The sequence below is a fragment of the Photobacterium kasasachensis genome (assembly GCF_050336885.1).
Lineage (GTDB): Bacteria > Pseudomonadota > Gammaproteobacteria > Enterobacterales > Vibrionaceae > Photobacterium > Photobacterium kasasachensis.
Genome location: NZ_JAKJSH010000004.1, coordinates 57,672 through 288,357 on the forward strand (window position 1 = coordinate 57,672; position 230,686 = coordinate 288,357).

A 230,686-nucleotide genomic window follows, 5' to 3' on the forward strand; every position below is an offset into this window, starting at 1 on the left:
TTCAGTAAGTGGACTAGCCTCGAAAGTTCGGCCACTCTCTCGGAACCACGTCAAATCAGGTTGGTCAGACTGGGGCAGTGATATTTGCTGCTTTAGATCATCACGAATTACCATGCGTGACTGTTTAAACAATAAACGTGCATTTTGATCTTTCAAAGATTGGTGGGTTGCAAAATAGCTATTAGCAATAGCTTGATCTGCGAACCATTGCATCTCATTCGGTACCGCGTCATTTTCAACAGGCGTACAATGCTGAGCAATTAACGCTATGATAGCTTGCACGGTCGGGCTACGAGCTAAATCTGGAAGCTTAGGTCTAAAACCAAATGTCGCTTCTATATGTGTGGCAATTGCTATCAAATCCACCGATGTCGCACCAAGATCAAGTAATGAGTCGCGAGTCTGTATCGACGGCTGCTTTAATACATCCGATAACAAACTCAAGACTTGCGGAGTCATATCCGTAACTGACGAAGTGGTATAACTCGGTTTGGCTGCGTGCTCAGCTGACGAATGCATACTCTGTAATGCAGAGCGATCAAGCTTTGCGTTTGCAGTCAAAGGCCAATGTGCTAAGAAATACCATGCAGCAGGCACCATGTATGATGGCAACGCAGCTTGGCACTGTTCAATCAATTCGGCTTCGAGTCTCTCATGGCCAATTACGAACGCAACAAGCTGCATTTGATGACGTTCACCAATAGCAACGACCATGGCATCTTTAACCTGTGAGTGCTTGTTTATTGTCGCCGCGATCTCACCTGTTTCAACCCGGAATCCATTAACTTTCACCTGGTTGTCTTCCCGCCCTAGAAACTCAATCGATCCGTCATCATAGTAACGCCCATAATCTCCTGTTTTGTATAGAAGAACCCCAGTATCTGGGTGTGGGAAAAAGCTCTGGCTCGTTTTTTCTTCATCCGCAAAATAACCGGAAGCAAGCCCTTTCCCGGCAATATAGATCCCACCCTTTTTCCGAGGTGGTGCAATATTTAACTGATGATCAAGAACATAAACTTGTTGACCACCAAGCGCATAACCATAAGGAACACTAGTCCATCCTGGCTCTACCTGTTTGATAGCGTAATAGATTGACCAAATCGAGGCTTCCGTTGCACCACCCAAGCTGTATTGGTTGAGTTCAGGCCAAAGCTTCCAAGCCGTCTCCGGCAGATCCAACGGAATCCAATCCCCACTCATCATCACAGTATGTAACGGAATTGCTGGAGCCTGCTTAGGATGTAAGGATACATAATCCACCAGCAAGGCAAACAGACTCGGCACGGAGTTCCATACTGTGACCTTATGCTGGATGCACAACGATGCCCAATGAGATGGATCCAATGCGAGTTCTTCGCTAGGTAGTACTATAGTGCCACCCTGACCGAGTACACCAAAGATGTCGTATACCGATAAATCAAAGTGCAGGGCTGAAATAGACAATGCACAATCTTTATCTGTGATATTAAAACGCGAATTAATATCCAGCACAGTATTCATGGCTGCCTGATGAGAGATCATCACCCCCTTAGGCATACCCGTCGAGCCAGACGTGTAAATGATATAAGCCAGTTCATCAGCGGTTAGACTTAATGAGCTTCTCAAGCTTGCCAGATCACCGGACAGTGTCATATCAGCACAAATCACCGAAATATCCGAAGGCAGGCCAAGATGAAGCTGACCTCCAATCACGACTCGCGCCTTTAAATCAGACAGTATTTTATGTTTCCGCTCTTGAGGCTGTTGAGTTGAAATGGGAACGTAAGCCCCACCGGCAATAAGAATAGCCAAGCATGCTGCCACTTGTGCCGGGCCTTTAGGCATCAGAACAGGAACAGGCTCTCCAGGACTCAGTTCTACCTGGTTAAGCTGCTCAACCAATGCCGCTACTGTTCTCGCTAGCTGCCCGTGTGTGGTAGTTTGACCACCCTGGATGATCGCCGCTTCATTAGCATGCGCTGACCAATTTTGAAGCCACAGTGTCTGTAGCAAAACATTAGGCTGATCACAATGAGCTTGAACCGCCAAATCAGATGAAACAGGTTTAGTCGCCTGATAACACAACCTACCCAATGAACTTTTTTCTGCCGCAACACCATGAATAGATGCGATAAAGACATCCATCATGGCTTCAATCATTTGATTCGGGAATACACCTTCTACCACGTCCCACTGAACTAGCAGCTCGCCAGACATTTCAGTAATCTGGTTGTCTAATAATACTTGGGCAGTCTGACCTCGGGCGTGCACAGGATGACCGGGTTGTAAATGCTGATTTTTCAGCAAACGCGCATCGTTTTGAGTCAATGTGCTTGTAAACACAACGGGCATCAAAATACCCCCAAGCTGGCTTGCCTCAGAAGCCATATCGGACATAACACTCATTCCGCTATAGTCTTGATGCTCTATGTCATGCCACAGCTGCTGTTGCAGTCGTTGAGCCCGCGCCAATTTCGTCTCAGCAGGCCTCATGTCCATCTCAAAAATCAGGGTATTGGTAAAATCCCCTACCAAGCGGTCCACATCAGGATGGAAAGGCTTACGGTTGAACATCGTCATATTGAGACAAAAGTGAGCATTCTCACTCCACTGTGAAAGTATCTCTCCAAACAGGGTTAGCAACAATGCCGACGGTGTTAGCCCGGCCTCAATACAGATATCTTTGACTTGCTGCCAAGTATCCGAATTGACCGTTCTGATTAAACGATCAAATGTCGGAACACCCATATCCTCCGGCGCTAAATTCAATGGCAACGCGGGTGCTGCAGGAAGTTGTGCAATTTTATTTTTCCAGTACGCCACATCACGTGGGTCGACTTCCTCTCGTGACTCCTGTAGTACGTAGTCACGAAAAGAGAATTCTATCGGTGGCAAGTGCTCTTGCGGCGAGTGATAAAGCACTGCGGCTTCATCCAACAAGGTCAAAAAACTTTGTTGATCCATAATAAGCAGATCAAGGCCAAAGTGGATTCGCCAACGCGAGTCGGGCAAGCGGGTGAACTCCAAACCAAATAATGGCCATTGCTCATGAGGACGAATGTCTGTTGCGATACGTTGACGAATATCATCTAAGCTAGATTCATAATCTGAACAAGCAACCAAGTCATGAACGGTATATGCCAAATCAGGAACAGAAGGTAATATTTTTTGTTCCTCATGATTGAGGATGACGCAGCGCAACATTTCATGCCTATCAATCAGCTGCAGCCACGCAGCATGGTAAGCAACTGGATCGAGGTCAACACAATCCAGCTCATAATAAAATTGACACGGTAACCCGCCGAGCGGAAGAGCTGTACTGCGACCTAACAGGTAACCCTTCTGTATTTCAGTGAGAGGGAAAGGATCAAACTTTTCTTGTTCCGTACTGGCTGCCATCGGCTTCGGTTCCGACACTGCTAATAGCTGTTGCAGCAATTCTTCATCACTGACATTGTCATTCATAATACTCATACCGAAGCTACCTCTCGTGACTGACTCTTTTTCTGCTCGATAGACTGGGAAAGCCCAAGCCTTTCTTCGCTATTCATTTGATTTAACTTTAAATATAGTGATGATATCCGCTCAGCCTGCGCAGTATCCGCGAGTTGAACGGCCAACTGTCGAGGCGTTCGGTGACGGATAAAATCCGCTAACCCCATCTCAGTCTTATAAATACTTCTCACTTTGGATAACATGCGCACAGCAGCCAATGAATCTCCCCCCGCCTGCAAGAAGTCATCCATCACATTGACACTTGTTAAGCCGAGGCTTTCTGCGAAAAACAGGCATAAACAGCGTTCAAGATCTGACTGTGCGCCACTGTTCTCTTCCAGCACTAAAGCCTGTACATCCGCTCTCTCTTCAGTCAGTACTTGGCTAATAATGGCTTGGCGCTTTTCCAAACCGAGGCAAGATACCATCGAATAAGGTAGCTCTAATCTCATGAGGTCATCCATTATCGCAGCACCTTGCTCAATGCCGATTGCACCTAGCAAGCTTTCTTGGAACAACCCTTCTGAAGATTCAAGACTTTCTCCCAACGCACCGGCTGGAAGCCATGCATCCCATGCAATTGTTTGAATCAGAGGTGACTCACTCTGACCTTCCGCCAGAGCGTTCAAGAACATGTTTGCGGCACCATAATCAGCGCAGCCAACACCTGATATTTCTGAGGTGATAGACGAAAATAAAACAAGGTTCCGGCAAGACAATCGACAGAGCCGCTCTTTGACATACCATGCCGCACGAGCCTTGCAATGGACATTACTGTCTGTATTTAGCGGATCAAGCTGGCCCAAATCTTGGTTGATATAACGGCCAGTCAACAACCAAGCGCTGTCTACCGAACCGTGTTCTGTTTCAATTGAGGCGAACAACTTTTCAAGGGTATCCACATCACCGAGGTCTCCCTGGTAGTAGCTCAACGCCGTTTGAGATTGTTCCAGTCGTGCTTTAAGAGAAACAAACGCAGGACGCTTCTCGAGTTCCGTGTAAGATGAAAAACCAGTCAAGATTAAGTGCTCGGTTGTACCGGCAAAACGATGGCCAAGTTGCAGCCCAATTCCACCCGTTCCCCCGAGCAATAGCACGACCTTCTTTTTCTGTGCTGATGTATCGGCAAGTTGTTGCGATGCCTCTGCTTTTTTATCAAACGGCACCGAAATCCACTCTTTATGCCATAAGCGCCCGAACCGCTCTGCAACATAGGGGAGATCCAATGTCTTAACGGCCTCGCTAGGCACTAATTTCGCAATAGTGTGCCAGTTAAGCGATTTCTCAAACTCAATCGTGTTCACGGTAATTGATGGATACTCAAGCGATAAGTTTCTCGCGATTCCAATCGCCAACGCCCCTATCGGATTCACAGGCTCACTACCGATCACTGTGTGCAACGCAGGAATGACCACCGTAAGGTGTCCTTGCCATTCACGCTTTATTAACTCACGAGAAAGATATACTAATGCGTCATAGCCTAGTTTTTTGCCTTGCTCAAATTGCTGAGCTGCCTCCTGCATTGGCCAAGCAAAAACAATATTACGACAATCATCGAGGCGCTGCCCAAGCTCTTCGAACAAAGTGCTAAAGTGTTCCGGCTGGGACGGGTTAATATGAAAATCTAGCTCAACCCTTTCAAAGTCTTCAGCTGGATGTACACAAATCCCCTCAGCCACGCTCTCGTGGCTAGGCAAGAAATAAAGTGTATTTTTTAGTACATCAGACGTTGTCTCTGCCGGTACACGCCAAAGCGGAACCGGTGACCAATTCGCCGTCTGTACCCACTCAGATTCTGGCAAGATTTCCTGACCTGAGGCAACCTCATCACTTGTTGTCAGAGTAGCCGCTTGGGGAAGCATGTGTTCTTGTCGAACGAACGGATAGAGCGGCAGCGGAATACGCTGTCCGGACTCAACCAGCGTAGGCGAAATATCCCACCCTTCGACCCATAGACGAGCCAAACAGGTTAGCCAGTCTTCATCTTGTTGTAGATAAGAGCTAAGCGTCTGTGCTGTCTCAATATTTTGTTCCTTGCACTGAGAACGAACCAGACGAGACAACACGCACCCAGGCCCTACTTCAATAGCCTGAGCTTCTGGATATTGAGTCGCCATTGACTGAATATTGTCACTAAAGCGTACTGTTTCTCTAAGGTGTCTTACCCAGTATTCCGCCGAAAGAGCAAGATCCGGATCGTGTAGTTTGCCCGTCACATTACTGAACACCGGAATGCAAGGAGCTTTAAATTGGATTTTCTCACAACACTGGCTAAATGACTCCAATACAGGATCCAGCAAATGAGAGTGGAATCCGTGAGAAACATTAAGACGCACACTGTCAATTTGGAGAGCTGAAAGCTGAGCGGCTAACGCCTCAATGTCTGCAGGCTGGCCTGATATCACGCAACGGTCTGAACGATTAATAACCGCTACAGAGAGCTTGGAACTTAGCAGCGAGGAGAGTTTCTGTGGCGAACATGATACCGACAGCATAGCGGCTCCAGGAAGGGCGCTTACTAGTGAGCCTCGCTCATAGACTAACTGCAATGCCTCCTCAAACGACATTACGCCTGCAATTGAGGCGGCAACATACTCGCCAATACTATGTCCCAACATGGCAACGGGCTGAACACCCTTTTCAATCAGTAATTCCGCAACTCCATACTCAACAATAAACAAGCATAGTTGCGTGTTGAGGGTAGCTCGAAGCGCCTCTTCATCATTGCCAAACATCACTGTACGAATGTCATACCCCAACAAGGGTTGCAAGTAGAGTGCGGCAGTATCAATACGGTTGCGGAAGGAGCTCTCATGCAGATATAAGCTGTTTCCCATGCCTGCAAACTGGCTTCCTTGGCCCGGGAAGAGAAATACCGCATCTCTCCTTTGGTGTTTCTCTGTTCGTACAGAACGAAGTACACTCTCACCAGTTAACCACTGGGCGGCATCTTGTTGCGAGTTCAACACCGAGGCTTGCCGTTGAGCTAAGTGCGTTCGTCCCGCCCACAAAGTATATTCTGCATCCGCCAAACTATCGGGGGACTGTCGAAGACACTGTGCCAAAGACCGACGCTGCAAGTTAGCCTGCTGCTCTGTATTCGCCGACCAACACAATACATGCGGCCGTTCATGCTTGGCTGGTTCTTGAGTTCGCAATACAGGAGGACCACTGATAATTGCATGAACATTCGTCCCTCCAATGCCAAACGAGCTAACCGCAGCAAATGGGACTTTCTGATCCTCTGCCCAAGGAATACAGTGCTGATTAAAGTGAAAACGACTCCCTTCCAGCGGCAGCTCGGGATTAGGCTGGCTGAAATGACAGAGCGGAGCGATCTGGCGCTCTCTGACTGTAAAAATAGCCTTGATCAGCCCAATAACACCTGAGACCGTATTGAGATGACCGATATTGGCTTTAGAGCTCCCCAAATAACAGGCTTGAGAAGCTTCACCATAAATATGTCGAATACTTTCAAACTCAATCGGGTCACCCAAATGGGTTCCTGTACCATGGGTTTCTATATACCGAATATCATCGGCACTCAGACCACTTAGAGCTAACGCCTCGGCAAGTACGGAATTTTGTCCTTTTACACTTGGGGCAGCCAAACCAGCCTTATCAAAACCATCATTATTAGCGGCAGTGGCATGAATCACAGCATGTATGGTGTCTCCACTTTCAATCGCATCATCAAGACGCTTCAATATCACTGCCGCAGTACCATTACCGCCAATAATACCGTCGGCAGTCACATCAAACGGGGCGACTCTCCCTGTCGGTGACATCGGGCCTCCCGGTTCAGCGGCGTAACCTGATTCAAGGTCTAAACACACCGCAGCCCCACCAGCCAAAGCCATATCACTTTCGCCTTGCAACAATGATTGAACAGCCAAATGTACAGCAAGCAAACCACTAGAACAGGCACTCTGAACACAAACGGCCGGGCCTTTCAAGTTCAGGTAATACGCTGTTTTAGTCGCGATAAAATCCTTATCGCTATTAACTAGCATGCGGAAGTATTCAGCCCCACCTTGATGATAACTGTGCGGTTTGACGTGCTTAGTCACATAATCATTGAACCCGGCACAGGCAAAGACCCCCGTATTCAATGCGTCATCAGATTGACCATACCCTGCATGCTCCAAAGCATGCCAGCTTGTTTCAAGAAATACGCGTTGCTGAGGATCCATCATCTTCGCCTCAGCAGGCGATATACCAAAGTGCGCGGCATCAAAGCAGGTAGCTTCTTTTAATGGAAATGTTTTATCCACGTAATGAGGAGAGGAACTCGATATCTCCTCTGTAACGGTTTCTATAGCGCATTTTCCGTTTTTGACGTTATGCCAAAACTCTTCTGCTGTTTCTGCGCCCGGAACGCGGGCTGCAAATCCAATAACGGCAATTGCATCACTATTATTCATGTATCTTTACCTCAGACATTGAATTCTGTTCGATTTTGTTTTGACGTCTGCGGCGACGCTGTCCCCTTGCTATCGCTGACAAGGTACTACTGTCTTGTTTAGCCTGACTGTCATAACTGTTGGCAAGTTGCTTTAATACTGGGTTGGCAAATATGTGGGAAACCGATTTTTCTACACCGGTCAAAGTCGTTAAACGGGAGTTAAGTGCCACGGCTTTTAAAGAGTCACCTCCCAACAAGAAAAAGTTGTCGTTAGATGTCACGCATTCAATTTGTAATAACGCTTTCCATTCGTTAGCAATCATATTTTCGAGCTTGTTCAACGTCCCCTCAACGGCTGATGGCTCGGCCTTCACATCGGCTAGTCGCTTTTCTATCGCCTGCCGATCCACCTTGCCGTTCGGGGTAACGGGTAACTGACTCAATACGACAACTCGACGGGGAAGCATATATTCGGGTAGGCGATCACTTAGCTCTCTACGCAGATCAGCAAGCTGGAGATGATGTTCATTGGTATTGCTAGTCAGTGCTACTCCAATTTGTGGGCTATTTCCCGCATTCAGCACCAACGCGATAGCTTGATTAACGCAATGTAGCCGCTTGCATTGCGCTTCGACCTCACCTAATTCAATACGTTGTCCATTGACTTTAACTTGGAAGTCTTCTCGCCCGACAAACTGTATCTCTCCATCGTGGCGACGATAGCCCAGATCCCCCGAGCGCAACAGACGACTCTCTTGACCCGGAAGCTCAGCATTCACATCTGTAAGCACGCGCCGTGCCGTCAACTCAGGTTGATTGCGATATCCTTTCGTTATGCCTATACCCGCATGACCTATTTCACCGACTACACCTTCGGGACAAATTTCAAGGAATTCATTGAAAATATACTGTCGGGCGTTTAGAGCAGGCGAACCATAAGGAATCGCTTCACCCAACTTAAAACCATCCACGGATATCTCGTGAATAATATCCAGCAAAGAGACTTCCGTTGGACCGCCAACACTCACCAAACGACAGGATGGAAGCTTTTCGACTAAGGCCTGCACCAATGACGGGTCTATCCAATCACCTCCCATCGAAATCAATCTCAGTGACTGGGGCAGTGGCTTGTTGGCATGTTCACAAGTACTGACAAGCATACTCATAAACGCAGGCACAGAGTTCCAAGCCGTCACTTGATAGTGATTCATCATCTGAATCCAAATATTTGGCTCGCGCTTATGCTCCGCTGCTGGCATAACCAGTGCGGCACCAGAAGATAGGGTGATAAACACATCGAATACCGACATGTCATGATGAAATGCCGAGACACTCATGGTGCGATCTCGCTCGGTAAACTCGAACCGCGCTTTTAAATCACTAATACGGTTACAAATTCCCAAATGCGTTATTTCGACACCTTTGGGTTTACCTGTTGAACCTGAGGTATAAAGAATATAAGCAAGCCCGTGCTGATTTATCCCTTTTTCAGGTGCCGACAATGCTGTCTCAGCCAGCATCAGCTCACTGATAACTAATTGCTGAATCGACGAGGACCAACAAAGCGCAGAACTTTCTTCATCGACAAGCAACAGACCTGCACCACTGTCTGTCAGTATTTCTGTTCGACGATATTCAGGTTGTTCGGGGTCAATTGGCACATAAGCCATACCTTGGCGTAGCACCGCCAAGATACTTGCCACACATAATGGTGTTTTTTGCATGCATATTGCGATGCTCTCTGTACCACGAGGCAGTAATGCGGCAATTTTCTCTGCAACAGAAAGTAAATGCGCATAGCTCCAGACTTCATTTGAAGTAATAAGTGCGTCTAATTGCGGATGATTACGCGCCTGTTGCTCGAACATTTCAAACAAGGAAGTGACAGCTAATTCCGCATCGGTGGCATTTATCGCCAGCAAAGCCTGCTCTTGACGTTCCGGCAACGGAAGGGTTGCCGGAGCCATCCATCCCTTGCCCACACTCAAGTTTTCAACAAGAGCGATAAAGGCAGCAAACATCTCATCAATTAACAGCGGTGGGAACATCTCTTCCAGGACATCCCAAGTTAGTTCCACTCCCCTGGCCGACACCCAATACTGACAGTCAATCCATACTTGCGGCGTCTGTGTCCGCATCTCATTGACTCGCCCGAGTTTACCGAGATGATCATGCAAGGTTTCCTCTTGATGATCAGGCATAGTAGTAAACACATACGGCATCAATACGTTGTTACCTAAATCACGCAACAACTGAACACCGCTCACCAATCCATGCTCCAGCTGTTCCCAAAGTGTTTGCTGTAAACGCTGGGCGTAATCTGCAAAACAATCTTGTTTATTGCGCTCGCATGGAAGCAACGTAAATGAAGCAAACTCACCGATAATATCGTTGACCTGCGGGTGCAGCGACTGACGGTTAAACCTTGGTACATTTAAAGTGATATTTTGATGTTGACTCCAGCGGGATAACACCAGTGCATAAGCCGTCATTAAAGCACTCGATGGTGTCAACTGATGATCTCTTACCTGATCCTGAAACTGCTGCCACTGTTCAACAGTGATGAAACTACGTCGACGCTTCATTACACTCTTCCCAACATCCTCGGCCCGTTTCGCAAGAGGCAACGCAGGAGCTGGGTATAATTTCGGCAGCTGGCTTTCCCAATAGAGCTTCGCTCTGGACATCTCTTCGGATTTATCAAGTTCAGACAGCGCATTGATATAATGAGAGAAAGTCAGCCCCAACACCGGAAGACTGGCATTAGGGTTTTGATATACGGTAAGCAGTTCTCTGAACAAAATCTCGTAACTTGCCCCGTCAACACACCAACCATCAAGCAAAAAATGAATGACATATTGATCGGTGCATTGGTAAACATACACAAAATGTTGAGGCCACTGTTCAAGGCTTCTCGATGAATTCCACAGCGTTTCTCGTCGCTCTTCGATATACAGACGACACTCTGCGCCAGACATATCAAGCATCTCATGCTTAAAGTGAGGCTGTTCCGGCGAAGCAATCACCTTCTGCTGACCGTCTGTTGTCACGACCGAATGCAGGCTAGGATGACGATGCATGACAGTTCGCCATGCCGCTTGTAAACGTTCTACATCCAGTTTTTTCGCTTCAAGTTCAAAAAAGACTTGTATCGGCATTCGCCCGGCAACCCCGTCACCACGCCCCACCCAATATGCCATCTGCATATCAGTAAGCGGAAATGCGGTATGAAGAGTGGCTAACTCCGCATCCACACTGTGAGATTGAGCCGTTACGGGTTCAGCAACAGTAGTATTGTTCGTCACAAACTGTTGCAGTCCAGAGAGCGTTTGCGCTTTCAATACATCAGTAACACTAATACGGATACCTAAACAACGTTGCAGCTCTGTCGCTATGCGGCTTGCCAGCAGAGAGGTTCCTCCCAGAGAAATGAGGGAGGCAAATGGATCTTTTTGCTCCTCAGCCACAGCTAGCGAATCCCACCATGTTCTCTCACAAATAGAGTCGCGTTCAGAAGTAGAATATCGCTGGTGTTCTTTGCATTCAGCTATTGACGCCTTACCTATACATTCCGGCCAATACTCTTTATGTGTAAAGGCATATTGAGGTAAACCCCATACTCGCGGTAGTGGACCGTCTACGGTTGGTTTATTCCCTCCACTCAGGAAGGCTTTAATATGATAGTCCGCGCTATCTACTTGTTCACCGTGGCAAGTATTGTGACACTCGACCTCTTTCAACGTCTTCAGTGCCGTTGCTATATCGGGACAGAAAACTGCGGCGCGCCAAGGCAAAGATGCGCAACGCTGGAGGGCTGACGCAAGCAGCAATGACAAACTATAAGTACCGGCAAGAGTCGGTAGTGCCTGACGCCATTGCTCGATTTGGTGTCGTAGCGCGTCTTCACTATGTGCACTTAAAAGCAACCACTGGCAGGCTGGTTGAATCAGTTCTTCCTCATTTTCCTGCACCGAGCTCAAAATAGCGTGCGCATTTGTGCCACTGAATCCAAAGGAGTTGACCCCACCATAAATCACGCTTTTATGAGATAAAGCCTGTGTCTCTAACGGAATAGTCAAGCGGCTCGACTCTAATGTTATGTGGGGATTGACAGCACCAGTCATCAGTTGAGCTGGCCATTGCTTGAAGTGCAACGACATCGCGAGCTTCAATGCACCAGCCAAACCTGCCGCCGCTTCGAGATGGCCAATACATGCCTTCACGGATCCTAACGCACACGGTGAATGGCCATTGTTTTCGTTAATAAACACGTTTGCCAATGCATTAATTTCAATCGGGTCACCAAGTGGCGTCCCAGTGCCATGACATTCAAAAGCAACAATCTGCTCGTGATCAAGTCCCGCTTTTTCTAGTGCACTTGTAACCAGCAAACGCTGACTCATCCCATTCGGAGCCGTAAGACCGTTACTGTGACCATCTTGATTCACCGTGGTGGCACATATATTTGCTATCGGTGTTACTGGATAGGCCACACCAGATCGCCCCAAAAATAAAGTGACATATCCTTCAGAGCGAACATAGCCATCAGCATGTTCAGCAAATGTATGGCAGCGACCCGATGGGCTCAGCATATTGCCGTTTTCTAACGACTGGGCATACTGAGGGTCAAGAATCACATTAACCCCAGCTACTAAAGCATAATCACACTCACCGGATGACAAGCTTTGGCATGCCTGATGCAGAGCAACAAGGGATGATGAACAGGCAGTATCAACCGCCCAGGCAGGTCCGATAAAATCAAATTGATAAGCGATCCGCCCCGCAATGACTGATAGCGATGTTCCTGTTCCAGAATGAATATCGCTCGGACTATTATCTCTCAGTAACAAACGTTGAAAATCTTGGGCGCTCGCCCCAATAAAGACGCCTGTTTTGCTTTTCTTTAGCTGTAACGGATCCATACCCGCATTTTGTATAGACTGCCAACAGGACTCCAGCAACCAGCGTTGTTGTGGATCCATAGCACGAGCTTCAGCCGCAGAAATTCCGAAAAAGTCAGCATCAAATTGAGCATGGGAACCAACTGTTCCAGCCTTAAACATAGGCCTGGATGTATTTAACCCAGCTTGCTGCGCCAGTTGATAGAAACAGTGTTCTTCTGGTATCTCTCCAACACTCACTTCTGCCCCACAGACGACTTTCCAAAAGGCTTCAAGGCCGTTTGCTCCTGGTACATGGCAGTCAGCCCCCAGTATGGCAACCTGCTCCTTGGCTGTACTATCAGCAGATGAGCTATCATCACGGGGGATATGTGTTTTCTTACACGTGCTTTCTGAATACGTTCGCTCTTCCAACATAGCCATTAAGCAGGCTTGCAATGCTTGCAAGTTCGGGTAGTCATACAAAATAGTACTCGGCAGAGGTAAGGATAACTCGGTTCCGACTCTGTCAATAAATACCACTCCCATCGCCGAGCTCATACCCAATTCTCTAAATGGAATTTGGGGAGAAATAATATCTGCTGGTAACTGCAATTGATCTGCCAGCACGTTAATCAATGTATCTTTCAGTTGTTGGAAATTCATTTATCGCTCCACGTTTTCCAATTCCCGAGATATCAGGGCGAGTATTAGCTCTGACTGCTCATACAGGTGAGGAGAGCTAAATAGCTGTTGCAAAGATAAGCGATAGCCGAAAGCTTTTTCGATGCCGCTAGAAAGTCGAACCGCCAGAAGCGAATTACCGCCTAACTTGAAGAAATGCGATTGCTCATTCACTGATACCGCATCAAATAAACCTTGCCATATGGCAATGAGCTTAATCGCCACCTCATGTCGTTCCGTCTCCTGACATGGTTTTTGTTCTCTGGCCTCTTGCTCAATGCTTTCCCGGACCAATGCTAATGCTTGTTCACGATCAACCTTGCCATTTTGACTTAGCGGCAAATGTTCACACCGTATGAAGCGTACCGGGACCATATATCTCGGCAATTGAGTCGCTAATTTCGCCGAAAGTTGAGCCTCAGCAAAGGAATGACCGGTATAGGCGGCTAGTAAAGTCGCACCAACAAATTCATTGCGGTGAATTAGGACAGCGGCACTATCTATTCCGTTGACTTGCAAAAGCTGAGTTTCAATTTCTGTTAATTCAACACGGAACCCATTTATCTTCACCTGGCTATCTTTTCTTCCTAGGAACTCAATCGCGCCATCTGGAAAATAGCGCCCCAGATCTCCCGTTCGATATAACGTTTGTCCGGATGGATGATCGACAAACTGTTCAGCGGTACGCAGGGGATCATTCAAATACCCCTGAGCTAAGCCGTCACCAGCAATATGAATCTCGCCAATAGCCCCTGTTAGGCACTCGCGCCCCTGCATATCAAGGACGTAAAGCTGTTGATTTGACAAACCGTAGCCATAAGGAATAGAGCGCCAATCAGGATCGATATCATTGACTTTGAAGCAGTTTGACCAAATCGAAGCTTCCGTCGCGCCTCCCAGTGAAATCAACTCAGCTTGAGCACAGGCTTTCTTTAAATGCTTAGCTAATGGCAATGGAATCCAATCTCCGCTGAGCATAATCAGCCTCAAAGAGGATAACGCTGGCAGATCTGGCTCTGAAACCATCGTCAGCATGTGTAGAATTGCAGGAACAGAATTCCACACCGTGATGTTATGCTCCTTGCATAACTGGATGAGAAGCGACGGCTCAGGCCGTTCTTCTTCACCCGGCAGAACCAGCGTTGCACCAACACTCAGAGTGCCAAAAATATCTTGCACCGACAGGTCAAAATAGATTCCACTCACACCTAGCACTCTGTCGCTTTCATTCATGGAGAAACGACGATTAATATCCTCGATGGTGTTAAGCGCTGCGCCATGGCTAATCATGACCCCTTTGGGTTCACCGGTTGAGCCTGATGTATAGATAACGTAAGCCAAACGCTTGCCATTGTTCACCAGTACTGGTGGTTGAGCTTTCTCCATCAGTAGCGTTTGAATCGAGATGGTTTGCGACGAATGCTGCTCCGTTTGGGCAATCAGCAAGCTTGCACCGCTGCGTTTCAATATGCTGTCGATACGTGCTTTAGGCCAGTGAATAGAAAGCGGCAAATAGGTAGCATTACTGAGCAATACACCATAAAGCGCAATCACTTGTTCGATAGATTTCGGCAGATTAACCGCAATAATGTCGTGCTCTGCCACTCCCCGCTTAGCCAAGCCTGTTGCAACTGACTGGGCTTTGCTCAACAAGTCACCATAAGAAATGCTTTGATTGCCAAACTGTACTGCGATACGTGTTGGAGTTCGCTTTGCTTGGGCTATGAAATCACTACAGAGCAACTTTCCGGCAGTCACTTTAGGGCCTTCAACCCAAGGTTTGAGAGACTGATTTTCTGAGCTGCCAGGATATGCGTCTTGCCACGCTGACTCAGAAGCTATCAATGCATCAATAATGCGTGATGACTCTTCAACTAAAGCTTCGATAGTTCCGGGTTCAAAAATTTCCTCTACACAATCCCAGTAGCAGATTAATCCTTCATGGTTTTCGATAACCTGATGATCTAGCCAAACTTGAGGCGTCTGCAAGTGGCTATCCAGTAATTCAAAGCGATGCATATCCGGCAACACCTCATCCAACTGACCCGATTGCAATCCGCTTGTGAATACAAAAGGCAATACCGGATCATCGCTGGCGCTTTTTTGCTGAATACGTCGCATCAACTCAACACCAGGTATGATTGCATGACCCAAACGCTCCGTTAGGCAATCTTGCAAGCACTTGACTTGATCCAAAAACGTACTGGTTGGATGGCTCTCGATTGGCACGGTATTACTACAATTACCTGCCATTGCCTTTAACTCTGGATCAGTAAACGGCCGAAAGTTAGCCAATACATTCAAGGTAAAAGAAGGCTCACTACTCCACCGCGAGAGCGCGGTGGCATAGACAGCAAGCAGTACAGCATTTGCTGTTACTCCATACTTACTTGCAACGTGGCGTAAAACCTGCCATTGCTCCATACCCCAGCGGCGTGAATGACGTTTAAAAACAGCTCTTTGTCGAGATTTCCCCGTTTGGGGCAATGCTGGTGAAGGAGGTAATAACGGCAACATTCGTTCCCAATATTCCTCACTGACAGTCGCATTCGGTGTACATTGAAGCGCTTGGGTTGCCAGAACATAGTCACGAAACTCTAACGTTCCGGCAGACTGATCCACCTCGACTTTTCCGTACCGTTCAACCAAGCCACGCAACAGCATCGCTAACGATGGGCCGTCGATGATGTTCAACCGAATCGTTACCAGCAACCGATCGGAGTCTGGTCTTCTGATTAAGGTAAAACGAAACGGCTCACCACCATCCAGTGGTGGTAATTCATTCAAATGCTGGCGTTTTAGCTCTGAACACAGCTCTTCACACTCGGCAGGCGGTAATGCCTTGAAGTTCCTAACATCTAAACACCAGTCATCATTCAGCGGCATCACTTGTTGGCGGTTATCTTCGAAAAATTTCAGGCGTAAAACCGGAAAATCCTTTATCAGTGCACGGATCGCTGACTCGAGACGATCCGAGTCCACATCATGCAAGCGGTACTCATGATAAAAGCAAGGAAGCGTACTTTGCTTTAAACCACCACATTCACCGACATAATATGCCTGCTGAATAGGCGTCATCGGAAACGGCTGGTAGGCTTCGCCAACATGCCGACTTATACTTGGCAGCGCTGGTAAACTGTCTTGCTTTAACTCAATGACCAAACTCGGCTTATGCAATCGGATGGCTTGCTTAATTTCTTCGGTCATGGCTCCTTTAGGGGCAGAAAACTTCAGTTGCTCCCCCTCTAGCGACAATTTAATACTACGTTCATCAAGCATCTGCTTTAACACATGCAGTTCCATTGGTTGTTCTCTCACTATCACAGGAACCCTTCCTCTACGTCTTCAACATCAATGTGGCGCTGTTGTTCAATCCATGCAGCTTGCTGTCTAAGCTCTGGCATGCGAAGCAACAGACCAAGCGATGGACTTAATTGGAAGTGCTCTCGAATCAAGGCGCTGATTCTGGTCATCAATAGAGAATCTCCGCCATAAAGGAAAAAGTTGGCATCAACATCAGCAATGTCCTGATTTAGCACCTCTCCCCAAATCTGTGCCAGAAGGCGCTCACTCTCGGTTGTTGGGGGTACGGTTTCTTTAAGGTCATCTGCGGGATTTCGCTCACAGGCAAGTGTCAAAGACTGCTGTAAACGCTGACGGTCTACCTTGCCGTTTGCTGATAATGGGAACCTATCCAAAGCTACTATCTGCTGAGGCACTAGCTGGCTAGTGAGGTGCTCTCCGGCCCAAGAGGTCAATACTTTTGAATCGAAGTGAGCCACGGATGCTGCGTTTTGGGCTGCGATTAGGTGATAACGCATGCATTCTGCTGCTTCGCCCTGTTTCGGGAACTGGCTGGTTCTAGAAAAACCCGCCTCCCGCAATGTTGCCTGCCATGCATCTGCCGGCAACATTGGCAAGTGGGACTCCAAACGTAGGTCTTCATAGTGAGAAAGACCCTCAACAAAACCAAGGCTAACCATTTGGAAACGCGGGTTGCAGGTACCTTCTATAAGCAGTAACGTTCCTGCTGGTTTAAGCAGCCTTCTTAGTAAGCAGCTTGATGTGTTTACATTATGAGCATCATGTAGCACATTTGCGCCGATAATCAGATCGAAACTGCCATCCTCAAGGCCAAATAGGCTCGGATCCTCATTAATGTTATAGAATTGAAAGTCAATGAACGGATAGTTAGCGAATTTGTTCTTGGCATGGGCAAAGAAATAATCCGACAAATCAGTATAAACATACTGACACTTGTCCTCCGGTAGTCGAGGCAGTACTTGGCGCGCAGCACTACCAATCCCGGCACCGAACTCCAACACGCGGAAGGTACTATCGCGCTTGATGTTTATCAGCGACTCCACCGCATCTGCAGCTACACGATTAAAGTGCTGGGATACTGGATTATCTTCATACCAACTTTCCACAAAGTCAGTCTGGCCTTGCTCAAACATTAGATCGAGCGGATTAAACTGGCCCTGTAATAGGTCTTCAATTCGCTCCACACAGCCTAGATATAAATGCCAGAATTTCTGTTGATAAGGTTTTCCATTCGCGACATCAGCTGCAATTTTCGATCTCAACTGATACAGCTCTTCCGCATTAAACGGTTCAAGACAAACTATTTTTTCTTCATCCTGAGCAAAATAGCCGTCTTGACATAGTACCGTTATCCAGCTTTGTAAAATCTTCAGATACTTGTCACAAACATTAAGCTCGCGCACTAACTCCGGTAAGCGACAACATTGTCCTTGCTGATAAAACAGGCCACTTTGATGCAACGCATAACGCATGACCAAAGTACTCAGCTGCTCCATCTCCTGATAATGTTGATCGTAATCTTGTGGAACGAAGTCGCTAGCCATCGTCCGGCAAGAAATATCCCCTCCCAGTTGCAAAGCATTCCACTCCGCATCGGCTTGTTGGCGACACACCTCGCTACCTTGCAACAGCATCTGGTCCAATGATTCGCTTTGTTCAAAGTTTTGCGTTTTCATTCCTTCGGACAAGGTTACAAAACCATGCAAACGATCATTTTTTGTTAAAACGACGGCTTGGTTAACCGCTGTGTGCTTCTCGAGGGTGCACTCAATTTCTCCCGGCTCAATGCGCACTCCGTTAATCTTTACCTGATTATCAATTCGACCAAGTAATGTCATCACGCCATCTTGGTTCAAGACGGCCAGATCCCCGGTACGGAACAACTTACAACCAGAATGAGGATCAATACGGTACTTTTCCGCCGTCATCTCAAGGTCGTTAAGATAACCTTGAGACATGGCAAGTCCGCCCATGCAAATTTCACCAGCAACACCGACGGGTACTGGCTGCCCAGCTGAATTCAACAACTCGATATGCTGATTGGGTAACGGTCTTCCGTAAGGGATGCTGTCCCAACCATCTTCTATTGATTCAATGTGGTACCAACTCGATACCACAGCGGTCTCTGTTGGTCCGCCGATGCTATAAACGTCACAACCTGGTGCTAAAGATTTAATTCGATCAGGTAAAGTCAGTGGAATCCAATCTCCGCCAAGCATCACCTTGCTTAGCACCGACAAATGATCTCGTCCTTGCTCGGAGCTTTCGGCAGCATCAACAAGCAACTGCATCAAGGCAGGAACGCTATTAATGACCGTTACTTTGTAGGTATCTATCAAAGATAACCAATGAGAGGCAAAGTGCTGCTGTGCATCTGGCATGACTACAGCCCCGCCAGAAATTAACATGCCAAAAATGTCATACACGGACATATCATGATGTAGTGCACACAACGATAAAGTCCTCTGCCCAGCACCTACATCAAATACATGGTTCATCGCCGTCAAAGTATTCAGTGGACAACGGTGATCCAAAAGAACACCTTTCGGGGTCCCAGTACTTCCTGAGGTAAAAATAATATAAGCGAGTTCATCAGGTGAAACATCTGGTAGTGGTGTACTCACTGATGCCCCTCTATTAAGAAGCTGTTCCAGTGAGCAATATTCTGCGGATGTGAGTTCAGACAAGCGCCCGAAAGACGACTCTGAACACAGGACCAGCACAGGTTCAACCTCAGCCAACACATGCTGTAAACGCATATCGTCATAGTCTGGATTCACAGGTACATAGACGCAGCCAGCCATCATTGCACCCAGCGCTGCTATCACGGCCTGATCGCCTTTAGGAGTCAAGACCACTACGTGTTTCGCACTTGCTGTTTTATATTGCAGTATTGCTCGTGCTGCAATTTGACTTGTTTCAGCAAGCTGTTGATAAGTTATCTGACCGGTCGTTGTCAGTACCGCAGGGGCATCCGGCGTTAATTGCGCTTGCTTTAAGAAACTATTATGTAGCGTCGACTCAGAACGAGGTTGCTGCCAACGGTTGAGCTTGGCAACTACCTGCTTATCTGACTCGTCTCTGGCATCACAGTCCAAGCCATCCCAACGGTTGGCCTCTCTTGCTAGTTTTTCAAGCTGTGTGGTATATGCGGTAAATAAGCCTTCAATAAGACCCGCGTCAAAGATTTCATCGACGATAAACCAGCGATTAACCAGCGCACCGCCATACTCGGTTGCTTGGTAATCCAGCCATACTTGAGGTGTCTGATTAATTTGAAAAACTTGACGGCTCATCAGCTCCCAGTCTGGTTGCGATGAATCATCAAAGTCCATACCAATCATACTGGTAAATACCACTGGCATATTGATTTGATCAGCGGCTGCAGAACTCACCCGGCCCAGATCTCTCATGACTTGAATACCGCTGTAATCCCGATGTTCTAGTGCATCCCACAAATCTTGCTGAATACGTTGCGCAGCTCCAGTGAACTGTTCATTGGCTTCAAATTCGACCGGTAACAACATTAATGACGTAAAATCACCGCACACGGACATCACTTGAGGGTGGACATTTTTCCGGTTGAAATATGTAATATTCAACGTAAATGACGGCGATTTACACCACTGAGCCAGTACTTGGGTGAATACAGTGAGCATAACGGCACTAGGTGTTAAACCTCGCTCTTTTGCCTGGCGCTGAAAGCTCTCCCACAGCATCGGAGACAACCTGTGATCCAGCGTTCTGAAAGTTGGCTGAGCCAATGACTCCGCATCACAACGCAGCGGCAATTGCGGTGCACCCGGCATAGTCTCGACTTTGCTCTGCCAGAACGATTGGGCTTGTAAGTACGCATCGGTTGTTCGCTGGCGATGCTCTGTCAATACGTAGTCTCGGAAAGACAAGTCCAACGAAGGTAGCTCAGCCAATGGATCTTTTAGTAATTGATTGAGTTCGCCGTAAATAATCCGGAAGCTCTGAACATCAAATACCAGCAAATCCATATCGAGGTGGATACGAGTGATACCATTCGGCAACAATGATGCCCTCAGCTCAAATAACGGCCACTGAGCAGGATCCATGACTTGATAGCTCATTCTCTCGCGAAGAGCACTAAGTTGCTGCGTTAACTCATCTTGCGACAAGTGTCGCATGTCGCTCACTGCCACCTGATAATGAGGAACCTGTTGTAAAAATTGCTGCTGACCTGACTCTAAAATAATACAGCGCATCATTTCATGACGTTGAACCAGCCGATTCCAAGCCTGCTCTAATCGCTCTGCGCGAAGGTTTTCAAGCTCTATTTCAATGTATTGGTGGCATGCAACATTGCCAAGCTCCAAGCTGCCGTTGCGACCAACCCAAAATGCTTGTTGTAAATCAGTTAGGGGAAATGGCTCGTAGCGATGATCCGTATCCTGTTCAATCATCCCAGTATTATTCTGCTCAGTCGCCGAAAACGCGATGTCATCTCGCTTCTGACACTGTTTCAGTAAATAAGCACTCAATGACTCAATGCTGTCATACTGAAACGCATCTCGAACCGAAATCTCAAACCCGGCTTGATTACGCAACGTCGATGTCAGCTCAATCAACAACAGAGAGTCCAATCCTAGAGTTGGAAATGCCCGACAAGGCTCAGGAGCCTCGATTTTGAGCAATCGCTGAACTAAACCACTGACGGTTGCTTGCAATTTTATCTTCTGCTCTTTCGCTGGCAGAGCAGCCAACTGGCTAAGAGTCAATACACCATGTTCGGTAAATTGAGTATGTTGATTCTTACCCGTATCCACACTCTCGCCATTGATCCAATGAGAATACATTGGTGCCGTTGCAACCAGCTTTTTCACCGCACGACTAAACTCTGGCTCATGACTATCGAACACCATAAGGCCATGGCTGTTCGTCATCGCCAACACGTTCAATGCTGAATCGGGATTTAGCAGGTTCAGTCCACTCGCTTGAATTTGGCTAGTAATGTTCTTTTGTTGCGTCAGCCCGCAATCCCACGGTCCCCACAGAATGGTCACAGCGGGCAAGCCTTTCTCCTGCAGAGCCATCGCGGCATGTTCTTGCCATCGATTCGCTGCAGCATATGCCGATGTAAGTGGACTATTAATCCAACTAACCATCGAGCCAAACAAACAAAACTGCTTAATCGGCAAGTATTCGATGGCTTCAGCTAGTGCCATAACGCCATGAGTTTTAACTCGCAACGTTTGAACAAAAGCCTCTTCTTCTGCGGCAAAAAATGACGAATCATTCCCCGAATGAGCAGTATGGTAAACCAGTGTCGGGCGAATACTGTGCTGCTCCAAGGCATCCTTCAACGCCTTGGCATCACAAATATCAACCACAATAACTTCGACACTAGCCCCCTTGTCGCGTAAGGCTTCAATCGCTTTCTGCTGCAGTTCAGTGCATGGACGGCGCAGTATTAATCCAAAACTCCTTACTCGCTGCTCAAGTAGCCATTCTGCAACCAGCTGTCCAAGCCCACCATAACCAGCGATCAGGGCACTATCGTTACTAGAAAACGCCAATGACAAAGATGCTGAAGCGGTAATGGGTTCAACCACCGGCTCATAGAACTGGGGACCGCGCAACGCTAATACAGGCCCTGATCCCGGCAGCTGATTAAGTAAACTACAGACTGTGGCAATGGACTCTTCAGAGTCAAGATCCAAACATAAGTAACGTTTAGACTGCTCTTCGTTACATGCCGCCTGATAGAGAGAGGTCAATGCGGCTAAGGTCCAGTTGTGCTTATCGGAAGTATCATTAATTACAAGCGCTTCCGGCAAAACAGAAATCAGAGGTAACGTTGCTTGACTATGAACCCTGTTTATAAGTTTTAAGTGCTCTTTTGCCGCAATATCAAAGCTCGTCGCTAAATCATCCAGTTCCGTAACCGGTGACTGAAGATAAATGACTAAGTCAAAGCCTGACAGCATCTCCACTTCAGATAAATGTGACAGGCAGATCGTTTGATGAGTAAGAACCGACAATTGCTTTAACCAGACATCAAGTTGATACTCGCCAATAAGCAGAATACGTAAACCATCACCAAACTTGCTGGTCTGACGAATAGTCGATAGCAATGATGACTGAGGCTGCCAGCACACACGTTTTAAAGGTGGTAGTATCCGCTCGGTCTTCTTAGGCCAAACTCGAGTTACTTCAAATTGTTTCGGAGGAAGCCTAACCCACGGGGCTAGACGCTGGCTGTAGTATTCTTTCAGTGGCTCATCCACACCGCAGCGAGCGGTCAACTCAAGTAACGACGCAAACTCTTTGTCGCCCTTCTGAATACCTAGAAATTGGGTGTCATCCGTGAATAATCCCTGATGACGGGCCAACCGCGCAAAACTACCATCAGGTCCTAAATCGACAACAACCTCAGGCGACAATGTTTCTGCACACTTCAGCGCTTTAGCAAACAAAACCGGAGAGCGTAATTGCTGCCACCAATAATCCTTATCCATTTCGCGGGCTTGCAATGGTTGGCCCGTCAATGTCGATATGAATTCAGTGGATGGGTCAGTTACGGGCAAAGTAACCCCATCAAACGCTTGTAAAAATGCCGCTTTAATAGAGTCCATGCTTTGAGAGTGAAATGCTTTTGTAACTGACAACCTCTTGGCTTTATCTGCATAAACAGTAACAAACTCATTCACCACAGAGACATCACCACTGATAGTGATACGCTCCGGGTGATTCACTGCTGCGATTGATAACGCAGACCAGCTCGACTGGATCGACTGAAACTCAGCCTGTGACATATTGACAGCCGCCATTGCCCCCAGTGGCGTTTGCATTTGCATCAGCTCTCCACGGCAGGCAACTATTGCAACAGCCGCTTCCAACGGCAGAAAACCTGCAACGACTGCGGCAGCAAACTCACCAATCGAATGACCTACGACCGCTTTGGGTTTTAACCCCCACGCCAGCAACTGTTGTGCCAGCGCAAATTGATACGTAAACAGAGCTGGCTGAGTGATATTCGTTTGCTCCAACAAAGAGCTCTCTTGAGGCGCAAATACCTCACTTTTGAGACTAGCCACGCCATGTTGTGCAAACAAACCACAACAGGTATCAAATGCAGTTCGGAACTGCTGACATTGGGAATATAGATGCACTCCCATTTCAGCGACTTGGCTACCTTGGCCGCTGAATATCCAAAGGCCTTGATTATCCTCAGGTACTTTACTTGTGACGGCATGAGCCAATGCGGCCTGCAATTGCTCCTTATTGCTCCCGCTCACCACCATTCGATACCGTTCGGCAGTGCGTCGCAATATAGCAGTACGAGCCACCGAATCGGCATTTTCACTCATTAAAGTATCGATATAATGGTGGCGCACATGCTCTAAAGTCTCTTTGGTATGAGACTGAACCAACAATGTATGTACTTCATCATCTAGACACTGAGTGGAAGGCGAAGGACTCGGTGGCTGTGAAATGATCATATGGCAATTGGTACCACCAATTCCGAACGAGCTGACCGCAGCTAATCGGCGACCTTGATGTTCCCAAGGTTGGGTCTCATTAATAAGAAAGAATGGTGTATCGTGCAATTTTAAGTGTGGATTTGGAGGCGTTGCCCCCAAGGTGGCAGGTAAAACAGCATCTCGCACACTGAGTGTCGCCTTAACCAAGCTAGCAATACCAGCAGCAGACTCTAAATGCCCCAAATTACCTTTGATTGATCCAATACCACAGTACTGGTATCTCTGGGTATCCTCACGATATACGCTAGTGAGCGAATCAATTTCTACCGGGTCACCAATCAAAGTCCCGGTACCATGAGCCTCAACTAAACCAATCTCATCCGGTGAGACATTCGCAGCGGTTAAAGCCTGCCGAATCACATCCTGCTGTCCTAAGCCACTGGGCGCAGTAAAGCCAACTTTATCATTTCCATCATTTCCGACTGCCGATCCGACAATAACCCCATGAATATTATCGTTGTCGGCTATAGCATCTTCTAGACGTTTAAGGAGTATGACCCCTAAGCCATTTCCCGTGACGATGCCACTTGCCTTTTCACCAAACGGTCGACAGCAGCCGTCATCAGCAAAGATAGAACCTTCCTGACGATAATAACCGAGGCCCTGCGGGAACGATATTCCGACGCCACCAGCCAGTGCCATATCGCATTCTTCATTTTGAAGACTTCGGCAAGCATAGTGGACAGCAACAAGAGAGCTCGAGCAGGCAGTTTGAACCGTTAACGCAGGCCCAGTCAGACCAAGCTTATAAGCAACTCTTGTAGCCAAATAGTCTTTATCATTACCAAGCAATTGAAGCATTGTGGTGGGGGTTGTTACTTGCTCAGCATGGGCAGTGGGTAAATATTTGTCGTAGCTGCTTTGTCGCGTCGAACCAAAAACGCCGACACATGCCTGCTGCCATTTTGGCAAAAGCACATACGGATAATTTCCGTCATCAAGAGCTTGAACACAAGCTTCAAGAAACAATCTTTGCTGAGGATCGATTAGCTCAGCTTCGTGATAGGAATAGTGGAAGAATTGATGGTCAAACTGATCTGCTCCATCCACTTTAGTCCCTGCTCGCACAAAATCAGGAGAATGCCAAGATGAGGATTCAAGCGCCTCGCCAGGAAAGTCTTGCTGAGAAAAATCATGAATTGCACTGGTTCCATTTTTGATATTCTCCCAAAACTGAGAAAGGCTATTAGATCCTGGGAAACGGCAGCTCATGCCAATAATGGCGATAGGGTTATATGACATACACTATTCCTAACTAAATTTAGTTGGTGAATATACGTCAACAGGAAAAACGACAATGCCAGTGAACGGAGCTTTTTGGCGGTAAAAAGGAGTTTATTAAATGATAATCATTTTTATTTGAGAGGGAGGGGGAAGGGGTAAGATGAAACGGAAAGGAGAGACACAATATTCCTCTAGAACAAAGGAATATTGTGTATTAGTCACGGCAACATTCAACCGCCCCAAAAGTCGTTACCGAGAAGTCTCACTTATCAAGCGGCTGTCAGTCATGAATAAATCGGCGACTATCGCTGAGCCAAAGACTCTGTCAGCCAATTGCACCAAGCCGCCATCCCCTCGCCGGTTTTAGCCGAGACCTTAATGACCTGGATCGACGGATTTACCTTGCGAGCATTTTCAATACAGTCTTCAATTTTGACATCGACATACGGCAGCAAATCGACTTTATTGATCAGCATAAGCTCTGCTGCAGCAAACATATTGGGGTATTTTAGCGGCTTGTCTTCTCCCTCAGTCACTGACAAAATCACCACTTTGCTGGTTTCACCAAGATCAAAACTAGCAGGACATACCAGATTACCGACATTCTCGATAAACAACACTCCGGGCTCATTCATTGCTAGCTGATGATAGGCGTCATGGATCATCTTGGCATCCAGGTGGCAGCCTTTGCCGGTATTAACCTGAATAGCTGGAACTTCAGTAGCTCGAATCCGGTCGGCATCATTGCTGGTCTGCTGATCCCCTTCGATAACCGCACAAGCGTGTTGGTGTTTCAGTTGGTTGAGTGTTTCAGTCAACAATGTTGTCTTGCCTGAGCCGGGGCTTGATACTAGGTTCAGGACCAACTGCTTGTTTGCATTAAAGTGCTCGCGATTGTGGGCGGCAAGGTGATTGTTCTTACCAAGAATATCCTGCTCTAGCGTAAGCAGCTGACGCTGGGAAACACCGGAAACATGCACCTCTGCCTCACCCTTACCGTAATGCAAATCACCCTGTTGCGACATCTGCGGCTGATGATCTACCACAGAGTGCTGTTGGTGATCTTCTGGTTGCACATCGTAATGAACATGATGATGCACGTCCCCTTGGTGATGATAATGATGGTGGATCACTACCGGCTGCGAGGTCATTCCCTCGACAATCTGATGTTCACCATGGCTATGCCCATGATGTGCATGCTCTTGGTGATGATGGTGGTCATGATCATGCTGATGACCTTCAATCTGGCTATCCCCGCAGCCGCAGACATTACACATTTTACTCAACCTCTATATGTTTAATCATTAATTCTTCACCGGTCTCTATGACCAACTGGTAGCCCTGACAATTCGGGCAGCACATGCCACGGGCTGCCAATGTGACTGACTGCTTACAGCTCTGGCACCATGCTCGAGCCGAGATCATATCGATCCCTAGCTTGGCCCCTTCAACCATGGTTCCACGACAGGCAAACTCAAAACCGGTTTGCAGCGCTTGCGGCTCGATACAAGACAATGTTCCAATTCCGAGGGTTACAGCCGTTACCCGTTTGAACCCTTGTCGCGTGGCATGTTCAACAACCGCATCAACGGTATTCAAGCTGATAGATAATTCATGCATCGCTTACTCTCTTATTCCACCGACTTATCTGACTTCACCGCAATTAGCAGATTCGCGGCAATAACTCGCCATTGGGGAAATCCAAATAACGACGGCTTCCCCAAGGGCTATTTAAAATGGTTTTATGGGGGGTATTTTGTGAGGCAAAACCAACAATAGCGGCATGCTCGGAGAACTGCTTCAAAATAGCTAATGCAGCTTGAGCTGCATCAGCAGGCACCGCCATGATAAAGGTTCCTTCATTAGCTAAATCGTAAGGTTCAAAGCCAAATAACTCGCACACCCCCATCACGTCATCACTTGCCACAATCGCCTCATCATCAAGCACAAGTTGCACTTGTGAAGCCTCGCACCATTCATTGAGCACCGCAGAGATCCCGCCTCGGGTAGCGTCTCGCAAGCTATGGATCGGGATTTCCTGTTCAAGACAAGTGTTGATCTGCGGCCATAGGGTAGCGCAGTCACTTTCAATCGGATTTACCAGTCTTAAAGATTCACGCGCCGATAACACACAAGCGCCATGACAGCCAATATCACGAGAAATCAAAATTGCATCCCCCGACTGAACATTGCTGGCGGAGATCCCCGGCTTACGGATATGCCCGATACCGGTAGTATTGATAAACAACCCATCAGCGCAGCCTTTCGGCACCACCTTGGTATCGCCGCAGACAATCCTGGCACCAGAGACCTTTAACTCCTCAGCCATACTCTTGACGATAACTTCCAGCTCATCGAACGACAAACCTTCTTCGATAATGAAGCCACAACTGAGATACTGCGGCTCGGCTCCCATCATCGCCAGGTCATTAACGGTACCGGCTACGGCCAACTTGCCGATATTGCCCCCGGCAAAGAATAAGGGCGACACGGTAAAACAGTCGGTCGTCATAGCGATCTCACCCTGACAGTTCAGTACGGCTGCATCCTCATTTCTCAGGAGAATGTCATTACCCAGATGACGAAAAAACAGATTGGTGATTAACTGGTTCATCTCTTGACCACCGCCACCATGACTAAGTTGTACTCGTTTCATTTTATTTTCCTCAAACATCGCTCTGTCATTTAGCATCGGTCGGCATAGCGGTAATAGGCGTTGCAGGCACCCTCAGAGCTCACCATGCAACTGCCCATCGGGCGATTAGGTTTACAGGCTTTACCGAATACTTTGCATTCTTGAGGAGTCGCTAAACCTTTAAGAATATCGCCGCAGCGACACTGCTTATGATCGGGTGTATCAATATGGGTGAAATGCCCGGCAAACTTCACTTCGGCATCGCGATGACGTAGCGCCGGTTTTAGCTGCAGGGCCGAGTGAGGAATATTGCCCAGCCCGCGCCAGTTGAACTGTTCGCGGATATCGAAAACACGATCGACCTGACTTTGAGCGGCTTCATTGCCCGCATAGGTCGCAGCACGACTGTATTGCAACTGCAATGCCACTTGATGGGATACCGCCTGTTCTACCAACATCAGAACAGATTCCAAAACATCGACAGGTTCAAAACCGCCCACAACCAATGGCACACGGTAGTTATCGATGATTGGCTGATAAATTTTAGCGCCACTGATCACGCTGACGTGTGACGGACCAATAAAAGCATTAATCGGCGACTCGCCGCCGGCCAATACCGCCTCCATCGCAGGCATCACCAGCACATGGTTGATGTGGAAAAGCAGATTATCTAACTGCTGCTGTTCGGCACATTCCACCAATACAGCGGTCATCGGAGTCGTCGTTTCAAACCCAATCGCAAAATAGACTACCTGCTTATCGGGGTTGTTCCGGGCAATTTTAAGCACATCCATAGGATCATAAATGGCTTCAACATTACCGCCCTCGGCACGGCATTGGGCCAGAGTGCTTTTCGAACCGGGCACCCGGATCATATCGCCGAGAGTAACCAGCACAACATCGGGCAGCCGGGCCAGTGCAATTGCCTGATCTATCCGCTCTTTGGGCATAATGCACACCGGACACCCAGGGCCATGCACAAACTGGAGATTATCTGGCAACAGTTGTTTCAAACCATACTTCATGATGGTGTGGGTATGGCCACCACACACCTCCATGATATAGAGCGGCTTCTCAAGCTCTGCCGCACGTTGCCCGATTTTTCCTGCAAGAGCCTTAACAACATCCGGCTGACGAAAACCCTGGTACAGATCTTTAAGTGGCATCATTGCAATAGCACCTTTATATCATCTTCATCCATTTCAGCCAGAAGCTGACGATAAGTTTCGAGGCTTTGTTGTGCCTCCTGCTGATCGATTTTGCTGATGGCAAAACCAACATGGATCAGAACATGATCACCGGCGGCCAAGGGAGCCGAAATCAGATGAGTACTAACTTGTCGCTGAACACCCAAAGTGTCGACCAGTGCAGAACATTCATCCGGATAAACTTCTAAAACATTAGAAGGAATACATAAACACATTATTGCCTCGTTATATGTGCAGTGCGGAAGACCCGCTCAAGCCCTTTTCAGGCTGATGGGTGGCATACCAAAGTTGCCCAGCAGCGATACCCCCGTCATTCACCGGGATGGTTTCGCCGCAATAAATTGAATTCGTTAACTCAGACAGTTGTTGATAAACCAGATCGAGCAAAACTCGATTTTGGAAGACCCCGCCAGAAAGCACGACGGGATAGGCAGGAAAAGAAACAGCCACTGTTTTAATATTATTCGCGATTGCTTCAAGCAGCCCTCGGCTGAGAAAGCCCATCAACAGCGACCATGTATCTGGCTGCGTACCTGACGATAGGCCAGACGGGGCTGCCGCAATCAGCGACAAGGCATTATCAAGCAGAGGCTGCCAATCAATCATATTGGTTTCGGTAAGCTGAAATTCCATCGCCACAGAACCCGTCGCCGCCAATGCAGCCTGTTCAAGCAACAGGCCACATTCACCTTCATAGTCAACAGAATCAACCAACCCCAACAGGCTTGCCCATGCATCAATCAATCGCCCCATTGAAGAGCTATAAGGCGAGCTATTACCTGACTGCCAAAGCTGAAATAGGTTATCCATCTTGCTCTCGGGCCACGCTTTAAATACCGCAAGACCCATAGCTTTGATCTCACTTAAGGTGTAACACTCAAGCAGCATTGCAAACACGATACGGGCAGGAGATTTAATGGCGCGTTCCCCCCCTATCAATCGAAATCGGCGCAAATGAAAAACCCGCTTAAAATTCCGAGGGGAGCTCAGCAGCACCTCACCGCCCCAGACAGTGCCATCATCGCCCCAGCCAGTTCCGTCAAAGGCAAAACCCAACACAGTCTGATTGATTTTGTGCTCTGCCATAACGGCCAATATATGGGCATGATGATGCTGTACCTGATGCAGAGACAAGGCTGGTGAGGCCTGCTGCTGACGCTCAATCGCATCTTGTGTTGAAACATATCCAGGGTGCCTGTCGCAGACAATCTGTTCCGGTTCAACCTGATACAAAGACTCAAAGTGACGGATCACAGCCAGATAGCGATGCTGAGTATCAATATCATCGATATCACCAACATAAGGCGATAGGATCCATTGCTGAGCCAGGGACAGACCAATTGCGGCTTTCTGCTGGGCTCCCATTGCCAATATTAGCCGTACAGATCCATTATCTGGCTGACTATACGGCGCATATCCTCTTGCCATTCGCATCACCCGGCACTTTCCGCCGGCAAAATGAACCACGCTGTCATCGCAGGGCTGAACAATCGGACGGTTGTGATCCAACACACCGTCAACCAAGTCGCCCAACTGATCACTAACCTCAGCGAATTCCGTCGCCATCGGCATACCAGAACCGTTAGCACTGGTAAGCACAATAGCCCGATCAAGATGCTCAAACAGCAAAACATGCAACGGGGTGTAAGGAAGCATTACGCCCAAGTACGGTACGCCGGGGGCAATATTGGCAGCCAAGCTAGATTGAGGTGCAACCTCTTTTTCCATCTGCACCTTTTTCTGCATTAAAACAATCGGACTGGCTTGAGACTGCAGTATGTCCCACTCCTCGGCCTCTCCGCTTACCAATTGCTTGGCAGCATCACCATTTGCCACCATGACCGCAAACGGCTTGCGCTGTCGACGCTTGATTTGGCGCAGACGCGCAACAGCATCACTATTGCTGGCATCACAAGCCAGATGAAAACCACCAAGTCCCTTAATCGCGATAATCCCGCCTTGTCGCAAGGTTCTAGCTGCCATAGCAATCGCAGATGCTTTGTGTGCCAACACCTCGCCGGATCCCGACACATAGCGAACTCTCGGACCGCAGTGGTCACAGCTAATTGGCTGGGCATGATAGCGCCGGTCCAGCGGATTTTGGTAAGCCTGCTGACAGGGCTGGCACAACGAAAACGTCCGCATTCCGGTGACCGCCCGATCATAGGGAAGTGCTTCAACAATGGTGTATCGGGGGCCACAATGGGTACAGTTGGTAAACGGATAACGGTAATAACGCGAGGTCGGATCGGCAATATCTGCACGGCAGCCCTCGCATATTCCCTGATCTGGCGAAAGACACACACTAGTCAGTGCCCGTCCCTTGCTTTGCTCAATAGCAAACGACGTAACATGGTGCAGCGGGCGCGGCCAGACAGCAACATGATCAATCCGGCTAAGCGGCGGAGCTTGCAGTGTTAGTTCTGAGATAAATTCATCCAACTGATCAACGTCCCCCTGCACGTCCACTTTTACCCCTTCGGAATCATTGATTACAGAACCTGCCAACTGGTGACGAATTGCCAATTGATAGACAAACGGCCTGAATCCAACCCCCTGAACAATACCTGTAATATGGATAAACCTACGCTGCTTCATGTTTGCCACTCGATACACACCAATCTGCTTACTAACTAACCGCCGCTTAAATCACCAGAGATCCCAGTTAAGAAAACAATAATGAACCGCCAAATACCGTCATGCTCATTCCGATACCAAACCCAACCGCGTTCAGGATCACTCGGTTTTTCATGCAGCTAACAGCAAGCTGTACTAGGAAAATTCCAAACATATGCAACATCGTCGTCGCTAGCACAAAGCCTGAAAAGTAATACATAGCCTGGCTATCTAGCGGCATTTCCATGCCATGGGCCATGCCGTGAAACAAGGCAAACCCCATCACCAAGGCCAGCGTGGCTTTTTCTGACAAACGCGCACCGGAGCATAACAATATCCCCATCGCAACCACGGACAGCGCAATACCAATTTCAACGCCCGGCATTACCAGCCCAGAAACTCCCATCATTCCGCCAACAATCATGATGGCAACAAAGGCTAATGGCAGACGGTAGCGTGCCTGACCGCCAAAAAGTGCAGCGAGCATACCAACCCCTAGCATTACGCTCAGATGATCTATCCCTGTCAGCGGATGAATGAATCCACTTTCAAATCCATGCGTACCAATATGACCGGGATGAGCCAGCGCCAATGGTGAGAACAACGCAAGCAAGCCGGATAATAAATATTTCTTTTTCATGTCGAATGCCTTCTTAAATAAATAGAGAAAATAGTGTTAAATCATGCCGAAAATACGTTCAGGGTGAGCATAGACATCAGCGCGGCCGGGACGGCAGTAGCCCAGCAATGTCACGTTGAGTTTTTCAGCCAGCTCGACAGCCATTTTGGTCGCAGACGAAATAGCAAAGAGAATTTCAACCCCTGCTGCGCCCACCTTTTGCACCATTTCAAAACTGGCACGGCTGGTTACCAATATCGCCCCGCCCTCGAAATGATGGCGATGGATATACCCCACCAGCTTGTCGAGCGCGATATGGCGGCCTACATCTTCGAAAATCGCCTGAATCTGTCCGTCATTATCGAGATAGACCGCGGCATGAGCCGATCCAGTCAGCTGGTTCAGTTGTTGTTTCAGCAATAGTTGATTCAATGCTCCGTCAAGGTGACAAATATCAAACTGGGTGTTTGAAGTCAGCGGTGTCAGAGAACGGCACACAGATTCCAACTTTTCCTCGCCGCAAATACCGCAACCAGTCATTCCCGCCAACGAGCGACGTTTCTGTTTCAGGTTAAACAGGCAGCGGTTGGCAACACTGACATCCACAGTAATTCCGTTGCAGCCCGGTGAAATATCAATGTTATGGATATCTCTATGATGTTGGATAATGCCTTCCGACAGTGAAAAGCCAATAACGAAATCCTCCAAATCATTGGGAGTGCACATCATTACGGTATATGCGATACCATTAAAAGTTATCGCTACTGGCATTTCTTCTATTATGTAGTCCATATCTTGCCAACTCTGTTTTCCTCTTCGAAAACGGACAATCGGCAATTCACTGGCGTTAGTGAACGCCGAAAAGGAAAGCAATTCGCTCATACTTAAACTCAATTAATATTATTTACAACTGAAATAGGTATTAATAATTAATGACAACTATTATTAGACGTACCGTCGCAACCAATTAAAAATCAATTCATTTAATTTCATCCAATCTCATCCAAATAGTCATGACTCTTAATACCCATTTTTTGCATCCTTGATAACAACGTTGTTCGTTTCACACCTAATTTAATTGCAGCACCTCTTGGTCCGGCAATTATTCCGTTACTCTCGCGCAATGCAGAGATAACAGCATCTCGGTCAAATATATTATCGCTCGCTGGCAATATAGGTTTAGGTTTAACCACTTTATTATTTAAAGAACTGATCGTGATAAGCTCTTCGGTAGGAACACTCAGTACATTTCCTCGCGTCAAGATCACCGAACGCTCAATAAAATTACGCAGTTCACGTACATTTCCCGGCCACGGAAACTTAGACAGGGTATCCAATGTTTCGGCAGCAATCGCAGTAATATCTTTACCCATTTTTTTCGAGATAACCCGTGTGAAATGTTTAACCAACAAGGGAATATCTTCAGGGCGTTCACGTAAAGGCGGGATCTTGATTGGAAAGACATTCAATCGATAATACAGATCACTTCTAAAACCTTTGGACTCCACCATCGACAAGAGATTGGCATTAGTCGCAACCACTATTCGTACATCAACCGATATCAGCTGATTTTTTCCGACACGCTCAATCTCATTTTCCTGCAGTGCCCGTAATAACTTAGGCTGTAGATCAAGCGGCATATCACCAATTTCATCGAGAAACAGCGTCCCTTTATGAGCTTGTTCAAATCGTCCGACCCGTTGGCTTATCGCTCCGGTAAAAGCCCCGCGTTCGTGGCCAAACAATTCACTTTCAAACAAACCAGCAGGCACTGCTGCGCAATTCATTTTGACCATTCGGGTATTGCTACGACGACTTAACTTATGGATAGCCTGTGCTATCAATTCTTTACCCGTTCCTGACTCCCCTAAAATCAATACCGTACTGTCACAGTCTGCCACCATGGCGACTTGATCCAGTACCTTGTTCATCACCTCGCTCTGGCTGATGATGTCATCGAAAATCGCATGATCCATGTAGCTTTCTTCAATATTGATATAGTCTGTTGTCGGGATTGTTTTTGAAATCGCCTCGTGAACCTTCAGGCTGTGCATCGCCAAGGCAACCCGAGCAGCTATCTGCAGAAACAGCTCGACGTCATGAGGCGGATAAGGCTTATCTTCCCGCTGCATATAGCAGATATACCCTATCGTGCTGTTGCGAAAAACCATTGGCACAACGCAGGCACTTTTTGCCGATAGCGGAAAAAAGGGGACATTATTGTTCAGGCTCAACTGTTGTATTGTCAAAGCGCTCAAAACGACAGGCTTATTCTTTTCCACCGCATCCTTAATCGCGTCATCATTGGAAAAGAAATGGCTTCGATAATCAATTTTCCCATCACTATAGCCACAATAATCCTGCCCGTAATGGCCATCATGAGTCTGAATAATTGATAAGTCACTCATGGAAAAGTGCTGATATAAGAACTTCAATAACGATGTAATTAACTCTTTTTTCGTACTACGACTGATCACTGCGTTGGTTACATCAACCAACATTTGAAAGTTATTACGCTCATCACTTATCTGCTGTGCAATATTAGAGGCCAATTCATGTTCAATAATATGCTCAACCATGGAGGTGATCATATTAGTAAACAACTTGAACTGTTTCTCTGAATAGTTACCCTCTTTGATTTCTACATTAATGAACTCTATTGAACCGAGTTGTTTACATGCGGAAATGAGCGGTACTTTACAATAATTATCAATATTACCATAAGCTGGATGCTCAATTAGCTGAGGATAACTAAGATACAATGCCTCACCTTGTATTCGATGAGTACAACCATCATTAACAATACTATGAAGTGAAAGACTGTTCTGATTATACTGGTAACACTGAAGATCATTTTCCTGATCAAAAAAATATAAGACAGGCAATGCATCAAGATCACTTTTCAAAAGAATATTGACTCGGTCTACCTTGATGAAGGATAAATCATCATTATTTAGAAACGTCATCAAGCCCGAAATATCATTGCTCGATAGCAGGGCTTTCGATAAATTCATCAAATCACTTTCAAAGTGTTCCATGGTCCGGTCATCTCGCACAGTTAAGTCAATGACTGCTAAATATCTACCAGCCACATTTGTCATACAATTCTGAGCTATCTATCAAGATAGGTATTGATCTGCATCAACAAGAACAAAACACAACTATCTGATATTTAAGTATCTTTATAAGGTGCCACTCAAGAAAAGTGGTTTCCTTGGTAGCTCAATACCAAGGAAACCCACTAATCATTACGCATTCACGACATGATTTTTCAAACGGGCTTTCAAATTACTGTACTCTGTCTGTACATAATTTTCTGCCCACGCCTGATCATCAATCTGCTCGACTTTCACTGCACAGTATTTAAACTCGGGCGTGCTAGAAATAGGATCAACATGCTCAATAGTGAGTTCATTACATGCGCCTATCCACCATTGGTAAGTCATGTAAACCACACCCATGTTAATACGATCATTGCAACTTGCCCGGGAAATGACCTTACCGCGACGAGATGACACCCAGACCAATTGCTGATCCTCAATACCCAGAGCACGCGCATCATCCGGATGCATTTGCACGTAACCCGGTTCATCAGCCAACGTCTGCAACGCCGCACAGTTACCTGTCATCGAACGGCATGAGTAGTGGCCGACTTCACGCACGGTAGACAATACCAATGGATAATCATGATCGGGTTGCTCATAAGGAGGCCGCCACTCAGCAGCAATTAGCCTGCCTTTGCCCGATGGCATAGTGAACTTGTTCCCTTCAAACAAGAATGACGTCCCTGGGTGATCCTCGGTCGGACAAGGCCATTGCACCGATTTCAGCCCAGACATTTTCTCGTAGGTCGCTCCGGTATACAGCGGACATAGGCCGCGCAGCTCATCCCAGATTTCCTCGGTGTTGCTGTAGGACATCGGGTAGCCCATACGGGTTGCCAACAAGCTGAAGATTTCCCAGTCAGGCTTAACGTTTGGCGGTGGTGTCACCGCTTTGTAGAAGCGCTGGAAGCCACGGTCAGCACTGCTGTAAACCCCTTCGTGCTCGCCCCAGCTGGTTGCAGGGAAGATCACGTCCGCCATTTCAGCGGTCTGCGTCATGAATATGTCCTGAACAATCACCAGTTCCATTTTATTCATCGTTTTACGCAAAGCAGCCAAATCAGCTTCAGTTTGAGCCGGATCCTCACCAAAGACATAAAATGCCTTACAGATCCCTTCATCAACTTTGTGGCCAATTTCAGTCAAGCGATAGCCCGGCTTGCCTGACAGGCTTACACCCCAGGCTTTTTCGAACTTATCACGAATACTGTCATCGGCAACGTCTTGGTAACCAGGGAATTGATGCGGCAGCATGCCCATATCACAGGTTCCCTGTACATTATTCTGGCCACGAACCGGGCCACAGCCTACACCACGACGGCCAAAATTACCGGTTATCAAAGCCAATGAGGCCAAACCGCGAACGACATCAACAGCCTGACCGTATTGCGTTACACCCATACCCCATAGGATCATGGCTTCTGGTGCAGCAGCATAGGTACGTGCAGCCTGGCGGATTTCAGCCGCGGTCAAACCCGTAATCGTTTCAACCGATTCCGGCGTGTAGTTGGCAACCAGCTTGCGGAACTCATCAAAGCCTTCAGTATGCTTTTGAACATAAGACTTATCGTATAGGTTCTCTTCTATCAATACATTGGCCAAGGCATTGACCAATGCCATGTTCGAACCGTTTTTCTGCTGCAACCACTGATCTGCCACTCGGGCCGACTCAATTTTACGCGGGTCGCAAACAATAATTTTCGCACCTTTAGCACGTGCTTTTAGAATGTGTCTTGCTACAACCGGATGGGAATCAGCCGCGTTGTAACCGAATATAAGCAAACATTTGGTATCTTGAATTTCGGGAATGGCGTTGCTCATAGCACCATTACCTACTGTTGTCTCCAGACCGGAGACTGACGGCGCGTGTCACACCCTGGCGCAGTGATCGACGTTGTTGGTCCCGATGACCGCCCTTGCAAATTTCTGCATGACATAGTTGGCTTCGTTACCCGGACCTCGGGCTGAGCCTGTTGTCATAATCGCATCAGGGCCAAATTTGTCCTTGATAGCGAGAAGCTTCTCACTGGCAAAATCCAGTGCTTCATCCCACGATACCGCTTCCAGTTCGGCATCTCGGGTACGGCGAATCATAGGTTGCTTGAGTCGCGGTGTCAGTAGGTTGGTATCATTAAGAAAATCCCAACCATAATAACCTTTCAGGCAAAGCTGACGTTCATTGGTACGGCCATCAGCCGGTTCAGCAGCAATGACTTTGTCATTCTCAACCACCAACTTCAGTTTGCACCCGGTACCACAGTAGGGACAAACGACAATTGATTTTTTCATATTAGCCTATTAAATAATCTATTTATCAAAGAGAAGGAACCACAACAGCACCCAAAGCAGCCGCTTCACGTTTCTGTTTGCTGGTCTCATTCAGTGTTTCGGGCTCTATGATCTGTATTGCACCCGTCGGGCAAACCTGTACACAGGCAGGTCCTTCTTCACGGTGGCTACACAAATCGCATTTCAATGCCTGAGATTCAGGCACCTGGCGCTTAAACAACCCGGATCCTTTGGTATCCTCAACCATTTTCGTCACGACATTCATTGCCCCATATGGACAAGCAATGACGCAGGTTTTACAACCGATACAGCGAGACTGCACCACTTTGACGTGGCCATCCTCAAGGACAATCGCATTATTGGGGCAAACCTGAGCACACGGAGCATCATCGCACTGGCGACACATTATCGGTGTCGTCACTTGTGCGTTCTTCACCAACGTCAATCGCGGTGAAAAATCAGATGGATCCAAAGTGGCAAGCGAGCTTTCTGCCTGATGAGAAATCACACACGCCACTTCACAGGTTCGACAACCAATACACAAATTTGGATCTGCAAATACAAACCGGTTCATGGTGTATCCCTTGTAGAAATCGACACATCGAAGCCAAAACTGTGACCTCACCCCTATTAAGCATGTAGTGTGCCAACAATACACAAATAACAATAAATATTGTAAGCCACTAAAAACAAAAGAATTAATAAGAAAAGCCCAGCTTGTGCCGGGCTTTGTATGAATGTCGATACACAATGTCGACAGCTTTCGTCAGAAATGTCGAAGAGTATCGACACGTTTCGTCAGCAATGTTCGAAACTATCAGCGCCCTGCCAATCCGACAGCTTGGTATAGACAGCCGACACAGCCTCTTCCACCATCTCGGTCAGCGGGAATGAAAAGGCAACAATTGCGGGCTGAATTCCAACAAAGACCACCTCGGGAACAAAGGTTTTCAGCTCGTCAATCAAGAAACTCAGCGGCAGGCTGTGGGTCGATACCATGAACATATCGGCGATGGTATCCGGGTCGATGATCCGTACCGTTCCCGCCGTCTCGCCGATATCCGCAGCATCAACCACCACCACACGTTCCGGCATCGCCGAGCGTATCAGGTGCAGACAATCTTCGGGCATTGCCCCCCCCTCCATCACCTCCCAACCTGACACCGGCTGGTTTCTTAGCCTCTCGGCCAGCAGCGGTCCTGCACCATCATCACCCATCATGCTGTTACCCACGGTCAATACGATCTGTTTGCCCGTTGTTGCTGTTTGCATCTGAATATTGCTCACTGGCCACCTCGAATCATCATATACATACTCGGTTCGTGGTAAATCGCTGTCAGAGCACGAATAAACCCCTTCGTCAGGCGCATAGACATTTCTGATTGTTCGTCGGATGAAATGGCATCAAAAGCACAAGCCAGCATATTAAGGTGATCCGGATAAATGGTGATTTCGCCGAACACCAGAAACCCCTGCATTTTCCGAAAGGCTTCACTGTCTTCGGGAAGCCCCTTAATCCACGCCAGATATTCTTCGCCACTGCACTCCAATACGGCATTCAGACAGTCCACCACCCCAAGGTGATGACCAATAGCCAAGCTGTAATACATGATCTGCTTGGCTTCTTCCGGCACATCGTAACTTTCATCGACAAACTTGCGGCTCAGACTATAGAAATAGACATGCCCCTTGATATGACGTGACTGTGCCAGGTCAACGAATGCCTCACTCATCGGCCGTTACCTCACGCGGTTTCACCTTTTCTCCTGTGCTATTCGAGCAACCACTTAGCCCGGTCAATGCCTCCATGGTTTGACTCAGCAGAAGATTGACGATTTCGGTTAAACGCGGATCATCTTTTTCAGTCAAATAAGCTGCTATCTTGCTGTCGACATTGTCAGCACTGCAGGTTGCCAGCACATCCATGACTTCATCAGCAATACGTTGCCCTTGCACGTAACCGGCCAAGAGACGGGCCTGGCGCTCAATCATCACCTTGATATCAAGCGGAATACCGGTATGTTTCAGGATCGCTTTCTGTGCCTCTGGCTGATGGGTTTTGGCGTGAAGTTTTTGATCCAGCAGGCCTAGCGCCACGGCAAAACCGTAAATAGTTGCTGCGGGGGTTGGCGGGCAACCCGGAATATAGACATCGACAGGTACAATCTTGTCGGTCCCGCCCCACACGCAATACAAGTCGTGGAAGATACCGCCGTCGCAACCACACGCCCCGTAAGACACTACAATTTTTGGATCCGGTGCCGCCTCGTAGGCGCGAAGGGCCGGTGCGCGCATCGCGCGGGTAACGGCTCCCGTGAACAAGAGGATATCGGCATGGCGCGGAGAGGCGACAACCTTGATACCAAAGCGTTCGGTATCAAAAACCGGTGTAGTGGCTGCAAAAATTTCAATTTCGCAACCATTACAACCTCCACAATCGACGCGGTAGACATATGCCGAGCGGCGGATTAGTTTGATCAGCACATCTTTCAGTTGCCGACTGTTTGGCGCTTGAGCGACAGGAACGGTTTGGGTATGCGCGGCTCCGACCAGCTGTTTGATACCTTTCACAATTCCTCCTCAAGATAACGCAGATGACTGATATTTTCGCTGTCGAGCATATTGTTGCTGCGACGGCATTCCGGACAGGTTTCCAACTGCTGGCGACGCAGCTTTAATTGCTCCCCAGTCACCCCGCTTTGCGCCAGAGTATCTAACACATACTCCAGTAATTTACGGGCCACAAACGGGCGTCCGCACTGACAGCAGTCGGCCAGACTGAACATCGCCTCTTCATACAGATCTTCTTTGCACGTTACCGCCAGCTCGAAATTCTGCGACAACGTAATGGCCTTAGTAGGGCAAACCTCTTCACAGCGCCCACAGTAAATACAGCGCGCCATTGACAGTTCCCAGCGGCGAGTCCCTGCTTTTGCATCGGTTTCCATGATCAGGGCATTGGCAGGACAGGCACGGGTACAGGCACCACAAGACAGGCACTGTTCGGCATCCAATTCGGGCTTACCACGGAAATCTTCACAGACCTCAAGCGGGGCAAACGGGTACTTCTTCGTTGCCTCACCGGTTTTAATTACAGTTTTTAATAGCTTAAACACATGGCCTCCTGCTAAAGCTTGAATGGTGAGTGCTTGCGGTTAATGCTGTACTGCTCAATCGCTTTATACGGGATGGTTTTGCTGCGCTTTTTCTTGGTATCGACAATGGTGACACGGTCGGTACAGGAGTAGCACGGGTCAAGGCTACCAATGATCAGCGGAGCATCGGCAACGGTATTGCCGCGCAACATATAGCGTAACGTCGGCCAGTTGGCATAGGTTGCGGCACGGCAACGCCAGCGGAATAGTTTCTGGTTATCACCCGTCATACTCCAATGAACGTTCTCGCCACGCGGTGCTTCGGTAAAGCCAAGCGCAAACTTATTCGGCACGTAATCAAACCCTTCGGTCAAAATCGCCCCAGCAGGCAGGTGATCAAGGCCATATTCGACAATATTCAATGAATCAAAAACTTCGCCGATCCGTACCATCACACGAGACTGAACATCTCCGTTTTCCATGCTCTGCAATTCAAAAGGAACATTACCGTAAGATTCCAGCGACTGGCCGTGGACAATACGTGCATCGCGCTTGAAACCACTGGCACGAATAAGCGGACCTACCGGGCTAAAGTCACGGGCAATATCTTTGGCAAGAATACCGACTCCGGCAATACGGCTCTCGATATTAGGGGTGGCAAGCAGTACATCGACTAATTCAGAAAAGGTCTTACGTACTTCGCGTACTAATGCGATACCTTTTAGGCGCTGGTCTTTTAAGAAATCACGACGAACACCGCCAATGAGGTTCATCCCGTAAGTCTTACGGGCGCCGGTGAGTAATTCAGCCAGTTCCATGGTCTTTTCACGGACGCGGAAAAACTGCATAAAGCCCGAGTCAAAACCGACAAAGTGGCTCGACAGACCGATATTAAGCAAGTGACTATGCAGACGTTCCACTTCCAACAATACGGTCCGGATCATCTTGGCGCGAAACGGTACATCGACCGACAAGGCGTTCTCGATCGTGTTGCTGTAGCCGACGCTGTGCGTGAAACCACAAATACCGCAGACCCGATCAGTGAGCTGGGCCACCTCCTGGTAACCCATGCGGGTTTCTGCCAGTTTTTCCATCCCACGGTGAACATAGAACATCCGGTAATCGGCATCGACAATGTCTTCGCCGTCAACAAATAAACGAAAGTGTCCTGGCTCATCAGACGTAATATGCAGCGGGCCTACCGGCACAATTCGGTTACTGTCATTACCCAGCTGGTTGTCAAATTGATAGGTTTCCGTTTCTGTCGTTGGCTGTGGACGCTGACGATAATCCATCGCATCTTTACGTAGCGGGTGAAGATCTTCAGGCCAGTCATCAGGCAATACCAATCGACGTTCATCAGGCAACCCAACCGGATGCAAACCGTACATATCGCGGACTTCACGCTCGCCCCACACGGCAGCTGGGATCGTCGGTGTCACCGAAATAAACTCCTGGCTGTTAGCATCCACCAAGACTTTTACGGTTACCCAGCTTTTCACTTCACCTTCCATAGAAAGTGAATGATAAACCGCAAAATGCCCATTCAAGCTGCGTTCATCGTTACCAAACGTTACGGCCAGCCAGCCGCCCTGATCGTAATAGAGCCATTTCATGACCTCGACCAATGACGTCATTTTCACCGTAATTGTCACTTGGTTGTCAGTCTGCCACTCTTCATCAATAATGGCTGACGGAAAGAAATGATTTACACCATCGACATACTGTTTACCAATCCGCCCCTGTTGTGGCTTAGTGTTATATTGTTCAATTGTATTGTTTATCATTACCGTTACTTACCAACCGAAAATTAAAAAGACCAGCGCCAATACGGCCACCAGAAAAGCAGGGAAAATTGCGCGGTGAATTTTCATAAATCGAAAGCGTGCCATGGTGTTTTCGGCAATACCTGCAATCAAGAACACCACCAGCAATTTAATGAACAAAATGACGAATGCAGCAAATAAGCCGTCAGCACTTAAGCTCGTCGCTTTTCCCCAGGGAATGAAAATCGCTAGAAATAGCTGGGCAACCACAAGCTGCTTGAGACCAAGACCCAGCTTTACCATCGCCAGACTGGCACCAGAGTATTCCGTCACCGGTCCTTCCTGCAGCTCCTGTTCGGCTTCTGCACTGTCAAACGGCAACTTGCCCATCTCAATAAACAACGCAAACGCACAGATAGCACCGGCCAAGATAATCGTTAGCGGTTGGTGCCACGGGGTAGTTGCCAGCGCATGACTGATATACCCCAAGTCAGTTGTCCCGACTGCCAGTGCCACCACCACAATCGTCAGGATAAAAATAGGTTCTACCAAAATACCCAGGGTGAGTTCCCGGCTGCTGCCCAATCCGCCAAACATACTGTTGGAATCAATACCCGCTAGCGCAAAGAAGAAACGAAAAATCGCCAGCAAATAGATATCAGTAATAATGTCGCCTGAAATAGGAAACGGAGATACCTGAGTCACGGTTGGCAGTGCCATACCAATAAGTAACATGGTGACAATTAACACCCACGGCATGATCCAAAAGATAAACCCGGCATTGGAGGGAGCAACAGACTGGCGACGGAGTAGCTTGGCAATATCGCGATAATCCTGCAAAATCCCCGGCCCTTTGCGCGAGTGAATTTTGGCGCGTAGTACCCGAGAGAACCCGGTGGCTAACGGCGCAAGCATTAACATGAGCATTGCTTGTGCGACGGCCAACACAATCCAGCCGGAAGCTGGCATTTCAAGTGGAGACATGATCAACTCACTCCTGACATGAAGGGAAAGAACAACACGACAAATAACGCGACGGTGCTACACAAGAAATGGACTTTACGGCTATCAAGACCATTATCTTCTACGCTCTGGCTACCATCGGTGGTTAGGCAAAGACGCGGCAATATGTAGCGTTCAGTCAACGATTGCTGAGGACGGTTGTTATAAATGAAACCAAACATATGGCGCATCGGGCGAGTGACACCTGAGGCAGAAACAGTCATACGGTGCTCGTACTGGTAACCACAGGCCCATGGGTCGCCTTGTTGACGATTAGCCAATCGGCGCTGACGGAAGGCATATAGCAAAATCGCCGGCACCAAGGTCAGTAGGGTCAGCGCAATCGCAATGACGGGCGTCGATAGAATCGCCTGATCGGCAACAGCAGGATATACCGCCATACCATTCGCCACCGAGACTGGCGCGATATGCAAAATCGAAGACGCTATTGCAGAGAAATATGGTGCAATCCATGGCGAGCCGATACCCAGCACAATACACAGCACCGCGAGAGCCGATGTCGCCGTTACCATTGCAGGCCCAACTTCGCGGGTGTTCGCCGCTTGCTCCGTTTTAGGTGCACCGGCAAAACAGATACCGTAAACCTTGACGAAACACATACAGGCCAACGCCCCGGTTAACGCCAGCATTACCATGCCAAAAGGCCCTGCCAGCAAATTGGCTACGCTGCCAGTTTTTCCAAGGCTAAATAGCGACTGGTAAATAAACCATTCAGAGACAAAACCATTGAGCGGAGGTAATGCACAGATAGCCAAGGTACCGATTAGGAATGTAATAGCGGTTTTTGGCATGGTTTTGCCCAGACCGCCCATTTTATCCATGTCTTTGGTATGCATCCGATAGACAATCGAGCCAGAACCAAGACACAACAAACCTTTGAATACCGCGTGGTTCAGCAAGTGGTACAGACCGCCCAGCAACCCCAGCAACGCCAAGGTCGGATGATGAGAGGCAATCCCTATCATGCTCACCCCGACACCAATTAAAATGATGCCGATATTTTCGATCGTGTGATAAGCAAGCAAGCGCTTGATGTCATGTTCAGCAAGGGCATACATAACCCCGAGCACAGACGACAGGGCACCAAAAATCAGTACCAGAAAGCCCCACCACATCTGGGTTGCGCCAAGAAATAGCACGCCAACTTTTAAAATGCCGTAAATACCGATTTTCACCATGACGCAAGAGATCAACGTCGAACAATACGAAGGGGCAACCGGATAAGCTTTTGCCAACCAACCATGAAGACCGATACCGGCAGCTTTAATCCCAAAGCCGGCCAACGCCAATAAAAACACCAGTGATGACGTGGTGCCGGTAACAGGATTATGGCTAAATGCACTGAAGTCATAACTGTTGGCATGCAGCGCTAAAATCAAAAATGCTGCCATGATCAACACACTTGCTACATGGTCGGCAATGAAATATTGCAAGCCTGCTTTCTTGCTTGAGAGGCTGCCGTCACTGATAACAATCAGCCAGGAAGCCAGTGAAATGATCTCCATAAACACGATAAAGACCATTACATTGGCTGACACCACCAAAGCTGTCATCGCGGCGGCAAAAATGTTGAACAGAATATTAATTTTCCAGCCACCTTTACCTAAATATTCTTTAAGGTAATTGATGGAATAGACAGAAGCTGCCATGGTCACGATAGATATCACAACCACCATCAAGGCAGACAACATGTCCATATTCACAACACGACCCGCTACGGCAGCGGCATCTGCCGAGTCATAGCCACAAACAATAGTGGTTAGGCCTGCAAGCATGCCAAATAATCCACCAAAGGCACTGATCACCCCTGCGATACGCAAGCTATCTTGTTCCTGTTTGCGCCCCACCAGCGATACTAGCGCGGCAATGCCATAACAAACCAAGGCAAATAGAACTAAAACTAACGGATTCATTTTGTTACGGCTCCATCTTTCACTGATGCAGAACTTTCTGCGGCACATTGGCGTTTCGCCTGACGTGCTTTGGTCACACTCTCCTCATCGACCACCACCAGCGCCTGAGTCGGGCAGACCTCGACACAGGCCGGGCCATCTTCACGGAAACCACACAAATCGCATTTCACGGCAATGCTTTTCACCCCGGGCTCCCAGGCCAGAATGTCTTGCCCGAACGTACTGGATACCGAAGTGGATGGATTACTGGAGCGAGGAGTCGAGGGGATAAAGGTATCGTAGCTGTTTGCCATCGCTACGGGACGACTACCATCAAAGGCTATCGCGCCAAACGGGCAGGCAACTGCACACAACGTACAGCCAACACACAGGGTCTCGTTAAGTAAAACCCGGTCACCTTCTTTGGTAATGGCCTGAACAGGACATACCTTGGCACAGGGGGCATCTTCACAGTGACGGCACATAACAGGTGCTGTCGCATCATCATGCTTAATCACCGTCAGCCGGGGATGGCTTTGCAGGCCTTCTTTCTTATGTACTGTTGAGCACGCTGCCATGCAGGTACCACAGCCAATACATTTCATAGGATCTGCAATTACAAAGCTTTTCATGACATTCCTAGTCAATTGCAAAACCCTGCAAATAGCAAAGAGTGTGCCATTAATCACACTTTTATTTTTAGCGTTATTTATCAATAAGTTAAAATCAAAATAGATAAGAAATCAGATACACCTCATTATCAATCAGTTGTCATCGACACTATTATCGTCAATCAATATCGACAATAGTGTCGAATGACAGCGATGTGCCGACACGCCCCTGTTTTCAGCCGTATTCTCCGCAATAAAAAAGGCGGTAGACACACAATGGGTCTACCGCCTTTCTTAGTATTGTTTTCGGTTTATACCGACACTGATTGCCAGGCACGGAGAATGATCCGCTCGTCACCGTCACGCCTCACCCAGCCGTCTTTTTCCATCCGATTGGCGAGTGGAATTGCATACTTACGGCTCAACCCGGCGCGCGTTTTTATGTCACCCATCGTGATACGATCCTGCGCCTGATGGTCTGCAACCACCGCCTGGACGATGCCTTGGTACAGCGCCATATCATAGTAAATGGTTTCATCCAGCGCGGTAATATACTTATAGTGTGCCAGCTGACGCAGCCATTTCTTTCCGCCCGTCACCGACACCTTGTTCAGTTCCAGACCAGCCTTACCCAATCCACGAACCTGCTCTAACAATGCCAACGCTTCAGCTGGCAAATCATCCTCATTTTCACCCTGCCCGAGACACCACTTACCATGGCTCAGGTGCACTTTATCCTGCTGTTTTATCGCCTGCATAATCACCGATAACACCATATCGTCCAACCGTAGCCGACTGCCAATTTCGCCGATGCCCATTGCACCATCTTCGGCCAACATTGCGAGCAGGGTGTGCTCGGTGTTCGTCAGCCATTCTGGCGCAAACATAATCGGATCAAGATAACGGCCTTGATATCCCTTGATCGTACCGACTTTACTGGTATCAAAATATCCCTGCAGATTTAACAGAAGCTGATACTTGAATGCAGGCGTCAAAACCGCAGGTAACTGATCTAACTCATCATAGATTCGGCGTTTACGGCCTGATGGAATAAAGTCACACCACACCACCTCGCCACCATGCAGCAGGCGACTTCCCCCTTTGAGGATAATCGCAACACGCTGGGCAAACTGAAGTGGTAGCAATTGTTTAAATACCAGTCGCGCCAATTTCGTTTCAGGGATATAACAGAGCTTGGCGACACCGTGCCACGTTCCTATAGCCACCTCGACTTCGCGCTGGCGCTTAGCCGGCGATGCCGTTTGAGTTTGACTGATACGCACCACACAGTGTTCAACCATCGGGAGCACTGACTCAGTGCCGGTCAGAAGGTAACCTCGCCTAACCTCTTTACGGGTCAGTCCCTTAATATTGACCGCAACCCGGCAGGTTCCTGACACCGAATCCAGCTGCTGATGATAAGCTTGAATCGAACGCACAGTACCCACCTTTCCCAAGGGGTAACAGCGCACCTTATCGCCGATGCGCAAGCAGCCTTGCGCCAAGGTACCGGTCACAACCGTTCCGATCCCGTTAACAACAAAGGCACGGTCAACATACAGAAACGGCGGATTCACATAGCCAGAATGTTCAGGTTCAGAGTTCGACGCACATGACTCTGGAGCCATGCATGTCCGTGCAACAGTCTCGATAACTAACTGCCGCAACGCCGGTATATTGTCTTGGTGTAGTGCCGATACCGAGATCAGCTCCGGGACCATGTCCGTCATCTCCATCACATTTTCCAACGCTTGTTCTTCAATCTCGGCCAGACGCTCGGGAGAAACCTTGTCACGCTTGTTAATACAAACGATGATCTCCTCTATCCCCATGGCGTGGGCAACCTGAACATGGGAGGTTGTCATCGGCATCCAGCCTTCGTCGGCCGCAACCACCAAAATCAACGCATTGAGGTGCCATACTCCTGCAACCATATTGCGCAAGTATCGCTCATGCCCCGGTACATCGATAACACCGATAGTATTGCCATGATCATCTTGAAAATGAGCAAAGCTCAAATCTTGAGTCATCCCCAATGCTTGCTCATGGGGACGAGCGGTAACAATCCCCGTCAACGCCTCAATCAGTGCAGTCTTGCCATGGTCAACATGCCCCGCCAACCCCACTACAGCCTGATAGGCAGGCTCCACATTTTTTGCATGTATCATCGTGTTCTCGACCTATTCCTGGAAACGTTGTAGATAGTGTTCTATTTGGCTTTCAAAGCGAGGAAGATCCTCATCAAGCAAAGTCGCCAGATTCAGCATCAGCCGCTCAGCATGTAAATAAGCAATAATCGGAGTAGGCATCGCCCGCAGGGCATCAAGATGTTGTTGCGCCTTACCCGGTAGCAACAAGGCTAGGCCGTAGCAATCATAGGTTTCGGACGGAATAGAGCCACCGCCCACCAGCATCTCCATCGGAACCGTTTCAGCGTACGGCGACCACTTTACCGCCAGACGGTCGGCCAAAGTGCGGGTGTGCCGGCAACGAAGGAGAGTAAGCTGTGCAATACCTTCGCCTGAAGGGGCCTGGTTTAGTTTTCGTATCAGCAACTCTTCCAACAGTGACAAAACAATGCGGCCCGGGCGGAAGGCCCGCATCATCGGGTTTTTCGCCAATATTGTCGTCAATGCCTGACGCCCCGCAATAATCCCGGCTTGCGGGCCGCCGAGAATTTTGTCGCCAGAGAAACACACAAGATCAGCCCCCATTTGCAAATATCGGGAAAGCGACGTCTCGCTGCTGGCGTATTGTTCCGATGACAAGCCCGACCCTTGATCAACCACCAGTTGAACATGTTCGGGTAAGCGTTTGGCAACATCCTGAATATCAGGTGATTCGGTAAATCCTTGGATTGAAAAATTAGACTGGTGCACCATCAATACCATAGCCGTATTGTCGGTGATCGCGTTGATATAGTCGTCGCTGGTAGTGATATTGGTAGTACCCACCTCAACCAACTTGCACCCAGAGAGCGCCAGGATATCGGGAATACGAAAACCGCCACCAATCTGAATTTGCTCACCACGAGAGACAATCACCTCCTTGCCCGCTGCCAGCGCATGCAAGACCAGATAAATAGAAGCCGCGTTATTGTTGACAATGACACAGTCCTCAGCCCCAAGCCATGCATTTACCAGCGTCGGCAACAAACCATTTCGGCCGCCACGCTTACCGGTAGCAAGTTCTAGCTCAAGGTTACTGTAACCGGTATTCACATCACGTACGCTATCCCATATCTCAGTAACAATCGGCGAACGCCCCAGGTTGGTATGTACCGCAATACCAGTGGCATTAAGCACTCTCATCTGACGCTTAGACTGCTGAACCTCGCAGACTTTGATTACCGCAGCTAACACATCTATACCCTCGACACCTTGCACTTTAAAGCGCTCAGACTGGCGAATAAGGGTAAGCTGAGAACGAATAATCTCTGTTACAACAGGCCGGCTCAAGGCTAAAACATAGGGTCGCAGGGAAAGGTGTTGCAGAAGTTGTTCTACTTGGGGGAGACGATAATTGATTGCAGTTTTGACGGCCACTGGCGCATTCCTTGAACTGATCCAGACATAACAATGACCATGCTTTATCTCAAACATAGTCTGTACTGAAAGAGCCATTTAAGCGCTTGAAATGGCGGAAGAGGCAGGAATCGAACCTGCCAGAGCCTATTCAGCTCACATCGGTTTTGAAGACCGAGAAGGCCACCAGACCTCATCTCATTCCGAAACTGCGTGCATACTATGCGAAGAAGATGAATAATTTATTGATATAAATCATTTATCATACAAATAAGGAGAATTTATAAGAATGCGGTAAAACAGCTATCAATTTAGAAACTAACCACGAAGATCACGTAGTTGTGCCAATCTGGATAACTAGTTGTTTAGGTCATTGCGCAGGAAAGATTATACCAATCTGGATAAGTAGTTGTTCAGATAGTTGCGCAGGAAAAATCACTTAGAACAAGGCATGAATTGCTGTTAACTAGTTACTCTAATTACAAAATTCATAACGCAGTTAAAAGTGATTTTAACCAGCAAGAATGATCAAATACTTATGTAGATTGGTATTACTAAGGAAAAGCATCAGAGCTATAGCTAATTGCCAGACACAGCAAAACACGCCATTAAGCGCTTTATTTTGAAATATTCAGATTGGTTATTGTACAAGGGGAAACTTGGAGCGGGCAGCGGGAATCGAACCCGCATCATCAGCTTGGAAGGCTGAGGTAATAGCCATTATACGATGCCCGCTTTATTGGTATCACTACGGAGTGCAGTGACGTTCTGCATCGAACACGTTCATAATGTCCAGAATGCGCTTTGAAATAAAGCATTGATTTTTAAAATATGACACACATCACAAAACACCTTGTTAGATGCTTATTAAACAACCACATAGCTTCAATATCGCCTAAACCTAAACAAGCAAAAGCTGGCATAAGGCCAGCTTTTGTAAATACATTTCTGTTCATCTATTTACTTGAAGGGTATTCGCCTTCTTTACCCTTTTGTGCCTTGTTGCTTACTGTCCAGTGCTCATTAGGATCATAACTCTCGTCGCAGATATCCAGAGAGAACCCCATATCAACAATCTCTTTTAATGTCAGGTTATCAGCAAGCTTAGCAATATCTCCTGACTTGTTACGTAGCTCCATAGTCGCCTACCTTCATCAAATGTCCAACGCCCAAGTGACATCTTAAATATAGTGCTGCCTATTACATTTGTCCTGCCGTCGGTAATTCAGGCAAGGCAATAGCCCTGCATTTGCAGGGCTATCATCGGTTAGTGACTATTTACTTTAGAGATTGAGATTGGCTTCAGATTTGCTGCCAAACCATGCTTTGATCCGGGCGCTCACCTTTTGTCCACCACTTGGCTTTATATTTCACGCCATTGTAGGTAACAATATCGCCACCAACGTAGACGGCATTAGGATCCCAAGTCGTTGCTGCGTCTACCGTTACTGTCACAGCAATCGTTTTACTTGATTCTGCCTGGCCGTCCGACACAGTCACAACAAGATTAACCACGGTCTCTGCCGATACTGTTGGAGCTACGAAGGTAATATCAGCACCTGTCGCAGTCGTGGCCACTGTGCCACTTGAAACTGTATACGACAACGCGTCACCTTCAGCATCATCTGCCGCAACAGAGATCACGACTTGTTGGCCGCTGGCTACTGTAGCCGTTGCTGGTGCCGTCAGTACAGGAGCAGTATTACCACCCACTCCGGTTCCTTTCACATTCACCGCCACATTCTTCGTTACACTCTTGCGGCCATCTGTCACCTTGACGGCAACAACTTCTTGCAAATCAGTCGCTGTATTCGGAGCCTGATAGGTAACCGTTGCACTGCCATCGCCATTATCGACAACGGTGGCATTGGTTGCGCTGAAGGTCAGCTTGTCACCGACATCCGCATCGGTTGCAGAAACAACGAAGCTGATCACCTGACCGGAGTTAGCCGACTGGGCCGCAGGGACAGTTAGTACAGGCGCATTATTTGGTACCGTACCAGCGCTGAATACACGATCAACTGCCTCGGCAAGTGGCGAGCTTAGCTTGGTACACTCCTTAAGGTTAGCGCCATGGTTAATAAAGGTGCCCTCACACTTAATATCACCATGGACCTGCCAGACAATCACACCACCCAAGTTGTTATCGACAATGTACTGGGCCTTCTTCTCGATAGCAGGTACATCATCATAGCTAAGGAAGTATTTGCCTTTCACCGCATACGGTACTTCGGCATTGGCATCCCACTTATGCTCCCAGCCAGGCTTGTTCATGATGTAGTTATAGTTTGGCTGCCCTTCGAAAGCTTTCCAGTTATCCATGTCTGCCGCTGAATTTGTCGGACCATCGACACTGAAGTTGACGGTACGTTTCTCGGTCGGGGCACCGACATACGCCACTGGCTCGGTCGTTTGTACACCACGGCCATAAAACGCAGCACCAAAGTTAATTTTGTTTGAAGGAACGCCTTTGGCTGCCATCCAGTTTCGCAGATAATCGAGGTTGAATTCAGCGAATTCTTCCTCCGGATATCCGTATAGCGGCGAGTTATGTCCGGCTACATTTGACCATCCACCGTTAAGGTCGTAGGTCATCATGTTGAAATAATCCATGGAGGCAACAAGGCGGGGCCAGTTATAACCCTCAAGTTTATTCGGTGCAGCCGAGAAAGCAGCCGTTAGCAATTTGTTCGGGCCAATTCGCTCGCGAATATCTTCCATCAACTGTTCGAAATCAGCAAAATCTCGCGGACTACCCGGGAAATTCATACCGCCGCTTCCCGGGAATTCCCAGTCAATATCAATCCCGTCAAAGCCTAATGCCATCAGCTTATCGACATCAGCCAGGAAGCGTGCTTTCTTGACTGGGTCTTGCGCCGTTTCAGGGAAGTGTTTCGACATACTCCAGCCACCCAGAGATGCCATGACCTTCACACCTTTAGAATGGGCTAGATCGATAAGGCCTGGTGCACCGCCTGCTTTTTTCAGAGGGATTGGGAACTGTCCTGTGATGCCTGTCGGCTCATGTAACCAGCCATTTCCATGCTGTACAAAACCTTGGTTTTTAACCTTGAGGTATTGCTCCTGATTCCATGGTTCGTTGACCGGGAACTGGTGAACATACTCAAGCTCACCCCAAAGAATATGGAAATCCCAGCTAGAATAAACATCTGGGTGGAGCAGAGGTCCGGGTTCCTGAACAGCCGTCGGTTGATAGATGTTTTTATTTCGTAAATCACCACTATGCAGCGAACCGTCTTTAGCAACACCAAAGAATGAGAAGTTGAGGATAGAGTAAATATCCATATTTACGTTCAGGTGGGTGGCCTCACCTTTGACACTAAATCCTTCGTTCGGCCCCTTCCAGGCTTCCCACTGGGTGAGGTAACCGATCACATTCTTATCATGTGTCGGTGCCGCCTGAGCGGTACTGGCTACCCCTGTTAACAACATAGCGGCAACAGCGCCGGCAACTTTGCTCAGGTTCAATCCCTTTTTCATGTTTTACTCCACGTCATCATTACTAAAATCATCCGGGTACGACTTTTTTGTTATCGAGACCCACAAGTGACTCTTTGTTAGCTGCATTCAGGCATGGTTTACGTTTACACAATCAGAAGCTATTTGCCCTACAACAAAGAAACCATCGTCCGAAAGCCTCTCTCCTAAGAGTTCGTAATCATTGTTAGTGAAGTTTTTTTGTTTCGCGAAAATTATTGAAAAATTTTAATAATACTTCTAGGAAATATGTGCAATTTTTGTAAACAAAATGGCATTCGTTCTAATTACATTCCAAGTAGCCAGATATTTAGCTTCATGATCAGACAAAACCGACAAGATGATTCATAAAACCAAATAAGATCCATAAAAAGTATGACAAATGATGATAACATGATTTAAAACACAGCATTCCATAAAAGAATCACTGCTATTGTTCTATATTCACTATGCCTCACAGTTCTCATAAATTTACAACAAACTCAATAACATCAATTCCTATTAACGTCATAAAAAGCTACTATAGTGGATTATATATCTGAGTAATTTCTAACGCGCTTACAGGGATTGAAAATGATCAAAACCGCAACGAATCAATCTCAGGGAATGCTGCTTTTTCAATTAACATCGCTCCAGTCTTTTGCTATTGGAACGCTGAAGGTAAAAGAAATTGTCCCTTATACACCTTTGACGGCTATTCCGCATTCACACCCGACAGTATTAGGGGCTGCCAATTTGCGGGGCGATACATTGCCAGTGATCGACATGGCTAAGGCCGTAGGTTACCCGCCGCTCAGCAAAGAAGAATTGAAAGACTGCTACATTATCATTACTGACTGTCGCCGTATGCTGGTCGGTTTTTTGGTGCGCGGCATCAATAAAATTACAGAATGCAACTGGCACAACATTGATGCGCCACCAAGCGCGCTGGGAAGCAATGTATTTGTCACCGGCGTTATGAAAGTCGATAACAAACTTATTCAGCTGCTCGATGTCGAGTTACTGCTCTCGAAAGTTTTTCCAGATACGCCAGACAGTCTGCATCCAGTACTCACCGATGTTCAGCGCGAGATCCTTCGCCCGCTCAAAATATTGCTGGTTGATGATTCCGCGGTGGCTCGGCGCCAGTTGTCTCAAGCGCTTGATAGCATTAGTATTCCCTACTTCATTGCAACCAACGGCAGTGATGCACTTAGCATGCTTGAGCATGCGGCTGATGTTGGCAGTCCGTTCGACATTTTGGTCAGTGATATTGAAATGCCTGGGCTCGACGGCTATGAGCTTGCTTTCGAGGTCCAGAATAGCAGCAAACTCAACCATGCCTACATTATTCTGCATACTTCTCTATCGAGTGAAATCAGTGTTTCCCAGGCTCACCAGGTCGGTGCTCACGAAGCACTCACCAAGTTTGAAGCCAATGAGCTTATTCATGCCATGCTACGCGGGGCAGAAAAAGTCAGCGCTACAGCTTAACGCCGCTTCATCAAAATTCGGCCAATACGATGAGGGCACCCTTAGTGCCCTTCTCCTCTTTGTGAAATTATCTCTCCCTCACCCGTTCTTTATCTAAATTCAACTAGGGTTAATGCAGCAAGTTTTATTACGGCTAGGGTTAACAGTAAAGAGGTAAGCTATGGCTGACTTTATTCTGCTAAGTATCGATTTTCTCTCCGGTCTGTTCATCTTCATCCTTGGGCTAGGCGGACTGCTTGTGATCTATATGTATATTGTCGATATCAGGCAACATAAGCATGCGATTCGACACAACTATCCGGTTATTGGTCGGTTCCGCTACCTATTTGAAAAACAAGGCGAGTTCTTCAGACAGTATTTCTTTGCCATGGATCGGGAGGAAATGCCCTTTAATCGCGCTGAACGTAGCTGGGTCTATAAAGCTGCCAAGAATGTTGACCGCACTCTTGCTTTTGGTTCAACCCGCAACTTGGATCCTACCGGTACGATTATGTTCATGAACTGTGCCTTTCCGACCCTGGAAGAAGATGCCGTCGTACCTGCCGCCATTACCATAGGCGAACATTGCCGTACTCCCTATACCACCAGCTCAATCTTCAATATCTCAGGCATGAGTTACGGCGCTATATCCAAACCTGCTGTACGGGCACTGTCGAACGGTGCACGAATTGCCGGTTGCTGGATGAATACCGGAGAAGGAGGCCTGAGCCCATACCACCTGGAAGGAAAGGCCGACATTGTCTTTCAAATTGGTACGGCCAAATATGGCGTTCGTGATGAAAATGGCAATTTGAGCGAGGAAAAACTCCGTGATATAGCTTCCCACCCAGAAGTGAAAATGTTCGAAATCAAAATTAGCCAAGGTGCCAAGCCGGGCAAAGGCGGGATGCTTCCAGGCAAGAAGGTGACGGCGGAAATCGCCCAAATTCGCGGTATTCCCGAAGGGCAGGATTCTATTAGCCCCAACGGCCACAAAGATATCCGCTCGGTAGGCGATCTTCTGGACAGAATCGAGCAGATCCGGGAAATAACCGGCAAGCCTGTCGGATTTAAGGCTGTGTTCGGCTCATTAAAATGGTTCAACGATCTCCTCGATGAAATCGAACGAAGAGGAGCAGAAAGTGCCCCCGACTTCATCACCATCGACAGTGCTGACGGTGGTACCGGCGCCGCCCCACAACCCCTCATGGATTACGTTGGTTTACCGCTAAAAGAAAGCTTGCCCCTTGTTGTCAATTTGCTAAAAGAGAGACAGCTTAAAGATCGTATCAAGATCATCGCCTCCGGCAAGTTGATCACCCCGTCAAAAGTCGCCTGGGCTATCGCGCTTGGCGCCGACTTTGTTGTGTCTGCCAGAGGCCATATGTTCGCCCTTGGCTGTATTCAGGCACTGCAATGTAATAAAGATACCTGTCCAACAGGGATCACTACCCACAACAAGCGGCTGCAGCAAGGTCTCAATGTCGAAGATAAAACACAACGAGTGGCCAACTACAACAAATATATCCACTATGGTATCGGTCTGATCGCCCACTCATGCGGCGTAAGCAATGTCAGGCAGCTGGATAAATCCCACATCAGAATTGTAACGGCAAACGGCTTATCCGTTGCGCTGGAAAAACTCTATGAAATGCATCATTAAACATGGACTGTTTGACGGTTTTCTGACATTAAAAAAATCCTGATATGGCAAAGTAGTCCTACAGCCAAGCAACATTTGTAGGTTCTCCATGATCAAGCGCGCTATCTTAACTCTTCTCCTTCTGGGAGCATCGACCAGCTCATTGGCTTCCCCTGAGCTTCTCTCTCCATCTGAAATTCAGTTCGGCCAATTTGAGCTGATCGAAACAATAGAAATTCAAGGTGACATAGAAGACAGCTTGTTACGCTTAGTGGATAAGAACCTGCAATACAAAGATTCAGATTTCTACGTTATTCAGGATATCTCAGAAGATACTCGCAAGGATACGCTGACTGTGGTCGTTAACTTATACAACCAAAGCGCCAATTACAGTCTTTCCCAGCATCCCGCATAAGCACAAACCAAGCAGGGAGCGATATCCGCTCCCTGTCTGATTCAAACCTGATAACACTTCTCTGTCAGGGTGACGGCAAGTACTTTTTAAGCATATTTGCCAACATCTGCTGGCTAACAGGCTTCGAAACAAAATCATCCATCCCTGCGTCAAAACATTTATCCTTTTCCTCTTTCACCACATTGGCCGTCAGAGCAATAATCGGTATTCGCTGTCCTTCTGACTCTAATTCGCGAATTGCCCTCGTTGCTTTAAACCCGTCAAGCACCGGCATCTGGCAATCCATGAAAATAAGATCAAAATGCCCTTTACGATACTTCGAAATCGCAACCTGACCATTATCGGCAATATCGACCTTAGCCCCTAACTTTTCCAACATCATTTGGGCAACTTTCTGATTTACAATAGTATCTTCTACAACTAATACGCTAACCTGCGCCTGTGCATGGTTATCGGCCTTTTCCCGCAAAGTCATCAAATCAGGCGCAGAAGCTGTTTCTGACGACACATCTGAATTACCAGCACTCTTAAAGCGAGATGATTGCCGGGTAGCACCTAAATACGCCTCTGGCATTGTCTGCATAGGCTGAATTTGCTGCTGACTATCAGACACAGTAAGCAAATCGTGATCAACTTCTGTAAGATCAATATCATTGCTACGGACAACCTGCTGGACAGTCCATTTCAAGTTGGCTTCTTTATAGGGTCTTGCCAAATAAGAACGAATGCCGGATTTTCTGGCTTTTTCTTCATCCCCGACTTCCGGCCCGGCCGAAATCATCATCATTTTCGGGCAGCGTTCTGCAAACTGGATCCTAAGTTGCTTGGCTAATTCAAACCCATTAATCTCAGGCATGATTTTATCTATCACGATCAAATCGTAAGGCGCTTTGCCGCGGATCGCCTGTAACACAAAATCAGCTGCCTCGGTGGCATTTTCACAACATGTCGATTTTGCCCCGAAGTTACTCAACTGGGCTGATGTGATCCTCATATTGAGCATGCTGTCATCAACGAGGAGCACAGATAGATCGGACAGTAGCTTAATGTCAGTACTGGACGCAGTTGGTAATATATTTTTCTCAAGCGTCAGCAAGAATGAAAAAGTACTGCCTTTTCCAGGTTCACTGTCTAGTTTCAGTTCTCCACCCATCAACCGAATAATCTCGCGACAAATGGCGAGCCCCAATCCGGTTCCGCCATATTTCCTGGTGGTACTTCCATCGGCTTGCTGAAACTTTTCGAAAATAGCATCGTGCATTTCTTTCGGGACACCGATGCCGCTATCTGACACTTCAAACCTCACAGATACGGATTTGTGATCCTCTCCCTCACGCTGAATAAAGAGGTTTACAAACCCCATTTCCGTAAACTTTATCGCGTTGCTTATCAAATTATTCAACACTTGGCGAAGCTTGGTTGCATCACCCAACAGCATCGGGCTGATATTTCGGTCAATCGAGCAGCGAAAAGCCAAACTTTTCTCGGCCGCCCTGACCAAAAAGACAGATTCTACTTCTTTGTTCAGCTCGAATAAATTCAATATGTTATGTTCAAGCTCTAACCGACCTGCTTCTATCTTTGAGAAGTCCAATATATCGTTAATCAGATCCAGCAAAGAGAGCGAGGAGGTATTGAGCATATTCACATACTCTTTTTGCTCCTCTGGCAAGTCCATCTCTTTCATCAGACTCGACAGGCCGATGATCCCGTTCATCGGGGTACGAATTTCATGACTCATATTGGCCAGAAACTCGCTTTTCTTGCGGTTGGCTTGTTCTGCGTACTCCCGCGCCTCTTCGAGCTGATAATAATGCTCGCGGATCTGTTCTACGGACTGGTTATAGCGATTCGACAAAATGGACATTTCATCTTCAAACCAACGCTCTCGAAGATGAATCGCCTTTGGCACCTTGTCCGAGTCAAACTCGCTCACAGTGCGAGACATCTGGGTCAGCGGCTGAACAACCAGCCGATACATGATCAGGATGATAAAGACAGAGATCACGAAAATTTGTACTGCCTGACTCAGCAGCAACAGAATAAACTTGTCTATCAGCCCCTGATAAACAACATACAAATCAGACTGAACGGTTAAAGTCGCCAGGTTGTACTCTTTATTACCAAGTTTATAAACCATGTCCCAAGATTTCTGGTGCATGTATTTCGGCAACTCCGAGCCAATCCTTATAATGGCACCTTCACTATCTGTAATTTCTAAATAATGCAATCCGGGCAGATGCATTATACCTTCTGCCTGGGTGGCCAATTGTTCACGGTCCTCCACCCACAAGCTTGATACCAGGCTTGAAAGATAACTTTCTTCTATTTGGACGAACCTTTCTTCGATCGCCGCCAAATCCTGCTTGTAATCAATGTAGAGGTTCAAGCACGTCGTGAACAAGGTAAAGAGTGAGCTAATTAACAAAATTGAAAATAGTATTTGCCTAGCTATACCCATTTTCCGTTTGGGCTTTATTTCTTGATACGTTTTATTCATCCTTAAACTCGCATCTTATCCTTCTTCTACTAACATAATAATAGCTTCTTCAACGGGATAGTTAAGGTAAGGACACAAAATGAATAAATTTTTCCCTATTGCAACCGCATTAACGTTATCTTGCTCAAGCTTTGCAATAAATGCCGAGTCTATAAATTATTACGTCATCGCCAAGCAGGCCAGTCCATTCCAGATTGAAAAAGGTAACAATAACCACAGCGGTATTGTCACAGACATCGTAAGAGCTATTTTCAAGGACAGTCAGTACGACATCAACTATCATACATACCCTTTCAACCGGATGATTTCGCTACTTGAAGCAGGCGGAAAACCCAACTGGATCACTTACGGCAGTCCAGGTTGGGGAGGCGTTCAGGCTGAAAACTTGTCCGACATTCCAATTTATAACGTCAAACATGTACTAGTCAGTAGCAACAAGGATCCATTTGAATTCAACTCAATGCAAGACATGAGTGACAGGGTTGTCGTATTACTGCATGGCTTTGACTATCCACAACTGACGCCTTACTTCGAGTCTGGAGACGTCGAAGAGCTAAGGGTTAAAGATTACAGCGCAGCATTTCGTGTGATCAAAAAGCTTCCGGGTGATACGGCTTTTGTCGAAATGGAATCACGGGTAAAATATAACCTGTCACAGCAAAATCAGAACTTATCTCAATATGAGATACAACCCTTTAGTTCTGTCATTCCGGACTACCCAATTTACCTCGCTTTTGATCCTAAAATGGACAAAAACATGCAGAGCTTTATAAATTCAAAACTAAAAGAATTGAAAACCTCAGGAGCTATTGACGATATTGTTAGAAACTACTTCTGACAATTGGTAGTTAATTACCACGATCATGATAAATTAAAAACGCAGCTTATGCTGCGTTTTTATATAATTTTCATTCGAATTTATAATAACTACTTTATAAATTCTTCGTCAAACATATGCCCAAGTTTTGACGCCTTCGTTTTTAGGTAGTTTTCATTGTGAGGATTATTACCTTCCTGCAAAGGAACCCTTTTTTCTATATTAATTCCGGCGCTGGTCAATGCTTTTACTTTTCTTGGGTTGTTCGTCATCAACTTAACCGATTTAATATTCAGAAAGCTCAACATTCCCCGACAGAAAGAATAATCACGCATATCGGCAGCAAAGCCTAATCGCTCATTGGCTTCTACCGTATCAGCGCCGTCATCCTGGAGATGATAAGCACGAATTTTATTAATCAAGCCAATGCCGCGTCCTTCCTGACGCAAATAAAACAAGACGCCACTTCCGGCATTGACGATATTCTCCATTGCTCTGGATAACTGGAAACCACAATCACACCGAGCACTAAACAGGGCATCACCGGTCAGGCATTCCGAGTGCAAACGGATCAATGGCGGCGATTCCGGATCCAGTTCGCCATAGACTAGCGCCAAATGTTCCTTGCCGGTTGCCTGCTCGATAAAGCCGTACATCTGGAAGGTTCCCCACTGCGTTGGAAGCTTAGCACTATCAACAAAGTGGACAAGATTAAACGGCTCTTTCTTTGCAAAATAATCGCGCACATCCATCAGGATCTTGCCTAGCTCATTGCGGCCGCTGCCGTCTCCGCCATCTCCCCAGAAATCATCTTTATGCGAATGCTCTTTAATTACGCTGTCACCCGTACTGACAAGCAAATGCGCCAGACGAGGGTTTTGGCGGAACTTTTCAAATACAATGAACCGCATCACCGCCGTGCGAACTTCCATCCAGTCTTCTTTTACCTTGTCGGCATATTGGCGACTTAAGCTAAATGCCAAGTCTGGTGTTTCCGCCTTTAAAATCTGCTGCTGAATCTCAGGTTCAACAAACTTCTGTGCCTGATAGTAATGCTCACTTGTTGGCCATACAATATCACTTAATGTAATAGGACTAGACGCGAAGTTTGATAAGAATCCGTGGCTTTCATTTGGCTCATAGAACTGTATTTCATCAACCATTCAATGTTACTCCTTAGCATTAGATTAAAGAAACAATTGCAGATTAGCGGAGGCTCTCCTTGCCTTTATTTCCATACTCCCAAGTATAGTTAAATAATCAGGATAGCAAGCAAGACATTGTAATTAAGCATATATAACCACTTATGGGTATATCCAAAAAGACAGGCAGATTAAGCCTACAGCTTCATATTCAACTGGCATTTATGCAATTAAGAGAGAAAATTGAGTATTAATTGCGGTATTATCTACCCACACCAGCGTGAGGCGAACCAAAGATCGGAAGAAAATAAATGAAATATAAGTGGATACTCTTTGATGCAGATGAAACCCTTTTTCACTTTGATGCATTTCAAGGACTGAAATTGATGTTTTCGCGTTTAGGTATCGAGTTTACCCAAGACGACTATGCAGAATACCAACGAATCAACAAACCTCTCTGGGTTGATTACCAAGATGGCGTCATTACAGCTCAGCAACTACAAAACATCCGCTTTCAGTCGTGGGCAGAGGAGCTCAAGGTCACGACGCAATTTATCAACAGCGCTTTTCTGACCGCAATGGCCGACATTTGCGCCCCGCTGCCCGGCGCCAAAGAATTGCTGCACAGCCTTCAGGATCGGGCAGAGTTAGGGATTATCACCAACGGCTTTACAGAACTTCAGCAAGTTAGGCTCGAGCGCACCGGCTTCCAAGACTACTTCTCGACATTGGTCATCTCAGAGCAAGTCGGAATCGCGAAGCCAGATCGCGGTATCTTTGATTTTGCCCTAGCCCAAATGGGGCACCCGGACAAAGATGAGGTTCTGATGGTTGGTGACAACCCGCACTCAGATATACTGGGTGGAATAAATGCCGGTATCCATACTTGCTGGCTAAATACACATGGTCATCAGGCTCCTGAAGGGATCAAGCCAAATTACCAAGTTTCCACACTGAACGAACTCAACAAGCTATTAAGCCACAAATCAGCCTAACGCCAGACAGCAAGCGGCATATTATCCGGATGCCGCTAGCCCCTCCCATTAATTGCTTTAATATCAATAATTTAAACTCAAAACCAAAATAAGCAGAATAAAAGTCTGAGTTTTCAGTGCATATGCAGTACAAAATAAATCTTTACATCGTTCAAAACCCACATTATGTTAATCCCACTTATTCAAACTCCAAGTGTGTAGTATGCGCAACTCAATGATTAATAATCAGTCCGATTGCCCGCAAGTTTTATCTTGTGCAGCTTCCTGCGCACTTGTCTCTGTCGTCGTCGTCATTTCCTGACGCTGACGGCTTTTGTTTTTCGTCAGCCTGGCTGGCGAAACAGAGCACCCAACCACTCTTTTCTAACCACCCAGCTGACACAAGACTGAAGGTGGTTCCATTGAAAAAAAGAGATATCACGGCCATTGGCTTTACAACCTTTGCACTGTTTCTAGGTGCAGGTAACCTTATATTCCCCCCAATGATGGCCCAGCAAGCCGGTGAGAACTGGCTCAGTGCGATGCTAGGCTTTCTGATCTCGGCTGTCGGCCTGCCTGCACTGACTATTATCGTTTTGGGACGGCTCTCTTCTGCCAACAAACTCACCCAAGCTCTCCCACCGTGGTTGGATCGCACATTCTGGCTTATGGTTTTTATCACTTTAGGTCCGGCTTTCGTACTACCCCGCGCGGTTACTGTCGCCTATGAAATGGGACTCAAGCCATTTGTCAGTGAAAATTACCTGCTGCCCTTCTCCGTCATCTTCTGTGCAATGTGCCTGTTACTGGCACTTAAGCCGGGCAGGCTCGTAGACATCATCGGCAAGTTTATGACACCAGCCTTGATAGCTATGCTGGGTATCCTGGTAATAACTGCCATGTTTTACCCTCAGGGCTCGGCCACTCAGGCCATTGAATCTTACCAACAGGCTCCGCTGGTCAATGGCCTGCTAGAAGGTTATATGACATTGGATGCGATAGCAGCCGTGGCCTTTGGCTGGGTGATCATCCAGGCTATCAAGGAAAAAGGGATCACAGACCAAGCGGGTATCCAGCGCTACAGTTTTTTTATCGCAGGTATCTATATTATCCTGATGAGCACTTGTTATCTGGCAATGGGCTACCTGGGAGCAAGCTCTTCATCGATAGCCGCTGGTGCCAGCAACGGCGGTGAAATTCTGACTCTCTACTCAGCGGCAATACTCGGCCCTGTCGGCCAGGTACTACTTGCTGTTATTACCCTGACTGCATGCCTGACTACCGTCATCGGGCTGACCAATGCTAATGCCGAGTACTTTGAGAAAACCTACCAGTTGCCATTTGCGAAAACGGCCACTGCCGTGATCGTACTGACCGCTCTTGTGGCCAATGTCGGACTTGAGCAGCTTATTTCGTTCAGTCTGCCTTTAATTCTCGTTCTCTGCCCTATCGCAATAGCCCTTGTGCTCGCAGCTTCTTTATCACTCACAGAGAACCACCACTTGAAGTACCTAGTGTTTACGGCCTTTTTATTTGGCAGTATCGACACAGCTGCCGTACTCGGTATGGTGAGTGGATCGATTGACCAGGCTCTGCTTCAATGGTTGCCTCTCTATAACAGCCACCTAAGCTGGCTGTTACCTTGTACTTTGCTGCTAGGCTACCAGTCTTTAAGTTTGAAATTGACAAAAAGCCAGCCCGCTTTTCGATAGGCCGTCAACGCGACAATCTTCCGAAAATGAAGCATAAAAAACGGCCCCTCTATAACAGAGGGGCCGTCAGTCATTCAGAGTTCCAGTATCGATATTAGCTATCTTCGTCGATAGCTCGCTTACCCGTCATGTACTCTTCAAGCAATTCGGGGGTTAGCTCACCGGCTTCTTCCAGGCGCTTCAACGTTTCAACGATGCGCTTTTGCTCTTCGATGGAAGGGATCGCCAATTCTGGCTCTTTTTCGATATCGGTCGGGATATTTAGGTTCTCTAGCATTGCACAGCTCTTTGATGATTCATATAACTGCCGCCATTATACCGCAATCCACCAGCAATAATTAATAGTTATAGTCGTCGTACTCTACATACTCTTCGCGCTGCCTAGCGATACGGCGCTTTTTCTTCTTTGACTGCTGGTTGAAATCTCGAAAATCATCATCCAGATCGAATTTATGTTTGGACTTAGATCCTTTGCTGAATTTTTGATCAAACTTTGCCATGCTCGTTTCCTGACACATATCCAGAGTATAAATAGTTCGGGGTTGTCACTGGTAACAATCTGCATATCTGTTGCTATCGCTACCAAGATTTACCGAATAGTAATAGTCATTTATGACAGTAATGCTAAAACTTAGCGTTACGGAGAGAGATAATCACCAGAAATCAACAGCTCGTGATCCGAGACACATATTGAATCCCAGCTTCTCCCTGCGCGAAGAGTAGAGAGGATTCTGGCACCTGTACAACAAGTAATATTGCACATCATAAACAGCAAAATCGATTAAACGCTTTCGCTCACCTGGTTAAACGGCACGCCAAGCATAGTTTGGAGCAAAGGCAATTTATCATTATCATCGCGCCAGACCAGGTATAAAGACTGCTCCATTATCGGCGCCCCGGCAACAGGGTGTAGCTCACCCTCATCAACACTCTGGGCGACGACTGGAGACGGCAAGAAACCAACCGAACGACTATTACGCATGTATTCCAACGCCATTCGACTTGAATGAGTATGCATAACCGGTGTCTTTTGCAACTCGCTAATACGGCTATGTTCTACTGAGAAACGAGTTCCCCAGTCAAGAAACACCAAGGGAAACGAATTCAGATCATCCATTGTGCAGTCAGGCACCCGAGTTACCAACTGCAGTTGAAAATCCCGCACTTTGGTCACCTGTAAATTATCAATTCTCGGCGGCTCACTGGTAATAGAAACATCAATACTCTTATCGAGCAGACGCTTCGCCATACTCTGGCGAGGCACGGATTCAAGTCGCAACGACAAGCCTTCTTCAGCCTCATAAATCCGGTTGATCCAATCTGAAATACCATCGAACTCCCAGAACATCGGCGAAGCACCAATTGCTACCTGTTTCGTCAGACTGTCTGACAACGCAACGTCCTGCTTTGCCCTGCCCCAAGTTTGCAAAATCGCCTCGGCATAGGGCTGCAGGCGCTCGCCGGCTGCCGTTAGCTGAACATTGCCACGCTGCCTCGAAAATAGATCATTACCCAACTGAGATTCCAGTTGTCGAATACGAAAACTCACCGCCGACTGGGTGAGAAATAAGTTATCTGCCGCCCTGCCGAAATGCCGTGTTTTCGTCACTTCAAGAAACGTCCGGAGTAATTCAGTATCCAAATGAGTTCTCAATCTTTAAAAAAGGAGGAAATGGCGATAGTACACCTACGCTTCCTTTTATTTTAATCAATTATTTTTATCGTCACGACGAAAATACTTTGTTTTACAACTTGGACCTTGTGCATGACTATCTGCGCAAATCTCATCAGGAAGCAATTTAATGAGAAGTGAAGGCAAATTTTACGACGATAAAAATTTCCCACGCGGCTTCAACCGATCTGGTGTTTTCACTATCAGTGAAGCAACGTTGCTACATAACTATGGCCGCACCATGAAAGGGCTAGCAGAAGGCTCTCTCGAGGCAAGCAGTGAACCCGAACGTCAGTTTCTTGCAGAGATACATGGCCAACTTGACGTCCGGTCCGACTTTGCCAAATGCTGGCTCAAATATATCCATAAAACGACCCAGAAAGTAAGAAGCTATACCTTGTGTGTTTCTCAACGAAATCGGTCCTATTGCTTCGATGACGATAACGAAAGCGACATCGAGAACGACCTCGATTACTGATGAACGCTTGAAATAACCGTACAACGGTTTCTCACCACTCCGAACGCTAAATACCGATTAAGCCATCCACAACGGTGCGATGGCTTAGTTCTTTATTGCCTGTCATCCGTGACAGCTCTTTTGGTAATACTTGTATGAAAATTTGTTTTGTTATGTATCCGTGGGACAAAGTTGAAGCTGAAACAGACTCAACTCTGCGCCTTATTCATGAAGCGGCTAGCCGTGGTCATACGGTTGCGATTACGACGCCCAATAACCTGACTATGCGCCACAGCACAGCGATTGCATTTTGCAAGGTCTTAAAAAAGGGCGACGTATCAAACAATATTCCGAGTTTTTACCGCCGGGCTGAGTTTCGCAAAGCACAGCTGCCACTGGCTGGCTTTGACGTGATCTTTATGCGTGCCAACCCGCCGCTGGACACCATGGCGCTGAACTTTCTCGACTCTGTTCGCGATGACACCTTCATCGTAAACGATATCGACGGATTGCGTGTCGCCAACAACAAGCTCTACACCACCTCGCTACCGGACCCGAATAACGAGTTTATTCCAGTTACTCACGTTTCAAAGAACCGTGAGTACCTGGAACGGGTGTTAGACGAAAGCCCTAACGAGCGAATGATTATGAAACCTCTTAACGGGTATGGCGGCAAAGGTGTCATCCTGGTTGAGAAAAGCGCGAAATCCAGTGTGAAGTCTCTGCTCGATTTCTACATCGGCGAAGACAAAAACTACGTCATTCTCCAGGACTATATCGAGGGCGCCGAAGAAGGTGATGTGCGCATCATGATGCTCAATGGCGAGCCAATCGGAGCAATGCGCCGGGTACCGGCAACGGGCGATGTACGCTCAAACATCCATGCTGGCGGCAAAGAGGTTAAGCACACCCTGACCAAGCAAGAGCTTCGACTCTGCAAACATATCGGCCCCAAACTAGTGCGTGACGGCCTGTATTTTGTTGGTCTTGATGTCATCAAGGGCAAGCTGGTCGAGGTGAATGTACTGAGTCCGGGCGGGATCACCCGTATCAACCGCCTGAACCGGACCAAGTTGCAGCGCGAGGTGCTCGACTTCGTTGAGAGTGTCGTTATCGCCAAAGAAATTGGCATTACCCGAAAAAATGAATACCGCCAGGTGATTGCTGATGCTGCGACTTACTGAAACAGAAGTGCTGGAGAAGATCCGGCAGCGTGTTCCGTTCGAAGCACAGCTTAGCGACGGCAGCCTGGTTATCCGGATCAGTGAGTATCAGCCTTATATTGCTACAGCTATTCATCACGGTCACCGCCTTCGCGGCGACCTTGCTGGCAAATGCAACCTGAGCGAAGCAGAACGATACTATGAAGAAGACCCCTATACCGGTGACTTTATCTCCTCGCTGCCGATTGTCCTGCAGGGAGAAGACTCACGGTACGAGTATGATCTTAACCGCCCGATCGAGAGCTGCATTTATGAAACGGCCTGGGGTAAATCAGTCTGGTCTGAGGATCTAACCGATGATGAACGTGCCGTGTCAATCAGCAAACACCAGTGCTATTACCGCATATTGGGATGCTTAGTCGACTCACTCGAGAGTCAATTTGGCCTGTGTCTACTGTATGACATTCATTCATACAACTACCAGCGCATTGAGCATGCAACACCAGTGTTTAACCTTGGCACCAGCCAACTTAACAAGCGTAAGTGGCATAAGGAAATTGATCACCTGCTTGGGTTTCTTAATGATGTCGAGCTACCAAACATTGAAGTGAATGCCGAAGTGAATTCAGTATTCAAAGGCCAAGGCTATCAGGCAGCTTTTATAAAGGAGAATTTTGCCAATACGCTGATCTTGCCCATCGAAATCAAGAAAGTTTTCATGAATGAAATGAGCGGCGACGCTTTCCCGCTGGTTATCGAGAAGCTTAAAGAAGCCATGAAGACGGTGATCACCGAGCATGCGGCTGCAACCATACAGCGTCGTACCAAAGTGAAGCGCCTGACAGGCTGCCATATATTATCATCTCGGCTGCCACGCGAGGTGATCAAACTTGACAGGCAACTGTTTTCTTTGGCCAGGGGCATCAATACGCTGAGCTATATCAACCCGACTAACCTTAAACAGGAAAAGCGACGGTTTCTTCATCGGCCGCATGACTACCTGCCAGGGTTTACCTATCGGCAGCTTGATATTGATCCCTATAAGTTCAGGGAGCAACTATATCGGTTGCCGGTTGATGAGATCCGCGATGCCGACATCCAAAAGATGTATCGCCGGGTTATTGACCAGCTGGCGGTCAGGATAGACTTGCTGACCAGCATCGGCCATGAGGAGTTCTTGTATAACTCACTGAAATATTACGGCCAGCCAGATCAGCAGGATATTGCCAATGCGAACTTTATTCTCCATGCCAGGGAGTATCAGGCGCAAGAGACTCCTAGCATCAGCGCGTCTGACGCGATTGGCATGTTCAAAACGGCTGCGGAAGAGTATGGGATCTCGTGCAAGATTGTCGGTTCAAAGCAGCTAATTGCACGGGCTATGGTGAGCGGGCGACACATCAAGGTCAACATGAGCTGCCAGTTCTCACCAACCGATCTCAATGCACTGATCCACCATGAACTCGGTGTGCATATGGTGACCAGCGTCAATGCCGACAAGCAACCGCTGAAGGTGCTCAAACTCGGGCTGCCGGGTAACACCCATACGCAGGAGGGACTGGCTATCTTGTGCGAGCATCTGTCGGGCAGCTTCCCGTTGCACCGACTCAAAACACTCGCGTTACGGGTGATAGCCGTTAATAAGATGGTTCGAGGCGAGAGCTTTAACGAAACATACAACAGTCTGGTGGCAGAGCACGGCTTAAGTTCGGATGATGCATTTACTATCACAGCAAGAGCCTATCGGGGAGGCGGTTTTACCAAAGATTACCTCTACCTGAAAGGGCTCAGAGATGCACTGATCTATTATCGGCAGGGAGACTTGACCTCATTATTTGTCGGCAAAACAGGATTTGAGTTCAAGCCTTTGCTGGACGAGCTAATCACCCGGGAAATATTATATAGGCCGGATTATCTCCCCAAGGCACTGACACAGGCTGGTAACAGCGACCCAGTCATCAACTTTATGCTCAACAGCATTAAGTGAGTACCCGCAAACTCATACGCAGCAACGGTTTGGTAATCGTCGCTGCGTATACCTGCCTCTCGACAACTACCTATTCAGTCCATACACACCGCACTATGGATTTCTACCTCCAACTTGCAGTCAGGCAGTAAAACAAAGAAAATGTGCCTGAATCGAAACTATGGCCAACTTAGACGGTCATAGCTTCATTGCAGCGCAGGGGATCTATATGGTTCGCAAGGTAAGTCGTCACCAAAGTGCTAAGTGGTCATTATGGTTAGTATTACTGGTTGTCTTTGTCTGTTCCGGACAAAACACCGGGATGATTTCCTCATGTCCACTTTATGCCCAGACAAGCCTGGACTCGCACCATGATCTGGAGACATCCTCCCACGCCGTAGAAAAGAAGTGTGATTTAACCGACCATCTGCTCCAGCTTCACCAGCAGTCGCTGGATCATGCCCTGATCAGCATTGGAATTCTGTTGCTGCTGATAACAATGTGTATCGGTAATCCATTTCGCGTTCCGCTGCTAACCGAACCAATAACGCCCTCCCGGCGACGGCACCTTACCCTGTGTGTATTCCGAGAATAACGCCGATCTCCCGTCGACATTCGTTGCTAAAAATTGGATATCAGGTTTATTTGGAGTACATACATTGAAAAAACAGCTTTCTTCTCTACTGGCGTCGATAGCACTGCTTGCCACGCTAATAGCATCTTTTCTGCCCCTTTCGGCACAGGCCGTCGAATACAATACCGGCTGGCTTTCGAACCCACAGCACCCGCCCGTAAAAGTCAGGTACATGCTAACGGGACAAAGCGACCCACAGGCTAACACCGTCGAGGCCTTACTTGAAGTCAGCCTCGACACCGGCTGGAAAACCTACTGGCGGAGCCCCGGCGAAGGCGGCGTCGCACCCAGCATCGACTGGGATCTGTCCAACAACCTCGAAAACGTAGACTGGCATTGGCCGATGCCAAAACGCTACGAGTTTCTCGGTGTCGAAACGCTCGGTTACAAAGAGCACATCGTGTTTCCAATGACACTCCATGTCGAGGATATGAGCAAACCTGTCTTTCTGTCAGGCAAGCTCACCATGTCATCATGTACCAACATCTGTGTGCTGACTGATTATGAGCTAACGCTGGACTTCACCCCGTCCAAGCTAAGTGCCTCCCAGGAAGCTATGCACCTGTATAATCAGGGCATGAGCCAGGTGCCTAAACAATCAAACGTCATTTCACTGGATCAAATCTCCTGGGATGCCGGTAGCCGGATCCTGTCTGTTATCGCCACCAACCCGCAGGGATGGCAACAGCCCGACGTATTTATCGATGGTAGCTCGCAGCAGGCCATGGACTCTTCGTTTCGTACCCCTTCAATCCGCACTGACGGCAATCAGCTCATTGCCCAGCTGGAAGTCACCAGCTGGTTTGGTACACCGGACCTGCTCAATCAGACATTGAATGCGACCATCAGTGACAATGACACCGCCGTAGAGATCCCCGGCCTCGTCACAGATTTGCCGCCCCCTGCAAACAGCAGCGCAAGCCTGCTCGAAGTTATTGCTATTGCATTGCTTGGCGGACTTATTCTCAATGTCATGCCTTGTGTCCTTCCGGTACTCGGTATGAAACTCAGCACTGTGATTTCAGCCAAGACACTTCAACAACGTCAAATCCGTACTCAGTTTCTTGCATCGGCAGCCGGTATTCTTGTCTCCTTCTGGCTGCTCGCCGGCTTTCTGATCGTATTGAAATTCTCGGGCCAGGCACTGGGCTGGGGAGTGCAATTCCAGAGCCCCTACTTCATTGCGACAATGGTACTGATCACCGGCTTGTTTGCGGCCAACATGTTCGGCCTGTTCGAAATCCGCCTGTCCAGCAATACCAATACCTGGCTTGCCTCTCGCGGTGACAGCTCCTATGCCGGTCACTTCATACAAGGCATGTTTGCCACCTTGCTGGCCACGCCCTGCAGCGCTCCGTTCCTGGGAACTGCCGTAGCATTTGCGCTCGGAGCTGATGTCATCACGCTTATTGCCATCTTTACCGCGCTGGCTATCGGTATGGCCGCTCCATGGCTTGTAATCGCTGCCTTCCCGTCAGTTGCCAGACTACTGCCCAAACCCGGCCCGTGGATGAACAAACTGAAAACCCTGTTCGGTTTTATGATGCTGGCAACCAGCCTGTGGCTGCTTAGCCTGATGGCTAATTTCTTTAGTCTCTGGCTGGTCTCTGGTGCCGGTGTCGTACTCGTGATTGCTCTGCTATGGCGGCTGGGTAACGTCCAAGGTCGCAAGCCTGTTATTTTGACTCTGGCATTTCTGCTATTTGGTACTGCTGGCAGCTTGCTCCTGGGCAGTGTAACCGCCGATCAATGGGCTAAGCCTCTTCCTGCGGATCATGCCTGGCAGCCATTAGACACCAAGCAGATTGCGCAGGCGGTCAGTCAGGGGAAAACAGTGTTTGTCGATGTGACCGCCGACTGGTGTATAACCTGCAAAGCCAACAAGATTGGTGTATTGCTGCAAGATCCTGTCTACTCTGAGCTCGGAAAAAGTAACATTGTTCTGATGCGTGGTGACTGGACCAGACCGTCTGAATACGTCACAGGCTACCTTCAGTCCAACGGACGTTTCGGTGTGCCGTTCAATATTGTCTATGGCCCGAATGCACCACAGGGGATCCCGCTACCGGTTATTTTAAGCAACGAAGAAGTCATGCAGGCGATAAAGACAGTTGGCGGGCAGGAGTAATTAATGCACGAGCAGCCTACATCATCTCATAAGCCAGCGAAGAAAAAGCGGAAGGCCAGGCACTGGCTAAAAGAAGCCGTGTTGGTCATTATTATGTTTGTCGCCTTCAGCACCTTGATGGACTACTGGCGAAGCCAGGATATGCCGGAAGGACACATTCCTCAACTTGTTCTCCAGACAACTCAAGGCAAGCACATCGACCTGGTTACCCTGAGCCATGAAAAACCTGTGATGGTCTATTTTTGGGCAACATGGTGCCCGGCGTGTAAGTTTGTCACCCCGACCGTTGACTGGATGAACGATCACTTCGAGGTCGTAACCATTGCTCTGTCATCCGGTGACAACAGACGGCTCAATGCCTTCATTGAAAGTCATGACTATTCGTTCAGGGTAATCAATGACAACCGTAGCGAACTGGGGCGCGAATGGGGAATAGCTGCCACCCCGACAGTCGTCATCATCAAGGAAGGAAAAATAACCTCTGCCACCACCGGTTTCAGCACGCCACCGGGGCTATGGCTCAGGATGTTGCTTAACCAATAAGCTATACAATAAACACCCGCCAGATTGACCAATCTCGCGGGTGTTTTCCTAGTCACAACACGTACATTATCTTGTCAGCCAGCTAACAGCTAAATGATTATTCCCAATCCCAGCCTCTTCGACTATCCTGCTCTTGAGAAAACATCATCCGATATCCACTGATATTTTCGTGCGGAATATCATGCATAACTTTATGGAACTGCTTGTTATCCAAATGGATCAAGTTTTCGTGATCCCCTGACTCGATGTAGAGTTCATCTTGCTCAAGCAATAGGTCATCTACCAACATATTTACCTTGTAAGCTTGTCCTAATGAAGGGACAGCCCCAGGATCACAATCCTGAAATATCTGAGGTAGTTCGTGCTCGCCGATCAAGAAATACTGTTTACCCATCATCCGGCCAATCTTGTCAATCATCACCCGCCGGTTAGACGGAACGACTGCCATCAGGTATTCACCATTCTGATCCTTGAGCATAACTGCTTTTGCTACCTGCGAAGTCGGAACATGCGCAGAGATAGCAGAACTGAAAGATGTGTCGGTATGACGGTGTTGGGTAAGGCTAAAATCCACATTATGACTATTGAGGAATTGCCCTACTGTAATTGCCATGGCCATAATCACCTCCAGGAATTAATTCCTACAGCAAAAGTATGGGAGGCGTTGGCCGTTTTTGCGAGAACACGGGCTCATTTTTACATTTAAAGCCGCAAAAATATCTATTAGTTAGTAAATCGGAACTCTTAGTAGATCGGAACCCTTCGCACCTGCCAAAAAGCACGGCGCCAATAAGGATTAGCCAAACTTGAAATCATCACCCCCTGCGACGTGGAGGCGTGAAGAAACTCGGCATTACCGAGATATATCCCGACATGCCTCAGGCGCCGGCCTGTTTTAAAAAACACCAAGTCACCTTCTTTCGCATCAGCCAACGGGATCCACCGCCCCATTCTCACCTGCTCCCCTGTCGTTCTCGGCAGTATCTTGTTAAACACATCATAATAACCCACCTGGACAAACGCCGAGCAGTCAATGCCACGCCTGCTCTTTCCGCCCAAGCGATAAGGTGTCCCCTTCCAGCTTTCGTACACCCGGTTAAATGTCGGGGCCGGAGGTGCAACAATTACAGGTACTACATGCACCTGAGGGCGATTCAGCGTTTCGGCCTTAGCCGTCTCAGCGGGCTCCCCATCCAACACAGAATTAGAGCTACAACCAGAGAAAACGACCAGCGACAAAATAACAATCAAAAATTTAGAATAAATATTCACAGCGCAATGTTATTAGATACTGCCGAAATCTGACGAAAAACCTGCGAAATATCCCGCAACTTTCCGTTGTAATCAGCATTTATTAGTTTCACTATAGGTTATACCATTCCACAGTTTTGAACAGAGGCACTACCGAATCCTGACATTAATTGTTATAAAAACCGCCAACTTGACCTCCAGCCATAACAGGGAAGATGTAGTTCCATGAATATTTATCCACTCAGGGCATTTATCAGTGATGATATCCACGCGGTTGCCAACATCTATCACCAGGCAGCGTCTGTGCTTGGACAGCAACATTACTCCCCTGAACAAGTATCAATCTGGGCCGACTACCCTCATGCACACTTTGATGAATTTGAAGCACTCGTCTCCCAAGGGCATACTTTGGTTGCGGTTGACAGCCGCAACCAGCCGATTGCTTTTGGCCAGCTTCATCCTGAAAACCACCTTACCTTGCTCTATGTCTTGCCGGAGTATTCCCGCCAGGGGTTGGGAAAACAGCTATACACAGCTCTTGAGGCGATAGCCTCGGCAAATGAGCAAACCAGCCTGAGCGTAACAGCAAGCAAAGTGTCGATAGGCCTATTTGAACAACTCGGATTCGAGCTGATAGAAAAAGAAGTGTCGCTCAGAAATAACGTGCCTTTCGAACGCTATAACATGGTTAAAGTACTCAATCCGTAAACGGCAGATAAAAAAAGAGGCGAAGCTCATGGCTCGCCTCAAAAACTCCACACAACAGAAGAGATTTCGCACAGCAGACCCAGCAATTTTAGACAGGACTGGTCATACCGTGCCAAAACCACGCTCTTTATCTCTTGAATTTTAAAGACTTTCCAGCACTTTCTTGACTCATATTACCCCATGCGATTGACTTCACACCCTGTCTGCTTATTTACATCCATTTGTCTGCTTTTATGCGCTTTTAAGTGTTAATTAACGATAAAACTATCAACTGAAATTGCGAACTTAATACGCTTCAGACAAACCTATATTTGAAATAAAAATGTTCTCTAAGCATGTCTGAATCATTTATCTTTTGTCTGAATTCCTGTATTTTTTGTAGATCTGTTTCTAAAGCTCCTCTGACCTCTTCTGTGTAATCTCAACAGCGTCAGACAGAGTACTAACAATACAAAGGAGTGATTGTGCTTTCTGTTATCCGCCTGTTTTTAGGGGCGATCTTCATCATTTGTACCACGCTTTTTGCTTTGGTTTACTGCTTGCTGAGTCCACGTGATCCTAAACACGTACACTTTTTCTGCCGCGGGTTCGATCAACTCCATAAACTGGTTGGGGTTGAGCTGATTAAGCGAGGCAAAGAAAATGTCACTCAGATTGGAAACAGTGTCTATATCTCTAACCACCAGAATATTTTCGACTTTGTTACTTCACCGGGAATGCTTGAGCCGCGAACTGTCTCAATCGGCAAAAAAAGTCTGTTGTGGATCCCGTTCTTCGGCCAGCTCTACTGGATCACAGGTAACATACTGCTCGACCGAGAGAACAAGTCGAAAGCACGAAGCACGATTCAACAGGTTGCCGAGGCTATCCACAGCCGTAACCTGTCTGTTTGGATGTACCCTGAAGGGACACGAAGCAAAGGACGCGGACTGTTACCCTTTAAAACAGGTGCTTTCCGCATGGCCATTGAGGCCGGGGTGCCGGTTGTGCCGATGTGCGTCAGCTCAACCCACAACAAAATTTCACTGAATCGACGTGATAACGGTATCGTTATTACCGAAATGCTTGAGCCCATTGATGTCTCGCAATATGAAATGAAAGATGCCCGTAAGTTGGCTGATCACTGTCATCAGATTATGGAGAAGAAGATTGCCGAGCTGGACGCCGAGGTGGCCCGTTTGGAGCTCGCCCGCGAGCAGGTAGAAGTAAAACCAAGCTAAGCTATTTATCTATCTAAAAAGAATAAAAAAAGAGCATCACAGATGCTCTTTTTTTATAGGAAACGAGTGAATGTCTCTAGCTAGCCAGTAAGTCAAACGCCTGGCGCAGCGGATCACTGTTTAGGATCCGTCCATGCCCCAACCCCTCTGTTGCCAGCAGCTTCACATGATCATACCGCTCCGCCTGCTTGGAGTGTGCAAACGAAGCAAAACGATCGGCCTTGTCATGAACGATCACCGCTGAACCAAGGCGGGCCTTCAGTCTTTGTAGCGGATCTATCGAGTCCAGCGCATATTGGTATGTGTCGGCGATTTCACCGACAACCTCATCAAATAGCTTCATCGAATAGCCAGAACGCCTAACGGTGCTGACGAGGTTTTCTGTATAGTTGAGCACCGGTGCCACCAGCAGTACAGGCTTTCCCTCCAGCAATGCATGGCGGCTCTCCAGAACCATTGCCCCGCCCATGCTGTGTGCGATAACGCCAGCAATGCTGGCTTGCTGATCCAGCACTCCGTCAAACGCTTTCACAAAGCCAGGCAGATGCCCGTAACGGCCTTCACTCTCACCATGTGCCGGATTATCGAATGCCAGTGCGGTATAACCCGCCGCGGCAATATGCTCCATCAGAGAGAAAAACTGGCTTGATGAGCCTGACCAGCCATGGCCGAGGATCCAGGTCGGCCCTTCACCCAGCTGATAAGTCATGATCTTACCCTCCGAAGTTTCAATCTGACATCGGACTAAACCGGCTGGTTCTTCAATCGAGCGCTTGCTCCGATCCGGCGTCAACAGCAAATTCTTCGCGACTTTTCTGGCGTGGCCCGGGGCGATAGTGTGATGCAGACGTGTTGTTAGGTTAATCATACTTCGGCGAAGATCAAACCCTTTGCCCTGCCTAAAATATATCTTGCTGCTCATTGAGCCTCCAAAAAGTACGGTCGTGCTTTTTTAGTTTAAACAAAAACTAATCGTAACTGTGATTATTACACTCGCCACTCGTTCAGTAACTCTTCAATACCAAGCCAGAACCGCTGATGTTCATCGGTTTCCAGCGACAAGGAACGAAACAAATGACTGCTCAGATAGACGCCATAGAGACGGTATACAAATTGCCAGGTATCAAGCTCCGGTTTCAGCTCACCGTTTTGCTTCGCTTTTTCTACCTGTAGGCATAAATAGTCCAGCCAACGACGGGTGATAACCGCCAAGGCCTGCCGAACAGGGCTGTCAGCATCACTACTGTCTCTCCAGGCATCAAGAAACATGCAACTACCCTGAAAAGACTGATTCCACTCTAGCCAGTTCTGCAGCAATAACCGCAGCTTCTTTTCTATGGTCTCAGGCTCAGCAACCCGTGCCGGCTGAATAACCCGCTCAGTAAAATACTCACCGGTATATTCCAGCACCGCAATCTGTAGGTTCTCTTTCGAGTTAAAATGAGAAAAGAGGCCGCTTTTCGACATCCCTGATGCTTTCGCCAACTGACCTATTGTCAGACTGTCCAATCCGTCTTTACTGGCCAAGCTAAAAGCGGTTTGTAAAATGTGGTCTCGAGTAACGCGGCCTTTGCTCATTTTCTTCTCAATAACTAGCGTTTTATCCTTTTTAGCACGATCGTACTTTTTAATGCAATGTATATTTTGTTCTTCTACCCTCGTCCATTTACCGTGTCAGTAAACGTCTGCCGTTAACGTTCAGCAAATCTGAACAGACTGTCAATCATAATAGGGCAATCCCCTACCTGATGAACGACATCTTCTGCCTGCTTCAATGAGTCATAGCTACACGGAATTCCATAAGTGTCAGTAATAGGGTAATCATTTCCCTCAGAGTCTCTGAAGTTAATACTCCAGCCAGCACTTAGAAAATCATGCACTATACGAGCTTCAACGAGCGTATGCTCTGCCATCATTTGGCGACATTCAGAAAGCACCATAACAACACCCTCATGTTTGATGACTCTCTGTAAATATAGATGATATCTCTACCAGTAATAATCCCAATCTGTAACTATATTGCGCTCGCGCAAATACAACAAAGCCGTATCAATAAGATACGGCTTTTCAATGATGCACAATGGAGCCTGATGCTACATCACAAATGCATTACAGGTAGAGCTTGGCTACATCTGAAGGCTCTTGTTCGGCACCTTCCAGCTCGGCATTCCAGTTCAACCCAACCAGCACGCCATCTTCCGCCAAAGTGATCATCCAGTCCTCGACAAAAACATCCAATGGGATCATTGTGGCAGTAAACTCTTCCCACTCGTCAGCACAATGAAGTTTTGCATCTTCTTCGTTCGACCAAAAAGGCATTACTTCAGAGTCTTCAAACTCACTAGATGCAACAGATAGCCAGTCACCTTCTTCGTTACAAAGCCCCCAAACTACCTGGGTCTCTTTCGTTTCGGCAACAAATAGCGCGCAGTTCGCTTGAATATCTGCGGTTAGCTTAGTCATTCTATTCTCTCTTATCATTGGCCTGGTGGCTTACAGTCACGTCAAACGCATAATACAAGTTATTATCAAGCGCCTGATGTCCACTAATAATACCAAACTTATAACCACTCGCGTGATTAAAATCTTATCAATACAGGCATTACGGGCAGCTAGATCATATCCGGTCATCTATATTCTAATAATTGGGCGAATATCGATGTTCGCAATCGTTAGACTTTACTCGTCAGTGTAATCCGTAGTCGAAGAGGGTATGGGCATGGCAACTGTTGATTGGCTGGATTACCTAAGTAACCAAAAGCTGTTACCCCCTCGCGCTCACCTTATCGAAGCTCACCAGTTTTTGGGCAATGCCACCAAAGACCGGATAGCTGTTGACTGCGGCTGCGGAACAGGGCGAGATACGCTTTATCTGCTGGAACAAGATTATCAGGTCTATGCTTTTGATATTAATATAAAAAGTCTGGAAGCCCTGTCAGAGCACCCACTGGCCGCTTCAGCCCCTGCCCTGGATGTACAGCTAAGCAGTTTTTCAGACTATGAATTTCCCCGTACCCACCTGATCAATGCCAGTGCCTGCTTGTTTTTTTGCTCCCGTAACGAGTTTTACCAATTGTGGCCGAACATACAGCAAAGCCTGTACAGCGGCGGTGTATTCTGCGGACATTTTCTCGGTATTGACGATAACTGCAACCATGAAGATCTTCCGGTGCTGACCCATAGCAAAAACGAGCTAGAGCAGCTATTCTCATCCTTCTACGTCGTTTCATGGAAAGAGAAGCAAGAGTACTCAGCCCAGCTCACCGGCGAGCGGCGAGCCTGGCTTGTCCATACCATTATTGCGATGAAGAAATAATTTTACCGCAATCCATTTCACTAAGTTATTTGTCATATAAATTACTTTATTCAACGCAGTTTCAGTGACAAAATAGCCCTGATTTCTTCTTTTCTCTGTCCTTGATACCGTTGGAACATCTGTATGCGATCTCACCGTGCCGGAAATGCGTTAGCTGCTTTTTCATTTGTGCTCTGGGGCATCTTGCCGCTGTATTACCAATTTCTTCCTCAGGCTAATATTGATGAACTACTTGCCATGAGGATCATTTTCTCGGTACCAGTTATGCTGATTGTCATAGCCATTCTGAGACGCCCCTTTCCTTCCCTGCATACAATATGGGCAGATAAGCGTTCGTTGGTTGCCACGACCATTGCCGCAGCAATCATGTGTATATCATGGTATGCATTCACCTGGGCCATTACCCATGATCAGGTCCTTGCCGCAAGCCTGGGTTTCTTCATCAATCCATTGTTTGCCATCGCACTCGGCGTCCTTTTCCTCAAAGAGCGATTGTCACATGCTCAGTCAGCCGCAGTCGTCCTGGCTATCGCCGGAATTGGCTACCAAGTCTGGCACTACGGTGAACTGCCGTGGATCTCATTAATCATGGGGAGCTTTTTTGCCCTATACGGCTTATGTAAAAAATACATTCGCTATGATGCTCTGACTTCCGTTACGCTTGAAGCAGCTATCCTCGCCCCATTCGCCTTGTGCTTTATCATCACCCAGGGCATATCCGGCAGTAGCGTAGCCCTGTCATCAGGCTTATCGACACTGTTTCTATATATCGGATCGGCTCCTGTCACACTGGCACCACTGATTTTCTTTGCCTTGGCTATCAACCGTACCAGCCTAACGATGGTCGGTTTAATGCAGTACATAGAGCCAACGCTACAATTTCTGCTTGCCGTATTCCTGTTCGGAGAGGTTTTTGATGAGGTCAAAGCCATTAGCTTTAGCCTGATTTGGCTCGGTTTGTTTCTGTGCACGCTAGAAGCTTTACAGGGCATTTATAAAAATAAGTATGTTCATGCCGAGCAAACCGGCGTATAACGAACGCGCTAGCCTATAGCCTTTGCAAGTTCACGTGAAACGTCAGCTAAGGCTCGCTATCGCATCTGATACCAAAGAGAACACTATGACATCCGAGATAAAAACGCTTCAGCAACAGTTGGCAAAGTTTACGGAAGACCGAAACTGGGAGCAGTTTCACTCACCCAAAAACCTAGCCATGGCATTGAGCGGCGAAGTGGGCGAACTAACTGAAATTTTCCAGTGGTTAAGCCCCGAGCAAAGTGAACACCTGCCAGATGCCAAGAAAGCACACCTTGAAGAAGAGATGGCCGATGTACTGATGTATTTGCTCCGACTGGCAGACAAATGCGACATCGACCTTATGGCGGCTTGTCAGAACAAGCTGATCAAGAACGAGCAAAAATACCCTGTCGACAAGTGTTTCGGCAACGCTAAGAAGTACAACGAGCTCTAGGATCTCACCATCGAGTCTGCTCTCAATTCTGCTTAAAATGAGTTGCTTACATCATATAAGGAACCATACTCGTAATATGGCATTATAAGAAAAATCCATACCAAAGGAGCTGAGATGGATATCCACGAAGTTTTTAACGACAGTTATGCAAGGTGCAGCCAGCATCCTCACTTCTTTGATATTTTCTATAATCTCTTTTGCCAGAAAGACGACAGGTTCCGAGAGATGTTTGCCGGTGTCGATATGCAAAAGCAGATATCAATGCTTAAAGCTTCAATTGTGATCATTTTGCTGGCTCCCGTCTCTGACTCAGCCAGGAAGTCCGTAAGATTTTTTGGCAAGCGTCACGGCCCTCAAGGAGTGGGGGTCAGCCCGCTGGATTACGAAACCTGGCTTGATTGTCTGTTGGAGACCGTCAATCAGTGTGATCCCAACTATACTTTTGAAGTCGATCTGGCATGGCGAGAATGCTTCAGGCTGGGTCTTGAGATCATGAAAGAAGAGTGTGAAACATGACGGGTATCAGTGATACCAACCGACTTAGGCTGCTCCTTATCATTGCCATAACCCTTGCGATACTTGCCTTTTATTTCTCACCTATAACCCAAAGCCGAAACTTTTATGATTATGCCGATCAACGCGCCTTCTTGGGGCTGCCCAACTTCTTAAATGTAATCTCAAACCTCCCTTTCCTGATAGTCGGTATCCTGGGCCTGAAACAATTTCACACCCATCACCTTAATGAAGTTGAACAAAGCATCCGTTTTCTCTATCCAAGCTTCTTTATCGGATTAATCGCCGCTTTTTTCGGCTCCAGCTATTATCACCTTGAACCCAATGCTTTTACCCTGATGGTGGATCGTATTCCTATCACGATCGCCTTTATTTCCCTGTACTGTATTGTACTTAGCGAATATATAAAGCCAGCCATCGGAAGACGTTTGTTCATTCCAGCAGCAATATACGGTGCCCTCTCCGTCGTCTATTGGTATGCGACTGATGTTATCAGCGGTAGGGGAGACTTATCAGCCTATGTACTGGTACAGGTGATCCCCATCATTCACTTACCGCTGATAATAGGCTTGTTTACATCGCCTTTTAGTCACGGCAGATACTACCTATACGCACTATTGGCTTATGTGCTTGCTAAGTGGGCGGAGTCAAATGACGAACAGCTATATGCGCTGTTAGGCGGCTTCAGCGGTCATAGCGTCAAGCATCTGCTAGCCGCGCTCGGAGGATATATGATCTATCTGGGCTGGATAAAACGCGTGAAGAATACAGTATCAGGGAGCTAATGCCTGCTCCCTCAAACTTGCGCAAGGTTAAGAGTGGCGAGACTATTTTTCGCCGATTCCCCGGTGCTCTTTTTTAGCCAGGGTAATTTTGCCAAAACCCAGCTTCTTAAAATGGTTGTCTCTAAAATCTCTGACCGCCTTAGAGCCAGAAGATACAGCTTCTACTTGCTGCTCCATTCTTAGAAACTCAGTCAGATCAATACCTTCCGCAGCCGCAACGGCCTCATGGATAGAACGGTATTGATCATAAGAGAATGCCAGCTGTTTCTCTTGTTTCTTGTAGGTGTAGATAATGGTGCGTGACATAACGCCTCCGGCAGCAAAAAAATAGGTTGGGAATTTACCTTAACTCACCCGATGATGGAAGAGGGACGGCGATATTCAGCCAGTTTTCAGTATGAATCCGCATGGTTATAACTCCATTATCAAAGATTCATGCACTCCCTTTTCCCAAAGTTATACACAGAAACAGTGGATAACTCACATAATTCACACCGATTAGATCACAAAAAATTAACAATCAAGCTCATCTGATTGAAAATAGTGAATAACTTGATTGGCACTCCCCCGCCAAAGCAGCGATGGATCATGTTGTTCCTGGACAAACTTCCCGTCGACCAATGCGTCAATCAGGGCGACTACCTCACGCTGCGCGTCCGTTAACTCATCGAATACATAACCAGTCCATAGCCAAATATCTTTGCCAGCACATTCTTGCCGAACACGCTGAACAAGCTTTAACACCGCTTCAAGATTGGCCGGATGCAATGGATCACCGCCTGACAATGACAGCCCGCGGCGTTTGATTCGGGTATCGTTTAAGTCCGAGATGATCTGATCTTCCATCTCCTGGGTAAATGGGTGACCACAGTCCAGTCGCCAGGTATTTTTGTTATAACACCCACGGCATTGATGCTCGCAGCCGGAGACAAACAACGTACAGCGTGTCCCGGGGCCATTGACAACATCAACAGGATAATAGTTAAGGTAATTCATTATCTTTCTCGCCAAAAAAAGAAGTGCCACTCATGGCACTTCTGCATTCGTCGTCTTGAAACGCTTAGCCTCTTTCGGCTCCGCGGTTACATGTGCTTGACGCGACGCTTCACTTCTTCCTGCTTACCGAAGTTAAACGGACGTGCATCCGGACTTCCCAGGTAACCACATACGCGACGAGTTACGGAAACCTTCGACGGGTTATGGTTGCCACACTTCGGACAGGTAAAGCCTTTGCTGGTACAGTCAAATTCACCCATGAAGCCACATTCGTAGCATTCATCGATCGGCGTATTGGTGCCATAGTATGGAACGCGGCTGTAGCTGTAATCCCATACGTCTTCCAATGCCTCGACATTGTGCTGAATATTCGGGTATTCGCCGTAGCAGATAAATCCACCGCTGGTGATTTCCGGATACGGCATTTCGAAATCAATCTTGTCGTACGGGTTCACTTTCTTCTCAACATCCAAGTGGAAGCTATTTGTGTAGTAGCCCTTGTCAGTGACACCTTCTACAACACCAAACTCTTTGGCATCGATGGCACAGAATCGGCTGCATAGGTTCTCGCTCGGAGTACTGTAGAGGCTAAAGCCATAACCCGTTTCTTGTTTCCAGCGGTTCGTAGCTTGTTTCAGGTGCTGAACAATGGCGATGGCTTTTTCACGCAGTTCCTGGCTGTCAAATACGTGCGTTTCCGTTCCGTAAAGGGCATTAATCGCCTCATGAATACCGATGTAGCCCAGAGAGATCGATGCACGGCCGTTCTTGAAAATTTCAGCAACATTATCATCCGGCTGCAGTCGTACTCCACATGCCCCTTCCATATAAAGAATTGGCGCAACACGTGCCTTCACGCCTTCAAGACGGCTAATACGGGTTTCCAGAGCACGTCGTGCCAATGCCAGTCTGTCGTCTAGCAGGCTATAGAAGCGCGCTTCGTCACCATTGGCCATCAGGGCAATACGCGGCAGGTTCAAGCTAACAACACCCAGGTTGTTTCGGCCCTCATGAACAAGCTCACCGTTCTCCTCGTAGGCATCGAGGAAACTACGACAACCCATCGGAGTTTTGAATGACCCAGTCACTTCAACGACCTTGTCATAATTCAGGATATCCGGGTACATGCGTTTTGACGCACACTCAAGCGCGAGCTTCTTGATGTCATAGTTCGCATCACCGGTTTTGTGGTTCAGCCCGTCTTTGATAGCAAACACCAGCTTAGGGAAGACCGCTGTTTTACGGTTTTTGCCCAGACCCTCAATACGGTTTTTCAGAATAGACTGCTGAATCATGCGAGATTCCCATGATGTACCCAAGCCAAAGCCAAAGGTCACAAACGGCGTCTGGCCGTTAGCAGTATGCAGCGTATTTACTTCATATTCCAAAGACTGGAACGCATCGAAACACTCTTTCTCGGTACGGGCCTTGGCAAAAGCTTCTGGCTCGTCAATGCCCCACTCCTGAGCGATCTCAAGGTGCTTGTTAAAACTGACTGTCACATAAGGAGCAAGCACTTCGTCGATACGGTTGATGGTGGTACCGCCATAGATATGACTGGCTACCTGGGCAATGATCTGCGCAGTAACCGCAGTGGCCGTCGAAATAGATTTCGGCGTATCAATTTCGGCATTCCCCATCTTGAAACCGTGCGTCAGCATGCCGTTTAGATCAATAAGCATGCAGTTGAACATCGGAAAGAATGGCGAATAGTCCAGATCATGGAAGTGAATATCACCCACTTCATGCGCCTTAACAATATCACGAGGCAATAAATGCTGCTTCGCATAGTGCTTAGCCACAATCCCAGCCAGAAGATCGCGCTGAGTCGGGATCACCTTGCTGTCTTTATTTGCATTTTCGTTTAGCAGAGAAGCATTGCTTTGCTCAATCAAGCCCCGGATTTCGCCGTTAAGCAGGCTTTTTTTCTCACGGGCGATATCGCGATCATGACGATATTCAATATAGGCACGAGCGACCGCCTTGTGCGGACCTACCATCAGGTGATTTTCGACCGCATCCTGAATGACGTGAATGTCGACTTCTTCAACAGACATAAACTGAGAGAGCACACCGTCAGCCACCGACGCAGCATACGCCTCGTTCATCGCTTCTACTGATTCGGCTGCGCTTAGCACCGCTTCTTTAATACGCTTGGTATTAAACGGTACACGGCATCCATCACGCTTAATCACAACAGGTTTCACACGGGGCTCCTACGAAAATGACACTGTCACTTAAACACAAAATATAGGGTCTAGTGATTGGGCTAATACAAGATGTGGTGTATTAGGCGAGAAATCCGAAAAACAAACATTGATCTAAATCAGTTTTATTAAAGGACAGTACAGGGAACAACCGATGATTTTGAGCTAGTGCCAAAAAATGAATGTAAGCTTTTTTCTCAGCCTTTTTGTCAACAAATTTATTGCTTTCAATGCCGCTTTTTTAAAAAAATAGTCCTTGCAAATCGACAAATTTGGCGGGCTGATTTTCTGCCTGACTGGATTGTCTCGTTACCCATTTCTGATCACCGTGTAACTAACAAGTATGACAACACCCTCTTCTTTATCGCTGCCTTCCAACATCACTCAAAATGCCAAAATAAACCTCGCTTGTTACCACCGCCGCCCCTCTAATCTTCATATCCGATAGTGACCTAGGTAAAACTCTTGCAGCGACAACTTATCAATATCGCCCTGACCATGATCTTAATGCAGCCTTCACTGGTCTACAGTGAAGAACCAGATCACAAGGTCAACCCGTATCCCCCTCTCAATATCGTCAGCTGGAATATGCAGTGGCTAAGCATCGGCAGTAATAAAGCGAGAATCACCCGGACGGCTCCCGACTATCATCAGCTTGCTGGAATTGTCAGAGAGCTTTCTCCCGATATTCTTGCCTTTCAGGAAGTGGACAGCGTTGATGCCATAGAAGCTATACTGCCTCCCGCCGGCTATAAGATCTTTCTCTCGGACAGGCGTCACTCTCCGACGGAAATATTCCGCGATATCAATCAGTACACCGGATTTGCCATCAGAAGTACGATTCCAGTTGATAACCCACAGGACCTCAGCTCGCTCAATGTCGGGAGCTATATCAAGGGCAAGACGAAACACGGGCACAGGGCAAGCACCGGGAAACTCAGATACGGTAGCTACATCGTTATCCACAAAGGAACCGATGCTGAGCTGCACTTACTGAATGTTCACCTGAAATCAGGTTGCTTTACACGAAAGTCGAAGAAAACCAGCAAGCCATGCCGTACCTTAAGACGTCAAGCTTCTGCCCTTGCTGGTTGGGTACAGCAACGTCAGGACAATAACGAACATTACATTGTGGTAGGGGATTTCAATCATCGACTAAACAGCCGACATCAATGGCTGTTAACAGCATTGAATCAGGCACTGTCATCTCCTGTCTATAATCTCACTGAGCATGTCGATGCTGCGTGTTTAGTGTCGTATCGCAAGCGTGACGGAAGCCGAACAAATCGCCTGTACCGCTCTCTTGTTGATCATGCCATCAGCTCTAATGCAATCGCCAGGGCTATCTCCACCAACGGGATGGTCTATCAGCACCGCTTTAACGCAGCTGAGGTAGAAAAATACCAATTGTCTGATCACTGCCCATTAGTCATCTCACTTCATAAGACAGGGTGATTTTTGAACAGTTCGATGTCGTTCATGAGATCATGATCGCTCTTTCATAAGAATGTCATTTAATCTTTGTAACGTAAGCTCTATAGATAGAGACCAACGACACATAAAGTGTGAGATAGATAATAGGACTAATATGGACGCGTTAAAACAATATACGTTTGTTGCGCCAACCGAAGATGAGCTCATGGTTGAGCAACCTGATACGCTATATCTCTCAGTTGACTGCGATGACGAGCAGGCCAATGACATAATTGTACTAGGCGAGTAGCTTGATATAGTGCAATAGACTTGAACAAACCATAAAAAAGCCCGATTTCTCGGGCTTTTTTTATGGTGCTTATTCTCGCGCATAACCATTATTGTAGTGCCTGACGTCTGGCACTATATTGTGCTTATTGAGCAATCGATACATGGTTGCCCTTGACACGCCAAGGTCCTTCGCGGCTGACGCGACCTGCCCTCTATGTGTTTCCAACACAGCGACCAAAACATCCTTCTCCGCCTCATCCTTAATGTTTCTCAAGCTTTGCTTAAGGTTCGCCTTACTGGGCAAATCAAAGTGCTCAGCCCGAACTTCATTGCCTTCCGCCAACAAGGCAGCACGCTTGACCTGGTTAATAAGCTCACGTACGTTGCCAGGCCAGCTGTAACGTAACAGTAATTGCTTGGAATCTTCGGAAAACGATGCCGCCATCGTACTGTATTCCCTGGCAAACTTGGTCAAGAAGGTTTCAGCCAGCAGGAAGATATCCGAACCACGCTCTCTCAGGGTCGGCACTTTGATGTGGAAAACATTCAGGCGATAGAACAGTTCCTTGCTAAAGTCTCCGTTAGCAACGGCAGCCTCTAAGTCCGCGCTAGAGGACGCAATGATGCGGGCATCGGAAGATGCGTCATCATCAAGCGACTCCCCTGCCGGGATCTGGAGATACGTGAGGAGTTCATCTTGAAGTTCTTTGGACAGCTCTTCGACATTGTCCAACAAAATAGTACCGTTGAACTGGGAACCATCTTCGTTGGTATAACTGCCGTCAAGAAAAGCTATCTTCTCGTCATCTCTGGTTAACGAACCGCAATTAACAATCACAAAAGGGGCATTCTTTCGCTTAGACAGATTATGGATTGATTTTGCTATCAACTCTTTGCCGGTACCGTTTTCGCCGGTCAGAAAAACGTTAACTTCAGTTAACGCCACACGACGAACCATGTCTCTTAACTGTTTGATAGACTTAGAGTCACCAAATAGTCCCATATCATGTTGAGACGTTATCTCGACCCACGAACTTGATTCAATATCGAGCATACCCAGTTGATGGCCAACGGTATCAAGTAAGTGGCTGCCCGGAATAGGCACAGAGAAATAGTCGACACAAAAGTTATTAATAAACTGACAAATCGCATCAGTTTTTAATTGCTCTTTTTTGATAATCGCAATCCATTTCACTTGTTTGGTTTTATTTGCCCTCAAAGAAATGCTGTTTAAGCTAAAATCATTATTGCTTAAGTCAACAATACAAATGCATGGGCTGAACTCTTCCAGGATTGAGTCAGCCGTCCGTAGGTCATAGCAGCAATGGGTTTTCCAACCTGATTGTTCAAGAAGCGCAATCCAAGGTTCATAGTTACATCCAATTGCAACCAGTCGACCATTAATTGATTTATTTTGACATTGAGCCACCATCGAAGTCACCTTCTATCAATGTGCATATTATTATTGATGTCTTAAAAATATAGGCAATAAACGACAGTTTTGCAGGGTATCAGTTGTAAGAAATGTATTGAAAAGTTATTACTTCATAGTATTGCGAAAAAGAGTCAATATTAATCAACAAGTTATTAATAATAAAAACGGCACTTAAGTATAAGTTTCTGTATTCATATCAACTAATGAACAACAAAAAAGGTACAGCTTTTATACTGTACCTTCCTAAATGACAAATTATTACTATGAAAGCGGTTTAATAACCATTGTGAAGGATAGAGTTCTCAAGTCTATTCCTATAAATGGATTGCTGAATGAACCCATTAACATCAGCTTCGATATCCATAATCATCTGGGTATTTATTCTCGTACCGTCATTTGAATTTTGAATAATAAAGCCTGTACTATTAGGACTTGTACTCGATGTATTAATATTATTATCACCTATATCAATTACATATAGAGGATCTTGAAAATCTATAGGTTCTCCACCTGACGGGTTAACTAATTTGCCATTGTTAATGGTAAAGTCTGCAATACGCGTTGTCAGAACTTCTTCTCCATTAATTGCCGTACTCATCGTCAAACCAATATTTATGATATTGTCATTTATAGAGACAAAACCACCTCGTATAGATGACATATCACTATCAGATAATGATGTTAGCCCTAGCTCATCAATAGAAGGGAAGCTGATAGAAGCATTAGCCATAATAGCTGCACCTCCTATCGTCGATGCGACGAATATACGAGTGAATTTATTCATACTAGCCTCTAATAATCGTTTGCACCAGGTAGTGTAATACTAAACGTTGCAAGTGAATCTCTAGCTATCGCCTCTGATGACGGCGATGGCGTATAGACGTTATAGTTTTCAGCAGTTATAAAGCTCTCGCGGCCCTTTACTGCTTGGTTTTTAACCAACAACACTGATCCTTTATAATAGGTCTTGAAGTCATCGATTGGCATTACAACAGTACCCCGTGATGGATCGCCAAGGATAACTTGATTACTATTCATTCCTTTAATAACAACAAAGTGCATATAACCATCAAAGTTGACGATAGTAATTGCAGGAATCCTTATTTTACTAAATTTATCGAGGGGAATATTGTAGCCATTCGCATCTAACCCTATCGAAACAAGGTAATTTTTCATATCTAACATAGAAAAGCCTTGCTTCTCTATTTTATCTTTATTCCCATGTTTGAACATATATTTGAAAACATCATTTTCTGATGTTTCAAGATCATAGTGGTAAGTAACTAGAGATGCGACAGCTGCAGAACCACAACTAAAATCATATTGCTGTCTGAAAACATCACCAAATAACTGCTCCTGGTAGCTTTTCACTTCAACATTATACGCCCCCCTATTAGGGAAATAGTCCAACGCATAAATACTACTACTCGCAAGTAGGCCAATGGTAAACAATATTGATCTAGTCATAACCTATGCCACTTTGGTTTCTCAGCCTTGATACCGCTATATCTCTATTCGAATAGGAATAAAAGATAGTACTTATTATGAATCAACAATTATCAAAACTAATAATTGCTGGCTAACAAGCAGTATTAAAGAAAGGGCCCTAAAGGCCCTTTATCCAGCCTAGTAATCACCACCTGGGCTTACTACGCCTCCACCTGTGCCAACAAGCGCTGCATTTGTAGCTGTTGTTTGCTGTACCATAGAGTTGTTACCGACGTTCTGACCTGCAATACTAATACCTGAAGCATCACCAAACGCTCTGTTCATGCTGTTGGTCTGCATCACGGTTACGTCTGAACCGTTTCTGCCCTTACAGCATGCACCACCATAGGTGACTTCCGCATCCATCACATGACCATATAGCTTAGAGTCAGCCAGATAGGTATTGATCTCTACATCAAGCTCTTTCTCTAATGAGTTATCAATATCTTTATTATAGGTTTCGGTTACCTTGTACAGATTCCCTACATTTTTGAGCTCTAGGACATCATTATCCTTGTTACCGACATTGCCGATGTAGATGTCTTTCGTTGCTGTAAGCTCTACATCTTTTGTAACATCCAGATTGCCGCTATCTTCAATGGTGATGTCACCATCGTGATCATAGTATCCATAACCACTATCATGGTCATCTGCAAGGGCCATCGGTGAAGCCACAAGTGCCGCAATCAGCATAATATTATTTTTACGCATGATATTACTCCAAAAATTATCAGTTCTTATTTTAATATCCGTGCATTTTGGTTATACCATCGCCTCTATTTATAATCCTAATATTAAGCGATGGTACAATCATATAACAAAAGAAGTATTGTTCTTTATCCTGCGAAACTAAACATTATTCCATTTTAGTTTTATGGGTCGCTGGCATATTTATAGATATGCCAGCATAGATAGACTAACAATTTACTTCAATGTCAGGTTAACCACGGTCGCATTCTGAATTAACACATTGTTACCAGAGTTCTGGACTACATTTAATACCCCTGATGCATTACTAAATGACCCTGAGTCAATAATATTGTCACCTGTTGTATTATTGTAAGCCCCATTACCTGCAACATCGCCATACATATCTGAACTTGCGTGAATATTATCAATCTTCAGCTCGTATTGACCGCCACGAGACTGCGTCATCATATCTTCACTCAATATTTCAGAGTTTGCTAGAATATCCAACTCATCTGCAATACCCCCACTAGAAAAAAGAGCAACTGCTATCAGTGTTAAATATCTCATGACTTCCTCCTGAAAGTTGATAAACAACCCTCAGTTATGTGTTATTGACTGGTTAACATTGCATTTGTGCTAGCACTTTGCTGAACCAACGAGTTATTACCCGCATTTTGACCAGCGATATTGATACCTGATGCGCCTGTAAATGCATCCTGCATGGTGTTACTTTGAGTGACATTCAATGTATGCTGAGCTGGGTCACCATAACCGTCACCATAGTAACCATGGCCATCACAGCAAGCGCCACCGTAAGTAACTTCACTATAAGTAACTGCACCGTCCAGGGTTGAAGTTGCCATATAATAGTTTTCTTCAATATCAATAGTGATGTGCTTACTGTTGTCATATTCACTATTATCAGTGAGTTCGTAAATATCTTTGTTATTTACGTCATACAGTAACATGTAGTCACTATCATCGTTATAGCTATCTTTAATAGAAACATCTTTTTCAAGTGTTACCGTTAGATTTTTTTCAACATCAGTATTGAATGAGTCGGTAATAGTTTTATCATTACCATCATGGTCTGAATCGTAACCAGAATCATAGCTTGAACCACCATATGGATCATGACCGTAATCATAAGGGTCATTTGCTAATGCTAGAGGTGAGCTAACAACTGCTACTAATAGTGCGATATGTGTTTTACGCATGATCCTACTCCAAATATAATGAGTTGTTATTTTTTATAATCACTCGCATGACTTCGCGAGATAACTTAATCATAGTTTTCGCCACTCGTACTTTTGTATTATTTTTAATAAACACACTGCTATTTGAATATAAGTTTTTTGCTTTAATCACCTTACTTTATAACGCCTTAAAGATAATAAATCGTCTCAACTTTAGAATGACAAATTTGATTTTTTGAGAAATTTTCTTACCTTTAATTAAAATAATAAAGTAACGTAAATATCTCAGTGATAAGACACTTATTTAAGATTCTCATGTGACAACTTTTTCTCATTTATACTACCCTTTTCTTATTAGCTTGTATGAGTATAAACATACAACTTCATATGATTTTTTAGGGGCATACACTTGTTATATAAGTGAGGGAATCGTGAGTATTTTCAATAAAATAAGCTACATTGCGCTTCTTGCTTTATTTCCAATAACCGTTTCGGCGGAAGAATCAAAGGCGTCCAAGGAGAGTGAAAAGCCCAAGCGAGTACAAACCGTTGCCGATATTCTCGAGCAACCGGGTGTTTTGACGCCTAAAGGCTCTTTCGTTCTTGATACTTCTTTATCATATACCCAGAACTCATCTAACTCGGTATCCGTTGTCGGCTATACCGTACTTCCTTCGCTTATTGTCGGGTTAATACGAGCCAGCGATATTGACCGGACGACATTAACCTTCGGGCTAACAGGGCGTTACGGCATCACTAACCGGCTAGAGGTTGAGGCGCGTATTCCATGGGTCTACCGCACAGATTCCATTTCTGAGCGGGACCTGAACAGCGGTTCTAATGCAGCAACCCTGCGTACTGTAGACGGCAACGATATTGGCGATATTGAAGCTGCCTTCAAATACCAAATAAATATGAAAGAGGCACCCTACTGGATCGGTAGCCTGCGCTTCAAGAGCACAACGGGCAAGTCCCCCTACGATGTGCCTATTAATAGCCTGAATGACTTTGAAGAGCTGCCTACAGGTTCCGGCTTCCCCAGCATCGAGCCCGGTATCACCATGATCATGCCTATCGATCCCGCCGTTATTTTCATGAACTTCAGCTATATCTGGAATATCAAAGATGACGTCGAAGTCGATATCGACATCACTGACGACGATAACAACACTGAAAATATCCGCGTCGATACCATCGACTTAGGCGATACCATTGCATTTAGCGCTGGAATGGGCTTTGCCGTGAACCCCAAATTCTCATTCAGTCTCGGCCTAAGCCACAAAACTATCCTGAAATCCAAAATCAATGGAACAACAGCCAGTGATGCCAAGTTGCTGCAACTTGACTCACTCTCGTTTGGCGCGAACTATGCCATCGACAGAGATACAACCATCAACGTCGGCGCAACAGCCGGTATCACCGCGGATGCGCCAGATTTCCAGCTATCCGTTCGTATCCCATATACCCTGAAATAACGCCCTCTCCTATTCCCCCGGCTTATGAAGCCGGGGGACCACTATCAATGACTAAAGTCTAATTTTCCTCTATGCTATAACGCTTAAAATAAGCAGTAACAGGAATGAATACATGTCCAACCCATTAGACTCATCCCAGATCACGGCTATCCAGGCCTACGATGCGGAGAAGCGTTACAAGTACCTGGTGAAAGAAGTTGTTTCTAACCGCCAGATCTGGATTCTGACTGATGAACATGGCTGTGTCATGTTAAATACGGACGACGAGGATTGCGTACCCGTATGGCCGAACAAGGAATTTGCTGAGTCATGGGCAACTGGAGAGTGGGAATCTTGTAAGGCCGAAGCTATTTCTCTGAACAAATGGCACAGTCGCTGGACTCACGGCCTAGAAGATGACGAGCTGGCCGTGGTGATTTTCCCGAATCAGGATGAAGATGGCTTAGTTGTTTATCCTGATGAGCTTGATTTTGAGTTAAAGCAACAGGCACGAAAGCAGAATCAACGCTAAGCTTTCACCGCTTATCTTGATTGCCTGATAGGTAACGCAATTAGATTAAAAGGGCTATGGCAGCCCTTTTGTCTGCCTGAATATCGGCTGTTTTCCTTGCTTGTCTATTATCAATTTCTGACTTTACCAACTGATGGAGATGTACCGCCATGGAAGCGCTACTCAACAAGATCAAACAGTCCCCAGAGCTGGTTGGCTTTGACACTGTCATCGACCTTATCCAGCAACACTACCTTTACACACCTACGGCCTTCTCCAATGGACTTGGCAAGGAAACGCTGGTCAACACGGCTGGCAGCAATGAGGGATCATGCCGTATCTTTGCCTTTGCTCAACTGCACCAACTCTCAGAGGCTGAAACATTAGCGTGTTTCGGGAATTTCTACCGTGAAGACGTCCTTCAGAACCCTGATGGGGACGATCACAAGAACATCCGAAATTTCATGAAATACGGTTGGCAGGGTATTCAATTCTCTGGCCGGGCTTTGTCAGAAAAGTAGCGTAGGCTCTTATCTCTATACTGTCAGGTGAGGGGCTGATGCCCCTCGACATGTCAGATCTAGTTGTTAAGCGGTTTCTGGCAGTGAGAACATTTCTCGGCCGGTTTCATAAAAAACGGGGCGCGAGTCGCTCTTCCGCATGCTGCGCAAAACTTGGTTGCACGGATTGTTAGCCAGGTTAACGGCACCATAAAGGCCAGCAGCCCCAACATCATCGGCATTGGCGGCTGTACATACACGATCACCGCCCCAATAACGACATTGCTAAAGATGGTATACACCGGCCACAATCTTCGCTTGCGCTCGACGTCTGATCCTCGCTGAAACAACATATAGCTGCCAACAGACAACCCCAGCCATACAATGGCAAATGTCACTAATAGTTCTTGCTGCACAATCAACACTCACTCAATAAAACTTAACGCCGTCAGTCTACCACTCCTGATGCCCTATCAACCAACTTCGCCACCTTTTGTTACAAATCGATTAGATTTCATCCAAGCCCAAAAACGGATTTTACTCAGTTTGGGAAGCCAATCACAACCTGAAAAAACGAAGCCTTAATTTTGCGGCCAGCGTCCTTGAAAACCGGGCCTCCGGACAGATATCTTAACTGAGCGGATAAAAAGACGATCCGTAACCACTTTCGCTTAGTGGTGATACAAGGAGTTTTAATGGTTGCAAAATCTTTATTGAGAACATGTTTTGTTCTGATGTTTGTTCTTGGCCGAAGCCCGGTTGCTTCAGCCGCGTTACCTGAATATAACAATGCTGATATTGAAAACCCCTCCCCCGTCCAAGGCTCCAAAGAAACATTCCAACGCTCTCTTAGTGGCCTTTACTCAATCCCTAGTTACCGTTCTCCAACCCTGATTCAGCCTCATTCTGATTTCGATGCTCTGTATCAACAAGCAGCCTCAGCCCAAAGCGAGCTTGAAGATGTACTCAGTCAAGTCAGCCTACTCACAGCCGCCCAACCGGTATTACCCGGCCTGAAATCAGAAGCAAGGGCGCAACAAAAAATCGCAACGGAACTAGAAGGCCAAACTGAGCTGCTGACCGATTTAGCACGAGGCTCACTGGTAACCAACAACATTGGTAGCCTTGTTCAGTCGTTTGAACTATTGAACAAGGAAGTCACCGTCGTCGAGGTCAAGAACCGCTTCAAGACCCCTGCGCCGTCAGGCTACCGCGATCTGAAGCTACTCGTGCGTCTACCTAAAACCCAGCACATTGCTGAAATTCAACTTCACCTAGAGGAAATTTCTGTAATCAAAAATGGTGCCGAGCACGAGATATATGAACAAATTCAGACCATCGAGCGCAAGGCCACGACAGAGCAGCGAGACCTAAACGATATCGAATTAGCCAAACTCGCGTCACTGCGACAGCAGTCCCGGGCGATGTACCAGACTGCATGGCATCAATACCTACAACCAGAGGCTATTGCCAGCTAATTAAACCTCAATATTCAGCCCGAACAGCATTTCTGTCGGGCTGAAATATCTACAGCTCACCCCTTCAGCAAATTCATCTTCCGTTCAGATTACTTTGTTATTCTACAGTTCAACAAAGAGAAGCTCTTAACAGCCTGATACGTCACTTTTACCAAACCTTCGGTTTGAAGGTCACCGTTTAACGTATATCGCTGAAGCCGAAAGGCAGTACTCAGCATACCAGGAGTTGCTTGATGGATATGAAATCTGTACTTCGTACCTGCTTTATTCTTCTATTTGTTCTTGGTCGTGGCCCGGCAATGGCTGCACCGATGACAAGCTATTCTGAATCAGACCATGAGCTGCCTTCCAATCGCTCAGAAGCCAGTAAGAAATCATTCCAACGCAGCCTAAGCGGCCTCTATAGCATTGATAGCTGGAAAGATGAGGGGGTTGCTCAACCCTACTCAGATTTTGACCAACTGTATCTTGCGGCTGCCCAAGCACAACAAGAACTTGATACCATTATTCGTGAGATAAGCCTTGTTACCAGCACGCAGGCTATTTTACCGGGTGTTAAATCTCAGCATCGTGCCAAAACCAAAGTGGAGACAGAACTTCAGGGAAATACCAACCAGATCACCGACCTGGCCCGAGGTTCACTGGTTGCAGAAGATATCCCTAGTCTGGTTCAGGCATTTGAACTGCTTAACAAGGAAGTGACTGTTGTTGCAGTCAAGAACCGCTTTAAATCGCCGACAGATTCAGGTTACCGCGACCTTAAATTGCTGGTTCAGTTACCTGAAAGCCAGATTATCGCCGAAGTTCAGCTACACCTTGATGCGATATCGACAGTAAAAAACGGCGCCGAGCATGAAATTTATGAACAGATCCAGGAAATTGAACGGGTTGGATTACAGCAGAAACGCCCTCTTTCTGAATTCGAACTGGCACAAATCGCTCAGTTGCGAACTGTCTCGAGTAATCTTTACCAGGAAGCCTGGCAGCAGTACCTCCAGCCAGAGGTGTTAGCAAGCTAACAATAACGATGCGCTATATTCAGGGCCGCCTGGCGGCCTCTCCTTCAACATACCTATACTGCGGCGTTGCTCAATACTAAGACAACAGTATTAATGTTGACTATTCTTTATCAAACTACGTTCAATGTGCACGGCTTAGCGTAAACCGGCACCTTCTTGTAGCTTGGGTATAGTATGAACACGTCGCTAGGAGGATCCACGATGACCCATCGTTATCAACCTATCGACTGTACCCTTCACGACTATTTCGAAATGGCTTGTGTTTACCACTATCAGGTAAAGCTTGATTTACGTGACGAGAGTTCAGTCGAAGGAAAGTGTATAACCACGGAAACTCACCCAGACAAATCTGAATGGCTAGTTTTCAAAACTGAATATCAGTATACGAAGATTCGTATGGATTGTATTAAGCGGATGTCTGCCCTTTCACCAGACGCACAATTCTCGGTCATTAACTGCTGACGAGTAAAAACACAAAGAGCGCCTAGAGGCGCTCTTTGAACCAAGATAGCTTGTAATCAAGAAACAATGGCTTACTTATGAACCATGATATCCAGGATCTGGACATCAGTCTGAGTCATCGCACCATTGGCAAGTGCCGACATATTGCGGATAGACGCATCAACATCATCAGCGACGATACCTTCATTACCTGTTACCCGGATACCATCCAGTGCCATTAACGCAGCCTTTACAGCAGCACTGGCCGATGATGAGACTTTCATCGCACAGCTTGTTTTGGCTCCATCACAAATGATCCCGGTAATATCGCCAATCATGCTGTTAATCGCTGCACTGATTTGCTCAAAACGTCCGCCAAGCAACCAGGTCATTCCCGCAACAGCTCCCATAGAAGCCGTTGTCGCACCACAAAGCGCAGACAGTTTATTCTGATAGCTCTTGATATAAATCGCCATCAAATGAGACATCATCAATGCTCGGGCCATGGTTTCCTGATCAGCGTTCACATGCTCGGCAACAACAGCTACCGGCATCGTCGCAGCAATACCCTGGTTGCCAGAACCAGAATTGCTCATCGCAGGCTTCATTGCACCATCCATCCGGGCATCTGAAGCGGCGGAAGTACGGCAGAGTACATTCGTCAGCAGCCCGCCAGAAAGCAGCCCTCGCTCAACATTTCGCTGGAACGTTGCACCTATCTGCAAGCCATAATTGCCGGTCAACCCTTCTTTGGACAGGGCATCATTGAGCTCCAGTGATTCAGTAATAAACTGGATATCTTCAACGGGAACATTGAGTGCAAACTCATAGATATCGTGTGCATTCGCCTGGGCAAAAATGTTCTCTGGCTGAGTATCAGCCGTTGTAGCCGGCTGCGGGTCAATAATAAAGACCGCATCACCGTTAACATCAATCGAAACAACGTTAGTGTGACCGTCAGCAATAATCACAGTCGCCTGATCGGTACCATCACTAACTGTCACTTTGGCAAACAAGATATTAGACACTTGGGCGACACCCACACTAACCTGCTGTTCCAGCATCAGTTTGGCTGCCTCGACATCACCCTTGGTGATATTTTTTAATACTTCCAGCCCTGCATCAGGTTCACCCGCCAATGCGCCCACAGCTGCCGCTATCGGCAGACCAACCATTCCGGTTCCAGGTACACCAACGCCCATGCCATTCTTCATTAGGTTGGGAGAGACATATGCTTCAACCTGGGTTGGCTTTCCCTTAAGGTGACGAGCGGCAATCGCAGCGGCCAACGCAACTGAAACCGGTTCAGTACAGCCTAATGCAGGAACCACTTCTTTCTTAACTGTTTCAATAAAACCGTTCCAGAGGTGCTTTTTCATTGTTATTACCTTCAGATAAACAGGTGGATGGTAGGGTACTGTTTTATCCCCCTTGTCTTAATATGGTTAATTTACACCTACCTGAAGGGAATTGTTTTGCCAAAAATCCTCTAAAATCAAAATCCGGGAGAAAGTTTTTCTACAGCGGCCAACTCCAGGAAACTAGCAACCTCCGCAACTGCCACAACGCCAGTCTTCCGCATTCACAGCTTGATAAAAATACCGGAAATTGTCCTCATCAATCGGAATATTCTGGGTATCAAAAAAATCCGCCAACCAATCTATATTAGAAACAATCCATTGATCTTCTTCCTCTCCTTCAGCATAAAGGGGATCATCCGGATCCATGAAGTTATAAATGCCGAAAGTACCCATATCCTTTTCAAGCTTTTCTTCCGGAATCGCTAAAAGGCTTCCCTGATATGTAATTTCCCAATGGCCCAGACACAAGGTGTTCCCTACCGATGTCCAGCGTGCTTTGAACGGATTGCCCATAGTGTTTACTCAGGTATTAACGAAGTGGCACATAATAACCACCGCGCTAATATGGTCAATACCTCCAGAGGCTTAAACAGCCAGCACTGTGACTAGGCGTAGCGACAAGGCGTAATAACTAGGCGTAGTAACTAGGCATAGTAGTTAGCACCAACGGCGTACTTGCTCGCAGTATTGTCGATACTCTTCACCAAAAATGGCTTCCAACACATCTTCTTCCGGGCCGATTTGGAAGTTATTCATATAGAAGATAAACAGCGGGATCATCACCAAAGCAGAAAGTGCGGATAAATAAAGAAAGGCAGCGATAAGAAACAATACTAACCCTAGGTACATCGGATTACGTGAAAATCGATAGATGCCGGAGGTAACCAGACTTGATGCCTTATGCGGATTACGCGGATCGACGGTTGTTCGCTCTTTAGCAAATGACATAACTCCCGCCAAGCCAACCAAGGTTCCACCAAGACAAAATACCAGCACCAACATAAATTGGCCCCAGAACGTAAATGTCCATAACGGCCAATACTGTGAAAGCAAATACATACCACCAAGCGTTATCAGCAATAACACTGGTGGAGGCAATTTCAAATCCATATCCCCATTTCCTCCATTAGAGCGCAAGAACAATGTAACCACTTCACTGTCGTCATCTCCTTTAATAATCAGTTTAATATATACCTATGTTACAGATGGACTGAACTGAATCACTGAATGGACAATAATCGGTGATTGCTAAGCTGTCATCGGCTCTATAAGATTACCCGACCAATAACTTCTCTCGATAAATTGCCAACAACCTCTACTATGCAAAAGCTCAAGTACCTACAAGGCTATCCCTCTTCAATTACTGACCAGGTGGCCAGCCTGATTGATTCCGACCGGCTTGAAGCATTCTTGCTAAAGAAGTATCCCCACTGCCATGAGCTAACAACAGAAAGAGCCTTGTATGACTATGTGCAGGAACTTAAATCTCAGTATCTAAAGAAATCGCCCCCGGTGAGTAAAGTGGCCTATGACAAGAAAATACATGTCATCAACCATGCGCTAGGGCTCCACTCGTTTGTCTCTCGCGTGCAGGGCAACAAGCTCAAGGCAAAGCATGAAATTCGTATCTCATCGATTTTCAAGCATGCGCCGCTGCCTTTTTTACGTATGATTATTGTCCACGAGCTTGCCCACCTGAGAGAAAAAGAACATAACAAAGCATTTTATCAACTTTGTTGCCATATGGAGCCTGACTATCACCAGCTCGAATTCGACATGCGGTTATTTCTCACTCAGCAGGAACTGAGCGGCCCGATCTACTCCTAGTAACGTTTTGACGTTACCGGCTATAAAGATCTGACATCAGCCAAACTTTTGCCTACAATATAGCGCTAATTAGAAATTTAGGTGTTTACATGAAAATTTGTGCTGTTGAGTTAAAAAGCAACGAGGCGATTGTTTGCCTGCTTTCACAAGACAATGGATTATTTGACATCCCTCAGTGTCGAACTCAAAAGTTCATTATGAAAGACTCTCTCGACAATACTGAAATGAGAGACTTCCAGTTCGCATTCAAAAAGCTACTAGAAGACTACCAAGTTGACTCTGTTGTGATCCGTACCCGCGAGACACGCGGTAAATTTGCCGGCAGTGCAGTAGGCTTCAAGCTAGAAGCAGCAATCCAGCTTCTTGACGGTGTTCAGGTTGATTTCATGTCAAACAACGACATCAAGCAAAAGCTAAAACGCAATCCGCTGGCTATCGATTTCCGCGATACAGGTCTGCGCCAGTTCCAGGAAGCTGCGTTCACCACAGGCTACGCTTATCTGAGTAAGTAAGCGCCTGCTAATCATTGAAAATGGGGCTAACAGCCCCATTTTTCTATCTATCGCTCACCAAAGTATGGTCGTAGCCTAAAGCAAATCAACCTCGAATCGGGCAAGTCTGGCCTCAGCAATAGAGCAGTTGGTCATCGCCATAAGCTCCGCCAACGTAATGTTAGGATTCTCGAACACCAGTTTCTTTAGCTGCTCTTCCCGTGATTCACTGTTTTCATTAATACTCACAAGCCGCTCATCAATCTTACGTATCAAATATTGAAAAGCCTCAGGCTCTGACAAGTTCAAGTTATCAGAGAGCTTGCGCTGCGCACAGAGTTCTCCGCTCACCTGCCAGTTTCTGGAACGGCGAACTCTTTTTAGCTCGCACCCATATTCCTTGGCAATTAGCTTGGCCTTTTTAACATTGTCACCACCTATACGGTGAATAAGTGACGGTAAGTGGATGATAAGTTTATCTTCGCTCTGGCCTTTCATTAGTCGCGCTTCAGCGGTCGAATAACCGATTCCAGCCCTTCAATTTTAAACTCAAGCGTCAAAGCCATCAGCGTACCCAGCTCACCTTCCGGGAAGCCTTTCTTCTGAAACCACAGTAGATATTCTTCCGGCAAATCGATAAGTGCCCTGCCACTGTACTTTCCAAACGGCATTTTGACATTGGCCACCTTGATTAAGTGTTCTTTTTGAAACATAGCAATCTCCTTGTCCTTAAGCTTCGTTGATTGCATTGTCATATTCAAGCATTTACCAACACGCTATTTTACCAACCATTGCTGACTGACTACTTCCTGACCATTGCATACCAAAGCACCGACAAACTCGGCTCCCTGGGGTATTTTTCCAACCCCCGCTGGCGTGCCTGTCATCACTATGTCGCCATCTTCCAACTGCATAAAGGTTTGCACTTCCTCAAGGATCTGCGCTGGTTTGTACATCATCAACGATGTATCGCCCTGCTGGATCAGCTCTCCGTCAATATGCAGGCTCAACCCAAGCGGCGAATCACTTTCAGGAATGGGAACAAACACGCTGAACACAGCCGAACCATCGAACGCTTTACTTCTCTCCCAGGGCAGCGATTTAGCTTTTAGCTCACTCTGAACACTGCGCTTGGTCAGATCCATTCCGAGCGCTGCCGCAACAAAATTACCACCTTGATACAGATAAGCTATCTCGCTTTCATAGTGAAGTTCATCGCCGCCATGGCTAGCAGATAAAACAGTACCAATCGCCGAGTTGGGCTTAACAAAAATCACCATCTCATCCGGGATCTCATTTCCTAACTCATGGACATGTTCTACATAATTTCGACCGATGCAGACGACTTTGCTGGGATAAATCAAGGAATTGTTGAAGCTAACAGTGTTCATACTTAGTCCTTTAAGCAGTATTAAGTGATAACTCAAGATACACCCAAACTACCTCAAGATGCTCGATTCGGCGAGAATTACTTACGACTATGGCTTGGCTATACCACATTGAGAGAGGAACGATAAAACTGGCTGTTGCCAGCTTTATCGTTTATGGAACTTTACTGAATAAAAACAAGCTGCGCCGTGACAGGCACGCTAAGTAGAATGGAGTTTAACTTAGCAATATTCCTTAAGATCTCAATCCCTTTGTCCAAGCCAAAAAGAGCCGATTTCACTTCAATCGGCCACGTAGTTGAAACGAGCACTCCACCGTTTTCCAACCCTGTTACCTGAAGTTTCGCCGCCAGTGTTTGCTTTAACCCATGAAGATCTAGCGAAAACTCAATATCTGCAGGCTGAGTTTTGCCGGGGATCAATTCACTCAGCATTACAGGGTCAACCTTGGCCGTCAGTGTTGCCAGCGGAAACCCTTCGGTTTCAAACAGCTCCTTCTTCATGCGCTCATCCCGAATCGAGATCTGGGTGTCAACACTCGCAAGATCAATAACCACCTTAACCTCACCTTCTTTTGACACCGAGCCGCTGATATTTCGAAAATGGTGCTGCTCTATTACCGAGTCATTCTTCACAGAAATAAAGTTTACATTGGAGCTATTGCTATCCAACTTCCAGTCAGCCAACACATTGGCATTGAGCCCCAGCAGCAATAATCCGGCTAACAGCAATCTCAAACACACGCGCATTATGATGTCCTATTGTTGATGTTCTTATCACATCACTATAGGCCACTGATTCCTATCAACCGTATTATTATTGAGCTAGCCTATCTTAAAGCGGTTAATCATCCTCATAAGATCCACTGAGACCTGGCTCAACTCTTCACTGGCGCTAGCCATCTGTGCTGATTCCTGGGAAACAGACATCGACATATCTTTCAGGCTGACAACATTACGATTGATGTCGTTCACCGTCAGGTTTTGCTCTTCTGTCGCCGTCGCGATGTGCTGACTCATATCCTGAATAACCTGCACCTCATCATTAATGGTATTAAGCGCTTCACCGGCAGATGCAGAAATCTTGGAGGCGTTCTCCGCTTTTTCGGCCCCTTTGCTCATTACTTTGACCGCATTTTCCGCCCCACTCTGAAGTTTTTCGACGATATTCTGAATTTCCAGTGTCGACTCCTGGGTCCGCTGGGATAACGTTCGGACTTCATCGGCAACAACCGCAAAACCCCGACCGGCTTCACCAGCACGGGCAGCCTCAATCGCGGCATTCAATGCTAATAAGTTAGTTTGCTCGGCAATACCGCGAATCACTTCTAGAACAGTATCGACATTTCGGCTGTCCGCAGCCAACTGATCAACCACTTCACTGGCTCTGCCGATATCTTCAGCCAACAGGTTAGCCTCGGAAATATTATTATTAATGATCGCCATACTGCCCTGAGTCTCTTTAGCCGCCGAAATACTCGAATCATTGGCCTCAACTGTTCTCCGGCTTACCTCCTCGACGGTAGCCAGCATTTCTGTCATTGCCGCAGCAAGTTGCTCCACATCATTCTGCTGCTGATTCAAATTATCATCGACGGTATTAATCGACGAAGACATCTGGTGTGCCGACGCTGAGACCTGCTCACCAACGACACTGATATTTTGCATAATGCTCTGTATGGAGCAGACAAACTGGTTGAAGTGACGGGCGAGATCAATCAGTTCTCGGGTCCCCTCTTCTTCCAGCCTCTGCGTTAAGTCCCCTTCGCCCTTCGAGAGTGCTTCCATTGCATTGACGGTTCGTTTAAGCGGAGAAGTAATAGAGCGAATAAAGAAAGTCACTATCAGCGACAACACAGCAAGAATAATCGCCGCATTAACCATAGAGACGACCTCGGAGCGATGAATATCAGCCTGCAAAGCTTCCATGTTCATTCCGCTACCAACTAACCATTGCCAAGGGCCAAACTCGACAGCGTAACTGGTTTTCGGCTCCAGCAGTTCTTTGTCATGGCTATTCGTCCAGACATAATCAACAAAGCCGCCACCATTTCGTCCCTGAACATAGAGCTCCCGGACAAAACTAAACCCATTCGGGTCCTTGAGCCCCAAGGTATTCTTGCCTACTAGTGACGGAACACCACTGGTCAGTTGAACACCCTGGTTATCACCGACAAAAATATAATTACCGTTATCGAAGCGCATCGCTGCTATCGCTTCCAATGCGGCTTCTTTGGCCTGCGGCTCCGTAAGCGCTCCAGATACACTAAGCCCATGATAGTGCTCTACAATACCCACGGCACTTTCTACCAGCGTTGCAACGCCTCGCTCATAGTTCTCCCGCATATGCTCACGCGTCTTCGCTGCATTGATCAATGTGCTGGTCACCAGACCGACGGCAAATAATGCGAGGATCACCCAAACACGCGTTGCGATAGTCACACTTGATAACTTGTTCTTCATAACACTATTCCTTATGGTCATCCCTAACGCTCATTAGGACCGGACACATGCTTATCACCGAAACATCGGTGATGATGGCGATGCAATTCCTGCAGTTTCCTCTTACACGCATCGACATCCTCTTCCTCGGATAAATGGTTGATAACCTCATCAAACCTAAGCATTAATTGCTCCGAATGCTGGCGAGACTTCTCACAAATGACATCCTCAGTCGAATTCTGCTTATGCTTCAGCCGTTTGTGTTGTGCACGCTTAAATACATTACTCATCCTGATACCTCTGCCAATTTCTTGCTCTTATCAAAGTGGTAAACATTTATTCGGTTCAAGGCGCAGTCCGGCAGGTACACCTTGCTGTTATTAACATGCAACAGATACGGCATCCACAGTTGGCCTTTGCCCGGATCGGCACCAAAACCACTGAAGCTATCGACAAAATTCCCCTCAAGATCAAACACCTTTATCGAGCGATTCACCAAATCGGATATAAACAAATGACCCGAGTCATAGTCGATACTGGTCGGCAGCAAGAAATTGTCGTTGCTGGCACCGTATCCTTCCTGGCCAAAGCTCCATTTCCACTGGTTATCAGCGTCATACACTTCGATGCGGTTATTGAATTGATCAGTGATGTAGATAAGGCCATTTTGGGTAGCGGCAATATCAGACGGAGTATGAAACTCGCCATGTTCGGCCCCGAGCTTACCGAATACGCCGACTAAACCCGGCTCACCCTCACTGTCGATTCGCCAGCGAGAGATTCGGTGATTACCCGAGTCGGCAATGAGAATGTCATTTGTTGCCGGATCTATCGTAATTCCCTGTGGTTTATTGAGCTGCCAGGGCTCGGCCCCCAACCCGCCAAAAAAGGTGTATGGCACCAGCTCGCCAATGCGGCTGTCATATTGAAGTAAAGAGACAATGCCGCTTAAATAGTTGCCCACAACTATCATCGGGACCTCATGGTCGACCTGTCCCGGTAAGGGCACCTTAGGCTTATAGGCAGCAATTCCCAACGAGCCGGGTAACATAGGGAGGCTGACTGGCGATGCCGAGTCAGCCTGGCCGTTATCACTGGCCTGAAGCTGATAATTTCCGGCATCGACCATCCAAAGCAATGTCTTCGGATCCTCAAACCTGTCATTCATAATCACCCTTAGCCACGTCTGCTGCCAGCGCTGAACCCACTCAGACTGAGCGGTCACCGCCAGGTTCAACCACGACGGCATACCGGCAGGCTGCATCGCTTTAAAAAACTGCTCCTGTAGGGAAAATTGGTGGGAAAGCCAATTTTCGATTAACGGATACTTTTGTCTGTAGTGCTGATGATTAGGTTGAGTGATCCCCCCTGTCACCGCAGTGACAAAATGAAATTGCCCAGGGCTTCCCCTATCATCACCAACCGTTTTAACAACCCGGCTTTCACCGATATGGCTCTTACCGACTGACTGCTCACTGAAAGAAGGCAAGCTAACGTGATGGAGTTGAAGCGAGGCCAAAATGGGCTCGGTAATTAACAGCTGGTCCCTGTCGTTCATTTGAGTGATCTGAATAGGCGCAAAGAAGCCATCAAGCGTACCTTGCAGCTCACCGTCTATATCGTATATCGATATGGCATTAGCCTTAGCCCCCGGTATCAAAATCTGGTTTTGAATCACTGAGACGTCTCGCGCCAGCTCAAGACCGTCGAGGTAGCATTTACCATTGCTGGCAAAAGGTTTCCCTTTGCCATACCAATCACAACGGATGACCGTATCAAACCCGGTATTGGCGACATACAGGAATCCGTCATCATCCATACTCAGCCCTTGTGGCCACAGAAGGTGAATAGGCTCCTTACCGCCTTCAATCTCATGAATGGATCTTAAGAACTGACCCGCTTCAGAGAAAATAGCCAGCCGACTGGCACCACCAGCTCCCTCATAAAACTCATCTGCCACACAGAGCTCGCCCTGATAGAATGCCAGGCCATTGGGACCTTTTAAGTCGACTTCCACTTCATTGCCAAATTGATGAATAGACTGAACAGAAAGGTTGGCATCGTAGTGTAGGATGTGGATTCGCTGATTACCGATATCACTGACATAGATCCAATTTTTAGTCGGGTGAGCAAGCAAGCGAAATGGCATGTTGAACTGCTGAGGCCCCTCACCCGTTGAACCAAACTGGGCCATGACATGGTTCAGCTCGCTATCAAAAACAAGAATACGATTATGGGCAGTATCGGCAAGCCAGACATTACCAAAGTGATCCAGACAACTTCCTACTGGGGTATTTAGCGATACATGGCCTTCTATCGGGCAAGGAAGTGCTGGCAGCTGTGCACCCACGCTGCCAATATATGACTGAAATTCTATTCCCATCTTCTAACCTACTGACTCTTTTATTAAAAGAATACTTCTTATGTGTTTAATTACATAATAGGTAGCAATGGTAAAGCGGACCCTTATTTGAAATAACAATATTTATAAACTTTGAACCAGCTCAACAATTGAACAACTTTGACTGAAAGGAAATCATTCATTTCATGAAATACCCTATGCGAATACAGGGCGTTTGCTGAACGGTCTAACAATAGGAGAGAGACAGCATTGGCAAGTGCCAGAAATAGCGAGGAAAAGTAAAGAGATGGGAAGAATATAAAAGGCTGCTATACGCTTCATGCGCTACACCAACATAGCCATCCATACCTGTTTCTACTCTTAATACAGGTGCTGACTATATCAGTGTAACGGTGAAGAAATGTAAGGCAAACGCTTTTCGTTAGGCAATTTGACGCTGTGGTTCAGGGAGCAATTCCGCAGCAATACGCTTGAGCAAGAATGTCTCACGCTCAATCGACATCCCTTTTTTATCACTGTTGGCAATGGTCTCTTCATTATGAGCTATCGCATCAAAGATATTCAGCCAAACAGGTTTCATGCCGTTGTTAACTTCATAGTCTTCCAGCTGAGTATCACCCAACTCAGCATCTATTGTACAAACGAAGCAATACGACTCCATGTGCATTATGTCATGCTCTGGCTTGTACCATGGTCGGTACTCTTCATACATACCAAATGCCGAGATATTGCGAATATTGCGAGCCCCCGTCTCTTCCTCAAGCTCACGGATCAACCCCTGAATGGCATCCTCACCTTCATCGATACCACCGCCAGGCAACGTATAGTCATGATAACGCGCGGTGTAGAGCATAAGGATATTCTCACCATCGAGAATGATGCCTCGGGCCGCCTTGCGGTGGAAAATACGGCCTTCAAGCTTCTCAATTTCAGGATGAACGGTTGACTTCAATAATCGCATAGCTCTGTCTATCTACTTCTGTACAATAACAAGCCGTGCATTCTAGCCCAATACCTAACCCCAAGCTACTTATACCAATCTGCTTGTCACCAGTTAAAGACACGTTTAAAGAAGGTTTCGACATTCTTTATACAACTTCTTTTCAACGTACCGTTCGGATCCCATACCGGCAGCTTTGTCGAGCCGATGCAGCTCTGCTCCAATCGCCCCGTTTTCGCCTGGTGATAGGTAAAGTCGGACACCTGCGACGGAACTCGAAGCACCAGCGGCTCTGGATCACGCCGCTGAATATAATCGGCATAAAGACGAAGCGGCCCTGAAGAACCTGTCAGCTTGGCGCTTTTATTATCATCACGCCCCATCCAGATAGTAACCACTTCTCTGCCGTCTACCCCAACATACCAGCTGTCTCGGCCCTTATCTGAGGTACCGGTTTTCCCGGCCAGGCGTGATGAAGGCAAAATGGAGTTAAGGTAACGCCCAGTCCCAACTGTCACCACCTTCTGCATCCCGTACAAGGTCAGCCAGGACGCCTGCTCCGAGACAACCTGCTCCCCGGATGCGCGCTTTTGATACAACACATTACCGCTGGCATCAACAACTGCACTTAATGCGGTCAATTCGCTTTTTCGACCACCACTGGCAATGGTCTGATACATCTGGGTGACATCGACCGGCGTCAGGGTAAAGGCCCCCAGCAACATCGATGGCAGCTTAGGTATTTCATTGCGATCAACGCCCAACCTTTCCATGATATTGATGACTTCATCCAGGCCCACGGCCATTCCGAGATTCACTGTCGGAATATTGTATGACTTCGCCAGCGAAAGATATAAAGGCACCGATCCCCGGTATTGACGGTCATAGTTACGTGGTGACCACTTTTCACCATTCTGCCCTCTTAGCGTCAATGCACGATCGTCAAGATTGGTGGCAAGCGAAAAGCGCCCCGGCTGCTCGAGGGCTGCCAGATAAATAGCCGGTTTAACAACCGAGCCAATAGGACGCTTGGCATCAATAGCCCGGTTAAAGCCGTCGTAACCCGGACGACTTCCGCCAACCATAGCGCGGATTTCGCCGTTCATACGATCGGCAATAACCACCGCGGTTTCAAGCTCGTTGCCAGCACGCTTTTCCAACTGGGGAATCATGTGACGGACAGCCTGCTCAGCCTTGGCCTGAGAGTCCGGATCCAGAGTCGTAAATAACCGCAACCCCTGACCGGGCTGATAATCATCGACATACTTTTTCAGCTCACGCTGCAACTGACCAAAATAGGCTGGCTGTCGGTTGGCGATCTGTCCCTTCTCTTGCAAATCCAATGGTTTGTCAGCCGCCAGCTTGTAGTCCTCTTCTTCGAGAACACCATTTTCGACCATTAAGCGCAATACCAGATCCCTTCGACGTTTGGCACGCTCCGGGTATCGCCATGGATTATAGTAAGAAGGGCCTTTCACCAACCCGACGAGTAACGCCTGCTGATCAACGCGTAGTTCTGATAATGGCAAGCCAAAATAGAATCGCGAGCCAAGCGCAAAGCCATGAACGGCATCAGCCCCATTTTGAGCCAGGTAAACCTGATTCAGATAGGCATCAAGGATCTGATCTTTGCTGTATCGATAATCGATGATCAACGCCATATAGGCTTCTTTGAATTTACGCCACAAGCTACGCTCGCTGCTAAGAAACAAATTCTTGGCCAGCTGCTGAGTGAGCGTACTACCGCCCTGCACCGTTCGTCCTGCTTTCAGGTTGGCAACAAATGCCCGGGCAATCGCTGTGGGAGATACTCCGTCATGCTGGTAAAACTCCTTGTCTTCGGTTGCTATCAGCGCCTCAATCAAAGGCTGCGGCATTTCGTCTTTTGCCCGATAGATCCGTTGCTCGTCTGTCTTAGCCTCCAGCATACCAAGTAGCTTTGGCTCGACACTAAAAATCCCCAGCTCACGTCCGGATTCGATCTCTGAAATCCGTCTGACCTTCGAGTAATCAAATTCAACAACCACATGCCGCTGTGGCTGCTCCCCGTCTCTAAATTCAAACGGGCGCCTAATAAACTCTACCTTGAGTCGGCTGGTTGAATACTCACCGCTTTTCTTCGGGGTCGTAACTTTACGATACTTCAGCACTTCCAGCTCGTTGACCAAGTCTTCATACCGGATCACAGCTCCTGGCTGAAGAGTTAACTCTCGAGCGTAAACGACAGAGGGCAACTGCCATAGCTGCCCTTCGAACTTATCCGTTACCCTATGATTAAGGGTATTACCCATCCACACCATGCCTGCAGCAATCAACACCACGCCAACTAGACAGCCATGTTTGAGCCGCTTGCTTCTTGAAGATGCACGATGTGTAGACCTTTCTGAAGAGGGGGAAAAAGAAGAAGTGGTCGATTGTGCCTGTTGATTTGATTTCTTGGATGACAGGTGTTGTTCTGTCTCTTGTCGCGGTTGCTTGTCTGATGTTGCCATTACGTTCTGTACAGTCAATTACTGAGTAATTGGTTGTCCTAGGAGATAAATTCGGTGTCGACAATACACGAAGCTGATGGCAAGGATGTCATCCGACTGTCAAAGAAGCGTCTCCGAACCATCCCCAGCAGTTGAAATGATCTGGAGTTTCAGTGCAAAATCGCTCAGAATACGCGCCCTGTTTTAGCTTACTGCCGAGAAAGAAAATGGAACGCGATTACAAACTTGACTGCCTGCTGACAATGCCACGCCACGAGCTGGAAGAGTTCAGCGTAAGAGTAATTGGCCGTATGGTTCCTGAAGAGATGATGCAGGAGCTATTTACCTTCGACCAGGAAGAGATTGATAGCGAAGACCGCCTGAAGTCGGCACAGTTTGATGCCATGCTTCGAATGACCGCGATTGCCCTCGGTGAAGTCAAGATGGCTTTCTCCGAGTCTGACAACGCACAGCAAAATACCGAACGCATGATCCGCCTGATCTTGTGGCATTTCTACGCAATGTCCTTCAACCTTGAAGAAGCAGTTACCCTTGAACAGCACTGCGATCAGGTGGAGAAAATTCTAAGTAAAGCGCCTGAGGATGCCTTCGGCTGGGTCAAGGTACTTACCGAACTCCTGCACACATATGCCGAGCTGAGCGAAAAGTAAGCATTAAAGCCGCCGAACAGTGTCCTGCCCGGCGGCTTGAGTCTTAAACAGGCAGCAATCACGCTGTCAGCGAAGCTTGATGTTGACTGATTAACTCAGCCATTGCAGCCTCTGCACGCTGCTGTGCATGCTCAAGCGTATCTTCATGGCTCATCGCCTCAACCACTTCATAGTAGCATTTCAACTTCGGCTCTGTTCCTGACGGACGCACCACCACGCGCGAGTCATCGTCAAGGTAATAGATCAGCACATCACTGGACGGCAGATCGATCGGTTCAATCTTGCCATCGGTATAAATGGTCTGTGATTTTTTCAAATCATCCGTCTTCACAATGTGGCGACCAGAAATGGTCTCCGGCGGATTGGCTCTCAGGCTATCACCAATTGGCGGCGAACCCGGCTGCAGCGCAATACTCTTTTGGACATTAAGATACAGGCCATGTTCACGGTAGATAGCTTCCAGCTGATCCCAGACAGTCTTGCCATTCACAGCCAGTTCAGCCGTCAGCTGCGCAAAGGCAACCAGTGCTGACAACCCATCCTTATCCCATACCTCGCTACCAACGGTATAACCAAGAGCTTCCTCGTAGGCGAACAAGAATCGGCTCTCATCCGTCTGTTGCTGCATAGCGACATTCGTCAACCATTTGAAACCTGTCAGGGTCTTGTAGTAATTGGCTTCGACCGACTTGGCAACCTGCTTTAAGAGGCTTGAGGAAACGATTGTTGCACCTACCAGGTTTTGCCCCGGCTCGGCATGTGTCAGCAGATAATGCCCAAGCAGCACACCAACCTGATCGCCCGTCAGCATCTGGTATTCGCCCTCTTCTGTTCTGGCTGCAACCGCAAACCGGTCGGCATCAGGATCGTTGGCACACGCCAGGGTGGCATCATGCTTCTTAGCTTCGGCGATTACCATGTCCATCGCTCCCGGCTCTTCGGGGTTCGGGAAGTTCACGGTAGGAAAACGGCCGTCTGGCTCGCGCTGCTCGGCTACGCTGTAGACCTGGGTAAAGCCAGCATCAGCCAGTAATGCTTCGGCCATATTGGCACCAACGCCATGCATGGCGGTGTAGGCTAAACTGATCCCATCCGGCTGAGTATGGTTCGACAGCAACTTGCTTTTATTCACCGTCTGACGATACGTATCGTAGAATGACTCACTCAGCCAGAACAACAAACCTTGCTGTTTAGCCAGCTCTAAATCAAGCAAATCAATTTCTTGCTGGGTTGCGATATCAATTTGTTCGGCAATGCCCGAGTCATGAGGCGGAATAATCTGGGCACCGTTCCCCCAGTAAACCTTAAAACCGTTGTATTCAGGCGGATTATGGCTGGCCGTCACTACAACACCGGCAGCAGTTTCAAAGTGTTTCACTCCAAAAGCCACCATAGGTGTAGGTGCTTCATGGGTGGTCATATACACTTTTATCCCTTGGGCGGTCAGTGCCGAGGCAGTCTCATGGGCAAAGCGCTTTGAATCAGGGCGACCATCAAAGCCGATAATTACGCCACGCTCGGCCGCATCTTGCTCTGTTGCCAGCAGATATTTGCCAAGCCCCATCGCCGTTTCTTGAATCACCAGGCGGTTCATTCGGTTTGATCCGGCGCCGACAATCCCCCTTAGCCCGGCAGTACCAAATACCAACCGTCCGGAGAATCGATCTGCCAGCTCGGCTTCTGCGTTTGAGTCAATAAGCTGTTGTAGCTCATCACGTGTTTTAGGGTCAGGGTCTCGCGCTATCCAACGAGAAATTTCAGTCTTCATTATTGATGTTCCTACGACGCTGATTACATTCACAACCTACTACAAATGATATTCATTCGCATTAACTTATTCGTATATCCTATATCTGAAAGCACCAAACGCTCAAACTATCGCCTGTTTTAGCCTCACAGGTCATAATTCATGCTTGGTAAAAAGCGAAATCAATGAATGAAGTATAGAGGGAATAGCGTTCCCTACCATTTTGTCGCTGAGACAGGAACATTAACTGCTTACAAACCATTGGCTAACGCTAGGGCACTGGTAGACAGAACTGTTTTGTTATGCAGAAGGGGGGGAGTAACAAGAAAGGTAAAACGGGGTACCACTCGGCACCCCGAAAGGGTCTGTGCAGTTACCACATCAGATCATCAGGGATCTTGAAGTCTGCGTACGGATCATCCTCATCCATTTCCTGCTCATCGGCAGTATTGTTAACGATGATTGATTCTTCATCACGCTGGCTAATTTTGTCTGCCACCACACCCGGTACAATCGCATAAGTGTCAAGGTAGCGGGCAATTGCCAGTCGGCCGCTTACCAACTGGTCTTGAATTGACTTATCAACATAGATTTTCTTGACCAGGCTACCGTCAGTAAAGTTATAACCGATTTCGCCATCTTTACACTCAATCCTGTTCATCTCAATCAGCTGTTTCACCTGCGAGGCAATCGCCTTCTTGTCGGCTTCCGCCTGCTTCTTACGGTTTAGCTCCTGATCCTGAGCAAGCTGAGCAACTCGGTTGGCTTCAACGGCCGCTTTGGCTTCTTTCGCCTGAGTTCTCGATTTCTTGGATGATTTTCCGGCTTTTTTTAGTTTCTTCTTATCAACAAGACCTGCTTTCAGCATCTGCTCTTGTAACGTTAGCTTTGCCATTTTGACTCCGTCGCGGGCACAGTTTCATTAAACAGTGATAACAACCGGCGTTAACGATGAAAGCTTCGCCGATTACTTAAACTCATCGCTATATTATCACTGGGCAGGGAGAAACAGGTCAAGCCTAGGTGCCCTTAACAGACAACAAAACGACCTCGAAAGGCCGCTAAGTTGCCTTAATATCAGTCCCACTTCCAAAACCCTTTACCGATCCCTTTAATTTTGGACTCCGAAGGCAGGGTATACCAAGAGGTGTTCTCCGAACCTGAGCTAGAGACATACCCTAAAAATGAACTGTATGCTTCGCCTAGGTCGACATGCTCGAGGGGTGGTTCCCAATCTTCTGGAATAATCACCACAAACGGGTAGCCCTGTTCATTTTTAAAACCACCGACACCTTCTGCACTGTTTACCGAGTTCCCTAACCTCGAGGCGAACTCTGGCAAATGAATTTCATAGCCGGTATTAGTCACGTGCAAATAAGGATCATAGGGAGGGAGCGCAACATCCTCAAGGTTCAGTGGCGTATCAAAGTCAAACGAGACACTGAATTTCTGCCCCTGAATGAGTGAGACCTGAGCCTCTGTATTGGCAAACTCAAGGCCCGGTATCTGCATCAGGGACTTGGTTCCCTGAAGCAAGCGCTGATCAAAACTGCCGGACTGAGAAATCGACTTCGGATATCCACTCTCCTGCTCGCTCGAACCGGCTTTGAACAAGTTTACCGTACCACTTCCCGAGGCTTCATCAGGCAAACCAATATGCAGATACCAATCGTGAGTGAAACCTGAGCCACGGGCGATAATATAACCATATACTAGCAAGGAGCTGACTTTGTCATCTTCCATACCAAGGCCGACTCGATAACCGACAACCAGATCATTGAAGTCATAGTCGCTCTTCGCCGGATAATTGTCCTCATAGGCGGCAATATAATACTCAACAGCTGAAGGATAATAGACCCAAGAGTCAACCGGATTCAAAACCTGCCCCTGAGTGATGACCAATGGTGCCTCGCTTTGACCCGGTGCCAGCCCAGCCAAATACGTGGAGTCTTCCGAACTGACAAGTGCAAGGTCCTCAAAGCCTGCCGTGTAATCATAAAACGCCTCGGGATCACCCAAAGAGGTATTCGTCTCCAGCAAGGTGATATCTAGCGTTGCCGAAGTCGCACTATCAAGGGCCATGTTTACTGGCATAGTGATCAGCGCATCATACGAACTTCCGTTTAATTCACTGTTACTGCTGGGTGTGATCAATGACGAGCCTGTCTGGCCTATCAAGGTATAGTAAAGCTTTCGCTCGCTAGAGCCGACTTTAGCCAACATCGATTCGGTTGGTGTCGAAAAGCTGCTAAATGAAGAGCTATTACCGCCTACAACAACAGTGAGTACCGCAGATTCAATCGCCACACCTTGACTGGATGCTTTCTCCGAACCATTGGCAGCTTCATTGACATCAACAGCAAAAATTAATGAGCCGCCGTGCTCGGTTCTCATTGCCTCTAGATCTGCGGCGGAAAGATTATTCTTTTGCTGTTTGGCACGAAATAGATCGATACTCCCGCTTCCTTGCTTTATCGTATCTTTCAACTGAACAGATACTGTTGCTGCTTGCGCCTGTGGCACTGCCAACATTGCGGCCAACAAGAATCCCCTGAAATATCGGCTCATAGCTGTCTCTCCCTTGAAATGCTATCGTCGCCATCTAAGTCGCTAAACAAATCAAACTTTACGATCCCCTCACTGTTTGGCAGTGAAAGCGGGAGCGAAACAGGTTTCTGCTTATCTATCTGACCTAAAAAAAGAACATTGCCGGTAGATGAATAGACTTTAAGAAACACCCTATTTCCCGCTAGCGCGAATTGGCTAGGATCCAGCTCAAACGCACTGATCCGATATTGCTCAAACCGAGCATTAGGCGGTGCAATATTATCACTAAGACGGGTACTTTCTGTTGAGCCAGATATGGACGGTGAAGATTCCGAACCACAGCCAGCCAATATGATACCGAGAGTTGCCACAAGTGCTTTTTTCATTCCCTACCTCCAAATTCACAATCAGGAACAGGGAATCAGAACTCGTGCCAACCTATATTTTCAATAAAATCAAAAGTTTAAGATTAGTATTATATCAGGATTGCAATACACGATTGATTTTGCAATAAAAATAGCAACCTGGCAGATCTCTTAATTGAGATATTGCTTTTTTTATCAGATAGTAAGACATCAGTGTATTGGCAATAAAGACACCGATATTGGTTAAGTTTAAGCGGTACATATGTACCGCTTATTTGGGATAGGTTATCGCTGAAATGGATAAACGGCACCAAGCGAGAGGATTTGCGTTAGTTCGTCTAGTGCGGTACGGGATTCATCAAGTAGTTGCGGATCAGCGAGATCTGCTTCAACCAGGCTATCGCGGTAATGTGTCTCTACCCACAGGTTGAGGCGGTTGAACAAGGTCTCATTCATCAAGGTAGACGGATTCACTGCCTGTAGTTCTTGCTCGTTCAGCACGACACGCAAACGCAAGCATGCCGGACCGCCGCCGTTGGCCATACTTTGTTTCAAATCGAAAATCTGAACCCTGTCGATACCACGTTTTTGCGCCAGCATCTGCTCAATGTACGCCCAGACATTGGGGTTATTGCGACACTCTTCAGGGAGTACCAGCAGGGTTTCGCCTGATGGCAAGGCAAGTAACTGCGAATTAAACAGATAGCTGGTTACGGCATCATCTACTGACACGGCACTGGTCGGCACTTCAATGATATTAAAGTTGCCTGACATTTTCTGGGTAAGCTCATCATAAACCGCTTGCTGATTCAAAAAAGCCTGCTCATGACAGAACAGAATATCCTTGTTACCTACCGCAATCACATCGTTATGAAAGACGCCCTGATCAATCACTGCCGGATTTTGCTGGGCAATCACCACATCATCACCTTCAAGCTGGTGCAGTCGCGCTACCGCCTCGCAGGCCTCAAAAGTGTGCCGGGCCGGAAACTTCACCGGCGCTGGGTGACGGCTGTCAAAGGCATGGCGACCATATACGAAAAACTCAATACCCCGCTCGTTGTACTGATGACAAAAGCGAGTATGGTTCGCTGCACCTTCATCGCCAAAATGCTCGACGGCAGGCAAGGCAGAATGGTGGACAAAATGCTCTGGCGAGGAAAATGTTGCTTTCAGGATCCGGCCAGTCACCTCGTGTTCAATCGAACGGTGAAATTTGTTGGTTAAGTTGGCTGGCGTAAAATGAATCTTGCCATCTGCCGTATCCGCCGATGGCGATACCGTTGCGGCATTGGCCGTCCACATACTTGAAGCCGAACAACAGGCAGCTAGCACCTTCGGTGCCTGTTTCGCCGCCTGCTCAATCACCGCTTTATCACTACCGGTAAAACCAAGCTGACGCAGGGTCTTTACGTCCGGGCGTTCCTGCGGTGCCAGCACCCCTTGAATCATCCCCATATCAGACAGGGCTTTCATTTTTGCCAGCCCCTGTTTAGCGGCCTGCTTGGGGTTCGACGGCGCAGCCTGGTTTTTAGCCGAAGCGACATTACCAAACGACAACCCGCTGTAGTTATGGGTTGGCCCTACCAACCCATCGAAATTTGCTTCAAGTGCTTTCATAGACATTCCATGTTTGTGTACCATCTCTTAAAGATAACAAAGCATTTACAATCACAACAAGTGCGGTACAAATCGCTAGCCGTTATATAATCATTAGATATAAACACTAAAACTGAGCATGACTATTCAGTTCGCTTGATTCCACAGCTCCAGCGTCGATATCCAGGCCACGACTACAAGTACCAGCACTCAGGCGGTTTAATCCTATTTGCCACCTATTCTGGCCCTGTTAAGTCACAGTAAGCCAAACTCAAAGTACATAATTACTCAGGCCATAAACTGAAAAAGTCAGCCAATAAATAGCTGACTTTTTTTCATTCTGTGTGCCAGATCAGGCTTCTTGGCTATAAATCAGCCTTTTCTCGATAAAGAAAAGCTACATATCCCACTCAACAATATGCCCTTCGTCATAAACGCCATCGCTATAGGCCGGTGTAAAGTTAATGAAAATGTTGTTTTTAGCAATTGGAACCTGCTCGGCTATGGTATGAGCTATTAGCTCAAGCATCGAAGCTATCTGCTCTTCGGTGTTAAAGTTGGGCGCAATCAGATCAATGAGCAGAGGGTGTGTATTAATCGGCTGGTTGGCTGCAACTTTCCCGTGGTGGGCATAGTGTGATTGGGCAAGGTACTCCCAAGTCACCATGATATGCTGCTGCTCAATATTGGCTGCATCAGAAATTGCCTGGGACAGCGCACTAATAACCTGTGGCACAGGGACTTCATGATCAAACGGCAATGATTTGATTCTTACTAATGGCATAACCTACCCTCATCGAAACCGACATCCTCCCCCGAGACTCTCAGGTGAGACATTGATAAGTAACTAAGTTAAAAGCCTAGCGAAAGTCAGCGTTAAGACGCTATCTCAAAGTTGAGACAACCATAAAAAAATACTATTAGCCCCATAAAAAAACACCTGCTCGTTGCAGGTGTTTTTTCTATAGATATCTTCGCGCCTCTAGGCGGGAACTGCCGGCTTAATCACATTGCTTGTCTTCACAGCAGGGATTGATCACCCGCTCAGCACAGGTATAAGGCTCAATATGAATAATCACATCAACGACCTCATCGATTTGCTTGAGAATATGTGACTTGAAGTTCTCGCTAATCGTGTGGGCATGATCAACACTCATGGATGGGTCCACCAACAGGTGAAAATCCAGCAATATCGTACTTCCCGTACGACGGCTTCGAATTGCATGCACTTCACGGATATCGGGATCAGACTCAGCATAGCTCTGAATCTTATCTTCTATCTCACTATCGGCTTCAGCCTCAGTCAGTTCCAGCAAAGCAGGCCAAAGTATCTCAAAAGCTGCTTTCAAGATCATCGCAGTCACAATCAGTGCCGCCACCTGATCGAGATAATGCAGATCCGGGAAAAAGAGATTAGCAATTACAGCTACAGCAACCGGCAGCGAACTGAGCGCATCGGAGCGATGGTGCCATGCATTGGCGTGCAAGGCCCGGCTATTGATTCTTTTGGCCTGGATGAGCGTCCAGCGATACAGAACCTCTTTAACCAAGATGGAAGCCAATGCGGCAACAAATGCCAGCATTCCCGGCTTGGTGGTTGAATCATGGCCCAATGAGCTAATCGAATCCCAGCCTATTCCCAGGCCGACAAAAGCCAGCAACACACCAATAAAAATATTTGTCAGCGTTTCAAAGCGGCCATGTCCATACGGATGGCCCTTATCCGCCGGAGCCGTCCAGTAGCGGGAGCCAATAAGGATAGCCGTGTCGGTAACCAGATCCGAAAAACTATGGACGCCATCCGCCACCAGCGCCTGGCTACCTGTTATCTTACCCACTGTTATTTTCAATACGGCCAAACCGACGTTAGCGATCGAGCCAACCCATGTGGCCTTCTGAATAACTTTTACCGGGGTCTCTGACATGACTTTATCTCGTTATGGAACAGCCAATTATGATACCTGAATTCTGATCGAATCATGAACAATATTGGCAGCAGGCATCAAGACATTGGCTTTTGTACGCAACCCTGCCCTTATCAGCATTTTATTCTATCAATTACACTTAACTAACGGTAACCAGCACTACCTTCATCTAAGTCCTTCCAGCCGTTCGGCTAATCTGGTGATTTTCTTGTCTGATAGCGCTAATTCAATGAGTTTCAGCTATGTGTAAATCATTGGTCACTGCAATTACGGGTTTATATTTGATTGGTTGCACAACCACATCAACCTCCCCCGCTTTCGACGACGCTTCTGCCCGGCAATTTCGTCAACAGCATATGGAGTTATATCGGACGATGGATATGATGCCTCGTCCTCAGCCAATTATTATTTTAAGACCGAATAAAGCCTAAGAAATAGTCGAATAATTGACGATATTATATTCAGCGTCAAATTTTCCACTAATTAGTACTAATTCACTTTTATATTTCATTAGTGACAAATTATCTTCTAATATAAATGGCAACAAATTGCATACCTAAACCAATAAGCACTTAGTTTAATAGCGAGCAAGATTAATATCTAAAAGCGATTTTTTGATATTAATAAATATATTTAAATGATAGATCTTAATACTTAATAACAATTTATCTATATTGCTATTTGGTATATTTGTGTATTGTTTTATTAGTGATTCGTCACTGAAGGTAGGAAATGGGATATTTGTGCTTAGTCGTTTTCATTTAAAACACTACAAAGATCACATTACTTGAATAAAGCTACTGAATTCAAATTGAAAAATCCTGTCTTCCTCCCATAATAGACACATCAATACAAAGATATTGATATTGACAAAAAGGACTTTTATGAGACATATCGCCGATTTTATCGAGCAACTTGAAAGGGGCGATGACCCTTTCAATATCTGGGTATATTCCAGTAAAGGTCATTATAGTCAGTTTGGCAATCAAGGTAATAAGCAACATAAACCAAACCTCTACAAAGCACTGGATCAGCATCTTCAAATTGTTGTTGAAATGAATAATGATGCAAATGATGATGCATACTTGCTGCTTCCAGAGGTTCATGCGGTTGTTCCTGTCGCATTCCGAGAAGGCCAAGTATACTCACTGACAAGACCTACTGCTGCGTAAGCATCAGTTGCATAATATAAATATCGGTATCAACAATGATTAAGAAAAAAATCAGGCTAGGTTTATTTCTTCATTTCCGATAGTAATATTGAGCAGAATAAAAACAGACCCTCGGGTCTGTTTTTTTCTTTATTATCAGCTAGGAAAAATTGCTGTCCCAAATTAGTAAGTACCCAGTGCCGGTACACTTGAGATCTTCGACGTTGGCATTATTCTTCGGACACCGTCCTTGCAAGCCGCGTTGCCATCATCCCAACCTTCGTTAAACCGCGTATCGCTGTTATCTAGCGTAATGTCTTTCAGGTAATCCATGTCAGGCTGCCCTTTTAAATTCAATGCACTCTCGCAGCCTTGGTTATAACCGTAATGATAAATACTGTCATACTCGACATTACTTACATACTCATCAGGAAACAGCTGGTAGTTCTCAACCTCCGAACTGCTACACCCCATTACGCCAAGTGCCACTATTGCGATTACCGTCAGTTTATAGTTCATGGTGATTCTGGCTCCTTAAATCTGCCTAATGCAAAAGCAACCCCAAGATGCTGGTCTCACTCTGAATCTGCATATTGAAGTAGTTGGGTATAACATTAGTCTAGACAAAGACTTGAGCTCGTATTGAATCATTTAAGGTTATTGCTGTGACTGAACTGCAACTCGAACAATTCGAACACCAACTGAAAGACTATGTTGTACAACAAATGACCACAGATCCGGCCCATGATCTCAGCCATATTGAACGTGTTGTTGCGGCAGCAAAGTCATTCGCCATCGCTGAAAATGCCAAGCCGGAAGTGGTTATCCCGGCAGCCTGGCTTCATGATTGCGTATCTCTGCCCAAAAACCACCCAGAGCGCCACAACAGCTCTAAACTAGCCGGCATTGAAGCAATCCGAGTCTTGGCGGAGATAAACTATCCGGTTATCTTTTTTGATGAAATCAAACATGCCATTGAAGCCCATAGCTACAGCGCCAATATCGTCCCCCGAACAATAGAAGCAGCGATAGTCCAGGATGCCGACCGCATAGATGCCCTCGGTGCCATTGGCATCGCACGCTGTATCCAGGTTAGCAGCTCATTCAATGCCCGCCTTTACTCCGATGACGACCCGTTTTGCCAGCAGCGCGAGTACAACGACCGGGCATTCTGTGTCGACCATTTCTATAACAAGCTATTCAAGCTGGAAAATACAATGAACACGGAGGCAGGAAGAAGAGAAGCGCACAAACGAACGGCTTACATGAAAGGGTTTTTAGCCCAGCTTCAAGATGAAATCGAACAATAAAACGCCCCCTTTTCTAAACGCAAACAGGCCGCAAAAGCGGCCTGTCTGATATACCTTAGTTACCCGGACAGTACTAGCTGTTCAGCACAGCATTAAAGCGCTCAAACCCTTTTTCCAAGTCACGAATTAGATCGTCACAGTCTTCCAGGCCGATATGCAGGCGTAACATTGGTCCGGCAAAGTCTTTTTTCTTGGCGGTACGGATCGTGTTGATATTCTCATTGGCCAAAATCAGGCTTTCAAAACCGCCCCAGGAGTACCCCATGCTAAAGTGCTCCATCCCGTCCAGCAGTGCTGTTAGCGCCTCGGTATTTCCGCGGTTCAGCACCAGTGAAAAGAGGCCGTTACAACCTTTGAAGTCACGCTGGTAGAATTCGTGCCCTTCACAGCTTTCCAAGGCAGGGTGACGGACATGATCGACTTCTTCACGCTCTGCCAGCCATTTGGCAATTTTCAGGCTATTCTGCTCATGCTGTTTCAGGCGGACACCTAGCGTACGCAATCCGCGCATTGCAAGGTAGACATCATCAGGAGACGTACACTGGCCCATCAGGTAGCTATTCTCGCGCAACTGATCCCAGCAGCGTTCATTAGCCGTCGCCGTACCGAGCATGACATCAGAGTGGCCGACAATGTATTTCGTTGCGGCCTGAATCGAAATATCAACACCGTGCTCAAAAGGCTGGAAGTTAATGGGAGAGGCCCAGGTATTATCCAACATCACGACAAGATCATGCTCATGGGCAATGCGTGCCAAGGTTGGCACATCCTGTACTTCCATGGTGATTGAGCACGGAGACTCAAGAAATAGTACAGTGGTATTCGGGCGGATCAAATCCCGGATCCCCTCACCAATCATCGGATCATAATAGGTTGTCTCCACACCCATTTTATCCAGCATCTTATCGCAGAAATCTCGGGTTGGCTCATACACCCCATCAACCATCAGGATATGGTCGCCCGCTTTAACAAAGGACAGGATTGCATTTGATATTGCTGCAGTACCACATGGATACAGTGCACAACCTACTCCGCCCTCCAACTCAACCATGGCTTCTTGAAAAGCAAAGTGGGTATTGGTTCCACGGCGGCCGTAAAACAGTTCTTTATTGGCCCGGTTTGCCGTCGCATGCTTCATCTCTGCAACAGTGTCGAAAACAATGGTCGAAGCTCGGCTCACTGGCGGGTTAACCAAATGCTGGGTCCACTTCTTGGTGCGCCCAGCAGTCACAATTTTAGTATCTAACTCTTTCTTTCCCATGATCTACCCAAATTTCCTTTTCAAAAGCATTCTATACCCAAACTACCTCAAGATAGCCGTTTCAGCGAGAAATACTTGGGTATATGAAATTAACACAATTGATGAAGGCTTGGGTAGCCGTCGGTTTTCTTTACCTTGCCGCCGCATAACGGGGAACGACACCCATTTCACGCGTGTGATTCTGTGGGGAGTCTGCTTCAATAAACTCAACAGTGCGGGGATCAATCATTTCCAGATGAGCACGATAATTCAGGCACGCGCGCATAATCTCTACGTTGTTAGCAACTTTGGCCGACAATACCGTTAGCAAAATCGCTTTGTAGGCAAAGTGACGGTGAAGATCGATGGCAACATCCACTGAGCAAGGCTTACCGCCAGTGGGACGCAACACCTGTAGGGCCTGCTTTTTTGGATAAAGCTGGAAAACATTGTGGTTGATGTTTTTAGCTCGTTTGATCATATTGCGAATTTCACAGCGTGACACGGGGCTATAACAGCCATGGCACTCATCACCAGCTGCACTCTTCAGGTACTCATGATGCAGCGGTGAAACTTCACCATCCTGGCTTGGCAGGCTGAGGAAAATGATATCTTCATAATCATCACCCAAGGTCTGGAAAATACCCCGAGTCTGGGCGACAAAACCTTTGCCCAGCAGACAGTTGATGGCTTTGAGCCCGGACAGGTACTGGGCCAGTATAGATAGCATAACGGCCTGCATATTCTCGTGATTCTGTACTGCTGGTACCTGGTCTGCTTCAGGTGACAACAACTCATGCAATTGCGTTTCTACAAATTGAACAATCTGATGGTTTAGCTTCATTTCTGTATCATACATAATGTCGCCCTTGTCATTTATCAGTGTATTAAGTAGGACTCTTCATGCTCACTATTGATAAATGCAATATTAATACCGGTTAATATCTACCTTTATCACTGCCATTTTGAGGATATCTGTGACAGGAGCCTCACTTTGCAAACAAATATTAAAATTATTATCGACAAGTTATTCGCATTTTGCCTGCATAAAAATGAAAAAAAGACAAATTTATTCAAAGCGTCTCTACTTTAAAACACTTTAATGACCAGAAAAATAGACAAGGCCGCGAGCTGCGGCCTTGGTGTATCGTGAGCCATAAAGGCTATTATCAGGCCTGTTACGGCTCATCTGTCAGTGGTTTAGGCATGTAGTGCTCGGCACGCAAACCAAACAGTTCTGGCAGTGAGGTTCCGACCGAAATCGACGACCAGGTACCGGTAATAATTCCGATAAACAATGCGACTGCAAACCCTTCCAGCGGCCCGCCGCCCAGCAACCACAGGGCACCGACAGTCATCAAGGTGGTACCGGATGTCACGAGGGTACGCGAGAATGTCGCGGCAATCGCTTCGTTGTTAATCGCCTGTATCGGCTTGTCCGGTTTTGCGATAAGCAACTCACGGATCCGGTCTGCGATAATGATCGAGTCATTGAGTGAATAGCCTAAGATTGCCATAACGGCAGCAAGGACAGTCAGGTTGAACTCCATCTGTGTCGCGGCAAAAAAGCCAAGCACGAAAATCACATCATGGGCCAGCGCAAACAGCGAGCCCGAGGCCAGTCGCCATTCAAAGCGGTAGCTGAGATAGCCCAGGATACATAACACCGCCACCAACAGCGCCAGCCCTCCTTGCTCAGCCAGTTCCTGACCCACTTGCGGACCAACAATACTGGTATTTAATACACTGATCTCTGTCGCCAACGGGGCAAGGAGCAGATCGATGGATGGCACTTGTTCAGTATTTTCCGGAACGGCGTAGCGCAGCACCCAGCGCCCCTGCTCGCCGGCAGACACCACACTCACTTCCTGGTTCAGGCCGGCTTGCAGCAATGGTTCAATTTCACTGCTGGTGATTACCGGATCAAGCTGGATCTCGCTAACAACACCACCGGTAAAATCCAATCCCCAGTTTAATCCCCGGCTTGCAACCATAAATATCGAAATAACCATCAGCAGAACAGACACGATGCTGGTGAAGTGTCGCCACTTGGTTGCATTTTTTATCATATGACTCATCACTTAAACCCTCACTTCGCGGCTAGCATCACGTCCCCACACCAAATTGATAATGGCGCGTGAAGCAAAAATTCCAGTAAACATACTAGTCAACAGTCCTAGCCCCAGTGTCAGGGCGAACCCCTGAATCGGACCGTTTCCGATGGCATACAACACGACGGCTGTGATCATCGTGGTAAAGTTGGCATCAAATATCGTGCTAAATGCGCTACTAAAGCCACGATCTATCGCCTGGGCAAAACTGCGCCCTTCCTTCAGCTTATCCTTGATCCGCTCAAAAATAAGCACGTTGGTATCAACAGCCATACCGACAGTCAGCACCAAGCCCGCAATACCAGGCAATGTCAGTACTGCCCCCGGGATCAACGCCATCAATCCAAACAGCATCACCATGTTTGCCACCAGAGCGACGTTAGCCACCCAGCCAAGTCGACGGTACCAAACCGCCATAAACAGCAGGGTCATACCAAGCCCCAGAGCAAGTGCCGCAAAGCCGTTTTCGATGTTTTCCGCCCCCAGTGTCGGACCAATAGTCCGCTCTTCGACAATCGTCACCGGGGCTGTCAGCGAGCCGGCTCGCAACAACAAGGCCAGTTCCTGGGCATCCTGAATAGACCCCGCCCCAGTGATCCGGAAGCGATTTCCGAGCTGACTCTGAATGGTCGCCACACTGATAATGCTGCTGGTTTGTTTGGCATTCCCCTCGCTATCACGACTGTATTCACTGAATGCCGTTGCCATCGGCTTGCCGATGTTGTCGCGTGAAAAATCAGACATCATTTTCCCACCGGCATGGTCAAGAGTAATGTTCACCTCTGCCGTCCCCATCTCGCCAAAGCTGGCACGGGCATCGACAATATGATCTCCTCCCAGCACCGGTTTGCGTGCAACTCTCACCGGCCTACCGTCTTTATCCTTCATTTCCATGGTGCTACCGGTTCCCGGTTCTTTGACCGCATAGAAAGCCAGGCTAGCCGTTGCCCCAATGACACTTTTAGCTGCTGCGGGATCCTGTACGCCAGGCAGTTCAATTCGAATGCGGTTCTCTCCCTGTCGTTGCACCAAGGCTTCAGTTATACCGAGCTCTTCGATACGGCTTCGCATGGTTTGCAGGTTTTGCTGAACCGTGAGGTTTCGCAGTGCGGTTTTCTCATCGTCTTTCAGAACCAGCTTTACGCCCGCTCCGCTGGCATTGGTGAGCTGCCAGTGCGGATAGCTTTGGCGAATAAACTGGCGTACCGCACTATTTGCTTTGGCATCTGGCAGGCGGACTATCAACGTATCCATGCCTGAAGCCTCGACGCGTGCGCCTCGGATCCCGTCCTGACGAAATTGCTGACGAAGCTCCTCACTTAGCTGTTCACCCTGGGCCTTGAAGACTTGATCAACATCTACATCCAGTAAAAACTGGACGCCACCACGTAAGTCCAATCCCAGTTTAATCGGGGCAAATCCCATACTCTGCAGCCACTTCGGGGCTGCAGGTTCCAATGCCAATGTCAGAACTGACTTGTCGTTGGCCTTATCATTGATCAGATCAGCCAGCACAGTTCTTGCCGCAGTCTGCTGACTGTCATTGTCTAGAACAACAGTAGTTTTGCCATCTTGCTGTTCAATACGTTTGACGGCTATTCCTTCATTAGTAAGCTGTTGCTGAAGTACCAGAGCCGACGGGAGCTTCGAATTCGACGCGGCAATCTGCACGGCAGCATCCTCCCCATACCAGGTTGGAATTGCGCTGAGCAGCATGATCATAACGGTAACGACCAGCACCACGTATTTCCAAGCCGGATAGTGGTTAAGCAGCCGCTGTTGATTGGTTTTTCTCATTAGTAATGCACCATCTTTTTCACCAGCGATAGAACTGGTGAAATAACAATCTGTCCTGAGCACACGACAATAGATTGCGGCAAGGCATAAGCTCGCAGCAATTTACGTGACGTAAACTCAGTAGGAACCAGTCATTCCTGGCATCAAACGGCCTTGGCCGGCAGTGCCGAACGCTGGTTTTGGATCAGACAAGTCAGGTTTCTTGCTATAGCCAGCAAGACCCATCAGCAACTTGCGCTGATCAAGATTTCTCAAGTGCGGAGAAAAGGAGGTTGGTAGAGGGTGTAGGTGAGATTAGTCTCTTTCCAGCCCGATATTCGGCATGAGGGCGGATTTGTATTCAACATCCAATTAAGGCTGTCACTGAAGTTGACGCAATAACCCACAACCAGAGAAGGTGCCGGTTCGACCGGTAATTCTATCGCCAGTTGATAAAGAGGCTGCACTTCTTCCGGATCATGGTGTGCCAAACTGGCCATACGTGAAGAGTTGATTAATGCCGGGTCATAGTCGCGATGTTCAGTGGAGTGTTGTTTATGAGGCAGCGAACTGCCCTGCTGGGACTTGGACTCAGACTTAGAACTGTGGTGCTGGGAAAAATCCCACACAAGCGTACCTTGTTCTGTCGCCGCCTGACTGCTGTCGGTATGAGCACTGGCATCGTTCAAATCAAGCCTGGAAGATTCGGTAACATGCTGGCTGACACTGGCAGGCAACGCCAAGCGGATAGCCGCTTGATCGGTTTCGGCATGAGCAAACGAAGCAACGCCCAGACAGAACACCAACATTATTGCTCGAAATAAACTCGCCAGCATATATTCAACATCATAAATAAGAACCGAAACATCATAGGGTGCCAACCGTAATTGCACAAGGGATTATTTGCCCTTGATCACACTTTCTATTTCTGGCCACCGCTAAATAGCCATTGAATGTTAATAGTTTGATCGTTATATTTCATCAACATACTGCATCACAGGGAAGCTAACACATGACAACCAAACACATCGCATTTATCGGGCTCGGCACTATGGGCTTCCCAATGGCCGGGCACCTGGCTAATGCCGGCCACCAGGTCACTGTCTATAACCGTACAACAGCCACAGCAGAAAAATGGGCGGCGCAATATGACGGTAACATCGCCCTAACGCCTGCGGAAGCGGCAAAAGATGCCGAGTTTATTTTCACCTGCGTGGGTAATGATGAAGACGTCCGCCAGGTCTACAAGGCAGCCGATGGGATTCTGTCTACTGCCAAACAAGGAGCAATCCTTATCGACAACACAACAGCATCGGCCGAAGTTGCGCGCGAAATTGCCCAAGCAGCCTCGGAAATCAATACCGATTTTCTTGATGCCCCGGTATCGGGTGGTGAGGCTGGTGCGGTCAATGGCTGCCTGACTGTTATGGTCGGTGGTAACGAGGAAGTCTTTACAAAAGCAAAACCAATCATTGACTGCTTTGCCAAAGCGACCACTTTGATGGGAGATGTCGGTTACGGCCAAATCACCAAAATGGCCAACCAAATCTGTATCGCCGGAGTGTTACAAGGGCTGTCAGAGGCCATTACGCTTGCCAAGTCAGCGGGCCTTGATATCGAGAAGATGACAGATGTGCTCAAGCATGGTGCTGCCGGATCTTGGCAGCTGGAAAACCGCGCTGTCACCATGGCAGAGGACAAGTTTGACTTTGGATTTGCGATTGACTGGATGCGTAAAGATCTTGGCATTTGCTTTGAGGCCGCAGAAAAGCTGGGCGTCGACCTCCCCCTCGCCAAGCAGGTAGATGAGAAATACGGCAAACTTCAAGAACGAGGGTTTAACCGTGCAGATACCTCGGTCTTAATTAAGCAGTTCGATGACTAATCGTCACTAAGCGACAGTCATGCAGGCTGGTCTCTGCAACTATTAGGAAGCAGATACCAGCCTTAACGCCAATCAATGTGTGCTTGGCAGCCTCTTTCCTGACACTCGCCGGGTCGGGTTGCATGATTAGCTCCATATTCAGAACAAGCTAAAAATAGCTTCCCATAGACGATCATTCGCTTCACGCTTCTCCTCGACATCACGCATCACTTCATGAGTCGGTGTAAATTCTTGATATCGTGGTATCTGGTTATCCTTTGCTGAAGAAAGCTCTGTCTGAAAACTGAAAGCAACATCTTCTTGCTTATCACGCGTTTTCGTCGCGGTATCAGGCGCGGGCTCCTCACTGAACTCTGGTTGCTGGCTAAGCAATGCAGCGTCATTCAAAAAGGTTTCTGCATAACTCTGGGCTGATACTAACCAGAGGCTAGCTGCTAGTAGGATGACAATAACCCGCATTGTATTAACCTGCCTATTATATATCTCTGTCAATGACACCATAATAAAACAACGTATTATATTTTTTCAAGATATAAAAAAACCGCCATCTGTATGGCGGTTTTCCAAGAAAATGATTAGTTACAGGCTAACAAAAATTCCAGCCAGCGCCGCACTCATCAGGTTTGCCAGTGTAGCAGCAAGCACAGCCTTAAAGCCCAGGCTCGCTACATCACCGCGACGCTCTGGCGCCATTACACCGATAGAGCCAATCTGAATGGCAATCGAACCGATGTTTGCAAAACCACACAGGGCAAAAGTAATGATGACCTGACTTTGAGAAGACAGCGTTTCTTTGACATTAACGAAATCAAGGAAAGCAACAAATTCGTTCAGGATCATCTTCTGGCCAATGAAAGCACCGGCTTGAAGCATTTCGCTCGCAGGTACACCAATAATGAATGCCAGCGGCGAGAAGATATAACCCAGGATGGCCTGCATCGTCAGGTTCTGGACACCGACCCATTCACCCACCATCTCAAGACCGGCATTGGCCATGGCGATAACACTCACAAAAGCAATCAGCATCGTACCGATAGCCACTGCGACCTTCATACCGTTCATCGCACCGGCTGCCAGCGCATCGATCGCGTTACTGTGATCGCTTTTAGCCATTTCAATGTCAGCTTGCTCTAGTGCCTTGCCCTGCTCCGGAACAAGAATCTTAGCCATCAGCAAACTACCCGGCGCCGCCATAAAACTAGCTGCAATCAAGTATTTCAGATCGACACCCAACCCAGCATATCCGCCTAAAACACTACCTGCGACAGATGCCATACCACCGGTCATCACGGCAAATAACTCAGAACGTGACATTTTTGGAAGGAAAGGCTTAACCAGTAACGGGGATTCACCCTGAGAAAGGAAGATATTACCCGTTGCAACCAGAGACTCTGCACGGCTTGTACCCAGCGCCTTTTGAATACCACCACCGATCACTTTAATGACCCATTGCATGGCACCAAGATAATAAAGAAGGGAAATCAGAGCACTGATGAAAATAACGAGAGGAAGGACGCGGACTGCAAAGATAAAACCGGAAGTAGCTAGGTCACCAAACAGGAATTTAATTCCTTCATCGGCAAAGCCCAATACGCTGGCGATGCCACTGCTCATGGCTCCCAACATCATTTGCCCTACCGGTACATACAATACCAAAGCGGCAAAACTTGCCTGTAAAAACAACGCTCCACCGACGGTACGCCAGTTGATTGCCTTACGGTTTTCAGATAACGCCCAAGCGCATACTACCAGCACAAAAATACCGGCCAAACTAATTAACAACTGCATTATTTCGTCCTGTTGCTTCTAATAAATGGGATGCCGAAATATGAAGGTGTTACTGCCTGTTGCAATAGAGGAGCCACTGCTTTCAGGGAGAAAGCAAAATAGGAGGGTTCTGAATGAGAATATTCAGAAAATGGTGTGTCCGCCCATATATACAACATACAAGTCACCTTGATAACAAGCTAAAATATCGCCGGTCCAACTCCGTGGGTCGTTCACATATCCATGGTGACAGCTTGTAACTAAGGTGGCTGAACTCGATGGTTCTGGCCGGAAGCGGAGTATATAGAGATACAGATCACATTAACAACCCGAAAGCGGCTTTTTTTTGTGATCTAGATTTGATTGCGCATGAAGTAGGCAATTATTGCGAAATATGATTTTATTTCTGCCAGTCAGGATCCGCATGATTCTGTATACGCAAAAACAGCAAGAAGGGTGTTACTCCCCTCTTGCTGCTTTAATCATCTGTACAAGGAATTAGAACTTGTAATCGACAGAAAGGACAACTTGTTGAGAGTAATCAATCTTGGTATTGTTCTCGCTGTAGTCCTGATCAAGGTAGCGATAAGTCAGGTCAGTTGACCAGTTATCATTGATTTCGTACATTGCGCCCACTTGTCCGCCCCAAACAAAATCCGACGAGCTTTCACCGGCAATCTTGCTGTCCGCAACACCTGCCGATACACCTGCAAATAAGTTAATCTGCTGGGCAACAGGAACCAGGTAATCATAAGATGCCAGGAACATATTCTGTGATGACTTATCCATATAGCTGTAAGTACCCATCACACGATGATGATCATTTATGATGGCACCACCACGTAACTGATAAGTTGCATCTTCACCGTTTTGGGCAGAATCGCCTTTGATACTATCTTCCTGATAACCAACACCCGCACCTACGAACCAGTCAGTGTCGGCAGCGAAAGCCGGCATTGCCACAACAGAAGCCAAAGTAATGGTTGAGATAACGGCTAATTTTTTCATCAGTGATACTCCTAAATGTCTTTATTCAAGGGCGAAGCTTTTTCTCATGGCCCTTCGTTTTGTTGATGCCTAATCTACACCGCTTTACTGAACCCAACCTTAAAATAGAAAACAATGTTTTATATCTGAACTCTTGCTGAACACTGGCTGTTTCTTGAGGTTAATTAGTGTTACTTCAAGTTTCATACAGCATTGAAGGAGCATTTATATTGCAGGATGTCTTTAGGAAAACTGTGGTTTGAATCCAATGCCTAGAATTGACTATCTGTTCGAGCAAGGCATAATTTGCTAATAAGAAATAACAGGCGGATCTCGATGGCAAACGCTAGAATTCAGACGTTAATAACCTCTCCTTGTCAGGCTTGGATAGCCACGGTTGCCATTGTTTTTTTCACGGTACTCTTTTCTGGCCAGTCACAGGCCAATCAGTATGTCTCCGAGCTAAAGCTGCTAAACTACACAGACAGTTACGGTAATGTATCTCTGCGAAACGCAAAAAAACTGACCTTGCCAGATCCCATGACAGTCAATGGCAACCTAAACCTTGAATACAGCAACATAGAGCAACTGCCGCGGAAACTGAAAGTGAAAGGAAACCTAAATCTCGCGTATAGTGCCGTCAAGCAACTACCAAGGCAGTTAGCGGTGTTTGGTTATATTAATCTTGCCCATTCTCAGGTCACATATCTAAATACAGGTCTTCAGGTAAGAGGGGATCTAAGTTTGATGGGTACGAAAATAGAACAGCTTCCTCCATACCTTTACGTTGGTGGAGATCTTTATCTTGCCAACTCGGCAATTACAGCCCTGCCAAAGTTCCTGGTTGTGAAAGGTGATATTTATCTTGGTGGTATTCAACTTAACGAAATACCTGATGATATAACCGTTGAAGGGAAAATCTATCAGTAGCGAGTATTGATTTCACACAGCGATTCGCTATATATCAAATCAACGCTCTGGCATCTCCCACAAATAGCAAACGATTGCTTAAGCAAATAAATGAAATATATTTCAGCCAAATCAAAATAAGAGCCGGGAAATAAATATTTATGGGGGGGATATTGCCAGAAACACGCTTACAACTTCTTGTGCTTCTGGCGCGCTTTAAAACAAAGGTGTTAAGAATCAAAGCATTAGTGCTAATGCACTCAAAAGATTACTTCGACTTTCCTTTTACATTTGTTGTTTGCGATTGATGATAGAACCATTGTCTGCGGTTTCTATTAGTCATAATTTACCTCTCATTTTTTCCAAAAACGAGTAAGGTTGATATCTCTCTTATTTAATACCGTCTTACTCATCTAATCAGCTTTACTATACCCAACGATTCATTACATCCTTATGACAGTTAGGTTAGCATTTAGCTTCACTACACCCTGGCAAATCAACTTTTTAAAATAGAAAAGCTAGCAACAGCTAGATTCAATAAAAAGCTCAGGGAGTTAAAGAACTGCGTGATATCTTGTAGGGGTGATTCCAGAAGCGACCTTATTTAACGGATTAAGGCTTTCCATAGTCTTCAGTAAAATTTCACCATCTAATTCATATCAACTTTTCCAATATAAGAGCCAATGAGTTGTTTTGCAACTATTATCGTGCACTATTTTTGTGACTGTTGTCTTTTTTCTTTAACAGACTCGCTTCAATACCGTCCTAACTAATTAAATATCAAGCTGTTAATGATCATACCACTGCATATTGAATACCAAGTTTGCCAGTGACTTTTTGATCGTCAAGACAGCTTGATTGATAGACCCGATAAGCATTGACACACAAGTACATTTTGTTAACATCGATATTACATCTTGACAAGAGGTCAAAAACATGGGTATACACACCATCACTTTAGAACAAACTGCTGATGTGCCCAAGAAAGTACTTTTCCAATTGCTTTCTGACCATGAAAACCTTGGACGCTTCTTTGACGCCAAGTATTCACTCGTTAAGCATGGAAAGCCTGAAATCAACGGAATTGGTGCCATCAGGAAAGTGATTGCCGGGCCATTCACATTTCGGGAGCAAATCATCGACTACAAAGAAAATGAGCACCTCCACTACAAGATCATCGAAGGCGGTCCTGTCGATGAGCACGGTGGCTGGATCCGTTTTCAAAGTATCAATGCCAACCAAAGTTTAATCCATTACCGGATCAAGTTTTCACCTCGTATTCGGGGGACAGGGTGGCTCATCAAACTGCTGCTGGAAAAAGACATTAAAAAAGCACTGTCCAATATCGCCGAGTACGGCAAGTCAGAATGGAAAAAGCATTAACTAAGTGTTCGTAAATAAATCAAGCTTCTCTAGGCTCAGTCAGAACCTTCGGCAGTTATCAGTATTCATGTGATACCTGCCTCGTCTGCTGTTATAACAGCAAAGCATTCAGTACACCTATTGGGCCCCTCGTTACTGCCACCTCTTCATGACATCAGTATGTCAATACTCCCGGCGCCCCTCTCATGCGTTGTCATAATTTCAATGTCTTGGCATAGATTCCATTCTTTGATCTAATCGATTGCATATGGTGTATGAACACGATTTAATAATTCCATTTTAACATGCTGTACTTTTCGTTAGGACGGAACGATGAGACACCAACCTCTATTAACAACAGAAAGGCTCATACTCAGACCTTTCCAGCTTTCTGATGCAACCAAGGTACAAAAGCTTGCTGGTGATGAGCTCGTTGCAAACGGGGCAATTAACATACCGCACCCCTACTCCGATGGCTTTGCAGGTCAGTGGATCGGCAAAGTACTCGCCGGATGGCAAAATCAGCTCTCAGCCATTTACGCCATCACGTTAAAATCGAACTATCAGCTTGTGGGGTGCGTCGGGTTACACAATATCGACAGCGGAAAAGCCCAGCTAGGTTACTGGATCGGGGTGCCTTATTGGGGGCAGGGCTATTGTACGGAAGCTGCTAAACGGGTGACTGAATTTGGCTTCAAGCGCCTGGAGCTGGACACTATTTATGGTCAACACCTAAGCCGGGATCCGTCACCGGGCAAAATCATGCAAAAAATCGGTATGGAGCATGTTATGACAAAAAGTGACGCGGCCAGAGTCAATATGATCACTGAAGATCTTGAGTATTATGAGATCAAAGCAATGGCAGAGGCATAATCCTCTGCCAGTAAGCTATATATAAACAGAACATTAACAGAATATAGCAATAAAGCAGCAACATAGACTTATAAAATGGGCATTTAAACGAACACCACTAAATTTAATTTATAAAATAACAGCCCCCATCATCCCATTTATAACAATCAAAAAATATATTGATATAAATGCATTTTTTATCACTAATAAAACACCTAAAATACACACAGTATATATAACAAACCTCTATAAGAAATTACATTCAAAGAAACAAAGTGTTGAACATGCTGCTATTCAAAATTCCAATGTGATTTTTTCCGTTAGGACTATACTAAAACTGATAAGCAATAAAGAGGTAGTTTGCTTTATCGAACTGCAAGTTGTGACTTATTTTACAGCACAGCTTCAATCAGACTAAAAATTTAAGCCATAACCTACTGTAATAAAAATAAAAATAACTTTTTTGGAATTTTATTGAAATATAGTTGTTGGTGGCAGGTCTTATATTTTGAATGTGGACACTATGCACATATAACAAAAGGCTGATGCCACAGACTAATGAGGTGAAGATTATGTCTAGCTTGAAAGTACTAACTGTTACAGCTGTAATCGCAATGTCAACTTCAGCATTTGCAGATATCCGCGTTGCTGATACTCATAATGGCGCATGGGTTACAGTTACGGAAAACGGACAACCTGCAGCGAATGCTTCAGTGTCAGTCGCGAATGTTCCACAGCAGAAAAAGTCTTATACAACAGACGATAAAGGTCGAGTATTTATTCCACTAACTCTGGAAAATTCTCGCTCTATCAAATACAAAGCGAAAACCGAAAGCGGCCGTGAATCATCACGCTTTGCTTTCCACTCTACTAACAAGTAGTCACTATGCCAAAGGCCCTGACCCTACATCAGGGCCTTTAACTTTCACCCTTCTAATATTCACGCCGATTCAAATCTCGCGCCAGCACCAATGCCAATCCTATAACTTGCAGAAATAAAGCCAAATTTCGTAACCTTGAAATTGACTTCATTTTATCATCATGTATTTCAAGCAACCCTAAATTTTCCAAATATAACTGATTGATTTTTTCCCTCTGATGATATTGGATGTCATCTATTGCAATCATCAGTGCCGGAATATCTTCAAGCACCAAACGTTCTATTTTTTTATCCAGCCAATAGTTCAGCTCATTGATTACTTGATCCGTGACTTCTTTAACAATAGGTTGCTTATGAAGTTGACTGGCTGATAATAACTGCAAAACAAACTCTCTTTTTCTTTCAACGGTTTCAACTTGCTGCCAGGTAAGGCTTATAAGCTCTTCATTATTTTGCTGTCTTTGAATGATTTCATTGGTCTGACGGGTTATATCATCAATAAAAAAATTGGTCATAAGAGCAGATATCACATTAAGCAGCAACCCTGTGGCCACTAATATCCAAGTTGGCACTGTCCACTTTCTCATATAACCCTATGTCCTCGTGAAATTATCCGCAATGACGCCTCTAACCAGTATGGCAAAAATCTCACCGATGTTTTGGTGAACCATTTCCTCTCTGACTACGTTTAAAGATACTGTTTAAGAAGGGAATAGCTCAATGGATAACAAACTGACTACAGCCACTCGGACCCTGTTACTGTCAGGTGACGATGAAAACTCAAAGCGTCAGGAACTAAAACAAGCATTCAATCAGACATGGGCTTTGTACGAATCTCTCTTCAAGGTGATCAATAAAGACAGTGCCTACTTCAGCAAGCCTGAGCCGCTGCGCCACCCTCTGATCTTCTACTTCGGCCACACTGCCGTCTTTTACATCAACAAGCTAAAGCTCGGTAAATACATTGATCACCGAGTAAACAAACACTTTGAGTCGATGTTTGCCATCGGTGTCGACGAAATGTCATGGGATGATCTCGACGAAAGCCATTACGACTGGCCCTCTGTCAGTGAAGTCAGAGCCTACCGAAGCCAAGTCTGCCAACAGGTAAACGCAGTTATCGACGAGATGCCGATCGGCCTGCCGATAGCCCAGAGCGATCCCGCCTGGGTGATCCTGATGGGAATCGAGCATGAGCGCATCCACCTTGAAACCTCATCCGTTATCATTCGCCAGTTACCACTTTGTGATGTGACACCACATCCCGACTGGCCAGCCTGCCGGGACGCAGGTATAGCGCCTTCCAATCAGCTGCTCTCTGTCGGCGGCAACACAATTACACTAGGAAAGCATGATAACGACAATACCTACGGCTGGGACAACGAATTCGGCCAGCAGACATTCAAGGTCGATGATTTTAAGGCATCCAAATACCTGGTATCCAATCAAGAGTTTATGGCTTTTGTTAATGATGATGGCTACCGCAAACACCGTTACTGGAATGTCGAGGGAAAAGCTTGGCTTTCGTATACCCAGGCCACCATGCCACGCTTTTGGCGCAAGCTTGACGGCCAATGGCTGCAGCGGAACCTAACCGAAGAGGTTCCGCTGCCACTAAACTGGCCAGTGGAAGTTAACCAGCTGGAAGCCAAGGCATTTTGTAACTGGAAGGCTGAACAGCTTCAGGCCAATATCCGATTGCTGACAGAGGCAGAATGGTATCTGCTGCGCAGTAATATCGAAGACGACTCACCGACCTGGCATGAAGCCCCCGGCAATATCGAATTGGCCTACTTCGCGTCCTCTTGTCCGGTAGATCGATTTGAACATGAAGGATTTTGCGATATTTTGGGCAATGCTTGGCAGTGGACAGAGACCAGCATTGATGGCTTTCAGGGATTTCAGGTCCATCCGCTGTATGATGACTTCTCAACCCCGACATTTGACGGTAAACATAACCTAATTAAAGGCGGCTCATGGATATCAACCGGTAACGAATCGATCAGCTCTTCACGCTATGCCTTTCGCCGGCATTTCTACCAGCACGCAGGGTTCCGCTACGTCGAATCGAACCAGGACCCGGCCAGCATGACCTCGCTTAACGTCTATGAGACTGATGAACTCATCTCTCAGTATCTGGAGTTTCACTATGGTGACGAGTACTTCTCGGTGCCGAACTTCTGCGTTAACGGTGTCAGGCAGTGTCTTGGCGAAATTCAGCTTAGCCACACGGCCAAGGCATTAGACATCGGCTGCTCTGTAGGCCGCGCCTCATTTGAGCTCGCCAAGACATTCGATCATGTCGACGGTATTGATTTCTCTGCCCGCTTCATCCAACAGGCCTATAATCTGAGCGAGCAGGGCGAGAAACGCTACACCATTCGCACTGAAGGGGACTTGGTAGAATTCAAGAGCACTACATTGGCCCAATTAAATTACAGTGAAGAGGTCAAAAAAGTGAATTTTGTCCAGGGTGATGCCTGCAACCTCAAGCCGCAGTTCAGTGGTTATGATCTCATCTATGCCTCAAACCTTATAGACAGGCTCGGCGATCCCAAGGCCTTTCTGACAACCATCCACCAGCGGATCAATGAAGGCGGGTATCTGGTGATCGCCTCTCCCTATACCTGGCTGGAAGAGTACACGACGAAGGCAAACTGGTTGGGTGGCATCAAAGTGCATGGCGAGAACTTCACGACGCTCGACGGGCTGACCGAAACTCTCATCCCCCATTTCGAGCTTATTGCAGTCAAGGAGATCCCCTTCGTGATCCGCGAAACCAAGAGAAAGTTCCAGCATAGCCTGTCAGAAATGACCATCTGGCGAAAACGCTAGATTGTCGCGCGGCCTTGGTGTTACTGTACTGCTCCCGTAACGAGCAGTACAGAGCATAACGCGTGAAAACACCTTGTGTCGCAAAATGTAAGAACCACGAAGGGATCTGTAGCGGTTGCTTTCGAACCATGACAGAAATTACCGGATGGCGCCTGATGAATGATGAAAAACAGACCAAGACCATAGATGAAATAAAAGGCAAACGTTCAACGCATACCTGCAGCTCGTGCGGAAAACCAGCCTACTGTGATATCAGTGCCGGCAAATCATCCTGCTGGTGCTTTGAGCTAACAAAAAGAGACACCTCAGGAATAGAGTCGCCAGACTGCCTGTGCCGAGAATGTCTGTCAAAACTCCCCTTGCGCGAGATATGACACTCATTCCATTTTTGTATGATATTTGAGCCATCTATTCGTTCTTTTATGGTTGAAAGTTGAGTATTTACACTAAGCACATATAATCACCGACTCCTATCCACTGAAAGAAATGTCCGATGCCAAATTTCCGCTGTACTGTTCCTCTTCTTCTCGCACTATCAGGCTTTACCCAGGCGCAAGTCACTCACGCTCTGCCCGAGAACGAGGAAATCTGCAAGGAAAGCGTCGGCAAACTGCTTATCGAGCAGCACGCTATTTTCAGTAACACGCAAATCGACCCAGATATTCGTCGTGCTGCCGAGCGGGCCATCGATACCACCCGCGAGGCATATAGCAAAAACGAAAGTTACTGTCAGGCACAAGAAGCCCTTCAGGCTTACAAGACCAAAAGCAAAGAAGATTTTCATTTTCGCGATGGTGAAGTGAACTATTTCGGCCGAGGAAATATCTAACTATTTCTTTATACCCCGAAACGAGTTACCCCAGTCAAGTGGGTATACTATTATTAGCACACGGGGCCATTATCGTGGTAATGAGGTAATTTTTATGAAAAAGTTGCTGAAGGCAGGGATACTGAGCGCTTTTTTCCTGGTTGGTTGTGAGCAAGAAGTACAGACGGGTTTCTCAAAAGACAACCTGAAAGATAACTGGGTTCTGACAAAAATTGATGGCAAAGATGTCAATATATCGGAACCGAGAACCCCTCCCGGCATGACAATTGGTGCGGACTGGAAAGTTGCCGGATTCAGTGGTTGTAACCGCTTTTTTGGCCAGGTCGAGGTAACTGAAGAGAGCAAACTCCGGATCACTGCCATGGGGTCAACCAAAATGGCGTGCATTCAGGATGATCAGGCGACGGTAGAGTCCATCATGACCAAGTCGCTACAGAAGTGGAACAGCATCGCGCTGGAAAACAACATTCTGACTCTGACCTCAGAACAACATATTCTGACATTCATGCCGGAAGCCATCTCGGGCTCGGAACCTCCCCAGTAAATCGGGACGGTATTATTAAAAAAGGCGCTAATTAGCGCCTTTTTGATTAACGGAAAGTGCCAAGCCAAATATGAAAGTAAGCAAACAAAAAGCAAAAGTGCTCAACTCAGCCATCACGCACTGGGAGCAGGAGCAACTGATTTCTGACGAACAGGCCAGACAGCTTCGAGGCAGCTATCAAGTGGTTGGCTTTGACTGGAAGCTATTGGCTGTTTACTCATTCTGGATAGCCATCACCTGCTTCATCATTTCTATTGGCGTCTTGTTGGCCGATGACTACCTTATGGAGCTACTGGCAACGATTATCGACACCCCGGCCAGCATCCTTTCGGTTATCAGCGGCGGCATTGCCGTGCTCTTTTATCGTGCAGGCGTACAGCGGCGCAAAAAGCACCCACAAAAGAATATTAGCAACGAGGCAACCTTCTTTTTTGGCGTATTGATGACGGCGGTCTCCATCGGCTTTCTCAGCGAAACAGCACTCTTTAGTACCACCCATGACGCCATTTTGCTCCTGGTGCTCACTGGTATCTATGCCGTACTGGGCATTCGCCTGACATCGGTACTGATCTGGCTTTTTGCCCTATTCAGCTTTGGAGCCTGGGTGCTTTCGCAAACCAGTTATCTGGCGGGCTCAAGCGGCTACTTCTTAGGTATGAACCTACCGCTACGGTTTGTCTTTGTCGGACTGTTCGTAATCGCCCTGAGCTTACTCACAGGCAGACAAGAGCGATATCACCAATTAAAGGAGCCCACCCTGTTTGTCGGTTTGCTCTACTTCCTGACAGCGTTATGGCTGCTCTCTATTTTCGGCAACTACGAAGACGTCGCCAGCTGGAGCAAGGTCAAGCAAATTGAGCTACTGCATTGGTCGCTCATTGCTGGTGGCTGCTGTCTCGCTATTCTCTACCTGGGTATAAAATCAGACAACACCTTATGCCGCAGCTTTGGTATCACCTTTTTGCTGATAAACCTCTATACCCGCTATTTCGAGTACTTCTGGGAGTCATTCCATAAGACGGTATTCTTTGCCATTCTGGCCCTGACCTTCTGGCTTATCGGCTCGCATGCCGAAAAACTGTGGCAGATAGGGAACCGAACATCGAGATAATTGGGTGTTTTCATTGGTAAATCTGATGAAATTGGTATCATTGGCTAATATCCGGCTGCACTGACCCCCGGCCCAAATACTTCGCATGGAGAAGAAGAATGAAAAAAATGCCGTTAATTGCAGGTTTACTTGCAGCAACAACCTTGTTAGCAGGCTGCTCTGACAATGAGGTTGGTGATGTTAGCCTTGGTGTTTTCACCATGAAAGACATCAAAATTGAAAATCTGAAAGACGATGAGGTTACTGGTGTGACGTGTCACATTGCCTCTATCGAAGCCGATTTTAGTCTAGCCGATCCGAGTGACAGTTCGATTTCTTGCCGCCAGACAGGCGAAATTACACCAGAGATGATCGCTAACATCGACAAGAGTAAATCAGGCGAAGTGGTATTTAAAAAGTCGAAAAGCATCTTTTTCAAATCGATGAAGGTAAGACGCATCTATGATGCTGATAACCAAACCCTGCTCTACTTGTCTTACACAACCAAAGAAACTGACGGAAGTTTCAAGCATAGCCTTTCTACGGTTCCACTTTGGGGAACCAAAGCTTATGTCGAGCCTAGCGCAGATATAAAGCAATAAGTTGTTAAAAAAAGGGAAGTCTAACTTCCCTTTTTAATTATGGTTATTGTGTGTTTCGATTACGATACATTAACAGGGCAATCCCGCCGTAAGCCGCTACCTGCAGCCATAGCTGGCCCCACAAATGAACGACCTGCTCAAAATCTGCCCCCATCTGATTCAACCTCAGAAAAGCATGTATTGCCGGTGTGGCCGGAACCAGTTGAACCAATGCAGTAATAGGGGCCGGGATCGCTGACACCGGCCAGATGAATCCTGCCGAAAAGATCAGTGGTATCGAGCTAAGCAATACCACCACTGTCGCCAGTTCCCGTCTTGGGATCAGCTGTCCGATAATCATCCCCATGAAAATCACCGCCAGCAAAAACGGCACCGTGACGGCCAGCAAATCCGGGATAGTCGCCAACTGGTTAATCTGATAGAAAGAAAAACTAAAACCAAAATAGTACATAACCAGCGGCAGATAAATCAGCACAAACAGGCAGGCTCTAACCAGTGCCACCTTCAAGGCCGGATACTGCCGCCAGTAACCGTTCTTTCCCTGTCTGGCATACTCATTTTGGCCGCCCCCCAGCAGAGCTACCGCAATAAGTAGTGTCTGGTGCAGAATCAGGACAAAAACAGCCGGAACGACATAATTGATATAACCCATCGTCGGGTTAAACACCGGCTGCATAGATAGCTTGATTGGCGAATACTGCTCTGAAGCCAGTGCAATATTCTCTCCCGACATCACCATCCTCGATACTTTGGCCTTGGCACCCAGCGTCCCCCCCGCCGTTGCCAGCCCTTCAACAACCGAGCCGTAAACGAGGAAGTAGGCCGCATCACCGGCATAGGCCAAGGTCGGACTCTTGCCGAGCAACAGATCACGCGAAAAGTGCTCTGGGATCACTAACAGCCCCTCTACCGTACCAGCATTGAGCATGTCTTTGGCCTGTTCAATACCTTGGGCACGCGCTGAAAGCTGTATCTGCGGTGTCGCATCCACCATACGCTCCAGCTCACGACTAACCTGACTGTTGTCCAAGTTGACCACAACAACCTGCTGCTCGCGCGGAAGCTGCTGAGAATATGGCAACGGGTACAAAAAAGAGTAAATCAGCACGCCGCCAAATACCGTAAAGAGGATCGACGGGTTGGTAAAAATGGCGTTTAGCTCAAACTTACACAAAGCTCGCCAGCTCATGATGTCACTCCTTTCAGACTGTCTCTGTCATTGCCTTGATTGGCCAATCCCCTTACCCTCAACAGCGCAACGACAAGCGCCAGGGCAAAGACCGACAATGTCCCGAGAGCAGGTAGCGCCTCGATAATATTCTGGCCATGGTTGACCTGATGTACCTGAACTTCGAGATAGTGAGTCACAGGCAGCATTGCCCGCCAGACCTGAGCAAACATGGGCATGTCCGTGGCCGGAAAAGTGACCCCGACAAACGCAAAAGCCGGAGCGGTAAAGCCTGCAGCCAGACTCATAGCCTTGGTGGCATCAAGCGGCAACAGAAAGAACAACGCCGCTACGCTCTGACAGGCAATCACCGTAAGCAGTTGTGCCAGCAGAAGAATGGTCCAGCTACCGTGCATTGGCCAGCCGAGAAGTACATACAATCCCCAGAGGAACAGTATTCCATGCAGCCAGAACAAGAAGGTATAGGGAAGTAATTTGGCGAACAGGTTGCAAGCAGGTGCTGGTTGCAACCACGCCTTGATACCCTGCTGGCGGCACTCAGCAGCCAGGGCCAATATTGTTGTCACGACTATCATCACCTGCCACAGGGCCGGAATTGTCGCGGACACTAAAAACTGGCCGTAGTGATTATTGCTGTTATACAGCGGTGTCACCTGCGAGCGAATTGGCACGGCCTGTCCCAGCGCCCTGGCCGGAACGGCTTCGCCGCCTGCCATATTACGTAAGGTATCCACCTGGGCATTGAGTGTCCCCTGGGCCTGAACGATAGCCGAATTCACCAGCTTGGCGATCAGAATAAACTGGCTGTTATAAAAGGTCGTAATATCAGGTGCCTGCCCCAGCAATGTTTTCTTTTCCAGTTCATAGGGAATAATCACCAAGGCATATATTTCACCCGCCCTCAGCGCAGTACTCCCCTGTTCGACAGACATGAATTGCCGGGAAACGGCGATAGCCGGACTGGCATCATAGTGACGTACCACTTGGCGGGAGAGTCGGCTATGATCGAGATCGACCACCCCTACCGGCAGATCCCTTGCTATACCGGCGGAGAAGATTGCCCAGAGGGTGACAAAGAGCAGCACGGGAAGCCACAAGCTCATAGCCCTGAGCCAACCGTCAGCTTTCAGCAACCGCCACTCGCGGCATAATTGTGAAGTAAACATCATGGTGCTCACTCAACAATGACGCTCATGCCCACACGCAATCCGTCAATCGGCTGAGTCGGACGCGCTTCCACCTCGAAAGTTCGCATATCAAAGCCCTGCGCCGGATCAGTCGTGCGCCAGGTAGCAAAATCTCCCATCACAGCAACATGACTGACTTTGAAGCTGTACTTCAAATCGCCAAGCGCCGGGATCCGCACCTTGAACTCGGCACCCTGGTTATACTCTTTCAGCTTGTCTTCGCGAACATGAAAAACAGCCCAGGCATCGTTCATATCGACAACACTAACAACAGGAAAACCTTGCGGTGCAAGCTCGCCCTCATGCAACAAAATCTGGGTCACTTCGCCATCATGCCAGCTCTCGATTTGCGTATCCGCGGCATAGGCTTCTACTTCTGCCACTGCACCGGCCGCCATCCGGGCTTTCTCGATAGCCGCTCGTTTGGTTTCGTCACGTGCCCCTTCTTTGGCCATTTCAAACATTTGATAGGCAGCCCGCTCGGTATAGCGCGCCGCCTGCCACTGCGTATAGGCTTCATCGCGTTTTTGCTCGGCAACCACGCCGTCTTTATACAGGTTATCGACCCGCTGATAAGTTTTGCCCATCAGCGCCGACGCCGCCTTGGCCTTCTGCCACTGATCCCGGGCAGCAGCAATTTCCTGGCTTCGAGCCCCTTTCTCGGCCTGAGCCGCCATCGCACCGGCTGCTTCCTGACCGGCCTTGGCCTGCTCAAGCTTGGCATCAAGCTCCGGACTCAGGAGGGTAAAAATCAGATCGCCACGTTCGACTTTATCTCCCTTGCGAACCAGAACTTGTTCGATACGGCCTGGCACCTTTGACGACACATTGTACTGCTGCGCCTCAATCTGCCCCTGCATACGCTCCGGCTGTGGCTGATAAGCCTCCCAGAAGGTATAGCCGATCCAGCCTACCAATGCCGCTGCCGGAACGACTGCCGCCAAAGCCTTAAACTTACTCATGACTGAACCTCTACACCTTGATATTGCTGATACTGGTAAAAACTACTGATCTCGCCGCTGACGGCCAGAAGGCGTGATAATGAAATCACATACTGAAATGCCGCAGCAGAACGCTGCGTACGGACGCTGGCCTGATATAGCTCGGCGTCAACCACATCCAGAGACGTCGACAGCCCCTGACTAAAAGCCTTCTCGCGCAACCGTACGTTTTCGCGGGCAAGTTGAAGACTGGATGAAAGGCCGTTGTACTCTTCCAGTGCCTGCATCGCCTCGCGGTAGGTTTTCTCTACTAATACAGACAAGTCCCGCTCCGCCTGTGCTCGCAGATAATTGACCTGGGTTACCGCGCTGTGAGCGGCCTTGACCTTTCCTGAACGGCCGGAATTATCCATAAGAGGAATATTCACCCCGACACCGACAGCCCAGTCCGGCGCCGTCTTTGCCGCCAGCGTGTCATCTTCATGCAGGCTGTAATTGCCGTAAAGATACACTTCCGGGTAATACTTCCCCTTCTCGGCATCAATCAGGCCACTTGCCTGCTTCTTCTTGGCATCCAACATCTTCAACCCTGGATACGCATCAAGTGTCTTGTCGATAAATGCGCTCATTGGCGGCAATGAAGTATTGGTAAATAAAGGCGTCGACGGAATAGCCGGCACATCCAGTTTCAGCAACTTGGTAAGTGCTACCTGTGCAATTTCCATATCCCGGGCTGCTTTCTGGCGCTCTACCCGCGCCTTGTCATAAGACGCTTCTGCCTGCAGCCGTTCTACCTTGGCAATTTGGCCTTGCTGTTCAAGCTTTAAGGCGTGCTCAAAATGTTTTTTCAGGCCCTGCTCGACATCAATACGGGTCTGCAGCACATGTTGGGTCATGGCGACACCAAAATAAAACTTGGCCAGATCTTCAAACTTGGCCTGCTGCTTCATGGCCAGCAAATAACGGGCTTCTTCCGTTCGGCCTCTGGCAATATCCTGCGCAGCAGTAATCCGGCCGCCGGTGAAAATTGGCCAGACCGCCCGAATCGAAGAGGTAAAGACATCGCGCTCTGTCAGCTGTGAAGTAAACAGCTGATCCAGCATCGCAGGATTGATGTGAAACTGTTGCCCCAGAGCAGCAACAATCCCGCCAGCCTCATCGGACATACTCTCAATTAAGTCCGATGGCTTAACCTCAACAGGCTTATCCAGTCGAGTATATTTAGCTGTCGCTGAAATCTGCGGAAAATACAAATCGCTCGCCGCATCCTGGAGATGTCTGGCACGATCGACATTCGCCCGTTCAGCAGCCAGACCATCATTAGTGGTAACCACTGCTTGCCAGGCGTCAGTAAAGCTCACCGCCTGCTGGTCGGCCAGGGCAACACTGTCAGTCATTGGTTCTGAGACAGGTGCTGATACATAGCTACCGGCAAAAACACGACCAAAAGGCATCGTCAACAAAGCGGCACAACACGTCATCGCCACAATAGGCTTTATTCTCATTATTTTTTCCATTAAGCCTTGGTACTTATCAGGGGTGACAATTCTAGAGCAATAACTCTAAAACTCAACCTAAGGGTAGACGCTAACTTTCCACTTCACAAAATGTAAAAGCTCGGGGCTAAGTGATAGGCTGCATTTTCTTTTGGCGACACGATACTTCGCAGTTGTTTTAACCCTCTGTTTTAACGTGCTGTTTTGGCTATTTTTGAAAACAATAGATAGAAGAGAATAATTGTTAACGAATACTGGCAGGGAAATAAGAAGGGCTGAAAAAAAGAGAAAAAAAAGCCCGGATGCATGCATCACGGGCCAGAGGGTCATAACGTTGTTCAGTGCTTTAACACATTCTTTTATTAGCTTTATTTTCTATGTGAACAGCTCAAAGATACTGCTCCACTTTATTCCTAGCCTATTTTCAACACCAACCTTAGTTCCAAGCCTGTGACAGAGGGGCAAACGCAGTTGGTATGACGTTGTTGGTATTTCGCTTTCTACTGACGCTGCAAAAATGGCTCTAGAGCCGTAAATAGCTGGTCAATTTCTTCCTCGGTATTGTAATGCATCAATCCGATGCGAATTACACCACCATCATCCAGAATTCCAAGTTGCTTACACAACCCCAGCGCATAAAAATGCCCGTTCCAGACGCACATATGTTGCTTACCCAGATGAACAGCTACATCACCCGGCGTCACACCGTCGATACGAATAGCAAAGGTTGGCGTTCGTTCTCGAAGCCGCTGTTGATCATTAATACCGTATAGCGTGATATTGCTGTACTGCGATAGACGCTGCAAGAAGTGCTCACTCAGGGATACTTCGTGCTGCTGATATAACGCATAACTTTGTTGCAAACGCTGGCGCAGACTTGCTCCCTCATCTCCCCACTGTGCTAAATACTCAACGGCAGCCACTAAACCAGCCAACGCTTCAAAGCTCTGGGTCCCGGTTTCAAACCGTCCGGGTCCCTCATCAGTCGCAGGTTCGACCTTGTATGGACGAAGTGTCTGTAACCATTGCTGGGCGATATAGGCAATGCCCACATGTGGGCCGAAAAACTTATAGGCCGAGCAAGCCAGGAAGTCACAACCTAACGACTGGACATCCACCAAAGCATGTGGCGCATAATGAACCGCATCGACATAAACCTGTGCCCCAACCTGATGTGCCGCCTCAACAATACGTTTTACATCCACCAGCGATCCGGTGGTGTTCGAAGCGTAAGTCACTGCGACCAGACGCGTTTTAGCATTTAGCAATGACAGGAGGTGATCAATATCAAGGGTACAATCTGCCTCATTCACCTTTACCTGATGAACAATAGCCCCTTTGTCTTCGGCTGCCTGCTGCCAGCTAGATACATTCGAATAATGATCCAATGCCGTAACGATGATTTCATCGCCTTCCTGCCAGTCCCGGCTAATTGCCCGGCTGAGCTGAAAAGTCAGCGAAGTCATATTGGCCCCGAAGACAATGTTGCTTGCAGAAGGCGCGCCCAGCAATGCCTGCGCTGATGCCCGTGCTTTTTCAACTACAGAAACTGTTTCGGCACTGGAGAAAAACGCGCCGCCCAAATTCGAGTTGAAGCGTCCCAGGTAGTCTGTCATTGCGTCTAGTACCGTCGAGGGCACCTGCGATCCACCCGGGCCGTCAAAAAAGAACACCGGCTGGTTTTCAACGATTTGGTTCAGGGCCGGAAAACTCCGGCGAATGGCTTCAGGCGTGAACGACATGCGTTGGCTCCTTTGCGGTCAGAACAAATAGATCCAGGAATCCCTGCTCATCTTTCTTAACTGCCTTAATCGGACGCGCATTGTGCCAAAGCTGACTATCGGCTAGAATGGCAACCTCACCCTGCTTCAGTGCCATACTCAAAAATGGCAGCTCATGTTGCTCCCTGTACACCAGAAACTCTCCACCTTCGATATTATGGCGACCAATCCCAATCACGGCCAGGTGATCAAAGCCGTCCTGATGAACCCCTTCAGGTGCCACAAGGGTTTCTTCCTCAATCGCTGAAATACGGATCTGATGGATTTCAATTTCCTGCTCGTCATCCAGGGCATTGGCTTGCTTGAAGACTTCGCACATTTCACGCAAACCATCACTACGCAGAATAGATTCTTCCAGTGTCTCGAAGCTACGGCTGACATTCCCCTGAAACGTATTGATATCCCCGGACTGAACAAAATGCCGCGCAGCCAGATGCTCAACGTTACCCTGCTTTAGCTTTACCACCGAATAGCGTCGCAGGCGGTATTGACCATCAGCGTGATCGGTTTGCGGCAAGAAATCAAATGAAGGCGAAAGATCGTTAACAGCCTGTCCGCTTAGTTGAGTCAGCTGAAGTGTACGCTCTAACGAAGTGTGCATCGGTTTGCTCCTAATCCCTGTTTCTGAGTCCCTGTTCACAGCATCTGTCCTGACCTTGTCCAAAGCCAGTCCAGCGCCATGCTCAGCATTGTTGTTCAAAATTGCCGGTCACAGCCCTACTGCACCTCATGGCGCATTACAACGGGCACCAAAGCCATTAACAATTGAATTACATTTAGGATTAAACAAAAACCTGGCATTGCCAATAGCTAGCAATTTAAATTTCGCCAAAAGCAACAAATACAAAACTTATAACCACACATGAACAAATAACCAGCTCATAACACCAAACCAGAAAGATAGAGATACAAAAAAGCAGTCAAGTCTTCTAACCGCGAGATTAAAGCATTGATATACTTATATTTATTGCCATTCTTTCTTACTTATATCGCACTTCCATAGCAGCATAAAATGCTGTTTGTGATTCAAAGCTCAAATTTGAAAATCGTATTTATAAGATCAAACGGATAAAAATACCAAGGCAGGCAACAGCAATTCTCGCCATTGCCTGTATAGGGCTTTATCGATATGCGGGCGGCTCAACCGAGCGGTATTCATTACCGGATTTCTTATAGAACGTATTATTAATGATGGCGTATGAAACCCCGGCGATCACAGCAAAGGTCGCAATTTCCGGCAGTCGGGACTCATGGTACGAGTGGTGGTGTTCGTTGACGACGATGACTTCGCGATGATGATCATGGTGATGATGGCCACTATGATGACAATGTTTGTGGTGCTTGTGATGATGCTTGTGGTGGTGTTTATGATGGTGCTTTTTGGCTAAAGCTGCTGAAGGAAGTAATGCTACACAAAGCGCAAGAAAACATGGAGTTAAGTGTTTCATATATTCACTATAATTATGAATTTATTTCTCTACAGCATACGTTTATCATTGACCGAAATGTCAGCGCAGAGTTAGCCTTCTGTCAAAAATACACTGTTTTATAGAGTTCGTGAATGTCAGTTCCAGTCGGATTAGGCTGCCCGCATTATGCTATTGCGGCCTATATTGAAAATCGCCCAAGCATGTTGAACTATCCATCACTGAACCAGCTAACAGCTGTTGGAACAGGTGAAATTCAAGCTATCGGCCAAGCCTGTGGCAACGGTTGGCGCAAGGTTTTCAACGTGTATGCCAAGCTCATCTTCGAACTGGATACCGCCTACTTCCCGTATGCCAAGTCAGCCTCCACCTGGCAGGCTTATCGCGACCAGTACCTTCTGCAATCCGATAGCCACACCTCGCTAATGTTTAGCCCGCCAATTCTGGTGGTGCAAAGAAAACTTCAGCACCAACCGCACCCTACTGTCCATATCATTATGGGAAGAACCTATGCCAAGCGGTTAACCGCTGATGGCAAGCTGACCTGTCCGATGCAATGGCTCGATAACGAGTTTGCGATTAATACAGAGCATCGAGTGATAGTGTGCCCTTACTTTGACTATCGGCAATTATCCAATATCAAGATTCAATATCTCGCCAAGCTGATAAAATCTCTTGTCGCTTAACGCACCCTTTGAGTCTGTTAGGCGGAAAGAACCCAATGCATAGCTACTGGTTGCTAATGAGGATCAAGCCAGATGTATTATCCTTATTACAATTCCATTGATTGCTATAAATGCTAACGGAATAATATACCCAAGCTACCTCAAGATGCAGGATTCAGAGTGAAACCAGCGTGCTCAGTTCAAGGAAAATGACGGTAGGAATGGTATTCCCTTTCAACGTTATTTGACACAGAAATGGGCGCGCTGGCTCACTCCCAAAGGGCGAGTTTACTTGGCTTCTATGCGTTGTTACCGATTATTAATTTAGAGCCACTAGATTTTCAAATCGGTGCCTAGCCTACAAGCCAAGTAATTCTCGCTGAAACGAGCATCTTGAGGTAGCTTGGGTATATAGGCTACTGCATTTTGATAGTTTTCCATTGGGCAAATACCTGAGCAACGGGAAGTGTCGTGTATGCAGATCAACCTGGCGCCCCTTATCTTTGAACTATGCGCTATCGTTATCAGCGCCGCTATTCTTGGCACACTGTTTCTTTACGCCCGTCAACCGATCATCCTGGCTTATATCGCCGCAGGCATGCTCATCGGCCCCAATGGCCTGCAGGTTATTCGGGATGCCGAGCATATTACTCAGATAGGCAATCTTGGCGTTATCCTGTTGTTATTCCTGATTGGGCTGAACTTACAGCCCAAAAAGCTCATCCAGCTATTCAAAGAAAGCTCCATTATCACCCTGGGCACCTGTAGTTTTTTCTTTTTGGGCGCCCTGCTCTTTGCTCTCGCGATCCAGCTTCCGATGCAGGATGCCCTGATCATTGCCGCTGCCCTGATGTTTTCCAGTACGGTCATCGGCTTGAAGCTGATCCCCACCACTACCCTACATCACAAACACATGGGCGAAGTGATGACCAGTATTTTGCTGGTGCAGGATATCATCGCAATCACTGTGATCATTTTCCTCAATATTGGCGGCGGCAATGCCATGCTCGTGGCCTTTATAATGATGCTGCTCAAATTCGTAGCACTCTGCTCTCTGGCGTTTCTCGGTGTGCGCTACATGATCCTGCCGTTATTTCAGCGTTTCGACGTGATCCAGGAATACAGTTTCGTGACAACTCTTGCCTGGTGCTTTTTCTGGGCCGAACTCAGCCACCAGGTCGGGCTTTCGTATGAAAGCGGCGCATTCATTGCAGGAATTTCAATTGCCGTTAGCCGTGTCTCGCAGGCAATCTCTGTTCACCTCAAGCCACTGCGAGAGTTCTTCCTGATTCTGTTCTTTTTTGCTATCGGGGCGAGAATGGATCTGGCGGGCAGCAACATCTACAGCTTACTGGGCATTTTATTCGGTATCATTCTTGTGGTCATCAAGGCCTGGGGGTTTACGCTGGCTTTATCACTGGCTCACGAAAAGCCCAGCATGACCCGTGAGCTAGGCGCCAGGCTCAGCCAGGCCAGCGAGTTCTCTTTTCTTGTCGTCTATGCAGCAATGAATGCCGAACTGCTTTCTGTCGAGGCCAGCATGTTTATCCAGACAGCCACCATGACAACTTTCATTATCTCTACGTATTGGGTTGTCAGGCGCTACCCGACACCAATCTCGATGACCAGCAACCTGCGTCAGGATTAAAAAGCAGCCGCGCAGGCTTGCTTGAGACTGGCTCAGTCGTCGATACCGGTGCCAGTACCGACAAACGGATAGGACACGGTAACCGTAATTTGCTCGGCTGAGACCGACATGATCACGGTTCTGTCATACTTTTTCTGCTCGTCAGTTGAGTCCCCGACCGATAGCCACTGCTCAATATTCTGATATCCCTGGCGATAGGCACGGTTGAACGCCCCCTTGTCGAGAAACAGATATTCCCTCGGTACCGTAAAATCGTAGCGGTTAGCCAGAACGAACATCTGCTCGTCCAATGTCTGCCGGTCAAGGAGCTGTATACCCGCCAGCACATCGAGAGTTTCATCATTGACATTCAGGTGCGCAAATACCAGGCCTTTTCGCCTTAGCCCTGCAAGTACAGTGTTGTAACTGGCAGCATTCAGCGGCGTGGTGTATTCCACAGAAAGCGCTTTTTGCTCTGCCATAAAGACGGCCAGCAGCTCGTCATCGACATCAAATACCTTCAGTTGATCAAAACAATAGGCCAATTTACCACTATACAAATCAGAGCAATCAAATGCGCCGGGCAAGGAGCGGATATCCTCGGCCTTGTCGTTCAGATAAAAATCATCGAGCAAGCGCAAACCAGATGCACTGGCAGCGAACGGCAAGGCCAAAACAGGCAACAGTAAAGCTAAAGAGCAAAATAAACGTTTAGCAGGAATGCAGAAAGATACAGAAGACACGCTAAGCTCCATAAAAAAGATGCAGCCTAGTTGTACTCCTTGATGCGTAAGACATCAATACAGAATAAGAAGATCGATAGAGAAAAAAACCGGTAGAAAAAAGGCAAAAAAAAGCTGTAACCCCAAGCCTCAAGGAGTTACAGCAAACTACAGTCAGCATTAACGTAGTAAAAAATTCGGGCGGTATGACTTCCACCCGGAGCGGTTAACATAAATTCTTTCTGGTTAACGTCTGTTTATTGTTATCGTTTTAGTTATCGCCCTGTGGTTAGAGCGCTTTGGTTAGAAGACTTTGGTAAAGACCTTCCTTTACATCGACCAGATAAAGAATATCTGTGACTTCATTCGGATTATGATGCCGCGGATCACATCGAGAAAAGCCAGGAATGGAATTGGTTTTTCTGCACTGATCCAGGCCAGGCCTACCGAGCCGACCGGTATGTCATAACCGTCATGTTCATCAAGCTTGAGCCTGACAAAATGATGCTTATTCATGGCATTTTGTCCGGTTGTCTGACGAATGTTATCGTCACGGGCCAGCAGGCTGCCTTGCGCCTCGCCAGTGGCTTCAATGATGCCTTCTACTTCCGCGTTAAACACCTTGCCCGGATAGACTGCCGAGGTAAATTCGGCCCGCTGCCCGACTTTTACATTGCGGATCGCCTGGTGGTTTACCCGCATCAGGACATATTTCTCGTTGGTGTACATCTGGATCCGAGGCATAAGACCCACGTACTGACCTTCACGCATAATGAAGTTGGTCAGGTACCCATCTGCAGGTGCGTACACCTTAGTCTGTTCGAGGTTCCATTGGGCCTGAGCCACGTTTTCCATCTCGCTCTCGACATCAACCTGACGGCTGCTGACAGTCAATTCTGACTTCTCGAGCGCTAGTTGGGCCTTATTGGCGGACAACCTGGCTTTTTCCAACTGAGACTGCAAAGTCACTTCTTGTGCTATGGCCATTTGTACAGCAGTACGCTGCTCATCTAGCTGAGTTTCAGTAATGGTATGCTTAACCACCTTGTTTTGCTCAAGGTAGCGTCTCAGCGTCGTCTGCTTGAGCTTTAAGTCTTCCTGTGTCGCTATCAGCTGATTTTTAGAGATTTCAATATCTTTCAGCGCTGCGCTATAGGACTCATGGGCAATAAGAACATCTTCCCTGGCAATCGAAAGAGATACTTTGGCAGAGTTCAGTAATGACTCGGCCTTATCCAGGGCAATTTGGTACGGCTCGTCATCCAGCGAATAAATCAGCTGGCCTTCGGAGACCTTCTCATTGGGGCGGACGTAAATCTCATCAACGTGCCCTTTGATCTTGGTCGAGGCCGGTCTCAGCTGAATATGCGGCGACTGCACCAGCGATCCGCCGGACATATCCATCGGCGCGAAAGTGATCAATCCTACCCAGACAAACAATAACCACCCTGCACCACCTAGATAAGAAAACGCCTTGGTAAATTTATTCCACGGCATACCGACCATACGAAGCAGATAGATAAACAACGACCATACGGCTAATCCCTCAAGCATGCTCGGCCTCCTTATCATTGTGATCCGCTACAACCGAGTCAGGTGATGGCGATTGTGTGTGTTTTTCATGCTGAAAAGAACCTGCACTTTCTTCATCGTTGCCTTTCCAGATATCGCGGATACGACGAAGTGCCTGCTCGCCATCGACAAAGGCGATAAAGACGGCAATAACCCACACCCAATGCCAGACGAACCCTATCCAGGTCAGTGCAGTTATTAACCCTATTTGATGGTGTTCCTTGGTGTGGGCTTTTTGAATTGGCAGCTCATGGATTCGCCAGAATCCATAACCTGCTGCCGCAATTGTTCCGATTAAAACAACCGCGGCCACAATATGTAATGCTGTGTCGACACCGCTATCGACAAAAGGCATGCTTACGAGGCTCATGTAAGACATCTCCGATATTAAAGTTGATATTGTTATGTTTTTTTGTTGCGTGGATTGTGCCGAATAATGTGAACTGCGTACTTTTTATGGATAGAAGACATCACACAGCGCCGCTATTTGCGATATTCTATCCACACACTATGTTCATCAAGCCCAAACTCATGAATCAAGCATCGGCAGCACTGGATATTTCCTTTATCCGTTCGGCCTTCCTACAACCTGTCTCTGCCGGCATAATCGCCCGCTACGGACTCCCCCCTGAAGAGCTGGGGATCCCACCTCGGGTTTTGACAGAACCAATGACGCTCGTTCCCTTTATCGATGTTCAGCGCTGGCTGGAACTGATTGAGCAAAAGAGTGGCGATCCTGCGTACATGATAGAGATAGCTCCCTACCTGAAGTTCGACAACATGGGCTATTTTGGTGACTGGTTTTTATCGAGCCCCGATTTGGCGCTCGCCTTCAGACGGATCAACTACGGGACATCCTGCCTGCAATCGGGTACCAGCTTTCACGGCGAGCAATCAGGCAGGCTTATCAAGTGGTGCTATGACAACCATTTTTCAGAAGGCCGAAGCCGGCTCCACGACAGCCTTCGCATTGCCATCATGTATACCAATACGCTAAAGCATTTCATGGGCGATGATTATTGGCCAAAACATGTCGAGCTCAGCGGCCCGCCATGCGGAGATGGAAGAGTAGAAGCCTATTTTGGGTGCGAGGTTACATGGAATGCGGCAATGACCAAGGTTTGGCTTGATATCACCATGCTGGAACACGGTAGTGCTCACCCTTTCAGCACATCACGTCCGATGCTGGTCTCCAACCTGCAACTTGATGAGTTTCTGAACATGCCACAACCCCATGATACCGCCAAAGTCATGTACGAGATGGTTAGTTACGCCTGTCATTACGGTTATCCAAGCCTGGATTTTATTGCTGAACGTTACAGGGTAAGCCGGCAGCAACTCCAGCGCCGATTCAATGCCTTCGGCTGGAGCTTTACCAATGTTACCAACTATGTACTGTGCAATCTAGCGATTAAGTACATGCTCAAAGATATGTCTAATGCAGAGATTGCCAGGGAGCTGGGCTATAAAAATGTGCAAAGTTTTAGCAAGGCATTTCAGCGCCAGCGCGGGGTCACGCCGACGCAATACAGGGACAGGCTACTGGAGCGCAGCCAGTAACAGCTATGCCGATGGCAGCGGTTATACGACTCCCTGTCGCTTGCACTGCATCTGAAAGTGTTTGTTCGGCGTAATGTGGTACCACATATCAAACAAGGCTTCATTGTCGCCTTGCAGTATCGGCTTGAAGAAGATTCGGTAGCCGGTCAAATCGCGACGAGCAGCATAGTCAAAAGGGTTACTGTTGTTGGGGTCGGTAATGATCTCCCGGCTTAGCTTAACGGGTTTCAGCATATAATCGGCATCGTTGACGACATAGCGATAATCGATAAACAGGTTGAACTCCAGTTGGGTCTGTTTCTCTTCCTGATACCTGACCCACTCTTGCGAGGTCATCGTACCATCGGACTTGAAATCGTAAGTCACCCAACTTTGTTCCTGGGGGCTCTCTTTTTGCGGCGTACACTGCCACTTACCCTGGATAGCCGGTAACGACGATGCGGTGGCAATGCTCGGAAGCAAGGCGCCTGCCACCAATAGTAATCTGCGGATCCAATGATTCATCTGTCTCTCCGGTTATCACTGCATACCTAACAACAATAACTTAACAATCAGGGACTGCCAATAACCAGGTAAAAATCAGGCATAAAAAAAGGAGCGTCAATTCGCTCCTTTTTTCTTAATAACTCGGCAGTTACGCTGTTTTCTTATCGTTCTGTGAACTTTTCGCTGTAACTTGTGCCAATATTGCGGAAATAGGGACAATTGGCCCCATCATATTGATCCGCATCGGCGATCCTCCGGTGCCATAATGCAAGTCAGCCGCATCGACGCTCGAATAGTTATATTTATAGTTAAACTTATCGGTCGCGACATGCAACAAGTCGAACTCTTTCCGATGACATGAAATGTATGCACGCCAATACATTGCATCTAGCACCTCTCCGGGATTCTCCGCCCGGATAATGAAGCGCCAGCTCCCGTCCTCACCATAGAAGTCGAGCGGAAACGTATTTTTTATTTTTCTTTTGCTTAACAAGGTCAACCTATCCACTTAGCCAGCAAGACAATGGGATTATGCAATGATTATGGAAGAATGGAAGAGATATGCGAAGAATTCAGGAAAATTTGACAATTCTTAGGCTTTTTCAACCTAATATCTTTGTGAGGATACCACAAAAAAAATAACATTATTAGACTTGTTAATTAACTTTCTCGGCCTATAATGCTGAAAACCGGAGCGTCTGCCAACGCTCCGGTTTTTTTGTGCCTGCTCTTCGGTGAGCTACCTGCTATCTGCCAATAGCAAGAAAGCCAAAGGGCAAAATTCGATAAGATTAAGGAAATACCAATGCGTATCGAACAAGACTTGAAATTAGGTTTTAAAGATGTACTGTTTCGTCCAAAACGTTCAACCCTAAAAAGCCGTTCTCAAGTTGAATTAACCCGCGATTTTACATTCAAGCATAGCGGTCGTCAATGGTCAGGTGTACCTATTATTGCGGCTAATATGGATTCCGTTGGTAGCTTCGAAATGGCCGCTTCGCTGGCCAAGCACGGCGTAATGACAGCCGTTCACAAACACTACACCGTGGCTGACTGGGCTGAGTTCATCAAACGCAGCGACGCCAGCGTACTGAACAATGTCATGGTATCAACCGGTACCTCAGACGCTGACTTCCAGAAGACCAAAGACATCATGGCGATGACCGACGAGCTGATCTTTATCTGCATCGATATCGCCAACGGTTACTCGGAGCACCTGGTTGAGTACGTTGAAAGAGTACGTGCAGAGTTCCCGGACAAAGTTATTAGCGCCGGTAACGTTGTCACCGGTGATATGGTGGAAGAGCTGATCCTTGCCGGTGCCGACATCGTCAAGGTAGGTATCGGCCCGGGCTCGGTATGTACCACTCGCGTAAAAACGGGCGTTGGTTACCCGCAGCTATCAGCCATCATTGAATGTGCCGATGCCGCGCACGGCCTGGGTGGCCGTATCATCGGTGACGGCGGTTGTGCCTGTGCCGGTGACGTAGCCAAAGCCTTCGGTGGCGGTGCTGACTTCGTTATGCTGGGCGGTATGCTGGCCGGCCACGAAGAAAGCAACGGCGAAGTCATCGAAAAAGACGGCAAGATGTTCATGAAGTTCTACGGCATGTCTAGCCAGAGCGCCATGGACAAGCACTCAGGCGGTGTTGCCAAGTACCGTGCAGCCGAAGGTAAAACCGTACTACTGCCTTACCGCGGCCCGGTGGAAAACACCATTCAGGACATCATGGGCGGCGTGCGCTCAACCTGCACCTACGTTGGCGCGGCGAAGCTTAAAGAGCTAACCAAACGCACTACCTTCATCCGCGTGCAAGAGCAAGAGAACAACGTGTTCGGTAAAGAGTAAGTACTGGATACTTGAAGACCTAGAGGCCACTTTCGAGTGGCCTTTTTTGTGCCTGCGTTAAACCTTTTCAATCACTTTAGAATAACTTCAACGAGCAACTTATGGTTTTATTGGCATCTAGGTTGTTACATTAGTTCAGCCATGTTGATGAGCAGCATTTCTATTGGTTTACCCAGTGTATTTGACGGGTAAGAAGCTTGCCCTCATGAAGCATTTTGTTTACCTGACCGATCATTATACCAATGATATCAATGAACTTTTGTACTGTGACGAAGGGTGCAAGAGGAACACTAAATCCTATTGAAAATGATTGCACAGTGGTATCCTAGATATTCAGTTTAGATGGACTCGGATTAGACAAAGAAACGATTTCAACTTGGCATCATCGTAACCAGACTTCATTTGACTATAGCGTTTATTGCTTATGTGGGTGAAATGTATGAAAGCAGGCAACCTAGTGTAGTGTGTGACAAGATTGAACTACCCTACTTCTAGCTAAAGAACGGCGACTTGATAAACAAGAAAAAGATGTTCTTCGGCCACTATTTTTGGAAGGGATGCCCGAAGTTTAGCATGAAGGGCAAAGGTGTTTATGGATGTTAGTGTTAAGAAGGTTATCAGTGAGGAACATATTACTGAGTTTAATTGCCTCACGAATGAAAATGAATTGCATCGTATTCCTAATAAGAAACTGTATATGAACATTAAAAATGAAAACATAATTATTGACAAAGAAAACATTATAACAACGGAAAATATTCATTTTCATCAATTTCAGTTCGAAGAGTAAAATATGAGTTATAGAAAGCTTTCTCATACATTCCTAGGAAAGAGATATTCACTATTAAACGAGCCTACTATATATAATGATAAAAATTTATATACTGTAATAATTGGCGAAAATGGCACAGGTAAAAGTCGGTTTTTGAAATCATTATGCGATGAAGTATTATTTAGAGATACATTTAAACCAAGAAAATTAGTAGCTTCATCTTCAAGCCCTTTTGACAAATTCAATGCAAGAAACAACGATAATATATACAATTATATAGGAATAAAAGGGCACAACAATGGAACGCCAACAATTTCCCTCATATCTAGTGTAACAAAGTCAATTTTAGATGCTTATAAAAAGAAAGAAACTTCATATCGAATAGCAAATATACTAAAGTTTCTCAATTACCATCCTTCATTGAAATTTATTTTCAAAAACTCTTTGTTTGACAAGAAAACATTGGAGTCTTTAGAGTTATCAGCAAAAGAGAAACTTGATCTTATTATCTCAAAACAAAAGCCTAAGATTTATTCAGAATTAATGAGAGCACAGGATTTTTGGGGTGATAGAATATCAGAGTCAAAAGAGATAAAACAATATAATTATTTACTAAATCATTATTCAACATTACATGATGCTAATTATCATGAAAGGATCATTCCAATCTTTCTTGACTTTGAAAATTCATATGATGATGTTAATGAAGTAATTAATTCTATTGAATACTTATATGAACAGGGATTTTTAATTCTTGAGGATGTCTCAATTGGCACACCAAGTGGAAAGAAAAGATTTAGCATAAATAAAGCCAGCTCTGGTGAGCAATGTTTTGTTTTAAGTCTTCTTGGTATATCTGGTCGAGTAGAGGATTACTCTCTTGTGTGTATTGATGAACCTGAAATAAGCTTGCATCCTGCTTGGCAAGAAAAATTTATGCCTATGTTAATAGAAACCTTATCAGAGTTCAAAGGCTGTCATATTATATTAGCATCACACTCACCTCAGATATTATCAAATTTGAACCACGATAATTGCTTTATTATGCAAATGAAATCAGGTGATATTTACCCATCTAGTAGATTCAACAAAAGGTCAGCTGACTACCAACTTGCATATGCATTTAAATCACCTGGCCATAGAARCGAACACTTAATTAATGAATCTTTAGATATTTTATCAAAAATATCAAGCTGTGCTCCTATTGATTGCTCACTAAAAGATAGAGTGAACTTATTAATTTCCGCAAAAAATAAAATAAATGAAGATGACCCCGTTTTTTCACTAATTTCAACGATTGAACGAGCCATGGTGGTTATCGATGATAATTAATAATGCCATTTCTTATTCTGAAGAAGAGAAAGTATTAGTCCGAAATTATGAAGGACGTGAAGTTAAATGCTCTGACGATTGGGTTGATGAAGCATTTACAGAACTAAAATCGAGCATTAAAAAATACTACAAAACTGAACAAAACTATACATGCCCTTACTGTAAAGTTAAATACCCAGTAACACATGGAATGGTTTGGGATATTGAACATATAATACCAAAAGATAGAAAGCCATTATTCATGTTCAATCCCAAAAATCTTTGCGTTGCTTGCAAAGATTGTAATGGGGCAAAAAGCAATAAAAATGTTCTAGTCAATGAAGACAGAGTTAACTTCACTGAGAACAATGAACATTATAAAATTGTTCATCCTCATTTTGACAAATATGATGAACACATAAGAGCAATTTTACCTGGTGATTTATATAGACCACTAACTAAAAAAGGTGAATTTACAATAATAACTTGTAGGCTACTTCGTTTTTATAAAGTTGTTAATAGGGATCAGCCTAACCCTGAAATTGATGAACTTGCAAGAGCATTAATTGGCTCCGAAGGAGCAGCAAGAAGAGTTCTTGAAGATGAACTAGTGCGCCGTATCACTGCAGCTAGAGAAACATAGTATTTAAGACCGAATAAGCTACTATGACAATAGACGGCTTTACCATCAGCTAATAATGAGGAGACCATCTTCCTGTGTTAGCAACTCAAGCCCCCCTCTATTCTGTTTTACTAGGAATCTACTCATGCTCTCTCCTACATAATTAATAGTTGAACAAGAAGATAAGCATTTTCGTACAACAGGTTACGAGTAACTACATAGACAGCAACACGCCATCTAACCCTGAAAGCAAATTCATTGAAGCACTACAAGCACAATTCACATTCTCAGCTCATACTCGCCAGTAAACCAAAACACACGAGGGTTTCAAGGATTTGTTGATCTATACCTGCACAATCATTATTCAGGTCTAGGCGGTATTAAGAGTTTTACATGATGCATCACTTAGATCCCTATCAGATATTTTGTAATCAAGAGCAACTGCCCGTAAAAAGCCTCTATGCCATTCTATGGACATTGATTTACTTCACCCTGCCAACACCATAGCTGTATGCACACATAGCCATGACTGGTTATGACCTTTTGAAGAAAAAAGAACATGGGTTTACGAATGTTATCCACAAGACCAAAAGGGTAAACGAGTTCGCAAAATGTTTGCGATCAAGGGTGAAGCTTTGAACGTTTTAATATGCGTAAAATTGAATATATACCTTAGTTGGGTAAACCTGCTGATAAACATCAACCTTGGCAATGACGCTTACATCAAGAACAAAATGCTCAAGATGGCTGAGTCTATAGCCCTCCCCTCACCTCCAAGATTTGATTACAAGATGTATTCAAACCTTCATCAGATGTACTTATCTTGCGATATCGTTTCTGCCGTCCTCGGTAGCAGACTGACAAGCCCTGCATTTCATACATAGATCAGTTGAAAACACCATCCAGGACATCATGGGCGGCGTACGCTCAACCTGCACCTACATGGGTGCGGCGAAGCTTAAAGAGCTGACCAAGCGCACCACGTTTATCCGCGTGCAAGAGCAAGAGAACAACGTGTTCGGTAAAGAGTAAGTACGGGATACCTGAATACCTAGAGGCCACTTTCGAGTGGTCTTTTTTGTGCCTGCTTATCGCAAGCTAAACGGTTGAGTTGCGAGAGACTATCGAGCTATGACAAATTGCACAGAAAAAATGTACAACAAAAAAGTCCTAGTTTCTCAAAGAGCGCCTATACTCACTAATGAACATTGAACACCACCTCTCTTTCAAGGCACTTGTGCCTATTTTTGGTGATAACGAAAGTTCCTCTAGGCTTCGTTATCACCATTTTTTATTTTTAGTGCTCGGGTTAGACTCGCAACGAAATAGTTAACCATAAAGTGGTAGATCATAATAACGACCAATGAGAAGAGAAATGGTATGGCGATAGAAACACCTACTCATATATGCGCATATTCTTTGAAAGAATAATTGATAATTAAATTAGTATAAATTTGGAACCAGCATCTATTAATGTGCAGGCTGTTTATTCAAATATCGATAGCAAACAGTGCAAGGTGGATATTTATTTGACGCTAACAGTCAAATAAATGGCCAAAATAAATAGATAAATAACCGTCGTCCGCATTATTGCAATAACTCTTTAAATAAACCATCAAAAAGAAATCATTATTGGTTAATAAGATTTACGTTCATGTTTATTTTAAAAATGCGAGCAAAATAACAGAAATAAGATACTTAAATCCTTATGGACAAGGATTGGACGATCAGCATAACAACATGCAATGTATCGCATAGCTACTTTACAAATACACTGGTCGACATCCATATCTTTAGGCTTATGCTTTTAGGGATAGCATTATGCGAGTGAACTATACCCGTAATAACAGCAACTTATTTAATGGTAATGATTCTTATTAAACATTCCTTAGGTACAATACTCAACTCCTTGTTATGTTGAGTATCTATCATACTATCCGTGTAGATACTTTTTCTTGTAGCTAGATGCTGTGGCAAAGAAAAGGATTGGTAGAGCGGGCAAGCACACGCCCCAAGCAAATATCAGCTCATTGCTTTCAAGTATAAAATAACTGCTTATGACATGAACAAGGGCCAACATCGTAACAAAAAACCAGTGAACTATTGGGTACGTTTTCGAAAATACCGCATACTGCCTAATCATCAACACCTCTTATCAAATCGAGAACTTGCTAATACAATTAAATTATTTAAACCTTAATTAAAATCTGGATTTAGTATTAACAAACTAATCAGGCTCAATCAAACCCCAAAAGACAAAAGTTAGAGCTATATAAAACCCCTGAACCATTTTCTTCGCTGATATACATTCAAATAGTCCGCTAATTAAAAAGACCGTGATACACGGCCCAAAAATATAAAAAAGTGTTCTCGATTGTAATAAGGATCTGTTATAGCCGTTCAGTCGTGGAAATTGACCTTGCCGTGGCTTTTTTAGCCAACATTTCATTGATCAGCTTAGCGGCCATATGCTCCACTTTGTACTGCCTGGTCAGTCGCTGCTTGTTCTTCCTGCTCCAATGACGCATAACCCATTCCTTACTCTCCGTTTGCTTCAAAATCTTCACTATAGGGTTACGTCCACCCGCTTTCCTCTCACCGTTGCGCTAACTATGCTCGATATGGTAGCTCGCAAGGGAAAAATGCTGGACGCCACTATTAAGTGTACTCACTCCCTAGTTTGCTATCATGATTTTTCCGTTTCAGTTTGGTTTCATGCCAGTAACAGAGCTTATAACCAGAACAAGCCACCTCTCTACCGCTTTATAAGCGCGCTTTAACCAAGCACTAGAGAGAGCAACAGCACCACATTTCACGTTAATGATGTTTGTATTTATTACAAACAGCACCTATGTTTTTGCATATATTATAAAAACTTGAAGAGCATACCCTATGGAGTCTTTAGCCAGCCTTATCTCTGCAATAAACAGCCTGGTATGGGGTGTCCCCATGCTGGTGATGATCCTCGGTGTCGGCATTTTCCTGACTGTCGGCCTGAAATTCATGCCTATTGTCAAACTGGGTTCCGGTTTTAAACTGCTATGGTCGGGCCGTATCCCGGAGAAAGATGATGATAGCAAGGGTGAAATCAGCCCATTCAATGCGCTAATGACTTCCCTTTCCGCAACCATAGGTACTGGTAACATAGCCGGTGTGGCAACGGCGATTTTTCTCGGTGGTCCGGGCGCACTGTTCTGGATGTGGTGTACAGCTCTTGTCGGGATGGCAACGAAGTTTGCAGAAGCCGTATGCGCTGTTCAGTATCGCGAAACCGATGAGGATGGCAACCATGTCGGTGGACCGATGTACTACATCAAAAACGGACTGAGCAGCAAGTGGGCATGGCTGGGTACGGCCTTCGCCATTTTTGGTTCGATTGCCGGCTTTGGTATCGGTAATACCGTCCAGTCAAATTCTGTCGCAGCAGCAGTCGATGCAAACTTCGGTATTTCTCCGATGGTATCTGGCTTGGTCATGATGATCCTGGTTGGCTTGGTGCTAATGGGAGGTATCAAGCGTATTGCGGATGTCGCAGGTAAGTTGGTTCCGTTAATGGCTGCCTTCTATATTGCTTCTGGCTTGCTAATACTGGGGATGAACGCCTCTGAGATCCCGGCCGCATTTAGCCTAATCGTCAGCAGTGCATTTACACCCGTTGCCGCTCAAGGGGGATTTGCCGGAGCCGCGGTTTGGGCCGCCATCCGATTTGGTGTTGCCCGAGGGATCTTTTCCAATGAAGCTGGTTTGGGGAGTGCACCTATTGCCCACGCAGCGGCACAAACAAAGAACCCTGTCGCACAGGGGCTCGTGGCAATGCTGGGAACATTTATCGATACCATTGTGGTATGTAGTATCACTGGCCTCTCGATTGTGGTCTCGGGTGCCTGGCTTACCGGTGAAACAGGCGCAGCACTGACCTCGGCAGCATTTGCGTCCTCACTACCGGGGCTTGGCAATTATATTGTCGCTATAGCGCTCTCAATCTTTGCTTTTACCACGATTCTCGGCTGGAGCTTCTACAGCGAAAAATGTGTCCAGTATCTATTTGGCGTGAAGGCGATTGTTCCTTTCCGTGTACTGTGGATCATCGCGGTACCTATCGGTGCAACCAGCTCACTCGAATTTATCTGGCTACTGGCCGATACATTGAATGCCATGATGGCAATCCCTAACTTGATCGCCCTGCTGCTGCTTAGCCCTGTCGTGTTTAAGCTGACCAAGGAATATTTTGCTCGGGAGAAAGCCAGATCCAAGCAGAACTGATCGAATCAACAAAATAAAGAAGCAAAAACAAATAAGCCTAGCCACAATGCAATGTGACTAGGCTTATAGCACTTAAAGAAAGTTACTTGTGGCGTTTAACCCTGTTGACTGATTTTAGCTATGTGAGCCAGGAACTGCTGTTTATCAAGCTCACCGACCACCCTGAGGGGTTTAATCTCATTTCCTTGGCTATCGAAGAACAGAATTCCCGGCGGGCCAAATAAGTCTCTGGCAGATAACCATGCAGCCTGCTCGTCGGTATTGGCTGTCACATCAAACTTCAGGCTGTTAAAGTTTGCCGTCTTCGCCATCACTTCACTGTCTTGAAAGACGTTCTTGTCCATGACTTTACATGACGCACACCAGTCAGCATAAAGATCGACCATGGTGACCAATTGTCGAGGATCCAAATTCTCTATGCCGCGTTCCAGCTCCGCCACAGCAGTGACTTTGGTGAACAGGCTTGCAGGAGTCGCTTGAGATGCCGGAACACCACGGTTCAATTTACTTAGCGGATCAAGCGGGTCATCCGCTCCGGTCAGCATACCCACCAGCAAGATCACGCCATATACCAGCGAGATAAAAGACAGTGACTTAGTGGTTCGCTGCCAGCCACTTTGCGCCGCTTCCAGCGCCCCAAAGTGAATCGCGCTACCAATCAGTAGCAATGCCCAAAGCCCAAGCGTTGCCCAAGGAGCTGCAAAACGACTCACCAGCAAAATGGCAACTGCCAGCAGCATCACACCGAAGCACTGCTTCACCTTGACCATCCACGGTCCACTACTTGGCAGGAACTTACCGCCCGAGGTACCAATCACCACCAAAGGCACGCCCATACCAAGCGCCAGCGTAAACAGCGTCGCTCCGCCGAGGACCCAGTCTTGCGTCGTAGACACATAAAGGAGTGCGCCTGCCAGCGGTGCCGAAATACACGGCGATACCACCAGCGCAGACACGGCCCCCATAACAAAAACGGTGATCACCTTGCCGCCTGTCAATCGCTGTGACTGGCTATTAAGCGCAACCTGAATACGCGAAGGCAGCTGCAGTTCGTAAAAGCCGAACATCGACAGGGCGAGCAACACAAACAAAGCTGCAAACAAGGTCAGTACCCAGGTCTGCTGCATTGCAACCTGTAAGTTAAGGCCCTGCCCCAACGTGGCAGTCAGAACACCCGCCAAGGCATAACTGGTCGCCATCCCCAGCACATAGGCCAGCGAAATACGAAAGCCTTTCCAGCCTGTCATGCCTTCACCCTGACCACCAATAATACTGGACAGGATCGGGATCATTGGCAGTACACAAGGCGTTAGTGACAGACCCAGCCCCAGAAGGAAAAACAGACCCAGCGCCTGTAGCAGGCTGGCATTTTTCAATAGCTCAGAAAGCCCCTGTGTATCGCTTGCCAATGAGGAATCCAGTGATACTGAAGCAGGTTTTGACGGCTCAACAGATTGAGCCGCTGCCAAATCAAGCTTCTTAGTCTGAGGCAGGTAACACAAGCCGTCATCAGCACAGCCCTGAAACCGGATTTTGGCTTCCCCCTGCCCCGTATATGGCACGGTAATGGTCAGCGGGCGATGATACACTTTTACATCGCCAAAATTGGGATCCTGTTTTTGCTCGGCGGCAATTGAGTAGCGAGGCTCCCCCATTACCAGCGAATCGCTATTGGTCTTAAACGAAAAGCGTTTGTGATAAAGATAGTAGCCCTCTTCTGTATCGAAGGTTACTTTCAGTGCCGTTCCATCTGCACTAGTGTCAGCACCAGAGACAAGCTGATATGAAAAGGGAAAAGCCTGTTCAACGGGCAGGAAGGATTTCTCTTCGCCAGCCTGCACGGCGAAGCTCATGCACAAGGCAAATACTATTCCCGCAAACAACCGAAAAGCTCGCGGGATCAATTGGGAAATATGCTTCATTGATTTAGAAATTCTATGTCTTGGTGAACGGTAAGCTGGTCATCGACCAATGCGAAACCCACTGATTCTGGCGCTGATATTCTTGGATCAATAGTCAGCGAAGTACTGAAAATACCGGCCTGAAGGGCGGTTTCAGCCACCACTGTCGACGACAGAATGCGATGGTGTGTTCCTTGCTCAGAAAGAATATGTGATGTTTCCTGATCACTGAACTGATAGCGTCGGGCATAGTGCGCCGAGGTCGTCAGGGCCTGATCCCGCAACGGTAGGGCGAAAATTGGCCGTGACGGATCTTTGGGATTGAGTACGGCAACAACAAAGTCACTGCCATCAGGCTTTCCGCCTGATACGCGAATATCACCACCAAAGTTGATCAGTACACCGCTCGCATTATGCTTAGTCGCAATGTCGATTGCCTGATCAACAGCCACTTCCTTTATCACCCCACCCAAGTCGATACGGGTTTGTGAACAGGCAAAGTTAAGCTTGCTCTCTTCCAGGCTCCAGGAAGATAGACCCATATAAGGTTGGGCAAATTGGTAGGCCTCTTCGCGGCTGACAGAACCACCTGTTTGCTGGAAGGCTTTTACAGTTCCGATCGTGATATCGAAAATGCCATTGGTCGCACTACTGTGTTCGCGAACCTTAGTGAGCACCGACAACATCTCATCATCAATTTCAACGCTATCTGTCTGACGCTGGTTAATCTGCACAGACAGCACTGAATCAGAATCATAGAAGTTGAACTTACTTTCCAAGCGGCAGGTATTCACTTCAATGGCCTTCGCGATTTGCGCCGGTTCCGGCGCAAATATCATCACTTCACAGGGTACTGTCATCGCCATAAAACGGTGACTAAAAGGCTGGTTAGTACTCATAGGTTGCACCCAGTACCCACCAGCGGCTTTCATAGCCATTACTCTGCTCGTAATAGGCGGCAAGTGCATTTAGGCGCCACTGCGAAGAGACTTTGAGGCTTAGGCCAAGCTCATAGGCATTGGCATTGAAATCACCCAAGCGAAGATCCGAGGTCGCATAACCCGTGGCCGCAAACGTTGGATCCTTCTCTGACGGATCGCGGTAGAAGTCAGCACCTTGCTGGTTATACCAAAAGTATCCCGGTGCCAAGGTCAGCCACTCAGTGATCTTAATATTCATCTTGCCGCCGATCTGATGGGAGCTGACTCCCCAGTCATCAACGAAAAACTTATAACGCGGACGTACAACAATGCGCGAATTGACATTATAAAATGCCTGCACGTTTAACCCGCCGGAAAGACGGGTATCCGGGCGGGAGTCCTGTCCAAGAAAGACTTCATCATCACCAATCTGACCGTCACCGTTAATATCGACCTCGCGCAAAACCGTCAGGTAATGATTGCTCAGATAGCCACTTCGATAGCCTGAATACAGGGTAAAGGTGGTGTAAAAGTTCGGCGTAAAGACCTGAGAGAGTCCCGCTTCAAAGCTACCGGTAAAGATATCTTCCCATTCCTGCGTATTTCGGAAATTACTGTACTCCTGGAAAGCCAGCGTTTCATCAAACAGAGCTGAACCACCTAATGTGTACGAACGGTTTTTACGGCTATCGGCATAGAAAAGCACCTGGGCATTGGTACCGATGCTTTTATAGTCTTCTTCCTTGGAAAAATTAGCACCCAATGTCCATTCATTACGCTTGCTGTCTCGGTATGTCAGGCTTGCTGCCGCGGATTTACGCTTATCTTCCAGCTCAAACGGCTGAATCGCATAGGCATCCCGATAAGGGTCATAACCAGCACGAATAACTTCGTTTGTTGCAGCTTGTGCTGCTTCCGTCCGGCGGTTACGCTCTCTCAAGTCCTCGTCACCGGCACTCGGGGTTGTTGGTCCCCACGCAGGAGAAGCACCAGATACTGTGTCATAGCCAATTTCACCATTAAGGGTCCAATCCAGGCCGAAATTCTTCTCGAACGAGAGGATGTTATCGCCAGCTTTGACTTTATCGCCATATTCTTCAAAGTTCATGTGATGGACTGAAATATGGTCAGCGGCCGCTGCCGAGCCTGCCATCGCAACAGTCCCAAGCAGCGTCAAAGGTAATTTTTTCTTCATTATTTTTCTTGCTTATTATTAGTTACAGCCACAACCACCGCCGCCGACACCATTGCCGCCGACAGATCCCTGCTTGTATGAAAATACTTTTTCTGAAAACACATCAAACTCCGGTACCACGCCACCGGGTTTCATTTCTTTTTTCGCCAGTGTGCCTTTTTGCCATGGCTTAACCGGTTTAATGCCCAGCCAGTCATCAATAAATGACAGCAGCGACTCATCCTCTTCTTTCGCCTTGGATTTAGCTGATGCCTTGACGATCGGCGCGATTTTCTTGGGTTGCGGTTTAGTTGCCGCAATCACAGGCTCAACAGACGCCTTTGACTTGGCGGCAGGCAATGCCACTATTGGAGCGCTTGCCGCAGCCGCCGGAGCAACCGTTGGCTCGGCTTTGACAACCGGTAACGCTGCTTTAGGCTTTGGTTTGCTCGCAACCACAACTTGTTCAACAGGCGGCTTTGATTTAGCTACCGGTGAAATTGCCTTAGCTTTAGGAGCAGGTGTAGGTTTAGCTTTCGACGTAGACTTTGGTATAGATTTCGGCGTTACAGCCGCTACTACAGGCTTAGCCGCAGGTTCTAGCGTCAACGTATCCGCCGATGGTTTCACCAGCTCAATATTCCGGCGCAGTCCGACGCCATATTCCTGGCTGCTATATACCGTCGATGACACTGACTCAGACTGTTGATACAAAGATGATTCAGCATCGGCTGCATGAACATTCATGCTGGCCATTGCGGCGGTTCCTATCGCCAATACGTAACAGGATTGCTTGATCATAGCGCCAGCCCTAGTTCCTTAAGATCATCCATGATGACCTGACCGATATGGTTGATGGCGCCGTATCGAACCTTCAACACCTTGCCTTGATACACGTAGTAAAGTGCAGGCATGCCGATAGGCTGGAAATCTTCCACCAGGGTTTGATCAGGATCGTTAACGACAGGAAATGTTAGCCCTAGCTCCTGCTGAAAAGCCTTGGCCACTTCGACATCTTCATCGACATCGACGCCCAATACCGCCACCTGGCTGGCATCAAGCTGCTGAGCCAATTCGTTGACTTCAGGGAGCTCTTCACGGCATGACACACACCACTCGGCAAAGAAATCGATAATCGTCACGGCTTCCGGGTTTAGCCCCAATTGTTGTTGAGCTAACGGCGACAGCGAATCGCCTTGCTGGTAGGCCTGAGCATTTGCCGAAAGCAAGATTGCCACGGCAACCAACCATTTTTTAAACATAAATACCTCTGATTTTAAAAATAGGAATAGTTTTGTTTTACATTTAAATTCAAATTAATTTTCAAGAATCAGCTTCATTCCGTTGCTTTCTACTTTCAAAGCTTGCCTAAAGTAAGCTTCTAGCTGAGCTTCATCTTGTGCGTTATAAATGGCCCCATCAGTCCCCACGCAACTTTTAATATCCGCTAGATTCCTATCTGGAATATTAAAACCAACAAACGCAATTTCTATATCGAACTGACTTCTGAACGCCTTGCAAACAGAAATCTGATCATCAGAAAATAAATCACTATAAGAGTCAGCATTACCATCGGTGAGTACCACTAAACGCTGTGTCAGAGTGGGATCAGTTACAGGCTCAATATGCCAATCTCGTTGCCATTGCGGAATTAGAGTTCGTCCGCCCCAGTAAAGCCCCTGAAATACGTTTGTATTCCCACCGGAAGACAAACCTTTCACACTTTGCTTTATTTCACTAAGGTGGGATGTCAACGCCAAGGTTGACACTTCAATCGGGCAAGATGATAAATATCCATCTGGCTTGTACGTCTTCTTCGTTACGCTTGCCGCAGGCATACCTAACTCAGCAATAGTATTGTCAACATCGATACCTTCCTCCGGATGACCAGTTCGAATATATGACAAGCCATCGACACAAACGACTTCACCCTTGGATTTCGGCAACCAAGGCGCATCTTTAAATCCCGCCATATCCTCAAAAGCGACCACTGAAAAGCGGGCTTTTCCCGAGGAAGCTGCAAGAGATGTCTCTTCTATGGACATTAAAACAATCTCTTGCAACCGCGGAAGTTTTACTTTCGCAGTCATAGACCCAGAAATATCCAGCACCAATGCAAAATCTGTAGGACTAACGTTCGCACCAGTTATCAACTTGGCTTTCGCCGCACTATTTGAGCTCAATTCATGGTTATTCTCGGCAGACATTAAAGGAGCCAAAACCGGTTTAAAGGTATAACCTGCCGCCACATTACAACCTTTATCTATTGTTAACTGGCTCTTGCGGTGCAGCGCTGTTGGTACAAAGTTAGGGCGATAATAATCAAGCAAACCCTGAATCACAGTCTGATCCGCACGCTGGCTGTAAGCACAAGCCAGCGAGGCCGCATCAGAAGCCTGACTCACACGAAGTGCCGACTGCACATACATTGAAAATGCTGTCATTGCTGCAAGCATTATCAACATAACGGGCAACAACATCACAAACGTCAACGAGATGGCACCACGCTGCTTAGAAAGCACAGAAAATTCGGCGCATTGACCAAGGCGACTAGTCATACTGCCTCCCGATCAATACTGCCGAACTGTTGTAATAGCGTTCGGCAAAGTCTCGAACGAAGACCGGATATACACTTCCCGTCAGCGACGGCAGCGATGTCAGGCATACTGACACCTGAAACAAATCCGGACGCAGGCCGTTGTTCAAACCCGAAACCGTGCCAACCGGGGCCAATGAGGTTAATTGAGTAAGCTTCTGTTGAGCCTGACAAGATGCGCCCGCACTTTCTGAATAATACAAAGCACCAGCACTGCCCTGTTTTAACTGCTCCAACTGAATACCGACTTCTACTGAGGACGAGCTCGCGCCAGACTGAAAGTGTCGTTCGGCAACAACACGCAAAGCATCAGCAATCTGAGGCGTGATGACGCCCCCCGATCCGGACAGGTCGAACTCTAGACGTTCACTGGCAACAACTGAGGTCAGTGAATAGGCAAGCTGATCCAGCTTGGTTTTCAGGCTCAAACCGTGGCCGATTTTTACCGCAAACACGACCAGCACCATCAAGATGAGTGCAATCACAGGCAACTCAATCACACTACTGCCACGCTGTTTACCCAAGGAGGCCGTTGAACGAGCGGACATGGTTTTAACTTCTTTCATGAGCCACCAACATCTTTCGCTCAAACGTCGTCAAACGATCAAAGCCTTCAGCCCAACCGTCGATAAGCAACACCTGATAGGGATAACTCACCTTGTACTCGGCAAATGGCTGTCGAGTATAAGTCGATGAGCCCACATTATTTTTCAGCGCCTCCAGCGAATCGTAATACGTCGCTTCAATCTGGAGACGGCTGCTATCTACCATCGGAAAGTCTTGTTTAGCCAAAACGGCCTGCATCGACCTGACGACATTTTCATGATCGTTAACGTGAACAGTCTCGCGAGTTGCTGTCGCCAGGGCGACATCCAGCATGTTGCCGGTCATCATGAAACGGCAAGTTTCAATCACCACCAGCACCATGACGAAAAAAGGCAGGAAGGTAACAGCAAACTCTATAGTTATATTTCCCTGCTGACGATCCATCACAACATCTGCTCCCACTGCTGGTAATAAGCGAGATTTTTCTCAAGCTCAGCATGAGTCAAGTCCTGCTTGGCAATGGTCTTCGCCGCCTCGATATCCCCTTTCATCGCGAAAGCCAGCGCAAGATTCTGACGCGTCTTGGTGGTACTATTGCCACGAAGGTAGCTTGGATACAGAATATCGATCCCTTTTTGCGGGTGATCGGCCAGGATCCACCCCAACGCAAGGTTGTTGCGATACTCAAGGCTTCCCGGCTCTACCGCCAAGGCAGCTATGAATGCCTCACGAGCCTTGCTGTACTCTTGCTGCAGGGCATAACTCACCCCGAGACTGTTCATGGTTTCGGCACTTTGTGGAAGCTGCTTCGCGGCTGACTCCAAATCAAGCTGCGCCTGACGGATATCGCCCATAGCCAGTTTCGCCCGGCCCAGCTCACGCAAGATATCACCACGAACCTGTTGCTCTGCCGCTTGATCTTGCACTTTCGCCTTGTTCAGAAAGTGCAGCGCCAGTTCAAACTCACCGGTCTGGTTGTAAGCCACTCCAAGCAAATAGAGCAATTCAACATCATCAGGTCGGTTTTCCAGTTGCTGGCGGTAAATCTCAATAGCACTCTCGGGACGACCGCCGACCAAAGCCACTTCTGCCAGTTCGCGATCACTTTTCAATCGGGCTGCTTGTTCTTCAGAATGCGCAGAAGATTGGCTCGCGCATCCTGTCAGAGCGCCTGTGAGTACCAGCATTGCGACGGTTGTCAGGCCCAAACGTGTTAGTTGTTGCGTCATAGTGTCCCCAGACTCTCAAGTAGCGCAATAATAGTCGGCGCAACAATCAGCACCACAACCGGCAGCATGATCAGCACCACAACCGGCATCGACATTTTGGCCGGGATTTTTCCGACACGTTCTTCAAGCTTCAGGTATTGATACTGACGGCTGTCAGCGGCAATCAAGCGCATGGTTGATGCAATCGGGCTGCCGTACTTTTCTGCCTGTGACAGGGCAATCACGATATTTTCAATTTCGACAATACCGGTTCTTTTGGTTAAGTTTTCAAGTGCCTTCAGACGCGAGTCCAGTACCCGTAGTTCTGCCTCGGTGATCAGCCATTCGCGCGATAGCTCAGGCGCCACCTGCGCCATTTCCTTGCCAACCCGGCCGAAGATCGCTTCCAGCGTCAGCCCTGATTCAACGCAGACCACCATCAGATCCAGCGCATCCGGCACAGCATGGGCGATCCGCTGACTCACTTCATGAGCTCGCCACTTCAACCACTGCTCAACCACCAGACCGCTGGCAATAGCAAACACCAGCCCTTTAGCCAGTTGGATACTGCTCAGGTCAAAATCGATGTAGGTCAGCCAGGCCGTCATGCTCGATGCCATGACAGACAGCTTGACAACAACGAACCAACTGGCAGCCTGCGGCGAATGAAAACCCGCTTTGCCAAGGAGTACCTTTACATCACGGCTCACCGAGAACGTTGGCAAACCGGGTAATGAATGGTGCTGGGCCAAACGGAAATGATGAGAGGCCAACCCCAGTCGCTCAACCACGCGATCACGACGCTGAGCTCTGGCATTGAATAACAAAGCCATGCAACCACCTGTGACCAGCAAGGCCACAGCTATCCATAGAGAGACAGACATCAGGACCTCACCTTGGTTAGCATATGAATAATTCCCAGCCCCAACGCCATGCTGCCGACCACATAGGCCAGCACGAACTGCCCGGCATCGGTATTTGTCAGGTTAAGAAAAGCGGTTGGATTTTTGAAAAACATAATGCTGATCAGCAATACCGGCAGAGAAGCCAAAATCATCGCCGTCATTCTTGGCTCTGCCGTCAGGCTCTTGATTTTCATCTTGATGGCAACATTGTCGTGCAAGGTACGGCTAAGGCCATGAAGCACCTCACGTAGCTGACCACCGTTTTCCTCATTGAGCACCAAAGCCACCACGAAAAAGTGAAAACCAGAATACGGCAGGCGGTAGCAGGCTTCCCGAAGCGCCTGCTTCAGGCTGATACCAATTTCGAGCTGATCGCGAATTAACACAAACTCACGCCCCAACATGCCCTTCTGGTAGTCAGCAACCTGAGCAATAGCCTGCGGCACCGAAATACCGGCAGCGACGGCACGGGAAATTTGCCCCAGTACCTGAGGAAAGGTTTCTTCGAACTCTTTACGCTGACGGATCCGCATCACCCAGTACGATGCCAAGGCCGCAACTACGACAGCCCCTGCGGTACTTACTGCACGAACAACCAAGGGGAAAAATGTACCGACAAACCAAACCGCCAGAGCAAGAGTAACCAGGCCAAGCAACAGCCATAGTTTACCCTTGCGACCAAACAAGGCATCGATTCGGGACTGTACGCGATTCCAGTGAGTCAGAAGCGGGCCAGTACCTTGCTCCCAGTCAAACAGCGCCTTCTTTTCACGGCTAAAAGTTGTGTTCACCGCTACCAACTCAAGACGGCGCTTTACCTGTCGGCGGCTACGCTGCAATTGCAATGCCTTGACGCTACTTAGCAAAAAAACAGCAGCAAGAATCAGCATCAGGATCAGGCTCTGCATTACTGCACTCCCATCACACGCTTGAGCTGGGTTTCAAGCTGGTAGTACCGCGTTTTATGGCCAAATCGCGGCAAGGTTTTCGCCGACACAAACTGGCCCAGGAGATTCCCCTGAGCATCCTGGTCTTCATAATTGAAGCGGAACAAGTCATGAGTAAGGTATTGCTCGCCTTCAAGACCAACGATTTCAGCAATATTGACCACGCGACGACGACCATCACGCATTCGCTCGATCTGAATTACCACATCAAGCGTGCTGGCGACCTGGCGGCGAATGGCCGACAACGGCAAACGCGCTTCTGCCATCAACAACATATTTTCGAGACGGATCAGCGCATCTGTCGGCGAATTGGCATGCAAGGTACACATGGAGCCTTCATGGCCGGTGTTCATCGCCTGCATCATGTCAAACGCCTCGGCACCACGCACCTCACCCAAAATGATACGATCCGGTCTCATACGCAGGGCATTTCGCAGCAAACTACGCTGATCGATCGCTGCTGTACCTTCTGCATTCGCCGGACGGGTTTCTACTCTCACCACATGCGGCTGCTGTAGTTTCAGTTCGGCGGCATCTTCAATGGTAATAATTCGCTCTTCCGGCGAAATGCCAAACGACATCGCATTGAGCAAGGTTGTTTTACCTGCACCAGTACCTCCCGAAATCAACACATTAACCCGGGTACGGGCAATGATATCGAGCAAGGTTGCCATCTCCGGCGACATCGCCCCCATCTCGGTAAGCTGATGCAGGCTACGCTTTTGATCACTGAACTTACGGATAGAAATGCAGGTGCCGTCAAGCGCCAAAGGTGGGATCAATACATTCACACGGCTGCCGTCAGGCAGGCGGGCATCCACCATCGGATTAGTTTCATCCACACGGCGGCCAACCCGGCTCACGATACGTCGAGCCAGATTCAGCACATGCTCCTCGTCACGAAAGAACACATTGGCCCGCTTCACTTTGCCCTGGGTCTCGATGAAGATTTCATCATGACCGTTCACCATAATATCGGTGACATCAGGATCATCCATCAGACACTGAATAGGCCCCAGCCCCAACAGTTCATCGACCAGACGCTGTGTGATTTGCTGCTGCTCGCTATCACCAATCGGAAACTGCAGGCGCTTTACAATTTCGCCAACCGCTTCAAACGTACGGGCTTCCAGCTCCTCTCGCGATAACTGAACCACAACGGCTGGCTCGATAGCCGCCATTACTTCCTGCTGGATTGCACTAAATCGATCATGGTTATGGTCGTAGTTTTGGTGTTTGTCTCCAGCCGATTGCTGCGCCACACCGCTCATGTCATCCGGCTGTGCCCGATGAAGGGGCTTCGTCTTGCGTCCGAACATTATGCCCCCTTAAGCCAACCGAATAATCCGGAACGCTTTCCTGCCTGCTCACCCTGGATCATTCCAACGAGCTGATTCAAAGCCTTTGCCGCACGGCTTTTCTGTGCAATCGCCAACTGACCCAGCGTTGTACTGGCAACCATATGGTCAGGTGCATAAGGGATTTCAACATCAGGTTTTCTGCCAACGGCTTTTGCCACATCTTCTGCAGTGATCAAAGATGCTGATTCAGGCTTGGTATGGTTCAAGACAAGCAGCGTTTGTTGCCCGGCCGTATTGTCCAGCTCGGCCAGCAACAGGTTGGTACGACGAATCGAAGCCAGTGTCGGTTCTACAATGACAACTCGAATATCACTGGAATGAAGGGCACCAAAGCCGACCTGATCCCTTAAGCAAAATGCAGGGATATCCCACACCAAATACGAAGCCTGCTGCTGACAAAATGCTGAGAAATGTTCAAACTCATTCAGCTCAGGCCAAAATGCCTGCTCCAGTTTGGCCTGATAACCTGTAAATGCGGACAGGTTACCGGTAACCTTCACGCCGCTACGTTCATACACCACAGGCTCAAGACGCTCTGGGTATTGCAGCATTTCCAACAAGGCATTGTTGGATTTGAACGACAACTGTAGGTCCAGATCACCGGTAATGAAATCAAGATCGGCGCAGGCTACATTCGCATCCGGACGCTTTGCCAGACCCCATGCAATATTGGCAACCAAAGACGTTGTACCTGCACCACCTTTCGCACTGGCAACCGCTATTCGCTTCCCACGCTGCGGCTGTTGATGAAAAGTCGATCCAGTATGTGTTGTATTTTGCATGTCCATGATTAATTACCCTGCCCTGCCATCACGCCATCTTTCGGAGATGTCGGACTTGTTTTGTGCGTACCGGAGCTGTAATAGCTATCAAGCGTCGATACCGCTTTGCGTCCTTCGGTGTCCCCCAGGGATTCACCGACAATCAGGTCACGCGGGTTCGCTACCATTTGCGCCAATGCATTGGCGTTGGCACAGCCGAAGTTCGATGAGTTTTTGAAGCTGTTGCCAATGGTAATTGGCGCTTTTCCTGCCTGACAGCGCTGAGCCACACTGCGATATGTCTCGACAATTAAGGTCAGGTCCGCTTTCGATGCAGGCAACGCCGCATATTGCGCACTGACCTGAGACGGATAAACCGCCTGTTGTTTCAGTTGCCCCTTAAGATCAGGCACAACCTTGGCACCACGACGGGTGTGGGTATCAATACGAACCCGCATTGCCGACGGGTTACCCAGTCGATAGATAAAATCAGCTACCGCTACTTTATCCTTGCTGCTAAGGGCTTTGCCTTGTAGTTGAACCGACATCTTATGAGTCACTACTTCGACTTGTATTTCTGGCTGGCGCTGGATTGGATCACCGGCACACGCACTTATCAGTACGCTGATAAAAAGCATCAAAATTATGCGCATAAATTACCTCAGTAATAGAATCCGTTATCACCCAGCAGACGCGGCTGGCGGTTATCAGAGCGAATAGTTTCACTATCGGTTTCTGAATGAGTTATTGGTTTTTTCACCCCCAGCAGACGCTCGACATCACTCAATGGGATCAGGCCATCTGTCGGTAGCGGCAAGGAATCGGCACGGGTTGGCTGTACCAGATAAGCAGTGGCGATGATGATCAGCTCGGTTTCTTCACGCTGGAACTCGTTGGAACGGAACAGGCTTCCGAGGATTGGAATATCACCAATGAAAGGCGTTTTTTGCAGCTGTTCAATCTCTTTTGACTGCAGAAGGCCACCCAATGCAAAACTTTGTCCGCTCGCCAGTTCAATGGTTGTTGACGCTCTGCGTGTGACAAACGTCGGGAAAGACGAGCTACCCAGAGGGCCGCCGATTTGGACATTGGTTTCGGTAGATACCGTACTCACTTCAGGTTCAACCTGCAGGCTGATTCGGTTCGCGCTCAATACCGTCGGTTTGAAATCCAGTCGAACCCCAAACGGCTTGTATTCCACCGTGGCGTTATCGGAATACACCAAAGGCAGAGGCACTTCACCACCCACGAGGAATGACGCTCTCTCACCGCTAAGTGCAGTCAGGTTCGGCTCTGCCAGTACCGACATCATGCCGTTGGTCGCCAATGCATCTACGATGACAGACAGATCCGCCCATGATGCCGGGTTTGTACCACCGGCTACCCCGCCGTAGTTATCCAGGAAGGCAAATGTGCCCGCGCCCAGACCAGTGCCTTGCGATCCCCACTTAATACCCAACTTATTGGAAACCTTGCGAGATACCTCGGCAATTCGAATGCGCAGGTTAACCTGCGTCGGCATTGTCACGACAAGCTGGTTGATTAGCTCGTCTTTTTCCTGAGCGACAGGCTGCTCGCCAGATGCCGAATTTTCAGTGCTATTTTGCTGATTTTCGCCACTTTTTGCCGGAGTAGTTGTCATTTGCTGGGGTGAGACGTAGCCTTCTGCCAGGCGAACAATCTTTTCAGCCATTGTCGGCGTCGGTACCTGACCTTTCAGGAATAGCTTTCCAGCTGTAGATTCGGCGTTCACTAATGCATCGGGAAACTCTTTGGCAACAAGTTCATTTAGCTCCACCACATTATGACTAACCTTTACCGTGGCAGAATAGATAACATTTTCGTTGGCATCGAGTACATATAACGACGTCGCTCCGGCCTTTTTACCAAATACCATTATCTTGGTGTTGGTTAATGCCTGGTAGTCAGCCACTTCGTTGCTGGAAATAAAGATTGATTTCGCATTATGTGGCAAGTTAACCAGTCTGGCTTTATCCAGTACGACATCCAGCACTTTTGCCTGCAGGCTAAAACTCATGCACAGTAGAATAAATCCACCGAGTATTTTATTAATCATCTTGTGTTCCTGCATTATTCATGACGCGCTTTTCTTTTGCACGAAACTCCACCAATCCAATATCTGGCTGAACCTGCTTGATGTCGGGGAAAATATCATCAATATTAATTTGCTGAATATCGGCAATATCGGTAACCGGGTTATTTTGGCTACGCAGTACCATTGACAATGTGCCTAACTGGTTCGCCAAAATGACTTTATTCGCCTGTACTGGTGAAACTTCCAGCGTCACTGCACTGTTGTCCGGAATAAAGCCTTTGTATTTCTTCTGCGCTTCGATATAACGCTCGGCCTGAACGGCATCGTTAAACGCTAATACCCTGACATTCTGAGCAATGGTTTTTACATACAGGCTTTGGGTTTCATTGCCGCGAGTACGCAGTTCCTGCTCTTTCGAGGCCAGCAACAAGACATCGACATAGTCGCCCGGCCCAACAAGGCCTGAGTTAGCCGTGACCTGATCAACCGGTACTGATACGGCGCGATAGCCAGGGCGCAGCATGACAGACAACACACCACCCGATTCCGGGTTCAAAAAGTCGGACACACTCAAGATCTGCCCTGCCGGGTAATCACCCGCCACGACTGTATCGGTCAGCCTTGCTGTATCGAAGATTGCCTTGTCGATATAGTCGAGACGATGGCTTACCTCGCTTTCATTGACCGTTTTCCATTCAAACAATGAAGCGCTATAGTGGCGACCGGCTTTTACCGGTACCGAGGTCACCAGTACCTCAAGTGTTTTTATCTCTGCTTGTTGCTGCGCAATCACAGCTTTTGGCTGAGATAAGTTAAGATATAACCAAACCAGTCCGGCCAGCGAAATAAATACAGATAAGTAAACTAAACGTTTTGCTTTCATTATTAATTCTATTTATTTTGGAAATACTATTTCCATGCCAAGGAAAATTAACCTTTATTCTGAACGGTCTCGAGTCTGTTAATCACTTCCTCGTAGGTATCGTTAATGGCCTTTGTCAGGTCGCCATCATCACCTAAGAAGTTCAACATAATTAATGACATTGCAGCAGCTAAAATTGCGTATTCAATCGCAGCAGCACCACGCTGTTTATTTTTGTTATTTCTAATTTTCATTGTAATTTCCATTTTTACGCAAAAAGCAGCCAGCCCCAAGGCTGGCTGCATTGGGTTTAACTATTATTGAGCGATGAATCGATACAATGGCTTCGGCTCGCTAAAGCAGAACATTGTGCAAAGATCCTTAACGTCTGTCACTCTAGGCTTCTTAATATTAGAGATATCTAGACAGTCTTTGTTTCCACTTGTTGCAGTACTGTCATTGGAAGATAGGTAACAACTCTTATCATCATTCAGACTGCTACCTGACACATCCATATGCGCAAAAATGTTTGCATCAAAGGTTTTTTCTTCAGGCTTTTCTAGGCTATCAGAGAACAAACCTTGCAGCTCAGCTGTTGTCGGCATCCTCCATGTGGTTAATCCACAAGCAGAGAATGAATCAAGTTCAGCATAAATGTCCTTTCCGATTTTAAAGCGCTGTCCAGCATCTGCAGTATTAAACAGCTGCCATACCTTGCCGTCTTTCGCTCTTGCACAAACCGCTTCAGCACGATTTTGAGTCACGGCACCCGCAGCGGTCAGCAACGTATAATCTGAAGCTGGTGCACTTTGGGTATACGCCTGATCATTGACTAGGGCATCCCCGGCAACGCGACCTGTTACAGCATCCGCACCAACACGAACCTGAATACTGCCTACTTCATACGCCTTGTCTGCTAGTTGATACGGGTTGTTATTAAGACCAACAGCTTTCCAGTCAGCGGCTTCAATCTTGATTTCATAGCTTGTTAGCTGAGTGTAGTCTGCAACCAGCGTCCAACCGAACGTGTTGTTGGTATCATCGATAACTGGCGCGGTCGGTGCGTCTGGCTTAGCGGTAAAGTACGCATCCGAACAAGCTGCAATACCGGCAACATTACTATCTTTCACATTGGCTTTAACACGCAGGCAAACATCACCTTTGGCAATGTTCAGATCACCAACCGATGCTGGCTTGTTACCAGCTGGAGTCCAGTCACCCGCGCTGGCACTGTTCCCTTTCAGTGAGATTTCATAGGAAGAAGTATCATCATAGCCAGCGACAAGATCCCAGTCGATGGTATTGGCGGTGTCATCAACACGTAGGTTAGTAGGTGCTGTTGGCTTAGCCGTTTGTGCAGTAAACGCCTGAGTTACCTGAGCAGCCTCACCGGCTGGCATGCCATTGTTCACATTTGCCGCAACACGTAGCTGCACCCAACCGGAGTCAATATCGATATTGCCAACCGAAAGCGGTTTTGCCGTCACTGCGTTCCACGTTTTGCCGTTATCAAGGCTTGCTTCATACAGACCGAACTGGGTAAAGCCCGTGACATAACCCCAATCAACAGAATCTGTTTCGTCACTAACCGATGTAATGGTTGGTTTTACAGGCTGTGCTGGCGTGGTGGTAAACGGTGTTGTCGATGCTACCTCACGACCTGCAGGTTTTGGCTCGGATCCCGAGTCATCAGCAGCGACACGGACTTTAAGGTCGCCAGCGGCAATCGCAACATCACCTACAGTGATAGGTTTTTGTGTCGCAGCCTGCCAGGTCTTACCGCCGTCAATTGAGTATTCGTAGCTGCTAGCGTTGTCGTAACCCACGACTAGATCCCAGTTGAACTGGTTCGTCGCATCATTGACGGTGATAGAAGCCGGAGCAGCAGGGAGCTGTGATTCAGTCAGCGGCTGGGTATTTTTAACCACCTTGCCCGCTTTCATGTTTTTGGCCAAATTAGCAGTGACACGAACCTGAATATCACCCGCCGCATAGTCGTTAATACCAAGGTGAATAGGCTTGGCCGTCACTGGCTGCCAAGTTTTGCCGGCATCAGTAGAGTACTCATACTGCGCAACAGACGTCAGCATCCCGACCCAATTCCAATCGAAAGTACGTGCAGCGACGTTTAGCTGGCCTTGCTTTGGTGCCTGAGGCTGAACCTGAACAGTATTACCCGCAGCCTCATCACGTGACACTGTCACATCAGAAATAAAATCTTTGACCGTTTCCTGAACATGTACAGGCGTATTATTTACTGTACCTACCAACTTGTCGGTTTCAGTTTTCAGTGCCGGTAAATCAATCAAGGTCAATTTAACGCGAGAGCCAGAGCGTGCATCATTTTGTGCCACACCATCAGAAGCCGCGGCTTTCTCAGCTTCCTGCATCAGGGAAGTTAGCCCCTGAGCCAAAGCATGAAGCTGTTTATCCTGCGCGTGTGATCCTGCCAGGAAATCTGAAGTTAGTCGCTGGCTGTCGACACCAAGACTGGTTGCCAACATGTCTCTTGCGGTAGAGAAATTAACACCTTGCTGGTTAGCCACCACCGCTGTCAGGGTCGTCAGCGGACTTACGACAGCTGGCAAAGAAGCAGGAGTGCTCAACGCAAAACCTTCCTGGATTGGAGATTGCGGAAAATCCATATCGACAGTTTTATTGGCGATGGCTTCAACCAATATATTGTACTGGGACAGGTCAGCATCCGTACGGGCAAGAGAATAGGCACCCTGGCTGTCGGTCCATACCGCCTCACCGTCACTCGCATCACATGTCAGGTTTTGGTTAAGATCCAAACACACTTTGGCATTTTTCAGATAACCATCTAGCGCAACACCTGAAATGGCTGATGACGCGGCTGAGTTGCCTGGCTTAGAATCAAGCTTAGAATCCGAGCCTGAGCCGTTACAACCAATCAATAATGAGCTTGCGATCACTGTGAGCGCAAACGATGTTTTTTTCCCTTCTAGCACCATACCACTAACCTTCCTAAAACCGTTTAAAAACATTCATCTGTGAAATTGATAGAAGCAATTTTTTGACGCATGCTAATGGAAATGATACTGATTATCAATTATATTTGAGTCTTTGCTTTAAAAAATATCTACAAATCACTCAAAAAGGCTGACAAATCGGTCAGTTTTGGCCCATAACATTTCTATCGGTTAAGTATTATTTTTATGAATGGAAATTTTAAGCTATCAAGAATTGCGACATTTTTAGCTGGTTGTAGCTTTCTTGTCGGTTGCGGCAGTGACGACGCATCAAACACGCCGAGCGTGGAATCTTATGCCTACAGTAAACTCTCTGTTTGCATTGATGCCGACCTCGACGGCACCTGTGGCGAGCTAGAACAAAAAGTAACGAAATATGCCAGGCCTGCTGACAATAATCAGGCACCTTATCTCATTAGCGAAGCGGGTTATTTTCTGACGGCTCCGGCATCGGCAACAGTTGTTACCCCGTTTACCACCCTGATACAAAATGAAGTGCTGTATAATCCGCTCGTTGCCGGTGACACTAAGCTTGCTCAGCAACAATTACAGGCTATCTTCGGCGAAAAGTACGGAATTGACTTCAATCAGCTGGCTTCTATGCATGGTCCGAAAGCTGAAACAGAAATGTTACTGGCTTCCTTCAGGCATGCCCTTTCGCTTCAGGGAGGCTCGAGTTATCTCAAGATTTCTGCTGCTGTCGATAAGATGATCAGTGAAAAGAGCTTTGATATCACTCAATCATTAACACAATCTGATTTAGACTCCAGCCATGTCAATCTCAGCAACCGATACCTACTCTCGGGCTCTTACCCGCTTGAGGCATTGTTTATGCCGACCTCCGTTACTCTGAACGAAGGCACGGGCATGCTCCTGGCTCTGCTCAGTGACGGAAAAATGTTACAGGTAAATACAGCGTCTGGTAGCTATTCTTCATTTTCGCCGTCAGTCACTACACAGCCGGAACAAAAGTCTGCCAACTTTGCTGGTTACGATAGTCATCATCACGATGACGACGATGATGATGATGACCATCACGGTGGTGGCGGTATCGTTCTTCCTCCTCAGAAACCTTCGATCCTAACCCATGCTACTCAGGGTAAGGACAACCGAGAGGCTTACCTGCTCTATCAGCCAAGCATTGTCGGTGATAGCTCAATCAGCAATACCTGTAATACCACAGGCACCAATGGCATCTTCCTATCTGAAATCGGGAAAAACAGTCAAACCACAAAACTGACGGCTTCAATGAAAATTGATGCTTTCGGCGGCGCTTCAGGCGGCACGACTATCCCACCAATAACGCCACCCGTATCTGGTCCAGCTACCTCGCCGATTGCAGAGGCAAAATGTCTAAACAACCATATCAACGGATTAACACCACTATATAAAAACAACCTGATTGCCGCCGTATTTACCAACGGTTCCAGCTATAACTCCGAGCTTAAGCTGCTATCGAGCACAACGCTCAAACAACTCGGAAAACGTTATCCGCTCTCTTCAACTCAGCCTTTGGTTGTTGCCAGCAAAGGCCAGTCTCAACTGCTAGTTGCAGAACAAAACAACAGTCAGGCCGTTATTCTGAATAGCAGCTCTTTGTCTCCTCAGGTGAGTATCAACAAGAGCAACATTCAGGCTGCAGTATTTGCCAATAACGACAGCGAAGTGGTTATCAGTGATGGTGGTAAGACGCTCAGCTGGTTTAGTGTGACCAATCCTACCAGCCCGGCTGCCACACTGGTGATGAACGAGGATGTCGTTAGGCTGGCATCGGATCCTAGCGGACAGTTTAGTGCTGTACAGACCAGCAATCACATATACCTGATCAACAACCAAACACGAAGTATCATCAAGTCAGAGCCTTATGCGAAAAGTATGGTCTATGGCATGAGTATGCTAAGCGACAAGATTGTCATCTCGCGCTCTAAATCTATTGATTATATCCAGTTTGGTAATCTGATCGGCTCACCAATAAAAATTGGCTATCAGCTGGTCAACAGAGAGCTGGTCAATAAATGGGCAACGGCTTCCACTAACTCATTCAGCTCAACGACACTCGGCTACGTGCTACAGTCCGTGGGCGAAAGCGCTGATATCAGCCAGGAATTTAACAACATCGATCTGGAATGGTTACCAGCCAATGCCACAACAGCCGATGGTGTTAAAGCTGTGATGATTTCAGGTTATTACCGAAATGAGCGGGTAAGTTTATACAAAAATCTCTAATCTGGTAGCCAAATTACACAACCTTACGCCCAGTATACGCTATCTCCCATTGCATATACTGGGCGTTATTTCATTTGAGACTTACCTAACCACACACTCAAAGTTGCAAACAAAGCGCAACCATTTGGTAAAACAATGGTTACCAAAAAGATAAAAAGCCGAGCTAACTCACTGACATTATTAATTTCAGCAGCTATAGTGCGGTGTAAATTTCATTAAGCTTGCCAATAATGCGCTTCTCTGCCTTCAATAAAACCATGTTGCTTGTCAGTGCCCTCAGCTGGGTGCTGGTGACTATGATGCCTGTCATCAATGCGCATGGGGCAAATGCAGGCGTATGGGCAACACTATGTACCGTCAATGGTTTCGAGCGAGTACTAATCGAGGAAGGCAAACCGGACACACATGCAGGAAAACCCTGTCCGTTCAGTCATTTTTCGACCTTCCATCACGACCGTCTTCCAACTGCACCTCTCTTTGAAGTATTGAGCTATGTTATTTCAGACAGTTACACTTATTTGGCTCTAAGTGTACGATTTGAAAGACAAGTTCCCCGAGCCCCGCCTGAAAGCCACACGTAGCAAGTTCACCTTTTGTACCGTTTCCGCTATTTCGTATTTCTTAAGTTATTTGCCATAACCGAAGCAACACGCTGAAAAGTCTCCACCTCTCCATCTGTCAGGCCTACCCGCATTTGCTTGTCAATCTCCGTTTCGGCCACTTTAATCTGTTCCATCAGGCTTTTGCCTTGCAAAGAAAGCGCTAGTAACTGGCTACGCTTATCTTCCGGATTAGGATGCTTGCTGATCAGGTCCGAGGCAATCATATCTTTCACCAACCGAGCAATTTGGGCTTTGTCTCGCCCCATCCGAGTTACGATAGTGTTCGCCGTACATTGTGGTGAGTCCTGAATGATGTGCAGGCAACGAACAATCATCCCATTCAAACCTAACTCATTAGCGTTAATGGCTTTTTTTATTGCACCACGATAACTTCGTGTCAGCGAAAATATCGTTTCAGGTACGTTTTTGCTTGTCGTCATACTTGTCTCTCACACAATATAGTTGACAATATCAACCAATCAATTATAGTTGATTTTATCAACCAATGTAGCGATGGGCAACCATCGACCATGCAAACGACATCCAACTCCACATCAACAAGGACTACTGAATGAAACCATCAGTACGATTAACTCAAGTCGCTGACACCATTGAATTAAGCCCCCACTTAAAGCGGATTGTATTATCCGGCGAAGGATTGATAGGCTTTCCAACCGGCAAAGAAGGGGCGCATGTCAAAGTGATACTGCCGAGTAAAGGGGAAGAAATACCTAACTTAGATATCCGCGGGAGCAATCGCCCTGTAATGCGCTCCTACACAATCAGGGAATACAACCAAGACACTAATCGTCTGTCACTGGACTTTGTGATCAATCGTCATCAGGGACCTGCAACTGACTGGGCTTCAAAAGCAAAGAAAGGTGACTACCTGGGCATTGCGGGGCCGGGGCCAATGAAACTGACCAATTTCAATGCAAATAACTATCTGCTGGTCGGTGATCTGACGTCGGTGAACGCCATCAATGGCTATGCACTGGCAATTTCCCCCCAGTCAACTGTCCATGCCGTTATATCTATTCCAACCAAAGAAGACATCATCCCTCTTGATGTTGGCGCCAATGTGTCCGTACACTGGGTCATCGACAAAGAAGATGAAGCAAATAGCTTGTCTGAAGCTATTATGGCAATTGCCGATAAGTTACCAGCGAACACTGACGTTTTTCTCGGCCTGGAAGCACGAAATGTCCGCACACTAAAAGGATTGTTACAGGAAGAAGTCGGCATTCACCGCCAGAATATTACTGTCACTGGGTATTGGAAAAAAGGTGTCGATGCCGACCGGTTCGGCGCTCAAAAGAAGGCGAGCCCACTTTAACAAATCAAGCGGCGAGAAATCATGAAACCTATCCCCGCCCCTCAAAGCGCTCATTTGAGCTGGCGGACTTAGGTCTCTTCCTGTTTGCCTAATCCAACCATTGGTTCACCGTCATCGGAATAGCTCAGTTCACTCGGTATGGTTTCTCCCTGAAACTCGACATGCGTATAACCACCCTGAACGAATTTGAGTGCGGCCTGCGGCGTCAGCCAGTCTCCATAACCACAGACATCAGCCCAACCAATCTTCATTACTTTCATGTTATTACCTACAACTTATATTTATACCTGCATAATCACACCCGCTATAGTCCCTCTGTGTATACTCCTTCAAGAAAGCCTATGCTTTATATAGACATAGTAGCTTGATGTAGACATAGCAGCTTGGGTGTCTTTACACGCTTGCATGGGAGCATAATCATGTTTGGCTTTATCAGCAAAAATATCATTACCGGGCTGGTAACAATATTGCCTGTGGTACTCACGCTCTACCTGCTCTACTGGTTTGCCGTTTCTATTGAGTCAGTACTAGGAAGCCTCATCCAAGCGATTATACCGACAGAATGGTACTGGCCCGGGATGGGACTTGCGGCCGGACTGCTGGTATTTTTTATCGCCGGGCTGATGATGAATGCCTATGTGGTACAACGGTTGTTTGCCAAGAGTGAACAGGTTTTCTATCACATGCCCTTAGTTCGTAGCGTCTATCCGACAATTCGAGACTTTTTTGACTACTTCTCCCCAGCAACACGAAAAGAGTTCGAACAGGTCGTTGCCGTCACCTTGGGTGAAACCGGCATGCAAGTGATCGGCTTTGTTACCCAGCCCTTATCTGAACGAATGCCGAAGTCTTTGCGCGAGGAAGACAGTGTTCTCGTCTATCTGCCGCTAAGCTATATGATCGGTGGCTATGCCGTACTGATCCCACGCAGTGCAATCCGCCCTCTTGATATGACCATCGAAGAAGCAATGCGATTTACCCTGACCGCTGGAATGACTGGCTCAGGCTTCGATCACGGCACAGGCCCCGCCCCCAGACCCGAATCTAGACCCGAGCCCGAGCCTGAAACAGGAAAGCATGCCGACAGCTCCACTACTGATACACCAGCCCAGCAGTCGCAAAAGGAGTAACATACTTTATTCCTCAATGTGGTTTTTTCGCGGTAACTGATGAATAAGCCAATAGCCGATACTCATTGCTAGCACAACACAACCAATTGCAAAGACGTACATAACATCAATCTGCTCGAGGTCAATAATAATCACTTTCCTGGAGATAGCCATGAGAGCCGTTGCCATCACAATCTTCACATGGATCACATTGTCACGAAGATAGATCGTAATGTTGATGAAAATCTCGATGGCAATCAGCACCGCCATGAATGCCCCGAATGTTGCGAGCATGTCGTTGATGGTTAAGATATAAATCGGAGGCGTAATGATCCGCTGGTAGAGCGTCCACCCAACATCCAACACCCCCATCACAATCACAAACACCATTAAAATGGACAAGGTTCTCACAGACCAATGGATGACAATTTCCAGTTTCTTAGAGAGTGTATCTTCATTGTCAATTTGCATAGCTCACCTCCGCTCCACATAACCCACTGGGATTGAGCACTAAGAAAGAATTGGTGAGCGGAACCCCTTCGGCTTCAAGGTGATCACTGAACACTGCAGCTCATCAAGCATGGATTCAGCTGTATTTCCCATCAAAAAACCAGCTATCCCTGTTCGGGAGAGCGTTCCCATAATCACTAAATCGATTTCTTCATTCCTGACAAAATCAGGTAGTGCCTTCCTCGCATCTCCCTCTAGCAATCGAGAATGAACTGGGGTCGTCAGTTGCTCGTAGGGAAGCAGCAGGTTTCGCAAACGAGCTGACCGTTCGCTGCGCAGTTCCTTGGCAATTAGGGCAATATCCAAATCGGTACAGTGATTCCACTTTCGCAAATACCCCTCGGTCTCTAACCGCCAGGCATGACAAGGGTACAAGCTGGCCTCATTCACAGAGGCAAATTCATGAGCCAGTGCCAAAATTGTTTCATTCAAGCCCTCTGAGTCTTCTCCGGTGACATCAACCGATGCGACGACACGTTGGATCTTCGACTGATTGTGGTGGATAGCCCAGATGGGCGTCGGCGATTTTCGCATTAAATGCCGCGTCGTGCTTCCCCACTGACAGGCCGATTGTTTATGCTGCCGATGGGTATCGATGATAATCAAATCAGCTTTGCTCTCCGCCGCCGATTTGATGATCTCGATGAACGGAATGCCCATTCTTATCTGGGTACCGAATGTGATATGGGGGTATTGTTGCCGCAGTACCGCAACATGTTCTTTCAACTGCTGATGATAAGTGGCTGTCGCCTTATCAAGTAGATCCAAGGTAGTGAAAGAGTGTTTGGTCAATTCCTGAATTTCTTCAAGATCCTCGACAACAGTCAATAATGTCACTACCGCTTTTTGCTGATCGGCAAACGCCAATGCCTGATGAAAGGCTGGCCCCAATACCTGCTCGGGGGACACCGGAACCAATAAACGTCGATAAGTCATAACGCCTCCGCAATACCTGATTGGTCATAATATTCATTCAACCTCTGTGCAGATCTACAGTGACCTATTCAACGCTTAAATAATAATTAATCTTTGACATGCCACACATAGACTAATGTCTATATAGATTAACTAAATGGAGCTCATATGGCGCAACACCTGCGGCGAAGGTTAAATACCATCCGGCCCTTGCACGTTTTCCAAACCGTGTACGAAGTCGGCTCCATTACTAAAGCCGCCGATATACTTAACCTGACCCAACCCACTATCTCTATTCAGCTCCGTAAGCTCACGGAAGTGCTGGGCACACCTCTTTATAAACAGGTAGGACGAAAGCTGGTATTTACCGAGGCGGCAAAAATCGTAGCTGAACACAGTGTTGAACTGTTTGAAACGCTCGACAGACTCGAGATATCACTGGCAGATCTCAATGAACTAAAAGCCGGTACATTGCGCATTGCCGTGGTCACCTCTGCCAAGTATTTTATTCCCCACCTGCTCGGCTCGTTCTGCCAGCAATATCCTCTGGTGGATATCGAGCTAACTGTAGGTAACCGGGCAAAAATTATTCAGCGCTACGAACAGGATCTGGATGACATTTATTTGTTTAGCCACCTGAGTGACGAGATGACGAAAGATGCGATCAGCTTTCTCGTCAACCCATTAGTCGCCATTGCCCACTCTCAACATCCGCTTGCACAAAAAGACCGTATTCTTCCGGAGGAGCTATGCCATTACCCCTATATCTCCCGCGAGTATGGGTCGGGAACCCGGTACGCCATAGAACACTTTTTCGAGGGCAGAGGCTTAAAGCTCTCCCCGCAAATGACGATAGAAAGTAACGAGGCCATCAAACATTGTGTGATTGCTGATCTGGGCGTCTCCATTCTGTCTGAATACGCAATCAAGTATGAACCGACACCTCACCTTATCTCCCTGCCAGTCGAGGGGTTTCCCATTCTTACCTCCTGGCACCTTGTTCGCTCGGCACACCGGATACAGACAGTATTGAGCGAAGCATTCGTCGAGTTTATCCAGAAAAAAGGCAAGCACATACTGAGCCAGCAGTAATCATCCCGCAGCCACATATAATCACCTGATGTTTCATCAGCTTTCATATTACCGTGAAGACAATCACAGGCTAATACACCAATAAACGCTAAGATAAAATCACATTAATTGTTGGATACTTTCTCTATGCGTAAGAAGATTATTCTTGATACCGACCCGGGTATCGATGATGCAATGGCCATTTTATTTGCTCTGGCCCATCCGGATATCGACCTTGTCGGGATCACTACGGTGTATGGCAATGCCACTATTGAGAATGGCACGCGTAACGCACTCTACCTAAAAGAGAAGTTCAACTTCAGCTGTGACATCGCCAAAGGTACTGACAAGCCAATCCAGCGCCCGCCAGTTGGTGCTACCGTTGTCGTACACGGCGAAACAGGGTTTGGTGATCTTCACAGTAGTGAGCCCGAGCATGCTTGTGCCGATCCGCGTCCGGCCTACCAGTACATTATCGATACAGTCAAAGCCAACCCCGGTGAGATCACGCTGGTGACTGTCGGACCGCTGACTAATATCGCCCTGGCTCTTGATGCTGCCCCTGAAATCACAAGTCTGGTGAAGGAAGTCGTTGTAATGGGTGGTGCTTTTGGGATGAACGGCCACCGTGGCAATGTTACCCCTTATGCCGAAGCAAATATTCACGACGACCCGCATGCGGCTGACAAGGTGTTTACTGCCGACTGGCCGGTAGTCATCGTAGGACTAGATGTCACAGAAGAGAGCTTCTTCTCTGCAGATTATATCGACGACCTAAAGGCCGAGGGCGGCAAAGTCGGTGAATTCATCTGGGACGTAAGTCGTTACTACCTGCGCTTTTATGCCAACAAGCTGGGACTGGAAGGCTGCCATGTCCACGACCCGTCTGCCATTGCCTATGTCATCAAGCCGGAATTATTTACCCTTCGCGAAGGGCCGATTCGGGTCGTTACCGACGGACCGGCCGAAGGACTGACCCTGCAAAAGTTTGATGGTCGCCGTCATCAGACGGATGACTGGGCAGAGATGCCGGAACAAAAAGTAGGTATTGCTGTTAATGATAAGGAACTACTTGCCCTCTATCGCGACAGCATTATCAATTACAGTAAGCAGTTTGGGTAAGCCGCAACTTCCCAAAGCTTAAGCAGTTTCATCATTTTGCCCGGGCCAGAAAACTTATCGCAATATCTGGCTTGGGCAACTCGCCCACCAGCATGATTGGTTTTACCGATTACAACAATCAGTATTTTCCATCACTTTTGCCCCCAAAAACGGGAGGTTCAGGCTTATATTTTACCTGTACCTACCACAAAGGGGTAACTCCCATGCGTAAACAGACGATCCCTCTGCTAGCCGCTATAGCGGTAGCCCTGTCACCACTTCTATTGAACAACTCTGCCTATGCACAGGGAGAGCCGAAATCGAATCAGTTCTGGTGGCCAGAGAAACTCGACCTTTCTCCCCTGCGACAGCATACTGCCTCGTCGAACCCAATGGGTGAAGACTTCAATTATGCAGAAGCCTTTAACAGTCTTGACCTGAGTGCTGTGAAAAAAGATCTGGATACACTGATGAAAACCTCCCAAGACTGGTGGCCTGCTGACTATGGTCACTACGGGCCATTATTCATCCGGATGGCATGGCACAGTGCGGGAACCTATCGCGTCAGTGATGGGCGCGGCGGTGCCTATGGCGGAATGCAGCGTTTTGCCCCTTTAAACAGCTGGCCCGATAATGCCAACCTGGATAAGGCACAACGCCTGCTTTGGCCACTCAAGCAGAAATACGGTCGTAATATCTCCTGGGGCGACCTGATGGTTCTGGCCGGTACTGTTGCCATGGAGTCGATGGGTTTCAAAACCCTGGGCTTTGCCGGCGGACGTGAAGATGCCTGGGAGCCAGACATGGTCTACTGGGGACCTGAAAATGAGTTCTTGGCAGACAAGCGCTATAGCGGTGACAGAGAGTTGGAAAAACCACTTGCCGCCGTTCAAATGGGGCTGATCTATGTTAATCCCGAGGGACCAAACGGCAATCCGGACCCACTGGCAGCGGCCAAGGACATCCGCGAAACATTTGGCCGAATGGCAATGAATGATGAAGAGACCGTCGCTCTTATCGCCGGCGGGCATACCTTCGGTAAAGCACATGGTGCCGCGGAGCCATCCAAATATGTCGGCCCGGAACCTGAAGCAGCCAGCACCGAAGAGCAAGGCCTTGGCTGGAAAAACAAATACGGTTCTGGCCATGGTGCCGATACCATCACCAGCGGGCTGGAAGGAGCCTGGACAGTCAGTCCGGCTCAATGGACCCACAACTACTTTCAAAACTTGTTCAACTTCGAATGGGTACAGACCAAAAGCCCAGCAGGCGCCATACAGTGGATCCCCGATGACGAAAGCGCTAAAGACATGGTGCCGGATGCCCATGATGCATCAAAAAGACACGCACCTATCATGCTCACCACCGACCTTTCGCTCAAGTTTGACCCTGAGTACAGTAAAATCTCCAAACGATTTCTTGATAACCCGAAAGAGTTTGAATTAGCCTTTGCCAAGGCATGGTTCAAGCTAACGCACCGAGATATGGGGCCTCGTGCACGCTATCTCGGCGATCAAGTCCCCGAGGAAGCCATGTTATGGCAAGACCCTGTACCAGCCGTCGATCACACCTTAATTACAGATGAGGACATCACCAAGCTCAAAGCCGATATTCTTGCCTCGGATCTAGCCGTTCCCGCATTAATAAGAACCGCCTGGGCCTCTGCATCAAGCTTTCGCGGTACGGATATGCGCGGGGGAGCCAACGGCGCACGCGTTCGACTTGAGCCCCAGAAAAGCTGGCATGCCAATGATCCCGAAGAACTGGCGAAGGTGCTCCAGCAGCTAGAGAAAATTCAGCAGGACTTCAACAGCACACAGTCTGACGGCAAGAAAGTATCTCTTGCTGACCTGATTGTATTGGGTGGCGCCGCTGCGATTGAGGATGCCGCCAAACAAGCTGGCCATGATGTCAAAGTCCCCTTCACCCCCGGACGTACCGATGCAAAACAAGCACAGACAGATGTAAACTCGTTTGCGGTACTGGAACCAAGTGCTGATGGGTTCCGTAACTACTTTGGCAATGACAACCAACGATCCCCAGCTGAAATGCTGGTCGATAAAGCCGATCTGCTGACGTTAACCGTACCTGAAATGACGGTGCTTATCGGAGGCATGCGTGTCATGAATGCCAATACCGGGCAGTCCCAGCATGGTGTATTCACCGATAAACCGGGAACATTAAGTAATGATTTCTTCACCAATCTGCTGGATATGTCCACCAAATGGCAAAAATCATCATCGCAAGATGGCGTCTATGAAGGCATTGACCGTAGCAATGGCAAGGCGAAATGGACCGCGACACCGGTTGATCTTATTTTCGGCTCCAATTCTGAGTTACGGGCCGTAGCCGAAGTCTACGCTGCCGATGATGCCAAAGAGAAGTTTGTCGATGACTTTATCGTCGCCTGGGTAAAAGTCATGAAACTCGACCGCTTTGATATTCAATAATCTCGCTGGCAAAACAAAAAATCCGGTACTCTGCTGTACCGGATTTTCATTCTGTATAACAGTTAAGGGCAATTCCTAAGCCAGCTTGGCAGAAAAGTGCTTACCGAGCAGAGCATGATAAAAGTCATTATCTGATAATACCCCTTCCAGGCGTCTTTCCGTTCCCAGTAATACAGGCTGACCGGTACGATAACGAATTTCCAGTGCCTCACGCATCGAGATATCGGGTGTTGTCATCACTACCTTGTCTTGTTCAAGCGTCTCAAGGCAGCCCCCTTCTTGCCACTGCTGCAATGCCAAAGACTCATCCTGCCGGGTTACCGCCATAATTTCCCCCTCCGCAGAGGTACTAACGCAAGTCTTGTCGTGCTGGTTAAGGATCAGCATGTCTCCCAACGACTCAAGATCGCTGGTCTCTGTCATCAGGGAGCGTCCGCGCAGCACATTCAGCGGGTTGGTATGAGCGACAAAGTCTTTCACATATTGTGAATTAGGCTTGAGCACAATCTCTTCAGGCTTTCCATGCTGGATCAGCTTACCGGACTCCATGATCGCAATGTTATTGCCAATCTTGAGCGCTTCATCCAGATCATGGCTAACAAACACAATGGTTTTGTTCAGCTGACGCTGTAGCTCCAGCAATTCATCTTGAAGCTGACTACGAATGAGCGGGTCCAGCGCCGAGAACGGTTCATCCATCAGCAAGATGTCACTATCCATGGTAAATGCCCGTGCCAATCCGACACGCTGCTGCATCCCCCCCGATAGCTCATGGGGAAATTTATTCTTCCACTCGGAAAGCCCCACCATATCGAGCTTTTCTTCTGCACGGCGACGACGCTCAGCCTTGCCGATACCCTGCATCTCCAGACCAAAGGCAGCATTGTCGAGTACGGTCAGCCAAGGCATCAAAGCAAACTTCTGGAATACCATGGATATACGGTTGGTACGCAAATGGCGCAGGGCCGTTTTATCGCAGTTGGCAAGATCTATCGACTCCTCGCCATCCTGCACCTTGAGCGAACCACGACTGATGTTATTCAGGCCATTAATCGCACGTAGCAAGCTCGATTTACCGGAGCCGGACAGCCCCATCAAGACACAAATTTCACCCTCTTCAATATCGAGGCTGACATCATGGACGCCGACCACATCACCGGTGGCATCAATAATTTCCTGACGGCTTTTGCCCTCATCCAGCAATGCCAGAGATTGGGTTGCCTGCTCGCCAAAAATCACATCCAGACTTTTAATACTGATCGCACTCATGATTAACCCTCCTTGCTCTGGCTTGCCGGAGTCTTACATAGACGATCCAGAATAATAGCGACCAATACAATGGCCAAACCTGCTTCAAACCCCTGAGAAATATTGACCGTATTGAGGGCGCGGATCACCGGTTTACCCAAGCCGTCAGCCCCCACCAGCGCGGAAATCACCACCATCGATAGTGACAGCATGATGCACTGTGTTATCCCTGCCATAATGTTTGGCATTGCCGCCGGAAGTTCAACTTTGAACAACAGCTTCATTCGATTGGCCCCGAAGGCTCTACCCGCCTCGACCAACTCTTCAGGGACTCGGCTAATACCCAGATAGGTCAGGCGGATTGGAGCGGCAATGGCAAAAATAATGGTAGAAATAAGGCCGGGAACTACCCCCAGACCAAACAGCACCAAGGTTGGGATCAGGTAGACAAATGTCGGTATGGTCTGCATCAAATCAAGGATCGGACGCATGATGGTATACAACCAAGGCTTGTGTGCAGCAACAATGCCGACAGGCACCCCGACCAATACCGAGATCATCGTGGCCGTTAATACCAGAACGAAAGTTTCCAGCATTTCTTCCCAGTAACCCAGGTTCATGATCAATAGCAGTGCCGCGACCACAAAAATGACCAGCGAGAGGTTCCGGTGAAGAAACCAGGCCAACGAGGCTGTCATCAAAATCGGCACCGCTGGCGGAAACCACTTAAACAGATCAACCAACAACATGATCAGTGATTCCAGGGTATAGGAAAGTGAGTCAAAAAATCCTGCGGCATTGTAGGTAAGCCAATCCACGAAGGTTGCCATCCAATCACCTAAAGGGATTTTATGCTCTGTAATAAAGTCCACTGTTACTCCTTAATGGTCCATATTTTTTTATATTAGGTCGTTCCGTGTTTATCTATCACGCCGAGCGGCTACCACCTGTTACGGTGGCAGCATCGACAGTCAGCCTGTATCAGGCAAGCAATAGACAATTAGATATTCAGGTATGTCTTCACGGCTTGAGTAGCATTGCTGCCATCTTGTGCTGTTACCTTGTTAAGCCACTGTTCCAGTACCTGCGGATTGGCTTTCAGCCAGGCTTTTGCCGCCGCATCTGGCTTGGCATTGTTGTTCAGGATTTCGCCCATCAGCTGGTTTTCCATCTCGAGACTGAAGCTCAGGTTCTGCAATAGCTGGCCGACATTCGGACACGTTTTCAGGTAGCCCTGACGAACATTGGTATAAACACTTGCACCGCCGTAGTTGGGACCAAAGAAATCATCGCCACCGTCCAGATAGGCCATATCAAAGTTGCTGTTCATCGGATGCGGCGCCCAGCCAAGGAAAGCGATCCACTGCTCGCGGTTAACTGCACGTTTAACCTGCGACATCATGCCGGCTTCACTGGACTCGACCAGACGGAAGCTCTTCAGCTCAAAGGCATTTTTATCAATCATGTCCTGGATCAGACGGTTGCCGTCATTACCCGGCTCGATACCATAGATACGGCCTCGGAATTCATCTTTGTGTTTAGCCAGATCAGCAAAGCTGCGGACACCGGCGTCATATACGTATTTCGGAACTGCAAGGGTATATTTAGCCCCTTCCAGGTTGGCCCTTACTGTCTCGACTGAGCCATCCTGGTGATATTTGGCAATATCCGCTTCCATCGTTGGCATCCAGTTTCCCAGAAACACATCAATGTCCTTGTTGGCCATGGAGGAGTATGTCACCGGTACCGACAGCAGCTGAGTTGAGGTCTTATAGCCCAACCCTTTGAGCACTTCGCTCGTGATCGCCGTTGTTGCCGTAATGTCTGTCCAGCCAACATCAGAGAAACGTACGGTTTCGCACTGGGCCGCTAATGCCGTTGATGCCGACAGACTGAGTAATAGTGCTGAGCTACCCATGATTGCGTTTTTAATCGTTTTCTTTGTCTTCATGACTCTTCCTTTATCCATGTTTGTTAAGCCAAATCTGTTAAGTAATGACGCTTCTCGTATCTGGCGAGAAGGCTGATGTATTCCCAACAGTCAGCTTGCTTGTTTTGGTAATTAGGCTGCTTGTTTTTAGTAATAGTGTCTGGGTCTGTCAGGCGCTCACCTGACGCTGGGCAGGACCAACACGTTGCTCGGTTTCCCAGTTAGGGGCAATCCAGATCTGTGCATCTGAAGGGGCAAGAGGAGCGCAGCCTAAGATGGCGTCGGCAACTTTCTCCGCCACCATAATTGTCGGCGCATTGAGGTTGCCGTTCGGAATGGTCGGAAACACCGACGAGTCGACCACTCGGAGAGAATCAATTCCCCTGACCTGGCACTTCTCGTTCAGCACGGCCATGGGATCGTTATCTGCTCCCATCTTGCACGAGCATGATGGGTGATAGGCACTCTCGACATTTTGGCGCACCCAGGCATCAATCGCTTCATCACTTGTAACGTCTGTTCCCGGTTGGATTTCCTTGCCGCGGTATTCATCCATGGCTGGCTGAGCCAGAATTTCACGGGTCAGGCGAATACAGTCACGCCAATCCTGCCTATCTTGTTCTGTACTGATGTAATTAAATTCAATGTTGGGCTTTTGATGCGGGTCGCTAGATTCAACCCGAATACGGCCGCGGCTTTGCGGTTTGTTCGGGCCGACATGCACCTGGAAACCGTGACCATCAAAGGCTGCCTGACCGTCGTAGCGCATCGCCGCAGGCAGGAAATGATATTGAATATTTGGCCATTTCAATCCGGCGCGAGAACGGATAAAAGCACACGACTCAAAATGATTGGTCGCTCCCAGACCATCTCTTCGTAATATCCAGCGTGTACCGATCAGTCCTTTACTAATCAGCCCCAACTTGCTGTTCAGCGTTATGGGCTGATGGCATTCATATTGGAAATAGACTTCCAGGTGGTCTTGCAGGTTCTCCCCGACACCCGGCAAATCGTGCTCTACCTCAATTCCAGCTTGCTCCAATACCGCCTTGGGCCCCACCCCAGACAGTTGAAGAAGCTGCGGTGAGCCGACAGAGCCTGCCGACAGCAGCACTTCCTTGCTGGCAAACACCGATTCGATCTGGCCAGAAATTTCGATTTCGACCCCGACAGCCTGCTTGTTTTCAAGCAATACCTTGCGGCTGACAACGCCCGTTTTGACGGTCAGGTTGTTGCGCTTCATGGCTCGGCGCAGATAGGCATTTGAGGTTGAGGCGCGAACACCTTTATCAACCGTCATGTGCATAGGGCCAAAGCCTTCCTGCTGATAACCGTTGTAATCATCGGTTTTCGGGTAACCCGCTTGTTGTCCGGCATCGATAAACGCCTGATACAACGGGTTCAGCGTCATATTGTTACCGTTACAGGTTGCCAGCGGGCCGTCGCCACCCCGGTAATCATCCTCGCCGCTAATCCATGATTCTGCGCGGCGGAAATACGGCAGGCACTCCTGATAACTCCAGCCTGCCGCGCCATGCTCAACCCACTCGTCAAAGTCGCAGGCATGACCTCGCACATACACCATGCCATTAATTGACGAGCTACCACCCAGCACACGTCCTCGCGGACAATGTAGGCGGCGGTTATCAATACCGGCCTCAGGTTGTGATTCAAACTGCCAGGCGTACTTATCGCTGTTCATTGGGTATGACAATGCTGTCGGCATTTGGATGAAAATGCTTTTGTCACCACCTCCTGCCTCTAGCAGCAAAACATTGTGCTCCCCCGATGCTGTTAGACGGTCTGCCAGTACACAGCCAGCGGATCCCGCTCCGACAATGATGTAATCGTAGGTTTTGCTCATTTGATTTCCCTTTCAATTCTATTGTGAAGATTAAAGCCAGCTGCTATCAGCAGCCCCTGCTAGTGCTGATATGTGGCTCAATCATAAGGGCACTCAAGATCACCAAGCTCAATCATCACACTCTTGTTCTGGGTGTAATGATTGAGCGTTTCAATTCCATTTTCTCGCCCGATACCAGACTGCTTGTAGCCTCCAACAGGCATTTCTGCCGGCGAACCACCCCATGTGTTCACCCAGCAAATACCGGCTTCAATTTGGGCAATCACCCGGTGAGCACGAGAAAGGTTTTGGGTAAACAAACCGGCAGCAAGTCCATACAGGGTGGCATTTGCCCGCTGAATCACCTCGTCTTCATCGCTAAATCGCAACACAGACATCACCGGGCCAAAAATCTCCTCCTGAACCTGGAGCATGTCATCAGTACAGTCGGCAAAGATGGTTGGCTGAACAAAATATCCCTTGTCGAGTCCATTGGCTGTTTCACGCTCGCCACCGCAGATCAGGCGGGCACCGGATTCTTTCCCGGCCTGGATAAACCCGAGTACTTTTTCGAGATGTTCGCCTGATATCAGCGCGCCGATCTGGGTCGACATATCAGCAGGATCGCCAACAACCAACTTATTGGTACGGTGAGCAAGCTGCTCGATAAACTGGTCGTAAATCGCATCATGAACAAAGACCCGGGTACCGTTGGTACAAACTTCGCCCTGGGTGTAGAAATTGGCCAGCATGGCAGCAGAAACCGCATTGTCTAACTTGGCATCATCAAAGACGATCAGCGGTGACTTACCACCAAGCTCCATCGTGATGTCCTTAAGCGTACCGGCAGCATCAGCCATGACTTTCTTGCCAGTGCCCGATTCACCGGTGAAAGAAACCTTGGCAATATCCGGATGGCGGGAAAGCATCTGCCCGACACGGTAGTCACCCTGAACCACGTTAAACACGCCATCAGGGACACCGGCTTCTGTGAAGATCTCCGCCAGCTTCAATACCGAAAGCGGCGTTTCTTCAGACGGCTTGAATACCATGGCGTTACCAGCCGCCAAAGCAGGAGCCGATTTCCACATTGCAATCTGGATTGGATAGTTCCACGCACCAATTCCGGCACAAACACCCAATGGCTCACGGCGGGTATAGAAAAACTGACCGTGACCCAAATCTTGTTGTTGGCCCTGAATTGCCGAGGCAAGCCCCGCGTAGTACTCGATAACATCCGCACCTGTGGCAATATCTACCTCGATGGCCTCCTGGATCGGCTTGCCGGTATCTTTGACTTCCAACGCGGCAAGCTCATCATTGCGCTCACGGAGAATCGCTACCGCCCGCATCAAGATACGCCCTCTTTCCATGCCACTCATCGCTGACCACACTTTGAAACCTTGTTGTGCCGAAGCGATTGCACGGTCAACATCCTGAACAGTGGCCTGTCCGATCTCGGCCAGCTCCTCGCCGGTTGCCGGGTTACAGGTTACAAACGTTTCTTCAGATGAGGCTTCAGTAGCCTGACCATGGATATACAGAGACTTCATTTTCATCAAATGCCTTGGTAATTAATGTTGTTATGACTTTGTCAGTTCAAATACGGGGCGAGTTGTTTTTGCAGGTAATCAGAGATGATCTGCTGGGCTTTGTCCGGGCAAATTCCGTCAGGGTTTAACGCCCCTCTTAGCCAAATCCCATCAATAAGTGCAGCAACGCCCTGTGCGACAAAAAGGGCTTGTTCAGAAGGTAAAACTTTCTTGAGTTCAAAGCGGAGGTGCGATAACAAACGGCGTTCATTGACCCGCTGTAGCCGATGCAACGTAGTATCGTGCATAGACTGCGCCCAGAAGGCCAGCCATGTTTTCACTACTTTGCTCTCGACTTGGTACCCATCAAAATTCGCCGCAACAATCGCCTTGACCCTGGCGGTCACGTCATCTTTGTCCGCGGCACGAAGGTGCTCTATGGAGGTCGCTGACAATTGACGCAGCACCGAGCGCATCGTCTCCTCCAGCAAACCATGTTTACCACCAAAATAATGATTAATGATCCCAGGAGAAACACCGGCCTTGCGGCTGATCAAAACCACACTCGCACCCGAAAGCCCAACTTCATCAATAACAGCCATTGTGGCCTCGACGAGCTGTGGTCTGCGAATTTCTGGCATTCCGACTTTTGGCATAATTGCTACTCAAATGTTTCTTGATTGAACGTTTAATTAAAAATAATTTTACATACCATTGACAGCAAGTCAAAAAATGTTTCGTGCCGTAATGAATAACAAGGAAAAACCCTTTACCAAAACAACCACAAGCAGTTGATTTTAAACAGATTAAAATAAATCCAAAAAAAACAGCTTGATCTAAATGTTTTGTGTCGAAAACAAGTCTCTATCAACTGACAGGATCTTATTAGCGACTAGGCCGTAACTCGCAGAGATTGCTTACACTCAGCCTGAAATAACAAGTGTGGTCAGCTTTTTGTTTAGTGCTCTAATCTTTACAACCATCGCAATCTGACACGACGAACCATATTTCGCCGTCGTTTGATACTTTGCGCTTTAATTTCCCCTTTTAACTCCCCTTATTGAGCTAACTCTCGATAAAAAAATTTACTTTTTATGAACCCTGAATTACACAGAAAGAGAAGGTAATTTTTCCTGACATTTAAAACGCTGTGTACTGTAAGGATTTCGCGGTAATTGACACCATTCGACCCATCACGATCACGTGGCAACTTAGGGGGAACTGGCGATGACTTCAATAACAACACGACAACCCATGCGCATCGGTTTTTATCTCACTCACAATTTCACCATGATCGCGATGGCATCGGCCGTTGAAGTATTGCGCATGGCCAATCAACTCTCGGGAGAGAAGCTGTACCAATGGTTTACCCTCAGTGATGATGGCCAACCTGTTGCCGCCAGTGATGCGCTCGAGGTAAGGGTCGATGACCAAATTCCATCTCAACTGCCGCTTGATTCACTGATTATTTGCGGCGGTGTTCAGATTGAACGTAGCTGTACACCCCAACTAACAAGCTGGCTTTGCCAGCTTGATCGTCAGCAAAAAATACTCGGCGGGATCTGCACCGGCAGCTATGCCCTGGCAAAAGCAGGGGTGATGGCAAACCAGCACTGCGCCATTCACTGGGAGCACCTGGCCGGGCTTCAGGAGTTATTCCCCTCGGTTAAAATCACCAATAAGCTATTCACCCTCAGTGACAGGCGAATGACCAGCACAGGCGGGACTGCGCCAATGGACATGATGCTCACTTTAGTGGCCAAACAACATGGCAACAGACTCAGTGCAGCGATATCGGAAATGTTCATGTGCGAGCGGATCCGCAATGGCGAGGACGTGCAAAAAGTGCCGCTTCGCAGCCTGGTCGGAGCGTCCCAGCCTAAGTTGCTTGAAATCGTCTCTCTGATGGAGGCCAACCTGGAAGAACCTATCGGAATGGATGAACTGGCTGGGTTTGTCGATCTGTCACGACGACAGCTGGAAAGGCTGTTCCAGAAACATCTACAATGTTCACCTTCGCGCTATTACCTTCAGCTCCGGCTTAGCCGGGCCAGACAGTTGCTAAAACAAACCAACCTGTCTGTCATCGAGGTTTCCGTGGCCTGTGGGTTTGTTTCAACGCCTCACTTCAGTAAATGTTACCGTGACTGCTTTGGCATTCCTCCTCGTCACGAGCGACAAGGGATATCGTCACAGCCAGTTGCTACAGAGCAAACTATTACCACTCCACAACCAATAATTGCCGAGCAACCGGATATGGCAGAGTTCCCGATAATTACCAATCTTCCGGCACTTACCGAACTCAGTGAACGGCATGATGACAACCTGTTCGATACCGGTTTTGACGATCCGACTACACTTCCCAACCCGGCTTGCTAGGTTCTTAATTAACTTTAAAGTTCAGTGGATTAAAAAGTATTACTTGAGAACCCCTTCTTCTCGCAGCAAGGCGAGAATGGCTTCGGCAGCCTGTTGGGGGGAAGTGCCTTGTAATACCTTGCCCGCCTGGCTCGGCGTCACCATTGTTGCAGCTTTCATCCGTTCTGCAGCGGTTTTCGCCGTGATGATCTTCAGCCGCTTGGGGCGCTGTTTTGCTGGTTGTAATTGCCATTGGGACTGTTCGCTATCTGCCGCAAGCTTAAGCCCAAATTCATGTTCGGAATCATATTCAAATTCGAGCATATTGATGATGCCATCGCGCGCTTTTAAGAACGCACTTTGTCTGGCCTGCGGCGCCGCACTGTTAATGGTTACCACCACAGGTTGCTTGACCAATAGTTTCCGGCGCTGACCGCGTGGTAACGCCTGTAAAAGCTCGATATGTCTATCTGCAACACCTGCCAAACCAGCGATATGCGGCACAATCGCCCAACCTAACTGATCTGCCAACAGGTAAGGTAGCAAGCCTGACGCTTCCCCCCATTCAGCCTGTTCGCCGCACAGTACCAAATCGGGCTCCGCTTCATTCACATACTGAGCCAGAGCCGATACCGGATCGGAGAGCTCTGGCAGCTTAAGAACAGTTATCTGCCCGATTCCCATTCCCAGGTAATCTCGTAATGCCGACTGTTCCGCTCCATCTGCATGGCTGGCATGGACAACCTCAATCACCGCACCGGACTGTTGCAATGCCAGCTCAATCGCCTGTGCATCCAGTGAAGCACGGCATGGCCGCCCAGTTTGTGAATGCATACCGGTCGATACCAACACCATGATTTGCAGAGGCTCACACAGCATCATCCCACTTCTCCTTTGCCTGATCTCGATCAAATCCCATCAGTTCCCCAATCCTACTTTCACTCTCACCCCGTTTAATACTGCTAACCAGAGCCTGCAAGATCTCGCTGCTGTCACCGATCACGCTAAGATCTGCCCGGCTAACCATGGCGCACCCTGGATCAAGATTGATGGCGATCACCGTATCGCAATGGGTCATTCCCTGCAGATGCTGGATCGCCCCGGAAATCCCCACCGCCAAATAAACCCGAGCTGAAACCAAGGTACCGGATGCGCCAACCTGGGTTGAACGCGGCATATTACCGTCATCCACAGCCACACGACTTGCACCCTCAGCAGCCCCAAGCGCTGCAGCCGCTTGATGAAACAACGGCCAATCAGTCACACCATTTCCGCCCGCAAAGACAAACTCCGCTTCCACCAAGGAAACAGAGCCGGGATCAACGGGAAGCAGACCCAAATCATCAATTTTCGGCGATGTCGCGGATATCTTTTCCAATGTAATCAAGTCCAGCTCAACCGGACTGGCCTGATAGCAACATTGGCTTACCGGCTCGGCGATCTGCTCTGCCACCAGCAAGATACGTTCATGCGTGCGACGATACTCGTTGCCACTTTGCCCGGCACGGCACCATATCCAGTTGTCATCAATTTCTACCACCCCGGTAGCTGCTCGCTCGTCCAGCCTGGCGGCCAGGCGGCGACCGAGATCGGCACTGTTCATAGTCTGATCGCCAAACAGCCAGTAACTGGGGGCAAACTGCTTATCAGCCTGTAGTAGCAAAGCGAGCTGATACTCAGGTTGGTATCCTTCCTCTCCGAACACAGAGAGATCCAGTAGCCGATCTATCCCTGCATCGGCGAAACGATCATCTTTGATAGAAGAAAAGACCACCGCCAGCACGGCTCCGCGTCTCTCAATCTTCTGACCATCCATATGATTATGAGCAAAACCGCCATTTGCCAACTGCTGCGCCAGCCCCAACATATCTCTGTCGGCACTGGTTAGCCTGCCGCCACTCATCTCAGGCACCACGGCGATAAAAAAGTCAGGATCATCGACTCGATGCAAGGGCAACCGGGAAGCGTTCCTGCATCGCGAATCAAGTATTGGCGTGGTTCCAGAGCTGATATCAGGAAAAGTGCCAGAGTCGGCGAGACTACCTTGAGATTGATTATCAGAATGTTGGTTTGCACAGTTAAGATGCAAAGGATGAAGGCGATTGCGCTGAATACGCTCAAGCCGAGGATCGCGACGGAATACTCTGCTCATGACGCCTCCATTTCATCGACCTGACAATGCCGAACAGGCTGAGGCTGGGCTTCCAACAGCAACTCGGCAATATCCCGTACCTCAGGGCGTGGCTCAACAACCCCTTCAAGCATTAGGCTGCACTGCGGACAGGCCACGACAACAATGTCAGCCCCAGTTTCCCTCACATCATCCATTCGCATATCCGGTATCCTGCGCTTACCTGCAATATCGGTGGCAGGCGCACCACCACCGCCACCGCAACAACGAGAGCGATAGCCCGAACGTTCCATTTCTTTTATTTCGATCCCGATAGCCCGTAACAGAGACCGAGGTGCTTCATAACCGCCGTTATAGCGCCCCAGATAACAAGGATCGTGATAAGTCACCGACAGATCTCGAACAGGCTCCAGCTTCAGGCTCTCTTGAGCGACCAGCTCTGCCAGCAACTGGGTATGGTGGCAAACATCATAGTTACCGCCAAAGTCAGGATACTCGTTCTTCAGGAGGTGAAATGCATGCGGATCTGCTGTCACAATCCGCTTGAATCTGTATTTGCTCAATGTGTTTATATTGGCTCTTGCAAGGCGCTGAAAGGTTGCCTCGTCACCAAGGCGACGGGCCAAATCACCGCAATCGAGCTCTTCATTGCCCAGCACGGCAAAATCAACATTCGCCCGCTGCAGCAAGGTAACCAAGGCCCGAAGTGTACGCTGGTTGCGCATGTCGAACGCCCCGTCCCCCGCCCAGAGCAGCACATCTGCCTGCTTCACATCAGCCAGCAAGGGAATGTGCAGATCAACGGCCCAGTTATTGCGTTGCTGTGGAGGGTTACCGTTGGGATTATCGGTCGCGATCAGGTTTTCAAGCATTTCCGGCCCTTTACCGGGAGTCGCGCCTTGTTCAAGAGTCAGATAACGACGCAAATCAACGATCGCGTCCACATGCTCAATCATCATCGGGCATTCCTCGACACAGGCTCTGCACGTGGTGCATGACCAGACTGTTTCCGGCTCCACCAGGCTCTCGAACAAAGACTGCTCAGGCCCGCCACAAATGGCTTTCTCTCCAAGCTGCGGTTCTTGACCCGGATGAGTACTGCCATGATAACTGGCTGTCGAACCGCCAGTCATACCGACTACCATATCCTGGATCAGCTTTTTCGGATTCAGCGGCTGACCGGCTGCAAAGGCCGGGCACGCCTTCTCACAGCGGCCACACTGCACGCAAGCATCAAAGCCCAGCAGCTGGTTCCAGTGAAAATCAGTTGGTTTGTTTACCCCCAAATGCGGCTCGGTCAAGTCAAGCGGCCTGAGTCCCGTTGACTGACCACCGCCAAAGCGCTCAGCGCGAGGATGGAAAGCCAGGTGTAATGCGCCAGCAAAAGCATGTTTCATGGGGCCGCCCCAGGTCAGTCCGAGCAGCATCTCGCCCATGCCCGCTATCATTGCAACTCCCAGTAAAACAAGCAGTATTGTCGGCAAGTTATCTATCCCCAACAGGCCAAAAATACTGACAAGCAAAAATGTTCCTGCAAATACTTTGAGACTATTCGGCAGCCTCATCCAAGGGCCGGTAGACAAATGCGCTGGCGCCGAACGACGTCTCCCTGCCACCAGCTGCGCCCCCAGCAACATCACCGTACAGGCAATAAGCGCCAGCAAATGCATTGCCCCGTTATTAATGCCAAAAAGGTAAATAATGCTCAGCATCACCAGCGCGGCAACAAAGCCCCCCGCGGTTGCCACATGCATATGAGCTGTTGCTTTGTCGCGAGCGACAACATTATGGAGATCAACCAGATACCGTCTTGGGATACTCGATAGCCCGGCCCAGATATTAACCGCAAAAGGTTTGCCCCGACGCCAGAGCCTCACCCGGCGAACGGCGCCGAACAACGTGACTAGTAATCCCAGCAATAACAGCACGGAAACTAAAGATGTCAGCATCGTTATCCCCTTTTCTGCGCGAGTTGTGAGGCGAAAAGTGTTAAGTCAAAATCTGTACGATCAGAAATCTTTGCAAAGGCGCAAGGCGTCATAAATTGCAGCGTGAATATTTCGCTGTGAAGCACAGTCACCGATCCGGTACAACAGGTAGCCCTGACCATTGCCTGCATGATGAGCAAGTTCCGGCTGCGGCTTGGCCGCGTACAATGCAGCCAGATCAACCTGACCTTTATTGATCGAGCCCGGCTTCAATTGGTAATACAGGGCTTCACAAGGCCGTATACCATTTTCTATGACGACCTGATCCACCACCCGCTCTTCCCGCTGCTGGGTATACTCGTTCTCCAGCACGGCGATGACTTTCTCGCCTTCCCGGTATACCTGTTCCAAACGAAAATCCGGCGTCATGATCACTTCTCGCTGATAGAGGCTACGGTAATAGGTTGGGAAGGTGGTACCACCGACAGCCACTCCGGGTTTCAGGTCATCCGTCACCAATTCAACCAGTGCACCTTTCGCCGCCAGATAATCTGCAACCGACATCCCCGAAAACTCACAGATAGTGTCGTAGACCAGCACATTACTGCCCGGCTCTACACTGCCACTCAGGATATCCCAGCTACTGACAACCAAACCGTCCTGCGCTCCCCAGCCAGGAAATTGCTCGATGAACGGCTGGCCACCGACCGCCAGAATCACCACATCAGGGGACAACGCTATCACACGCTCGGCATCCGCTTCAGTGTCCATTTCCAAAGTGACACCCAGCCGTGCCAGCCCTAGCTCAAACCAACGGGTGATCCCTGCAATTTGTTCACGCTGCGGTGCTTTGGCTGCCAGCGTGATTTGTCCGCCAAGCCGGGAGGATTTCTCGATCAAAGTGACATCATGGCCACGTTCAGCACAAACACGCGCCGCCTCCATACCGGCGGGGCCCCCACCAACCACCACTACTTTTCGAACCGGGCCGTCAGTTTTCGTGATGATATGGGGCATTGTCTCTTCACGCGAAGTCGCCGCATTTTGCAGACAAAGTACATCCAGCCCCTGATACTGACGATCAATGCAATAATTGGCACCGACGCACTGGCGGATCTGATCAACCTGACCCAACCTGATCTTGGCAATCAGATGCGGATCGGCAATATGGGCTCGGGTCATCCCGACAAAATCTACATCCCCCCCTTCCAGCACACGTTCGGCCTGAGTGGGATCCTTTATATTCTGGGCATGGATCACCGGCACGCTAACCACCTGCTTGATACCGGCCGCCAGATGCAAAAATGGCTCGGGCGGATAGCTCATGTTAGGGATCACGTTGGCAAGGGTATTGTGGGTATCACAGCCAGAGCCGACGACGCCAAAATAGTCCACCAGACCAGTCGCATCGTAATACGCTGCAATCTGCTTCATGTCATCATGGGTCAAACCATCAGGATGGAACTCGTCACCACAAATGCGCATACCGACGGCAAAATCAGGACCGACTTCACGGCGAACGGCTTCCAGCACCTTAAGGCCAAAGCGCATCCTGTTTTCGAAGCTGCCTCCCCACTCATCATCCCGCTTGTTGACTCTCGGGCTCCAAAACTGGTCAATCAGATGCTGGTGAACCGCCGACAGCTCAACACCGTCCAACCCTCCCGCCTTTACCCGCCGAGCGGCGGCGGCATAATCATCAATGATCCGCTCAATCTCTTCCGGCTCGATAGTTTTACAGGTTGCCCGGTGAACCGGTTCACGAATACCGCTTGGACTGAGAAGATGCGGCCAGTCCCCACCGTCCCAGCGTGACCGGCGCCCCATGTGGGTGACCTGAATCATGATATGCGCACCGTGCAGGTGAACCGCCTCAGCCAATTGTTGCAGGTGAGGAATAACGTCATCGGTACAGAGGTTCACCGACTTCCACCACCCTTGCGGACTGTCTATCGAGACCGGACTCGACCCGCCGCAAATACACAACCCGATCCCGCCTTTGGCCTTTTCCTCGTAATAACGGATGTAGCGTTCGGTCGGCATGCCATTGAGTGTGGCATAGACTTCGGCATGGGCAGTACTGACTATCCGGTTACGGATCATCAACTTATTAATCGCCAACGGCTGGAAAATAGCATCAAACTGCGACATCCCCACTCCTTATCAATTGTCCCTGGGCATCACTTCAAACAGGCCGTAATCACAACCTGTCTGCGCCTCGCTCTGTTGCTGGACAGCAACCGTCTCTATCGGCTGGCCTATCCCCCGGGTGATCTGATCCATCGCACCGGCAAACCATCCTGTGAACATATAATCCACTTTGCGTTCAACCTTGCCGTAGTGATAAACGAAAGCCGAATGGTATAACCGCACTTTGGCCCGTCCATTAGAGATATCCAGACTCTCAATGACAAACTGGCCCCAGCCCCGTTGCGACAAGCGCTTCATATAATGCTCAAACACCTCTGCACCTTGCAGGCCGTGGGTTTCTGATTCTTTTTCGCACCAGTAATAAGCCGATTGGTAGCCAGCGCCATAGAGGATCTCGGCATACTTCTCGGCCCCGAGAGCCTCTTCCACTGCGGTGTGGTTATTAATAAAAAAGTGCCTTGGGACATACAACATCGGAAGCCCGTTGGTGCTCCAGACGCCGGACTCGCTGTCCACCTCGATAGGGACTTCCGGGGCATGTGTTTTCGAGTAAGGTAATGTTGGCATCTATTCGTCCCACACTGCTTTGAGAGTCCTAACCCAGTTCTCTCCCATGATTTTCTTCACTCTGCTCACCGGCCAGCCGTGATCCAGCAGGGCCTGGGTCAGATTAGGAAACTCGCCGACGGTGCGGATCCCCTTGGGATTGATGATTTCACCAAACCGGGTTAACCGTCGGGCATACCCCTTGTCATGAGTCAGCCATTCAAAGAAAGCCTGATCATGGCCCTGAGTAAAATCGGTGCCGATCCCGACACAATCTTCACCCACAATATTGACGATATAATCAATCGCTTCGACATAGTCCTCGATGGTCGAATTGATACCGTTTTTCAAGAAAGGCGCGAACATGGTGACCCCGATAAAACCGCCATGATCGGCGATAAATCTCAGCTCATCGTCTGATTTATTGCGGGGATGCTCCTTGAGCCCCAACGGAAGACAGTGGGAGTAACAGACTGGTTTTTTCGATGCCAGGATCACCTCCTGAGAGGTTGTTGCCCCGACATGTGAAAGATCGCACATCATGCCGACCCGATTCATCTCGGCAACAACTTCATGGCCGAAACCGGATAACCCGCCGTCGCGTTCATAACATCCTGTCCCCACCAGGTTCTGGGTGTTGTAGGCCATCTGCGCGATTCCGACCCCGAGTTTTTTGAAGATCTCGACATAGCCAATCTGATCTTCGAACGCATGTACATTTTGAAAGCCGAGTATAATCCCGGTTTTGCCCTCTTCCTTGGCAAGATAAATATCTTCGGTACATCGAACAGGGCGAATGAGATCGCCGTGATCGCGGAAGTACCCGTTGAACTCAACAATATTGTTCATGGTTGCCTGAAAGCCCTCCCACACCGATACTGTGCAGTTGGCGGTCGTCAGTCCCCCTTTTGCCATATCCTCGAACAAGGCGCGATCCCACCTGGCAATGATCAGGCCATCAATAATGATTGACTCTTGGTGCAGTTGCGCGGCATCCGACATACATTCCCCCTCCTGTGAGCAGCTATCAGCAAATCGTTTATGTCACTTAAATTAACGATATGTCACTGCCATCTGACGGACTGTGTAATAACGACATCCAATGAAGTATTTCCGTCAAAACAACCCGGTAATTTCTCCGTGCTCATCCAGCCTGATATCCAACGCCGCCGGGTGACGCGGCAAGCCCGGCATAGTCATGATGTCGCCGCATATCACAACGACAAACCCCGCACCGGCCATCAGGCGAATTTCTTTTACAGGCAAAGCGTGATTAATCGGCGCGCCCAAAACTCCGGGCTCTGATGAAAAGCTGTAAGGTGTTTTGGCAATACAGACAGGCAAATGACCAAAGCCAAGCTGGTGAATATCATCAAGCTGAGACAAGGCCTTGGTTGAAAAATGGACTTCGCCAGCACCATAGATCCGCGTTGCCACCGCCGTAATTTTCTCGTCCAGCGGCATATCATCAGCATACAGCGGTATGACATTAGGTGGTGGTTGCTGGAGCAGGTCGAGGACGGCTGTCGCCATATCCTGAGCCCCTTCACTGCCACGAGCCCAATGATCGGCAGACACGACCCGGGCTCCCGATGCCAGACAGCACCGCTGGATCACGGCTAGCTCTTCATCGCTATCGCTTGGAAAACGATTAATTGCCACCAGCGGGATCAGACCGAACTGCTGGATGTTCTGGATATGTCGCAGCAAATTAGCTGAGCCCGCTTCGACCGCGGCCACATTCGGCTGATCCAGAGCCTGCCTTTCAATCCCGCCCTGCATTTTCAATGCCCTTACGGTGCAAACGAGCACCACCGCATCCGGAGACAAACCTGCCAGACGGCATTTAATGTTAATAAACTTCTCGGCCCCCAAATCGGCACCAAAACCCGCTTCTGTCACCACAACATCGCTAAGGGCCAATGCCGCTCGCGTTGCCATCAGGGAGCTACAGCCATGGGCAATATTGGCGAAGGGGCCGCCATGGACCAGTACCGGGTTATGCTCAAGGCTCTGGATAAGGTTCGGCATCATGGCTTCTTTGAGTAACACCGTCATCGCACCGTCGGCACCTAATTCACGTACCGTCACTACACTGCCATCACGGCGCCGGCCTATGATCATCTCACCAAGGCGGTTCTGGAGATCTTTCGGTCCTTCGGCCAAACACAGCACCGCCATGATCTCCGAGGCAACAGTAATATCAAACCCCGTCTCACGCGGAACACCATGGGCCGTCCCACCGAGCCCACAGACAATATTGCGCAGAGCCCGCTCATTGAGATCCATTACCCGCCGCCAGCAGATCCGACGGGGATCCAAGCCTAGTTCATTTCCCCAATGGATATGGTTATCAATCAGGGAGACAAGCAAGTTATGGGCAACCGTGATCGCATGAAAATCGCCATTAAAGTGCAGGTTGAGATCTTCCATGGGAATCGCCTGCGACCGCCCTCCTCCAGCCGCTCCGCCCTTCATACCAAAGCACGGCCCCAGCGATGGTTCGCGCAAGCAGACAGTACTTTTTACCCCGAGGGCGTTGAGTCCGTCTGACAGACCAATACTGGTGGTGGTTTTGCCTTCCCCGGCCGTTGTCGGCGTCATTGCGGTTACCAGCACCAACTGGCCGCGTTGATGACTGACATCCAGCTGCGCCATGTCGATTTTGGCCTTGTAGTGGCCATAGGGGATCAGGGCATGAGGAAGCAAGCCCAGCCGCTCGGCAGCAACTTCAATCACTGGCCTCGGCGTCACTGCACGGGCGATATCAATATCGGGAGCCCCCGGAGACGGCAAGCTGTCCGGTGGAACGATCTCCGGCGAAACTATCTCTGGAGAAACTATCTCCGTTGAAACCAAGGCAACATTGAGTTCATTTTTCATCGTCAGTGAGCCCCCCTCAACCATCTGGCGGACTGTTTCAAGCCGCCAAACGGATACAAATGGATACCCTGGAAAGGCGTATCAGGGTTGATGCTCTGGTAACGAGCCATTTCCTGTACCAGCAAATCCGGTGTCCAGGGCTTTAGCAGCTGGGTAGCTTTCAGGTTACGTCTTAACGCCGCAACCGACTCAACGACACCGCATTGCGCGGCATAGAAAAGTAAGTTCTTAAGCTGAGTGGGGCCAGGCATACCAAGGTATACCGGCAAATTGCCAAGCATCTCCTGATAGCACTGCAGCCACTGAATAAAGATATCGGCATCAAACGAGAACTGGGTCACCACCCACATATTGAGTTGATTGGCTTCGGCATATTCTCGCTTAAAGGCGAGCGCATTGGTAAGTTCATGACTTGTTGCGTGCGGGTGCCCCTCGGGATGACCTGCAACCCCGATGCCACGCAATGGATGTTTTGTCAGCGCACCTGATGCCAGCAGTGCAAGCGTATTGGAAAAAGGTCCCGCCGGTGGGTTTTTCTCTCCAGCTATCAGCAGAATATTGTAGACACCGATATGCGTCAGGGATGAAAGCCATCGGTGCAAACAAGCTTCGCTCGGCACAGCGCGAGCCGGTATATGGGGTATTGGCACCATCCCCCATAACAGCAAGCGCTCACACGCCTCAAATGTCTCCTCAAATCGGCCTTTCGGCAAAAAAGGCACATATACCCAGGTTCCCGCCGACAGCCAGTCAGGAACAGTATGAAGCTTCAATACCTGCTTGGGCGTCGCTTCCAGCGAGGCTTCCGCCAGCAATTGAAACAAACGGGGTTCAATATCGGACTCCATATCAGGTTCGCGGAACCCTTCCCCTCCTAGGCTCTTGTAGGCATCACACTTCATACCGTGCCCCTATATTATCGGTCGTTAGTCGACGAAATCACTACCACGCGATTTGGCGACTTCGCGCGAGTTAGGGTTGACCGACGGACGGAACGGCACTTCTACCACCTCGGCATCAACCACATTGCCGCCATATTCGGACGGAAGCGAGACACTCAGCTTGGTACCGATATCCCGCTGTGCCCAGGGAACATGAGCCAGGGCAATATTGGTCTGCAGCTCTGGCGAATACCAAGGAGAAGAAACATACCCGATAGCATCGCCACCATCCGGCCCATAGACCAGCCAGAAGTCATTGGCATAGTCCGTAATCGGCTCCCCACCCAGTACGATACCGACCATCACAAGGTCAAAAGGCGGGTTCCCGGCTTCGATTTGCTCCCGAGCCTTTTCCAAAGCCGCTTTACCGACATAGTCAGCATCTTTGTTACGTGGCACCTGATAAGCCAAATTGCACTGGAACGGCAGGGTTTCCTGATCTATATCCTGCCCCCAGGAGAGGATCCCGGCAGCAATCCGGCGGTGGTGGGCTGGCGCGATCACCCGCAATTTATGGGCTTTACCTGCCTCCAACACGGTATACCACAGCTTCTCGGCGTCCTCGGTCACATTGCGACAGTAGATCTCATAGCCCCTCTCGCCGGTAAAACCGGTTTGCGAAATGACCACATCACACCCTGCAATTTCGGCTTCCATCAGGCCGTAGTAGGGAATTTGTTTGATATCGTCGCCAAACAAATCCACCATCAGCGCTTCTGACTTCGGTCCCTGGATCTGAACCGGTGCCACGTCGATCTCGGCAATGGAGACATCATATTGCTTGGCGATATTGATACCGCGCAACCACAACTCGAGATCGCTATCCGAGATGGAAAACCAGAATTCGTCCTCGGCGAGACGGAGCAATACAGGATCATTAAGAATACCGCCCTCGTCATTACACAGGATCACGTATTTGCCATGCATCGGCATGATCTTGGAGGCATCACGGGTGATCACATAATTGACAAAGGCTTCGGCATCCGGGCCCTTCACTTGGATCTGGCGCTCTACGGCGACGTTCCACATCGTGACATCGTTGACCAGTGAGTCGTATTCCACCATCGCACCGCCGTCTTCCGGCCGTACATAACCACGAGGATGATAAATACGGTTATACACCGTTGCCCGCCAGCATCCTGCTTCTACCGAAAGATGCCAGTACGGTGATTTCCTTACCCGGGTCGATATCAGCATTTCCACGGGTGTGGGACCCGACTGACGCAGATTGATCGGCACGCGACGATGTGACTGTTCAACGCTGGTTTCATGGCGCGCCACTCCGGCGCGAGCTTGCAGTAATCGATTATCATACTTGGTCATGGCTTTGCCCTCGTCCCCTTAGCGGTGGTATACCCCTTAAATGTGACTGTTATTGAAAATTTGAATTTCCAATCTACGACATAGATGAAACCAAAAACGTCGCGGGCTATTCGATAATCAGGCTATTCGATAGTCAGGCCATACTCTTCACTGGCATCCTGCAACCACAGCCAGAGGTAATCAGCAAAGCTGCGCCGGACAATTAGTTCAAACTCACTCTCGCCACTGCGCCTTAGCACCACCTGCGCTTTTGCAAGCAAGGTACCGACACATTTACCAACGGGCAGTGAACGAGCATCGACATCATAAGAAGTGGATTTTCTCAGTACTGCTTGTGCCTGCAGCCCTGACAGTTCAACGACACACTGCCCGCCACTGACATCAACAATGGAGAAATGTCCCGACAACTGATGGCGTAACCTCGCTTCCACCGAGAAGTCTTCGGATGACAAAATCAGCCACTCATTAGGCGATAACCACCAGATCTGCATCTTTTCACCGGCAATCGATGAGCAGGGTTGTCGTGGCAGAGGCAACCCGAGAACGGTTTCAGCGTCGTCATAAAACGCTTCATTCTCATCTTCAGATGTGCTTCCTCCCCCACGCAATATATGCTGCGCCAAACCTTTTCGTTCATGCAGCACTACGTTTGGTTGCGAAGCTGTTTCTCTGTTTTCCCTTTGTGCATGGCCCCTTTCTGCATAGTACCTTTCGGCATGATAAAGCGCAGACTCGTAACGGGTATTTTCGGGCGGATGATATGACTGTGTTGCTGGCGCCGAGATCACCGACTGACGCTTACCGTCAGGGTCGTAAAACACCCCACCGGTAATTTCGGCTTGCAATACCCGGCCGTCTGCCAGAGGGAAGAATACCGATTCGCCTACTCGGCTCAATCCGCCCTTGATCAGGCCCAGCGCAATTGAGTGCCCCAGCACCGCGCTGTAATAGCTTGAGCTAACATGACCAACCATAGTCATCGGCACAGGCTCATCGGGATCATTCACAGCCTGGGCACCTTCGGGGATCACCACATCAGGCTCCGTACATTTAAGGCCGACCAACTGTTTACGATCAGAACGGCGAGTATCTTCACGCAGCCATGAACGGCGGCCAATAAAGCTAAATGTTTTTTTCTTACCGGTGATCCACGCCATGTTCATGTCCTGCGGCGTGACCGAACCATCGGTATCCTGACCGGCGATAATAAAGCCCTTTTCAGCACGAAGAATATGCATGGTTTCCGTGCCATACGGAGTGATTTCGAATTCTTCTCCCGCCGCTATGATCTGTTCCCATAGATACAGGCCGAAGTTAGCATTTACATTGACTTCAAACGATAGCTCACCGGTAAAACTGATCCGAAAAATACGCGCATCGACACCCGCAATGCAGTGCGACTGCCAAGTCATATAAGGGAAAGCGGCATCCGAGAGATCGGCTTCGGGCATCAGTTTCTGCAACACAGAGCGACTGTTCGGCCCACCAATCGTCATGGTGGCCCAGTGATCCGTCACGCTGGTCATATACAGGTCCAGCTCCGGCCATTCAGTCTGATGCCAGAGTTCCAGCCAGTGCAATACACCCGCAGCCCCGCCTGTCGTGGTAGTCATCAGAAAATGGTTATCATCGATACAGGACGTCACACCATCATCAAAAATCATCCCGTCTTCTTTGCACATCACCCCATAGCGGCAGCAACCCGGTGCCAACTGGCTCCAGCCATTGGTATAGATCCGATTGAGAAACTCGCGCGCATCCGGCCCCTGAATATCAATTTTTCCCAACGTCGACGCATCAAGGAGTCCGACACTGTTACGGGTTGCCAGACACTCTCGGTTCAGCGCCTCCTGCTGCGTCTCGTTACCAAGACGGTAGAACCAAGGGCGTTTCCACTGCCCGACATTCTCAAACTCGGCACCATGCTCCAGGTGCCAGCGATGCATGGCAGTAAAACGCACCGGATCGAACAAGTGTCCGGCATCCCGCCCGGCCAGCGTGCCGAAGGTGACCGGCGTATACATAGGGCGAAATATCGTCGTGCCGGTTTCAGGTATCGACTGGCCCAAAGCCTTGGCGGCAATTGCCATTCCGTTGATATTCCCTGTTTTACCCTGATCGGTACCAAAGCCCAATGCGGTATAGCGCTTAACATGTTCGATAGACTCGAAGCCTTCCCGAACAGCCAACTCAATACCGGCGGCGGTAACATCATTTTGAAAATCAACAAACTGCTTGGGGGCCCGGCTTGTCGGGAAGTGATGTGGAATATGGTAAATAGCCATAGGCGCGGTTTCGTCGAGATCTGAGGCTTCCGGCTGGTCTGGCGTCGACATAAGCGAAACCTGCAGACGATCAGCGACGGCCTGCGCGGCTTTGCATCCATCGTCGAGCACTTCCGATAGCTGATAATGCCCCTGGATCCCGCCAGCATAGAGCAAATCGGGATTGCCTGGCACAAAACCAGCAATGTCATCTCGCCACACCGGACGGCTGCCAGTATGACAAGACAGGTGCAGACTCGGGCTCCATCCGCCTGAACTGGCTACCGTATCGCAGCTCAGCAGACAAGTATCAATTCGATTAACCTGGCTGCAATTGTGTTTAAGCTTTGCAATTTCAACCGCACTTACCCGCTTATGACCACGCACATTAATAACGGCATGCCCGCGGAATATCTCTATCCCGGCAGCTTTAGTCCGTTCAGGGTATTTCCCTGAGCTATTTGAGCGCGTATCGACAATCGCAACCACCTCACGACCGGCGGCATGCCAATCCAGCGCGGCCTGATAGCCAGCGTCATTGGCTGTCATCACAACCAATTTTTGCCCCGGGATCACTCCATAGCGATTGATATAAGTTGATATCGCAGAGGCAAGCATACAGCCTGGCACATCGTTATTGCCAAACACCAGCGGGCGTTCAATCGCCCCTGTAGCCAACAGCACTTCACGTGCCCGTACCCGGTGCAACCGCTGGCGGGCACCCGATTGGTACTCGCCAAGATGATCGGTTCGACGCTCGACAATGCCAAGAAAGTTCTGATCGTAGTAGCCAAATACCGTGCTGCGCGGCAACAAGGTAATATCCGGATCGTTATCTAGCAAACCCAGAGTTTCCGCCAGCCAGCCTTCGGCAGGTTTCCCGTCTATATCCTGTTTGTTGCCAAGCAGGCATCCTCCCATTTCCTGCTGTTCATCTGCGAGCAGCACCCTAAGCCCGCTGCCTATCAGTTTTCTTGCCGCCATCAAGCCAGCAGGACCACCACCGACAATCATGACGTCACAGTGATGGTGCATCTTATCGTAGTGATCCGGATCCCGCCCCTGCGGCACCTTGCCCAGCCCGGCAGCCTTGCGGATAAACTTTTCATATGTCATCCACATCGACTCGGGGTACATAAAGGTTTTGTAGTAAAAGCCGACTGGCATCAAGCCACTACCGACTTTGCCCAGGGCGGATTTCATATCCCGCTCGACATCCGGCCAGCCACTGACACAGGTGGCAACCAACCCGTCATATAGCTCAACCTGTGTCGCGCGCAAATTGGGAATGGTGGTAGCGGGAGTACTGCCAACCTGGAGGATAGCATTGGGCTCTTCGGCTCCCGAACCGAGGATGCCGCGCGGACGACTGTATTTATAACTTCGCCCTATTACATCAATGCCGTTGGCTATCAGCGCTGAGGCCAGGGTATCTCCCTGATAACCTGAGTAGGTTTTACCATTAAACGAGAACGTCAATGATTTACGACGATCAATCCGTCCTCCGGCAGACAAGCGATTGGTCTGGCTCATTTGCGCTCGTCCTCCCTGATCGCTGGCGGGGTGTCCGTCAGTTTGTATACCTGCTCAATGTCATAGCTCACCGTATTGCGGATCACATTGAAAAACTGCCGACAGCCAGTGGCATGAAACCACATTTCCCGGTGATTTCCCTTGATGTTGTTTCGGTGGAACAGGTATCGCCCCCACTCTTCGTCACTGACGCTGTCCGGGTCCGGCGGGCGCACAATATGCGCTTCTCCGGCATAGGTAAACTCTTCTTCCTCACGGCACTCTTCGCAGTAAGGACAGTAGATATTCAACATAGGGCTCTCCTCAGTCAGGCGATTTTAAGATAAGTAGATACCTTAATGCGCTACACCTGCTGCGCCGTGTTCATCGATCAGGTAACCGCTAACAAAACGGTCGAGACTAAAGGGTTGTGCCAACGGATGCGGCTGGCCATTGGCAATCGTGTCAGCAAAGACATGGCCGGAGCCCGGGGTTGCCTTAAAGCCCCCCGTTCCCCAGCCGCAGTTAAAATACAGCCCGTCAATCGCTGTCGGGCTGATGATCGGACAGGCATCCGGACAAATATCGACAATACCGCCCCAGTGACGATTGAGCCGAATCCGGCTGAGGAAGGGGAACATTTCGATAATGGCGGCAATGGTGTGCTCGATAACAGGAAAGGACCCTCGTTGGCCGTAACCCAGATAGCTGTCGATACCGGCTCCAATCACCATATCGCCTTTATCCGACTGGCTAATATAACCGTGAACATGATTGGACATTACCACCGTATCCAAACAAGGTTTGAGCGGCTCAGATACCATCGCCTGCAGCGGGTGTGACTCGATAGGCAAGGTCATGTTGACCATTTTGGCGATCTCGCTGGAGTTACCCGCGGCTACACACCCTACCTTGGCAGCACCAATAAAGCCGTTCTTGGTCTCGACTCCCTGTACCCGGCCATTACTCACCCGGATCCCTGTCACTTCGCTTTGTTGAATCAAATCCACGCCCAACTTGTCAGCCGCGCGGGCAAAACCCCATGCGACAGCATCATGCCGTGCCGTACCTGCCCGAGGCTGCCAACTCGCGCCCAGCACCGGATAACGGGCATTGGGAGAGCAATCCAGCAACGGCACCAAGGACTGAACCGAGGCGGTATCGAGCACTTCTCCATCGATACCATTGAGCCGGTTGGCATTAACCCGACGTTCGATATCCCGCATATCCTGCAAGGTATGACCAAGATTCAACACACCTCGTTGGCTAAACATCAAATTGTAATTAAGATCCTGTGACAGTCCCTCCCATAGCTTTAGCGAATGCTCGTACAGATGGGCCGCTTCATCCCAGAGATAGTTTGACCGGACAATTGTGGTATTGCGGGCCGTATTCCCCCCGCCCAGGTATCCCTTTTCCACAACCGCCACATTAGTAATGCCGTGCACTTTGGCCAGGTAATACGCCGTGGCCAGTCCATGCCCGCCACCACCGATAATCACGACATCATAAAACGGTTTAGGCTGAGGATTGCGCCATACCCGCTGCCAGTGTTCATGAAAACTCAATGCATGCTTGAACAGACCAAAGCCCGAATAATGATTCTTCTTCTCACTCATTGATTGTGCCTTCCCAGACAAACACATAAGGATGCCAGAGCGCAGACTCGCTCTCTTTTGATGAAGCCTAATGCCCAATACAAGAAAAGAATGTCCGGTAGCGGCGAACAGTAGCTGATTTGCGACAACCTTGAGTAAAGATGCAAATGATGGGCAATAAACAATGAATAAATGTGCGCAAAAATCTCACTGATAACCCTATCACCCTTATTGCGTTACAGGTTTATAAAAACATCTCATAGAAATATTATCCATAGAAAAGAATAGCAACCAGTTGAGTATGCTGGGTTAATCATTTGCGCCTCAGGTGCGTTGTAAGAGGAATCATTATGTATGACATTTCAAATTTAAAGCGCTGTATCCACACAGCAAGATCTGATGCAGATTTGACCGCAACACTTAGCGATATTACAAGCTTCATTGGTTTTGACTATTTTTTTTTACCTGTTCTAACCCTATATCAATGACCAAAATAGAAGAGATAATATTGACCAATTTCTGTGAAGAGAAAGAAAAGAGAATTAGAGAAAACGCTATTCACAAGCTGATCATCAATTATTGTCAATCCAATCGTATTCCAGCACTATGGGGTAATATTCATAATCCAAGGCAAAACCATTATTACTTCAATTATATTTCAGATAGAGAACTAAGAACAATGCCCCCCAGCTTCACCGTTCCCATTCATAGCTCAATAGGAAAGACAGGCACAATAAGTTTCTCTTTAAGTGAAAAAAACAATAATGATCAAAGTCTGTTTTTTTACGCCGCCAGCCTAGTTCAAACGGTTATCCCCTACCTTCAAGATAAGATCGATGATACAACTGTTAGCAATAAAAGTGATGCTTGCAATTTAACTAAAAGAGAAACCGAAACATTGACGTGGGCTACAGAAGGGAAAACCGCTTGGGAAATATCTAAAATATTAAGTTGCTCTGAGAGAACAGTAACTTTTCATTTGCAGAATGCCTGTAATAAACTTGGCGCTTCAAACAAATATCAAGCAATATCAAAAGGGATATTATCAGGGATGATCTTTCCCAATACCCCTTATTAATACACTTTGAGTTTGAATATGATTTATTTCGGTTTGATTATTAATGAATTGAACCGATTTCTTCTAGTGATAATCGTAATCTTTCATAACTGCTCTTCTAAGCTCGTCATTAATTTTAATCGACAAGGTAACTGATTTTGTATCACCAAGTCTATGAACCTTCTGGTCACCTGCTCGCTTAAATGGGATGCCTGTTCTTTTTAACATACGTTCAATCGGTAATGTTGAAACAGTCAGGTACTCAGATATGTCATTCTCTACAGCATGGAGATATAACGCCTTAAACAAAAACTGTGTCGAGTAACTCAGTGTACAGTTGCTTTGTGACGTATTCTTATTAATACAAAATCGACTTAATTCATACACATGGCTCGATTCTACTGCCATTTGGTTACCGAGCAGCTCTGGGAATATCTCCTTAAGCATATAGCTTTTCGTTGTAGGTATTAGCCTGCCACACCCTAGTATATTCCCCAGATCATCTTCGATATATACATAAGAGGCATCCGGTGTATCGTATTGGTCTGATTCTAAATTACCTTCAGTAGGCAAATCCCATTTTAGCCTCTTCCTAAAGACATCATACCTTAACTCTAGAAGCCTCATATAATCCGGTTTTGATATTGAGTCAAAAGATTGCTGCTTGAATGTTAGGTTCATTTCTTGTCCTCCAATAATACCAATAAGATATCAATGGATTACTCAATAGAAACCTGCCACACATAACAGGTTGACTTCTTCGATGTAATCATGTATTGAGCCAAAAAACACATGATTAGATAAAATGTCGGACGGAAAGAAAAACAGCATTAACAGCAGAGAAATGTGAACCCATCTACACAACAGACAGGATTTATCACCTAAGTGCATCTTGGTGACTATCATCATTGCGAAAAAAATCAATAAGCTATAAAATTATGTTCATATAGCAAAAGGCAATATTGACATGGATTTCATTGGCTGCTAGTTAGATGGTAATGTAATAATGACTTATGAACTTATTAAACTCACTTTATCCTCTTTCTCCAGGCCGCAGTTTTCCATTTTAATTATTTCAACTATATTAATTTCAATATGGCTTTCTTACTATCTTCTGTTTTTATCTAAAAATGAAATAAAAGTGAAGAAATCTATTTTTCACACCTACTCTTTGTATCTTCTCTTTATTAACATCTGGGTTATATCTAACGCTTTTTTCCAGTCAGAATTATTATCTTACTTTGATTCGGTAATAGCCAAAGAAGTTGGCTTGATAGCAAACATTTCTTCACTTCTATCAGCAAACTTTACTTTCTTATTTTCATGCTTGCTAGTAAGAGCCAATAAACCATTAAAAAAACATCAATCATATACGTTTATATTTGGTATTATTGTATCGTTAGTAATGTTTTTATACCCAGAATTAACAATTGTCGATGTGGTTATTACGTCCACCGGACATTTCACAATAACTCTTGGCAAGGCATCTAGCGAATTATTTATTTTTGGTTTCATCCTTCTTATTTTAACTTTCAGGAATTTTTACCTATATAGAAAAAGCCAGATAAAGATAAACAAAACAAAAAGCAACTATATGATGTTTGGTATGTCTATCTTCATGGTCTCCACTTTGATATGCCATATTATAATCCCAAGTGTATCAAACGACTATTCCGCGACCTGGATACCACCTGCTCTTTCAATTTTCGAACAAGTTCTAGTTGGTTATGCCATATTTAATGATAGGTTTTATAGTCTCAGATATATCACTCATTTAAGTATTAGCTACTTATTCAATATTTTGCTATACCTCTCACCAATAGTGATGCTAACGCACACGGATCCTAATGAGTATCATTTCGTCCTGATTGGATGTTGGATAATTATAAGTGGTATTTGCTGGAAAAACAGTTTGGCTGCTTTTCAGCGTTATATAAATCGATTCATATATGGCTCACCAAGCAATACTGTCAACGATATTCATAGCCTGGTAAATGACTTCAAACAGTCAAGTGATATGGCGCTAAATAGAGTCAAGGACATTCTCAACTCGAACACCGGGCAAATAATTAAAGTTGGTATAAACTCGTCACAATCTGAACTGGCTAATTATCTTGAAGCTCATAATGAAGCCATACTAAAAGATGAGCTTGACTATTTCATTGAATATCACTCTTCAGACATAGAAAAACTAACCAAAATAAGAAATAGCATGGCTGAAAATGACTCAGCCCTCGTACTTCCTATTTTTAACAATAATGTCATCACTCACTTATTTATGGTTTCAAAAAAGAATGAGGGAGGCATTTTCAGTCAGGAAGAAATTAGTGCCCTTCAACTGGTGCTCGAGCAATCAAACAAGTTTATTTATGCCGAGGATGAAATACGCAAGTCCCAGCTACTCGCTGGCTCTATTGCTCATGAAATGAAGAATCCATTGTCAAAAATTCAATACCATTTTGAACGTATTGATGCCGACCTGTTTGATTTAGATACCTCATCTCTGGTGCCTTATGCATCATCGGAGATGAAGACCCTCTACCAAAATATCTGTGAGGTAAAAAGTGCCGTTCAGCTTGGTTCTAAATTTATTGAAGTCATACTGAACGAACTTCAAGGCGGCAGGATCAGCCCCGATTCATTCCGACTCTTTTCTGCCCGTGAGCTGATAAGGCAATCCCTCAGTGACTACAATTTTGAGCATGCCAGCTCAAGACACCTTATCTCACTGGATCCACACACTGACTTCATTTTCAAAGGCGATGATACCCTTTACAGCTTCATCATTTTTAACTTGCTTAACAATAGCTTACATTACATCTCTGAATACCCTGAAATGAAGATAAGCATCAGGCTAAGTACAGGTGATCGTCATAATAAAGTCATCTTTACTGATACTGGCCCCGGAATAAATGCGTCCCGACTTCCCTATATTTTCGATGAAATGTACACCTCAGGTAAGAACAATGGCAACGGCCTGGGTCTGGCATACTGCCAGCGTGTCATGACAGCGTTTGGCGGCAATATCTCATGCCGTTCTGAGGCTGGGAAGTTTACCGAGTTTACCCTTAGTTTTCCGATCATAAACTCGGCCTACGATAGAGAAACCGTTCAACGCTTCAAACGGGCACTAAAAGGGAAATATTGCTTACTGGTCGGTGAGTTTTCATCAAGCCTAAAATTAACGGTATTGCTGTACGAGCTGAATATCAAGATCACCAAAGTCGAATCGATAAAAGAAATGATGCACATACTGTCATTTCGGCATTTTGATTTTGTATTTATTAATGAAGATATCACTCGACAGTCAGCCAATGCGATCAAGTCTATCCGCTGCGGAGAACTCGGCTCCATCGCCCAAATTACTCCCATTATCAGCTGCACTAATAATGGTTCGACAGCCCAGTCTTATGAAGGGACAGATAACCTCATTCAAGGCGTCATCGACACTCGGGAAGAGGAACTGCTGATCAGCCTTCAGCATATTATCGAAAATGGTCAGCTTAAACCCTTGGGTAACCTGATTGGAAAAAAAGTGCTGGTTGTCGACGACATGCTGGTAAATCGTTTGCTGATAAAAGGCTATCTTGAAAATGAAGGCATCATTTGCTTCCAGGCTGAAAACGGCAAAAAAGCTGTCGAGACAGTTATGGCAGAAGAGATTGACTTCATCCTGATGGATATTCGGATGCCGGTTATGGACGGGTTTGAAGCCACAAAAGAAATCCGCAAGATTTCCCCCTCCACCCCTATCGTAGCGCTTACCGGCGAGTACGGGGAGGATGTAGCAACAACCATAACGCTTACGATGGAAGATCATCTGACCAAGCCGATCACCAAAAAGCGCCTGTTGCAAAAAATCAACAAGCATCTCAAAGATACCCCGCTCTCGTTACGCAATACACGCCTCTATTATTCAGCCATGTAACGACTGTAAATGCGGCTACAGGTCAACCGTTACCGAAGTTAGCCGCCAACGCCATCAAATTGGCTCGTACAGCAAAGTATCCCTCAACACTTGGCTTCGTGTTAGAATATGCACGTTTATCCCTCTGTTATCGCCTCCCGCAATAACAGTGTTTATTAATCATCTACCTGAGATTCAACATGCCATTCTCCAAGCTTGGATTAAGCGATCCGATTGTAAAAGCTGTAACCGAACTCGGCTACAAGACACCTACGCCTATTCAAGAGAAAGCAATTCCAGTCATCATGACAGGCACGGACCTTCTGGCAGCGGCCCAGACGGGTACAGGCAAAACCGCTAGTTTTGTACTGCCGATCATCCAAATGCTGAGTGAAGAGCAGCGCCATGTTCGTCGCAAACGTATTCGCGCATTGATCCTTGTGCCCACCCGAGAACTGGCAGTGCAGGTTGAGGAAAATATTGCCCAGTACAGCAAACACCTTTCGCTCTCTTCGCTGGCTATGTACGGTGGCGTAAATTCAAAGCAGCAGAAACAACAGCTGATAGAAGGTGTCGATATCCTGGTTGCAACGCCGGGCAGGCTACTGGATATGTACAGCCAGCGTGCGGTGCACTTTGATGAGCTCGACGTGCTGGTGCTGGATGAAGCCGATCGTATGCTCGACATGGGCTTTATTGACGATATCAACAAGATTGTTGAGCGCTTGCCGCTGGAGCGTCAAAACTTGTTGTTCTCTGCCACGCTATCCAAGCAGGTTCGTATCCTGGCCAAAACGGCCATCAATAACCCGGTCGAGATTTCGGTGACGCCAGATAGCTCGGCCAAGCCAAAAATCGACCAGTGGTTGGTCACGGTCGACAAAGACAAAAAATCAGCCCTGCTAAGCCATCTGATCAAAGAAAACCAGTGGGAACAGGCACTCATCTTTATCGAGACCAAGCATGGTGCCGCAAAGCTGGTCAGCCAGCTCGAAAAGCGCGGTATCAAAGCCGAGTCGTTCCACAGCGGCCGGAGCCAGGAAGTGCGTACAAAACTTCTGGCTGATTTTAAATCAGGCAAGCTTAACTTACTCGTGGCAACAGGTGTGGCCGCTCGCGGTATTGATATCGATAATCTACAGCGTGTTATTAACTATGACTTGCCATATCCTGCGGATGACTACGTCCACCGTATTGGCCGTACCGGCCGAGCCGGAGCGTCCGGAGAGGCAATCTCGCTTGTTTCGAAAGATGACTTTAAAAACCTTTGCATGATCGAAAGTCGCCTCGGACATCTGATCACCCGAAAAGAAATTGAAGGGTTTGCACCAAGAAAAGAAGTCCCTGTATCGATTCTGAATTACGTTCCCAAAAGCAAGCAGAAAAGTCATCAGGAAAGAAAATACTAGTTGCCTAGTCTCTGGTGAGAGTTGGCAGAGCTGCCAACCCTGAGTCCTACGCTCGCATCATCATGAGCGAGCGTAGGATCATTAACTAGCTAAGCTCTTAGCTGATCATCACATTGGCAATCATTGCCGACAATACACTGACCAGCGTTGAACCATATAGCAGACGCAGGCCAAAGCGTGCCACCATGTTACCCTTTTCTTCGTTTACCCCTTTAACCGCACCGGCAATGATGCCGATAGAGCTGAAGTTGGCAAAAGAAACCAGGAAGATAGACAAGGTGCCCACGGTTTGAGCCGACAGACCCGCCATCTTGTCCTGCAGTGCCATCATTGCAACGAACTCGTTAGAAACCAGCTTGGTTGCCATAATGCTACCAGCTTGCAATGCTTCACCAGCAGGGATGCCCATCAGCCATGCGACCGGATAGAACAGGTAGCCAATCGTATCCTGGAAACTGATACCAAATGCCCAGGTGAAGGCCTGGTTCACCATGGCAATCAGGGAAATAAAGCCAATCAGCATTGCAGCTACAATCACGGCCACCTTAAAACCGGTCAGGATATATTCACCCAGCATTTCGAAGAAAGTTAGTTTCTCTTCACTGCCGCTTTTAACCAATTCATCAAAGTCCATTTCAGCATGATGATCATAAGGGTTAATCATCGAGAGAATAATAAAGGTGCTGAACATATTGAGGATCAGAGCCGCAACCACGTATTTTGGCTCAATCAACTGCATGTAAGAGCCAACAATTGACATCGACACGGTAGACATTGCCGTTGCTGCCAATGTGTACATACGACGCTCTGACATCTTACTCAGAATATCTTTATAGGTAATAAAGTTCTCCGACTGGCCAACCATCAAGGCACTAATGGCGTTGAAAGATTCCAGCTTGCCCATACCATTTACTTTAGAAAGCACCAGACCGATAAACTGAATAACAACCGGCAGTACCTTGATATGCTGAAGAATACCGATCAGTGCCGAAATGAATACGATCGGCATAAGCACATGCATGAAGAAGTCAAACTGGCCGACATTTACCAGCCCGCTAAAGACGAAGTTAGTTCCTTCCGCGGCAAAGGCCATCAGGCTTTTAAAGCCATCTGAAAATTTCGTGACAATACCGGTACCGGCAGTTGATCCAAGAAGGAAATATGCAAGCCCCAGCTCAATGACAAGCAACTGAATGATATAACGAACCTTGATGCTCTTTCTGTCTTTGCTGACAACCAATGCTAATACGGCCACAACAACGAGGCCCAAAATAAAATGCAAGTAAGACATGAAACGTACTCTTTGGTGATGTATTTCAAATAATGCGTGAATGCTCCACTATTTATTGCACCAATAAAGTGACTCACATCTCATTTTGCATTCCTGTCTATTTATTCATCTATATGAATAGAAAGCGAAAGAATATCCAAATAGCCCATAAGGAATAAAAACAACGAAAATACGGGCTTCGGAGGGATATTTAAGCCGTTTTGGAGAAAGCAATTATCAATTTTGAAATCTGAACACCATAAAATGTGTTGTACAAAATACAGCCAAGTTTGCATAAAAACTGATATCTAAGAAAGCAAAAGGCGCTGCTCATGAGCAACGCCTGTTAATAAAGTCGTTAAGGCTGAGCCGGAGATGAGCTACTCAAACTGATCGATAAAGACTTTCAGTGCATCCAAATCCACAACCTGAATTTCAGCACCGTCTTTAACCACCAGCCCTTTGTCAATCAGCTCCTTCACGGCACGTCGGTAAACCCGGCTCGAGGTCCCGAACCGCTCGGCTTCCTGGCCTGCCTTGTCAAACGATCCCAACATCACATTCTCTCGCTGGCGATGCCAGAGATCATAAGCAATATTGTAGGTAATCGGATGCAACAGTCGATAAGTGTAGATATCCAGTGAATCCTGATAATCATTGGCCAGCGCACTGGCAAAGAACAAGGTAAACTCCGGACGAGCAAGCAACAGGTCAGCCACCGACTTCAAGCAGATCACATCGACTTCAAGCTGTTCCTCAGCAACCACGCTCCACTGGCATGAAGTGTCGGTAAACAGCTCCATTTCACCAAAGACATGGTAATCACAATCGACCTCGCCTAGCTGAAAACGCCGGCCATTTACGGCGGAGATATTCATCGATACCCGACCGACCGATGCCAGGTATAAATGGTCGACAACCTGCCCCTGACGCAAAATTTCCTCACCAGCCTGATAATATCTACTGTGGAGCTGACACTGATAAAAAGCCTGACGGAACTCTTGGTACAAGGTATTCAGGTGTTGGGTAAAGCGGCCTGTTTGGTAAGGTTTTAGTTGCATAAGACAATAACAGCAGCCTGAAAGTCATCAAATCCTAGCGAAAGCTTGCATGTAGCACAAGAATCTCATAACAACGCAGATCACATAAAGCCCAGCATCAGCCGGGCTTCGTTTCATTAAATTACAATAGCTAGTTTATCACTAGGGCTGGGTTGTCAGCGCGTAGAGAGCAGCTTTGGCCGCCATGCTTTCGCCAGCCATCATGATGTCATCGGCACTGACATACTGATTAACACCATCCTGAACATCCTGCTGATACAAAACGACATTATTCAGAATCGATGCGACCTGAAGTCCGCGCAGACGTCCTACGGTAAACAGTGCCGAAGTTTCCATATCGGCTCCCAACACCCCGTGCTTGTTCCAGTATTGGCACAGCTCATCTTCACCATCGGTATAAAAACTGTCGTGTGATCTGACGACACCAGCATGAGAAGGATATCGCTGTTGTTTAAGATAAGCATCCATTCCTGCTACCAACTGATGACTGGCAACCGCTGGAAACTCGCTAGCCACATAGGCCTTAGAACCACCCTCGTCGCGAACTGCCGCTTCTGCGACTATCAGCTCCCCAAGACCAATATTGGCCTGCAGGGCACCGGCCGAGCCGACACGAACCATGTACTTAACTCCGCACTGTACCAGCTCTTCAAGCGCTATGATGGCTGACGGCGCGCCAATGCCGGTACTGCACACAGTGATCCTCTGACCCTGATAGAGCCCGCTCATCACCCGGTACTCACGGTTATCAGCCAGCAACTCGGCTTGTTCAAGCAAAGCTGCGATACGATTCACCCGATCCGGCTCGCCACATACAATGACTTTTTCTGACACTTGCTCGGCACTGACTGCGATATGAGGCTGTTTACTCATGCTACTGCCTCTTTCTCAGTGGTTAGTTGCTTGGCCTGATTTTGCTTGGCCGTTTTCATCCACGCACGAGTACCGTTGGCTGCAATAAACAGCAGAATTGCGTACTCAATCGACAGCGCGTATACGCCCTGCGCAGCATAGATACCGACACTGATCACGTTAATCACGACCCACAGCATCCAGTTTTCTACATATTTACGGGTCATCAGGATTTGTGCCACTACAGACAGTACTGTCATCGTCGCATCCCAGAACGGGAATGCATCCGGTTCAAGTGTCGGGCGTGCCAGGTCAGCACCAAACAGGTTCAGGCCATCAACGGTAATGTTGGCAAGGGCAAAGAAGAATGGATCAATATAGATTGTCATCAAGCCAATCGCCACCACGCTGATTGCAGCGGTTACTGCCAGCTTTTGCTTGCTCAGCCAGCGCACTTCCAGCATGTCGCCAGAGTCCGACGTCGGCCTTGTCCAGGCGTACCAGCCGTACAGGTTGGCGCAGAAGAAGAAAAACTGAAGAAGCAGGATCCCGTACAGCTGGATCTGATAGAAAATAATCGCAAACAAGGTAACGTTGATCAGACCAAATACATAGTTGATCGTTTTTTCCTGGCTTGCATACCAAATACACAGCAAACCAAATACCGTACCCACC

Annotated in this window: 196 protein-coding genes, 2 tRNA genes and 2 pseudogenes (2 of these 200 only partly in view); 62 read left to right on the forward strand and 138 right to left on the reverse strand. The window is 47.6% G+C overall.

Features of this window, described 5'->3' with window-relative positions; translation table 11 throughout:
- From L4D19_RS00330 to L4D19_RS00475, 30 genes are all read right to left on the reverse strand, one after another.
- Window positions 1-3,453, reverse strand: partial view of an amino acid adenylation domain-containing protein gene (locus tag L4D19_RS00330; protein WP_428450648.1) — the 5' portion only. 555 nt of this gene lie to the left of the window's left edge; 3,453 of the gene's 4,008 nt are visible here — the first part of the coding sequence; it begins with the start codon at window positions 3,451-3,453; the stop codon falls past the left edge of the window.
- On the reverse strand, window positions 3,450-7,898 hold the full coding sequence (locus tag L4D19_RS00335; protein ID WP_428450649.1) for a type I polyketide synthase: 4,449 nt from the start codon (window positions 7,896-7,898) through the stop codon (window positions 3,450-3,452). The genes L4D19_RS00330 and L4D19_RS00335 overlap by 4 nt, the downstream gene beginning before the upstream one ends.
- On the reverse strand, window positions 7,891-13,425 hold the full coding sequence (locus L4D19_RS00340) for an amino acid adenylation domain-containing protein (protein ID WP_428450650.1): 5,535 nt from the start codon (window positions 13,423-13,425) through the stop codon (window positions 7,891-7,893). The genes L4D19_RS00335 and L4D19_RS00340 overlap by 8 nt, the downstream gene beginning before the upstream one ends.
- Window positions 13,426-16,734 carry a non-ribosomal peptide synthetase gene (locus L4D19_RS00345; RefSeq protein WP_428450651.1) on the reverse strand — a complete coding sequence of 1,103 codons (3,309 nt, stop codon included), beginning with the start codon at window positions 16,732-16,734 and terminating at the stop codon, window positions 13,426-13,428.
- A 29-nt stretch (window positions 16,735-16,763) separates the two neighbouring features.
- Window positions 16,764-25,520, reverse strand: a complete 8,757-nt coding sequence (locus tag L4D19_RS00350; protein ID WP_428450652.1) for an amino acid adenylation domain-containing protein — start codon at window positions 25,518-25,520, stop codon at window positions 16,764-16,766.
- A 284-nt stretch (window positions 25,521-25,804) separates the two neighbouring features.
- A complete protein-coding gene (hypB, locus tag L4D19_RS00355; RefSeq protein WP_428450653.1) occupies window positions 25,805-26,779 on the reverse strand; it encodes a hydrogenase nickel incorporation protein HypB in 975 nt (324 codons plus the stop codon).
- Window position 26,780: 1 nt separating this feature from the next.
- Window positions 26,781-27,122: a hydrogenase maturation nickel metallochaperone HypA gene (gene hypA, locus L4D19_RS00360; protein ID WP_428450654.1), complete on the reverse strand. Its 342-nt coding sequence runs from the start codon at window positions 27,120-27,122 to the stop codon at window positions 26,781-26,783.
- Between the two features lie 43 nt (window positions 27,123-27,165).
- Window positions 27,166-28,158, reverse strand: a complete 993-nt coding sequence (gene hypE, locus L4D19_RS00365) for a hydrogenase expression/formation protein HypE (protein ID WP_428450655.1) — start codon at window positions 28,156-28,158, stop codon at window positions 27,166-27,168.
- 29 nt (window positions 28,159-28,187) lie between these two features.
- Window positions 28,188-29,306: a hydrogenase formation protein HypD gene (gene hypD / locus L4D19_RS00370; RefSeq protein WP_428450656.1), complete on the reverse strand. Its 1,119-nt coding sequence runs from the start codon at window positions 29,304-29,306 to the stop codon at window positions 28,188-28,190.
- Entirely contained in the window at window positions 29,303-29,560 is a 258-nt protein-coding gene (locus tag L4D19_RS00375) for a HypC/HybG/HupF family hydrogenase formation chaperone (RefSeq protein WP_128783698.1), read from the reverse strand. Before L4D19_RS00375 ends, hypD begins: the two co-directional genes overlap by 4 nt.
- Before the next feature lie 10 nt (window positions 29,561-29,570).
- Window positions 29,571-31,943, reverse strand: a complete 2,373-nt coding sequence (gene hypF / locus L4D19_RS00380) for a carbamoyltransferase HypF (RefSeq protein ID WP_428450657.1) — start codon at window positions 31,941-31,943, stop codon at window positions 29,571-29,573.
- 67 nt (window positions 31,944-32,010) lie between these two features.
- Complete coding sequence (locus L4D19_RS00385) at window positions 32,011-32,601, reverse strand: HupE/UreJ family protein (protein WP_128783700.1); 591 nt, start codon at window positions 32,599-32,601, stop codon at window positions 32,011-32,013.
- Between the two features lie 36 nt (window positions 32,602-32,637).
- Window positions 32,638-33,462, reverse strand: coding sequence for a formate dehydrogenase accessory sulfurtransferase FdhD (gene fdhD, locus L4D19_RS00390; protein WP_428450658.1), 825 nt, complete (start codon window positions 33,460-33,462; stop codon window positions 32,638-32,640).
- Between the two features lie 107 nt (window positions 33,463-33,569).
- A complete protein-coding gene (locus L4D19_RS00395; protein WP_428450659.1) occupies window positions 33,570-35,618 on the reverse strand; it encodes a sigma 54-interacting transcriptional regulator in 2,049 nt (682 codons plus the stop codon).
- 210 nt (window positions 35,619-35,828) lie between these two features.
- Window positions 35,829-37,973 (reverse strand): formate dehydrogenase subunit alpha, encoded by a 2,145-nt coding sequence (gene fdhF, locus L4D19_RS00400; RefSeq protein WP_428450660.1) that lies wholly within the window; start codon window positions 37,971-37,973, stop codon window positions 35,829-35,831.
- 25 nt (window positions 37,974-37,998) lie between these two features.
- Entirely contained in the window at window positions 37,999-38,547 is a 549-nt protein-coding gene (locus tag L4D19_RS00405) for a 4Fe-4S dicluster domain-containing protein (RefSeq protein ID WP_428450661.1), read from the reverse strand.
- A gap of 224 nt (window positions 38,548-38,771) precedes the next feature.
- A complete protein-coding gene (gene hycI, locus L4D19_RS00410) occupies window positions 38,772-39,245 on the reverse strand; it encodes a hydrogenase maturation peptidase HycI (protein WP_428451386.1) in 474 nt (157 codons plus the stop codon).
- Between the two features lie 11 nt (window positions 39,246-39,256).
- Entirely contained in the window at window positions 39,257-39,706 is a 450-nt protein-coding gene (locus tag L4D19_RS00415; RefSeq protein ID WP_428450662.1) for a formate hydrogenlyase maturation HycH family protein, read from the reverse strand.
- The gene (locus L4D19_RS00420; RefSeq protein ID WP_428450663.1) at window positions 39,699-40,544 is read right to left on the reverse strand and encodes an NADH-quinone oxidoreductase subunit B family protein; all 846 of its coding nucleotides are present in this window, start codon (window positions 40,542-40,544) and stop codon (window positions 39,699-39,701) included. Before L4D19_RS00420 ends, L4D19_RS00415 begins: the two co-directional genes overlap by 8 nt.
- Window positions 40,541-41,089 carry a formate hydrogenlyase complex iron-sulfur subunit gene (locus L4D19_RS00425; protein WP_428450664.1) on the reverse strand — a complete coding sequence of 183 codons (549 nt, stop codon included), beginning with the start codon at window positions 41,087-41,089 and terminating at the stop codon, window positions 40,541-40,543. The genes L4D19_RS00420 and L4D19_RS00425 overlap by 4 nt, the downstream gene beginning before the upstream one ends.
- 11 nt (window positions 41,090-41,100) lie before the next feature.
- Window positions 41,101-42,855, reverse strand: coding sequence for a hydrogenase large subunit (locus L4D19_RS00430; protein WP_428450665.1), 1,755 nt, complete (start codon window positions 42,853-42,855; stop codon window positions 41,101-41,103).
- 9 nt (window positions 42,856-42,864) lie between these two features.
- Window positions 42,865-43,818: a respiratory chain complex I subunit 1 family protein gene (locus L4D19_RS00435; RefSeq protein WP_428450666.1), complete on the reverse strand. Its 954-nt coding sequence runs from the start codon at window positions 43,816-43,818 to the stop codon at window positions 42,865-42,867.
- A gap of 2 nt (window positions 43,819-43,820) precedes the next feature.
- Window positions 43,821-45,770 (reverse strand): proton-conducting transporter transmembrane domain-containing protein, encoded by a 1,950-nt coding sequence (locus L4D19_RS00440; protein ID WP_428450667.1) that lies wholly within the window; start codon window positions 45,768-45,770, stop codon window positions 43,821-43,823.
- Window positions 45,767-46,381, reverse strand: a complete 615-nt coding sequence (locus tag L4D19_RS00445) for a 4Fe-4S dicluster domain-containing protein (RefSeq protein ID WP_428450668.1) — start codon at window positions 46,379-46,381, stop codon at window positions 45,767-45,769. The genes L4D19_RS00440 and L4D19_RS00445 overlap by 4 nt, the downstream gene beginning before the upstream one ends.
- A 290-nt stretch (window positions 46,382-46,671) precedes the next feature.
- Window positions 46,672-48,528 carry a SelB domain-containing protein gene (locus L4D19_RS00450; RefSeq protein WP_428450669.1) on the reverse strand — a complete coding sequence of 619 codons (1,857 nt, stop codon included), beginning with the start codon at window positions 48,526-48,528 and terminating at the stop codon, window positions 46,672-46,674.
- A 12-nt stretch (window positions 48,529-48,540) separates the two neighbouring features.
- The gene (gene selA / locus L4D19_RS00455) at window positions 48,541-49,905 is read right to left on the reverse strand and encodes an L-seryl-tRNA(Sec) selenium transferase (RefSeq protein WP_428450670.1); all 1,365 of its coding nucleotides are present in this window, start codon (window positions 49,903-49,905) and stop codon (window positions 48,541-48,543) included.
- A gap of 92 nt (window positions 49,906-49,997) precedes the next feature.
- Window positions 49,998-50,089 (reverse strand) — tRNA-Sec (locus L4D19_RS00460).
- Between the two features lie 455 nt (window positions 50,090-50,544).
- Window positions 50,545-50,619: transfer RNA gene (locus tag L4D19_RS00465), tRNA-Gly, on the reverse strand.
- Between the two features lie 221 nt (window positions 50,620-50,840).
- On the reverse strand, window positions 50,841-51,023 hold the full coding sequence (locus L4D19_RS00470) for a hypothetical protein (protein WP_075767743.1): 183 nt from the start codon (window positions 51,021-51,023) through the stop codon (window positions 50,841-50,843).
- Window positions 51,024-51,186: 163 nt separating this feature from the next.
- On the reverse strand, window positions 51,187-53,385 hold the full coding sequence (locus tag L4D19_RS00475; RefSeq protein ID WP_083652153.1) for a glycosyl hydrolase family 18 protein: 2,199 nt from the start codon (window positions 53,383-53,385) through the stop codon (window positions 51,187-51,189).
- A 570-nt stretch (window positions 53,386-53,955) separates the two neighbouring features.
- Between L4D19_RS00475 and L4D19_RS00480 the strand changes: the two genes are divergently transcribed.
- The 3 genes from L4D19_RS00480 (at window position 53,956) to L4D19_RS00490 (ending at window position 56,891) form a co-directional block, all read left to right on the forward strand.
- Window positions 53,956-54,855, forward strand: a complete 900-nt coding sequence (locus L4D19_RS00480) for a chemotaxis protein (protein WP_089153720.1) — start codon at window positions 53,956-53,958, stop codon at window positions 54,853-54,855.
- A 160-nt stretch (window positions 54,856-55,015) separates the two neighbouring features.
- Entirely contained in the window at window positions 55,016-56,497 is a 1,482-nt protein-coding gene (locus tag L4D19_RS00485) for an FMN-binding glutamate synthase family protein (protein WP_428450671.1), read from the forward strand.
- An 88-nt stretch (window positions 56,498-56,585) separates the two neighbouring features.
- Complete coding sequence (locus tag L4D19_RS00490; RefSeq protein WP_428450672.1) at window positions 56,586-56,891, forward strand: hypothetical protein; 306 nt, start codon at window positions 56,586-56,588, stop codon at window positions 56,889-56,891.
- A gap of 64 nt (window positions 56,892-56,955) precedes the next feature.
- Here L4D19_RS00490 and L4D19_RS00495 read toward each other — a convergent pair whose 3' ends face one another.
- Complete coding sequence (locus L4D19_RS00495; protein ID WP_428450673.1) at window positions 56,956-59,391, reverse strand: response regulator; 2,436 nt, start codon at window positions 59,389-59,391, stop codon at window positions 56,956-56,958.
- Between the two features lie 79 nt (window positions 59,392-59,470).
- Between L4D19_RS00495 and L4D19_RS00500 the strand changes: the two genes are divergently transcribed.
- Window positions 59,471-60,229, forward strand: a complete 759-nt coding sequence (locus L4D19_RS00500) for a substrate-binding periplasmic protein (protein WP_428450674.1) — start codon at window positions 59,471-59,473, stop codon at window positions 60,227-60,229.
- Between the two features lie 89 nt (window positions 60,230-60,318).
- Here the strand turns inward: L4D19_RS00500 and ribA are convergent, their stop codons facing one another.
- Window positions 60,319-61,371, reverse strand: a complete 1,053-nt coding sequence (ribA, locus tag L4D19_RS00505; protein ID WP_428450675.1) for a GTP cyclohydrolase II — start codon at window positions 61,369-61,371, stop codon at window positions 60,319-60,321.
- Window positions 61,372-61,661: 290 nt separating this feature from the next.
- On the opposite strand from ribA, the gene yjjG reads away from it, so the two are divergent.
- Window positions 61,662-62,345 carry a pyrimidine 5'-nucleotidase gene (gene yjjG, locus L4D19_RS00510; protein WP_428450676.1) on the forward strand — a complete coding sequence of 228 codons (684 nt, stop codon included), beginning with the start codon at window positions 61,662-61,664 and terminating at the stop codon, window positions 62,343-62,345.
- 401 nt (window positions 62,346-62,746) lie between these two features.
- On the forward strand, window positions 62,747-64,036 hold the full coding sequence (brnQ, locus tag L4D19_RS00515) for a branched-chain amino acid transport system II carrier protein (protein ID WP_428450677.1): 1,290 nt from the start codon (window positions 62,747-62,749) through the stop codon (window positions 64,034-64,036).
- 94 nt (window positions 64,037-64,130) lie between these two features.
- Here brnQ and L4D19_RS00520 read toward each other — a convergent pair whose 3' ends face one another.
- The 3 genes from L4D19_RS00520 to hdfR form a co-directional block, all read right to left on the reverse strand.
- On the reverse strand, window positions 64,131-64,313 hold the full coding sequence (locus L4D19_RS00520) for a restriction endonuclease subunit S domain-containing protein (protein WP_160653461.1): 183 nt from the start codon (window positions 64,311-64,313) through the stop codon (window positions 64,131-64,133).
- Window positions 64,314-64,374: 61 nt separating this feature from the next.
- Window positions 64,375-64,536 (reverse strand): hypothetical protein, encoded by a 162-nt coding sequence (locus L4D19_RS00525; RefSeq protein ID WP_428450678.1) that lies wholly within the window; start codon window positions 64,534-64,536, stop codon window positions 64,375-64,377.
- Window positions 64,537-64,817: 281 nt separating this feature from the next.
- Window positions 64,818-65,678, reverse strand: coding sequence for an HTH-type transcriptional regulator HdfR (hdfR, locus tag L4D19_RS00530; RefSeq protein ID WP_428450679.1), 861 nt, complete (start codon window positions 65,676-65,678; stop codon window positions 64,818-64,820).
- A 160-nt stretch (window positions 65,679-65,838) separates the two neighbouring features.
- Here hdfR and L4D19_RS00535 point away from each other — a divergent pair, with 160 nt between their 5' ends.
- The 6 genes from L4D19_RS00535 to L4D19_RS00560 all read left to right on the forward strand — a co-directional run bounded on the left by L4D19_RS00535 (window position 65,839) and on the right by L4D19_RS00560 (window position 72,599).
- Entirely contained in the window at window positions 65,839-66,186 is a 348-nt protein-coding gene (locus tag L4D19_RS00535) for a MaoP family protein (RefSeq protein WP_428450680.1), read from the forward strand.
- 134 nt (window positions 66,187-66,320) lie between these two features.
- Complete coding sequence (gene gshB, locus L4D19_RS00540; protein WP_428450681.1) at window positions 66,321-67,349, forward strand: glutathione synthase; 1,029 nt, start codon at window positions 66,321-66,323, stop codon at window positions 67,347-67,349.
- Entirely contained in the window at window positions 67,333-69,315 is a 1,983-nt protein-coding gene (locus L4D19_RS00545) for a flavohemoglobin expression-modulating QEGLA motif protein (protein ID WP_428450682.1), read from the forward strand. Before gshB ends, L4D19_RS00545 begins: the two co-directional genes overlap by 17 nt.
- A 160-nt stretch (window positions 69,316-69,475) precedes the next feature.
- Complete coding sequence (locus L4D19_RS00550; RefSeq protein WP_428450683.1) at window positions 69,476-69,889, forward strand: hypothetical protein; 414 nt, start codon at window positions 69,476-69,478, stop codon at window positions 69,887-69,889.
- Window positions 69,890-69,953: 64 nt separating this feature from the next.
- Window positions 69,954-72,056, forward strand: coding sequence for a protein-disulfide reductase DsbD family protein (locus tag L4D19_RS00555; RefSeq protein WP_428450684.1), 2,103 nt, complete (start codon window positions 69,954-69,956; stop codon window positions 72,054-72,056).
- Window positions 72,057-72,059: 3 nt separating this feature from the next.
- Window positions 72,060-72,599 (forward strand): protein disulfide oxidoreductase, encoded by a 540-nt coding sequence (locus L4D19_RS00560; protein ID WP_428450685.1) that lies wholly within the window; start codon window positions 72,060-72,062, stop codon window positions 72,597-72,599.
- A gap of 97 nt (window positions 72,600-72,696) precedes the next feature.
- Here L4D19_RS00560 and L4D19_RS00565 read toward each other — a convergent pair whose 3' ends face one another.
- Both L4D19_RS00565 and L4D19_RS00570 read right to left on the reverse strand, forming a co-directional pair.
- A complete protein-coding gene (locus L4D19_RS00565) occupies window positions 72,697-73,212 on the reverse strand; it encodes an aminoacyl-tRNA deacylase (protein WP_428450686.1) in 516 nt (171 codons plus the stop codon).
- Between the two features lie 131 nt (window positions 73,213-73,343).
- Window positions 73,344-73,871, reverse strand: coding sequence for an NlpC/P60 family protein (locus L4D19_RS00570; protein WP_428450687.1), 528 nt, complete (start codon window positions 73,869-73,871; stop codon window positions 73,344-73,346).
- A gap of 204 nt (window positions 73,872-74,075) precedes the next feature.
- Here L4D19_RS00570 and L4D19_RS00575 point away from each other — a divergent pair, with 204 nt between their 5' ends.
- Together L4D19_RS00575 and L4D19_RS00580 are read left to right on the forward strand one after the other, a co-directional pair.
- Window positions 74,076-74,558 carry a GNAT family N-acetyltransferase gene (locus L4D19_RS00575; protein WP_428450688.1) on the forward strand — a complete coding sequence of 161 codons (483 nt, stop codon included), beginning with the start codon at window positions 74,076-74,078 and terminating at the stop codon, window positions 74,556-74,558.
- Between the two features lie 464 nt (window positions 74,559-75,022).
- Window positions 75,023-75,778: a 1-acylglycerol-3-phosphate O-acyltransferase gene (locus L4D19_RS00580; protein WP_428450689.1), complete on the forward strand. Its 756-nt coding sequence runs from the start codon at window positions 75,023-75,025 to the stop codon at window positions 75,776-75,778.
- Window positions 75,779-75,854: 76 nt separating this feature from the next.
- Here L4D19_RS00580 and L4D19_RS00585 read toward each other — a convergent pair whose 3' ends face one another.
- The 3 genes from L4D19_RS00585 to L4D19_RS00595 all read right to left on the reverse strand — a co-directional run bounded on the left by L4D19_RS00585 (window position 75,855) and on the right by L4D19_RS00595 (window position 78,241).
- Window positions 75,855-76,700 carry an alpha/beta hydrolase gene (locus tag L4D19_RS00585; protein ID WP_428450690.1) on the reverse strand — a complete coding sequence of 282 codons (846 nt, stop codon included), beginning with the start codon at window positions 76,698-76,700 and terminating at the stop codon, window positions 75,855-75,857.
- Between the two features lie 65 nt (window positions 76,701-76,765).
- Window positions 76,766-77,356 (reverse strand): TetR/AcrR family transcriptional regulator, encoded by a 591-nt coding sequence (locus tag L4D19_RS00590; protein ID WP_428450691.1) that lies wholly within the window; start codon window positions 77,354-77,356, stop codon window positions 76,766-76,768.
- A 531-nt stretch (window positions 77,357-77,887) separates the two neighbouring features.
- Entirely contained in the window at window positions 77,888-78,241 is a 354-nt protein-coding gene (locus L4D19_RS00595) for a DUF2750 domain-containing protein (protein WP_160653492.1), read from the reverse strand.
- Between the two features lie 256 nt (window positions 78,242-78,497).
- Here L4D19_RS00595 and L4D19_RS00600 point away from each other — a divergent pair, with 256 nt between their 5' ends.
- The 5 genes from L4D19_RS00600 to L4D19_RS00620 all read left to right on the forward strand — a co-directional run bounded on the left by L4D19_RS00600 (window position 78,498) and on the right by L4D19_RS00620 (window position 81,863).
- Complete coding sequence (locus tag L4D19_RS00600) at window positions 78,498-79,094, forward strand: class I SAM-dependent methyltransferase (protein ID WP_428450692.1); 597 nt, start codon at window positions 78,498-78,500, stop codon at window positions 79,092-79,094.
- A 123-nt stretch (window positions 79,095-79,217) separates the two neighbouring features.
- Window positions 79,218-80,129, forward strand: coding sequence for an EamA family transporter RarD (gene rarD / locus L4D19_RS00605; protein ID WP_428450693.1), 912 nt, complete (start codon window positions 79,218-79,220; stop codon window positions 80,127-80,129).
- 85 nt (window positions 80,130-80,214) lie between these two features.
- Window positions 80,215-80,565: a nucleotide pyrophosphohydrolase gene (locus L4D19_RS00610; protein WP_428450694.1), complete on the forward strand. Its 351-nt coding sequence runs from the start codon at window positions 80,215-80,217 to the stop codon at window positions 80,563-80,565.
- 114 nt (window positions 80,566-80,679) lie between these two features.
- The gene (locus L4D19_RS00615) at window positions 80,680-81,081 is read left to right on the forward strand and encodes a globin family protein (protein ID WP_428450695.1); all 402 of its coding nucleotides are present in this window, start codon (window positions 80,680-80,682) and stop codon (window positions 81,079-81,081) included.
- Entirely contained in the window at window positions 81,078-81,863 is a 786-nt protein-coding gene (locus tag L4D19_RS00620) for a ceramidase domain-containing protein (RefSeq protein WP_428450696.1), read from the forward strand. The genes L4D19_RS00615 and L4D19_RS00620 overlap by 4 nt, the downstream gene beginning before the upstream one ends.
- Before the next feature lie 42 nt (window positions 81,864-81,905).
- Here the strand turns inward: L4D19_RS00620 and L4D19_RS00625 are convergent, their stop codons facing one another.
- The 3 genes from L4D19_RS00625 to nrdD all read right to left on the reverse strand — a co-directional run bounded on the left by L4D19_RS00625 (window position 81,906) and on the right by nrdD (window position 85,066).
- Entirely contained in the window at window positions 81,906-82,169 is a 264-nt protein-coding gene (locus L4D19_RS00625) for a DUF2960 domain-containing protein (RefSeq protein WP_160653509.1), read from the reverse strand.
- A 207-nt stretch (window positions 82,170-82,376) separates the two neighbouring features.
- Window positions 82,377-82,859: an anaerobic ribonucleoside-triphosphate reductase-activating protein gene (gene nrdG, locus L4D19_RS00630; RefSeq protein WP_428450697.1), complete on the reverse strand. Its 483-nt coding sequence runs from the start codon at window positions 82,857-82,859 to the stop codon at window positions 82,377-82,379.
- A gap of 86 nt (window positions 82,860-82,945) precedes the next feature.
- The gene (nrdD, locus tag L4D19_RS00635) at window positions 82,946-85,066 is read right to left on the reverse strand and encodes an anaerobic ribonucleoside-triphosphate reductase (RefSeq protein WP_428450698.1); all 2,121 of its coding nucleotides are present in this window, start codon (window positions 85,064-85,066) and stop codon (window positions 82,946-82,948) included.
- 465 nt (window positions 85,067-85,531) lie between these two features.
- Here nrdD and L4D19_RS00640 point away from each other — a divergent pair, with 465 nt between their 5' ends.
- Both L4D19_RS00640 and L4D19_RS00645 read left to right on the forward strand, forming a co-directional pair.
- Window positions 85,532-86,521 carry an endonuclease/exonuclease/phosphatase family protein gene (locus L4D19_RS00640; RefSeq protein WP_428450699.1) on the forward strand — a complete coding sequence of 330 codons (990 nt, stop codon included), beginning with the start codon at window positions 85,532-85,534 and terminating at the stop codon, window positions 86,519-86,521.
- Window positions 86,522-86,654: 133 nt separating this feature from the next.
- Window positions 86,655-86,789, forward strand: coding sequence for a hypothetical protein (locus tag L4D19_RS00645; protein ID WP_428450700.1), 135 nt, complete (start codon window positions 86,655-86,657; stop codon window positions 86,787-86,789).
- Between the two features lie 69 nt (window positions 86,790-86,858).
- Here the strand turns inward: L4D19_RS00645 and L4D19_RS00650 are convergent, their stop codons facing one another.
- The 6 genes from L4D19_RS00650 to L4D19_RS00675 all read right to left on the reverse strand — a co-directional run bounded on the left by L4D19_RS00650 (window position 86,859) and on the right by L4D19_RS00675 (window position 91,600).
- Window positions 86,859-88,202: a sigma-54-dependent transcriptional regulator gene (locus tag L4D19_RS00650; RefSeq protein ID WP_428450701.1), complete on the reverse strand. Its 1,344-nt coding sequence runs from the start codon at window positions 88,200-88,202 to the stop codon at window positions 86,859-86,861.
- A 277-nt stretch (window positions 88,203-88,479) separates the two neighbouring features.
- On the reverse strand, window positions 88,480-88,935 hold the full coding sequence (locus L4D19_RS00655; protein ID WP_428450702.1) for a hypothetical protein: 456 nt from the start codon (window positions 88,933-88,935) through the stop codon (window positions 88,480-88,482).
- 62 nt (window positions 88,936-88,997) lie between these two features.
- On the reverse strand, window positions 88,998-89,672 hold the full coding sequence (locus L4D19_RS00660) for a C39 family peptidase (RefSeq protein WP_428450703.1): 675 nt from the start codon (window positions 89,670-89,672) through the stop codon (window positions 88,998-89,000).
- 159 nt (window positions 89,673-89,831) lie between these two features.
- Entirely contained in the window at window positions 89,832-90,404 is a 573-nt protein-coding gene (locus L4D19_RS00665) for a hypothetical protein (protein ID WP_428450704.1), read from the reverse strand.
- Between the two features lie 213 nt (window positions 90,405-90,617).
- A complete protein-coding gene (locus L4D19_RS00670; protein WP_075767707.1) occupies window positions 90,618-90,950 on the reverse strand; it encodes a carbon storage regulator in 333 nt (110 codons plus the stop codon).
- Between the two features lie 41 nt (window positions 90,951-90,991).
- Window positions 90,992-91,600, reverse strand: a complete 609-nt coding sequence (locus L4D19_RS00675; RefSeq protein ID WP_428450705.1) for a hypothetical protein — start codon at window positions 91,598-91,600, stop codon at window positions 90,992-90,994.
- A 416-nt stretch (window positions 91,601-92,016) separates the two neighbouring features.
- On the opposite strand from L4D19_RS00675, the gene L4D19_RS00680 reads away from it, so the two are divergent.
- The 3 genes from L4D19_RS00680 to L4D19_RS00690 all read left to right on the forward strand — a co-directional run bounded on the left by L4D19_RS00680 (window position 92,017) and on the right by L4D19_RS00690 (window position 94,065).
- Complete coding sequence (locus tag L4D19_RS00680; RefSeq protein WP_428451387.1) at window positions 92,017-93,054, forward strand: transporter; 1,038 nt, start codon at window positions 92,017-92,019, stop codon at window positions 93,052-93,054.
- A gap of 112 nt (window positions 93,055-93,166) precedes the next feature.
- Window positions 93,167-93,565, forward strand: coding sequence for a DUF2750 domain-containing protein (locus tag L4D19_RS00685; protein ID WP_239412828.1), 399 nt, complete (start codon window positions 93,167-93,169; stop codon window positions 93,563-93,565).
- Window positions 93,566-93,714: 149 nt separating this feature from the next.
- A complete protein-coding gene (locus tag L4D19_RS00690) occupies window positions 93,715-94,065 on the forward strand; it encodes a HopJ type III effector protein (RefSeq protein WP_428450706.1) in 351 nt (116 codons plus the stop codon).
- A 59-nt stretch (window positions 94,066-94,124) separates the two neighbouring features.
- Here the strand turns inward: L4D19_RS00690 and L4D19_RS00695 are convergent, their stop codons facing one another.
- Window positions 94,125-94,442 carry a hypothetical protein gene (locus L4D19_RS00695; protein WP_428450707.1) on the reverse strand — a complete coding sequence of 106 codons (318 nt, stop codon included), beginning with the start codon at window positions 94,440-94,442 and terminating at the stop codon, window positions 94,125-94,127.
- A gap of 297 nt (window positions 94,443-94,739) precedes the next feature.
- Here L4D19_RS00695 and L4D19_RS00700 point away from each other — a divergent pair, with 297 nt between their 5' ends.
- From L4D19_RS00700 to L4D19_RS00710, 3 genes are all read left to right on the forward strand, one after another.
- On the forward strand, window positions 94,740-95,522 hold the full coding sequence (locus L4D19_RS00700; RefSeq protein WP_428450708.1) for a RelA/SpoT domain-containing protein: 783 nt from the start codon (window positions 94,740-94,742) through the stop codon (window positions 95,520-95,522).
- Window positions 95,523-95,761: 239 nt separating this feature from the next.
- The gene (locus L4D19_RS00705; protein WP_428451388.1) at window positions 95,762-96,541 is read left to right on the forward strand and encodes a nucleotidyltransferase family protein; all 780 of its coding nucleotides are present in this window, start codon (window positions 95,762-95,764) and stop codon (window positions 96,539-96,541) included.
- Between the two features lie 201 nt (window positions 96,542-96,742).
- Entirely contained in the window at window positions 96,743-97,003 is a 261-nt protein-coding gene (locus L4D19_RS00710) for a Rho-binding antiterminator (protein WP_160653549.1), read from the forward strand.
- 71 nt (window positions 97,004-97,074) lie between these two features.
- Here L4D19_RS00710 and L4D19_RS00715 read toward each other — a convergent pair whose 3' ends face one another.
- From L4D19_RS00715 to L4D19_RS00725, 3 genes are all read right to left on the reverse strand, one after another.
- On the reverse strand, window positions 97,075-98,361 hold the full coding sequence (locus L4D19_RS00715) for an L-cysteine desulfidase family protein (protein WP_428450709.1): 1,287 nt from the start codon (window positions 98,359-98,361) through the stop codon (window positions 97,075-97,077).
- Between the two features lie 162 nt (window positions 98,362-98,523).
- Window positions 98,524-98,856, reverse strand: a complete 333-nt coding sequence (locus L4D19_RS00720) for a hypothetical protein (RefSeq protein WP_428450710.1) — start codon at window positions 98,854-98,856, stop codon at window positions 98,524-98,526.
- Window positions 98,857-99,000: 144 nt separating this feature from the next.
- The gene (locus L4D19_RS00725; protein WP_428450711.1) at window positions 99,001-99,453 is read right to left on the reverse strand and encodes a methyltransferase family protein; all 453 of its coding nucleotides are present in this window, start codon (window positions 99,451-99,453) and stop codon (window positions 99,001-99,003) included.
- 210 nt (window positions 99,454-99,663) lie between these two features.
- On the opposite strand from L4D19_RS00725, the gene L4D19_RS00730 reads away from it, so the two are divergent.
- Window positions 99,664-100,170: a M48 family metallopeptidase gene (locus L4D19_RS00730; protein WP_428450712.1), complete on the forward strand. Its 507-nt coding sequence runs from the start codon at window positions 99,664-99,666 to the stop codon at window positions 100,168-100,170.
- Window positions 100,171-100,259: 89 nt separating this feature from the next.
- Window positions 100,260-100,682 (forward strand): DUF3010 family protein, encoded by a 423-nt coding sequence (locus L4D19_RS00735; RefSeq protein ID WP_428450713.1) that lies wholly within the window; start codon window positions 100,260-100,262, stop codon window positions 100,680-100,682.
- 75 nt (window positions 100,683-100,757) lie between these two features.
- On the opposite strand, the gene L4D19_RS00740 is transcribed toward L4D19_RS00735, so the two are convergent.
- The 9 genes from L4D19_RS00740 to mrcB all read right to left on the reverse strand — a co-directional run bounded on the left by L4D19_RS00740 (window position 100,758) and on the right by mrcB (window position 110,284).
- The gene (locus L4D19_RS00740; RefSeq protein ID WP_428450714.1) at window positions 100,758-101,159 is read right to left on the reverse strand and encodes a ribosome recycling factor family protein; all 402 of its coding nucleotides are present in this window, start codon (window positions 101,157-101,159) and stop codon (window positions 100,758-100,760) included.
- Entirely contained in the window at window positions 101,159-101,374 is a 216-nt protein-coding gene (locus L4D19_RS00745; protein ID WP_075767695.1) for a DUF3820 family protein, read from the reverse strand. The genes L4D19_RS00740 and L4D19_RS00745 overlap by 1 nt, the downstream gene beginning before the upstream one ends.
- Window positions 101,375-101,437: 63 nt before the next feature.
- On the reverse strand, window positions 101,438-102,052 hold the full coding sequence (locus tag L4D19_RS00750; protein ID WP_428450715.1) for a fumarylacetoacetate hydrolase family protein: 615 nt from the start codon (window positions 102,050-102,052) through the stop codon (window positions 101,438-101,440).
- Between the two features lie 161 nt (window positions 102,053-102,213).
- Entirely contained in the window at window positions 102,214-102,786 is a 573-nt protein-coding gene (locus L4D19_RS00755; protein WP_428450716.1) for a YceI family protein, read from the reverse strand.
- An 87-nt stretch (window positions 102,787-102,873) separates the two neighbouring features.
- A complete protein-coding gene (locus L4D19_RS00760) occupies window positions 102,874-104,511 on the reverse strand; it encodes a methyl-accepting chemotaxis protein (RefSeq protein WP_428450717.1) in 1,638 nt (545 codons plus the stop codon).
- 23 nt (window positions 104,512-104,534) lie between these two features.
- Window positions 104,535-104,780 carry a hypothetical protein gene (locus tag L4D19_RS00765; protein WP_075767691.1) on the reverse strand — a complete coding sequence of 82 codons (246 nt, stop codon included), beginning with the start codon at window positions 104,778-104,780 and terminating at the stop codon, window positions 104,535-104,537.
- Complete coding sequence (locus tag L4D19_RS00770) at window positions 104,777-106,873, reverse strand: NHL repeat-containing protein (protein ID WP_428450718.1); 2,097 nt, start codon at window positions 106,871-106,873, stop codon at window positions 104,777-104,779. The genes L4D19_RS00765 and L4D19_RS00770 overlap by 4 nt, the downstream gene beginning before the upstream one ends.
- Window positions 106,874-107,273: 400 nt before the next feature.
- On the reverse strand, window positions 107,274-107,813 hold the full coding sequence (locus tag L4D19_RS00775) for an NUDIX hydrolase (RefSeq protein WP_075767689.1): 540 nt from the start codon (window positions 107,811-107,813) through the stop codon (window positions 107,274-107,276).
- 86 nt (window positions 107,814-107,899) lie between these two features.
- Window positions 107,900-110,284: a penicillin-binding protein 1B gene (gene mrcB / locus L4D19_RS00780; protein WP_428450719.1), complete on the reverse strand. Its 2,385-nt coding sequence runs from the start codon at window positions 110,282-110,284 to the stop codon at window positions 107,900-107,902.
- Window positions 110,285-110,490: 206 nt separating this feature from the next.
- Between mrcB and L4D19_RS00785 the strand changes: the two genes are divergently transcribed.
- Window positions 110,491-110,934, forward strand: a complete 444-nt coding sequence (locus L4D19_RS00785) for an exoribonuclease R (RefSeq protein WP_428450720.1) — start codon at window positions 110,491-110,493, stop codon at window positions 110,932-110,934.
- A 58-nt stretch (window positions 110,935-110,992) separates the two neighbouring features.
- Here L4D19_RS00785 and L4D19_RS00790 read toward each other — a convergent pair whose 3' ends face one another.
- The 7 genes from L4D19_RS00790 to L4D19_RS00820 form a co-directional block, all read right to left on the reverse strand.
- Window positions 110,993-112,702, reverse strand: coding sequence for a phospho-sugar mutase (locus L4D19_RS00790; RefSeq protein ID WP_428450721.1), 1,710 nt, complete (start codon window positions 112,700-112,702; stop codon window positions 110,993-110,995).
- A 352-nt stretch (window positions 112,703-113,054) separates the two neighbouring features.
- Entirely contained in the window at window positions 113,055-113,576 is a 522-nt protein-coding gene (locus L4D19_RS00795; protein ID WP_428450722.1) for a DUF2058 domain-containing protein, read from the reverse strand.
- A gap of 182 nt (window positions 113,577-113,758) precedes the next feature.
- Window positions 113,759-115,249, reverse strand: a complete 1,491-nt coding sequence (locus L4D19_RS00800; protein ID WP_428450723.1) for an LruC domain-containing protein — start codon at window positions 115,247-115,249, stop codon at window positions 113,759-113,761.
- Window positions 115,246-115,614: a hypothetical protein gene (locus L4D19_RS00805; RefSeq protein ID WP_428450724.1), complete on the reverse strand. Its 369-nt coding sequence runs from the start codon at window positions 115,612-115,614 to the stop codon at window positions 115,246-115,248. The genes L4D19_RS00800 and L4D19_RS00805 overlap by 4 nt, the downstream gene beginning before the upstream one ends.
- A gap of 264 nt (window positions 115,615-115,878) precedes the next feature.
- On the reverse strand, window positions 115,879-117,213 hold the full coding sequence (astB, locus tag L4D19_RS00810) for an N-succinylarginine dihydrolase (protein ID WP_428450725.1): 1,335 nt from the start codon (window positions 117,211-117,213) through the stop codon (window positions 115,879-115,881).
- A 376-nt stretch (window positions 117,214-117,589) separates the two neighbouring features.
- Window positions 117,590-117,976 (reverse strand): hypothetical protein, encoded by a 387-nt coding sequence (locus tag L4D19_RS00815; RefSeq protein ID WP_428450726.1) that lies wholly within the window; start codon window positions 117,974-117,976, stop codon window positions 117,590-117,592.
- A gap of 217 nt (window positions 117,977-118,193) precedes the next feature.
- Window positions 118,194-119,117: a cation diffusion facilitator family transporter gene (locus tag L4D19_RS00820; RefSeq protein ID WP_428450727.1), complete on the reverse strand. Its 924-nt coding sequence runs from the start codon at window positions 119,115-119,117 to the stop codon at window positions 118,194-118,196.
- An 884-nt stretch (window positions 119,118-120,001) separates the two neighbouring features.
- Here L4D19_RS00820 and L4D19_RS00825 point away from each other — a divergent pair.
- Window positions 120,002-120,289: a hypothetical protein gene (locus L4D19_RS00825; protein WP_428450728.1), complete on the forward strand. Its 288-nt coding sequence runs from the start codon at window positions 120,002-120,004 to the stop codon at window positions 120,287-120,289.
- 162 nt (window positions 120,290-120,451) lie between these two features.
- On the opposite strand, the gene L4D19_RS00830 is transcribed toward L4D19_RS00825, so the two are convergent.
- Window positions 120,452-120,787 carry a hypothetical protein gene (locus L4D19_RS00830; RefSeq protein ID WP_428450729.1) on the reverse strand — a complete coding sequence of 112 codons (336 nt, stop codon included), beginning with the start codon at window positions 120,785-120,787 and terminating at the stop codon, window positions 120,452-120,454.
- Window positions 120,788-120,993: 206 nt separating this feature from the next.
- Between L4D19_RS00830 and L4D19_RS00835 the strand changes: the two genes are divergently transcribed.
- Entirely contained in the window at window positions 120,994-121,578 is a 585-nt protein-coding gene (locus L4D19_RS00835; RefSeq protein WP_428451389.1) for an HD domain-containing protein, read from the forward strand.
- Window positions 121,579-121,651: 73 nt separating this feature from the next.
- Here the strand turns inward: L4D19_RS00835 and L4D19_RS00840 are convergent, their stop codons facing one another.
- From L4D19_RS00840 to L4D19_RS00860, 5 genes are all read right to left on the reverse strand, one after another.
- Window positions 121,652-122,839: a cystathionine beta-lyase gene (locus tag L4D19_RS00840; RefSeq protein WP_428450730.1), complete on the reverse strand. Its 1,188-nt coding sequence runs from the start codon at window positions 122,837-122,839 to the stop codon at window positions 121,652-121,654.
- A 130-nt stretch (window positions 122,840-122,969) separates the two neighbouring features.
- Entirely contained in the window at window positions 122,970-123,677 is a 708-nt protein-coding gene (locus L4D19_RS00845) for a hypothetical protein (protein WP_428450731.1), read from the reverse strand.
- 319 nt (window positions 123,678-123,996) lie between these two features.
- Window positions 123,997-124,887 (reverse strand): protein translocase subunit SecF, encoded by an 891-nt coding sequence (gene secF / locus L4D19_RS00850; protein ID WP_428451390.1) that lies wholly within the window; start codon window positions 124,885-124,887, stop codon window positions 123,997-123,999.
- Between the two features lie 12 nt (window positions 124,888-124,899).
- Entirely contained in the window at window positions 124,900-126,726 is a 1,827-nt protein-coding gene (gene secD, locus L4D19_RS00855) for a protein translocase subunit SecD (RefSeq protein WP_428450732.1), read from the reverse strand.
- A 251-nt stretch (window positions 126,727-126,977) separates the two neighbouring features.
- Entirely contained in the window at window positions 126,978-127,514 is a 537-nt protein-coding gene (locus L4D19_RS00860; protein ID WP_428450733.1) for a hypothetical protein, read from the reverse strand.
- A gap of 203 nt (window positions 127,515-127,717) precedes the next feature.
- Here L4D19_RS00860 and L4D19_RS00865 point away from each other — a divergent pair, with 203 nt between their 5' ends.
- Window positions 127,718-128,590 carry an NAD(P)-dependent oxidoreductase gene (locus L4D19_RS00865; protein WP_428450734.1) on the forward strand — a complete coding sequence of 291 codons (873 nt, stop codon included), beginning with the start codon at window positions 127,718-127,720 and terminating at the stop codon, window positions 128,588-128,590.
- Here the strand turns inward: L4D19_RS00865 and L4D19_RS00870 are convergent.
- The 4 genes from L4D19_RS00870 to L4D19_RS00885 form a co-directional block, all read right to left on the reverse strand.
- Complete coding sequence (locus L4D19_RS00870; protein WP_428450735.1) at window positions 128,571-128,714, reverse strand: hypothetical protein; 144 nt, start codon at window positions 128,712-128,714, stop codon at window positions 128,571-128,573. The genes L4D19_RS00865 and L4D19_RS00870 overlap by 20 nt on opposite strands.
- Window positions 128,715-128,728: 14 nt before the next feature.
- A complete protein-coding gene (locus L4D19_RS00875) occupies window positions 128,729-129,049 on the reverse strand; it encodes a hypothetical protein (RefSeq protein ID WP_428450736.1) in 321 nt (106 codons plus the stop codon).
- Window positions 129,050-129,169: 120 nt separating this feature from the next.
- Window positions 129,170-130,378 carry a NupC/NupG family nucleoside CNT transporter gene (locus L4D19_RS00880; protein WP_075767672.1) on the reverse strand — a complete coding sequence of 403 codons (1,209 nt, stop codon included), beginning with the start codon at window positions 130,376-130,378 and terminating at the stop codon, window positions 129,170-129,172.
- Between the two features lie 477 nt (window positions 130,379-130,855).
- Entirely contained in the window at window positions 130,856-131,365 is a 510-nt protein-coding gene (locus tag L4D19_RS00885) for a porin family protein (RefSeq protein WP_428450737.1), read from the reverse strand.
- Between the two features lie 315 nt (window positions 131,366-131,680).
- Here L4D19_RS00885 and L4D19_RS00890 point away from each other — a divergent pair, with 315 nt between their 5' ends.
- From L4D19_RS00890 to L4D19_RS00905, 4 genes are all read left to right on the forward strand, one after another.
- Window positions 131,681-132,274 carry a hypothetical protein gene (locus tag L4D19_RS00890; RefSeq protein ID WP_428450738.1) on the forward strand — a complete coding sequence of 198 codons (594 nt, stop codon included), beginning with the start codon at window positions 131,681-131,683 and terminating at the stop codon, window positions 132,272-132,274.
- Window positions 132,275-133,189: 915 nt separating this feature from the next.
- Window positions 133,190-133,636, forward strand: coding sequence for an SRPBCC family protein (locus tag L4D19_RS00895; protein WP_428450739.1), 447 nt, complete (start codon window positions 133,190-133,192; stop codon window positions 133,634-133,636).
- 312 nt (window positions 133,637-133,948) lie between these two features.
- On the forward strand, window positions 133,949-134,488 hold the full coding sequence (locus L4D19_RS00900; protein ID WP_428450740.1) for a GNAT family N-acetyltransferase: 540 nt from the start codon (window positions 133,949-133,951) through the stop codon (window positions 134,486-134,488).
- Window positions 134,489-135,039: 551 nt separating this feature from the next.
- Window positions 135,040-135,348 carry a hypothetical protein gene (locus L4D19_RS00905; protein ID WP_075767666.1) on the forward strand — a complete coding sequence of 103 codons (309 nt, stop codon included), beginning with the start codon at window positions 135,040-135,042 and terminating at the stop codon, window positions 135,346-135,348.
- Between the two features lie 52 nt (window positions 135,349-135,400).
- Here L4D19_RS00905 and L4D19_RS00910 read toward each other — a convergent pair whose 3' ends face one another.
- Complete coding sequence (locus L4D19_RS00910; RefSeq protein ID WP_428450741.1) at window positions 135,401-135,934, reverse strand: hypothetical protein; 534 nt, start codon at window positions 135,932-135,934, stop codon at window positions 135,401-135,403.
- Window positions 135,935-136,067: 133 nt separating this feature from the next.
- Between L4D19_RS00910 and ovoA the strand changes: the two genes are divergently transcribed.
- From ovoA to L4D19_RS00940, 6 genes are all read left to right on the forward strand, one after another.
- A complete protein-coding gene (gene ovoA, locus L4D19_RS00915; protein ID WP_428450742.1) occupies window positions 136,068-138,182 on the forward strand; it encodes a 5-histidylcysteine sulfoxide synthase in 2,115 nt (704 codons plus the stop codon).
- 62 nt (window positions 138,183-138,244) lie between these two features.
- Entirely contained in the window at window positions 138,245-138,556 is a 312-nt protein-coding gene (locus L4D19_RS00920) for a cysteine-rich CWC family protein (RefSeq protein ID WP_428450743.1), read from the forward strand.
- 119 nt (window positions 138,557-138,675) lie between these two features.
- A complete protein-coding gene (locus L4D19_RS00925) occupies window positions 138,676-139,011 on the forward strand; it encodes a hypothetical protein (RefSeq protein WP_428450744.1) in 336 nt (111 codons plus the stop codon).
- Between the two features lie 94 nt (window positions 139,012-139,105).
- Window positions 139,106-139,555 (forward strand): META domain-containing protein, encoded by a 450-nt coding sequence (locus L4D19_RS00930; RefSeq protein WP_428450745.1) that lies wholly within the window; start codon window positions 139,106-139,108, stop codon window positions 139,553-139,555.
- A 70-nt stretch (window positions 139,556-139,625) separates the two neighbouring features.
- Window positions 139,626-140,666, forward strand: a complete 1,041-nt coding sequence (locus tag L4D19_RS00935; RefSeq protein ID WP_428450746.1) for a hypothetical protein — start codon at window positions 139,626-139,628, stop codon at window positions 140,664-140,666.
- 98 nt (window positions 140,667-140,764) lie between these two features.
- A complete protein-coding gene (locus L4D19_RS00940) occupies window positions 140,765-141,247 on the forward strand; it encodes a CreA family protein (protein ID WP_075767659.1) in 483 nt (160 codons plus the stop codon).
- A 43-nt stretch (window positions 141,248-141,290) separates the two neighbouring features.
- On the opposite strand, the gene L4D19_RS00945 is transcribed toward L4D19_RS00940, so the two are convergent.
- The 7 genes from L4D19_RS00945 to L4D19_RS00975 form a co-directional block, all read right to left on the reverse strand.
- Window positions 141,291-142,436, reverse strand: coding sequence for an ABC transporter permease (locus L4D19_RS00945; RefSeq protein WP_428450747.1), 1,146 nt, complete (start codon window positions 142,434-142,436; stop codon window positions 141,291-141,293).
- Window positions 142,433-143,605: an ABC transporter permease gene (locus L4D19_RS00950; protein ID WP_428450748.1), complete on the reverse strand. Its 1,173-nt coding sequence runs from the start codon at window positions 143,603-143,605 to the stop codon at window positions 142,433-142,435. The genes L4D19_RS00945 and L4D19_RS00950 overlap by 4 nt, the downstream gene beginning before the upstream one ends.
- Before the next feature lie 5 nt (window positions 143,606-143,610).
- Complete coding sequence (locus L4D19_RS00955; protein WP_428450749.1) at window positions 143,611-144,585, reverse strand: HlyD family secretion protein; 975 nt, start codon at window positions 144,583-144,585, stop codon at window positions 143,611-143,613.
- A complete protein-coding gene (locus L4D19_RS00960; RefSeq protein ID WP_428450750.1) occupies window positions 144,582-146,069 on the reverse strand; it encodes a TolC family protein in 1,488 nt (495 codons plus the stop codon). The genes L4D19_RS00955 and L4D19_RS00960 overlap by 4 nt, the downstream gene beginning before the upstream one ends.
- 491 nt (window positions 146,070-146,560) lie before the next feature.
- On the reverse strand, window positions 146,561-147,802 hold the full coding sequence (locus tag L4D19_RS00965) for a cysteine desulfurase-like protein (protein WP_428450751.1): 1,242 nt from the start codon (window positions 147,800-147,802) through the stop codon (window positions 146,561-146,563).
- A complete protein-coding gene (locus L4D19_RS00970) occupies window positions 147,786-148,442 on the reverse strand; it encodes a 2OG-Fe dioxygenase family protein (RefSeq protein ID WP_075767654.1) in 657 nt (218 codons plus the stop codon). The genes L4D19_RS00965 and L4D19_RS00970 overlap by 17 nt, the downstream gene beginning before the upstream one ends.
- Window positions 148,443-148,962: 520 nt before the next feature.
- Window positions 148,963-149,289: a hypothetical protein gene (locus tag L4D19_RS00975; RefSeq protein ID WP_428450752.1), complete on the reverse strand. Its 327-nt coding sequence runs from the start codon at window positions 149,287-149,289 to the stop codon at window positions 148,963-148,965.
- Between the two features lie 113 nt (window positions 149,290-149,402).
- Here L4D19_RS00975 and L4D19_RS00980 point away from each other — a divergent pair, with 113 nt between their 5' ends.
- A complete protein-coding gene (locus tag L4D19_RS00980; RefSeq protein ID WP_428450753.1) occupies window positions 149,403-149,954 on the forward strand; it encodes a DUF6942 family protein in 552 nt (183 codons plus the stop codon).
- A gap of 454 nt (window positions 149,955-150,408) precedes the next feature.
- The gene (locus L4D19_RS00985) at window positions 150,409-151,581 is read left to right on the forward strand and encodes a cation:proton antiporter domain-containing protein (protein ID WP_428450754.1); all 1,173 of its coding nucleotides are present in this window, start codon (window positions 150,409-150,411) and stop codon (window positions 151,579-151,581) included.
- A 32-nt stretch (window positions 151,582-151,613) separates the two neighbouring features.
- Here the strand turns inward: L4D19_RS00985 and L4D19_RS00990 are convergent, their stop codons facing one another.
- The 3 genes from L4D19_RS00990 to L4D19_RS01000 form a co-directional block, all read right to left on the reverse strand.
- Window positions 151,614-152,303, reverse strand: a complete 690-nt coding sequence (locus L4D19_RS00990; RefSeq protein WP_428450755.1) for a hypothetical protein — start codon at window positions 152,301-152,303, stop codon at window positions 151,614-151,616.
- Between the two features lie 309 nt (window positions 152,304-152,612).
- Window positions 152,613-153,836, reverse strand: a complete 1,224-nt coding sequence (locus L4D19_RS00995) for an HlyD family secretion protein (protein ID WP_428450756.1) — start codon at window positions 153,834-153,836, stop codon at window positions 152,613-152,615.
- Window positions 153,829-154,224 (reverse strand): MFS transporter, encoded by a 396-nt coding sequence (locus L4D19_RS01000; protein WP_428450757.1) that lies wholly within the window; start codon window positions 154,222-154,224, stop codon window positions 153,829-153,831. The genes L4D19_RS00995 and L4D19_RS01000 overlap by 8 nt, the downstream gene beginning before the upstream one ends.
- Before the next feature lie 86 nt (window positions 154,225-154,310).
- On the opposite strand from L4D19_RS01000, the gene L4D19_RS01005 reads away from it, so the two are divergent.
- Window positions 154,311-155,414, forward strand: coding sequence for an AraC family transcriptional regulator (locus tag L4D19_RS01005; protein WP_428450758.1), 1,104 nt, complete (start codon window positions 154,311-154,313; stop codon window positions 155,412-155,414).
- Between the two features lie 21 nt (window positions 155,415-155,435).
- Here L4D19_RS01005 and L4D19_RS01010 read toward each other — a convergent pair whose 3' ends face one another.
- Entirely contained in the window at window positions 155,436-155,918 is a 483-nt protein-coding gene (locus L4D19_RS01010; RefSeq protein WP_428450759.1) for a hypothetical protein, read from the reverse strand.
- 130 nt (window positions 155,919-156,048) lie between these two features.
- Entirely contained in the window at window positions 156,049-156,393 is a 345-nt protein-coding gene (locus L4D19_RS01015) for a hypothetical protein (RefSeq protein ID WP_428450760.1), read from the reverse strand.
- 312 nt (window positions 156,394-156,705) lie between these two features.
- On the opposite strand from L4D19_RS01015, the gene L4D19_RS01020 reads away from it, so the two are divergent.
- The 4 genes and pseudogenes from L4D19_RS01020 to L4D19_RS01035 form a co-directional block, all read left to right on the forward strand.
- Window positions 156,706-157,749, forward strand: coding sequence for a GMP reductase (locus L4D19_RS01020; RefSeq protein ID WP_428450761.1), 1,044 nt, complete (start codon window positions 156,706-156,708; stop codon window positions 157,747-157,749).
- A 793-nt stretch (window positions 157,750-158,542) separates the two neighbouring features.
- Complete coding sequence (locus L4D19_RS01025; RefSeq protein WP_428450762.1) at window positions 158,543-159,853, forward strand: AAA family ATPase; 1,311 nt, start codon at window positions 158,543-158,545, stop codon at window positions 159,851-159,853.
- On the forward strand, window positions 159,843-160,475 hold the full coding sequence (locus L4D19_RS01030; protein ID WP_428450763.1) for an HNH endonuclease: 633 nt from the start codon (window positions 159,843-159,845) through the stop codon (window positions 160,473-160,475). The genes L4D19_RS01025 and L4D19_RS01030 overlap by 11 nt, the downstream gene beginning before the upstream one ends.
- Window positions 160,476-161,339: 864 nt before the next feature.
- Window positions 161,340-161,486: pseudogene (locus L4D19_RS01035) on the forward strand (IMP dehydrogenase); the annotation flags it as partial.
- A gap of 1,358 nt (window positions 161,487-162,844) precedes the next feature.
- On the opposite strand, the gene L4D19_RS01040 reads toward L4D19_RS01035, so the two are convergent.
- A complete protein-coding gene (locus tag L4D19_RS01040; RefSeq protein ID WP_428450764.1) occupies window positions 162,845-162,982 on the reverse strand; it encodes a hypothetical protein in 138 nt (45 codons plus the stop codon).
- A gap of 364 nt (window positions 162,983-163,346) precedes the next feature.
- Between L4D19_RS01040 and L4D19_RS01045 the strand changes: the two genes are divergently transcribed.
- Window positions 163,347-164,717 (forward strand): alanine/glycine:cation symporter family protein, encoded by a 1,371-nt coding sequence (locus L4D19_RS01045; protein ID WP_428450765.1) that lies wholly within the window; start codon window positions 163,347-163,349, stop codon window positions 164,715-164,717.
- Between the two features lie 95 nt (window positions 164,718-164,812).
- On the opposite strand, the gene dsbD is transcribed toward L4D19_RS01045, so the two are convergent.
- The 18 genes and pseudogenes from dsbD to L4D19_RS01135 all read right to left on the reverse strand — a co-directional run bounded on the left by dsbD (window position 164,813) and on the right by L4D19_RS01135 (window position 182,929).
- A complete protein-coding gene (dsbD, locus tag L4D19_RS01050; protein ID WP_428450766.1) occupies window positions 164,813-166,639 on the reverse strand; it encodes a protein-disulfide reductase DsbD in 1,827 nt (608 codons plus the stop codon).
- The gene (locus tag L4D19_RS01055) at window positions 166,636-167,517 is read right to left on the reverse strand and encodes an FAD:protein FMN transferase (RefSeq protein ID WP_428450767.1); all 882 of its coding nucleotides are present in this window, start codon (window positions 167,515-167,517) and stop codon (window positions 166,636-166,638) included. Before L4D19_RS01055 ends, dsbD begins: the two co-directional genes overlap by 4 nt.
- Window positions 167,507-168,733 (reverse strand): DUF3570 domain-containing protein, encoded by a 1,227-nt coding sequence (locus tag L4D19_RS01060; RefSeq protein ID WP_428450768.1) that lies wholly within the window; start codon window positions 168,731-168,733, stop codon window positions 167,507-167,509. The genes L4D19_RS01055 and L4D19_RS01060 overlap by 11 nt, the downstream gene beginning before the upstream one ends.
- A gap of 18 nt (window positions 168,734-168,751) precedes the next feature.
- Window positions 168,752-168,949 (reverse strand): annotated as a pseudogene (locus tag L4D19_RS01065) (DUF4266 domain-containing protein); the annotation flags it as partial.
- Between the two features lie 560 nt (window positions 168,950-169,509).
- Window positions 169,510-169,974: a TlpA family protein disulfide reductase gene (locus L4D19_RS01070; RefSeq protein ID WP_428450769.1), complete on the reverse strand. Its 465-nt coding sequence runs from the start codon at window positions 169,972-169,974 to the stop codon at window positions 169,510-169,512.
- A 54-nt stretch (window positions 169,975-170,028) separates the two neighbouring features.
- A complete protein-coding gene (locus L4D19_RS01075; RefSeq protein WP_428450770.1) occupies window positions 170,029-171,270 on the reverse strand; it encodes a TadE/TadG family type IV pilus assembly protein in 1,242 nt (413 codons plus the stop codon).
- On the reverse strand, window positions 171,263-171,874 hold the full coding sequence (gene tadF, locus L4D19_RS01080; RefSeq protein WP_428450771.1) for a tight adherence pilus pseudopilin TadF: 612 nt from the start codon (window positions 171,872-171,874) through the stop codon (window positions 171,263-171,265). Before tadF ends, L4D19_RS01075 begins: the two co-directional genes overlap by 8 nt.
- Window positions 171,861-172,298 (reverse strand): TadE/TadG family type IV pilus assembly protein, encoded by a 438-nt coding sequence (locus tag L4D19_RS01085; RefSeq protein WP_428451391.1) that lies wholly within the window; start codon window positions 172,296-172,298, stop codon window positions 171,861-171,863. The genes tadF and L4D19_RS01085 overlap by 14 nt, the downstream gene beginning before the upstream one ends.
- Window positions 172,298-173,083, reverse strand: coding sequence for a tetratricopeptide repeat protein (locus L4D19_RS01090; RefSeq protein ID WP_428450772.1), 786 nt, complete (start codon window positions 173,081-173,083; stop codon window positions 172,298-172,300). Before L4D19_RS01090 ends, L4D19_RS01085 begins: the two co-directional genes overlap by 1 nt.
- The gene (locus tag L4D19_RS01095) at window positions 173,080-173,946 is read right to left on the reverse strand and encodes a type II secretion system F family protein (RefSeq protein WP_428450773.1); all 867 of its coding nucleotides are present in this window, start codon (window positions 173,944-173,946) and stop codon (window positions 173,080-173,082) included. The genes L4D19_RS01090 and L4D19_RS01095 overlap by 4 nt, the downstream gene beginning before the upstream one ends.
- Window positions 173,946-174,875 (reverse strand): type II secretion system F family protein, encoded by a 930-nt coding sequence (locus L4D19_RS01100; RefSeq protein WP_428450774.1) that lies wholly within the window; start codon window positions 174,873-174,875, stop codon window positions 173,946-173,948. Before L4D19_RS01100 ends, L4D19_RS01095 begins: the two co-directional genes overlap by 1 nt.
- Window positions 174,875-176,185 carry a TadA family conjugal transfer-associated ATPase gene (locus L4D19_RS01105; RefSeq protein WP_428451392.1) on the reverse strand — a complete coding sequence of 437 codons (1,311 nt, stop codon included), beginning with the start codon at window positions 176,183-176,185 and terminating at the stop codon, window positions 174,875-174,877. Before L4D19_RS01105 ends, L4D19_RS01100 begins: the two co-directional genes overlap by 1 nt.
- 47 nt (window positions 176,186-176,232) lie before the next feature.
- Window positions 176,233-177,063, reverse strand: a complete 831-nt coding sequence (locus L4D19_RS01110; RefSeq protein WP_428450775.1) for a CpaE/TadZ family protein — start codon at window positions 177,061-177,063, stop codon at window positions 176,233-176,235.
- Window positions 177,064-177,065: 2 nt separating this feature from the next.
- Window positions 177,066-177,689 carry a CpaD family pilus assembly lipoprotein gene (locus L4D19_RS01115; RefSeq protein ID WP_428450776.1) on the reverse strand — a complete coding sequence of 208 codons (624 nt, stop codon included), beginning with the start codon at window positions 177,687-177,689 and terminating at the stop codon, window positions 177,066-177,068.
- Window positions 177,690-177,697: 8 nt separating this feature from the next.
- A complete protein-coding gene (locus tag L4D19_RS01120) occupies window positions 177,698-179,113 on the reverse strand; it encodes a type II and III secretion system protein family protein (protein WP_428450777.1) in 1,416 nt (471 codons plus the stop codon).
- Window positions 179,106-179,975: a Flp pilus assembly protein CpaB gene (gene cpaB, locus L4D19_RS01125; protein ID WP_428450778.1), complete on the reverse strand. Its 870-nt coding sequence runs from the start codon at window positions 179,973-179,975 to the stop codon at window positions 179,106-179,108. The genes L4D19_RS01120 and cpaB overlap by 8 nt, the downstream gene beginning before the upstream one ends.
- 47 nt (window positions 179,976-180,022) lie before the next feature.
- On the reverse strand, window positions 180,023-180,208 hold the full coding sequence (locus L4D19_RS01130) for a Flp family type IVb pilin (RefSeq protein WP_192928706.1): 186 nt from the start codon (window positions 180,206-180,208) through the stop codon (window positions 180,023-180,025).
- 63 nt (window positions 180,209-180,271) lie between these two features.
- Entirely contained in the window at window positions 180,272-182,929 is a 2,658-nt protein-coding gene (locus L4D19_RS01135) for a phage tail protein (RefSeq protein WP_428450779.1), read from the reverse strand.
- 204 nt (window positions 182,930-183,133) lie between these two features.
- Between L4D19_RS01135 and L4D19_RS01140 the strand changes: the two genes are divergently transcribed.
- Together L4D19_RS01140 and L4D19_RS01145 are read left to right on the forward strand one after the other, a co-directional pair.
- The gene (locus L4D19_RS01140) at window positions 183,134-185,173 is read left to right on the forward strand and encodes a hypothetical protein (RefSeq protein ID WP_428450780.1); all 2,040 of its coding nucleotides are present in this window, start codon (window positions 183,134-183,136) and stop codon (window positions 185,171-185,173) included.
- Between the two features lie 230 nt (window positions 185,174-185,403).
- The gene (locus tag L4D19_RS01145) at window positions 185,404-185,754 is read left to right on the forward strand and encodes a hypothetical protein (RefSeq protein ID WP_428450781.1); all 351 of its coding nucleotides are present in this window, start codon (window positions 185,404-185,406) and stop codon (window positions 185,752-185,754) included.
- A gap of 26 nt (window positions 185,755-185,780) precedes the next feature.
- Here L4D19_RS01145 and L4D19_RS01150 read toward each other — a convergent pair whose 3' ends face one another.
- Window positions 185,781-186,215 (reverse strand): MarR family winged helix-turn-helix transcriptional regulator, encoded by a 435-nt coding sequence (locus L4D19_RS01150; protein ID WP_428450782.1) that lies wholly within the window; start codon window positions 186,213-186,215, stop codon window positions 185,781-185,783.
- Window positions 186,216-186,346: 131 nt separating this feature from the next.
- Between L4D19_RS01150 and L4D19_RS01155 the strand changes: the two genes are divergently transcribed.
- The gene (locus L4D19_RS01155) at window positions 186,347-187,111 is read left to right on the forward strand and encodes a siderophore-interacting protein (protein WP_428450783.1); all 765 of its coding nucleotides are present in this window, start codon (window positions 186,347-186,349) and stop codon (window positions 187,109-187,111) included.
- Between the two features lie 68 nt (window positions 187,112-187,179).
- On the opposite strand, the gene L4D19_RS01160 is transcribed toward L4D19_RS01155, so the two are convergent.
- The gene (locus tag L4D19_RS01160) at window positions 187,180-187,371 is read right to left on the reverse strand and encodes a hypothetical protein (RefSeq protein WP_428450784.1); all 192 of its coding nucleotides are present in this window, start codon (window positions 187,369-187,371) and stop codon (window positions 187,180-187,182) included.
- Window positions 187,372-187,530: 159 nt separating this feature from the next.
- On the opposite strand from L4D19_RS01160, the gene L4D19_RS01165 reads away from it, so the two are divergent.
- A complete protein-coding gene (locus L4D19_RS01165; protein WP_428450785.1) occupies window positions 187,531-188,241 on the forward strand; it encodes a DUF502 domain-containing protein in 711 nt (236 codons plus the stop codon).
- A gap of 6 nt (window positions 188,242-188,247) precedes the next feature.
- Here the strand turns inward: L4D19_RS01165 and L4D19_RS01170 are convergent, their stop codons facing one another.
- Window positions 188,248-188,691 carry a phosphate-starvation-inducible PsiE family protein gene (locus L4D19_RS01170; RefSeq protein WP_428450786.1) on the reverse strand — a complete coding sequence of 148 codons (444 nt, stop codon included), beginning with the start codon at window positions 188,689-188,691 and terminating at the stop codon, window positions 188,248-188,250.
- Window positions 188,692-188,730: 39 nt separating this feature from the next.
- Complete coding sequence (locus L4D19_RS01175) at window positions 188,731-189,666, reverse strand: universal stress protein (RefSeq protein WP_428450787.1); 936 nt, start codon at window positions 189,664-189,666, stop codon at window positions 188,731-188,733.
- Window positions 189,667-189,813: 147 nt separating this feature from the next.
- On the opposite strand from L4D19_RS01175, the gene L4D19_RS01180 reads away from it, so the two are divergent.
- From L4D19_RS01180 to katG, 3 genes are all read left to right on the forward strand, one after another.
- A complete protein-coding gene (locus L4D19_RS01180; protein WP_428450788.1) occupies window positions 189,814-190,737 on the forward strand; it encodes a LysR family transcriptional regulator in 924 nt (307 codons plus the stop codon).
- Between the two features lie 126 nt (window positions 190,738-190,863).
- Complete coding sequence (locus L4D19_RS01185) at window positions 190,864-191,838, forward strand: nucleoside hydrolase (protein WP_428450789.1); 975 nt, start codon at window positions 190,864-190,866, stop codon at window positions 191,836-191,838.
- 203 nt (window positions 191,839-192,041) lie between these two features.
- Entirely contained in the window at window positions 192,042-194,267 is a 2,226-nt protein-coding gene (gene katG / locus L4D19_RS01190; RefSeq protein WP_428450790.1) for a catalase/peroxidase HPI, read from the forward strand.
- 75 nt (window positions 194,268-194,342) lie between these two features.
- Here katG and choV read toward each other — a convergent pair whose 3' ends face one another.
- From choV to betI, 6 genes are all read right to left on the reverse strand, one after another.
- On the reverse strand, window positions 194,343-195,536 hold the full coding sequence (gene choV / locus L4D19_RS01195) for a choline ABC transporter ATP-binding protein (protein WP_428450791.1): 1,194 nt from the start codon (window positions 195,534-195,536) through the stop codon (window positions 194,343-194,345).
- Between the two features lie 2 nt (window positions 195,537-195,538).
- Window positions 195,539-196,387 (reverse strand): choline ABC transporter permease subunit, encoded by an 849-nt coding sequence (gene choW, locus L4D19_RS01200; RefSeq protein WP_428450792.1) that lies wholly within the window; start codon window positions 196,385-196,387, stop codon window positions 195,539-195,541.
- A 128-nt stretch (window positions 196,388-196,515) separates the two neighbouring features.
- Window positions 196,516-197,433: a choline ABC transporter substrate-binding protein gene (locus tag L4D19_RS01205; RefSeq protein ID WP_428451393.1), complete on the reverse strand. Its 918-nt coding sequence runs from the start codon at window positions 197,431-197,433 to the stop codon at window positions 196,516-196,518.
- Between the two features lie 181 nt (window positions 197,434-197,614).
- Window positions 197,615-199,309, reverse strand: coding sequence for a choline dehydrogenase (gene betA / locus L4D19_RS01210; RefSeq protein WP_428450793.1), 1,695 nt, complete (start codon window positions 199,307-199,309; stop codon window positions 197,615-197,617).
- 77 nt (window positions 199,310-199,386) lie between these two features.
- Window positions 199,387-200,847: a betaine-aldehyde dehydrogenase gene (betB, locus tag L4D19_RS01215; protein ID WP_428450794.1), complete on the reverse strand. Its 1,461-nt coding sequence runs from the start codon at window positions 200,845-200,847 to the stop codon at window positions 199,387-199,389.
- A 35-nt stretch (window positions 200,848-200,882) separates the two neighbouring features.
- On the reverse strand, window positions 200,883-201,476 hold the full coding sequence (gene betI / locus L4D19_RS01220) for a transcriptional regulator BetI (RefSeq protein WP_239411783.1): 594 nt from the start codon (window positions 201,474-201,476) through the stop codon (window positions 200,883-200,885).
- Between the two features lie 571 nt (window positions 201,477-202,047).
- Here betI and gbdR point away from each other — a divergent pair.
- On the forward strand, window positions 202,048-203,199 hold the full coding sequence (gene gbdR / locus L4D19_RS01225) for a choline metabolism transcriptional regulator GbdR (protein ID WP_428450795.1): 1,152 nt from the start codon (window positions 202,048-202,050) through the stop codon (window positions 203,197-203,199).
- Window positions 203,200-203,238: 39 nt separating this feature from the next.
- Here gbdR and L4D19_RS01230 read toward each other — a convergent pair whose 3' ends face one another.
- From L4D19_RS01230 to L4D19_RS01285, 12 genes are all read right to left on the reverse strand, one after another.
- The gene (locus tag L4D19_RS01230) at window positions 203,239-204,060 is read right to left on the reverse strand and encodes an electron transfer flavoprotein subunit beta (RefSeq protein WP_428450796.1); all 822 of its coding nucleotides are present in this window, start codon (window positions 204,058-204,060) and stop codon (window positions 203,239-203,241) included.
- Entirely contained in the window at window positions 204,047-205,330 is a 1,284-nt protein-coding gene (locus L4D19_RS01235; RefSeq protein ID WP_428450797.1) for an electron transfer flavoprotein subunit alpha/FixB family protein, read from the reverse strand. Before L4D19_RS01235 ends, L4D19_RS01230 begins: the two co-directional genes overlap by 14 nt.
- Window positions 205,327-207,258 carry a (Fe-S)-binding protein gene (locus L4D19_RS01240; protein WP_428450798.1) on the reverse strand — a complete coding sequence of 644 codons (1,932 nt, stop codon included), beginning with the start codon at window positions 207,256-207,258 and terminating at the stop codon, window positions 205,327-205,329. Before L4D19_RS01240 ends, L4D19_RS01235 begins: the two co-directional genes overlap by 4 nt.
- A 60-nt stretch (window positions 207,259-207,318) precedes the next feature.
- Window positions 207,319-209,388: an oxidoreductase gene (locus tag L4D19_RS01245; protein ID WP_428450799.1), complete on the reverse strand. Its 2,070-nt coding sequence runs from the start codon at window positions 209,386-209,388 to the stop codon at window positions 207,319-207,321.
- 12 nt (window positions 209,389-209,400) lie between these two features.
- A complete protein-coding gene (locus L4D19_RS01250) occupies window positions 209,401-209,955 on the reverse strand; it encodes a DUF5943 domain-containing protein (protein WP_428450800.1) in 555 nt (184 codons plus the stop codon).
- Entirely contained in the window at window positions 209,956-210,936 is a 981-nt protein-coding gene (locus L4D19_RS01255; protein ID WP_428450801.1) for a dipeptidase, read from the reverse strand.
- Window positions 210,937-211,050: 114 nt separating this feature from the next.
- Entirely contained in the window at window positions 211,051-212,817 is a 1,767-nt protein-coding gene (locus tag L4D19_RS01260) for a formate--tetrahydrofolate ligase (protein ID WP_428450802.1), read from the reverse strand.
- 2 nt (window positions 212,818-212,819) lie between these two features.
- On the reverse strand, window positions 212,820-213,719 hold the full coding sequence (locus tag L4D19_RS01265) for a methylenetetrahydrofolate reductase (RefSeq protein WP_428450803.1): 900 nt from the start codon (window positions 213,717-213,719) through the stop codon (window positions 212,820-212,822).
- A gap of 24 nt (window positions 213,720-213,743) precedes the next feature.
- On the reverse strand, window positions 213,744-215,081 hold the full coding sequence (locus L4D19_RS01270) for a glycine cleavage T C-terminal barrel domain-containing protein (protein ID WP_428450804.1): 1,338 nt from the start codon (window positions 215,079-215,081) through the stop codon (window positions 213,744-213,746).
- Between the two features lie 122 nt (window positions 215,082-215,203).
- Entirely contained in the window at window positions 215,204-218,878 is a 3,675-nt protein-coding gene (locus L4D19_RS01275) for a sarcosine oxidase subunit alpha family protein (RefSeq protein WP_428450805.1), read from the reverse strand.
- Window positions 218,875-219,171, reverse strand: a complete 297-nt coding sequence (locus tag L4D19_RS01280) for a sarcosine oxidase subunit delta (RefSeq protein ID WP_428450806.1) — start codon at window positions 219,169-219,171, stop codon at window positions 218,875-218,877. Before L4D19_RS01280 ends, L4D19_RS01275 begins: the two co-directional genes overlap by 4 nt.
- Window positions 219,172-219,213: 42 nt before the next feature.
- Window positions 219,214-220,476: a sarcosine oxidase subunit beta family protein gene (locus L4D19_RS01285; RefSeq protein WP_428450807.1), complete on the reverse strand. Its 1,263-nt coding sequence runs from the start codon at window positions 220,474-220,476 to the stop codon at window positions 219,214-219,216.
- Between the two features lie 463 nt (window positions 220,477-220,939).
- On the opposite strand from L4D19_RS01285, the gene L4D19_RS01290 reads away from it, so the two are divergent.
- Window positions 220,940-221,533 carry a helix-turn-helix transcriptional regulator gene (locus L4D19_RS01290; RefSeq protein WP_428450808.1) on the forward strand — a complete coding sequence of 198 codons (594 nt, stop codon included), beginning with the start codon at window positions 220,940-220,942 and terminating at the stop codon, window positions 221,531-221,533.
- A 63-nt stretch (window positions 221,534-221,596) separates the two neighbouring features.
- Here the strand turns inward: L4D19_RS01290 and L4D19_RS01295 are convergent, their stop codons facing one another.
- On the reverse strand, window positions 221,597-222,193 hold the full coding sequence (locus L4D19_RS01295; protein WP_239413449.1) for an acyl-homoserine-lactone synthase: 597 nt from the start codon (window positions 222,191-222,193) through the stop codon (window positions 221,597-221,599).
- Window positions 222,194-222,518: 325 nt separating this feature from the next.
- On the opposite strand from L4D19_RS01295, the gene L4D19_RS01300 reads away from it, so the two are divergent.
- Entirely contained in the window at window positions 222,519-225,440 is a 2,922-nt protein-coding gene (locus tag L4D19_RS01300; protein ID WP_428450809.1) for a response regulator, read from the forward strand.
- Window positions 225,441-225,619: 179 nt separating this feature from the next.
- Window positions 225,620-226,828, forward strand: a complete 1,209-nt coding sequence (locus tag L4D19_RS01305) for a DEAD/DEAH box helicase (protein ID WP_428450810.1) — start codon at window positions 225,620-225,622, stop codon at window positions 226,826-226,828.
- A 97-nt stretch (window positions 226,829-226,925) separates the two neighbouring features.
- Here L4D19_RS01305 and L4D19_RS01310 read toward each other — a convergent pair whose 3' ends face one another.
- From L4D19_RS01310 to pnuC, 4 genes are all read right to left on the reverse strand, one after another.
- Window positions 226,926-228,119 carry a NupC/NupG family nucleoside CNT transporter gene (locus L4D19_RS01310; protein WP_428450811.1) on the reverse strand — a complete coding sequence of 398 codons (1,194 nt, stop codon included), beginning with the start codon at window positions 228,117-228,119 and terminating at the stop codon, window positions 226,926-226,928.
- 359 nt (window positions 228,120-228,478) lie between these two features.
- Window positions 228,479-229,159, reverse strand: a complete 681-nt coding sequence (locus tag L4D19_RS01315; RefSeq protein WP_428450812.1) for a Crp/Fnr family transcriptional regulator — start codon at window positions 229,157-229,159, stop codon at window positions 228,479-228,481.
- A 141-nt stretch (window positions 229,160-229,300) separates the two neighbouring features.
- A complete protein-coding gene (locus L4D19_RS01320) occupies window positions 229,301-230,032 on the reverse strand; it encodes a nucleoside phosphorylase (RefSeq protein ID WP_428450813.1) in 732 nt (243 codons plus the stop codon).
- A protein-coding gene (pnuC, locus tag L4D19_RS01325) for a nicotinamide riboside transporter PnuC (protein WP_428450814.1) crosses the window boundary here: on the reverse strand, window positions 230,029-230,686 show its 3' portion. The gene runs 86 nt beyond the window's last position; the window shows 658 of its 744 coding nt (coding positions 87-744); the start codon falls outside the window, past its right edge — the gene reads right to left on this strand; the stop codon is at window positions 230,029-230,031. Before pnuC ends, L4D19_RS01320 begins: the two co-directional genes overlap by 4 nt.

Bases quoted from the DNA above. Each gene is read 5' to 3' on its own strand.
- L4D19_RS00335 (WP_428450649.1), bottom strand. From the start codon at position 7,898: ATGAATAATAGTGATGCAATTGCCGTTATTGGATTTGCAGCCCGCGTT.
- L4D19_RS00340 (WP_428450650.1), bottom strand. From the start codon at position 13,425: ATGAATTTCCAACAACTGAAAGATACATTGATTAACGTGCTGGCAGAT.
- L4D19_RS00350 (WP_428450652.1), bottom strand. From the start codon at position 25,520: ATGTCATATAACCCTATCGCCATTATTGGCATGAGCTGCCGTTTCCCA.
- hypB (WP_428450653.1), bottom strand. From the start codon at position 26,779: ATGTGTAATGTCTGCGGCTGCGGGGATAGCCAGATTGAAGGTCATCAG.
- hypA (WP_428450654.1), bottom strand. From the start codon at position 27,122: ATGCATGAATTATCTATCAGCTTGAATACCGTTGATGCGGTTGTTGAA.
- hypE (WP_428450655.1), bottom strand. From the start codon at position 28,158: ATGAAACGAGTACAACTTAGTCATGGTGGCGGTGGTCAAGAGATGAAC.
- hypD (WP_428450656.1), bottom strand. From the start codon at position 29,306: ATGATGCCACTTAAAGATCTGTACCAGGGTTTTCGTCAGCCGGATGTT.
- L4D19_RS00375 (WP_128783698.1), bottom strand. From the start codon at position 29,560: ATGTGTTTATGTATTCCTTCTAATGTTTTAGAAGTTTATCCGGATGAA.
- hypF (WP_428450657.1), bottom strand. From the start codon at position 31,943: ATGAAGCAGCGTAGGTTTATCCATATTACAGGTATTGTTCAGGGGGTT.
- L4D19_RS00385 (WP_128783700.1), bottom strand. From the start codon at position 32,601: ATGAAAAAGAAATATTTATTATCCGGCTTGCTTGCGTTGTTCTCACCA.
- fdhD (WP_428450658.1), bottom strand. From the start codon at position 33,462: ATGAGCGAATTGCTTTCCTTTTCGGCGTTCACTAACGCCAGTGAATTG.
- L4D19_RS00395 (WP_428450659.1), bottom strand. From the start codon at position 35,618: ATGGAACACTTTGAAAGTGATTTGATGAATTTATCGAAAGCCCTGCTA.
- L4D19_RS00405 (WP_428450661.1), bottom strand. From the start codon at position 38,547: ATGAACCGGTTTGTATTTGCAGATCCAAATTTGTGTATTGGTTGTCGA.
- hycI (WP_428451386.1), bottom strand. From the start codon at position 39,245: ATGCAAACAGCAACAACGGGCAAACAGATCGTATTGACCGTGGGTAAC.
- L4D19_RS00415 (WP_428450662.1), bottom strand. From the start codon at position 39,706: ATGAGTGAGGCATTCGTTGACCTGGCACAGTCACGTCATATCAAGGGG.
- L4D19_RS00430 (WP_428450665.1), bottom strand. From the start codon at position 42,855: ATGATAAACAATACAATTGAACAATATAACACTAAGCCACAACAGGGG.
- L4D19_RS00435 (WP_428450666.1), bottom strand. From the start codon at position 43,818: ATGTCTCCACTTGAAATGCCAGCTTCCGGCTGGATTGTGTTGGCCGTC.
- L4D19_RS00440 (WP_428450667.1), bottom strand. From the start codon at position 45,770: ATGAATCCGTTAGTTTTAGTTCTATTTGCCTTGGTTTGTTATGGCATT.
- L4D19_RS00445 (WP_428450668.1), bottom strand. From the start codon at position 46,381: ATGAAAAGCTTTGTAATTGCAGATCCTATGAAATGTATTGGCTGTGGT.
- L4D19_RS00450 (WP_428450669.1), bottom strand. From the start codon at position 48,528: ATGATACATGCAAAAAATGTGGAGCCTGCCTATCAGGCTGTAGTGGGG.
- L4D19_RS00470 (WP_075767743.1), bottom strand. From the start codon at position 51,023: ATGGAGCTACGTAACAAGTCAGGAGATATTGCTAAGCTTGCTGATAAC.
- L4D19_RS00475 (WP_083652153.1), bottom strand. From the start codon at position 53,385: ATGAAAAAGGGATTGAACCTGAGCAAAGTTGCCGGCGCTGTTGCCGCT.
- L4D19_RS00480 (WP_089153720.1), top strand. From the start codon at position 53,956: ATGATCAAAACCGCAACGAATCAATCTCAGGGAATGCTGCTTTTTCAA.
- L4D19_RS00485 (WP_428450671.1), top strand. From the start codon at position 55,016: ATGGCTGACTTTATTCTGCTAAGTATCGATTTTCTCTCCGGTCTGTTC.
- L4D19_RS00490 (WP_428450672.1), top strand. From the start codon at position 56,586: ATGATCAAGCGCGCTATCTTAACTCTTCTCCTTCTGGGAGCATCGACC.
- L4D19_RS00495 (WP_428450673.1), bottom strand. From the start codon at position 59,391: ATGAATAAAACGTATCAAGAAATAAAGCCCAAACGGAAAATGGGTATA.
- L4D19_RS00500 (WP_428450674.1), top strand. From the start codon at position 59,471: ATGAATAAATTTTTCCCTATTGCAACCGCATTAACGTTATCTTGCTCA.
- ribA (WP_428450675.1), bottom strand. From the start codon at position 61,371: ATGGTTGATGAAATACAGTTCTATGAGCCAAATGAAAGCCACGGATTC.
- yjjG (WP_428450676.1), top strand. From the start codon at position 61,662: ATGAAATATAAGTGGATACTCTTTGATGCAGATGAAACCCTTTTTCAC.
- L4D19_RS00520 (WP_160653461.1), bottom strand. From the start codon at position 64,313: ATGCTAGAGAACCTAAATATCCCGACCGATATCGAAAAAGAGCCAGAA.
- L4D19_RS00525 (WP_428450678.1), bottom strand. From the start codon at position 64,536: ATGGCAAAGTTTGATCAAAAATTCAGCAAAGGATCTAAGTCCAAACAT.
- L4D19_RS00535 (WP_428450680.1), top strand. From the start codon at position 65,839: ATGAGAAGTGAAGGCAAATTTTACGACGATAAAAATTTCCCACGCGGC.
- gshB (WP_428450681.1), top strand. From the start codon at position 66,321: ATGAAAATTTGTTTTGTTATGTATCCGTGGGACAAAGTTGAAGCTGAA.
- L4D19_RS00545 (WP_428450682.1), top strand. From the start codon at position 67,333: ATGCTGCGACTTACTGAAACAGAAGTGCTGGAGAAGATCCGGCAGCGT.
- L4D19_RS00550 (WP_428450683.1), top strand. From the start codon at position 69,476: ATGGCCAACTTAGACGGTCATAGCTTCATTGCAGCGCAGGGGATCTAT.
- L4D19_RS00560 (WP_428450685.1), top strand. From the start codon at position 72,060: ATGCACGAGCAGCCTACATCATCTCATAAGCCAGCGAAGAAAAAGCGG.
- L4D19_RS00565 (WP_428450686.1), bottom strand. From the start codon at position 73,212: ATGGCAATTACAGTAGGGCAATTCCTCAATAGTCATAATGTGGATTTT.
- L4D19_RS00575 (WP_428450688.1), top strand. From the start codon at position 74,076: ATGAATATTTATCCACTCAGGGCATTTATCAGTGATGATATCCACGCG.
- L4D19_RS00585 (WP_428450690.1), bottom strand. From the start codon at position 76,700: ATGAGCAGCAAGATATATTTTAGGCAGGGCAAAGGGTTTGATCTTCGC.
- L4D19_RS00590 (WP_428450691.1), bottom strand. From the start codon at position 77,356: ATGAGCAAAGGCCGCGTTACTCGAGACCACATTTTACAAACCGCTTTT.
- L4D19_RS00595 (WP_160653492.1), bottom strand. From the start codon at position 78,241: ATGACTAAGCTAACCGCAGATATTCAAGCGAACTGCGCGCTATTTGTT.
- L4D19_RS00600 (WP_428450692.1), top strand. From the start codon at position 78,498: ATGGCAACTGTTGATTGGCTGGATTACCTAAGTAACCAAAAGCTGTTA.
- rarD (WP_428450693.1), top strand. From the start codon at position 79,218: ATGCGATCTCACCGTGCCGGAAATGCGTTAGCTGCTTTTTCATTTGTG.
- L4D19_RS00610 (WP_428450694.1), top strand. From the start codon at position 80,215: ATGACATCCGAGATAAAAACGCTTCAGCAACAGTTGGCAAAGTTTACG.
- L4D19_RS00615 (WP_428450695.1), top strand. From the start codon at position 80,680: ATGGATATCCACGAAGTTTTTAACGACAGTTATGCAAGGTGCAGCCAG.
- L4D19_RS00620 (WP_428450696.1), top strand. From the start codon at position 81,078: ATGACGGGTATCAGTGATACCAACCGACTTAGGCTGCTCCTTATCATT.
- L4D19_RS00625 (WP_160653509.1), bottom strand. From the start codon at position 82,169: ATGTCACGCACCATTATCTACACCTACAAGAAACAAGAGAAACAGCTG.
- nrdG (WP_428450697.1), bottom strand. From the start codon at position 82,859: ATGAATTACCTTAACTATTATCCTGTTGATGTTGTCAATGGCCCCGGG.
- L4D19_RS00645 (WP_428450700.1), top strand. From the start codon at position 86,655: ATGGACGCGTTAAAACAATATACGTTTGTTGCGCCAACCGAAGATGAG.
- L4D19_RS00650 (WP_428450701.1), bottom strand. From the start codon at position 88,202: ATGGTGGCTCAATGTCAAAATAAATCAATTAATGGTCGACTGGTTGCA.
- L4D19_RS00655 (WP_428450702.1), bottom strand. From the start codon at position 88,935: ATGGCTAATGCTTCTATCAGCTTCCCTTCTATTGATGAGCTAGGGCTA.
- L4D19_RS00660 (WP_428450703.1), bottom strand. From the start codon at position 89,672: ATGACTAGATCAATATTGTTTACCATTGGCCTACTTGCGAGTAGTAGT.
- L4D19_RS00665 (WP_428450704.1), bottom strand. From the start codon at position 90,404: ATGCGTAAAAATAATATTATGCTGATTGCGGCACTTGTGGCTTCACCG.
- L4D19_RS00670 (WP_075767707.1), bottom strand. From the start codon at position 90,950: ATGAGATATTTAACACTGATAGCAGTTGCTCTTTTTTCTAGTGGGGGT.
- L4D19_RS00675 (WP_428450705.1), bottom strand. From the start codon at position 91,600: ATGCGTAAAACACATATCGCACTATTAGTAGCAGTTGTTAGCTCACCT.
- L4D19_RS00685 (WP_239412828.1), top strand. From the start codon at position 93,167: ATGTCCAACCCATTAGACTCATCCCAGATCACGGCTATCCAGGCCTAC.
- L4D19_RS00690 (WP_428450706.1), top strand. From the start codon at position 93,715: ATGGAAGCGCTACTCAACAAGATCAAACAGTCCCCAGAGCTGGTTGGC.
- L4D19_RS00700 (WP_428450708.1), top strand. From the start codon at position 94,740: ATGGTTGCAAAATCTTTATTGAGAACATGTTTTGTTCTGATGTTTGTT.
- L4D19_RS00705 (WP_428451388.1), top strand. From the start codon at position 95,762: ATGAAATCTGTACTTCGTACCTGCTTTATTCTTCTATTTGTTCTTGGT.
- L4D19_RS00710 (WP_160653549.1), top strand. From the start codon at position 96,743: ATGACCCATCGTTATCAACCTATCGACTGTACCCTTCACGACTATTTC.
- L4D19_RS00715 (WP_428450709.1), bottom strand. From the start codon at position 98,361: ATGAAAAAGCACCTCTGGAACGGTTTTATTGAAACAGTTAAGAAAGAA.
- L4D19_RS00720 (WP_428450710.1), bottom strand. From the start codon at position 98,856: ATGGGCAATCCGTTCAAAGCACGCTGGACATCGGTAGGGAACACCTTG.
- L4D19_RS00725 (WP_428450711.1), bottom strand. From the start codon at position 99,453: ATGGATTTGAAATTGCCTCCACCAGTGTTATTGCTGATAACGCTTGGT.
- L4D19_RS00730 (WP_428450712.1), top strand. From the start codon at position 99,664: ATGCAAAAGCTCAAGTACCTACAAGGCTATCCCTCTTCAATTACTGAC.
- L4D19_RS00735 (WP_428450713.1), top strand. From the start codon at position 100,260: ATGAAAATTTGTGCTGTTGAGTTAAAAAGCAACGAGGCGATTGTTTGC.
- L4D19_RS00740 (WP_428450714.1), bottom strand. From the start codon at position 101,159: ATGAAAGGCCAGAGCGAAGATAAACTTATCATCCACTTACCGTCACTT.
- L4D19_RS00745 (WP_075767695.1), bottom strand. From the start codon at position 101,374: ATGTTTCAAAAAGAACACTTAATCAAGGTGGCCAATGTCAAAATGCCG.
- L4D19_RS00750 (WP_428450715.1), bottom strand. From the start codon at position 102,052: ATGAACACTGTTAGCTTCAACAATTCCTTGATTTATCCCAGCAAAGTC.
- L4D19_RS00760 (WP_428450717.1), bottom strand. From the start codon at position 104,511: ATGAAGAACAAGTTATCAAGTGTGACTATCGCAACGCGTGTTTGGGTG.
- L4D19_RS00765 (WP_075767691.1), bottom strand. From the start codon at position 104,780: ATGAGTAATGTATTTAAGCGTGCACAACACAAACGGCTGAAGCATAAG.
- L4D19_RS00770 (WP_428450718.1), bottom strand. From the start codon at position 106,873: ATGGGAATAGAATTTCAGTCATATATTGGCAGCGTGGGTGCACAGCTG.
- L4D19_RS00775 (WP_075767689.1), bottom strand. From the start codon at position 107,813: ATGCGATTATTGAAGTCAACCGTTCATCCTGAAATTGAGAAGCTTGAA.
- mrcB (WP_428450719.1), bottom strand. From the start codon at position 110,284: ATGGCAACATCAGACAAGCAACCGCGACAAGAGACAGAACAACACCTG.
- L4D19_RS00785 (WP_428450720.1), top strand. From the start codon at position 110,491: ATGGAACGCGATTACAAACTTGACTGCCTGCTGACAATGCCACGCCAC.
- L4D19_RS00790 (WP_428450721.1), bottom strand. From the start codon at position 112,702: ATGAAGACTGAAATTTCTCGTTGGATAGCGCGAGACCCTGACCCTAAA.
- L4D19_RS00795 (WP_428450722.1), bottom strand. From the start codon at position 113,576: ATGGCAAAGCTAACGTTACAAGAGCAGATGCTGAAAGCAGGTCTTGTT.
- L4D19_RS00800 (WP_428450723.1), bottom strand. From the start codon at position 115,249: ATGAGCCGATATTTCAGGGGATTCTTGTTGGCCGCAATGTTGGCAGTG.
- L4D19_RS00805 (WP_428450724.1), bottom strand. From the start codon at position 115,614: ATGAAAAAAGCACTTGTGGCAACTCTCGGTATCATATTGGCTGGCTGT.
- astB (WP_428450725.1), bottom strand. From the start codon at position 117,213: ATGAAAGCACTTGAAGCAAATTTCGATGGGTTGGTAGGGCCAACCCAT.
- L4D19_RS00815 (WP_428450726.1), bottom strand. From the start codon at position 117,976: ATGCCATTAGTAAGAATCAAATCATTGCCGTTTGATCATGAAGTCCCT.
- L4D19_RS00820 (WP_428450727.1), bottom strand. From the start codon at position 119,117: ATGTCAGAGACCCCGGTAAAAGTTATTCAGAAGGCCACATGGGTTGGC.
- L4D19_RS00825 (WP_428450728.1), top strand. From the start codon at position 120,002: ATGAGACATATCGCCGATTTTATCGAGCAACTTGAAAGGGGCGATGAC.
- L4D19_RS00830 (WP_428450729.1), bottom strand. From the start codon at position 120,787: ATGAACTATAAACTGACGGTAATCGCAATAGTGGCACTTGGCGTAATG.
- L4D19_RS00835 (WP_428451389.1), top strand. From the start codon at position 120,994: ATGACCACAGATCCGGCCCATGATCTCAGCCATATTGAACGTGTTGTT.
- L4D19_RS00840 (WP_428450730.1), bottom strand. From the start codon at position 122,839: ATGGGAAAGAAAGAGTTAGATACTAAAATTGTGACTGCTGGGCGCACC.
- L4D19_RS00845 (WP_428450731.1), bottom strand. From the start codon at position 123,677: ATGTATGATACAGAAATGAAGCTAAACCATCAGATTGTTCAATTTGTA.
- secF (WP_428451390.1), bottom strand. From the start codon at position 124,887: ATGATAAAAAATGCAACCAAGTGGCGACACTTCACCAGCATCGTGTCT.
- secD (WP_428450732.1), bottom strand. From the start codon at position 126,726: ATGAGAAAAACCAATCAACAGCGGCTGCTTAACCACTATCCGGCTTGG.
- L4D19_RS00860 (WP_428450733.1), bottom strand. From the start codon at position 127,514: ATGTTGGTGTTCTGTCTGGGCGTTGCTTCGTTTGCTCATGCCGAAACC.
- L4D19_RS00865 (WP_428450734.1), top strand. From the start codon at position 127,718: ATGACAACCAAACACATCGCATTTATCGGGCTCGGCACTATGGGCTTC.
- L4D19_RS00870 (WP_428450735.1), bottom strand. From the start codon at position 128,714: ATGCAACCCGACCCGGCGAGTGTCAGGAAAGAGGCTGCCAAGCACACA.
- L4D19_RS00875 (WP_428450736.1), bottom strand. From the start codon at position 129,049: ATGCGGGTTATTGTCATCCTACTAGCAGCTAGCCTCTGGTTAGTATCA.
- L4D19_RS00880 (WP_075767672.1), bottom strand. From the start codon at position 130,378: ATGCAGTTGTTAATTAGTTTGGCCGGTATTTTTGTGCTGGTAGTATGC.
- L4D19_RS00885 (WP_428450737.1), bottom strand. From the start codon at position 131,365: ATGAAAAAATTAGCCGTTATCTCAACCATTACTTTGGCTTCTGTTGTG.
- L4D19_RS00890 (WP_428450738.1), top strand. From the start codon at position 131,681: ATGGCAAACGCTAGAATTCAGACGTTAATAACCTCTCCTTGTCAGGCT.
- L4D19_RS00895 (WP_428450739.1), top strand. From the start codon at position 133,190: ATGGGTATACACACCATCACTTTAGAACAAACTGCTGATGTGCCCAAG.
- L4D19_RS00900 (WP_428450740.1), top strand. From the start codon at position 133,949: ATGAGACACCAACCTCTATTAACAACAGAAAGGCTCATACTCAGACCT.
- L4D19_RS00905 (WP_075767666.1), top strand. From the start codon at position 135,040: ATGTCTAGCTTGAAAGTACTAACTGTTACAGCTGTAATCGCAATGTCA.
- L4D19_RS00910 (WP_428450741.1), bottom strand. From the start codon at position 135,934: ATGAGAAAGTGGACAGTGCCAACTTGGATATTAGTGGCCACAGGGTTG.
- ovoA (WP_428450742.1), top strand. From the start codon at position 136,068: ATGGATAACAAACTGACTACAGCCACTCGGACCCTGTTACTGTCAGGT.
- L4D19_RS00925 (WP_428450744.1), top strand. From the start codon at position 138,676: ATGCCAAATTTCCGCTGTACTGTTCCTCTTCTTCTCGCACTATCAGGC.
- L4D19_RS00930 (WP_428450745.1), top strand. From the start codon at position 139,106: ATGAAAAAGTTGCTGAAGGCAGGGATACTGAGCGCTTTTTTCCTGGTT.
- L4D19_RS00935 (WP_428450746.1), top strand. From the start codon at position 139,626: ATGAAAGTAAGCAAACAAAAAGCAAAAGTGCTCAACTCAGCCATCACG.
- L4D19_RS00940 (WP_075767659.1), top strand. From the start codon at position 140,765: ATGAAAAAAATGCCGTTAATTGCAGGTTTACTTGCAGCAACAACCTTG.
- L4D19_RS00945 (WP_428450747.1), bottom strand. From the start codon at position 142,436: ATGAGCTGGCGAGCTTTGTGTAAGTTTGAGCTAAACGCCATTTTTACC.
- L4D19_RS00950 (WP_428450748.1), bottom strand. From the start codon at position 143,605: ATGATGTTTACTTCACAATTATGCCGCGAGTGGCGGTTGCTGAAAGCT.
- L4D19_RS00955 (WP_428450749.1), bottom strand. From the start codon at position 144,585: ATGAGTAAGTTTAAGGCTTTGGCGGCAGTCGTTCCGGCAGCGGCATTG.
- L4D19_RS00960 (WP_428450750.1), bottom strand. From the start codon at position 146,069: ATGAGAATAAAGCCTATTGTGGCGATGACGTGTTGTGCCGCTTTGTTG.
- L4D19_RS00965 (WP_428450751.1), bottom strand. From the start codon at position 147,802: ATGTCGTTCACGCCTGAAGCCATTCGCCGGAGTTTTCCGGCCCTGAAC.
- L4D19_RS00970 (WP_075767654.1), bottom strand. From the start codon at position 148,442: ATGCACACTTCGTTAGAGCGTACACTTCAGCTGACTCAACTAAGCGGA.
- L4D19_RS00975 (WP_428450752.1), bottom strand. From the start codon at position 149,289: ATGAAACACTTAACTCCATGTTTTCTTGCGCTTTGTGTAGCATTACTT.
- L4D19_RS00980 (WP_428450753.1), top strand. From the start codon at position 149,403: ATGTCAGTTCCAGTCGGATTAGGCTGCCCGCATTATGCTATTGCGGCC.
- L4D19_RS00985 (WP_428450754.1), top strand. From the start codon at position 150,409: ATGCAGATCAACCTGGCGCCCCTTATCTTTGAACTATGCGCTATCGTT.
- L4D19_RS00995 (WP_428450756.1), bottom strand. From the start codon at position 153,836: ATGCTTGAGGGATTAGCCGTATGGTCGTTGTTTATCTATCTGCTTCGT.
- L4D19_RS01000 (WP_428450757.1), bottom strand. From the start codon at position 154,224: ATGAGCCTCGTAAGCATGCCTTTTGTCGATAGCGGTGTCGACACAGCA.
- L4D19_RS01005 (WP_428450758.1), top strand. From the start codon at position 154,311: ATGGATAGAAGACATCACACAGCGCCGCTATTTGCGATATTCTATCCA.
- L4D19_RS01010 (WP_428450759.1), bottom strand. From the start codon at position 155,918: ATGAATCATTGGATCCGCAGATTACTATTGGTGGCAGGCGCCTTGCTT.
- L4D19_RS01020 (WP_428450761.1), top strand. From the start codon at position 156,706: ATGCGTATCGAACAAGACTTGAAATTAGGTTTTAAAGATGTACTGTTT.
- L4D19_RS01030 (WP_428450763.1), top strand. From the start codon at position 159,843: ATGATAATTAATAATGCCATTTCTTATTCTGAAGAAGAGAAAGTATTA.
- L4D19_RS01040 (WP_428450764.1), bottom strand. From the start codon at position 162,982: ATGCGTCATTGGAGCAGGAAGAACAAGCAGCGACTGACCAGGCAGTAC.
- L4D19_RS01045 (WP_428450765.1), top strand. From the start codon at position 163,347: ATGGAGTCTTTAGCCAGCCTTATCTCTGCAATAAACAGCCTGGTATGG.
- dsbD (WP_428450766.1), bottom strand. From the start codon at position 166,639: ATGAAGCATATTTCCCAATTGATCCCGCGAGCTTTTCGGTTGTTTGCG.
- L4D19_RS01055 (WP_428450767.1), bottom strand. From the start codon at position 167,517: ATGAGTACTAACCAGCCTTTTAGTCACCGTTTTATGGCGATGACAGTA.
- L4D19_RS01060 (WP_428450768.1), bottom strand. From the start codon at position 168,733: ATGAAGAAAAAATTACCTTTGACGCTGCTTGGGACTGTTGCGATGGCA.
- L4D19_RS01070 (WP_428450769.1), bottom strand. From the start codon at position 169,974: ATGTTTAAAAAATGGTTGGTTGCCGTGGCAATCTTGCTTTCGGCAAAT.
- L4D19_RS01075 (WP_428450770.1), bottom strand. From the start codon at position 171,270: ATGACTAGTCGCCTTGGTCAATGCGCCGAATTTTCTGTGCTTTCTAAG.
- tadF (WP_428450771.1), bottom strand. From the start codon at position 171,874: ATGAAAGAAGTTAAAACCATGTCCGCTCGTTCAACGGCCTCCTTGGGT.
- L4D19_RS01085 (WP_428451391.1), bottom strand. From the start codon at position 172,298: ATGGATCGTCAGCAGGGAAATATAACTATAGAGTTTGCTGTTACCTTC.
- L4D19_RS01090 (WP_428450772.1), bottom strand. From the start codon at position 173,083: ATGACGCAACAACTAACACGTTTGGGCCTGACAACCGTCGCAATGCTG.
- L4D19_RS01095 (WP_428450773.1), bottom strand. From the start codon at position 173,946: ATGTCTGTCTCTCTATGGATAGCTGTGGCCTTGCTGGTCACAGGTGGT.
- L4D19_RS01100 (WP_428450774.1), bottom strand. From the start codon at position 174,875: ATGCAGAGCCTGATCCTGATGCTGATTCTTGCTGCTGTTTTTTTGCTA.
- L4D19_RS01105 (WP_428451392.1), bottom strand. From the start codon at position 176,185: ATGAGCGGTGTGGCGCAGCAATCGGCTGGAGACAAACACCAAAACTAC.
- L4D19_RS01110 (WP_428450775.1), bottom strand. From the start codon at position 177,063: ATGGACATGCAAAATACAACACATACTGGATCGACTTTTCATCAACAG.
- L4D19_RS01115 (WP_428450776.1), bottom strand. From the start codon at position 177,689: ATGCGCATAATTTTGATGCTTTTTATCAGCGTACTGATAAGTGCGTGT.
- L4D19_RS01120 (WP_428450777.1), bottom strand. From the start codon at position 179,113: ATGATTAATAAAATACTCGGTGGATTTATTCTACTGTGCATGAGTTTT.
- cpaB (WP_428450778.1), bottom strand. From the start codon at position 179,975: ATGAAAGCAAAACGTTTAGTTTACTTATCTGTATTTATTTCGCTGGCC.
- L4D19_RS01130 (WP_192928706.1), bottom strand. From the start codon at position 180,208: ATGAAAATTAGAAATAACAAAAATAAACAGCGTGGTGCTGCTGCGATT.
- L4D19_RS01135 (WP_428450779.1), bottom strand. From the start codon at position 182,929: ATGGTGCTAGAAGGGAAAAAAACATCGTTTGCGCTCACAGTGATCGCA.
- L4D19_RS01140 (WP_428450780.1), top strand. From the start codon at position 183,134: ATGAATGGAAATTTTAAGCTATCAAGAATTGCGACATTTTTAGCTGGT.
- L4D19_RS01145 (WP_428450781.1), top strand. From the start codon at position 185,404: ATGCGCTTCTCTGCCTTCAATAAAACCATGTTGCTTGTCAGTGCCCTC.
- L4D19_RS01150 (WP_428450782.1), bottom strand. From the start codon at position 186,215: ATGACGACAAGCAAAAACGTACCTGAAACGATATTTTCGCTGACACGA.
- L4D19_RS01155 (WP_428450783.1), top strand. From the start codon at position 186,347: ATGAAACCATCAGTACGATTAACTCAAGTCGCTGACACCATTGAATTA.
- L4D19_RS01160 (WP_428450784.1), bottom strand. From the start codon at position 187,371: ATGAAAGTAATGAAGATTGGTTGGGCTGATGTCTGTGGTTATGGAGAC.
- L4D19_RS01165 (WP_428450785.1), top strand. From the start codon at position 187,531: ATGTTTGGCTTTATCAGCAAAAATATCATTACCGGGCTGGTAACAATA.
- L4D19_RS01170 (WP_428450786.1), bottom strand. From the start codon at position 188,691: ATGCAAATTGACAATGAAGATACACTCTCTAAGAAACTGGAAATTGTC.
- L4D19_RS01175 (WP_428450787.1), bottom strand. From the start codon at position 189,666: ATGACTTATCGACGTTTATTGGTTCCGGTGTCCCCCGAGCAGGTATTG.
- L4D19_RS01180 (WP_428450788.1), top strand. From the start codon at position 189,814: ATGGCGCAACACCTGCGGCGAAGGTTAAATACCATCCGGCCCTTGCAC.
- L4D19_RS01185 (WP_428450789.1), top strand. From the start codon at position 190,864: ATGCGTAAGAAGATTATTCTTGATACCGACCCGGGTATCGATGATGCA.
- katG (WP_428450790.1), top strand. From the start codon at position 192,042: ATGCGTAAACAGACGATCCCTCTGCTAGCCGCTATAGCGGTAGCCCTG.
- choV (WP_428450791.1), bottom strand. From the start codon at position 195,536: ATGAGTGCGATCAGTATTAAAAGTCTGGATGTGATTTTTGGCGAGCAG.
- L4D19_RS01205 (WP_428451393.1), bottom strand. From the start codon at position 197,433: ATGGGTAGCTCAGCACTATTACTCAGTCTGTCGGCATCAACGGCATTA.
- betA (WP_428450793.1), bottom strand. From the start codon at position 199,309: ATGAGCAAAACCTACGATTACATCATTGTCGGAGCGGGATCCGCTGGC.
- betB (WP_428450794.1), bottom strand. From the start codon at position 200,847: ATGAAAATGAAGTCTCTGTATATCCATGGTCAGGCTACTGAAGCCTCA.
- betI (WP_239411783.1), bottom strand. From the start codon at position 201,476: ATGCCAAAAGTCGGAATGCCAGAAATTCGCAGACCACAGCTCGTCGAG.
- gbdR (WP_428450795.1), top strand. From the start codon at position 202,048: ATGACTTCAATAACAACACGACAACCCATGCGCATCGGTTTTTATCTC.
- L4D19_RS01230 (WP_428450796.1), bottom strand. From the start codon at position 204,060: ATGATGCTGTGTGAGCCTCTGCAAATCATGGTGTTGGTATCGACCGGT.
- L4D19_RS01235 (WP_428450797.1), bottom strand. From the start codon at position 205,330: ATGAGCAGAGTATTCCGTCGCGATCCTCGGCTTGAGCGTATTCAGCGC.
- L4D19_RS01240 (WP_428450798.1), bottom strand. From the start codon at position 207,258: ATGCTGACATCTTTAGTTTCCGTGCTGTTATTGCTGGGATTACTAGTC.
- L4D19_RS01245 (WP_428450799.1), bottom strand. From the start codon at position 209,388: ATGTCGCAGTTTGATGCTATTTTCCAGCCGTTGGCGATTAATAAGTTG.
- L4D19_RS01250 (WP_428450800.1), bottom strand. From the start codon at position 209,955: ATGCCAACATTACCTTACTCGAAAACACATGCCCCGGAAGTCCCTATC.
- L4D19_RS01255 (WP_428450801.1), bottom strand. From the start codon at position 210,936: ATGTCGGATGCCGCGCAACTGCACCAAGAGTCAATCATTATTGATGGC.
- L4D19_RS01260 (WP_428450802.1), bottom strand. From the start codon at position 212,817: ATGAAAAATGAACTCAATGTTGCCTTGGTTTCAACGGAGATAGTTTCT.
- L4D19_RS01265 (WP_428450803.1), bottom strand. From the start codon at position 213,719: ATGAAGTGTGATGCCTACAAGAGCCTAGGAGGGGAAGGGTTCCGCGAA.
- L4D19_RS01270 (WP_428450804.1), bottom strand. From the start codon at position 215,081: ATGACCAAGTATGATAATCGATTACTGCAAGCTCGCGCCGGAGTGGCG.
- L4D19_RS01275 (WP_428450805.1), bottom strand. From the start codon at position 218,878: ATGAGCCAGACCAATCGCTTGTCTGCCGGAGGACGGATTGATCGTCGT.
- L4D19_RS01280 (WP_428450806.1), bottom strand. From the start codon at position 219,171: ATGTTGAATATCTACTGTCCTTACTGCGAAGAGTGCCGTGAGGAAGAA.
- L4D19_RS01285 (WP_428450807.1), bottom strand. From the start codon at position 220,476: ATGAGTGAGAAGAAGAATCATTATTCGGGCTTTGGTCTGTTCAAGCAT.
- L4D19_RS01290 (WP_428450808.1), top strand. From the start codon at position 220,940: ATGACCAAAATAGAAGAGATAATATTGACCAATTTCTGTGAAGAGAAA.
- L4D19_RS01295 (WP_239413449.1), bottom strand. From the start codon at position 222,193: ATGAACCTAACATTCAAGCAGCAATCTTTTGACTCAATATCAAAACCG.
- L4D19_RS01300 (WP_428450809.1), top strand. From the start codon at position 222,519: ATGACTTATGAACTTATTAAACTCACTTTATCCTCTTTCTCCAGGCCG.
- L4D19_RS01305 (WP_428450810.1), top strand. From the start codon at position 225,620: ATGCCATTCTCCAAGCTTGGATTAAGCGATCCGATTGTAAAAGCTGTA.
- L4D19_RS01310 (WP_428450811.1), bottom strand. From the start codon at position 228,119: ATGTCTTACTTGCATTTTATTTTGGGCCTCGTTGTTGTGGCCGTATTA.
- L4D19_RS01315 (WP_428450812.1), bottom strand. From the start codon at position 229,159: ATGCAACTAAAACCTTACCAAACAGGCCGCTTTACCCAACACCTGAAT.
- L4D19_RS01320 (WP_428450813.1), bottom strand. From the start codon at position 230,032: ATGAGTAAACAGCCTCATATCGCAGTCAGTGCCGAGCAAGTGTCAGAA.